Annotated in this window: 212 protein-coding genes, 4 tRNA genes, 1 other RNA gene and 1 pseudogene (2 of these 218 only partly in view); 103 read left to right on the top strand and 115 right to left on the bottom strand. The window is 63.0% G+C overall.

Annotated features, from left to right (window positions below):
• Both J2R99_RS04710 and J2R99_RS04715 read right to left on the bottom strand, forming a co-directional pair.
• On the bottom strand, positions 1-55 hold the 5' end (the start) of the coding sequence (locus J2R99_RS04710; protein ID WP_307153316.1) for a sterol desaturase family protein. Its footprint begins 752 nt before the window's first position; 55 of the gene's 807 nt are visible here — the first part of the coding sequence; its start codon is at positions 53-55; the stop codon falls past the left edge of the window.
• 37 nt (positions 56-92) lie between these two features.
• Positions 93-506, bottom strand: coding sequence for a tellurite resistance TerB family protein (locus J2R99_RS04715; RefSeq protein ID WP_307153317.1), 414 nt, complete (start codon positions 504-506; stop codon positions 93-95).
• 177 nt (positions 507-683) lie between these two features.
• Between J2R99_RS04715 and J2R99_RS04720 the strand changes: the two genes are divergently transcribed.
• Complete coding sequence (locus J2R99_RS04720; RefSeq protein ID WP_307153318.1) at positions 684-2,294, top strand: lysine--tRNA ligase; 1,611 nt, start codon at positions 684-686, stop codon at positions 2,292-2,294.
• Positions 2,295-2,437: 143 nt separating this feature from the next.
• Positions 2,438-2,512, top strand: a tRNA-Gly gene (locus J2R99_RS04725).
• 16 nt (positions 2,513-2,528) lie between these two features.
• On the opposite strand, the gene katE is transcribed toward J2R99_RS04725, so the two are convergent.
• The 3 genes from katE to J2R99_RS04740 all read right to left on the bottom strand — a co-directional run bounded on the left by katE (position 2,529) and on the right by J2R99_RS04740 (position 8,709).
• A complete protein-coding gene (gene katE, locus J2R99_RS04730) occupies positions 2,529-4,646 on the bottom strand; it encodes a catalase (protein ID WP_307153319.1) in 2,118 nt (705 codons plus the stop codon).
• A 285-nt stretch (positions 4,647-4,931) separates the two neighbouring features.
• Entirely contained in the window at positions 4,932-6,410 is a 1,479-nt protein-coding gene (locus J2R99_RS04735; RefSeq protein WP_307153320.1) for a glycosyltransferase, read from the bottom strand.
• Between the two features lie 316 nt (positions 6,411-6,726).
• Positions 6,727-8,709: a glycosyltransferase gene (locus J2R99_RS04740; protein WP_307153321.1), complete on the bottom strand. Its 1,983-nt coding sequence runs from the start codon at positions 8,707-8,709 to the stop codon at positions 6,727-6,729.
• 313 nt (positions 8,710-9,022) lie between these two features.
• On the opposite strand from J2R99_RS04740, the gene apaG reads away from it, so the two are divergent.
• Entirely contained in the window at positions 9,023-9,415 is a 393-nt protein-coding gene (apaG, locus tag J2R99_RS04745; protein ID WP_128293230.1) for a Co2+/Mg2+ efflux facilitator ApaG/CorD, read from the top strand.
• Between the two features lie 16 nt (positions 9,416-9,431).
• On the opposite strand, the gene J2R99_RS04750 is transcribed toward apaG, so the two are convergent.
• From J2R99_RS04750 to J2R99_RS04770, 5 genes are all read right to left on the bottom strand, one after another.
• Positions 9,432-12,827 (bottom strand): efflux RND transporter permease subunit, encoded by a 3,396-nt coding sequence (locus tag J2R99_RS04750; RefSeq protein ID WP_307153322.1) that lies wholly within the window; start codon positions 12,825-12,827, stop codon positions 9,432-9,434.
• Positions 12,824-14,203, bottom strand: coding sequence for an efflux RND transporter periplasmic adaptor subunit (locus tag J2R99_RS04755; protein ID WP_307153323.1), 1,380 nt, complete (start codon positions 14,201-14,203; stop codon positions 12,824-12,826). Before J2R99_RS04755 ends, J2R99_RS04750 begins: the two co-directional genes overlap by 4 nt.
• Positions 14,204-14,378: 175 nt before the next feature.
• Positions 14,379-15,377 (bottom strand): Hsp33 family molecular chaperone, encoded by a 999-nt coding sequence (locus J2R99_RS04760; RefSeq protein WP_307153324.1) that lies wholly within the window; start codon positions 15,375-15,377, stop codon positions 14,379-14,381.
• A complete protein-coding gene (argF, locus tag J2R99_RS04765) occupies positions 15,374-16,294 on the bottom strand; it encodes an ornithine carbamoyltransferase (protein ID WP_307153325.1) in 921 nt (306 codons plus the stop codon). Before argF ends, J2R99_RS04760 begins: the two co-directional genes overlap by 4 nt.
• A gap of 12 nt (positions 16,295-16,306) precedes the next feature.
• Complete coding sequence (locus tag J2R99_RS04770; RefSeq protein ID WP_307153326.1) at positions 16,307-17,509, bottom strand: aspartate aminotransferase family protein; 1,203 nt, start codon at positions 17,507-17,509, stop codon at positions 16,307-16,309.
• 357 nt (positions 17,510-17,866) lie between these two features.
• Between J2R99_RS04770 and J2R99_RS04775 the strand changes: the two genes are divergently transcribed.
• The gene (locus tag J2R99_RS04775) at positions 17,867-18,379 is read left to right on the top strand and encodes a GcrA family cell cycle regulator (RefSeq protein ID WP_307153327.1); all 513 of its coding nucleotides are present in this window, start codon (positions 17,867-17,869) and stop codon (positions 18,377-18,379) included.
• A gap of 114 nt (positions 18,380-18,493) precedes the next feature.
• Here the strand turns inward: J2R99_RS04775 and J2R99_RS04780 are convergent, their stop codons facing one another.
• Complete coding sequence (locus J2R99_RS04780) at positions 18,494-19,846, bottom strand: ATP-binding protein (RefSeq protein WP_307153328.1); 1,353 nt, start codon at positions 19,844-19,846, stop codon at positions 18,494-18,496.
• 79 nt (positions 19,847-19,925) lie between these two features.
• On the opposite strand from J2R99_RS04780, the gene ppk2 reads away from it, so the two are divergent.
• Positions 19,926-20,795, top strand: a complete 870-nt coding sequence (ppk2, locus tag J2R99_RS04785) for a polyphosphate kinase 2 (RefSeq protein WP_307153329.1) — start codon at positions 19,926-19,928, stop codon at positions 20,793-20,795.
• A gap of 16 nt (positions 20,796-20,811) precedes the next feature.
• On the opposite strand, the gene J2R99_RS04790 is transcribed toward ppk2, so the two are convergent.
• Entirely contained in the window at positions 20,812-21,996 is a 1,185-nt protein-coding gene (locus J2R99_RS04790; protein ID WP_307153330.1) for a glycosyltransferase family 4 protein, read from the bottom strand.
• A 153-nt stretch (positions 21,997-22,149) separates the two neighbouring features.
• Here J2R99_RS04790 and folK point away from each other — a divergent pair, with 153 nt between their 5' ends.
• Positions 22,150-22,689, top strand: a complete 540-nt coding sequence (gene folK, locus J2R99_RS04795) for a 2-amino-4-hydroxy-6-hydroxymethyldihydropteridine diphosphokinase (protein ID WP_307153331.1) — start codon at positions 22,150-22,152, stop codon at positions 22,687-22,689.
• Between the two features lie 137 nt (positions 22,690-22,826).
• On the opposite strand, the gene J2R99_RS04800 is transcribed toward folK, so the two are convergent.
• Genes J2R99_RS04800 through J2R99_RS04810 form a run of 3 tightly spaced genes read right to left on the bottom strand, consistent with a single transcriptional unit; the run spans position 22,827 to position 26,236 of the window.
• Positions 22,827-24,284: an NAD-dependent succinate-semialdehyde dehydrogenase gene (locus tag J2R99_RS04800; protein ID WP_307153332.1), complete on the bottom strand. Its 1,458-nt coding sequence runs from the start codon at positions 24,282-24,284 to the stop codon at positions 22,827-22,829.
• A gap of 18 nt (positions 24,285-24,302) precedes the next feature.
• Positions 24,303-25,304 carry an Ldh family oxidoreductase gene (locus J2R99_RS04805; RefSeq protein ID WP_370872268.1) on the bottom strand — a complete coding sequence of 334 codons (1,002 nt, stop codon included), beginning with the start codon at positions 25,302-25,304 and terminating at the stop codon, positions 24,303-24,305.
• Entirely contained in the window at positions 25,301-26,236 is a 936-nt protein-coding gene (locus J2R99_RS04810) for a hydroxyacid dehydrogenase (protein WP_307153334.1), read from the bottom strand. The genes J2R99_RS04805 and J2R99_RS04810 overlap by 4 nt, the downstream gene beginning before the upstream one ends.
• Before the next feature lie 328 nt (positions 26,237-26,564).
• On the opposite strand from J2R99_RS04810, the gene hemN reads away from it, so the two are divergent.
• A complete protein-coding gene (hemN, locus tag J2R99_RS04815) occupies positions 26,565-27,911 on the top strand; it encodes an oxygen-independent coproporphyrinogen III oxidase (RefSeq protein ID WP_307153335.1) in 1,347 nt (448 codons plus the stop codon).
• 346 nt (positions 27,912-28,257) lie between these two features.
• On the opposite strand, the gene J2R99_RS04820 is transcribed toward hemN, so the two are convergent.
• The 5 genes from J2R99_RS04820 to J2R99_RS04840 all read right to left on the bottom strand — a co-directional run bounded on the left by J2R99_RS04820 (position 28,258) and on the right by J2R99_RS04840 (position 29,974).
• Complete coding sequence (locus J2R99_RS04820) at positions 28,258-28,659, bottom strand: hypothetical protein (RefSeq protein ID WP_307153336.1); 402 nt, start codon at positions 28,657-28,659, stop codon at positions 28,258-28,260.
• A 5-nt stretch (positions 28,660-28,664) separates the two neighbouring features.
• Entirely contained in the window at positions 28,665-28,934 is a 270-nt protein-coding gene (locus J2R99_RS04825; protein WP_307153337.1) for a hypothetical protein, read from the bottom strand.
• A 60-nt stretch (positions 28,935-28,994) separates the two neighbouring features.
• On the bottom strand, positions 28,995-29,234 hold the full coding sequence (locus J2R99_RS04830; protein WP_307153338.1) for a hypothetical protein: 240 nt from the start codon (positions 29,232-29,234) through the stop codon (positions 28,995-28,997).
• A 277-nt stretch (positions 29,235-29,511) separates the two neighbouring features.
• Positions 29,512-29,703, bottom strand: a complete 192-nt coding sequence (locus J2R99_RS04835; RefSeq protein WP_307153339.1) for a hypothetical protein — start codon at positions 29,701-29,703, stop codon at positions 29,512-29,514.
• 61 nt (positions 29,704-29,764) lie between these two features.
• Complete coding sequence (locus tag J2R99_RS04840; RefSeq protein WP_092808877.1) at positions 29,765-29,974, bottom strand: cold-shock protein; 210 nt, start codon at positions 29,972-29,974, stop codon at positions 29,765-29,767.
• A gap of 313 nt (positions 29,975-30,287) precedes the next feature.
• Between J2R99_RS04840 and J2R99_RS04845 the strand changes: the two genes are divergently transcribed.
• On the top strand, positions 30,288-30,602 hold the full coding sequence (locus J2R99_RS04845) for a hypothetical protein (protein ID WP_307153340.1): 315 nt from the start codon (positions 30,288-30,290) through the stop codon (positions 30,600-30,602).
• A 3-nt stretch (positions 30,603-30,605) separates the two neighbouring features.
• Complete coding sequence (locus J2R99_RS04850) at positions 30,606-31,163, top strand: DUF421 domain-containing protein (RefSeq protein ID WP_307153341.1); 558 nt, start codon at positions 30,606-30,608, stop codon at positions 31,161-31,163.
• Here the strand turns inward: J2R99_RS04850 and J2R99_RS04855 are convergent.
• Positions 31,155-31,544, bottom strand: a complete 390-nt coding sequence (locus tag J2R99_RS04855; protein WP_307153342.1) for a winged helix-turn-helix transcriptional regulator — start codon at positions 31,542-31,544, stop codon at positions 31,155-31,157. The two genes, J2R99_RS04850 and J2R99_RS04855, sit on opposite strands and share 9 nt — an antisense overlap.
• A gap of 73 nt (positions 31,545-31,617) precedes the next feature.
• Between J2R99_RS04855 and J2R99_RS04860 the strand changes: the two genes are divergently transcribed.
• The 4 genes from J2R99_RS04860 (at position 31,618) to J2R99_RS04875 (ending at position 35,470) form a co-directional block, all read left to right on the top strand.
• Positions 31,618-32,172 carry an NADPH-dependent FMN reductase gene (locus tag J2R99_RS04860; RefSeq protein ID WP_307153343.1) on the top strand — a complete coding sequence of 185 codons (555 nt, stop codon included), beginning with the start codon at positions 31,618-31,620 and terminating at the stop codon, positions 32,170-32,172.
• 217 nt (positions 32,173-32,389) lie between these two features.
• On the top strand, positions 32,390-33,553 hold the full coding sequence (locus J2R99_RS04865; RefSeq protein ID WP_307153344.1) for an MFS transporter: 1,164 nt from the start codon (positions 32,390-32,392) through the stop codon (positions 33,551-33,553).
• Between the two features lie 73 nt (positions 33,554-33,626).
• The gene (locus J2R99_RS04870; RefSeq protein ID WP_307153345.1) at positions 33,627-34,592 is read left to right on the top strand and encodes a diacylglycerol/lipid kinase family protein; all 966 of its coding nucleotides are present in this window, start codon (positions 33,627-33,629) and stop codon (positions 34,590-34,592) included.
• Entirely contained in the window at positions 34,589-35,470 is an 882-nt protein-coding gene (locus J2R99_RS04875) for a metallophosphoesterase family protein (RefSeq protein ID WP_307153346.1), read from the top strand. The genes J2R99_RS04870 and J2R99_RS04875 overlap by 4 nt, the downstream gene beginning before the upstream one ends.
• On the opposite strand, the gene J2R99_RS04880 is transcribed toward J2R99_RS04875, so the two are convergent.
• A complete protein-coding gene (locus tag J2R99_RS04880; RefSeq protein ID WP_307153347.1) occupies positions 35,449-36,000 on the bottom strand; it encodes an AAA family ATPase in 552 nt (183 codons plus the stop codon). The genes J2R99_RS04875 and J2R99_RS04880 overlap by 22 nt on opposite strands.
• Before the next feature lie 490 nt (positions 36,001-36,490).
• Between J2R99_RS04880 and J2R99_RS04885 the strand changes: the two genes are divergently transcribed.
• From J2R99_RS04885 to J2R99_RS04925, 9 genes are all read left to right on the top strand, one after another.
• Entirely contained in the window at positions 36,491-37,192 is a 702-nt protein-coding gene (locus J2R99_RS04885; protein ID WP_307153348.1) for a GntR family transcriptional regulator, read from the top strand.
• Between the two features lie 276 nt (positions 37,193-37,468).
• A complete protein-coding gene (locus J2R99_RS04890; protein ID WP_307154145.1) occupies positions 37,469-38,377 on the top strand; it encodes an NAD(P)-dependent oxidoreductase in 909 nt (302 codons plus the stop codon).
• 228 nt (positions 38,378-38,605) lie between these two features.
• Entirely contained in the window at positions 38,606-39,607 is a 1,002-nt protein-coding gene (locus tag J2R99_RS04895; RefSeq protein WP_307153349.1) for a DctP family TRAP transporter solute-binding subunit, read from the top strand.
• A 154-nt stretch (positions 39,608-39,761) separates the two neighbouring features.
• Positions 39,762-40,457: a TRAP transporter small permease gene (locus tag J2R99_RS04900; protein WP_307153350.1), complete on the top strand. Its 696-nt coding sequence runs from the start codon at positions 39,762-39,764 to the stop codon at positions 40,455-40,457.
• A gap of 3 nt (positions 40,458-40,460) precedes the next feature.
• Entirely contained in the window at positions 40,461-41,876 is a 1,416-nt protein-coding gene (locus J2R99_RS04905; protein WP_307153351.1) for a TRAP transporter large permease, read from the top strand.
• Positions 41,877-41,963: 87 nt separating this feature from the next.
• On the top strand, positions 41,964-42,359 hold the full coding sequence (locus tag J2R99_RS04910; RefSeq protein ID WP_307153352.1) for a (R)-mandelonitrile lyase: 396 nt from the start codon (positions 41,964-41,966) through the stop codon (positions 42,357-42,359).
• Between the two features lie 115 nt (positions 42,360-42,474).
• The gene (locus J2R99_RS04915) at positions 42,475-42,873 is read left to right on the top strand and encodes a hypothetical protein (RefSeq protein WP_307153353.1); all 399 of its coding nucleotides are present in this window, start codon (positions 42,475-42,477) and stop codon (positions 42,871-42,873) included.
• On the top strand, positions 42,866-43,708 hold the full coding sequence (locus J2R99_RS04920; protein WP_307153354.1) for an alpha/beta fold hydrolase: 843 nt from the start codon (positions 42,866-42,868) through the stop codon (positions 43,706-43,708). Before J2R99_RS04915 ends, J2R99_RS04920 begins: the two co-directional genes overlap by 8 nt.
• 94 nt (positions 43,709-43,802) lie before the next feature.
• Positions 43,803-44,612 (top strand): N-acyl homoserine lactonase family protein, encoded by an 810-nt coding sequence (locus J2R99_RS04925; protein ID WP_307153355.1) that lies wholly within the window; start codon positions 43,803-43,805, stop codon positions 44,610-44,612.
• A gap of 88 nt (positions 44,613-44,700) precedes the next feature.
• Here the strand turns inward: J2R99_RS04925 and J2R99_RS04930 are convergent, their stop codons facing one another.
• Genes J2R99_RS04930 through J2R99_RS04950 form a run of 5 tightly spaced genes read right to left on the bottom strand, consistent with a single transcriptional unit; the run spans position 44,701 to position 49,352 of the window.
• Positions 44,701-45,426 carry an ABC transporter ATP-binding protein gene (locus J2R99_RS04930; protein ID WP_307153356.1) on the bottom strand — a complete coding sequence of 242 codons (726 nt, stop codon included), beginning with the start codon at positions 45,424-45,426 and terminating at the stop codon, positions 44,701-44,703.
• Between the two features lie 10 nt (positions 45,427-45,436).
• Positions 45,437-46,159: an ABC transporter ATP-binding protein gene (locus J2R99_RS04935; RefSeq protein WP_307153357.1), complete on the bottom strand. Its 723-nt coding sequence runs from the start codon at positions 46,157-46,159 to the stop codon at positions 45,437-45,439.
• Positions 46,156-47,127 carry a branched-chain amino acid ABC transporter permease gene (locus J2R99_RS04940; RefSeq protein WP_307153358.1) on the bottom strand — a complete coding sequence of 324 codons (972 nt, stop codon included), beginning with the start codon at positions 47,125-47,127 and terminating at the stop codon, positions 46,156-46,158. The genes J2R99_RS04935 and J2R99_RS04940 overlap by 4 nt, the downstream gene beginning before the upstream one ends.
• Positions 47,124-47,984, bottom strand: a complete 861-nt coding sequence (locus tag J2R99_RS04945; protein ID WP_307153359.1) for a branched-chain amino acid ABC transporter permease — start codon at positions 47,982-47,984, stop codon at positions 47,124-47,126. The genes J2R99_RS04940 and J2R99_RS04945 overlap by 4 nt, the downstream gene beginning before the upstream one ends.
• 42 nt (positions 47,985-48,026) lie before the next feature.
• Entirely contained in the window at positions 48,027-49,352 is a 1,326-nt protein-coding gene (locus J2R99_RS04950; protein WP_307153360.1) for an ABC transporter substrate-binding protein, read from the bottom strand.
• Between the two features lie 157 nt (positions 49,353-49,509).
• On the opposite strand from J2R99_RS04950, the gene J2R99_RS04955 reads away from it, so the two are divergent.
• Positions 49,510-50,976: an aldehyde dehydrogenase gene (locus J2R99_RS04955; protein WP_307153361.1), complete on the top strand. Its 1,467-nt coding sequence runs from the start codon at positions 49,510-49,512 to the stop codon at positions 50,974-50,976.
• Positions 50,977-51,347: 371 nt separating this feature from the next.
• Positions 51,348-51,728, top strand: a complete 381-nt coding sequence (locus J2R99_RS04960) for a carboxymuconolactone decarboxylase family protein (RefSeq protein WP_092811427.1) — start codon at positions 51,348-51,350, stop codon at positions 51,726-51,728.
• Positions 51,729-51,885: 157 nt separating this feature from the next.
• Here J2R99_RS04960 and J2R99_RS04965 read toward each other — a convergent pair whose 3' ends face one another.
• The 5 genes from J2R99_RS04965 to J2R99_RS04985 form a co-directional block, all read right to left on the bottom strand.
• A complete protein-coding gene (locus tag J2R99_RS04965; RefSeq protein WP_307153362.1) occupies positions 51,886-52,032 on the bottom strand; it encodes a hypothetical protein in 147 nt (48 codons plus the stop codon).
• A 282-nt stretch (positions 52,033-52,314) separates the two neighbouring features.
• Positions 52,315-52,391: transfer RNA gene (locus J2R99_RS04970), tRNA-Arg, on the bottom strand.
• 102 nt (positions 52,392-52,493) lie between these two features.
• A complete protein-coding gene (locus J2R99_RS04975) occupies positions 52,494-53,951 on the bottom strand; it encodes a sensor histidine kinase (RefSeq protein ID WP_307153363.1) in 1,458 nt (485 codons plus the stop codon).
• 116 nt (positions 53,952-54,067) lie between these two features.
• Positions 54,068-55,492 carry a dihydrolipoyl dehydrogenase family protein gene (locus J2R99_RS04980; protein ID WP_307153364.1) on the bottom strand — a complete coding sequence of 475 codons (1,425 nt, stop codon included), beginning with the start codon at positions 55,490-55,492 and terminating at the stop codon, positions 54,068-54,070.
• Positions 55,493-55,501: 9 nt separating this feature from the next.
• On the bottom strand, positions 55,502-56,311 hold the full coding sequence (locus J2R99_RS04985) for a TVP38/TMEM64 family protein (protein WP_307153365.1): 810 nt from the start codon (positions 56,309-56,311) through the stop codon (positions 55,502-55,504).
• 365 nt (positions 56,312-56,676) lie between these two features.
• On the opposite strand from J2R99_RS04985, the gene rpmH reads away from it, so the two are divergent.
• The 5 genes from rpmH to argB all read left to right on the top strand — a co-directional run bounded on the left by rpmH (position 56,677) and on the right by argB (position 60,828).
• The gene (gene rpmH / locus J2R99_RS04990; protein WP_307153366.1) at positions 56,677-56,811 is read left to right on the top strand and encodes a 50S ribosomal protein L34; all 135 of its coding nucleotides are present in this window, start codon (positions 56,677-56,679) and stop codon (positions 56,809-56,811) included.
• Positions 56,812-56,822: 11 nt separating this feature from the next.
• Positions 56,823-57,251, top strand: coding sequence for a ribonuclease P protein component (rnpA, locus tag J2R99_RS04995; RefSeq protein ID WP_307153367.1), 429 nt, complete (start codon positions 56,823-56,825; stop codon positions 57,249-57,251).
• Positions 57,235-59,058 carry a membrane protein insertase YidC gene (yidC, locus tag J2R99_RS05000; protein ID WP_307153368.1) on the top strand — a complete coding sequence of 608 codons (1,824 nt, stop codon included), beginning with the start codon at positions 57,235-57,237 and terminating at the stop codon, positions 59,056-59,058. The genes rnpA and yidC overlap by 17 nt, the downstream gene beginning before the upstream one ends.
• Before the next feature lie 53 nt (positions 59,059-59,111).
• A complete protein-coding gene (gene yihA, locus J2R99_RS05005; RefSeq protein WP_307153369.1) occupies positions 59,112-59,822 on the top strand; it encodes a ribosome biogenesis GTP-binding protein YihA/YsxC in 711 nt (236 codons plus the stop codon).
• Positions 59,823-59,907: 85 nt separating this feature from the next.
• Positions 59,908-60,828 carry an acetylglutamate kinase gene (gene argB, locus J2R99_RS05010; protein ID WP_307153370.1) on the top strand — a complete coding sequence of 307 codons (921 nt, stop codon included), beginning with the start codon at positions 59,908-59,910 and terminating at the stop codon, positions 60,826-60,828.
• 27 nt (positions 60,829-60,855) lie between these two features.
• Here argB and J2R99_RS05015 read toward each other — a convergent pair whose 3' ends face one another.
• Positions 60,856-61,545 carry a GNAT family N-acetyltransferase gene (locus J2R99_RS05015; protein ID WP_307153371.1) on the bottom strand — a complete coding sequence of 230 codons (690 nt, stop codon included), beginning with the start codon at positions 61,543-61,545 and terminating at the stop codon, positions 60,856-60,858.
• A complete protein-coding gene (locus J2R99_RS05020; RefSeq protein WP_307153372.1) occupies positions 61,542-62,030 on the bottom strand; it encodes a MarR family winged helix-turn-helix transcriptional regulator in 489 nt (162 codons plus the stop codon). The genes J2R99_RS05015 and J2R99_RS05020 overlap by 4 nt, the downstream gene beginning before the upstream one ends.
• 210 nt (positions 62,031-62,240) lie before the next feature.
• Here J2R99_RS05020 and J2R99_RS05025 point away from each other — a divergent pair, with 210 nt between their 5' ends.
• From J2R99_RS05025 to J2R99_RS05050, 6 genes are all read left to right on the top strand, one after another.
• Entirely contained in the window at positions 62,241-62,984 is a 744-nt protein-coding gene (locus J2R99_RS05025) for a pyrimidine 5'-nucleotidase (protein ID WP_307153373.1), read from the top strand.
• Positions 62,985-63,082: 98 nt separating this feature from the next.
• Positions 63,083-63,178, top strand: an RNA gene (gene ffs, locus J2R99_RS05030) — signal recognition particle sRNA small type.
• 121 nt (positions 63,179-63,299) lie between these two features.
• A complete protein-coding gene (locus tag J2R99_RS05035; RefSeq protein WP_307153374.1) occupies positions 63,300-65,051 on the top strand; it encodes a DNA polymerase III subunit gamma/tau in 1,752 nt (583 codons plus the stop codon).
• Positions 65,052-65,055: 4 nt separating this feature from the next.
• Complete coding sequence (locus tag J2R99_RS05040) at positions 65,056-65,379, top strand: YbaB/EbfC family nucleoid-associated protein (protein WP_307153375.1); 324 nt, start codon at positions 65,056-65,058, stop codon at positions 65,377-65,379.
• 18 nt (positions 65,380-65,397) lie between these two features.
• Entirely contained in the window at positions 65,398-66,003 is a 606-nt protein-coding gene (gene recR / locus J2R99_RS05045; protein ID WP_307153376.1) for a recombination mediator RecR, read from the top strand.
• Positions 66,004-66,039: 36 nt separating this feature from the next.
• Positions 66,040-67,110, top strand: a complete 1,071-nt coding sequence (locus tag J2R99_RS05050; protein WP_307153377.1) for a D-alanine--D-alanine ligase family protein — start codon at positions 66,040-66,042, stop codon at positions 67,108-67,110.
• Positions 67,111-67,178: 68 nt separating this feature from the next.
• Here J2R99_RS05050 and J2R99_RS05055 read toward each other — a convergent pair whose 3' ends face one another.
• Entirely contained in the window at positions 67,179-68,351 is a 1,173-nt protein-coding gene (locus J2R99_RS05055) for a DNA recombination protein RmuC (protein WP_307153378.1), read from the bottom strand.
• An 86-nt stretch (positions 68,352-68,437) separates the two neighbouring features.
• Here J2R99_RS05055 and def point away from each other — a divergent pair, with 86 nt between their 5' ends.
• The 3 genes from def to truA are packed head-to-tail and all read left to right on the top strand — an operon-like array spanning position 68,438 to position 70,721.
• Complete coding sequence (gene def, locus J2R99_RS05060; protein ID WP_307153379.1) at positions 68,438-68,971, top strand: peptide deformylase; 534 nt, start codon at positions 68,438-68,440, stop codon at positions 68,969-68,971.
• Positions 68,972-69,001: 30 nt separating this feature from the next.
• A complete protein-coding gene (fmt, locus tag J2R99_RS05065; RefSeq protein WP_307153380.1) occupies positions 69,002-69,931 on the top strand; it encodes a methionyl-tRNA formyltransferase in 930 nt (309 codons plus the stop codon).
• Between the two features lie 37 nt (positions 69,932-69,968).
• Complete coding sequence (truA, locus tag J2R99_RS05070) at positions 69,969-70,721, top strand: tRNA pseudouridine(38-40) synthase TruA (protein WP_307153381.1); 753 nt, start codon at positions 69,969-69,971, stop codon at positions 70,719-70,721.
• A 10-nt stretch (positions 70,722-70,731) separates the two neighbouring features.
• Here truA and J2R99_RS05075 read toward each other — a convergent pair whose 3' ends face one another.
• From J2R99_RS05075 to dapD, 5 genes are read right to left on the bottom strand one after another with little or no spacing between them, the layout of a single operon-like run.
• Positions 70,732-71,322 (bottom strand): hypothetical protein, encoded by a 591-nt coding sequence (locus J2R99_RS05075; protein WP_307153382.1) that lies wholly within the window; start codon positions 71,320-71,322, stop codon positions 70,732-70,734.
• On the bottom strand, positions 71,319-72,485 hold the full coding sequence (gene dapE, locus J2R99_RS05080; protein WP_307153383.1) for a succinyl-diaminopimelate desuccinylase: 1,167 nt from the start codon (positions 72,483-72,485) through the stop codon (positions 71,319-71,321). Before dapE ends, J2R99_RS05075 begins: the two co-directional genes overlap by 4 nt.
• Positions 72,482-72,820, bottom strand: coding sequence for a DUF805 domain-containing protein (locus J2R99_RS05085; protein WP_307153384.1), 339 nt, complete (start codon positions 72,818-72,820; stop codon positions 72,482-72,484). Before J2R99_RS05085 ends, dapE begins: the two co-directional genes overlap by 4 nt.
• A 12-nt stretch (positions 72,821-72,832) precedes the next feature.
• Positions 72,833-73,198 (bottom strand): DUF805 domain-containing protein, encoded by a 366-nt coding sequence (locus J2R99_RS05090; protein WP_307153385.1) that lies wholly within the window; start codon positions 73,196-73,198, stop codon positions 72,833-72,835.
• Between the two features lie 27 nt (positions 73,199-73,225).
• Complete coding sequence (dapD, locus tag J2R99_RS05095) at positions 73,226-74,074, bottom strand: 2,3,4,5-tetrahydropyridine-2,6-dicarboxylate N-succinyltransferase (protein WP_307153386.1); 849 nt, start codon at positions 74,072-74,074, stop codon at positions 73,226-73,228.
• 162 nt (positions 74,075-74,236) lie between these two features.
• Here dapD and J2R99_RS05100 point away from each other — a divergent pair, with 162 nt between their 5' ends.
• A complete protein-coding gene (locus tag J2R99_RS05100; RefSeq protein ID WP_307153387.1) occupies positions 74,237-74,656 on the top strand; it encodes an HIT domain-containing protein in 420 nt (139 codons plus the stop codon).
• 9 nt (positions 74,657-74,665) lie between these two features.
• Positions 74,666-75,622 carry an NAD(+) diphosphatase gene (gene nudC, locus J2R99_RS05105; protein WP_307153388.1) on the top strand — a complete coding sequence of 319 codons (957 nt, stop codon included), beginning with the start codon at positions 74,666-74,668 and terminating at the stop codon, positions 75,620-75,622.
• A gap of 41 nt (positions 75,623-75,663) precedes the next feature.
• On the opposite strand, the gene J2R99_RS05110 is transcribed toward nudC, so the two are convergent.
• Positions 75,664-76,554: a prephenate dehydratase gene (locus J2R99_RS05110; protein WP_307154146.1), complete on the bottom strand. Its 891-nt coding sequence runs from the start codon at positions 76,552-76,554 to the stop codon at positions 75,664-75,666.
• A gap of 2 nt (positions 76,555-76,556) precedes the next feature.
• Entirely contained in the window at positions 76,557-77,294 is a 738-nt protein-coding gene (locus tag J2R99_RS05115) for a 3-deoxy-manno-octulosonate cytidylyltransferase (RefSeq protein WP_307153389.1), read from the bottom strand.
• Positions 77,295-77,453: 159 nt separating this feature from the next.
• Between J2R99_RS05115 and J2R99_RS05120 the strand changes: the two genes are divergently transcribed.
• The 8 genes from J2R99_RS05120 to J2R99_RS05155 all read left to right on the top strand — a co-directional run bounded on the left by J2R99_RS05120 (position 77,454) and on the right by J2R99_RS05155 (position 88,116).
• Positions 77,454-78,836, top strand: a complete 1,383-nt coding sequence (locus J2R99_RS05120) for a c-type cytochrome (RefSeq protein ID WP_307153390.1) — start codon at positions 77,454-77,456, stop codon at positions 78,834-78,836.
• 170 nt (positions 78,837-79,006) lie between these two features.
• Positions 79,007-80,902: an extracellular solute-binding protein gene (locus J2R99_RS05125; protein WP_307153391.1), complete on the top strand. Its 1,896-nt coding sequence runs from the start codon at positions 79,007-79,009 to the stop codon at positions 80,900-80,902.
• Complete coding sequence (locus J2R99_RS05130) at positions 80,899-82,785, top strand: extracellular solute-binding protein (RefSeq protein WP_307153392.1); 1,887 nt, start codon at positions 80,899-80,901, stop codon at positions 82,783-82,785. Before J2R99_RS05125 ends, J2R99_RS05130 begins: the two co-directional genes overlap by 4 nt.
• Positions 82,786-82,814: 29 nt before the next feature.
• Positions 82,815-83,948, top strand: a complete 1,134-nt coding sequence (locus J2R99_RS05135; RefSeq protein ID WP_307153393.1) for a microcin C ABC transporter permease YejB — start codon at positions 82,815-82,817, stop codon at positions 83,946-83,948.
• A 186-nt stretch (positions 83,949-84,134) separates the two neighbouring features.
• A complete protein-coding gene (locus J2R99_RS05140) occupies positions 84,135-85,250 on the top strand; it encodes an ABC transporter permease (RefSeq protein WP_307154147.1) in 1,116 nt (371 codons plus the stop codon).
• 46 nt (positions 85,251-85,296) lie between these two features.
• Positions 85,297-85,464, top strand: coding sequence for a helix-turn-helix domain-containing protein (locus J2R99_RS05145; protein WP_307153394.1), 168 nt, complete (start codon positions 85,297-85,299; stop codon positions 85,462-85,464).
• 58 nt (positions 85,465-85,522) lie between these two features.
• Positions 85,523-87,154: an ABC transporter ATP-binding protein gene (locus J2R99_RS05150; RefSeq protein ID WP_307153395.1), complete on the top strand. Its 1,632-nt coding sequence runs from the start codon at positions 85,523-85,525 to the stop codon at positions 87,152-87,154.
• The gene (locus J2R99_RS05155) at positions 87,151-88,116 is read left to right on the top strand and encodes a 2-hydroxyacid dehydrogenase (protein ID WP_307153396.1); all 966 of its coding nucleotides are present in this window, start codon (positions 87,151-87,153) and stop codon (positions 88,114-88,116) included. Before J2R99_RS05150 ends, J2R99_RS05155 begins: the two co-directional genes overlap by 4 nt.
• Here the strand turns inward: J2R99_RS05155 and J2R99_RS05160 are convergent.
• From J2R99_RS05160 to J2R99_RS05175, 4 genes are read right to left on the bottom strand one after another with little or no spacing between them, the layout of a single operon-like run.
• Complete coding sequence (locus J2R99_RS05160) at positions 88,083-88,964, bottom strand: FkbM family methyltransferase (RefSeq protein WP_307153397.1); 882 nt, start codon at positions 88,962-88,964, stop codon at positions 88,083-88,085. The two genes, J2R99_RS05155 and J2R99_RS05160, sit on opposite strands and share 34 nt — an antisense overlap.
• 45 nt (positions 88,965-89,009) lie before the next feature.
• Positions 89,010-89,879 (bottom strand): C40 family peptidase, encoded by an 870-nt coding sequence (locus J2R99_RS05165; protein WP_307153398.1) that lies wholly within the window; start codon positions 89,877-89,879, stop codon positions 89,010-89,012.
• The gene (locus J2R99_RS05170; protein WP_307153399.1) at positions 89,876-90,223 is read right to left on the bottom strand and encodes a MarR family transcriptional regulator; all 348 of its coding nucleotides are present in this window, start codon (positions 90,221-90,223) and stop codon (positions 89,876-89,878) included. The genes J2R99_RS05165 and J2R99_RS05170 overlap by 4 nt, the downstream gene beginning before the upstream one ends.
• 21 nt (positions 90,224-90,244) lie before the next feature.
• Positions 90,245-91,648: a leucyl aminopeptidase family protein gene (locus J2R99_RS05175; protein ID WP_307153400.1), complete on the bottom strand. Its 1,404-nt coding sequence runs from the start codon at positions 91,646-91,648 to the stop codon at positions 90,245-90,247.
• Between the two features lie 157 nt (positions 91,649-91,805).
• Here J2R99_RS05175 and J2R99_RS05180 point away from each other — a divergent pair, with 157 nt between their 5' ends.
• Positions 91,806-92,615 (top strand): tetratricopeptide repeat protein, encoded by an 810-nt coding sequence (locus J2R99_RS05180; RefSeq protein ID WP_307153401.1) that lies wholly within the window; start codon positions 91,806-91,808, stop codon positions 92,613-92,615.
• An 86-nt stretch (positions 92,616-92,701) separates the two neighbouring features.
• Here the strand turns inward: J2R99_RS05180 and J2R99_RS05185 are convergent, their stop codons facing one another.
• From J2R99_RS05185 to J2R99_RS05225, 9 genes are all read right to left on the bottom strand, one after another.
• On the bottom strand, positions 92,702-93,667 hold the full coding sequence (locus J2R99_RS05185) for a type II secretion system F family protein (protein WP_307153402.1): 966 nt from the start codon (positions 93,665-93,667) through the stop codon (positions 92,702-92,704).
• A 9-nt stretch (positions 93,668-93,676) separates the two neighbouring features.
• The gene (locus tag J2R99_RS05190; RefSeq protein ID WP_370872327.1) at positions 93,677-94,669 is read right to left on the bottom strand and encodes a type II secretion system F family protein; all 993 of its coding nucleotides are present in this window, start codon (positions 94,667-94,669) and stop codon (positions 93,677-93,679) included.
• Between the two features lie 46 nt (positions 94,670-94,715).
• Positions 94,716-96,191, bottom strand: coding sequence for a TadA family conjugal transfer-associated ATPase (locus tag J2R99_RS05195; RefSeq protein ID WP_307153403.1), 1,476 nt, complete (start codon positions 96,189-96,191; stop codon positions 94,716-94,718).
• A 15-nt stretch (positions 96,192-96,206) separates the two neighbouring features.
• Positions 96,207-97,508, bottom strand: a complete 1,302-nt coding sequence (locus J2R99_RS05200; protein WP_307153404.1) for an AAA family ATPase — start codon at positions 97,506-97,508, stop codon at positions 96,207-96,209.
• A 7-nt stretch (positions 97,509-97,515) separates the two neighbouring features.
• Positions 97,516-98,220, bottom strand: a complete 705-nt coding sequence (locus J2R99_RS05205; protein ID WP_307153405.1) for a CpaD family pilus assembly protein — start codon at positions 98,218-98,220, stop codon at positions 97,516-97,518.
• 21 nt (positions 98,221-98,241) lie between these two features.
• Positions 98,242-99,753 (bottom strand): type II and III secretion system protein family protein, encoded by a 1,512-nt coding sequence (locus tag J2R99_RS05210; protein ID WP_307153406.1) that lies wholly within the window; start codon positions 99,751-99,753, stop codon positions 98,242-98,244.
• 32 nt (positions 99,754-99,785) lie between these two features.
• Positions 99,786-100,565, bottom strand: a complete 780-nt coding sequence (gene cpaB / locus J2R99_RS05215; RefSeq protein ID WP_307153407.1) for a Flp pilus assembly protein CpaB — start codon at positions 100,563-100,565, stop codon at positions 99,786-99,788.
• Positions 100,566-100,740: 175 nt separating this feature from the next.
• A complete protein-coding gene (locus J2R99_RS05220; protein ID WP_307153408.1) occupies positions 100,741-101,256 on the bottom strand; it encodes an A24 family peptidase in 516 nt (171 codons plus the stop codon).
• Positions 101,257-101,387: 131 nt separating this feature from the next.
• Entirely contained in the window at positions 101,388-101,561 is a 174-nt protein-coding gene (locus J2R99_RS05225; RefSeq protein WP_307153409.1) for a Flp family type IVb pilin, read from the bottom strand.
• Between the two features lie 249 nt (positions 101,562-101,810).
• Between J2R99_RS05225 and J2R99_RS05230 the strand changes: the two genes are divergently transcribed.
• From J2R99_RS05230 to J2R99_RS05245, 4 genes are all read left to right on the top strand, one after another.
• Positions 101,811-102,419: a pilus assembly protein N-terminal domain-containing protein gene (locus J2R99_RS05230; RefSeq protein ID WP_307153410.1), complete on the top strand. Its 609-nt coding sequence runs from the start codon at positions 101,811-101,813 to the stop codon at positions 102,417-102,419.
• A gap of 176 nt (positions 102,420-102,595) precedes the next feature.
• Positions 102,596-103,048: a large conductance mechanosensitive channel protein MscL gene (gene mscL / locus J2R99_RS05235; RefSeq protein WP_307153411.1), complete on the top strand. Its 453-nt coding sequence runs from the start codon at positions 102,596-102,598 to the stop codon at positions 103,046-103,048.
• A 50-nt stretch (positions 103,049-103,098) separates the two neighbouring features.
• Positions 103,099-104,301, top strand: coding sequence for a pyridoxal phosphate-dependent aminotransferase (locus tag J2R99_RS05240; protein ID WP_307153412.1), 1,203 nt, complete (start codon positions 103,099-103,101; stop codon positions 104,299-104,301).
• Complete coding sequence (locus tag J2R99_RS05245; protein WP_307153413.1) at positions 104,298-105,428, top strand: AbrB family transcriptional regulator; 1,131 nt, start codon at positions 104,298-104,300, stop codon at positions 105,426-105,428. The genes J2R99_RS05240 and J2R99_RS05245 overlap by 4 nt, the downstream gene beginning before the upstream one ends.
• 156 nt (positions 105,429-105,584) lie before the next feature.
• On the opposite strand, the gene hemA is transcribed toward J2R99_RS05245, so the two are convergent.
• Both hemA and aptA read right to left on the bottom strand, forming a co-directional pair.
• Positions 105,585-106,856, bottom strand: a complete 1,272-nt coding sequence (gene hemA / locus J2R99_RS05250) for a 5-aminolevulinate synthase (protein ID WP_307153414.1) — start codon at positions 106,854-106,856, stop codon at positions 105,585-105,587.
• Between the two features lie 205 nt (positions 106,857-107,061).
• The gene (gene aptA, locus J2R99_RS05255; protein WP_307153415.1) at positions 107,062-108,399 is read right to left on the bottom strand and encodes an omega-aminotransferase AptA; all 1,338 of its coding nucleotides are present in this window, start codon (positions 108,397-108,399) and stop codon (positions 107,062-107,064) included.
• 287 nt (positions 108,400-108,686) lie between these two features.
• Between aptA and J2R99_RS05260 the strand changes: the two genes are divergently transcribed.
• The 19 genes from J2R99_RS05260 (at position 108,687) to J2R99_RS05350 (ending at position 133,123) form a co-directional block, all read left to right on the top strand.
• Positions 108,687-108,830 carry a DUF3096 domain-containing protein gene (locus J2R99_RS05260; RefSeq protein WP_128291940.1) on the top strand — a complete coding sequence of 48 codons (144 nt, stop codon included), beginning with the start codon at positions 108,687-108,689 and terminating at the stop codon, positions 108,828-108,830.
• A gap of 263 nt (positions 108,831-109,093) precedes the next feature.
• Positions 109,094-109,972, top strand: a complete 879-nt coding sequence (rfbA, locus tag J2R99_RS05265) for a glucose-1-phosphate thymidylyltransferase RfbA (protein ID WP_128291939.1) — start codon at positions 109,094-109,096, stop codon at positions 109,970-109,972.
• Positions 109,969-110,523, top strand: coding sequence for a dTDP-4-dehydrorhamnose 3,5-epimerase (rfbC, locus tag J2R99_RS05270; RefSeq protein WP_307153416.1), 555 nt, complete (start codon positions 109,969-109,971; stop codon positions 110,521-110,523). Before rfbA ends, rfbC begins: the two co-directional genes overlap by 4 nt.
• An 18-nt stretch (positions 110,524-110,541) precedes the next feature.
• Positions 110,542-111,618 (top strand): dTDP-glucose 4,6-dehydratase, encoded by a 1,077-nt coding sequence (gene rfbB / locus J2R99_RS05275; protein WP_307153417.1) that lies wholly within the window; start codon positions 110,542-110,544, stop codon positions 111,616-111,618.
• Positions 111,615-112,517: a dTDP-4-dehydrorhamnose reductase gene (gene rfbD / locus J2R99_RS05280; RefSeq protein WP_307153418.1), complete on the top strand. Its 903-nt coding sequence runs from the start codon at positions 111,615-111,617 to the stop codon at positions 112,515-112,517. The genes rfbB and rfbD overlap by 4 nt, the downstream gene beginning before the upstream one ends.
• A gap of 65 nt (positions 112,518-112,582) precedes the next feature.
• Positions 112,583-114,808: a glycosyltransferase family 2 protein gene (locus J2R99_RS05285; RefSeq protein WP_307153419.1), complete on the top strand. Its 2,226-nt coding sequence runs from the start codon at positions 112,583-112,585 to the stop codon at positions 114,806-114,808.
• A gap of 8 nt (positions 114,809-114,816) precedes the next feature.
• Complete coding sequence (locus J2R99_RS05290; protein WP_307153420.1) at positions 114,817-115,656, top strand: hypothetical protein; 840 nt, start codon at positions 114,817-114,819, stop codon at positions 115,654-115,656.
• Between the two features lie 171 nt (positions 115,657-115,827).
• Positions 115,828-116,544: a sulfotransferase gene (locus J2R99_RS05295; RefSeq protein WP_307153421.1), complete on the top strand. Its 717-nt coding sequence runs from the start codon at positions 115,828-115,830 to the stop codon at positions 116,542-116,544.
• A 122-nt stretch (positions 116,545-116,666) separates the two neighbouring features.
• Entirely contained in the window at positions 116,667-117,743 is a 1,077-nt protein-coding gene (locus J2R99_RS05300; RefSeq protein ID WP_307153422.1) for a M23 family metallopeptidase, read from the top strand.
• Positions 117,744-118,041: 298 nt separating this feature from the next.
• Positions 118,042-118,728, top strand: a complete 687-nt coding sequence (locus J2R99_RS05305; RefSeq protein WP_307153423.1) for an FkbM family methyltransferase — start codon at positions 118,042-118,044, stop codon at positions 118,726-118,728.
• A 147-nt stretch (positions 118,729-118,875) separates the two neighbouring features.
• The gene (locus J2R99_RS05310; RefSeq protein ID WP_307153424.1) at positions 118,876-120,102 is read left to right on the top strand and encodes a glycosyltransferase family 4 protein; all 1,227 of its coding nucleotides are present in this window, start codon (positions 118,876-118,878) and stop codon (positions 120,100-120,102) included.
• A gap of 101 nt (positions 120,103-120,203) precedes the next feature.
• Positions 120,204-123,170, top strand: a complete 2,967-nt coding sequence (locus J2R99_RS05315) for a rhamnosyltransferase WsaF family glycosyltransferase (protein ID WP_307153425.1) — start codon at positions 120,204-120,206, stop codon at positions 123,168-123,170.
• Position 123,171: 1 nt separating this feature from the next.
• Positions 123,172-125,331, top strand: a complete 2,160-nt coding sequence (locus tag J2R99_RS05320; protein WP_307153426.1) for a DUF6212 domain-containing protein — start codon at positions 123,172-123,174, stop codon at positions 125,329-125,331.
• Positions 125,331-127,391, top strand: a complete 2,061-nt coding sequence (locus J2R99_RS05325; RefSeq protein WP_307153427.1) for a glycosyltransferase family 2 protein — start codon at positions 125,331-125,333, stop codon at positions 127,389-127,391. Before J2R99_RS05320 ends, J2R99_RS05325 begins: the two co-directional genes overlap by 1 nt.
• 40 nt (positions 127,392-127,431) lie before the next feature.
• Positions 127,432-128,103, top strand: coding sequence for a sulfotransferase (locus J2R99_RS05330; protein WP_307153428.1), 672 nt, complete (start codon positions 127,432-127,434; stop codon positions 128,101-128,103).
• Between the two features lie 25 nt (positions 128,104-128,128).
• Positions 128,129-129,166 carry a hypothetical protein gene (locus J2R99_RS05335; protein ID WP_307153429.1) on the top strand — a complete coding sequence of 346 codons (1,038 nt, stop codon included), beginning with the start codon at positions 128,129-128,131 and terminating at the stop codon, positions 129,164-129,166.
• Positions 129,159-130,397 (top strand): glycosyltransferase family 61 protein, encoded by a 1,239-nt coding sequence (locus J2R99_RS05340; protein WP_307153430.1) that lies wholly within the window; start codon positions 129,159-129,161, stop codon positions 130,395-130,397. The genes J2R99_RS05335 and J2R99_RS05340 overlap by 8 nt, the downstream gene beginning before the upstream one ends.
• Before the next feature lie 751 nt (positions 130,398-131,148).
• On the top strand, positions 131,149-132,432 hold the full coding sequence (locus tag J2R99_RS05345) for a calcium-binding protein (protein ID WP_307153431.1): 1,284 nt from the start codon (positions 131,149-131,151) through the stop codon (positions 132,430-132,432).
• Positions 132,433-132,541: 109 nt separating this feature from the next.
• A complete protein-coding gene (locus J2R99_RS05350) occupies positions 132,542-133,123 on the top strand; it encodes a CatB-related O-acetyltransferase (protein WP_307153432.1) in 582 nt (193 codons plus the stop codon).
• Here J2R99_RS05350 and J2R99_RS05355 read toward each other — a convergent pair.
• The 4 genes from J2R99_RS05355 to J2R99_RS05370 form a co-directional block, all read right to left on the bottom strand.
• Positions 133,120-133,878 (bottom strand): class I SAM-dependent methyltransferase, encoded by a 759-nt coding sequence (locus J2R99_RS05355; RefSeq protein ID WP_307153433.1) that lies wholly within the window; start codon positions 133,876-133,878, stop codon positions 133,120-133,122. The two genes, J2R99_RS05350 and J2R99_RS05355, sit on opposite strands and share 4 nt — an antisense overlap.
• Positions 133,879-133,893: 15 nt before the next feature.
• On the bottom strand, positions 133,894-135,546 hold the full coding sequence (locus tag J2R99_RS05360) for a glycosyltransferase (RefSeq protein ID WP_307153434.1): 1,653 nt from the start codon (positions 135,544-135,546) through the stop codon (positions 133,894-133,896).
• Positions 135,547-135,618: 72 nt separating this feature from the next.
• On the bottom strand, positions 135,619-137,004 hold the full coding sequence (locus tag J2R99_RS05365) for an HlyD family type I secretion periplasmic adaptor subunit (protein WP_307153435.1): 1,386 nt from the start codon (positions 137,002-137,004) through the stop codon (positions 135,619-135,621).
• Entirely contained in the window at positions 137,001-138,773 is a 1,773-nt protein-coding gene (locus J2R99_RS05370) for a type I secretion system permease/ATPase (protein ID WP_307153436.1), read from the bottom strand. Before J2R99_RS05370 ends, J2R99_RS05365 begins: the two co-directional genes overlap by 4 nt.
• Before the next feature lie 329 nt (positions 138,774-139,102).
• Between J2R99_RS05370 and J2R99_RS05375 the strand changes: the two genes are divergently transcribed.
• The 8 genes from J2R99_RS05375 (at position 139,103) to J2R99_RS05410 (ending at position 148,634) form a co-directional block, all read left to right on the top strand.
• Positions 139,103-140,254, top strand: coding sequence for a class I SAM-dependent methyltransferase (locus J2R99_RS05375; RefSeq protein ID WP_307153437.1), 1,152 nt, complete (start codon positions 139,103-139,105; stop codon positions 140,252-140,254).
• Position 140,255: 1 nt separating this feature from the next.
• The gene (locus J2R99_RS05380; protein WP_307153438.1) at positions 140,256-141,353 is read left to right on the top strand and encodes an acyltransferase family protein; all 1,098 of its coding nucleotides are present in this window, start codon (positions 140,256-140,258) and stop codon (positions 141,351-141,353) included.
• Positions 141,354-141,695: 342 nt separating this feature from the next.
• Positions 141,696-142,637: a glycosyltransferase gene (locus J2R99_RS05385; RefSeq protein WP_307153439.1), complete on the top strand. Its 942-nt coding sequence runs from the start codon at positions 141,696-141,698 to the stop codon at positions 142,635-142,637.
• Between the two features lie 87 nt (positions 142,638-142,724).
• Entirely contained in the window at positions 142,725-143,507 is a 783-nt protein-coding gene (locus J2R99_RS05390) for an ABC transporter permease (RefSeq protein WP_307153440.1), read from the top strand.
• Complete coding sequence (locus J2R99_RS05395) at positions 143,507-144,226, top strand: ABC transporter ATP-binding protein (RefSeq protein ID WP_307153441.1); 720 nt, start codon at positions 143,507-143,509, stop codon at positions 144,224-144,226. The genes J2R99_RS05390 and J2R99_RS05395 overlap by 1 nt, the downstream gene beginning before the upstream one ends.
• 251 nt (positions 144,227-144,477) lie before the next feature.
• Positions 144,478-145,578 (top strand): ABC transporter ATP-binding protein, encoded by a 1,101-nt coding sequence (locus J2R99_RS05400; RefSeq protein ID WP_307153442.1) that lies wholly within the window; start codon positions 144,478-144,480, stop codon positions 145,576-145,578.
• A gap of 237 nt (positions 145,579-145,815) precedes the next feature.
• Positions 145,816-146,838 (top strand): extracellular solute-binding protein, encoded by a 1,023-nt coding sequence (locus J2R99_RS05405; protein ID WP_307153443.1) that lies wholly within the window; start codon positions 145,816-145,818, stop codon positions 146,836-146,838.
• A gap of 32 nt (positions 146,839-146,870) precedes the next feature.
• On the top strand, positions 146,871-148,634 hold the full coding sequence (locus J2R99_RS05410; RefSeq protein ID WP_370872270.1) for an ABC transporter permease: 1,764 nt from the start codon (positions 146,871-146,873) through the stop codon (positions 148,632-148,634).
• On the opposite strand, the gene catB is transcribed toward J2R99_RS05410, so the two are convergent.
• From catB to J2R99_RS05425, 3 genes are all read right to left on the bottom strand, one after another.
• Positions 148,615-149,253: a type B chloramphenicol O-acetyltransferase gene (gene catB / locus J2R99_RS05415; protein WP_307153444.1), complete on the bottom strand. Its 639-nt coding sequence runs from the start codon at positions 149,251-149,253 to the stop codon at positions 148,615-148,617. The two genes, J2R99_RS05410 and catB, sit on opposite strands and share 20 nt — an antisense overlap.
• Before the next feature lie 380 nt (positions 149,254-149,633).
• Positions 149,634-149,861, bottom strand: coding sequence for a hypothetical protein (locus J2R99_RS05420; protein WP_307153445.1), 228 nt, complete (start codon positions 149,859-149,861; stop codon positions 149,634-149,636).
• A gap of 71 nt (positions 149,862-149,932) precedes the next feature.
• On the bottom strand, positions 149,933-150,676 hold the full coding sequence (locus J2R99_RS05425; protein ID WP_307154150.1) for an SDR family NAD(P)-dependent oxidoreductase: 744 nt from the start codon (positions 150,674-150,676) through the stop codon (positions 149,933-149,935).
• 81 nt (positions 150,677-150,757) lie between these two features.
• On the opposite strand from J2R99_RS05425, the gene J2R99_RS05430 reads away from it, so the two are divergent.
• On the top strand, positions 150,758-151,321 hold the full coding sequence (locus J2R99_RS05430) for a TetR/AcrR family transcriptional regulator (protein WP_307153446.1): 564 nt from the start codon (positions 150,758-150,760) through the stop codon (positions 151,319-151,321).
• Between the two features lie 195 nt (positions 151,322-151,516).
• Here J2R99_RS05430 and J2R99_RS05435 read toward each other — a convergent pair.
• Positions 151,517-151,606, bottom strand: a tRNA-Ser gene (locus J2R99_RS05435).
• Between the two features lie 296 nt (positions 151,607-151,902).
• On the opposite strand from J2R99_RS05435, the gene J2R99_RS05440 reads away from it, so the two are divergent.
• Together J2R99_RS05440 and msrA are read left to right on the top strand one after the other, a co-directional pair.
• Positions 151,903-152,226: a hypothetical protein gene (locus J2R99_RS05440; protein WP_128291915.1), complete on the top strand. Its 324-nt coding sequence runs from the start codon at positions 151,903-151,905 to the stop codon at positions 152,224-152,226.
• A gap of 33 nt (positions 152,227-152,259) precedes the next feature.
• Complete coding sequence (gene msrA / locus J2R99_RS05445) at positions 152,260-152,925, top strand: peptide-methionine (S)-S-oxide reductase MsrA (RefSeq protein ID WP_307153447.1); 666 nt, start codon at positions 152,260-152,262, stop codon at positions 152,923-152,925.
• A gap of 71 nt (positions 152,926-152,996) precedes the next feature.
• Here the strand turns inward: msrA and mepA are convergent, their stop codons facing one another.
• A complete protein-coding gene (gene mepA, locus J2R99_RS05450; RefSeq protein ID WP_307153448.1) occupies positions 152,997-154,034 on the bottom strand; it encodes a penicillin-insensitive murein endopeptidase in 1,038 nt (345 codons plus the stop codon).
• 114 nt (positions 154,035-154,148) lie between these two features.
• Here mepA and J2R99_RS05455 point away from each other — a divergent pair, with 114 nt between their 5' ends.
• Positions 154,149-155,087: a glycosyltransferase family 2 protein gene (locus tag J2R99_RS05455; RefSeq protein ID WP_307153449.1), complete on the top strand. Its 939-nt coding sequence runs from the start codon at positions 154,149-154,151 to the stop codon at positions 155,085-155,087.
• A 35-nt stretch (positions 155,088-155,122) separates the two neighbouring features.
• Here the strand turns inward: J2R99_RS05455 and J2R99_RS05460 are convergent, their stop codons facing one another.
• Positions 155,123-156,121 carry an extensin-like domain-containing protein gene (locus tag J2R99_RS05460; protein ID WP_307153450.1) on the bottom strand — a complete coding sequence of 333 codons (999 nt, stop codon included), beginning with the start codon at positions 156,119-156,121 and terminating at the stop codon, positions 155,123-155,125.
• A 298-nt stretch (positions 156,122-156,419) separates the two neighbouring features.
• Positions 156,420-157,259 (bottom strand): annotated as a pseudogene (locus tag J2R99_RS05465) (L,D-transpeptidase family protein); the annotation flags it as partial.
• 701 nt (positions 157,260-157,960) lie between these two features.
• Here J2R99_RS05465 and J2R99_RS05470 point away from each other — a divergent pair.
• Positions 157,961-158,137 (top strand): DUF1328 domain-containing protein, encoded by a 177-nt coding sequence (locus J2R99_RS05470; RefSeq protein ID WP_128291908.1) that lies wholly within the window; start codon positions 157,961-157,963, stop codon positions 158,135-158,137.
• A gap of 102 nt (positions 158,138-158,239) precedes the next feature.
• Here J2R99_RS05470 and J2R99_RS05475 read toward each other — a convergent pair whose 3' ends face one another.
• Complete coding sequence (locus J2R99_RS05475; RefSeq protein WP_307153452.1) at positions 158,240-159,100, bottom strand: SDR family oxidoreductase; 861 nt, start codon at positions 159,098-159,100, stop codon at positions 158,240-158,242.
• A 98-nt stretch (positions 159,101-159,198) separates the two neighbouring features.
• Complete coding sequence (locus J2R99_RS05480; RefSeq protein ID WP_307153453.1) at positions 159,199-160,098, bottom strand: LysR family transcriptional regulator; 900 nt, start codon at positions 160,096-160,098, stop codon at positions 159,199-159,201.
• 101 nt (positions 160,099-160,199) lie between these two features.
• Between J2R99_RS05480 and J2R99_RS05485 the strand changes: the two genes are divergently transcribed.
• Together J2R99_RS05485 and J2R99_RS05490 are read left to right on the top strand one after the other, a co-directional pair.
• Positions 160,200-160,886 carry a L,D-transpeptidase gene (locus J2R99_RS05485; protein ID WP_307153454.1) on the top strand — a complete coding sequence of 229 codons (687 nt, stop codon included), beginning with the start codon at positions 160,200-160,202 and terminating at the stop codon, positions 160,884-160,886.
• Positions 160,887-160,963: 77 nt separating this feature from the next.
• A complete protein-coding gene (locus J2R99_RS05490) occupies positions 160,964-161,587 on the top strand; it encodes a LysE family translocator (RefSeq protein ID WP_307153455.1) in 624 nt (207 codons plus the stop codon).
• Positions 161,588-161,601: 14 nt separating this feature from the next.
• Here J2R99_RS05490 and lepA read toward each other — a convergent pair whose 3' ends face one another.
• Positions 161,602-163,422 carry a translation elongation factor 4 gene (gene lepA / locus J2R99_RS05495; protein ID WP_307154151.1) on the bottom strand — a complete coding sequence of 607 codons (1,821 nt, stop codon included), beginning with the start codon at positions 163,420-163,422 and terminating at the stop codon, positions 161,602-161,604.
• A 150-nt stretch (positions 163,423-163,572) separates the two neighbouring features.
• On the opposite strand from lepA, the gene J2R99_RS05500 reads away from it, so the two are divergent.
• Genes J2R99_RS05500 through J2R99_RS05510 form a run of 3 tightly spaced genes read left to right on the top strand, consistent with a single transcriptional unit; the run spans position 163,573 to position 167,373 of the window.
• Positions 163,573-164,847: a glycosyltransferase family 87 protein gene (locus J2R99_RS05500; protein WP_307153456.1), complete on the top strand. Its 1,275-nt coding sequence runs from the start codon at positions 163,573-163,575 to the stop codon at positions 164,845-164,847.
• Positions 164,838-166,130 carry a glycosyltransferase family 87 protein gene (locus J2R99_RS05505; protein WP_307153457.1) on the top strand — a complete coding sequence of 431 codons (1,293 nt, stop codon included), beginning with the start codon at positions 164,838-164,840 and terminating at the stop codon, positions 166,128-166,130. Before J2R99_RS05500 ends, J2R99_RS05505 begins: the two co-directional genes overlap by 10 nt.
• A gap of 7 nt (positions 166,131-166,137) precedes the next feature.
• Positions 166,138-167,373 carry a glycosyltransferase family 87 protein gene (locus J2R99_RS05510; protein WP_307153458.1) on the top strand — a complete coding sequence of 412 codons (1,236 nt, stop codon included), beginning with the start codon at positions 166,138-166,140 and terminating at the stop codon, positions 167,371-167,373.
• A 121-nt stretch (positions 167,374-167,494) separates the two neighbouring features.
• Here J2R99_RS05510 and J2R99_RS05515 read toward each other — a convergent pair whose 3' ends face one another.
• Positions 167,495-168,181 carry an OmpW/AlkL family protein gene (locus tag J2R99_RS05515; RefSeq protein WP_307153459.1) on the bottom strand — a complete coding sequence of 229 codons (687 nt, stop codon included), beginning with the start codon at positions 168,179-168,181 and terminating at the stop codon, positions 167,495-167,497.
• A gap of 164 nt (positions 168,182-168,345) precedes the next feature.
• Positions 168,346-168,498, bottom strand: a complete 153-nt coding sequence (locus J2R99_RS05520) for a YqaE/Pmp3 family membrane protein (RefSeq protein ID WP_307154152.1) — start codon at positions 168,496-168,498, stop codon at positions 168,346-168,348.
• Positions 168,499-168,708: 210 nt separating this feature from the next.
• Here J2R99_RS05520 and J2R99_RS05525 point away from each other — a divergent pair, with 210 nt between their 5' ends.
• The gene (locus J2R99_RS05525; protein ID WP_307153460.1) at positions 168,709-170,049 is read left to right on the top strand and encodes a deoxyribodipyrimidine photo-lyase; all 1,341 of its coding nucleotides are present in this window, start codon (positions 168,709-168,711) and stop codon (positions 170,047-170,049) included.
• A 93-nt stretch (positions 170,050-170,142) separates the two neighbouring features.
• Positions 170,143-170,643, top strand: coding sequence for an MmcB family DNA repair protein (locus J2R99_RS05530; protein ID WP_307153461.1), 501 nt, complete (start codon positions 170,143-170,145; stop codon positions 170,641-170,643).
• A gap of 60 nt (positions 170,644-170,703) precedes the next feature.
• On the opposite strand, the gene J2R99_RS05535 is transcribed toward J2R99_RS05530, so the two are convergent.
• Both J2R99_RS05535 and J2R99_RS05540 read right to left on the bottom strand, forming a co-directional pair.
• The gene (locus tag J2R99_RS05535) at positions 170,704-171,261 is read right to left on the bottom strand and encodes an ActR/PrrA/RegA family redox response regulator transcription factor (protein ID WP_234629890.1); all 558 of its coding nucleotides are present in this window, start codon (positions 171,259-171,261) and stop codon (positions 170,704-170,706) included.
• A gap of 88 nt (positions 171,262-171,349) precedes the next feature.
• Complete coding sequence (locus J2R99_RS05540) at positions 171,350-172,669, bottom strand: ActS/PrrB/RegB family redox-sensitive histidine kinase (protein WP_307154153.1); 1,320 nt, start codon at positions 172,667-172,669, stop codon at positions 171,350-171,352.
• Positions 172,670-173,041: 372 nt separating this feature from the next.
• On the opposite strand from J2R99_RS05540, the gene dapB reads away from it, so the two are divergent.
• From dapB to J2R99_RS05555, 3 genes are read left to right on the top strand one after another with little or no spacing between them, the layout of a single operon-like run.
• On the top strand, positions 173,042-173,842 hold the full coding sequence (gene dapB, locus J2R99_RS05545) for a 4-hydroxy-tetrahydrodipicolinate reductase (RefSeq protein WP_307154154.1): 801 nt from the start codon (positions 173,042-173,044) through the stop codon (positions 173,840-173,842).
• Between the two features lie 28 nt (positions 173,843-173,870).
• The gene (locus J2R99_RS05550; protein WP_307153462.1) at positions 173,871-174,503 is read left to right on the top strand and encodes a 2,3-bisphosphoglycerate-dependent phosphoglycerate mutase; all 633 of its coding nucleotides are present in this window, start codon (positions 173,871-173,873) and stop codon (positions 174,501-174,503) included.
• A complete protein-coding gene (locus tag J2R99_RS05555) occupies positions 174,500-175,099 on the top strand; it encodes a hemerythrin domain-containing protein (RefSeq protein ID WP_307153463.1) in 600 nt (199 codons plus the stop codon). The genes J2R99_RS05550 and J2R99_RS05555 overlap by 4 nt, the downstream gene beginning before the upstream one ends.
• 483 nt (positions 175,100-175,582) lie before the next feature.
• On the opposite strand, the gene J2R99_RS05560 is transcribed toward J2R99_RS05555, so the two are convergent.
• A complete protein-coding gene (locus tag J2R99_RS05560; RefSeq protein WP_307153464.1) occupies positions 175,583-176,452 on the bottom strand; it encodes an aldo/keto reductase family oxidoreductase in 870 nt (289 codons plus the stop codon).
• 106 nt (positions 176,453-176,558) lie between these two features.
• A complete protein-coding gene (gene mbfA, locus J2R99_RS05565; protein ID WP_307153465.1) occupies positions 176,559-177,536 on the bottom strand; it encodes an iron exporter MbfA in 978 nt (325 codons plus the stop codon).
• 116 nt (positions 177,537-177,652) lie between these two features.
• On the opposite strand from mbfA, the gene J2R99_RS05570 reads away from it, so the two are divergent.
• Positions 177,653-178,495 carry a C40 family peptidase gene (locus tag J2R99_RS05570; RefSeq protein WP_307153466.1) on the top strand — a complete coding sequence of 281 codons (843 nt, stop codon included), beginning with the start codon at positions 177,653-177,655 and terminating at the stop codon, positions 178,493-178,495.
• Positions 178,496-178,544: 49 nt separating this feature from the next.
• On the opposite strand, the gene rpoN is transcribed toward J2R99_RS05570, so the two are convergent.
• The 5 genes from rpoN to J2R99_RS05595 form a co-directional block, all read right to left on the bottom strand.
• Positions 178,545-180,047, bottom strand: a complete 1,503-nt coding sequence (rpoN, locus tag J2R99_RS05575; protein WP_307153467.1) for an RNA polymerase factor sigma-54 — start codon at positions 180,045-180,047, stop codon at positions 178,545-178,547.
• A 121-nt stretch (positions 180,048-180,168) separates the two neighbouring features.
• Entirely contained in the window at positions 180,169-181,083 is a 915-nt protein-coding gene (gene lptB, locus J2R99_RS05580; RefSeq protein WP_307153468.1) for an LPS export ABC transporter ATP-binding protein, read from the bottom strand.
• A 13-nt stretch (positions 181,084-181,096) separates the two neighbouring features.
• Positions 181,097-181,687 (bottom strand): LptA/OstA family protein, encoded by a 591-nt coding sequence (locus J2R99_RS05585; RefSeq protein ID WP_307153469.1) that lies wholly within the window; start codon positions 181,685-181,687, stop codon positions 181,097-181,099.
• An 11-nt stretch (positions 181,688-181,698) separates the two neighbouring features.
• Positions 181,699-182,388 carry an LPS export ABC transporter periplasmic protein LptC gene (gene lptC, locus J2R99_RS05590; protein ID WP_307153470.1) on the bottom strand — a complete coding sequence of 230 codons (690 nt, stop codon included), beginning with the start codon at positions 182,386-182,388 and terminating at the stop codon, positions 181,699-181,701.
• Positions 182,389-182,463: 75 nt separating this feature from the next.
• A complete protein-coding gene (locus J2R99_RS05595; RefSeq protein ID WP_307153471.1) occupies positions 182,464-183,078 on the bottom strand; it encodes a ribonuclease D in 615 nt (204 codons plus the stop codon).
• Between the two features lie 325 nt (positions 183,079-183,403).
• Between J2R99_RS05595 and J2R99_RS05600 the strand changes: the two genes are divergently transcribed.
• Positions 183,404-183,865 carry a GFA family protein gene (locus J2R99_RS05600; RefSeq protein ID WP_307153472.1) on the top strand — a complete coding sequence of 154 codons (462 nt, stop codon included), beginning with the start codon at positions 183,404-183,406 and terminating at the stop codon, positions 183,863-183,865.
• Positions 183,866-183,910: 45 nt separating this feature from the next.
• On the opposite strand, the gene J2R99_RS05605 is transcribed toward J2R99_RS05600, so the two are convergent.
• The 5 genes from J2R99_RS05605 to J2R99_RS05625 all read right to left on the bottom strand — a co-directional run bounded on the left by J2R99_RS05605 (position 183,911) and on the right by J2R99_RS05625 (position 189,060).
• Positions 183,911-184,519: a DsbA family protein gene (locus J2R99_RS05605; RefSeq protein ID WP_307153473.1), complete on the bottom strand. Its 609-nt coding sequence runs from the start codon at positions 184,517-184,519 to the stop codon at positions 183,911-183,913.
• Position 184,520: 1 nt separating this feature from the next.
• Positions 184,521-185,270, bottom strand: a complete 750-nt coding sequence (locus tag J2R99_RS05610; RefSeq protein WP_307154155.1) for a L,D-transpeptidase — start codon at positions 185,268-185,270, stop codon at positions 184,521-184,523.
• Positions 185,271-185,517: 247 nt separating this feature from the next.
• Positions 185,518-187,995, bottom strand: a complete 2,478-nt coding sequence (locus J2R99_RS05615; RefSeq protein ID WP_307153475.1) for a plasma-membrane proton-efflux P-type ATPase — start codon at positions 187,993-187,995, stop codon at positions 185,518-185,520.
• A gap of 283 nt (positions 187,996-188,278) precedes the next feature.
• Positions 188,279-188,899: a cupin domain-containing protein gene (locus tag J2R99_RS05620; RefSeq protein ID WP_307153476.1), complete on the bottom strand. Its 621-nt coding sequence runs from the start codon at positions 188,897-188,899 to the stop codon at positions 188,279-188,281.
• Positions 188,899-189,060 carry a hypothetical protein gene (locus J2R99_RS05625; protein ID WP_307153477.1) on the bottom strand — a complete coding sequence of 54 codons (162 nt, stop codon included), beginning with the start codon at positions 189,058-189,060 and terminating at the stop codon, positions 188,899-188,901. The genes J2R99_RS05620 and J2R99_RS05625 overlap by 1 nt, the downstream gene beginning before the upstream one ends.
• Before the next feature lie 113 nt (positions 189,061-189,173).
• Between J2R99_RS05625 and J2R99_RS05630 the strand changes: the two genes are divergently transcribed.
• The 4 genes from J2R99_RS05630 (at position 189,174) to J2R99_RS05645 (ending at position 192,673) form a co-directional block, all read left to right on the top strand.
• Positions 189,174-189,917, top strand: coding sequence for a substrate-binding periplasmic protein (locus J2R99_RS05630; protein WP_307153478.1), 744 nt, complete (start codon positions 189,174-189,176; stop codon positions 189,915-189,917).
• A gap of 82 nt (positions 189,918-189,999) precedes the next feature.
• Complete coding sequence (locus J2R99_RS05635; protein WP_307153479.1) at positions 190,000-190,656, top strand: amino acid ABC transporter permease; 657 nt, start codon at positions 190,000-190,002, stop codon at positions 190,654-190,656.
• Positions 190,653-191,384 carry an amino acid ABC transporter ATP-binding protein gene (locus J2R99_RS05640; RefSeq protein ID WP_307153480.1) on the top strand — a complete coding sequence of 244 codons (732 nt, stop codon included), beginning with the start codon at positions 190,653-190,655 and terminating at the stop codon, positions 191,382-191,384. Before J2R99_RS05635 ends, J2R99_RS05640 begins: the two co-directional genes overlap by 4 nt.
• Positions 191,385-191,407: 23 nt before the next feature.
• Positions 191,408-192,673 carry an NAD(P)/FAD-dependent oxidoreductase gene (locus J2R99_RS05645; protein ID WP_307153481.1) on the top strand — a complete coding sequence of 422 codons (1,266 nt, stop codon included), beginning with the start codon at positions 191,408-191,410 and terminating at the stop codon, positions 192,671-192,673.
• Between the two features lie 164 nt (positions 192,674-192,837).
• On the opposite strand, the gene J2R99_RS05650 is transcribed toward J2R99_RS05645, so the two are convergent.
• From J2R99_RS05650 to J2R99_RS05705, 12 genes are all read right to left on the bottom strand, one after another.
• Positions 192,838-192,922 (bottom strand) — tRNA-Leu (locus J2R99_RS05650).
• A gap of 41 nt (positions 192,923-192,963) precedes the next feature.
• Positions 192,964-194,112, bottom strand: coding sequence for a hemolysin family protein (locus J2R99_RS05655; protein ID WP_307153482.1), 1,149 nt, complete (start codon positions 194,110-194,112; stop codon positions 192,964-192,966).
• Entirely contained in the window at positions 194,109-194,609 is a 501-nt protein-coding gene (ybeY, locus tag J2R99_RS05660) for an rRNA maturation RNase YbeY (RefSeq protein ID WP_307153483.1), read from the bottom strand. Before ybeY ends, J2R99_RS05655 begins: the two co-directional genes overlap by 4 nt.
• A 6-nt stretch (positions 194,610-194,615) precedes the next feature.
• Complete coding sequence (locus J2R99_RS05665) at positions 194,616-195,647, bottom strand: PhoH family protein (protein WP_307153484.1); 1,032 nt, start codon at positions 195,645-195,647, stop codon at positions 194,616-194,618.
• Entirely contained in the window at positions 195,647-197,023 is a 1,377-nt protein-coding gene (miaB, locus tag J2R99_RS05670) for a tRNA (N6-isopentenyl adenosine(37)-C2)-methylthiotransferase MiaB (RefSeq protein WP_307153485.1), read from the bottom strand. The genes J2R99_RS05665 and miaB overlap by 1 nt, the downstream gene beginning before the upstream one ends.
• 67 nt (positions 197,024-197,090) lie before the next feature.
• Entirely contained in the window at positions 197,091-197,936 is an 846-nt protein-coding gene (gene olsA, locus J2R99_RS05675) for a lyso-ornithine lipid O-acyltransferase (protein ID WP_307153486.1), read from the bottom strand.
• Positions 197,937-198,067: 131 nt separating this feature from the next.
• Complete coding sequence (locus J2R99_RS05680) at positions 198,068-198,547, bottom strand: GNAT family N-acetyltransferase (protein WP_307153487.1); 480 nt, start codon at positions 198,545-198,547, stop codon at positions 198,068-198,070.
• Positions 198,544-199,263 carry a tRNA (adenosine(37)-N6)-threonylcarbamoyltransferase complex dimerization subunit type 1 TsaB gene (gene tsaB, locus J2R99_RS05685; protein WP_307153488.1) on the bottom strand — a complete coding sequence of 240 codons (720 nt, stop codon included), beginning with the start codon at positions 199,261-199,263 and terminating at the stop codon, positions 198,544-198,546. The genes J2R99_RS05680 and tsaB overlap by 4 nt, the downstream gene beginning before the upstream one ends.
• Before the next feature lie 63 nt (positions 199,264-199,326).
• Complete coding sequence (locus tag J2R99_RS05690; RefSeq protein WP_307153489.1) at positions 199,327-199,881, bottom strand: NifU family protein; 555 nt, start codon at positions 199,879-199,881, stop codon at positions 199,327-199,329.
• A 141-nt stretch (positions 199,882-200,022) separates the two neighbouring features.
• The gene (locus tag J2R99_RS05695; protein ID WP_307153490.1) at positions 200,023-200,688 is read right to left on the bottom strand and encodes an O-methyltransferase; all 666 of its coding nucleotides are present in this window, start codon (positions 200,686-200,688) and stop codon (positions 200,023-200,025) included.
• A 79-nt stretch (positions 200,689-200,767) separates the two neighbouring features.
• Positions 200,768-201,661: a methylated-DNA--[protein]-cysteine S-methyltransferase gene (locus tag J2R99_RS05700; RefSeq protein WP_370872272.1), complete on the bottom strand. Its 894-nt coding sequence runs from the start codon at positions 201,659-201,661 to the stop codon at positions 200,768-200,770.
• 74 nt (positions 201,662-201,735) lie between these two features.
• Positions 201,736-202,269 (bottom strand): DUF2244 domain-containing protein, encoded by a 534-nt coding sequence (locus J2R99_RS05705; protein WP_307153491.1) that lies wholly within the window; start codon positions 202,267-202,269, stop codon positions 201,736-201,738.
• 22 nt (positions 202,270-202,291) lie between these two features.
• Between J2R99_RS05705 and nth the strand changes: the two genes are divergently transcribed.
• The gene (gene nth / locus J2R99_RS05710; protein ID WP_307153492.1) at positions 202,292-203,011 is read left to right on the top strand and encodes an endonuclease III; all 720 of its coding nucleotides are present in this window, start codon (positions 202,292-202,294) and stop codon (positions 203,009-203,011) included.
• Positions 203,012-203,062: 51 nt separating this feature from the next.
• Here nth and cysK read toward each other — a convergent pair whose 3' ends face one another.
• The 7 genes from cysK to dut all read right to left on the bottom strand — a co-directional run bounded on the left by cysK (position 203,063) and on the right by dut (position 210,578).
• The gene (cysK, locus tag J2R99_RS05715; protein ID WP_307153493.1) at positions 203,063-204,055 is read right to left on the bottom strand and encodes a cysteine synthase A; all 993 of its coding nucleotides are present in this window, start codon (positions 204,053-204,055) and stop codon (positions 203,063-203,065) included.
• 206 nt (positions 204,056-204,261) lie between these two features.
• Complete coding sequence (locus tag J2R99_RS05720; protein WP_307153494.1) at positions 204,262-204,720, bottom strand: hypothetical protein; 459 nt, start codon at positions 204,718-204,720, stop codon at positions 204,262-204,264.
• A 143-nt stretch (positions 204,721-204,863) separates the two neighbouring features.
• Positions 204,864-206,189 (bottom strand): alpha-amylase family glycosyl hydrolase, encoded by a 1,326-nt coding sequence (locus J2R99_RS05725; protein ID WP_307153495.1) that lies wholly within the window; start codon positions 206,187-206,189, stop codon positions 204,864-204,866.
• A gap of 182 nt (positions 206,190-206,371) precedes the next feature.
• Positions 206,372-207,394 (bottom strand): glycine betaine/L-proline ABC transporter substrate-binding protein ProX, encoded by a 1,023-nt coding sequence (gene proX / locus J2R99_RS05730; protein WP_307153496.1) that lies wholly within the window; start codon positions 207,392-207,394, stop codon positions 206,372-206,374.
• Positions 207,395-207,471: 77 nt separating this feature from the next.
• The gene (proW, locus tag J2R99_RS05735; protein ID WP_307153497.1) at positions 207,472-208,671 is read right to left on the bottom strand and encodes a glycine betaine/L-proline ABC transporter permease ProW; all 1,200 of its coding nucleotides are present in this window, start codon (positions 208,669-208,671) and stop codon (positions 207,472-207,474) included.
• Positions 208,664-209,869, bottom strand: coding sequence for a glycine betaine/L-proline ABC transporter ATP-binding protein ProV (gene proV / locus J2R99_RS05740; protein WP_307153498.1), 1,206 nt, complete (start codon positions 209,867-209,869; stop codon positions 208,664-208,666). The genes proW and proV overlap by 8 nt, the downstream gene beginning before the upstream one ends.
• A gap of 235 nt (positions 209,870-210,104) precedes the next feature.
• Positions 210,105-210,578: a dUTP diphosphatase gene (gene dut / locus J2R99_RS05745; RefSeq protein WP_307153499.1), complete on the bottom strand. Its 474-nt coding sequence runs from the start codon at positions 210,576-210,578 to the stop codon at positions 210,105-210,107.
• 202 nt (positions 210,579-210,780) lie between these two features.
• Here dut and J2R99_RS05750 point away from each other — a divergent pair, with 202 nt between their 5' ends.
• Positions 210,781-211,671 carry an MBL fold metallo-hydrolase gene (locus J2R99_RS05750; protein WP_307153500.1) on the top strand — a complete coding sequence of 297 codons (891 nt, stop codon included), beginning with the start codon at positions 210,781-210,783 and terminating at the stop codon, positions 211,669-211,671.
• 44 nt (positions 211,672-211,715) lie between these two features.
• On the opposite strand, the gene J2R99_RS05755 is transcribed toward J2R99_RS05750, so the two are convergent.
• The 9 genes from J2R99_RS05755 to putA form a co-directional block, all read right to left on the bottom strand.
• On the bottom strand, positions 211,716-213,347 hold the full coding sequence (locus J2R99_RS05755) for an alpha-D-glucose phosphate-specific phosphoglucomutase (protein WP_307153501.1): 1,632 nt from the start codon (positions 213,345-213,347) through the stop codon (positions 211,716-211,718).
• Positions 213,337-214,821, bottom strand: coding sequence for a glycogen synthase GlgA (gene glgA, locus J2R99_RS05760; protein ID WP_307153502.1), 1,485 nt, complete (start codon positions 214,819-214,821; stop codon positions 213,337-213,339). The genes J2R99_RS05755 and glgA overlap by 11 nt, the downstream gene beginning before the upstream one ends.
• An 8-nt stretch (positions 214,822-214,829) precedes the next feature.
• The gene (gene glgC, locus J2R99_RS05765; protein ID WP_307153504.1) at positions 214,830-216,110 is read right to left on the bottom strand and encodes a glucose-1-phosphate adenylyltransferase; all 1,281 of its coding nucleotides are present in this window, start codon (positions 216,108-216,110) and stop codon (positions 214,830-214,832) included.
• A 142-nt stretch (positions 216,111-216,252) separates the two neighbouring features.
• Complete coding sequence (gene malQ, locus J2R99_RS05770) at positions 216,253-218,085, bottom strand: 4-alpha-glucanotransferase (RefSeq protein WP_307153505.1); 1,833 nt, start codon at positions 218,083-218,085, stop codon at positions 216,253-216,255.
• A 57-nt stretch (positions 218,086-218,142) separates the two neighbouring features.
• Positions 218,143-220,218, bottom strand: coding sequence for a glycogen debranching protein GlgX (glgX, locus tag J2R99_RS05775; RefSeq protein ID WP_307153506.1), 2,076 nt, complete (start codon positions 220,216-220,218; stop codon positions 218,143-218,145).
• A gap of 36 nt (positions 220,219-220,254) precedes the next feature.
• Complete coding sequence (gene glgB / locus J2R99_RS05780; RefSeq protein WP_307153507.1) at positions 220,255-222,474, bottom strand: 1,4-alpha-glucan branching protein GlgB; 2,220 nt, start codon at positions 222,472-222,474, stop codon at positions 220,255-220,257.
• A complete protein-coding gene (treS, locus tag J2R99_RS05785; protein ID WP_307154157.1) occupies positions 222,471-225,746 on the bottom strand; it encodes a maltose alpha-D-glucosyltransferase in 3,276 nt (1,091 codons plus the stop codon). The genes glgB and treS overlap by 4 nt, the downstream gene beginning before the upstream one ends.
• Before the next feature lie 68 nt (positions 225,747-225,814).
• Positions 225,815-227,821 carry an alpha-1,4-glucan--maltose-1-phosphate maltosyltransferase gene (locus tag J2R99_RS05790; RefSeq protein WP_307153508.1) on the bottom strand — a complete coding sequence of 669 codons (2,007 nt, stop codon included), beginning with the start codon at positions 227,819-227,821 and terminating at the stop codon, positions 225,815-225,817.
• 155 nt (positions 227,822-227,976) lie between these two features.
• Positions 227,977-229,798: the 3' portion of a bifunctional proline dehydrogenase/L-glutamate gamma-semialdehyde dehydrogenase PutA gene (gene putA / locus J2R99_RS05795; protein WP_307153509.1), read on the bottom strand. The gene runs 1,901 nt beyond the window's last position; 1,822 of the gene's 3,723 nt are visible here — the last part of the coding sequence; its start codon lies off the right edge, out of view; it ends in the stop codon at positions 227,977-227,979.

Here is a 229,798-nt window from a genome sequence, read left to right on the forward strand (position 1 = left end):
CGAAGAAGGCGAGAAGCCGAATGCCGGCTTCTGAGAAGAGAAATCCGAAATTCATTACGCCTCTTCATATGGCCCCGGCTGCCGCGCGACCCTTAAACGCGACGGTAGCGGGCCGTGGCCGAGCGCTCCAGGGCAGCCGCGGTCAATTTGTCGATAGCGAGCCGGTCACGAAGCAGGCTGAGGAAGCGCAGCTCCTCTTGCGGCAGATCGAGATCAGCGACCGCCACTTCGACGACCATGGCGTAGAGCGTGTCGTAGAGCTTCTCAGGCACCGCGTCTTCAAGCAGCGACAGCATGTTTTCTAACCCGTCCGAACCGGCGAGGATTTCGGCCGCGGTGCGCGACACATCCGGCAGACGGTCGCTGTCGAAGCCTGAAAAGACCGGCAGGGAGCGCGTCAGATTGCCGATTGTCATGAGTTCGGGATCGGCCATGTGGCCGTCCACGGCCGAAACGGTGACCATGGCGTAGACGAGGGCATCCTGGGTGGAAACCGTTTGCGGCATTCTGGGCTCCTTGGCCGGCTGGCATTGTCGCGTAGCTATGTTCGCGCACGCCGCTTCGCAAGCTGCCCAGTGCCTCGACGCCGCGCTTTCCTTGCGTTAGAGCTGCGCTCCCAGATTGCGGGGCCGGCGCGCCAAGGCCCGACCCCGGCCGCAATCGCTCAACCACCAGGATGAAAAATGTCTGCCCAGTCTCTGCCCGAAGAATGGCTCGCCGCCGCACAAGTCTCGAAGGCCTGGCCTTTCGAGGAAGCGCGCAAGCTGATCGAGCGGCTGGAGAAACGTGGCGGAGACAAACGCGAGATCCTGTTTGAGACCGGCTACGGCCCCTCCGGCCTGCCGCATATCGGCACCTTCGGCGAGGTGGCGCGCACGACGATGGTGCGCCACGCTTTCCGCGTTCTGACCAAGGACAGCGTGCCGACCCGCCTCCTCTGCTTCTCCGACGACATGGACGGGCTCCGGAAAGTGCCGGAGAACGTGCCGAACCGGGAGATGATGGAGGCGCATCTCGGCAAGCCGTTGACGGAGGTGCCCGACCCGTTCTCCAACGAGTACGATAGCTTCGGACGGGCGAACAATGCACGGCTCAGAGCCTTTCTCGACAAGTTCGGCTTCGAGTACGAATTCGCCTCGGCGACGGATTATTACAAGAGCGGCCGCTTCGACGAGACGCTTCTCAAGATGCTCGCCGTCTACGAGAAAGTGCGGGCGATCATTCTGCCGACGCTGGGCGAGGAGCGGCGCGCCACCTATTCGCCCTTTCTGCCGATCTGCCCGCGGACCGGCATCGTCCTGCAGGTGCCGACGATCGCGCGCAACCCTGAGGCCGGCACCATCACCTATCTCGATCCGGAGACGAAAGAGGAGGTGACGGTGGGTGTCACCGGCGGCCAGGTGAAGTGCCAGTGGAAGGCCGACTGGGCACTCCGCTGGACGGCGCTCGGCGTCGACTACGAGATGGCCGGCAAGGATCTCATTGATTCCGTCCGGCTGTCCTCGCAGATCTGCCGGGCTCTCGGCGGCAACCCGCCGGAGGGCTTCAATTACGAGCTCTTCCTCGACGAGAACGGCGAGAAGATCTCAAAGTCGCGCGGGAACGGGCTCACCATCGACGAATGGCTCGCCTATGCGTCGCCGGAGAGCCTGGCGCTCTACATGTTCCAGAAGCCGCGCTCGGCCAAGCGGCTTTATTTCGACGTCATCCCGCGGGCGGTCGACGAATATTTCTCGCATCTCGCCGGCTATGAGGCGCAGACGCCGGAGCAGAAGATCGTCAATCCCGTCTGGCACATCCATTCCGGAGAGCCGCCGGAAGTCGAGATGCCGGTTTCGTTCGCCATGCTCCTCAACCTCGTCTCGGCGTCGAATTCCGAAGACGCACGCGTTCTTTGGGGCTTCATCTCCCGCTATGCGCCGGGTGCGAGCGCGGAAAGCCATCCGGCCCTCAATGAGCTCGTCGGTTACGCGATCCGCTACTACAACGATTTCGTCAAACCGACCAAGAGCTTCCGCGCGCCGACGGACACCGAGAAGGCCGCTCTCACCGATCTCGACCAGCGCCTTTCGGCGCTGCCGGACAACGCCAGTGGCGAGGAGATCCAAAACGAGGTCTATGCCGTCGGCAAGGCGCACGATTTCGGCAATCTCCGCGACTGGTTTCAGGCGCTCTACCAGGTGCTTCTCGGCCAGGACCAGGGACCGCGCTTCGGCTCCTTCGTGGCGCTTTACGGCATCGGCGAGACGCGGGCGCTGATCGCAAAGGCGCTCGACGGCAAGCTCGCCGCGTGAGCGGCCGGCCGGCACGCCACTCTGAACGTCTTGGCCAGAGCGGCGCGCGGAGCCTCGCCAGAGAACCCCATCAGAGAAAATCGAGCGGCCCTTCCGATCCTGCTTGACGGGAGGGCCGCCCGCAGCCAATTTGCGATCCGGCCGCGGGCGTAGTTCAGTGGTAGAACGTCAGCTTCCCAAGCTGAATGTCGTCGGTTCGATCCCGATCGCCCGCTCCACCTTTCCTCTCCGTGCTCAGCCAGCGCTCACCTTCGGCTCGCGGTCCCAGACGCGCAGCTTGCCGAGGCTTTTCACGAAGCTCTTCGCGTCGCCGGCGCCCGAGAGCGCGACGCAGCCTGCATCCATGTCGGAGGCAATCCCGGCCTTCTCGAAAAGCATCTTCGCCGCCTGCGAATAGGCGATGAACTTGCAGTGCACGAAGGCGTCGGAGACGAAATCCTTCGCCGGCGGCATCTTGGCAAGCGCGACAACCGTATCCTCGGACGTCAGGATCGCCACCGCGTCGTAAAGGACGGAAGGTCCGCCATCGATCTTCTCATCGGCCTCGATCCAGGTGCCGTCAGAGGCTTCGACACCGCCCACCATGGGGGCCACGAACTCAATCATCGCGCCCTCCGCCTCAACGGCCGATTTCAGCGCTTTCACGAGATCGATATCAACGCCGTCCGTGACGAGCACGCCGAGCTTGCGGCCGGCAAAACTCTCCGGGCCGTTCAGGAGGATGGAGAGCTTGGGCGAGGCCTTGAGATCCGTCTTCGTCGGCATGGCCGCTTCGATCGGCTCTGGCATCTTCTTGAGACGCAGCCCGTCCGCCACCTGCTTCGCCAGATCCTCATCGACATTCCTGAGATGCGCGACGATGCGGGCGCGAATTTCAGGCGTCTGCACCTTGGACAATTCGAATGTGAACGCTGAAGCGATATGCCCCTGCTCGACATCCGTCTGTGAGATGTAGAACTGCCGGGCCTGGCTGTAATGATCGGCGAAGGTTTCAGAACGGATGCGGCCCTTCTCGCCTTCGACAACCTCCGGATGCGAGGCAAAACCGTTCTTCGGGTCCTCCCGCGGCCCGCCTTCCTCTCCGCTCCAGGAGTTCGGCTCGTAATTGGCGCGCCCCACCGGATTGTGGAAAGCCATATGGCCGTCCTGCTGGAAATGATGGAAGGGGCAGCGCGGCGCATTCACCGGCAGATGCGTGAAATTGGTGGAGCCGAGGCGCGACAGCTGGGTGTCGAGATAAGAAAAGTTGCGCCCCTGCAGGAGCGGGTCGTTGGTGAAGTCGATGCCTGGCACGAGATTGCCGGTGTGGAAGGCGACCTGCTCGGTCTCGGCGAAGAAATTGTCGACGCAGCGGTTCAAGACCATGCGCCCGACCGGCTTCACCGGCACCTCTTCTTCGGGGATGATTTTCGTCGCATCGAGCACGTCGAAATCGAACTTATCGACGAAGTCCTCGTCGAAGAGCTGCAGACCGAGCTCCCATTCGGGATGATCGCCCATCTTGATCGCATCCCACAGGTCGCGGCGATGGAAATCGGGATCGGCGCCGTTCAGTTTCACCGCCTCGTTCCAGACAACCGATTGCATGCCCTGCTTCGGCTTCCAGTGGAATTTGACGAAGGTCGATTTTCCCTCGGCATTGACGAAACGGAAGGTGTGGACGCCGAACCCCTCCATGAAACGGAACGAACGCGGGATCGTGCGGTCCGACATGATCCACAGCGCCATGTTGATCGATTCCGGCGTCAGCGAAATGAAATCCCAGAAATTATCGTGCGCCGTCTGCGCCTGCGGGAAGCCGCGGTCGGGCTCCTGCTTGGCGGCGTGGATGAGATCGGGAAATTTGATGGCGTCCTGGATGAAGAAGACCGGGATGTTGTTGCCGACGATGTCCCAGTTGCCTTCCTTCGTATAAAATTTCACCGCGAAACCGCGCACGTCGCGGGCAAGATCGGCCGAGCCTTTATTGCCGGCAACCGTGGAGAAGCGGACGAAAACATCCGTCTTCTCGCCGGGACGCAGGAAAAGATCGGCCGCGGTGATATCGGACAGGCTCTCATAGGTCTCGAAATAGCCGTGCGCACCGAAACCTCTGGCATGCACGACGCGCTCCGGGATCCGCTCATGATCGAAATGGAAAATCTTCTCGCGGAAGTGCTGGTCTTCCAGAAGCGTCGGCCCACGGCGTCCGGCTTTCAGCGAGTTCTGATCGTCGGAGACGGGCGCACCCTGCGCCGTCGTCAGCGGCTTTCTCTTGCCATTCGCAACCTGATGAACCTCGCCGCCCGTGCCGCGCAGCACCTTCTCGCCTGCGAAGTCTCCGGGTTTCATATCCTGCTCAGATCTTGCCATGAGACTGTCTCCTCGATGTAGGGGTGCGGAACTGCGGACTGGCTGTCTCAGGCGCAACACGAGCCTGACGCGAGCCGTTCCCTCACAGGGCGGAGACTTTCTTTAGCTGCGCAACGGAAGTGGCCGATCGCCCAGCGTTACGGTGGATGACGCATCCGTGTCGGCCGCGATCTTGCCGCTCTGGCGGACAAACCGGCGCCCCGGCCAGGCAATCGGCTGGCGGGGCGGCGAGGCGATCGCCGCCCGACATTTTCGATCAGGTGCGCCCGATCGGGGGCTCGACGATCAGGCGGCGGCGCGACCGTCGAGCGTCTCCGCCAGTACGCGCAGCCAGTTGCGCACATGGGCGAAGACCAGAAACTCGTTGTGGACGCGCTGCTGCGCGCTCAGGCCGAAGGCGTCGCGACGTTCCTGGTCGAGCAAGAGCTCGGTCAGCGTGCGGGCGATGTCATCCGTGTCGTGGGCGTCCCTGACGAGGCGTCCATCGAGATCCGGCCGGATCTGCTGGCGCAGGCCGGCCGCCGGCGAGCCGACGATCGCAGCGCGCTTCCACATCGCTTCCGTCACCGTCAGACCGAAACCCTCTCGGACCGAATTCTGAACGACGATATCGGAGCAGCGCTGCAGCGCGTTGACGAGGAGCGCGTTGTTCTTGGGTGACGTCATTGGCAGGGAGAGGACGGCAATGGAATCCTGAAGCTCGGGGTCGAGCGACAGGTAAGTGTCCATCACCTCTTTCAGAGCCTCCAAACCTTCTGGATCGTCGGTCACCGATTCCGGATCAGGACCGGCGAGCACCAGGCGCGCAAGGTCGAGCGGTCGGCGCTCTTCCTCGCTCAACGTGTTCGTCTTCAGGGCCTCTTTCATCTTCACAAAGCCCTGCATGAGGGGCAGCCAGCCCTTGAGGCGGTCCCAGCGGGACACCTGCGTGACGATGGGTCGAAATAGCAGGCCGAGATCTTCAGGCTCGGTCGCCGGGGCCCATTCGCCGTTCCTCTGCAGCCTTTGCGCACGCTCTTCGAAAGGCGGTGTCAATGTCGGGCCAGTTGCCGTGATCAGGCCGCCATTGGCGAGAATGCCGGCAAGCTTGTGCACCGGCAGATCCCGGTTCTTGTTGCTCAAGGGATCGATGGAGGGGTGGATGATGGTGGCCCGCCCGGCGAGACAGCGCGGGATATATTCCGGCGCCGTGAAGACGGTGTGGTCGTATTTCACCGCCCATTGCTCCAGAAACTCCCAGGCCGCGATGGTTTCCGGCGTTTCCTCGTCGAGGCCGATATGGCAGCGCCAGATGGCGGTCAGACCCATACGCTCGCGCAAAAGCGCACCGGCTCCGAGCGGCTGCGGATCGTGGATGACGAGAACGTCGTTCGGCTCCACGAACTCGGCGAGACGGGCTGCCACCGAATGGCTCACCTTCTCGTAAAGCGCGTGGGCACCATTGCCGAGATCGGGGTCGCCAGCGCCATGGATAAGATTATGGATCTGCTTGGTCAGACGGAAAAACTCGTCCTCGTCGCTTTCCATCACAAGCCAGTTGGCGTCGACACCGAGTTCACGCAGCATGGCGATCAACGGCGGCAAAAGCTCTGCGACGCCGCCCCCATGGGCCGTCGAGTTGACCATCCAGACACGCCGTCCCTGCAATTTCGGCAGGAGCATTTCGGCCTCCTCACGGAGGTCGCGCACATCGTTGCTCAGATGCGCAATACGCTCGTAATCCTTCAGCGAGGCGTGGTGGTTGGAATCGATGAGTCTTGCCATGCCTGTTCTCAAATCCTCATGCGTTCAACGCCGCAGATGCAAAACCTATGCCGGAGGGTCCATCGGGAAAGATCACACGCGGGTCGAGGCCGCAAAAACGCCAACGTAAGCCCCATGCGCACGACTCTCGCCGGCGAAAATCACAGTTGAACGACAGAACCCGTCAAAGAAATCCGGCCGGAGACAGAGGCGGCCATCTGCAGGAAAGGAAGCTCAGCTTCCCGGGTGGACGGCTTTTCTAACCGTAAGCCTCCCAAGGCTCAACCGGAGCGGCAGAAACAGGCCGGCAGGACTTCACCGTGCAGCGCCCTTTGCATCAAAGGGCCGCAGGCGCAGGACGGCTTGAGGCGCCGGAATCTGAAGTTACGCAACTCGGGGGCCTCGGCCGTCCACTTTCGGAGCGTGTGCCTTTGCCCCACAACGCGCTGAACCGTGAAATGCCAAGCCAGGAAACGGCGAACCCTCTCCCTGTGCGGCAGGGAGCATCGGGCTTCAACCCGCGTGCCATGGAAAGCCCGTGCGCCGTCTTCTCCCACACAAACGGCCGGCGCAGGAGCTGGACGAAGGCCTGCCAGGAGGCAAACGACATCGCCAGCCAATAGAACGGCAGGAGCGCGATCATGGGCACGAGGTCCATTCGCCCGATTGATCGCAGACCGCGGAAGGCCATGACGGACGAGGACAGGACGAGCACCGTCACATTGAGGAAGTTCGCAGCGAGAAGGCCCCATGCGAGGAGGCCGTCCGGCTCCGGCACGCCGCCCAAGGCCAAAGCCGCGACGAGGCCGACAAGGCAGGCGGGGGCGTAGGCAAGAAGCCCCGCGACACCCATTCCCAAAATGGCGAGCACCGCCAGACGGTCCTTCGGCGTGAGAGCCGGTGCAGAACCCCGCCCCGGCCACATCGCGACGAGGAGGCTTTGCATCCAGCCCTTCACCCAGCGCCGGCGTTGCCCCATCCATTGCGACGGTGAGACCGGCGCCTCCTCGAAGGTGCGCGAGAGGATGGTGATGCTGCGATATTTGTAACGGGCGAGCCTGATCCCGAGATCGGCATCCTCGGTGACGTTGAAGGGATCCCAGGCCCCGGTCCTCTTCAGAACGGAGAGCGGAAAATGATTGGATGTGCCACCGAGCGGAAGCGGCATCCGCCACTCAGCGAGAGCCGGCAGGAACACGTCGAAATTGGCCGCATATTCGAGCGCAAACAGCTTCGAAATGACGTTCTCTGTGTTGTCGATGGTGAGGCGCGCCTGCACGCAACCAAGCGCCGGGTCACTCGCAAAGGCGGCGGCCGCCTTTCGAAGCTGATTAGGCTCGGGACGATCCTCCGCATCGTAGACGACCACGAGCCGCCCCGTGGCGAAGGGCAGACCATAAACAAGCGCTTTCGGTTTGGTGCGCGGCTCCTGCGGCGGAACGGGAACGATCTGGTAGCGCGGATGACGCGCATGGAGGTTTGCGGCGGCAAGAGTTTCCTCGTCGTCGGCCTCGATCAGCAGAAGACATTGGAGCTTCGAGGAGGGGTAGTCGATGCGGTCGAGATGGGCGACGAGATCAGGCAAGATCCCGGCCTCTCGATAGAGCGGGACAAGGATCGTGTAACTCGGCAAATCCGCGTCGCTCAAAGGCGGCGCCGGCCTATCGGCAATCTCCAAGAACGCTATGGCCGATTTGAGGAGCATACCGAGAAAAAAGAAGGCGCTCAGGAGAATGGCGACGATGCGCCCAAAAGGCAGGGGCGAGACGAGGATCAAGACGCTCAAGGCGATCGGCGCCGCCGCGATCGCGAGCCGTCCCTTTAGAGAACGGCAGACGAGCGCCGAAAGCTGCGGTTTCGCCCGCGCCAGGCGATGTGCCGCGCAATAAGCGAGGCCGGCATCGTTGCGGGCCAAAAGACACGCCTGGATCGTCGCCGGATCGGCGATCGCAAAGCGGTGTTTGATCTCGGGGAGCCGGGCCAAGAGACGCTGCAATTCCTCAACTTGGGCCGGCCCCTCCGGCGCCAGCACGAGCACGCGCGCAGCGCCGCTTTCAACGAGCATTCGTCGCGATCTTGCGATGGTTTCCGCAGCCGGGGGCAAAGCCTCGGCAAGCAGCGTCACCGGCTCTCCTTCGGCGATGAAGCGTAGACCAAGGTGCTCTGCAAGAAGCCGCCAATAAAGAGCCCGCGAAAAGCCCGGCAGGGCCATCAATTCCTGACTGGCCGTCGTTCCCCGTCGCCTGGCGAGCTGTGCCGCAAGGGCAAGCATTCGCTGTGTGAGGCCACGCCCGGCGAGGAATGCGATATCGGCGGGCAAAACCGCTTCGCCCTGGCGGCGAGAATCGACGGGAGGTGGAGATGGGAGCAGCGGCAAAGCGCGCGCTGTACGCGAGACCGCTGAAAAGTTCCGTCTCGGCGGAACAGAAACAGGCTGACGCAGCCCGCCACCGCTGCGGCGGATACCCGGATTCTCTCCTTGCAAGCTCGCCCCCTCCAAGCCCGCCAGAAACACAACCTTAGCACGAGTTTTGCGGTAAACAAATCCTTAACGGAGCCCTCTGCCGACACGCAAAGAGCTTGCGCTGTGTGACCACGTCACGCAAAAAGCGCCGCAAAGAATCGGAACCACCATGTACCGCGCCACCACCCGCAACATCACCGTCTCCGTCGCGCCGGAGTTTCTGGAAAAAGAATCCAATCGCGAAGCGGGCCGGTTCTTCTGGGCCTACACGATCGAAATCACCAATGAAGGCCAAGAGCGGGTGCAGCTTTTACGTCGCCATTGGCAGATCACCGATGCGCTCGGGCGCACGGAAGAGGTTCATGGGCCGGGCGTCGTGGGCGAGCAGCCCGAAATCCCGCCGGGCGAGACTTTTCGTTATACGAGCGGTTGTCCGCTCAGCACGCCGTCAGGGATCATGGTGGGCAGCTACGACATGGTGAGCGAGACAGGCTCCGGCTTCTCCGTCGAGATCCCCGCCTTTTCTCTCGATCTCCCGGGACAAAAAGCGCTCCTTCACTGAGGGAGAAAACGCCGCCTCAGGAGCGGGCGAAAGCTGAGACGCGCCGTCCCGAGGCGAAGCGGAAGAGCCGCGAAATATCCCCGCCGATGCCGATCAGCGCCGGCACGAGGAAGAGCACGAGCCCGGTCGCAAAGCCCAGACCGAAGACCATGGTGATCGCCATGGGCAGCAAGAACTGCGCCTGCAGGCTCGTCTCCGTCAGAAGAGGCGCAAGCCCGGCAATCGTTGTGAGCGAGGTGAGGAGCACCGCACGCAGGCGGTCCGTGCTTGCCCCGATCGCGGCCTCGGCCAGATCGTCGCCATCCCTCAAACGCTCCTCCAGCCGGTCCACAAGAATGATGGAATCGTTGACGAGGATCCCTGCCAGTCCGAGCAGGCCGAAGAGCGACAGGATGGTCAGATCAAATCCCATGAACAAATGGCCGAGGGTCGCGCCCACGAAGCCGAAGGGGATGATCAGCATCACAGCGATCGGTCGCAGATAGGAGGCGAAGACCCAGGCGAGCAGGATGTAGATGACGGCGAGAGCGATCACCGCACCGAGCTTCAGGTCGGCGAAGGCGTCCTCACGCTCCTCCGCGCGTCCGGAAAAGCCGGTTTCGAGGCCGTAGCGCGCGGCGATGCGGTCGATCGCGCCGGTTTGGCGCAGAGAGACGAGAACCGCCCCCGGATTGGTGACGGCGAGATCAACATCGGCCGTGACAGCAACGCTCGATTTGCCGTCGACGCGCTGGATGGAGGCAAAGCCCTGGCGCTCGCTCAGGGTCGCCACCTCCTCAAGAGGGACGTAGAAGCCCGCTGGCGTGCGCAATTGCAAAGAACGCAAGGCGGCCGTGCCCTCCCCGTCCAGCTTACGCTTGACGCGGATCGTCACCTCTTCGTCGCCATCGGCAAAGCGGCGCGGAATGGCGCCTTCCAGCGCATTGCGCACCTGGCGGCCGACGTCTTCGTTGGTGAGGCCGAGAGATGCACCCCGCGGCGTCAAACGGATGATGAGTTCCGGCTTTCCGTAAGGCAGGTCATCGGCCACGCCGGAAACACCCGGAAAGCCTGAGAGCACTTCCGCCGCCTCTTCGGCGGCCTTCTTCAGATCGGCTGCGTTGCCGCCCCGGAAGCGGATATCGACGTCGCGTCCCGGCGGCCCGCCGCGCATCTCGTAGACGGCAAAGCGCTTGATGCCGGCAAGGTCCGGCGCCTTCTCCTGCCAGGCGCGCACGATCGTCGGCGTGCGCACGTCGCGCTCTTCGGAGGTGACGAGCTGCACCCGGAATTCCGCAAGATTGTCACCCTCGGAGCGACCGGCAGAACCGATCGTCGTGAAGGCGGCGACGATCAGCGGCTTGTCCGGAGAAAGCTCGTCGCTTGCCTGCCAGAGAGCGGACTCGAGCTTTCTGACCGTCTCCTCGACCTCCTCGCGCGGCGTGCCCGGATTGAATTCCACGCGGCCGCGGATCGTCTCCGCCTCCGGGGACGGAAAGAAAACGAAGGCGACACGGCCACCCTGGAGGAGGCCGATCGTGAGAATGAAGCTCGCAACCGCGAGCGCCACCGTCAGGTAGCGCCAGTGATAGGTGAAGCGGACGAGCCGCAAAAACGGTCCACTGCGCACCCATTCAAAGCCATTGTCGAGGCCACGGCGCAAGGCCGTGCGACGGTGGGTGCTGCGTTCGCGGCGATGCGAGAGCATTGCCACCAGAGCCTCGATGAGGGCACCGGCGGCCATGGCGAAAGCGACAGTGAGAAAAAGCTGCAAGAACGACGGGCGCTCCGAAAACCAGTCGCCGAGAGCGGAAAGCCAGGACAGTCCCAGGAGCTCGCCCGTGCCCGGCCGCAGCGCCAGGATGACAGCAGCCGCGACCGACAGCGAGGCGAACACCCAGCGCCACATCGACCAGCCGAAATGACGCACCCTCGTCAGCGAATGGGCAAGATGGCCGGGCAGGACCAGAAAACATTCGACGAGACTTGCAAGGATCACCGCGATGACAACGAGCGGCAAGGTCTGGATGAACTGGCCGATACCGCCGCGCACCAGAAAAAGCGGCGCAAAGGCTGCGACCGTCGTCAGGCTCGCCGCGAAGACCGGCGTCATCATATGCCCCGCGCCGCGGATGGCTGCCGTCAGCCCGTCATCACCCCGGGACGAGCGCGTGGCCGTGTGCTCCCCCACGACGATGGCATCATCGACAATGACGCCGAGCATCATGATCAGCCCGAAGAGCGACATCATGTTGAGCGTCTGGCCGGTCACGTACATCACGCCGAGCGTCGTCATCATGGCGATGGGGATACCGGCGGCGACCCAGAACGCGATGCTGCCGTTCAAAAAGACGAACAGAATGAGGATGACGAGGACGAGGCCCTGGAGGCCGTTGCGGACCAGAAGCATGATCCGGTCGGCCACCTGATCGGCATTGACGTCGTATTTCAGGATCTCGACATCCGGCGGCAATGTCGGGCGGACGCGCTCCAGATAATCGTTCATCAGCCGTGCGCTGGCGAGCGTATCGGCGCTGGCGGAACGTTCCACATAAAGCTCGATGGCGCGCTGCCCTCGCGCCAGGCCTTCCTTGTCGTCGGGATCGAAGCGCTCGTTCACGTCGGCGAAATCGCCGACGCGGATCCTTTCGCCGGAAGCGAAGCCCTTGACCTCGATCTCCTTGATGGCCGCCGGATCTTTGGCATCGGAGAGTGCACGTACCTGGCGCGACATGGACGCATCGAGCTCGCCCGAGGGCAGGTCGCGGCTGTTGCCTGCGATCGCCGTCGAGACGTCGCCAATGGTGAGCCCAAGCCGGCGCAGTTCCGCCTCTTCGGCCGTCACAACCAGTTCGCGATCACGAAAGCCGGTATAAGTGACGGAATCGATGCCGGCGTCGATCAGCCCGTCATGAACCTTCTTGGCGATGGCGCGCAGCGCCGTCTCCGAATAAGGGCCGGTGACCGCCAATCTCGCGACGGCTTCGCGCCATTGTCTGAAGGAGACTTCCGGCTCTTCCGCATCATCCGGCAGGTTGGTGATCGCCGCCACTGCCGCCTCGACATCCGACAAGGCCTTCTGCATGTCGGCGCCGTCTTCGAATTCGAGCGAGATCGTGGCGCTCCCCTCGCGGGCATAGGAGCGCATCTCGTCGACGCCGTCGAGGAAGCGCACATCCGGCTCGATCACCTCCAGGATATTTGATTCCACGTCCTCGGCGCTCGCTCCCGGCCAGGAGACGGAGATGGAGATCGTGTCGGTTTCGAGCGAGGGAAAGAACTGCGTGTTGATCTTGAGAAGAGCGAAGATCCCGAACAGGACCATAAGCACCATCAAGAGGTTCGCGGCATTGGCGTGACGCGCAAAAAGCTCCACGATCGGGATGGCATCACGCCGCGGGCTCGACGGGGGAGCGGGCGGCACCGCACTCACGAGCCATGCCCCATCGACATCGTCGGAGAGATGCGCTTGTTCTCGCCGGGCTTCGCCACCTTGATGCCTTCGCGGGCATCGGCGATCTGCGTCGTCATCACCGTCTCGCCCTCCGCCAGGCCGGAGGTGACGATGACATCGGCCCCGTCATAGGCCGCGACCTCGACAGGGCGGCGTTGAAGACGTCCGTCCTCGACGACGAAAACGGCATTGCCGCCAAAAAGAGCCGTCTCCGGCAGCCGAACGGCGTTCTGCCAGGTTCTGTCGGGCACGGAGACTTCAACGAAGGCGCCTGGGCGGAGATCGACTTCCGGCCCGTCTTTGACGTTGGCGAAAAGCTCCACGCCGCCACGGTCGGCCACGACCTCCGCACCGATGCGATCGATCGTGCCCTTATAGACGAGAGGCTTGCCGCCGACCGTCCAGGTGATGTCGACCTCGCGTCCAATGACACCTTCGGAATCCGAGAGAAGACGGCCGAACTGGCGATCGCTCACCACGAAACGGGCTTCCACGGAGCCTTCGCGGTAGAGCTCCACGAGAAGATCGCTGGCACTCACCTTGCGACCGAGCCCAGCGGTCTCGTTCATGACGACGCCGTCAAAGGGCGCTTTCAGGACCGTGTCGGCGAGATTTCGCTCGGCCTCCTCGACGCGCCAGCGCAGCCGGTCATTGACCGCTTGCTGCTGCTCCAGCCGGGCACGGGCGACCTCAAGATTGGCCTGCCGCTCTTCGAGCGCCTGGGCACGCTGGCTCAAGATCAGTTGCCGCTCGTCGAGCGATTGCTGGGTGCCGGTGCCGCGGGTGCGGAGCTGTTCGGCGCGTTGAAGGTCAGTGCGGGCGAGCTCCAACTGTTCTTGCGCCCGCGAGACGGCAACCTCTTCAGCGCGTACACTCGCCTGCCGTTCGGTGAGCGTCGCCTCGGCCTCGCGCAGATTGGCACGGGCCTCTGTGAGCGCGCCCCGATAGGGGAAATCGTCGAGCGTGACGAGCGTTTCGCCCGTTTTCACCCGCCGCCCGACCTCCACGTCGTCGGAGATGGACACGATCTCGCCGGCAACGAGAGCACGCAGCTCAACCGTCTTGCCTGCGATCGTCGTACCAAAAACAGAAAAATCCGGCTGATGGCTGCCGAAGGTGACCGTCTGCGTTTCGACCGTGTAGACCTGCTCGCTCGGCGGGCGCTTCGGCCCCTCCGGCGCCGTGGCAGCCATATAGCGCATGCCTGCGACCGCAGCGGCAAGCACCACGAAAACGAGCACGGTCTGGACGAACCCACGCCAGAAGGGATGGGCCGTCTTTGGCTGCTTTTCGGAAGACGGCGAGCGTTCTGCCTCAGCCGGCCGATCGGCGGGCTGCAGCTCGTCTTCCTCCATGGCGCGCTTGGGCGCGGCGGAATCGACCAGCAGGAACGGCGTCTTGGCCTTGTCGGTCAGAGCAATATCCTTTGCGATTCAACGGCACCAGATAGCCTGAAACCTTAAAGGTTCCAGGTGAACACCAGCTGAATGGTAAGGCATGCGGCGACCTTGCCGACAACTTAACGATCGGTCAGGCTTTGCCGGAATTTAGCTCTTCAGGCGTAAACCGATACTCTTTGCCGCAGAATTCGCAGCGAACCTCTACTGCGCCCTCCACTGCCGCCTCTTCGAGCTCATCGGCGGGAAGCTGCTCCAACACCTGCTCGATGCGTTCGCGTGAACAGGTGCAATGATCGCGCAAAACGGTGGGCTCGAAAACACGCACGCCGCGCTCGTGAAAGAGACGGACGAGAAGGCGCTCAGCCGGGACGGCCGGGTCGATCAGCTCCAGATCTTCTACCGTATCGACAAGGGCCGCCGCTTCCAGCCAGGCGTCGTCTTCAAGCGGCAGATCCGGCAAATCTGCATCGTCCGGCGTATCTCCGGGATCGAGATCGCGAATTTTGATGCGGTCGCTCGATTCCGGCAAAAATTGCGCGATCAAGCCTCCCGCGCGCCAGGCCTGATGGGCCTCGCCGGCACTGCCACGATCGACGATTTCAGCGACGGCCAGGCGCACGCGCGTCGGGATCTGTTCCGACTGGCGGAAATAGGAGTGCGCCGCGTCTTCCAGGCTCTCGTTCTCAAGCGGCACGTAGCCCTGGTAGCGGCGCCCAGTCTTGCCCTGCTCGACCGTCATGGCGAGCGTCCCTCGGCCAAGAAGGTCGCCGCTCGCGGCACGACCGGAGACCGTCACTGCCTCCACGCGCTCGCGATTGCAGGTCGCCGTAGCGCGGATCTCTCCCGGGGTGCGGATATCGACGACGAGCATCGAGACGGGTCCGTCGGTCTCCGTTTGGAGGATGAAACGGCCCGTATCCTTCAAAGAGGTGGCAAGCAGCGAGGCGAGCGCCACGGCCTCGCCGAGAAGCACCTTGACGGGTCGCGGCAGATCGTGGCGCGCCAGAATGGCATCGATCGCCGGTCCGAGCGTGACCACGCGGCCACGCACATCCAGGGGATCGACTTGAAAGGGCAGAGCGCGGTCATCCGCGCGTGCGTCGGCTTGTGTGACAGTCGTATCGTTCACGAGGGCTCCGAAAGACACCAGGAGAGAATCGCCTTTTGCGCATGCAAGCGGTTTTCCGCTTCATCGAAGACGACCGATTGGGGTCCGTCGATCACGCTGGCGGTCACCTCCTCGCCGCGATGTGCGGGCAGGCAATGCATGAATATGGCGTCTTTCTTCGCAGATTCCATCATGAGGTCGTTCACCTGATACGGCTTCAAAATATTGTGACGCCGCCCGCCTTCGTCGTCGCCCATCGAAACCCAGGTGTCGGTGATCAGGCAGTCGGCCTCGGACGCCGCCTCTTCGGGTGCATCGAGAAAGCGCACCTTGGCCCCGTGCTTTTCCGCCCAGTCACGGATTTCCTGGTCCGGGCCGAGCTCGGCAGGGCTTGCGACGTCGAGGCTGAAGCCGAAGCGCTCGGCTGCATGGACCCACGAATTCATGACGTTGTTGGCATCGCCCAGCCAGGCAAATTTGCGGCCTTCGAGAGCACCCTTGTGCTCTTCAAAGGTCATCAGATCGGCCATCAACTGGCAGGGATGCGAGCGGCGCGTCAGCCCGTTGATGACGGGAACAGTGGCATGTTCCGCAAGGGCTGCGACCATGTCGTGGTCGAGCGTGCGGATCATGATGGCATCGACATAGCGCGACAGGACTTTCGCCGTGTCGCTCACGCTCTCGCCGCGCCCGAGCTGCATGTCCTTGCCGGTCAGAAGGATGGCATCGCCACCGAGCTGACGCATGGCGACGTCGAAGGAGATGCGGGTGCGCGTCGAGGGCTGCTCGAAAATCATCGCGAGGATGCGGCCTTCGAGCGGCCGCGCGGCAACGGGACCTGCCCGGCGGGCGGCCTTCAGCTGTTTGCCGTCGTCCAGGATCAAACGCAGCGTTTCGGACGGAATGTCAGCAAGGTCGAGAAAGTGACGCAGGCTCATGTTTTTTTCTCCCTACGCGGCAGCGGACTTACCGGCGGCGCGCAGCGCAGCCTCGATACGGTTCACGCCTTCATCCATCTCCGCCTCTGAGATGATCAGCGCGGGCAGGACGCGCACCACATTGTGGCCCGCGCCCACGGTGAGGACGCCATGCTTGCGCAGGCGGGCAACCATTTCCGCAGGTGCGCCCGCACAGACGAGACCCAGCATCAGCCCTTCGCCGCGCACATCTTTCAACTGATCTGGATAGGCATCGACGAGGCGGGCAAGCTTCTGCTTGAGGAGGAGACCCTTGCGGGAGACCTCTGTCAGGAAACCATCTTCCAGAACGAGATCGAGAACGGCATTGCCGACGGCCATGGCGAGAGGATTGCCGCCATAGGTGGAGCCATGCGAGCCGACGGCCATCGCCTCCGACGCCTCCCGCGTCGCCAGGCAGGCGCCGAGCGGGAAGCCGCCACCGATCGCCTTGGCGATCGCCATGACGTCCGGCGTCACGCCCGCCCATTCATGGGCAAAAAGACGACCTGTCCGGCCCATGCCGCATTGGATCTCGTCAAGCACCATCAACAGGCCATGCTCGTCGCAGAGTTCGCGGATGAAGCGCAGGAATTCATGCGGGACCGGGCGAATGCCGCCCTCGCCCTGGATCGGCTCGACGAGGATGCCGGCCGTTTCCGGGCCGATCGCCGCTTTCAGCGCATCGCGGTCGGCGAAGGCGATCTGATCGAAGCCTTCGACCTTGGGCGCGAAACCTTCCAGATATTTCGCCTGGCCGCCGGCGGCGATCGTGGCGAGCGTTCGGCCGTGGAAGGCGCCCTCGAAGGTGATGATGCGGTTCCGCTGCGGCTGGCCTTTGGCGTGGTGGTAACGCCTCACCGTCTTGATGGCGCATTCCATCGCCTCGCCGCCGGAGTTCGTGAAGAAGACGCGATCGGCAAAGGTTGCCTCACAGAGACGGCGACCGAGCTCCACCTGACCCGGGATCTCGAAAATATTGGAGACGTGCCAGAGCTTTTCCGCCTGCCGCTTCAGCGCCTCGACCAGATAGGGATGCGCGTGACCGAAAGCGTTGACGGCGATGCCGCCCATCAGGTCGAGAAATCGCTCTCCCGACGTCGTCTCCAGCCAGACACCCTCGCCGCGCTCAAAGGCGAGCTCAGCGCGGGCGTAGGTCGCATAAAGGGGAGAAGACTGAGAAGAGGCGGCCGACATGGGCGTGGTCCGATCCGATATGTAAGATTTTGCTGTTGAAACGCGAAAAGCCGCCCTACGGCGGCTGCGCTTCGTTTATCATGAGGCCGGCGAGCCGCGCAATGCGCGGCTTTTGAGCATGCCTGTGTGGCATTCCGGACTCACTTTTGCCGTATCCGGGGGAAAAACATCAAATCGCCGGCGGGACTCTTGTCGAAGAGTCGACCGATCGGGTAGTTTCTAAATCGTTAAACACGACATCTCGTGTGGCGGACCGGATCCCCTACCAGTTATTGCGTTGGCGCAGGTTTTTAGCCCCTGCGACGCAGACGGATTCCGCCAATGACACAAACGCGGCAGCAAGGAGCCAAGACGCCCATGTCCTGGACCGATGAACGAGTCGATCTTCTCAAAAAGCTCTGGCAGGAAGGCCTCAGCGCCAGTCAGATCGCCGGAGAGCTCGGCGGCGTCACGCGCAATGCCGTCATCGGCAAGATTCACAGGCTCGGGCTTTCCGGACGCGGCCAGCCAACCTCCACGATCAAGCGGGCGCGTCGACCGCGCAACTCCGCTCCCGTCCGGCAACAGCGCCGAACCGTGACCGTCGGCGCCACGGCCTTACAGGCCGAGGTAGAGGTAGAAATGGAAGCTGAACAGGAAACCGAGCTGCAGCCCGTGCACGCTCTCGTCATGCCGATTTCACGGCGCCTGACGATCGAGAAATTGACCGAACGCACCTGCAAATGGCCGATCGGCGATCCGGGCGACGAGGATTTCCATTTCTGCGGCTGCGATTCCCTGGAGAGCTCGCCCTATTGCGAATACCATGCAGGCGTCGCCTATCAGACGTCCGATCCGCGCCGGCGCATGAAGCGGGCTGCGAACGGCTGAGTTCAGCTTTCTCCCGAAGACTGGCGTAACAGACTGCGGAGCTTCGGCTCCGCTTTCTTTTTGAGCGGAAGGCGGCGCAAACGCGCGGTATCCGCAGAACTTATCCGCCTGCGATCAGCCGGCCATTGCGGACTTTTGCGTCTCGTCCGCCGCGGATAGGTCCGCTGCGGAAAGATCCGCCGGCGCTTCGGCAGCCGGCAGGCGCACGGTGAATGTCGCTCCCGCACCCAATTCGCTGTCGATGTCGAGGCGGCCGCGATGGCGCGTCAGGATATGCTTGACGATGGCAAGGCCGAGGCCCGTTCCCTGCTTCTCGCGACTTGAGGCGACATCGACCCGGTAAAATCTCTCCGTCAGCCGCGGCAGATGCTCCGGCGCAATCCCCGGTCCCCAGTCGCGCACGCTTGCAAGCACGATCGCCTCACCGCCCTTACGCGGCTGCGCCAATCTGACTTCGAGACGCTTGCCAGCACTTCCATATTTGAGCCCGTTCTCCGCCAGGTTCTCCAACACCTGGTGCAACTCGTCGGCATCGCCCAGGACGAAGACGGGCTCGTCCGGAAGATCGAGCGTCACTTCCACCTGCAGATGCTCGGCCAGCGGACGCAAACCGTCGACGACACGGCGCGCGATATGAGCAAGATCGATATGGTCGCGCGGCTGCTGATGCACCCGCATCTCAAGCCGCGACAGCGAGAGAAGATCATCAAGGAGGCGGCGCATACGCTCCGCCTGTTCCCGCATGATGGCCAGAAAGCGGTCCTGCGCTTTGGGATCGCCGCGGGCGGGGCCCTGCAGCGTGTCGATGAACCCCGAGAGGGATGCGAGAGGCGTGCGCAGCTCGTGGCTGGCGTTGGCGACAAAGTCGGCGCGCATTCTGGCCGTTGCCAGACGCTCGGTCACATCCTCGAAAAGCAGGAGAATGAAAGGCGCCGCCGCAGCGGCATGCAGAACCGGCTGAACGGTCACGACATAGACGGTCTCCGCGCCACTGCGCTCGCGATACTCGAACTTGCTCGTCATCATGCCCTGGGCGGCGGCCAAAGCATCGCGCAGACGCGGCGCGCGAATGGTCATGGAAAGCGGATCGCCAGGGCGGGCCTGCGGGAACGCGGCGGTCGCAGCTTCGTTGGAGAAGCGCATGATACCGCGCTGATCGAGGAGGAAAGCGGGATGCGGCAAGGACGAGACGACTGCCTTCATGCCCGTGTCGGGCCAGAGGATGCGGCTGTGCGCGGCCGCGGATGACAACCGTTCAGAACGCATACGGGCCGGGACTGCGGCCGTGACGATGAGGACGAAAACAAAGCCCAGGACGGACCACAGGACCGGCACGGAGAAATTGACGGTCACAAAGGTCAGCACAAGCGCCGTCGCCAAAAGCGGCAGACGCGCCGCGGCGAGGCGTCCAAGCGGGCGAACGGGATTCACCGACAGGTTGTTTTCCGTGGTCGTCTCCTCAATCACTTTTGCCGCTCTCGTAATGCCATTCAGCGTTCTGTAGACTTGCTGCGTGACAAGTCTGAGTCAGAGAATCAACCTGCACATGAACAATCAGGACTTTTCCACTTTCGATCTCGATGCACCCGAGCTTCCTGCCTGGGTCCACGAGAACGCGCTGACCTCGGGCAACTTTCCATATTCCAAGAAGCTCAAGCGCACAAAGTACGAAAACGAACTGCGCGATCTGCAGCGCGAACTCGTCCAGGTGCTCGCCTGGGCTCAGACCAGCAACCAGCGCATCGTGCTTTTGTTCGAAGGCCGTGACGCAGCCGGCAAAGGCGGCTCGATCAAGGTCTTGCGGGAAAATCTCAATCCCCGTCACGCCCGCATCGTGGCGCTCGCCAAACCGACGGAGCGCGAGCACGGGCAATGGTACTTCCAGCGCTATGTGGAAGAGCTCCCGAGCAACGGCGAAATGGTGCTCTTCGACCGCTCCTGGTACAACCGAGGCGTCGTCGAACCCGTGATGGGTTTTTGCAGTGAGAACGAGGCAGCGGTTTTTCTGAGGGAAGCACCGGATTTTGAGCGCATGCTGGTGCGCGACGGCGTCCACCTCTTCAAGTTCTGGCTCAATATCGGCCGCGAGATGCAATTGAAGCGGTTCCACGACCGCCGGCACGACCCGCTGAAATCCTGGAAGATCTCTCCGGTCGACAAGGAAGCGATCAAGCGCTGGCCGGCTTTCTCCGCCGCCCGCGACCGGATGCTTGCAGCGACGCATTCGCACGAAGCCCCATGGTATGTGGTGCGCGCCAACGACAAGAGGCGGGCGCGGCTCAATCTCATCCGCACCGTCCTGATGTCGTTGCCCTATGACGGGAAGAATCTCGAGCGCATCGGTGAGATAGACGAGGCCATCGTCTCGCGCGGACCAGAATTTCTGAGCGAGGTGGAAGCCTCGCCGGGGGGCTGAGCCTGAAATCAAGGACTCAGGCGAGCCTCAAGGCCTCATCGCCCGCACGCCTGCCCCGCCGCCTTGCGAGGGCCTCATGGTAGAGCGCCTCATTCTCCTCGGCCATACCGGATAAGGAAAAACGCTCACGCACGAAGGCGCGCCGGGCAGCCGCCTCATCGGCAAGGCGTTCAGGGTTATCAAGCGCAACGGTCAGCGCGGAGGCCAGAGCTCGCTCGTTGCCGGGCTCGATCAGACGATCCTCTTCGCCCGAAAAAATCTCCGGGATGCCACCGACACACGTGGCAATCATCGGTGTGCCGGCCGCGGCTGCCTCCAGCACCACATAGGGCAGAGATTCCGCCAAAGACGGCACTACGATCATGCGCGCCTGCGCCAAGGCCTCCCGCGCCGGCATCGGCGCGTGGAAGCGCACATCGAGATCCTTTTCCGCGGCAAAAGCCCGATAGGTCTCGATCTGCTCGCTGTTGCCGCCTCCGACGATACAAAGGCTCGGTCTGTTGCCTTCTGCGCTGAGGAGCTCAAGCGCTCGCAACAACACACCGACCCCCTTCAGCGGGCGCAATTCGCCGAGAAAGAGAAAGTCCGCGGGATTGTCGACCTTCTCGACCGGCTCAAATTCTCCGGGTCGCAGACCGTTGTAGATGACGTGCGCAGGGCAGCGCGGCTCGCCTACTTTTTCGCGGTAGGTCTCCGCCTCGAAAGCTGAGACGTGGATGAGCGCATCCGTCACGCGCTCCAGAGAGCGTTCCACGCCGAAATAGATGCGGCCCGCCAGCGAATGCCGATCGAAATTCAGGCTGCCGCCATGGAGCGTATAGAACGTCGCGACCACACGGCCGGAGCGGCGCTCGCTCGCCGCGGTCAGGCGGCTGAAGACCCCGCCTTTGGCGCCGTGGCCATGGATAACGTCGGGGGCAAGGGAATCGGCGTAGGCGCGCACGCGCAGAAATGCCCCGAGATCAGCCGGCCTGATCGGGCGACACATCGGCGTGCGCTTCAAGCCGAGGGCAAGTCGGCTCTGAAGCTCGGCCAAAAGCCCAGCTTCAAAATCCCCTCCCGTCGTGGAATCACAGATCATGCCGACCTGGTGACCGCGCGCCGCCTGCATTTCGACGAGATCGTAGACATGGCGAAAAACGCCGCCGACAGGCGCACGCAGCACATGCAAGATCCTGAGTGGCTCACCCGCACTCTGCATTTCTTCCTCCCGGCCCAAACAAACATTATCGGGGAGCAGGGATAAGAGGTCGTTAATATCTAAGGCACGGGGCTTGCTTCGATCCTGCAGGCATCTCTACCTGTGCCAATGGAACGATTCGCGTACGTATCGCCTCGACCACGAGGTTTTCGCATGATTCACCGCAGCCTTGCCTGCGGCGCCGTCAAGGCCGTGCTGGGGCTCGGTGCCAATCTCGGCGATCCGGCGGACACTTTCCGCAAGGCCGCGAAGGCCATCGGCCATGTGGACGGCGTCACCGTCACCGCCGCCGCTCCGCTTTATCTGAGCCGGCCATGGGGGAAGACCGACCAACCCGATTTCACCAATTCGGCGCTTCTGGTCGAGACGCAGCTGAGCCCGCGGCGCCTGCTCGCCGCACTCCTCGACGTTGAAAAGGAACTCGGCCGCATCCGCGCCGAGCCCTGGGGCCCGCGCATCATCGATATCGACATTCTCGTCTACGGCGAAGAGATCCTCGCCGAACCGGAGTTGTCGATCCCGCATCCGCATCTGACGGAACGAAGCTTCGCCCTTAAGCCGCTTGTCGATCTTTGGCCGACGGCGAAGATCGGCGAGCGGCCGGCGAGCGAGATTCTGGCGCGGCTCGATCTTTCCGATCTCACCCCGGCAGGCCCCGGCAACTGGCACCGCGAGCCCCTGCGACGGAATTGATGCGGCGCGCCTGATGCCGCCAAACTGACCGGCACAGCCCTCGCCCGCCGCGCATGAGCCGGTGTGAAAAGGCATACGAAAAAGGCCTCCCCCTCGAGCGAGGGAGAGGCCGATCAAGCGCAGCAGCGTCTCAGTGGCTAAAGCCCGAGACCGCCGATGCAGACGTATTTGATCTCCAGATAATCGTCGATGCCGTATTTGGAGCCTTCGCGACCGAGGCCCGATTCCTTGACACCGCCGAAGGGGGCGACCTCCGTCGTGATGACACCTTCATTGACGCCGACGAGGCCGTAATCGAGGCCTTCGGAGACGCGGAAGGCGCGGCCGAGATCCTGCGTGTAGAAATAGCAGGCGAGACCGTATTCCGTGTCATTGGCAAGCGCGACCGCCTCTTCCTCCGTCTCGAATTTGAAGAGCGGCGAGACCGGACCAAAGATCTCTTCCTTGGAGAAGCGCATCTCGGGCTTCGCATCGGCGATCACGGTCGGCTCGAAGAACGTGCCACCGAGTTCGTGGCGCTTGCCACCCGCGATCACCTTGCCGCCCTTGTCGACGGCATCGCCAATCAACTCCTCGACCTTGGCGACGGCGTTGTCGTCGATGAGCGGGCCCTGCTGCGTTCCCTCTTCGAGGCCTGACCCCACTTTCAGCGCTTTCGCCGCCTCGGCGAATTTTTCCGCGAAGCGGTCGTAAATACCGGACTGGACATAGAAGCGGTTGGTGCAGACGCAGGTCTGGCCGGAATTCCTGAACTTCGCGGCAATGCCACCGGCCACGGCGCGATCGATGTCGGCATCGTCAAAAACCAGGAACGGTGCGTTGCCGCCAAGCTCCATCGAAACCTTCTTCACGGTGTCGGCCGACTGGCGGATCAGAACCTTGCCGACCTCCGTGGAGCCGGTGAAGGTGACCTTGCGCACCTTCGAGCTTTCCATGAGCGCCGCGCCAATATCGCGGGCGGACCCGGTGACGACATTGACGACGCCCTTCGGGATGCCGACCTCTTCGCAGAGCGCACCCCAGGCGAGGCCCGAATACGGCGTCTGCGTCGCCGGTTTGACGACGGCGGTGCAGCCTGCGGCAATCGCCGGGCCGATCTTGCGCGACAGCATAGAGGACGGGAAGTTCCACGGCGTGATGGCGCCGATGACACCGACCGGCTGCTTCGTCACCATGATGCGGCGATCTTTCCACGGCGAGGGAATGAGATCGCCATAGATGCGGCGCGCCTCTTCCGCGAACCACAGGACATAGGCGGCGCTCATGCCGACCTCGCCCCGCGATTCCGTCAAGGGTTTGCCCTGTTCCAGGGTGAGGAGCTCAGCAAGCGCATCCTGATTGTCCATGATGGCGTCGTGGAGGGCGCGCAAAAGCTTGGCGCGCTCGTCGGCGCTCGTCTTCTTGAAGCTCTCGAACGCCTCCGCAGCGGCTTCGATGGCGCGCTCGGTCTCGGCTTTGCCGCATTTCGGGATGGTGCCGATCGTCTCGCCGGTCGCCGGGTTGGTGACGTCAATCGTCTCGCCGGAATCGGCCCCAACCCATTCCCCCCCAATCAGATTGGCTTCACGTCTCCAGTAATGCGTCTTCTGCAGCATGCCTCACTCCCATTCATTTCATTCGATGCCGGCAATCGCCCGAACCGTGGCGATCACCGCGTCATCCATTTCAATTCCCTTCTCTTCCGCCTCCGCCCGGAGCGCCTGGCGGCGCGCGCCCGGCACACGGGCTGGAGGATCGGCTTCGATCATCGCCGCAAGGTCGCCGAAACGGGTGACGGCGTCGGCCCCGAAGGCCGCAGGATCGATGGCGATGATCAGCTGACCGGTGTTCGGCGGGCCGCCCTCGGCGTCGAAGAAGGAACTCGCTTCGCTCGCATAATTGGCGCCGTTGAGACCGGCGGCAAGCATCTCCACCATAAGAGCGAGCGCCGTTCCCTTGGCACCGCCGAGTGGAGCCATCGTGCCGGCAAGCGCCTCAACAGGATCGATCGTCGGCTTTCCAGCCTCATCGAAGGCCCAACCCTCGGGGATCTCCTCCCCCCTTTGCTTGGCCGCCATCACCTTGCCGCGCGCCACCTGCGACAGCGACAAATCGACGACGACCGGCCCGCCATCTTCGCGGGGAGCTGCAAAAGCGATCGGATTGGTGCCGTAAAGACGGCTGCGCCCGCCCCAAGGGGCCATCGCGCCCGGCGCGTTGGCGAACATGAGTGCCACGAGGCCAATTTCGGCAAAGGCCTCGACCGTCACCCCCATTGCGCCACAATGGCTGGAGCGCTTGATCCCCGCCATCGCCAGCCCTTGCCGGCGCGCCAGCGGCGGCAGCTCTGTGAGAGCGAGATCGAGAGCGGGATAGGCAAAGCCATGGGCGGCATCGATGGAAAGCGCCGCCGGCCGGGCGAGTTCGGCCTTCGGTACGGCAAAGCCGTCGATCTTGCCGGCGCGTGCCTGCGCCGAATAGGCCTCAACGCGGCGAAGACCGTGGCTCGTCTGGCCGCAAGCCTCGGCGGCAACGAGCGCGCGGGCGACGGAGGCGGCATTTTCCGGGCTCACTCGCGAGGCGGTCAAGGCAGCCTCCACGAGATGCCGCATCTCGCCAAGTCCCATCCGGGTCACTTGCGGCCCTCGAGGTGGTTGATGACGACGTCGGCGATAACCCGACCGACGCGCAGGTTCGATTCTGCGGTGAGGCCCGCGATATGGGGCGTCAAAACGACGTTCGGCAGGCTTGCAAAGACCGCGCCGGCTTCGGCTGTCAAAGGCTCGGTCTCGAAGACATCGAGCGCCGCACCGCCCAATCTGCCGTCTTGCAAGGCCGCAACGAGCGCCGTCTCCTCGACGATGCCGCCGCGTGCAGCGTTGATCAGGATCGCGCCGGGCTTCATGAGCGAGAGCGCGGCCGCATCGATGAGGTAGCGCGTCTCATCCGTCAGCGGCACATGCAGGCTGACGACATCAGCCTGTGCGAGAAGGGTGGGAAGATCGGTGCGAGGCGCCTCGTTCCACGCCGGATCGGAGGCCGGGATATGAGGGTCGGTGGCGATGACGTCGAGGCCGAGAGCCTCGGCGCGACGCGCCGTTTCACGGCCGCTCGCGCCGAAACCGATCAGGCCGATCACCTTGCCGCTCGCTTCGCGTCCACGCATCAACTCTCCGCGGGGCCATTGGCCGGCGGCGACGGCAGACGTGGAACGATAGGCGCCACGCAGAAGCAGAAGCGCGGTCGAGATCACATATTCAGCAACGGACAGAGCGTTGGCGGCGGCGGCGGGATAGACTGCGATCCCGCGCCTCGCGCAGCATAGCGTGTCGATGTTGTCGACGCCGACGCCGAGCCTGCCGATGCATTCCAGGGCATCGGCCCCTTCGATGATATCCGCCCGCACCTCGGTGCGGTTTCGCACGATCAGAGCTCTCGCTTCCGCGAGTGCCCCCTTCAGCGCTTCGGGCTTTTCGGCAAGATCGGGGGCGTAAAGAGTGGAGAAGCGAGCGGACAGGCGCGCAACGGCCGCCTCATCCATGAACTCGGAAATGACGATATCGGACATTTTTCCTGAAAAGACGGGCCTTCGGGAGGAAACGGCAAGCCCATGGCAGAGGCGAGCAGTGGTGATATTCACCACCGCCGCAGGGATAGATGACGAAGCGGCACCTTGTCCACGAATCTTGTGCGGGGAGCTGTCGCCCCGGCCCGCGAACTGCGATGGTCACACCGAAAGACGGGCCTGCGAGCGCCCGATCGCGCTCCTTCTACGGCAGCCAAGCCATTCAGATTGCACAAGGACATGCCTGCGTGCTCGCCAGAGCTTGGAGCGACCGATTTCCTCTTTGACTTTGATCAAGGACGCCTTCGACGAAAGCATTAGAAATACCCAAATGGTTCCTGATCTTGTCCGCAAATACGCGGCGCCTGTGCCGCGTTACACCAGTTATCCGACGGCGCCACACTTCAACGAAGAGGTGGACGGCAAGGTCGCGAAAACCTGGCTGAAAGAGCTCAAGCCCAATACCAGGGCTTCGCTCTACTTCCACATCCCCTTCTGCGATACGCTGTGCTGGTTCTGCGGCTGCACGACCCGACATGTGCTGCGCTACGATCCGGTGCTGCCGTATCTCCAGACGCTGAAGGACGAGCTGAAGCTCGTGGCCGAACTCGCGCCGGAAATCAACGTCGAGGGCGTGCATTGGGGCGGCGGCTCGCCGACGTTGTTGAAGCCCGACGACATCATCGAGCTCGCCTCGGCGATCCGAGAGGCCTTCCCCTCGGCGGCGGATGCCGAATTCGCGATCGAGATCGATCCGCGAGAATTCGACGACGCGCGTGTGGAAGCGCTCGCAAAGGCCGGGTTCACCCGTGCCTCGATCGGCGTGCAGGACTTCGATACGAAGGTGCAGGCTTCCATCAACCGCATGCAGAGCTTCGAGGAGACGGAATCAGCCGTCAATCGACTGCGTGCTGCCGGCATCAATTCCATCAATGTCGATCTCGTCTATGGCCTGCCCTATCAGAGCCGGGACAAGCTCGTGCGCACGGTGGAGCAGATCCTGACCCTCAGGCCGGACCGTGTGGCTCTCTTCGGCTATGCGCATGTGCCATCGGTCATCCCACGGCAGAAGATGATCCCGACGGACGAATTGCCGGACGTTCTGGAGCGCTTCGCGCAGGCCAATCGTGCGGCAACGCTGTTCACCGGCGCAGGTTATCAGCGCATCGGCTTCGACCATTTCGCGGTGCCGGAGGATTCGCTTGCCGTGGCAGCCTGGGAAGGCCGTCTCCACCGCAATTTCCAGGGATACACAACGGACGAGGCCGACGCCCTTATCGGCTTCGGCGCGTCCTCGATCAGCAAGCTCCCGCAGGGTTATCTGCAGAACGAGAAGACGACCCGGCGCTATGCGGCCGAGATCGAAAAGGGCGAGCTTGCGACCGTGCGCGGTTTCGAACTCTCCCAGGCCGACCGGGTCCGGGCTTTCGTGATCGAGCGGCTGTTGTGCGACTTCGCCTTCTCTGCCGGGACCTTGAAAGCGCATTTCGGTGCGCTTGCCGATCCCGTGATCAATGACGCGCGCTATTTCGCCGAGTCGGATCCCGATGGGCTCTTCTCACGGGTCGGCGACCGCTTCGTCGTCACCGATCGCGGCCGTCCCTTCGTGCGCAGCGTTGCAGCTTCTTTCGACGCTTATCTCGGGACGCGTGCGGCCACGCATTCGACTGCCGTCTAGAACGCCAGGCACGGGCGGAGCTGCCAATGGCGGCTTCTGCCCCTGTGCCGGCGCCGGCAGTCGCGGCCGCTCGGGGGCGTGTTTCGGGGTGAGCGTCGAAAGAGCCTCATCGAACGGCCGTTGCTCCAATGGCCGCTGCTCCAACATCCATTGACGGAAGATGCGCCACCGCCGTGCGAGATAGACGGCCGGCTTCAGCCTGACAAACCGACATTGCGTGGCCATCGCAGGCCACCATCGCACGACGAAAGCTCAGCACGAGGGCGAGCCTCCAAGAGCGAACAGCTCCAGGGATTGCGGCGACCTCGATAATGATCCGTCGGCGAAGCTTTCGCGCGCCAGTCAGCTATATCTCCGAGACCTCGTCGGCCTCCTCAGCCTCATCGATCTCGTCATCGATCTCTTCATCGATGTCGGCGGCAGGCGCCGGCACGGCCTTCTTCGCTTTCGGCTTTCTCTTTGGGGCTTTGACCCCATCGGTGCCGGAGTTCGCATCGGCAGGCTTGGGAGCAACACTCTTTGTCGCACGCTTTCGGGTCGCCTTTTTGGGCGCGTTCTCTGCCGCTTCCTTCGCTATTTCAGCATCATCCGCTTCTTTGGCGAGGCGCTGCGCCCGCAGCCGTTCGGTTTTCTGGCGCGCCGCGTTCAGCTCGGCGTCGATCACCGCTTTCGCTGCGGCAGTGGTGGCATCGGCCTTGTCGCGGCGCAGCTTGACGCTGTCACCTTTGCCTTGTGTTTTTGTAGACATCGGCATCACCCTTGATTTGTGGGCGGCGTGGACTCGGCATCGTCGGCGTCAGATGGATTCGCGCCAGATGAGGAGATTTCCGCCCCGGCCTCGTCGATGATGCGTTCGATGCGTGCGAGTTGGTCGTCGGTAAGCATGGTATGGGTTCCACGCTGATCGAGCCGCGCCTTCTGGCTTTCGAGAAACTCTCGCTGTGGGGCGCTGACGTTATCGCTCGACAGCGCATGCGCCATCCGTGCCTTGAGCTCGGCCACGTCCTTCACGCTCCTCGCCATGGCGTTCCCCTTTGCGGGCTTCCCCTGCGTCGACGGCTTCGTCGGCGTTCCCATTTTAGATTATCGCTTGGGCCGGAAAGAGCTGCCCTGTGTCGCACCCTCAGCGAGCGGGCGCAGCAGCATCATATGGCGGGTCGACAGGACGACATCCGGCAGCGTACCGGGTGCGCCGAGCCTGACTTCTCTGGTGGCAAGAAAATCGGTCTTCTCGAGCACAAGCCGCATCTCCTCGATAGATGCGATATCGTGCTCGATGAGGAGCTTGTCGCCACTCGACATCGTGACTTCGAAGCGCGCCACAGACTATTTCTTCTGACCGAGCTTAAGAGGCGATCCGCTCGAACCCAGGGAGCCGAGCTCTGACGTCTCCATATATTTCGGCGTGTGCTTGGCGCCCTTTTCCTTGTTCTTCGGCTTTTTAGCTTCCTTAGAAGCGCGCACCTGCCCTTTTGCCATGAAATTTATCCTCTCCGAACCGGGTTGCACATCGTGCGCCGTTCAGGCTTGAGCGGGAGCGGCAGACGCGGAAAGCCGGCCTTGGTTCGGAAGGACCGTCTCCGGCCTGAAACACGCGCCGCTAAAGGCGCGACAATTGACTTTCCTGGACCACGCGCTGCTGCGAGCTCACCGTGCTTTGCACGCGGTACTGGCAATCGCCGTGTTCCTCGGGCAGCAAAGCCAGGATTTTGTAGACGCCGGCAACACCTGGGCCGACGGTCTTTTGCGACAGGCGGACCGTCTGGCCCACCTTGAATGAATGGTTGGTCATATTCCCTCCGCCGAACGGCATGGGAAGAGAAGGCGCGGGCAAGCCCGCGCCTTCTGCAAAATCAGGCGTGCTGCAGATTCGTTGCAGCTTCCTTGCCGGAGCGGCGATCCGCCTCAACGTCGAAGGAGACGCGCTGGCCTTCAACGAGGCCGCGCATGCCGGCACGCTCGAGAGCCGTGGCGTGAACGAAGACGTCCTTGCCGCCGTCCTCCGGCTGGATGAAGCCATAACCCTTCTGGGAATTGTAAAATTTTACGGTACCAACCGCCATGGAATGTTCCTTTCGCAGAACGCGTATGGGCACACGCAACGCGGAATGCGCACGTGTGTGGAAGTCGAGTTTTGGAGGAAGTCTGAACCCGCGCCCGGCGAAACGGGACTTAACGGCCAAAATGTCCGGCCAAAGATCGATGGTGGTTCTTGTAGACCGCAATTGCGGCATTAACAAGAAAAACTCCTCCTCAGGGCGCAGATGCCCCGGAACTCTCACAAATGCCGGTTGTTGGTGAGTGACCCTGCACCGAAAAATTGCCCGCCGCCCGCGCGCCGTGCAGCGCAACAGGATGTTTCAAGAGGAGGCCCCCATGACCCGTCTAGCCGTCGCCGGCGCAACCGCCGCCTTCACCGCCCTCGCATTTGCCGAGCCGGCCGCAGCCCAGGAACGCTTTCCCGCCTGTCAGTCGCAGCAGAGCCTGCAACAGATCATCGGGAGCAATGGCGAGCTGATGCCCTCCGACTGCCGCAACCTCACCATCACGCGCCTGAAGAGCGACAGTGGCTCTTTGTGCCTCATCGATTTCTCCAATGCCGGAGGCGGGGTCGTGCAGGCCTTACGCGATGCGGCCATGCCGGAGAAATGGTGGGTTCGCTGCGATCAGCTCAGCGAAACGGGAGGCTGATCGATGTTCTTCGACAGCTGGGGCGACCTCTTCCGCATCCTCATCATCGGCATCCTGGCCTATGGCGGGCTCGTCCTCCTGCTGCGGGCGACCGGCAAGCGCACTTTGTCGAAAATGAACGCCTTCGATTTCATCGTCACAGTGGCCCTCGGCTCCATATTGGCCACCACGCTTTTGTCGAGCGACGTCTCGTTGAGCGAAGGTTTGTTTGCCTTCGCTCTCCTGTGCCTTCTGCAATATGCCGTAGCCTACGCTTCGATACGCTCGGCGGATTTTCAGTCGCTGGTCAAGGCAGACCCGGCGCTCCTGTTCTTTCGCGGCCGCTTCGTCCGGCCCATGCTCAAGAAGGAGCGGGTCACGGAGGAAGAGGTTTACGCGGCCATGCGCGCAGCAGGGATGGCCGAGATCGAAGCGGTCGCGGCCGTCGTCCTAGAGACGGACGGTTCCATCAGCGTGGTTCCGGCGGAAAACGAACCGAAGGGCGAGACCGCTAGGGCTTCAACGCTGCAACATGTGCAGGGTCGAGAGGACGCGCGCGCAGAGGCAGGCCTTTCAGACTGAGCGACCGGCCCTCTCCGGACAGGCGTCATCGAACCGGCGACGGGCATGCTGCACCCGCTCCTGGTTCTCGCGCGCCCATGCTGCCAAAGCCGTCACCGGCACGAGGAGATCGCGTCCGAGATCGGTGAGCTCGTATTCAACCTTCGGCGGCATCGTGCCGTAATCGCGGCGCAGCACGAAGCCGTCGCGCTCCAAGGCACGCAAGGTCGCCGTCAGCATTTTCTGGGAGATGCCGCCGATCTCGCGCTTCAACTCCCCGAAGCGCAAGGGCGCATCCCCCAGCAGGGTGATGACGAGCACCGACCATTTGTCGCCGATGCGCGACAGGATCTCGCCCACAGGCCGGCAATCGGAGGGGAGGTGACAGATCTGCGGTTTCAAAAAAGTGCCTTCTTGTGGCCCCCGGCGGGCCTGCCCTATCTGACGGTCACCAATGGTAACTGGGAAAGGCCTTATGCGAAAGATAGCAGTTCTCGTAGGCAGCCTGAGGCGCGCCTCCATCAACCGGACCCTCGCTCATGCGCTCGAAAAGCTCGGCAAGGATGAGTTCACCTTCATTTATCCGGACCTCAACCTGCCGCTCTACAACGACGATCTGTGGGAAAATCCGCCCGCTTCCGTGCTTGCGCTGAAGCGTGATCTCGCCGAGGTGGACGGCATCATCTTCGCCACCCCGGAATTCAACCGCTCGATCCCCGCAGTTCTCAAGAACGCCATCGACTGGGGTTCGCGTCCCTACGGTGAAAGCTCCTGGACCGGCAAACCGATCTCCGTCATCGGCGCATCTCCCGGCCGGATCGGCACCGCCGCCGCACAGGTCGGTCTGCGCAGCGTCCTCGTCACCCAGAACGCCTTCGTCATGGGCCAGCCGGAGGTTTATCTCGCCTTCCCGGAAGGGCTGATCGACGGGGATCTGGCTGTCACCGACGACACCACCCGCGACTTCCTCAAGGAGTACCTTGCGCGTTTCGGCGAGTGGATCGACAAAATGCCGAAGCTCGACAAGTAGCGCCCGACTCAAGCTTCGGACTGCGCCTCAGACCTCTGTCCGAGGCGCATCGATTTTTCAACCAAGGACGGGACGCCCGTCCTTGCCTCTCTGCCGACACTCGCCAACCGCGCCGGAGACGGATGGCGGAAACCGCGTTCAGACGCTATCTCGTTACGCGCGGCCGGGGGCATCTGCTCGGTCCGTTTGGATGGCGCGCGGCCAGGGGGCATCTCACATGTCGGTCGGCAGAGCATCAGAAGCGGTGTTTGTACTCGACCGGGCCGCAATCGCTGCGGTGATCCTCGGCGTTACCGCCTTTTCGGTCTCCCAAGGCCTCACCTATCCCCTCATCTCGTTGATCATGGCCCATCAGGGCGTCACCGATAGCGTGATCGGGCTCAATGCCGGCGTCTTCAGTCTTGGCCTTGCCGTTTCCACCCTCGCCATCGGGCCTTTGACGGCGAGGCTGGCAGGCGACAAGATCATCATCGTGGGCCTTGCCGGCTGCTCCCTCTGCCTCTTCGTCTTCGGCATCACGGATTCGCTTGCCGTCTGGTTCGTCGCCCGCTTCGTGCTCGGGATCTGCGTCAATCTCGTCTTCATGCTGAGCGAAGCCTGGCTCAATGCGGCCTGCCCGGATCATCTGCGGGGACGCATCTCGGGACTTTATGGCGCCGGCATGTGTGCGGGATTTGCCGCCGGCCCCCTCGCCATTCCGTTCTTCGGCAGCGACAGCAGCTTTCCCTTCGCCATCCTTGCCGTCTATCTCGCCATCGTCGCCTTCGCGACGGCGGTTCTAAGCCGCCGCGCTCGCACAAGGCCCCAGCCTTCACCTCCCGGCGCGCTGGTCAAATTCGTGCGCGCCGCGCCGGCGCTCATCGTCATGGTCTTCGCTTTCGGCTTCGCCGACATCGCAGCAATCTCCGTGATGCCCGTCTATTTCGTGAAGACGGGCCATTCGGAGGCCTTTGCGGCGATCGCCGTGACCATGGTCGCGCTGCCGACCGCGCTCGCGCAGCCGCTCGTCGGCCTGCTTCTCGACCGCCTGCCCCGCCACGGGGTGGCGCTCGCCTGCGGCCTCGTTGCCGGCGCCACCTTCCTCATCATCCCCTTCCTGGAATCGGAAGCCGCCATCCTGGCCGTCTTCGCGCTGATGGGGGCCGCGGAATTTGCGCTTTACACCTGCGCTCTGACCCTTCTCGGCGCAAGCTATACGGGTGGCCTTCTCGTCGCCGGAAGTGCCGTCTTCGGCCTCGCCTACGCGATTGGGAGCGCGGGCGGCTCCACCGCCACAGCATCGGCAATGGACCTCTTCTCACCGGCCGGGGCACCGATCACGGCCGGGCTCGCTCTGTTTATTCTCGTTGCGATGATGTTGCGCTTGCAGCCTGCGCGCTGAACCCTTCGCCGCTTGGTGCATTCACGCAGAAGACGCCGGATCAACCGGCGGCAGACAAGGCACACATCTTTTCATGCACCCGCTCCGCATCCATGTCGTCTTCAACGCCAATTCCGGGACCGCCGCGGGCCTGACACCAGACGCGCTCAGCGAACAATTCGCGGCCGCTGGCTTCGAGGCCGCAGTCGATAGTGACATGGCGCGTCCGCTGCGCGATCGGGTCGCCGAGGCTGCTGCTTCGCAAGCCGATATCATCGTCGCCGCCGGCGGTGACGGTACCGTCACGGCCGTCGCCGCGGCACTCTTGGGGAGCAACAAAAAGCTCGCCATCCTGCCGCTCGGCACCGCCAACCTTCTTGCCCGCGACCTTGCGGTACCTCTCGACATCAAAGAAGCGATCTCGACGCTTCGTGAGATGCAACCACGGGCGATCGATGTCTGCGAAGTGAACGGACGGATTTTTTTGCACAAGGTCGTCATCGGCTTCGCACCTGCCGTTGCCGCCGGCCGGGAGCATCTGCGGCACAATCCGGATTTCGGCACGCGGCTCAGCTTTCTGCGTTTCTTCTGGCGCCGCCTCACCCACCCCCAAGATCTGCGCATGACGCTTGAAAGGGACGGCGCCGACAACACCGAAACGTTGCGTGTCCGCTCCATCGCGGTTGCCAACAATGCCTATGACGAAGAACTCGGCCGCTTCTTCTCCCGCCGCAGGCTCGATCGCGGACTTCTGACGGTCTATGCGCTGCGCCATCTCGGCCTGATCGATCTTCTGCGGCTCACCGCGGGAATGGCGCTCGGCCGCTGGCGCGATGACGAGGCGCTCATCATCCATGAGGCACATGAGGTGCGGCTGTCGACACAGCGTCAACTGGTGCAGGCGATGATCGATGGGGAAGTGGAGAAGATCCGCCCGCCGCTTGATTTTCGCATTCACCCCCAGGCCCTCACAGTGCTGGCCCCGGTCGCTCAGGCGACAGAGGCGCCCGAAGACGAAGCCATCGCCCCAGCGCCTTATCAGGAGCGGGCGTCGGCATGAGAATCGCACATCTATCCGATCTCCATTTCGGCCATCACGACCCACAGCTTGCCACCTCTCTCCAGGAGGATCTCCTCGCCTCGCAGCCCGACCTCGTCGTCGTCAGCGGCGACTTTACCCAGCGCGGCGAGGCCGACGAGTTTGCCGAAGCCGGCGCCTTTCTCAACGCCCTGCCGATGCCGACCTTCTGCGTTCCAGGAAATCACGACGTGCCGGCAATCAATCTCATCGACCGCTTTCTGACGCCCTACCGGCTCTACAAAAAGCACATCTCCCGCGATCTGGAGCCGTTCGTGGAGATGGACGGCGTTGCAATTGCGGGCCTCAAGACGTCACGACGCATGCGTCTCGGCTTGAATTGGGCGCACGGCTCTTTGAGCCATGACCAGCTCGATGCGCTTGGCTCGCGCTTTGCGACGGCGGACCCCTCGGCGCTGCGGATCGTGGTCGCCCACCATCCGCTGCTTCTGCCCGATCCGCCGATCGACATGCGGCGGGTGAAGCGGGCGGACCTTGCGCTCGAGACCTTCGCCGAACTCGGCGTGCGGCTCGTACTCTCAGGACATTTCCACATGGCTTATGTGCGCAGGCATGGCGCCCCCACCGAGGAAAAAGAGGGCGAGCCGATCGGCGGACGCGAGGCCGCACATGCGCCCATCCTGGTGGCACAGGCCGCAACCTCGATCTCGACACGCCTGCGCGGCGAGCCGAACGCGTACAATGCGATCACCATCGAAGACGGGTCGATCGACATCGCGGTCAGGGCCTGGGACGGCGAAACCTGGCACCAGAAGCCGGCCGATATCTTGCACAACACGCCGACGGTGGACGCGGAGGAGACAAGCGTCAGAGAGGCTCAGGCCGCGGCGATCCGCTGAAGGATGGCGGCAACGAGCTTTGCGCGCCCTTCGTCGTGGTCATCGACGGCGATGACTTCGTCTTCGGCATGGGCGCGCACCAGATTTGAAACTCGCGCATCGACCCTGAGTGCCTCTTCATCGCTCTCAAGCCGGCCGACGGTCTGATACTCGGCCCGCGGGCGGGCAATGAGAACGTCGAGACGGCGAACGCTTTTGTGGCACCAGATGCAGAGCTCGTGAAAGGCGGCTGGGTAATGGGGCGCGGCATAAACGCTCGCCAAAAGCACGCATCCATCAGCCACGATCACGTCGACCTTGCCGAGAAGCTCTTCAACCGGCGCCCATTGCTCGCCGAGAATGGTGATCTTGTTGGCGATCGCATGTGGGCGACCTTCCCAGATCCGCCTCTTGGTCACCTCGGTCACGAGTTCGCAGGCGATGTGCCGGCGCTTCAGATCGGAAAAGAGCCCGGCGGCGAATGTCGATTTGCCGACGCCCGGACCTCCCAAGATATTGACCACAAGGGTTTCGCGCGACGCGTCGTTCATAGCTCAGCCTTTCGCGAGGGGCCGAATTGTCCACAAGACGAGACACACAAAGCCGTTGGCAGGCGCCCGCCGGCGCAAAACGGGCAGGAGAGACGCGAGGCTGCGGTGCTGAGATGGATGACTTGCAAAACTCTATCGATGTGACCCGGGTCGCAGGGCATCCGATAGCCGATGAAGCGTCCTGACGCATCCCCCTTGCGCATCCCGCTCGCGGGCGGAGATCGGGCTGTTGAAACGCGCTGGCACGGGTCCCCGGCCGATCAGAGCTTACGGGCGCGACTTTCGAGCGCGGCCCATAGTGGCCACTCGGGGTGGCATAAAGATGCATATGCTCGGGCCCTCAAAGATTGTAGGATCGTCATGCGATCATTACGAATGCTAGACACGTCTGCGTTGCTGAACAATAATCTTAATGTCTGCAGGATCCGAGCTGGTCGGTGAGCGGGCGGCGTAAGCGACCACTCCGGCAAGGGGAAAAGCAGTGCCCGGTATGAATGAAACCAAGGCGAGGGACGAGGAATTCCGCGTTCCGCGCCCGGCGGCAACTTTGCGCCACAGCGTCACGGAAAGCATTCGGCAGGCCATCGCCGCCGGGCGATTCCGACCGGGCGAGCGTATGCCGGAGCGCGACTTGTGCGAGATGACGGGTGTCAGCCGAACGCTCGTCCGCGAAGCTCTCCGCCAGCTCGAATCGGAAGGGCTCATCGAGGTCATCGCCCATAAAGGTCCCGTGGTTTCTCGGATCACCGCGGCACAGGCGATCGGCGTTTATCAGGTGCGCGAGGTGCTGGAAGGCTTGGCGGCCGAGCTCTTTGCCGAGCATGCGACGGATAACGACCGCGAGGCACTGAAGGCGGCGTTCGATGAGGTCAAGAAGGCCGATATCGCCGCGACGCGCATCGCGCTGAAAAACAAATTCTACGATTGCCTCGTCGCCGGCACCGGCAACGAGGCGCTGGGCAAGACGCTCTATATGCTGAACTCGCGCACCATGCTGTTGCGGGCGCAATCGCTGCAAGCTCCCAATCGCTGGCAGCAGAGCCTGAGCGAGCTGCAGACGCTCCTCGACGCCCTCGACCGCCGCGATGCCGCGGGGGCCAAGGCGATCGCCACGGATCATGTGCGGCGCGCAGCGGCGGCGGCCATGCACACCTTTTCCATGGACACGCGCGAAAAGAAGCGTCGCGCCTGAAAACCTCGCTTCCGTGCCGGGCGGAGGCTCAGACCGGCGCGCTCCTGCGCTCCCCTCTCCAGGCTCACCCATCCTCGAGGGCTTTTGTTCAAAGCGTCCCCATGAGGACACGTTGAGCGCGATCTGCTTCTAATAATATTGTATTACGGTATTAAGATCGATATGGTGTCCGGGCTTGCGGGTTCCCGCGACGGCGTCGGATGAGGCCGCTGCAGGCCCAACCCCGCCATCGAAACGAATAATCGGCAGGCTGAGAGCCGCCAATCGTGGAGGAATATCTTGAGCGACAAAATCGGCTTCATCGGTCTTGGAAATATGGGCGTCCCGATGGCCGGGCGCCTCTTGGACGCCGGCAACCCGCTCGTCGTTTATGATGCACGCGAAAGTGCAATCGCGCCGTTCGTGGAACGCGGCGCTACGGCGGCAAATTCGGCCGCCGATCTCGCCTCTCAGGTCGACACCGTCTTCCTGTCGCTTCCGACGCCACCGATCGTGGAGGCCGTCGCCTTCGGCGACAATGGGCTCGCCGAAGGAAGCCAGGTGAAGCGGATCGTGGATTTGTCCACGACAGGCCCGCAGATGGCGGAAACGCTGGCGAAAAAGATGCAGGAAAAGGGCGTCACCTGGCTCGATTCCCCGGTGAGCGGCGGCGTCGGCGGCGCCAAGGCGGGCACTCTCGCCGTCATGTTCTCCGGGCCGAAAGCCGACTACGACAACCTCCTGCCGCAGCTCAAGGCGATCGGAAAGCCGTTCTATGTGAGTGACAAGCCGGGCCTCGCGCAGACGATGAAGCTCGTCAACAATTTGTTATCTGCCGCAGCCATGGCGCTGAGCTCCGAGGCCGTGGCAATGGGCGCCAAGGCAGGGCTGTCGCCGGACGTGATGATCGACGTCATCAACGCCGGCAGCGGCCGCAACACCGCGACCATGCAGAAATTCCCCCAGTCGATCCTGCCCGGCACCTTCGATTACGGCTTTTCGTCCGGCCTCATGTTCAAGGACGTCAAGCTTTTCAACGAGGTCGCCAAGGCGATGGGCCTCAACCTGCCCGGCTGCGAAGTGGTCTTCGATATCTGGCAGGATGCCGTCGATAAACTCGGCGCGGATTCCGATTTCACCAAGGTGGTGACACTGACGGAGAAGGCCGCTGGCGTCAGCCTGCGCAGCGACGGCGCCACCGGCTGATTTTCGCGAAGAAACCGACGCCGTCTCCGGGACTGCGTAGCGTTTCTTTCTTTGCATAAAGTACACCTCTGCGACGGCAGCGTGCGCGGGACGCGTGCGCTGCCGTCTGCGAAATTGTTCTGAAATATTCTGATCATACAATCATATTGACTTGGCCCAAGGCCTATGATCAGCTCACTGCAGCTTCCGCCAGCAAACGAGCGGGAAACAGTGATCACCAGGGAGGACATGATGAAAACCACCATTCTTACAGCCCTCGCGATGAGCCTCTTGGCCAGCACGGCCATGGCTCAATCGGAGTGCCAGTCCGGCGAAACGCTCGTCAAATACAGCCATGTGAGTGCTCCGACGGGCAATCCGAAGGGCGAGATGGCCACCGCACTCGCCAAGCGCGTCAACGAAGAGATGGACGGGCAGCTTTGCATCCAGGTCTATCCGAGCTCACAGCTCTACAATGACGATGAAGTCATGGAAGCGCTGGCGATCGGGGACATCCAACTCGCCTCGCCCGACATCGGCAAGCTCGGCGCCTATACCGCCAAGCTCGACGTCTTCAATCTGCCGTTCCTGTTTGAGGACACCGATGCGGTGTCGCGCTTCACCCATAGCGAGACGGGCGACGAACTCTTGAAGTCCATGACCGACAACGGCTTCGTCGGCCTTGCCTATGTCTATAACGGCCTGCGCGCCTTCTCCGCGAACAAGCCATTGATCGAGCCCTCGGACCTCAACGGCCTGAAGATCCGCGCCACGACCTCCGACGTCTCGATCGCCATGATCAAGGCCCTCGGTGCCAACCCGCAGCCGCTCGCCTGGAGCGAGGCCTTCGGCGCCTTGCAGACCGGCGTCGTCGACGGGCAGGAGAACACCTGGTCGAACATCTACACCGGCAAACTCTACGAAGTGCAGGACGGGGTCACCGAGACCAACCACCAGTTCCTCACCTACATTCTCGTCACCTCCCAGGACTTCCTCGACAGCCTGGATGACGATGTGCGCGAGAAGTTCCTCTCGATCGTCGGCGAGGTCAGCGACGAGTACAACGAGAAGGCCACGGCCATCAACGAAGAGAGCAAGGAGCGCATCCAGGAAGCGGGCGTCACCGTCCGTACGCTCTCTCCGGAACAGCGGCAGAAATGGGTCGATGCCGTGAAACCCGTCTGGGAAGAGTTCGAAGACGGGATCGGCAAGGATGTGATCGAGGCCGCAGTCGCGTCCAACAAATCCTGAACGCAGGCTCTGCCGGGCGGACAAAGGCGCGGGGACGGCTCAGACGCCGTCCCCGCAACGCCCCACCTGCGCCCGGCCGGACCGCTCGCCAGTGAAACTCCTTTCGCCGTTTTCGGCGAAGGGCCGCGAGGATCCAACTCCTGAAGGATGGAAGATGAGCAGTTTCGGCCGACGCGTCGACCGCTTCGAGCGCAGCGTCATCGCGATCTTGATGGCGGCGATGACAGTCACCTCCTTTACTCAGGTGATCGCCCGCTACGTCTTTAATACCGGCTGGCTCGGCGCGCTCGATTTTGCGCGCATCCTGTTCGCCTGGCTCATTCTCTTCGGCATGGCCTACGGCGCCAAGATCGGCTCGCATCTGGCGGTCGACACGGTGGTCCGCGCCCTGCCCAAGCACGTTTTCAAGGCCTTTGCGATCTTCGGCGCACTCTGCGGCGTGGTTTATGCCGCAATCTTCTTCTGGGCCGATTGGCTTCAATTCATCGGCATCGACGCCAAAGGCGGCGCCTTTCCTTATTGGCTGCGCACCTTTGAAACCGGCATCGGCCTCACCGAGATCCGCTATCCGGATTGGGCGCAGGAGATGTTCGACCTGCCCGCCCGGGTGCATCGCTGGATCGCCTATCTCATCTTGCCCCTCGGGCTCTTTCTGTTCGGCTTCCGCTGCCTGCAAGCGCTGATCGAAATCGTCCAGGGCAAGCGGGAAATGATCACCACGGCCATCGAGACGACCGAGCTCATGGATCAACGTTCCGATCCCGACCACGAGAGCTACGCCGCCGCGCAGGAGCACGCCTCAGAGGCGCCGCACTGGTACGACGACAACAACTCCAAAGACCGGAGGTAATCGATGGTCTCCGGCTTCCTTTTCATCACGGTTCTCGCCCTTCTCTTCGCCGGGGTGCCGGTCGCACTCGCGCTTGGGCTTTCGAGTGTTTTGACCATCGTTCTCTTCTCCGGCGATTCCATGTCGTCGGTGGCGCTCAAGCTCTTCACGGCCTCGCAGAGCTACACGCTGCTTGCGATCCCGTTCTTCATCCTCGCCTCGTCCTTCATGTCGACGGGCGGCGTGGCGCGCCGCATCATCCGCTTCGCGGTTTCGGCCGTCGGTCATCTGCGCGGCGGGCTCGCGATCGCCTCGGTGATGTCGTGCATGCTGTTTGCGGCGCTCTCCGGCTCCTCGCCCGCCACCGTGGTTGCGATCGGTTCGATCGCCATCGCCAGCATGCGTGAGGTCGGCTACTCGAAGGAATTCGCCGCAGGCATCATCTGCAATGCCGGCACGCTCGGCATTCTCATTCCGCCATCGATCGTCATGGTGGTCTACTGCGCCGCCACAGACGTCTCCGTCAGCCGCATGTTCCTCGCCGGCATCCTGCCAGGCACCGTCGCTGGCCTCATGCTGATGGTCGGCGTCTATCTCAACGCCCGCTTCCGGGGCATGCCGAAACTGCCTTTCGCTGGCTTTACGGCCGTGCGCGACGCCTTCCTCGACGCGTCCTGGGGTCTCTTCCTCGTCATCGTCATCCTCGGCGGCATCTATGGCGGCATCTTCACTCCCACGGAGGCGGCGGCTGTCGCAGCGGTTTATTCCTTCCTTGTCGCCATCTTCGTCTATCGGGACATGGGCCCGCTTCGGGGCGTGCCGTGGCGCCAGGACGGCGAATCGATCATCGGCGCCGTGCAACGCAACACTCTCCTGACGGTCACGCGCTTCGTACCGGCCTGCTTCCATCGCGACACCGAGCATGTGCTGGTGGAGGCCGGCAAAGCGACGATCATGCTCATGTTCATCGTCGTCAACGCGATGCTGTTCGCCCATGTGCTGACGGTGGAGCGCGTGCCGCAGACGATCACCGAATGGATGATCGGGGCCGGGTTCAACTGGTTCACCTTCCTTCTGGCTCTCAACATCCTGCTGCTCATCGGCGGTCAGTTCATGGAGCCGTCGGGCCTCCTCCTGATCGTCGTGCCGGTCGTCTTCCCGGTGGCGATGGAGCTCGGCGTCGACCCGATCCATCTCGGCATCATGATCGTCGTCAACATGGAAATCGGGCTGATCAGCCCTCCGATCGGGCTCAATCTCTTCGTCACGGCGAGCGTCGCCAGGATGAGCGTCGTGCAGGTGACCAAGGCCGCCGCCCCGTTCATCGGCATTATGCTCATCTTCCTCGTGATCGCGACCTACGTGCCCGGGCTATCGACGCTCGTGCCCTATTCGCTGATGGGCCCGGAGCCAAAGAGCTTCACGCACGGCCTCAAATGAGGCGTGCAGCCCGACCGATCAACGAACGACCCGCAAAGGCGGGAGACCAGGCCGGACGAAACGGCCGAACTCAAGGAGAGGAGAAATATGGATATCAGACGTCTTGGAACTCTGCCGACCCGTAAGGCGCCGGCAAAATCCTTCACCGGAAATGTCTGGCAGGACCCGATTATCGAAGCGCCTGAGCCGGCGCTGCTGAAATCCAACGTGGTCATGTTCGAGCCGGGCGCCCGCACGGCCTGGCACACGCATCCGATGGGGCAGACGCTCTACGTCACCGCCGGCACCGGTCGCATCCAGAAATGGGATGGGCCGATCCAGGAAATCCGTGCTGGTGATGTCATCTGGATCCCGCCCGGCGAGAAGCATTGGCATGGCGCGGGTCCCAACACGATGATGACCCACATCTCCATGCAGGAAGGCCATGACGGCGTTGTCGTCGAATGGCTGGAGCACGTCACCGACGAGCAATACGGCGCATAAAGGAAAGCGGCGCGGTTCGACCCAAGAACCGGCGCCGCTTTCTTCTTTGCAAGGCTCCGACCGGGTGAGGCAGAGGCCGTGCCCCCGCCCCGCCTTGACGAGAAGGATATCGACTATGGCTGAATTCCCCGACGAAGATTGGATGGCCGCCTTCGCCGAAAGGGTCGCCTCAGACCGAGAACTTGCCGTCATCGGCAGCAAGTTCGACGTCGATATGGGCATCACTTTCGGCACGAAGCGCTACGTCTTGCGGGTGCGCCAGGGCAGGATCGACAAGATCCTGCAGGCTCCCGGTTTCGACGTGCCGACGCAATTTGAGATCCGCGCCCCGATGGAGCTGTGGCAGCGCTTTTTGTGCGAGACACCACCTCCTCTCTATCACGACATCTTCGCCATGATCATGCGCGTGCCGGAGTTCGTTCTCGAAGGCGACACGCTGGTGGCGATGCAAAACGCGCGTGCCCTGCACCGCATGATGGGCCTGATGCAGAAGGTGGGGAAAGAGCATGCCTGAATTCGAACCGATCGTCGGCCGCTACCTCAATGTGGCCATCCAAGGCCGCAACCACCGCATCTATGTGGAAGAAGCCGGTGAGGGAATCCCTCTCCTCTGCCTGCATACCGCCGGGGCCGACAGCCGCCAGTTCCGCCATCTCCTCAACGACGAGGAGGTGACGCGCCGCTTTCGCGTCGTCTGCTTCGACATGCCCCGGCATGGCCGCTCCGACCCGCCGGACGAATGGTGGCTAGAATCGTACGAGCTCAAGACGGAGGAGTATCTCGCGACCATCGAAGCCGTTTGGAAGGGGCTCAAACTCGACCGCCCGGTGGTTATGGGCTGCTCCATGGGCGGGGCGATCGTGCTCCGAGTCGCAAGCGACTTTCAAGACGAGATCCGGGGGATCATCGGGCTGGAAAGTGCCGCGCATGCGCCCGGCCGCTACAACGAATTCCTGCTGCATCCGGCCGTGCATGGCGGCGAACTCGTCGCCACCTACACTTTCGGCCTCAACGCGCCGCAAAGCCCCGAAGAGGGTAAGCGAGACAATTGGTGGTACTACGCGCAGTCCGGCCCCGGCGTCTATCGCGGCGACGTCATGTTCTACAGCTTCGATTTCGACGCCCGCGAACATGTGAAGACGATCGACACGGCCAAGTGCAAGGTGAGCCTTCTCACCGGGACCTACGATTATTCGTGCACCCCGGCGATGACGGAGAAAGTGGCCGCCGCCATACCCGGCTGCCGCTACACCGAGATGGAAGGCATGGGCCATTTCCCGATGATCGAGAACTACGCCCTCTTCCGTCAGTATCTTCTACCGGAGCTTGAGGTGATGGAGGCCGACTGACCGCCCTCACCCCGCCAAACGCGGTCACCCATGCACAGGAACCGGCCCGCGCCCAACCGAAAAACAAGAGCGCGGCCGGTCGAAGGGAGGAAAGATGACACCTGAACCTTATGAGGTTTACGCGGTCCGCTATGCGCACAATCCGGCCGCGACCGCCGCGCACAATTTCGTCGGCGGCGATCCGCATGACGTGCCGATGCCACTCGATTATTTCGTCTGGGCGATCAAGGGCAACGGCCGCACCTTCATCGTCGATACCGGCTTTGATGCGGCGATGGCCGAAAAGCGCAAGCGGCAGTTCCTGCGCTCGCCCGGCGAAGGTCTGAAGACGATCGGCATCGATCCGGACGGGATCGAGGACGTCATCATCTCGCATATGCATTACGACCATTGCGGCAATTACGATCTCTTCCCAAATGCGCGCTACCATCTGCAGGACGCGGAGATGGCCTATTCGACGGGCCGCTGCATGTGCCACGGCGCGCTCAAACTGCCGTTTGAGGAGGAGGACGTGGTGGCGATGGTGCGCAAGGTGTTTGCCGGCCGCGTCAAGTTTCACGACGGCGCTTCTGAGATCGCTCCCGGCATCAGCGTCCACCATGTCGGCGGCCATTCCAAAGGCCTGCAGGTGGTGCGGGTCTGGACTCGGCGCGGCTGGCTCATCGTCGCCTCCGACGCCAGCCATTTCTACGCCAATATGAACGAAGGCCGGGCCTTTCCGGTGTTGCACAGCCTCGCCGAGACGCTCGAAGGCTATGACCGGCTGTGGGAGCTCGCGAGCGATCGCTCGAACGTCATTCCGGGGCACGACCCGATCATCCTCGACCGCTATCCGGCGCCGAGCTCAGGCCTTGAAGGCGTCGTCGTGCGCCTCGATGCCGATCCGAAAGAGCCGGCAGGGTAAGAGATCCTCCCCTCTTCCCGAACGGAGAACGGGCGCCCGCGGGCGCCCGTTTTTTTTGGAAGATGTCGCTATCGAAGCTAGCCTGCCCTCAGAGCCCGAGATAGGCCTCGCGCACCTTCGGATCGTCGTGCAGCGCCTTGGCGGACTCCGCCAGAACGATCTCGCCCGATTCCAGCACATAGCCGCGCGAGGCGACCGACAGGGCGAGCGAGGTGTTCTGCTCCACGAGCAGGATTGAAGTCCCGGCTTCGTGGATCTTGACCAGGGCATCGTGCACTTCGTCGACGACGATCGGCGCGAGACCGTGGCTCGGCTCGTCGAGGATGAGGAGGCGCAGATTGAGCATCATGGCGCGGCCAAGGACGACCATCTGCTGCTCGCCTCCGGAGAGCGTTCCGGCCCATTGCCGCCGCCGCTCCTTGAGGCGCGGAAAGAGCGTGAAGGCCTTTTCCAAGCGCTCCTTGTAAACGGGGTCCTGGCGCAGCGTGTAGGCACCGAGCAGGAGATTCTCCTCCACCGTCATGTCCGGAAAGACATGCCGTCCCTCCGGCACATGGGCGATGCCGAGCTTCGGGATCTCATGTGCCTTCAGCGACATCAAATCCTTGCCGTCGAAGGTGATACGCCCGCGCGACTTTGGCACGAGCCGCGAGATGGTGCGCAGGAGCGTGCTCTTGCCCGCCGTATTGGCGCCAATGACGCAGACGAATTCGCCGGCATTCACATTGAGGCTGACGCCGTGCAAAACATCCGAGCCGTCGTATCCCGCATGCACATCTTCGACCGACAGAAGAGTGGGTGTCGTGTCGCTCATTCCGCCGACCTCATTCATATTCCTGCCCGAGATAGGCCCGCACGACCTCTGGATGTCTGGCAATTTCTTCAGGCGTGCCTTCGGCGATCTTCTTGCCGAAATTCAAAACGACGATGCGTTCGCACAGCGTCATGATGGCATGCATGTGATGCTCGACGACGACGACGGCGAGACCGTCGCGGCTCAAGGACCGGATGAGATCCATGATCTCTTCCATCTCCACGCGGTTGAGCGCCGCCATCACCTCATCGAGGAGGAGGCCCTTCGGCTTCGTCGCCAAAGCCCGGGCCACCTCCACCCGCGCCCTTTCAGGAAACGAAAGGTCGGCCGCCTTCTTGCCCGCGATCTCCGCAAGACCCACTCGCGCGAGACAGGTTTTTGCGAGCTCGCGCGCATCATGGACATTGGCCCGAAGAAGGCCGCCGATCAGCACGTTGTCGAGCACCGTCGCCTCCATGAAGAGAGCGACGTTCTGAAAGGTCTTGGTGAGACCGCGGGCCGCCACCTTGTGCGGCTTCAGACCGGTAATGTCCTCGCCTTCGAGACGCACGATGCCGTCCGTCGGCTTGTGCAGGCCGACGAGCGTGCTGAAGAGCGTCGATTTTCCGGCACCGTTCGGACCGATGAGACCGACGATCTCGCCGGGCGCGACATCGAAGGACACGCTGTCGAGGGCCGCCAGGCCGCCGAAATGCTTGCTGATGCCATCGACTTCGAGGATCGCCTGTCTCATGACGACTTCCTCCGGCGAAGGCGGGAGACGCCGTTGGTGATCAAGGCGAGGATGCCGCGCGGTTCGATCAGGATGATGGCGATCAACATCACGCCGAAAGCAAGCTGCGACAGGCCGGCGCCGCGCGAAGACAGAAGCACATTCGCCATCTCCTCCATCGGCACGATCAGAAAGGCTCCGATGATCGGTCCGACCACGGTTCCGGCACCACCCAGAATGGCGATGATCGCCGCACGTACAGAGATCGGGATGATGCCGAAAACGGCTTCCGGATCGAAGAAATACGTGAACTGAGCGTAGAGGGTGCCGAGCGTCGCCGTGAGCGCCGCGGAAATGACGGCCGCTGTGATCTTCACCTGCGTGGTGTTGACGCCGACGACCTCGGCAGCCTCGGGATTTTCCTTCAAGGCGCGCAGCCGGTAACCGAGGCTGCTATGGCGCACCCAGACGAAGACGCCTGAGATGACGACGAGCGCGCCCAGCATGATGTAGTAATAGGGCATCGTGCTCTTGAACTGCAGGAGCCAGAAGCTGTCTGGAGAGAACGGCACGGAGAGACCGACCGGCCCGCCTGTTACCGATGTCCAGGAGCCCGCGATCACGCGCAGCACTTCGCTGAAGGCGAGCGTCGCAAGCGCGAAATAATGGCCGCGCAACTTCATCGTCGGGAAGCTCAGGAGATAGGCCGCAACCGCGGCGATTGCCGCGCCCGCCAGCATGCCGATCCACGGCGAGAGCCCGAAATTGATCAGAAGGATCGTTGAGGTGTAGGCCCCGAGCCCGAAGAAGGCAGCGTGACCGAGCGAAATCTGATTGGCAAGACCGCCAACGATGTTCCAGGCCTGACCGAGCGCAGCGAAGAGGAGCGCCAGCGTCAGGACGCGGATCGCATAGCCGGTCGGATCGAGGAACGTCGGGACAATGGCGGCGGCCACAATGACCACCGCGCCCACAATCCACCACTTCATCGTGACGCTCCAATCAGCCCGGTCGGGCGCACGGCCAACACCGTCAGGAAGACGATGAAGAGGACGAGGTTTTGCAGCTGGATCGGGAAGAACAGAGTGGAGACGGACTGGATGACGCCGACGGCAAAGCCTCCGACGACCGCGCCCGCCACACTGCCGAGACCGCCCAGCACCACGACCGTGAACATGAGAACGACGAATTGGTGGCCGACGGTCGGATGCACGGTGAAGTAAGGCAGGATCACCGCACCTCCGAAAGCGGTCATGCCGACGCCGAGGCCGAAGGCGATCTGGCGCATTCGATCGGCGTTGATGCCCATCAGGTTCGCCGCCATCGGGTCCTGGGCGGTGGCACGCATCGCACGCCCGTACCAGGTCTTGTTGGTGAAGAGCCAGAGAGCCGCCGCCGACAGAAGCGCCATCAGGAAGGCGGCGAGATAGGGAACGCCGATGAACAGAGGACCAATCCGCAAGGTCGAGGTCTGATAGCTCGTCGTCACCGAATGGAAATCGGAGCCGAAGGTAATCAGCGTCAGATTCTCAATGACGATCAGCAGGCCGACCGTGACGAAGATCTGCGCCACCGGCGGGGCGTTCAGCACTCTTTGAATGAGCGTCATCTGCACGACAACGCCCAGCGCGAAGATCACCGCGAAGGATAGAAACGAGCCGATCAGAGGATCGAGCCCTAGAAACTTCCAGGCGAAATAGGCGACGAACATGCCAAGGGTCAAAAACTCCGCCTGCGCGAAGTTGACGATGCCCATGACGCCGAAGACCAGGGTCAGCCCGATGGAGATGACGGCGTATACGCCGCCGATCATCAGCCCATCGAGCACGGCTTGGATGAAGGCCATGCAGCTCTCTAGCTAAATGTTGAACTTTTGGGTCGAGGCCGGCTATTTGCCGGCCCACACAGCCTCTTTCTTGGCGACGTCATCCGGCCAGACCGTCACCAGATCATCGCCGCGCCATTGCACGATGATCGGCTTGGCGAGCGTGTTGAGACCGGTCTCGTCGAAATCGACACCGCCGCCCGGGATGACGCCGGCCCAGCCGCCTTCGAAGCGATTCTTGCGCAGGGCCTCACGCAGAGCGTCGGAATCGGTGTCGCCCGATATCTCCAGAGCCTTGGCAAGCACGTCGAGGCAGACGGCGTGCTCCAGCGCCTCATGTACCATGAAGTAGCCAAAACGCTCCTTGAACGCGTCGGTCAGCTCGGGGGCGAGATCGTAATTGCTGGGCGCAACCGAGAAGACGTTTTCGGCATATTCGCCGAGTGCCGCCCGGAAATCCGGGATGACGTAGCCGCCGGCGCCGCCGATCACCGGCATGTCGATACCCTGCTGGCGCATCGTGCGGATGATCTGCACGCCGTCATTGAGATAGGAGCAGGGGAAGACCGCGTCGGCATTGGTTCCGCGCAACTGGTTGATCAGCGGCGTGACATCGGTGATGCCGAGAGGATAGGCCTCGTCCATCACCACCTCGATGCCGAGCTCGGCCGCGGTCGCGCGAAGGCCACCGGCCTGCGAGGTGCCGAAGGCCGTGTCCTCGTACATGATGGCGATCGACTTCAACGGCTTGCCGGCCTTTTCAGCCACGCCCGCCGGACCGCGCAACTGCGCCGCGCCCATCGTCGTCGCCTTGGAAATCACCTGGAAGACGTTCTTGAAGCCGCGGCCCGTGATCATGTCTGAGAACGACATGGTGAGAAGCGGTACGTCGCGCCGCTCCGTCGCTTCCGACAGAGCGAGCGACAGCGAGGAGGCATAGGCGCCGAGGATCGCCACGACGTTCTGCTGCGCGATCAGGCGCTGGCCGACGGTCGCCGCATTGGTCGGTGTCGACGTCGAATCGGCAATGATCAGGTTGATCTTGGCGCCGCCCAGCGCCTTGATGCCGCCGTTGTCGTTGATCTGATCGGCGGCGAGCTGGATGCCGTTGCGCGAATTCACGCCGAACTGCGCGTTTGCGCCCGACAGCGGCACCACAACACCGACATTGACGTCGGAGCCCTGCGCACGAGCGATCTTCGAAAGATAGGGCGTCGCAAGCGTCGCCACGCCGGCGGCGAGGAAATGTCGCCGGTTCAGAGCGAGACGCGAAAGCCCCTTCGGCGCGGTGGCCGGGCTCTTCGTCTCGCATGTCTCAGAAATTCGATTCTCGGACGATTCTGGCCGCGCGTCAGCGAGGTCGGTCGGTCCGTTGCCTTTCCGATGCATATTTTCCTCCCACTCTATGATTGTCTTATTGAATGAAGTCTTGCGGCATCAAACGCGATCGTCAAGTTAAAACTGCTCATACAATCATACGTGGACGTTGGCATCGGTTTCTGCCAATTTCGCCGCCAACGATCACACGACGACATGGGAGGTCAGCATGCAGCGTTACGGGCATTTCATCGGCGGGAGCTTTGTCGATCCCGCCGAAGGCGAATGGTTTGAAACGAAAAATCCCTATACGGGCGAGGCCTGGGCAGAGATCGCTCGGGGCACGAAATCCGATATCGAGAAGGCCGTCGCCGCGGCCGAGGCCGGCTTCGAAGAATGGAGCGCGTTGACACCCTCCGCCCGCGGCAAGGCACTTTACCGCCTTGCCGAGCACATCGAGGCGGATGCCGCGCGGCTTGCGGAAATCGAGGTCCGCGACAACGGCAAGCTCTATGCGGAGATGTTCTCCCAGACGAAGTATCTCGCCGAATGGTACCGCTATTACGGCGGGCTCGCCGACAAGGTCGAGGGCGCTGTCATCCCGACCGACAAGGGCGGGATCTTCAATTTCACCCGTTACGAGCCGATCGGCGTCGTCGGCATGATCACGCCGTGGAACTCGCCGCTCCTACTTCTTGCGTGGAAGCTCGCGGCCGCCCTTGCCGCAGGCAACACGGCGGTGATCAAGCCGTCGGAATTCACCTCCGCCTCGACGCTCGAATTCATGACACTGTTCGAAAAGGCCGGTTTTCCGGCAGGTGTCGTCAACACAGTCACGGGTTTCGGCGTTGAAGCGGGGGCGCCCCTCGTGGAGCATCCGCGCGTCTCCAAGATCGCCTTCACCGGCTCCGATATCGGTGGGCAGAAGGTCTATGAGACGGCAGCGAAGCAGATCAAACACGTTTCGCTGGAGCTTGGCGGCAAATCCCCCAACGTCGTTTTCGAAGACGCCGATATCGACGCCGCCGTGATGGGGGCAATCTCCGGCATTTTCGCAGCGACGGGCCAGACCTGCATTGCCGGCTCGCGGCTTCTCTTGCAGCGCTCGATCCACGATCGCTTCGTGGGGCGGCTTCTGGAGGTGGCACGTGAGGCAAAGATCGGCGACCCGATGCTGGCAGAGACCAATGTCGGTCCGGTGACGACGCCTGCGCAGTATCGCAAGGTCTTGGACTATATCGAGATCGCCCGGGCCGAAGGGGCGAAATGCGTCCTCGGCGGAAAACCGGTCGAGGATCAGCCGGGCGGGCAGTTCGTCGAGCCGACGGTCTTCACCGGCGTCAGCAACGAAATGCGCATCGCCCAGGAAGAAGTGTTCGGCCCTGTCCTCGCGGTCATCCCGTTCGAGGATGAAGCGGATGCGGTGCGGATTGCCAATGCCGTCGATTTTGGCCTCGCCGCAGGCGTGTGGACAAAGGATATGGGGCGGGCTCTGCGCATGTCGGAGCGGCTGCGCGCCGGAACCGTCTGGGTCAACACCTACCGCGCCATCAGCTACACCTCGCCCTTCGGCGGCTACAAGCGCAGCGGTATCGGCCGCGAAAGCGGCCTCGAAGCCATCAAGGAATACCTCCAGGTGAAGTCGGTGTGGATCGCGACCGAAACCTCCGTCGCCAATCCCTTCATCATTCGCTGAGGCCGAAATCGGCCTGTTTGGCTGCTGATCGGCTTTCGGCGATTGACCCGGTCAGTTATGATTGTATGATCATCATAATAAGAAGATGAACGAAGGCGCCCCATACGGGCGTCTTCGTCACCTCAAAGGGAGGAAAGATGGACCGTTCGGCAGCAGCCGCGCCGGAAGACGCGCGGCCGGCTCGAGCTCGCGCGGCTGTGCCGCAAAGGCGCGAACATCCCTGCCTGAGCGATCCGACGGATCTGCCGGGCAGCGTCACTCCCTCGCAGCAAGACTTGCCCTCACCTCGCGACCATCAACGTCGCGCGCGATGAGGCGGGGTCACAACGGCCAAATCTGAAGAGAGCTCAGGAAAAGAAGGGACCTTAAAGATGGATCAGAAGATGTTCGAGAAGGGGCTCGCGAAGCGCAAAGGAACGCTCGGCGCGGAGTACGTGGAACGCAACCTCGCCGCGGCCGACGATTTCAGCCTGCCCTTCCAGGAGGCCATGACCGCCTGGTGCTGGGGCTTCGGCTGGGGCGATGAGGCCATCCCGCCGAAAACCCGCAGCCTTATGAATCTCGCCATGCTCGGCGCCCTCGGCCGCTGGCACGAATGGGAAACGCATTGCCGTGGTGCGCTGACGAACGGCGTCTCGAAAGAAGAGATCCGTGCCGCCGTCCATGTCGTAGCGATCTATGCCGGCGTGCCTTGCGGTGTGGAATGCTTCCGTATCGCGCGCCGCGTTCTGGAAGAAGCCGGCGAGCTTTAAGAAACAGCGGCCCGGCCCTCGCCTTAAAATGAGAGGGCCGGGTTTCAGGGCGACAGGTGCCCTTGGCCCGAGCGGCAACCAACGAGGTGGTCCATGACATGGGCCGCCTCGTTTCTTTTTCGCCAGCGCTCACGGCTAACCGCAGAGCGTCGTCAGCTCAAGGTTTCGGGAAAACGGTTTCGGCCAGATTGTTCTCTTGCGCGATCGCCAGCATCAACTCGTCGGGAAACCAACGCGCAAGCACCAGAATAGCGGTTGGGTTGCATCCAAACAGCCGCTCCGTGCGGGCATCGACCTGAGACATGCACATAGGAGACCTTTCCCAGGTGCGACACCTCTCCCGCCGGGAACGATGCCCCATCCCCATCCGGGATACTCGCTCACCGACCTGTGGAGATCGCTCAGCCCTCTCATCATCGCTTTCGACGAGTGGATCGAAGACCACTCGTTGGAAATGACCTGACAGCTTCGCGCGCCGACTTCCAGAAGCCTGCATTTCGCCCTGGCGCAGGCGAAGAGAACTCAGCAAGCGGACTCAAGGGCCACTCGACAGAGTGCGAGAGCGAAAATTCTGATTTTGAAGGAATGGCGCACCGGAGAGGATTCGAACCCCTGACCCCCAGATTCGTAGTCTGGTGCTCTATCCAGCTGAGCTACCGGTGCTTGCCGCTGTCGTCGCAAGCCTATCGGCTGCGGCGCGGAGCGACACACCTAATCGCTCAGAAGACGGATTGCAAGCACCTCTCGGCGCCTCTTTCACGGCTTTTATGCTTTGCGGCGATCGCGCATATCGGCCAGCCGCGCCGGACGGTCGGGGATCTCGATCTGAAAGACGGTTCCGGCCCCTGCCCGCTCCAGAAGCGCGATTTCTCCGCCATGAGCGGCCACGATCTCCTGCGCGATCGCCAGACCGAGCCCGACCCCGCCGGGCCGCGTGGAGCCCTGGAAGGGCTCGAAAAGCGCCTCGCGTGCCCGCTTCGGAAGGCCCGGTCCCGTGTCACAAACACGCAGGCGCGCGACCGCCCCGGTTCGCTCCCCCTCGACCCAAAGACGGCGGATGACGGACCCATTCTCGTCCGACACAAGCGCCTCCTGGGCATTGCGACAGAGATTGAGCATGACGCGGAAAAACTGGTCGGGATCGGCGTCGATTTCCAGATCGCCCGGCACCCGATTCTCGAAAACGACGGTTCCGTCCGGCGTCAGGCTCAAGATTTCCGCCACTTCCTCCACCAGTCGCCTGGCGGAGACGAGCCGGCGCACGGGCTCCGCCTCTTCGGCACGGCCATAGGCGAGAACCGACCTCGTGTAGCCGATCGCCCGGTCAATCGTCCCCACGAGCTTTGGCGCGATGCGGCGCACAAGCGGATCCTGCGCTTCGCCGAGATGGTCCGAGAAGAGCTGGGCTGAGGCCAGGATGTTCCTCAGGTCATGATTGATCTTGGAGACTGCGAGACCGAGATTGGCGAGATGCCGGCGCTGATGCAACATGTCGCGCAAGGCCGCCTGCATTTCGGCGAAACGCTCCTCCGCACGGCCGATCTCGTCATGGCGGCCGGACGGGGTGACCTCGCAGCGCACATCCTCCGGATCTGCGGAAAAGTCCTGCATGCTGGCGGCGAGTTTCTGGATGGGCCGAACGATCATCCGCCTGAGCGCCAGGTAGACGAAAGAGGCGGTGATCACGGAAATCGCCATGGAGAGGAGCAGAATATTGCGGGAGTAACGCAACATGGCCTGGCGCAGGCCATCCTCGCGGAGCACGATCTCGAACATCGCCATGCCGGCCGGAGGTTCGCCCGAAACGCGGATGAGCCTGTCTCCGCCCCCTAGAAAGAGCGTGCCGAACGCCGCCGCAATCGCCTCCGCCGGACCGAGCTCGCGCAGATCCTGATGGACTGCAACTTCTTCCGGCATGTTGCCGGCCGCGATCAGGATGTGCTGGCCGCCTTCCATCATCGCGATCGCTTCCATGCCGATCGCCTGCAGGAGACGCTTCTGTAGCTCTTCCGGGAAAGGAGCTGCGCCGGGGCTCGACGCGGCAAGGGCGGCGATCGACGCTGCCTCGAGCTTCTCCTCAAGCCACATATTGCGGAAATTCGCGATCGACGGCACGTAGATCAGCACTTCCGCGACCATCACGAAGGTGATCGTCAGCACGAGAAGCTTGCCCGACAGCCCTTGCACCGGCCACAGCCCGGCGAGCCGCGTCTTTCCCGTCATCCCAGCGGGGGGCTTTTCCTCAAGCGCCACCAAACACTCCTCAGGCGCGCCTTGCGATCCTCGTACGCGCCGCATCAAGATCGGTCGCAGTCACGGCTTGCCGCGGCCTTGGGTTTTCAGCCGAACCGGCGCAGAAAACGGGCAAGCGCCTTCGCCTTGTTCGGTACGGGGACATAGAAGCTCGTCGCCGCGCGCTTTCCCACCTCCGAAACGGTCGGATAAGGCAGGATCATACCCATCATATCGCGCACATTGAGGCGTTTCGAGAGCGCCAGCGCATAGGGGGCAATCATCTCGCCAGCATTGCGGGCGACGATGTCCACACCAAGGAGACGCCCTCGGCGCGTGGTGACGAGGCGGATCAGCCCCTCCGTTTGGCGCTCGGCCCGGGCGCGATCGTTCTCCGCGACGGGCCAGCGCAAGACCCGCACATGGCCATGGCGCCGTTCCGCCTCGGCGAGCGTCAAGCCGGCATGGGCGAGTTCCGGATCGGTGTAGGTGACCCAAGGCAGAAGGTCGCGCTTCGGCCGTGCACCGATCCGAAACAGCAGTGGACGCAGCAAAAGCCCTGCCTCATAGCCTGCCCAATGGGTGAAATTGAGTGCGCCCGTCACGTCGCCGACGGCATAGACGCGACGGTTGCCTGTGCGCAGGTTGGCTCCCACCTTGATGCCGGTCTCGTCGAACTCGACGCCCGCCTTGTCGAGGTCGAGCCGGCCGACATTCGGCCGGCGACCGGTGGCGACCAGGATCTGCGTCCCGTCGACAGCCTCCTCAGTGCCATCGGCTTTCTTCACGTGGACGCGCACGCCGTAGCGCCCGCGTCGAGCGACACGCAAAATCTCCGTCTCTTCATGGAGAGCGACGCCCTCGGCGACGAGGCGGCGACGGACGTGGTCGGCAAGCTCCGGGTCGTCATGAGAGAGGACGCGGCCCCTCTCAACGAGGCTGACCTCCGAGCCCAGGCGGCGAAACGCCTGCGCCATTTCCATCCCGACCGGCCCGCCGCCGATAACGACGAGATGGGTCGGAAGTTTCGTCAGATCGAAGAGCGTTTCGTTGGTCAGATAGTCGATCCCCTCGAGCCCCTCGATCTCAGGAATCTGCGGCGAGGAGCCGGTGGCGATAACGAAGCGCCGCGCGCTGATACGCGTCTCGCCGGCAATCACCGTGCGGCGATCCTGAAAAGACGCCCTTTCTCGAATGACGCGCACGCCAAGGCCGGTGAAACGCGCTTGCGAATCGTTGGGCGCGATCGCTGCGATGACGGAACGGATATGCGCGTGGACACCCGCAAAATCGACGTCGGCAGACCCGGCATTCACGCCGAAGGCCGACGCTTCACGCAGATGCGCCACATGACGCGCCGCGGCAATCAGCGCCTTGGAGGGGACGCAGCCATAGTTCAGGCAGTCGCCCCCCATCCTGCCGTTCTCGATCAGAACTGTCGGAACGTCGAAAGCGGATGCAGCCGCCGCGAGCGTCAGGCCGGCGGAGCCTGCGCCGATCACGCAAATGTCAGTCTTGATCTCTTCTGTCACGTCAAACGGTCATGTCTTTCTACCGACCTTTCGGGCTCTCCAGCGCTTCAACATGATGGGAAGAAGGGCGGCAAGGGCAAGGACGGCAAAACCCGCCAGAAGCTGCGTCGAAACGACCGGACCGTCTTCGTCGAGGGCCGTGCCCACACCCTCGCCAAAATAGGAATAGGCGAAGGTGCCTGGAAGAATGCCGAGAAAAGTGGCGAGCGCGTAGGGCCCGAGGCGCATATCGAACAAAGCCGGGGCGAGATTGATCACCCAGAACGGAAAGATCGGCGCGAGACGCAAAAAGAGAAGATAGTGAAAAGCGTCCTCCTGAAAGCCCGAACGCAGGCGTTTCAGGCGCGGACCGGCACGGCGAGCGAGAACGGTACCGAACGATGTGCGGGCGATGAGAAAGATAATGCAAGCGCCGATCGTGGCGCCCACAGCCGACAATGCGCCGCCAAGGACCCAGCCGAAGAGCAAGCCGCCCGCGATCGTGACGATGCTCGCCCCCGGAAAGGAGACCGCGACGAGGGTGATATAGACAATGACATAGAGGAGCCCGGAAAGCGCAAGCCGATCGCCAACGAAGCCTTTGAGGGCTTCGCTCTTCTCTTCGAGAGCATCCAGAGAAAGAAACTCCTGAAAGCCCGCCGCATAGAGCAAAAGGAGCAGGAGAGCGACAATCCCGACCGGCAGGAAACGCAGCCAAAGCGCGCGCGGTGCTCCGCCGGGCGTCTGCTGCTCTATGTCGTCCCGCCTCGAACCTTCGGTTCCGCCTCCCGCATCCGCCTTCCATTCTCCGACTTTTGTTTCATCATTATTCCCGGCCATTGGCCTGCGATCCTTCGGCGCTGCCTTGCGGGTGTTCCTCAGCCGCTCGACACTATTTCTATGGTGCGCGCGTTCTTATGCGCGCGCGCACGAGCCCGCTCTCAGACCCAGGTAAGGCATTCAGGCCGGCGGAAGGTGACCTTCACCCGGAATTGAACTTCATGCGATCATTCTCTCACGCCCACGTGACGTTTGGAACGCGCGTTGACTTCGGCCAGGCATTGCCACTATATCGCGCACGCGAAAAGCACCGTGCCGCAATGGCGCACGGTCCGAATTCCGAACATCGAAGCAGCATTTCGGTCAAAGGTGCCGGCTGACTTCCGTTCACCAGCTTGAGGGCTGCCGCAGGCGGCAGAACGATTATGAAACGGACTTTTCAACCGAGCCGCCTCGTGCGCAAGCGTCGCCATGGCTTCCGTGCTCGCATGGCTACCAAGAACGGCCGCAAGATCCTGGCCCGCAGACGTGCGAAGGGACGCAAGCGCCTGTCTGCGTAAGCTGCGGCGCCATGCAGCGCCTCAAAAAACGAAGGGACTTCCTGGCAGCTCGCAAGGGCTTTCGCCGGGCGGGTCCCTATTTCGTTCTGGAAAGCCGTGATCGCGGCGATTCAGATGAAGGGCGCATCGGCTTTACGGTGTCCAAACGCGTTGCCCGCCAGGCGGTGGTGCGGAACCGTATCCGCCGGCGCCTGAAAGAGGCCGCACGGGAGGCTGTCAGCGATCGACAGCAGACCGGGCGCGATCTTGTCGTCATCGCACGTTTGCCGGCACTTCGAGCCGATTTCGCCGATTTGGTCGGCGCACTCTCCACGGCGCTCACAGCCTCAAGCGAGACGGCTCACCACGAACATTCGGGCCGCTCGCGCACAAAGCGCCGTGGACCCAGCAAAATTCCGCCCGAGCGCGGAGGACGGGACGCTGATGGACAACAACCGTAACGTCATTATCGCCATCGCCCTGTCGCTGGCGATCCTGCTCGGCTGGCAGTACTTCGTCGCCGGACCGCGCATCGAAGCGCAGCGCCAGCAACAGCAGGAAGCCGTGCAGCAAGCGACGGACCAGGAACCGTCGGTTGCCGGCGCACCTGGCGCGACCGCGCCCGGAGCAGCTGATGGCCCGGCCGGCGCAGCCCCGCAAATTCCGCCTTCGGCGAGCGAGGCAGCGCCTGCAACCGGAGGCATGGCCGAGCCAGCCGCCGATACGCCGCGGCTCGCCGTCGACACGCCGGCACTTCAAGGCTCCATCAGCCTGGTCGGCGGACGCATCGACGAGCTCGATCTGAAGCGCTACCACGCGACGCCAGATCCGAAGAGCCCGATGATCGAGCTCTTTTCGCCGATCGGCAGCGCCGACCCCTATTACGCCGATTTCGGCTGGGTGGCCTCTGCGGGCGGGCCCGCCGTTCCGGACGCCAACACGGTCTGGCAGACGGACGCAGAGACGCTGACGCCAGACAATCCGGTCACGCTCACCTGGGACAACGGCCAGGGTCTCGTCTTCAAGCGCCAGATTTCAGTCGACGACAATTACATGTTCACGGTGTCGCAAAGCGTGGAGAATTCCTCCGGCGCGCCCGTGACGCTTTATCCTTATGGCCTGATCAGCCGGCACGGCACGCCGGGCGGGCGCAGCTTCTACATTCTGCATGAAGGCCCGATCGGCGTCTTCGGCGACGAAGGCCTCAAGGAAGTCAAATACAGCGATCTCGAAGACGAATCCGTCACGCCCGCAAAGACGAATGACGGCTGGCTCGGCATCACCGACAAATACTGGGCATCCGCCCTCATCCCGCGGGGCAACTCGCCGTTCCAGGGCCGCTTCCTCAGAACCGAGGACGGAACTGTTCCGACCTATCAGGCGGATTTCCTGGGCGATGCCGTAACCGTGCAGCCCGGCGCCTCGGCCAACCATGAGACGCTGCTTTTCGCCGGAGCCAAGGTCGTCACGCTCCTGAAGCAGTACGAGCAGAGCTTCGATATCGACCGCCTCGACCTTCTCATCGACTGGGGCTGGTTCTATTTCCTGACGAAGCCAATGTTCTTCGTCATCGACTTCCTGTTCCACTTCCTCGGCAATTTCGGCCTGGCCATCCTCGCAGTCACGGTCATCGTCAAAGCCATCTTCTTCCCGCTGGCGAACAAATCCTACGCCTCGATGTCGAAGATGAAGAAGATGCAGCCACAGATCAAAAAGCTGCAGGAGCGCTACAAAGACGACAAGCCGGCGATGCAGAAGGAGATGATGGAGCTCTACAGGCGGGAGAAGATCAATCCGCTTGCCGGCTGCTGGCCGGTGCTCATTCAGATCCCGGTTTTCTTCTCGCTCTATAAGGTGCTCTTCGTCACTATCGAGATGCGGCATGCGCCGTTCTTCGGCTGGATCCACGATCTGTCGGCGCCCGATCCGACGAATGTCTTCAACCTGTTCGGGCTCCTGCCGTTTGAAGCGAGCTTCCTGCATCTCGGCGTCTGGCCGCTCATCATGGGTCTGACGATGTTCGTGCAGATGCGCATGAACCCGCAGCCGCCCGACAAGACGCAGGCGATGATCTTCAACTGGATGCCCTTGATCTTCATGTTCATGCTGGCGTCCTTCCCGGCCGGTCTCGTCATCTACTGGGCCTGGAACAACTTCCTCTCGGTCCTGCAGCAGGGCATCATCATGCGACGCAACGGCGTGAAGATCGAGCTGTGGGACAATGTGAAGGGCCTCTTCGGCCGCAAGTCCGATACGCCCGCCGAATAGGCAAAAGCGGCCGGCATAATGCCGGCCGCGCCCTGAACAGGTGAGATCAAGCCATGCCGCATGAGCCGCCTGAGGGCCAACATGACAGCCAGCCGGGAAGCCGCCAGGCGAACCCTTGGGGCTCTCCCTGGCGTTATGTCGCCTCTGCGCCCAACCTCGCGGCGCTTCCTCCAGAAGGTCCCGTCGAGATCGCTTTCGCCGGCCGCTCGAATGTGGGCAAGTCGAGCCTGATCAACGCGCTGACGCGCCAGAAGGACCTCGCTCGCACCTCAAAGACGCCGGGACGCACGCAGGCGTTGAATTTCTTTGTGCCAGACCTTCCAGGCGACAGCGGCGAAGAGCCTGTCATCGCCCTCGTCGACATGCCGGGCTACGGCTTCGCCAAGGCGCCGAAGGACAAGGTCGAGGACTGGACGAAGCTCATCCACGACTACCTCAAGGGTCGGGCGACGCTCCGACGCGTCTTCCTGCTCATCGACGCCCGCCACGGGCTCAAAGCGGCCGATCTTACCGTGATGAAGGAACTCGACACGGCCGCCGTCACCTACCAGATCGTCCTGACGAAGGCTGACAAACCGAAATCGGGCGAGCTTGCCCGCCTGATCGAGGCGACCGCCGAGGCGATCCGGAAACGCCCCGCCGCTTTTCCGGAGATTCTGGCCACGTCGAGCTTCAAAGATAGCGGCCTTGAGGCCGTCCGCACGGCCGCCGCTGCGCTCATTGATTGGCAAGGCGGGCGAGACTTGCTAGACAGCGCGCCCTGAAGCGCCGGTTGCCGACGCCCTCCAGATCCTCTCCCTCGGCCGCGCGTCACCGACGTCTTTCGGCCCTTGATCTTCGGAGCCATCGATGAGCGAATCCAGCAAGAGCGAAGCGTACGACCAGGCAAGACTCCTTTCCGAGGCCTTGCCCTATATGCAGCGCTACGAGGGGCGCACGGTGGTCGTCAAATATGGCGGGCATGCCATGGGCGATCAGCATCTCGCCACGGCCTTCGCACGCGATATCGCTCTGTTGAAGCAGTCCGGCGTCAACCCGATCGTCGTCCATGGCGGCGGGCCGCAGATCGGCGGCATGCTTGAAAAAATGGGCATCGTCTCGGAGTTCAAGGGCGGCCTGCGCGTGACCGACCGCAAGACCGTCGAAGTGGTCGAAATGGTGCTGGCCGGCTCCATCAACAAAGAGATCGTCGCTCTCATCAACGCCCAGGGCGAATGGGCGATCGGGCTTTGCGGCAAGGACGGCAATATGGTCTTCGCCGAAAAGCTGAAGCGCACGGTCGTCGATCCCGATTCCAATATCGAGAAGGTGGTCGATCTCGGTTTCGTCGGCGAGCCGGTGGAGGTCGACCGGACGCTGCTCGACCTTCTTGCGCGCTCCGAAATGATCCCGGTCATCGCGCCGGTGGCGCCCGGCCGCGACGGCGAAACCTACAACATCAACGCCGATACCTTTGCCGGCGCCATCGCCGGAGCGCTGGAAGCCAAGCGCCTCCTCTTCCTCACCGACGTCTCGGGTGTGCTCGACAAATCGGGAAAGCTGATCGACGAACTTACCGTCGCCGAAGCGCGTGCCCTCATCGCCGACGGCACCATCAGCGGCGGCATGATTCCCAAGGTTGAGACCTGCATCGAGGCGGTGGAGCGGGGTGTCGAAAGCGTCGTGATCGTCGACGGCAAGGCGCCGCATTCGGTACTTCTGGAACTCTTCACGGTGCATGGTGCGGGAACACGCATCCGTCCCGATGGAGCGCCAGAGCGCACCGCCTGAGGACGGAGCCGACAGACGCGCTTTTCCCTAGGCTTTCTCCGCCATGACCACGTGCAAATGTGTGTGGAGGCGAAAGCCAGCGGTCTCATAAAGACGTATCGCATTTTCGTTCGACGCGAAGGCATGCAGGAAAACGCGCTCGCCGCGGGCGACAATCTCGCCGGCGACGAAGGCGAGAAGCAGGCGGCCGAGGCCCCGTCCTTGCACCTCCGGCCGTGTACAAAGGCCGCTCAGTTCGGTCATTCCCGGCAGTTTCAGCCGCTCGCCCGCCATGGCGATCAGCCTGCCGTTTTCTTTCACGCCCCAAAAGCGGCCGAGTCTCTGGGCTTTCAGGGAGAACGGTCCGGGCTTCGTCAGCTCTGCCAACGCCAGCATCGCCTCCGCGTCGTCGGGGCCGAGCGGGACGATCCGCGCATCTTCAATCCTCGGGAAGGGTCCCTCTCCCACCATCTGCACGCCGTCTGCTTCGAGAGCGACCGCGAACCCCTCGGGCAGAGCAACAGGATCACGCTGGAGGAACACCATCCTCTCACCCAGCCGGCAGAGCCTCTCCAACGCGGCGAGGCTCTCCGCGCAGTCATCTCCGGACGCGGCAAAGGGACTGATGTCGGCCGGATAGCGGCGGGCGCCCGCTCCACCTTCGGCGAGATGGGCATGGCGGGTGGCGAGCGCTGTCCAGATCGGACGACGGAGGTTTTCTTCTTCGAGCGGGCTCATCGTTCTGATCGGCCCTCCGTACGGCGAGCGAGCGACGCCTCGGCGAGACCGTCTTCGAGCTCTGCAAGCTGCTGAAGGAGTGGTCCGCGGAGGTCTCTGCAGAGATCGGCCACCGCCGCCTCGATACGTGGCCAGACCTCGCTTTTGCCGGCTTCCACCAACTGGCGTCCCTCATCGGTGAGGTCGACGATCTTGCACCGCCGATCTTGAAGCGACGCTTCCGCCTTGAGGAGGCCCTGGCCGATCAGCTGATTGACGGCCCGCGTCGCACCCGGCTGGCTGACGCCGACGGCTTCGGCAAGATCTCCGAGCGTCATCGATCCGAGGCGGTCGAGGCTTGCGAGATAGGGATAGTGGCTAGCATTGATCGCCAGTTCCTTCGTTGCCAGGATCGCATCGGTATCAGCCTGAAGCCGTTCGCCGATGCGCCTCAAGCGCGTGCCGAGGCAGAGAAAACCAAGCGCGCGAACGACATCTTCCGGCAAGGGAGCTCTCCTCATTTCAATGCAAGGTTATATATCTCGTTATCTTCTTTTTGTCGATCCTCCTGTCAATCGGGCGGACGAGAATGCAGCCCGCAACGCGCCCGGCATTTCGATCTCGCATGATAAGGCACCGAGCGGTGGTGTCGGCGACATGTCAGCCTCACCAAAGCAAGCCGTGCACATGTTTACGAAATCGCGTAAGCAGACGGCATGAACGCACTCGCAGCAGAAGACATCGCACCTCACAGCCGTGAAGATCTCAGCGTCTTCGCTGAAGTCGAGGCATGGATCTTCGATCTCGACAACACTCTCTATCCGCGCGATTCGAACCTCTTCGTGCAGATCGACGAGCGCATTCGCAGCTATGTCCGAGATCTCTTGAATGTCGATGAGGCTGAAGCCCACCGTATCCAGAAAGAATTTTACGAGCGGCACGGCACATCGCTGCGCGGCCTGATGCTGGAACACGACGTCGATGTCGACAGCTTCCTGCAATTTGTTCACGACATCGACCGTTCGGCGCTCGCCCCGGCACCCGAGCTTGCGGCTGCGATCGCTCGCCTGCCCGGCCGCAAATTTATCTTCACCAACGGCTCAAGGGCACATGCGGAGCAAACGGCAACGCAGCTCGGTCTCTCGAATCATTTCGAAGACATCTTCGATATCGTCGCCGCCGACCTTCTGCCCAAGCCGCGCGAGGAGACCTACCGGCGCTTCGTCGAGCGTTTCGATATCGCGCCTGCGAAAGCCGCAATGTTCGAGGACCTGTCGCGCAACCTCGTCGTGCCGAAAGATTTTGGTATGCGCACCGTCCTCGTCGTGCCATCCGGCACACGCGAAGTCTTCCATGCCGAATGGGAGATGGAGGGCCATGACGGCGCCGAGCATGTGGATTTCGTCACCGACGATCTCGCCGCCTTCGTCGAAGAGATTGCCGCCGCGCGCGGCGTTTAGCAGTCGTTCCGCTATCTTCCGCCCCGGACAAAGCGCCCTATCGCGCAAGTCACGCGCTCCCCTTGCGGGCGCGGCGCAAAATCGTCATATAGGCGCCGGGAGGCTGGCGACGGGCGCGTCCTTCGCCAATCGGGTCAGGTCCGGAAGGAAGCAGCCCCAACGAATTCGACGCGGGTCGTCGTCCAGTCTCCTTCTTCCAATCAGGCCGCCACGCAAGGCGGCCTTTTCGTTGGCGCGGCATCAAAGGGAACATCGTTTGGAGCGCTTATCGCGTCCGGCATTCAACCCAAGCCGATCATGCTCTAAAACAACACGATGAGCGCTGCGCCCGGCTACCAGGTTCTCGCCCGCAAATACCGCCCCTCCGGCTTCGACGATCTGATCGGCCAGGAGGCGATGGTGCGCACCCTGAAAAATGCTTTCAGGGCCGGCCGCATCCCGCATGCCTGGATGCTGACCGGCGTCAGAGGCATCGGCAAAACCACGACGGCGCGCATTCTCGCTCGCGGCCTCAATTATCAGCCCAAAGAGGGCGACGGCGCGCCGACGGTGGAATTTTCCGAAGAGGGCGTGCATTGCCGTGCCATCATGGAAGGACGCCATCCGGATGTCATGGAGATGGATGCCGCCTCCCATACCGGCATCGACGACATCCGCGACATCATCGATTCGGCCCGCTACGCACCCACCTCGGCGCGTTACAAGGTCTACATCATCGACGAGGTGCACATGCTGTCTAAGGCGGCCTTCAACGGGCTGCTGAAGACGCTCGAAGAGCCGCCGCCGCATGTGAAATTCATCTTCGCGACGACCGAGATTCGCAAAGTGCCGGTGACGGTCCTGTCGCGCTGTCAGCGTTTCGATTTGAAACGCGTCGATGCCTCCGAACTCATCGCGCATCTCAATTCCATCGCCGGAAAGGAAGGCTTCGAGGTCGAAGCCGAGGCCCTCCGGATGGTGGCGCGTGCAGCCGAAGGCTCGGTGCGCGACGCGCTTTCCATCCTCGACCAGGCGGTCGCCCATGGCGCCGGCCGGGTCGGCGCCGAGACGGTGCACGACATGCTGGGGCTGGCCGACCGTGCCCGCATCGTCGACCTGTTCGAAGAGGTGATGAAGGGCGATACGGCGTCGGCCCTTGCCGAATTGCGGCTGCAGCACGAACGCGGCGCCGACCCCGTCACCGTGCTCACCGATCTTGCGGAATTCTGCCATTACGTAACCGTCTCCAAGCTCGCGCCCGGGACGGCGCCTTCAAGCGCCATTTCCGAGACGGAGCGGGTGCGCGGGGAAGCGCTCGCCGGCACGCTTGCCGTCTCGATCCTTTCGCGCGCCTGGCAGATCCTCCTGAAAGGCATCCAGGAAGCGCAGCTTGCCGCGCATCCGGAACAGGCGGCAGACATGGTGATCGTACGCCTCTGCCATGCCGCTAATCTGCCGACCCCGGAAGAGGCGCTGAAGGCGCTCGCCGACGAGCAGGACAGATCCGGCAGCGGAGCGCGACGTCCCGATGGAGGCGGTGGCTCCGCCCCGCCTCCCCCGCCGCAGGCGCGGCTTGTGCATTCTGGCAATGGCGGGGCACGGGCACGCCCTGAGCCGCAGCACCAGCCGGCCACAGCACCCCGCACGGCACAGAGCCAGGCCGGGCCGAGGCTGCAGAGTTTCGCCGACATCGTTGCCGAAGGTCGCGCCCGGCGCGATATCCGCCTCGTCAACGCGCTTGAGCGCTTCGTGCGGCCGGTCAAGATCGAAGACGGACGGGTGGAGATTGCGCTCGACGAGGGGGCCTTGCCGGATCTGCCGCAGCGGCTTTCCGCTGCCCTTTCCGAATGGACCGGCCAGCGCTGGGTCGTCATCGTCAGCCAATCGAGCGGTGCGCAGACCCTGCGCGAAGTGAAGCAGGCTGAAGATGCGCGGCTGATGGCAGAGGCGGAAGCCGATCCCATCGTGCAGAAGGTTCTGGAACGCTTTCCGGGCGCAGAGATCGTCGCCGTACGCTCCCGCCCCGAAGAAGACGACAATGACGACGAGGCGGGTGAGGCACCCGACCCATCAAGAGAGGATGACTAAGGCCATGCGCGATCTCATGGGCATGATGAAGCAAGCCAAAGAGCTTCAGGGAAAGATGCAGGAACTGCAGGAGGAGGTGGCCGCGATGGAGGTCGCGGGCTCTTCCGGCGGCGGGCTCGTCTCCGTCGTGGTCGATGGCAAGGGCATGCTCAAATCGGTCAAGATCGATCCCTCGCTCATGAAAGAGGACGAGACGGAGATCCTGGAAGACCTTATCGTCGCCGCCGTGGCCGACGCCCGCGGCAAGGCGGACCAGGCGACGCAGGAGAAAATGTCAGAGCTCACCTCCGGCCTGCCGCTGCCTCCGGGCATGAAGCTGCCGTTCTAGGATTCCGCGCAGGACATCATGGCCGCTTCCACTGTCGGGCCGGAGATCGAGAAACTGATCCAGGCCCTCTCCCGCCTGCCGGGGCTCGGGCCGCGTTCGGCCCGACGCGCCGCGCTTGCGCTCATCAAAAAGAAAGAGACGCTGCTCGTTCCGCTCGCCAATGCGGCACGCGAGGCGGCGGAGGCGGCAAAGGTCTGCTCCGTTTGCGGCAATATCGACAGTCGCGATCCATGCTCGGTGTGCTCCGATCCGGCGCGCGACCCCGCCACCATCGTGGTCGTCGAAGACGTCGGCGACCTCTGGGCACTGGAGCGCGCCGCCGCCACCAAAGCGCGCTACCATGTGCTCGGCGGCGTGCTTGCCCCGCTCGACGGGATCGGGCCTGACGATCTTGCCATCGACACCCTTCTCGGCCGCGCATCGGCGCCTGAGGTCACGGAGATCATCCTCGCCGTCAATGCCACGGTAGAGGGCCAGACGACGGCGCATTATCTCACCGACGAGCTCGCCTCGTGTCACGTCAAGGTCACACGGCTCGCCCATGGCGTTCCCGTCGGCGGCGAGCTCGATTATCTCGACGACGGCACGCTCGCGGCGGCCATGCGGGCCAGGACGGCGTTTTAGCCACGCACTTTTCAGGAATCTCCTGCAGGAGCCACCATGACCTCTCCGTCCTCGCGCATGCGCATCGCCGTCCTTTTCGGAGGTCGTTCGGCGGAGCATGATGTTTCGATCATGTCGGCGACCAATGTCATGCGAGCGCTCGATCCTGCGAGATACGATCTCGTCCCGGTCTTCATCACTCGCGACGGACGCTGGCTTGAAAGCCATTTCGAAGACGGCCGCCCGACGACGCCCGAGACGGGGACAGAACTCGCCCTTCTGCCTGGCGGCAAGGGACGCATGCTGGCGCTGCCGCCTGAAGGACAGGTCGGAGAGATCGCTCCGATCGACATCCTTTTTCCCGTCCTGCACGGCCTCTTCGGTGAGGACGGCTCGGTTCAAGGTCTGGCGGAGACGGCGGGCGTTGCCTTCGTCGGCTGTGGGATCCTTGGCTCGGCAACCGCGATCGACAAAGACATCGCCAAACGCCTCCTGACGGAAGCCGATGTGCCGGTCGCGCGGGCGGTCACGATCCCATCGGGAGACGACCCTTCCTTCGCCGAAATCGAAGGCGCGCTCGGACTGCCCATCTTCATAAAACCGGCGCGGCAGGGCTCGTCGGTCGGGGTGAGCAAAGTGACGAGCGAGGCGAGCTTTGCCGCAGCCCTTGCAGAAGGCTTTCGTCACGACACAAGGCTGCTTGCGGAGGAATTCATCGCCGGCCGTGAGATCGAATGCGCCGTCCTTGAAAACCCGAAAGGCGAACTCTTCGTCTCGCGTCCGGGCGAGATCGTGCCAGCGGAACGTCACGGCTTCTACAGCTATGACGCCAAGTATATCGACGAGACCGGTGCGGCCTTGAAGGTCCCCGCGGATTTGCCGCCTCATCTCGAAACCGAAATCCGCACCCTTGCCGCAAAGGCGTTCCGGGCGCTCGGCTGCGACGGCATGGCCCGCGTCGACTTCTTCATCACGGCGGAGGGGCGCATTCTCGTCAACGAACTCAACACCATCCCCGGCTTCACCGATATCAGCATGTATTCCAAGGCGATGACGGCAAGCGGCGTCGGCTACGCCGAAGTCATCGACCGACTTATCGAACACGGGCTCGCACGGGCGGCGCGCTGAAAGGCCTTCTTCGAAAGGGAGGGACGGAAACGTGGCCCGCCCTCCGTGTTGCCGACAACCGCTCTGCCCTACCCCTCGCCGCCTGCCGCGAGCTTTTCCTCCTCCGCTTCCTCGCCGAAGCCCAACCCCTCGATCCGGGCACCGCGCTTTTGTAGCTTGTCGCTCGAAATCAGGATCTGTTCGATGTCGCGGCTCGTCTGGCCAAAATGCGTGGCGAGCTTTCTGACACGCTCGTCGAGGCGTCCGAGATCCTCCATCAAGGACATCACCTCTTCCTGGATGACATGCGCCTGCTCGCGCAGCCGCGCATCGCGCAGGACGGCCTGCATCACCTGGATCGACAGCATCAGGAGCGAGGGCGAGACGATGACGACGCGCGCCCGATAGGCGCGCTGCACGACCTCCTCGAAGCGTTCGTGAATTTCGCCGAAGACCGTCTCCGAGGGCACGAACATGAAGGCCGTGTCCTGCGTCTCGCCGGGGGCGAGATAACGCTCCTGAATGTCGCGGATATGCTTCAGGAGATCGGTGCGGAACTGCGCCTGCGCCGCCTTCCTGGTCTCCGCCGTCTCCGCGTCCTTGAGGGCGTTGTAACCTTCGAGCGGAAACTTGGCGTCGACGACGAGCGGTGGCACCCCGTTCGGCATGAAAATGAGGCAATCGGGCCGGGCGCCGGATTTCAGCGTCGCCTGGAACTGGTAGGCGCCCTTCGGCAGGCCGTCGGCGACGATCGCCTCCATGCGGGCCTGGCCGAAAGCGCCGCGCGTCTGCTTGTTGCCCAGGATATTCGACAGGGTCGTCACCTGGCCGGCAAGCTCGGTGATGTTCTTTTGCGCCCTGTCGAGAACGGCAAGCCGCTCGTGCAGCTGGCGCAGATTTTCGCCCGTGTTCTGCGCGGCCTCGCCGACGGAGCGGTTGAGACGATGGCCGATGCCGTCGAGACGCTCAGAGAGATGCCGATTGAGCTCCGATTGGCGGCTGCCGAAAATCTCCGCCATCGACTGCATGCGCCCCGACATTTCCGCCTGGGTTTTAAGAAGAGCTGAGAGCTCACCGCGCATCTCTGTCGCCTGCGCGCTCGCCTCGGCGGCCAGCCGGCGGTTCTTCGCGCCTGCCCGCAAAGTGAGGATGAGCACGAAGAGGAGCACAAGCCCGCAGAAGCCCGCGGCCGACAACACAAGCGGGTCGGCGTCTGCAAGTCTGGCAAGCGCATCGGCAAAGACGGGCGACCATGAGTCCATTCCATGAACATAGCTGATTCGCCGCGCGCACTCGGCCGTCACTCGACATTGACCGGAGCCCCCGGAAACCCTAAGTCGCGAGGGCCATGGCCAAACTCGACATCGTCACTCTTCCCGACCCCGTCCTGCGCAAGCTCAGCGATCCCGTGGAGGGGATGAGCGAGCCGATCCAGAAGCTCCTCAATGATATGCTGGAGACGATGTACGAGGCGCCGGGCATCGGCCTGGCCGCCATCCAGGTCGGCGTGCCGAAGCGGGTCATCACCATCGATGTGAGCCGCGAAGAGGACAAGCGCGAGCCGCTGTTTCTCATCAATCCGCAGATCGTTTGGCGCTCAGACGATCCGAACGTGCACGAGGAAGGCTGCCTGTCGATCCCGGAATATTTCGCCGATGTGGAGCGCCCGGCCCGGGTGAAGGTCACCTACCGCGACTATGACGGCAAGGAACAGGAGCTAGAGGCCGATGGTCTTCTCGCCACCTGCATCCAACACGAGGTCGACCATTTGAACGGCGTCCTCTTTATCGATTATCTCTCCAAGCTGAAGCGCGACATGGTCATTCGCCGATTCACCAAGGCGGCGCGCGAGAAAGAACGCAGCGCCAGTTCGGCCATGTAGCCGTCCCCGGAAGGGGCAAAGGGACAGGCGATGACACTCAAAGTGATTTTCATGGGCACGCCGGATTTCGCCGTGCCGACTTTCCTCGAGCTCGTCGGCCAAGGCCACGAGATCGCAGCCGTCTACACGCAGCCGCCGCGCCCGGCCGGCCGCGGCATGGCGGAGCGCAAGAGCCCGGTGCATCTTCATGCCGAGCGCTTCGGCATTCCGGTGCGCACACCGAAGAGCCTCAAAAACGAAGAGGCTCAGGCGGAATTTGCGGCACTTCAGGCCGACGTCGCCGTTGTCGTCGCCTACGGCCTCATCCTGCCGAAGCCGATTCTGGAGGCGCCAAGAGACGGCTGCCTCAATCTCCACGGCTCGCTTCTGCCACGATGGCGTGGGGCAGCTCCGATCCAGCGCGCCGTGATCGCGGGCGATCCGGAAACGGGCGTCATGGTCATGCGCATGGACGAAGGTCTCGACACCGGCCCGGTCTGCCTTGCCGAAAAGACGCCGATCGGCCCTGACGAGACGACGGGACAGCTGCACGACCGGCTGGCGCGCCTCGGCGCCGATTTGATGGTGCGGGCGCTCGGCGCGCTGGAGCGCGGGGCGCTGACGGCCACGCCTCAGGCGGAAGAGGGCATCACCTACGCCTCAAAGATCGACAAGGGTGAAGCGAAGATCGACTGGTCGCATCCTTCGGGCGAGGTGCACAATCGCATCCGCGGCCTCTCACCCTTCCCCGGCGCCTGGTTCGAAATCGAGGCGGGCGGCAAGCGCGAACGTGTGAAAGTTCTGCGATCGGAAAAAGTCGAGGGCTCCGGTCGAGCGGGCGAATTCCTGAAAGGAACGACGATCGCCTGCGGCGAAGGCGCCATCCGTCTCGTCGAGGTGCAGCGCGCTGGCAAGCAGGCGATGGAGGCCGAGGCGGCACTGCGCGGCCTGCCGGCCGATTTCCGCATCCTCGTCGCGTGAGACAGCACGCCCTGGCGCCCTTCGGCAGAGCCTCGTTATGCCCCGCTACCGCCTCCTGATCGAATATGACGGCGCCCCTTTCGTCGGCTGGCAACGGCAGACGACGGGCCCTTCCGTGCAGGCGGCGATCGAAGATGCGATCTTTGCCTTCACGGGCGAAGAGATCCGGATCCGGGGCGCCGGCCGCACCGATACGGGCGTGCATGCACTCGGCCAGGTGGCGCATTGCGACCTGCAGAAAGACTGGCCGGACGACACGGTGCGCGACGCCCTCAACGCGCATCTGCGACCCGCGCCAGTTGCGATCCTCGCGGCGCGGCAAGTCGCTGCCGATTTCGATGCGCGGTTCTCGGCCGAAAAGCGGCATTATCTCTACCGCATCGTCAACCGCCGCCCACCGCTCGCCATTGAGCGCGGGCGCGCCTGGCAGGTGCTGGTGCCGCTCGATACCGATGCCATGCACGAAGCTGCGCAATGTCTCGTCGGAAAGCACGATTTCACCACCTTCCGAGCGGCCGAGTGCCAGGCGAAGAGCCCCGTAAAGACGCTCGACCAGATCAGCGTGCGGCGCGAGCTCGAGACAGTCGTGGTCGAGACCTCCGCGCGCTCTTTCCTGCACAGCCAGGTGCGTTCCTTCGTCGGCACGCTGAAACTCGTCGGCGAGGGAAAGTGGCGGGCGCGGCACGTCGCCGAGGCGCTTGCCGCATGCGACCGCCGCCGCTGCGGCCCGCTGGCACCGCCCGACGGGCTTTATCTGGCACAGGTCGACTATCCGGAAGACGCCGCCTGAGCGGCGCCGACTACATCACCCCGACGAAGATGCGGTCGAGGCTCACCTCGATCAAAATCCCGATCAAGAGCTGCAGCAGAACGACCGGCACCGCCATCATCACCGGCACGGCAAGCGCAGTGCGCACCACCAGATAGGAAAAGCGCAAGGCGACCACAAACAGCGCGAGCAGGAGGAAGGAGAGAACCGGGAGCGGCACGAAGCCTGTCGCGTGGAGCGCGTGCGGCAGCGCGAACATACCGGCGATAATCACCGCACTCCAATTGCGGGCCACGATGAACGGCACATAGTGCGTGGCGACCCCGAGCGGACGGGCCACCAGCGCGAAGAAGATCGGAAATGCGATCCAATCGAGCGCCAGGCCGAACAATCGCAAAGAGACGAAACTGCCGGCCAGAACCGTCACGGCGTGATCGGTCGCCGTCAGGGCAATTTTCTCGGAGGAGATCGCAATGAGCGTGAACGGAATGATGAGGATGACCGCACCGAACGAACGCCAGAACCCCTCCAGCGTCAAATCGAGTTCCTGCAGCCCTTCGGCCCGGCCGTTCATCACCTTCCAGGCGCCGGTGACTTGTTGGATGCAGTAAGAGAAGATCATTGCGTGCGGGCGAAGATGCTGTCCAGAAAAGCTTCGTAAATGCGCGTCAGCTCCTCGAGATCGGCGGCGGGCACCCTCTCGTCGGTCTGATGCATCGTGGAGCCGACGAGGCCGAGCTCCACGACCGGGCAATAATCCTTGATAAAGCGCGCATCCGATGTCCCGCCCCCCGTCGACAGGCGCGGGCGCGCGCCGACGATGGCGGAAACGGCGCTGCTGAGGCTGCCGATCAGCGCCTCATCACGGGCGAGAAAGGAATCGCTCGGCGGTTGCCCCTCTTCCAGGCTCCAATGGATCTCGCCTTTTGCCGCCTCGCTCAGCCGTCTTTCGACCTCAGCGCGCAGGCTTTGACGCGTCCAGCAATCATTGAAGCGGCTGTTGAAGCGCGCCCGCGCCTCTCCGGGAATGACGTTCCAGGCGTTATTGCCCGTCGCAACGTCAACCACCTCGAGCGTCGAAGGCTCGAAATGCTCGCTCCCCGCATCGAGCGGCGTCGCCGTCAGCCCCTTGAGCAGCGTCATTAAGCGAGGCACCGCGTTTTCGGCGAGATGCGGATAGGCAGCGTGGCCTTGCCGTCCATGCGCGATGATGGTCGCAGAATAGCTGCCGCGCCGGCCGATTTTCACTTGATCTCCGACCCAGTCGGAAGATGTCGGCTCGCCGACGAGCGCGCCCGAGAATTCATGTCCTCGGGTTTTCGCCCAATCGAGGAGCTTGGCCGTGCCGTTGATGCCGGGGCCTTCTTCATCGCCCGTGATGAGGAAGGAAAAGCGCCCCGAAAAGTCGCCACGGCGTGCTTTGAAACGCGAGAAGGCGGCGACCATCGCCGCAATCGCCCCCTTCATATCGACGGCGCCGCGGCCGTAAACGAGGTTCTCCTCGAGCGCGCCAGAAAAAGGCGGATGCCGCCAGGCGGCCTCCTCTCCGGGCGGCACCACATCGACATGACCGGCAAAAGTGAGATGGTAATCACCCTCGCCGATCACAGCGAAGAGGTTTTCCACGTCCGGTGTGGCGACGTCGGAAAAAACCGGTCGATCGACCGAAAAACCGAGCGGCTTCAGTGCCGCCTCGAGGACGTCGAGCGCCGGCGCCGCCTCCGGCGTCACCGAAGGCGCACGAATGAGATCGCGCGCCAGCTGGACGGGGTCGATCGCAGTCACGGAATGAGACGCGTTTCCGGGGGAGGACCCCAACTGTTGGCGTCCGGCTCTCCCTCCAGCAGGCCGAGATCGACGATGGCCCAGATCGGTCCGATCACCGGGATCAGAATGATGAGCGCCCACCAGCCGGAGCGGCCGCGGTCGTGAAAACGTTTCACGTGACAGGCGATGCCGGCAAGAAAGAGAAAGACGGAAATCAGAAAAGCGATCAGCCCGTCATTGCCGAAAAGCAGCGTCGCGAGCAGAGAGACGATGAAGAGGCCGATGACGCCGATCCACCAATCCTTGCGTGCAATGCGCCCTTCGAAACTCGTATAGAGGTACTTCCAGTCCATCCTCGGCCTCCCTCAACTCGGCGGCAGGTTCGGGGCCTCGCCAAACCTGTTGCGTCCGCCGGTGCCCCGCACGACACCGAAAGCAATGGTAGCGAAAATCGACAGAACGGGAACGAGTAGGATCGCCGCAAAGGCGCCCGTCGCGTTGAAATCGTGCAGCCGCTTCACGCCGATGGCGATGGAGCAGACCATTCCGACGATCAGAGCGAAGCTAGCGAGCGTGGGATTCTGGAAGGTGACATCCCCCGTCTGCGGGTGGACGTCCGGCTGCAGCAGGAAGGCGAGCACCGCCACCACGCCGAAATTGGCGAGCCAGTAGACTTCGCGGCCGATGCGGCCATCAAAGCGGAAGAAAAGCCAAAGCAGGCTGCGCGCCATCTTGCCTCCAAATGCTGGCGGGACGCGTCAGCTGCGCAAGAGCTCGTTGATCGAGGTCTTGGCGCGGGTGCGCTCATCGACGCGTTTGACGATGACGGCGCAATAAAGCTGCGGCCCCCAGTTTTCCCCCGGCAGGTTCTTGCTGGGCATCGTGCCGGGTACGACCACAGAATATGGGGGCACTTCCCCGATAAACACCTCACCGGTGTTGCGATCGACGATTTTTGTCGAAGCGCCGAGATAGACGCCCATCGACAAGACCGAGCCCTGGCGCACGATGACGCCTTCGGCGACCTCGGCACGCGCACCGATGAAGCAATCGTCCTCGATGACGACCGGTCCGGCCTGCAGGGGCTCCAGCACACCGCCGATGCCCGCACCGCCCGAAAGATGCACATTCTTGCCGATCTGCGCACAGGAGCCGACTGTCGCCCAGGTGTCGATCATCGCCCCCTCGCCGACATAGGCGCCGAGATTGACGAAAGAGGGCATCAAAACAGCGCCCGGCGCGATGAAGGCGGAGCGGCGCACCACGCAATGCGGCACTGCCCGAAATCCTGCGCTCTCGAAATCCGCGGCCCCCCAGCCGGCAAATTTCGACGGCACCTTGTCCCACCACGCGGCGCCACCCGGCCCGCCCTCGATCACCGACATTGGCGTCAGGCGGAAGGAAAGGAGCACCGCCTTCTTCAGCCATTGATTGACGTGCCAGTTGCCGTCAGGTCCCGGCGCGGCCACACGCTCCTCGCCGCTGTCGAGAAGATCGAGCGCCGCATCGACGGCATCGCGCACGGGTCCTTGCGTCTCCGGGCTGAGCTCGCCGCGCTTTTCGAAGGCCTCGTCGATGGTCGCCGCGAGTTCGATGTGATCGGCCATTTTCTTCGTCTTCTCCTGCCGGTGAGTTGCTGCCGGTCTTGCCCATATCGGTGCTGCGGTGGCGTAAGCCGGGCTGGCCGCCGCGTCAATTGCCACAGATCCTCCCTTCGCGCCGGTGGCGGCAGATGTTAGAGCCTCACCCAGGCTCTAGGTCACGAGATCATGTCCGGCTTTTCTCTCCATCCCCGGCTCGCCGCGGATACGTTTCCGATCACCGCCTTCCCGCTCTGCCATGTCCGGTTGATGAACGACGCCACCTATCCATGGCTCATCCTGGTGCCGGCTCGGCCCGAGCTTGCCGAGATCATCGATCTCGATGCTGCGCAGCAGAACATCTTGACCTCCGAGATCGACGCGGCGGCGCGAGCGCTCAAGCAGGTGACAGGCTGCGACAAGCTCAATGTCGCCGCCCTCGGCAATGAGGTGCGCCAGCTTCACATCCACGTCATCGCCCGTTTCGTTGGCGACCCGGCCTGGCCGAAACCCGTGTGGGGCGCCGTTCCTGCAAGACCCTATGCCCCGGACGCGAGAGACCAGATCATCCGCCGTCTGCAAGATGCCTTCACGGCCATCTCGGCCTGAGATCGCGCAATGTCCTCCGATTTCTTCGACCGCCCCTTCCTTGAGATGAGCGCCGCAAACGGCTTCGCTGGAAACATCCTCGACCGGCAGAGCGAGCATCGCGCGGAACATGCGGTCGAAACCGCGCTCGGCGCGCCAGATGCGCGAATCCACCTCTTTTGCGAGGACCGCGCTCTCGTGAAGATCGCTGCCGAGCCGCAGGCCGCCTTCACGTTTAAGGAGGCCGAGGCCCTCGGCTTCGACCCTGCTACCCTCATTCTTCTCGGATTTGCCGACGCAACGCCTCGACTTGCCGCCATGGCGATGCCGCGAGACGAATGGCCGGAGCCGCTGCGGGCGATCGATCTTCGCTCGCTTGCCGTCCAGGGCCTCCTGTCCGCAGACAATCTCGGCGCGCTCGCCCAGGCGCGATCACTTCTCGCCTGGCATCAGAACCACCGTTTCTGCGCCAGATGCGGCAGCGAGACGGAGATGCGGGCAGGCGGCGTGAAGCGGCACTGTCCATCCTGTGAGAGAGAGCATTTTCCGCGCACCGATCCCGTCGTCATCATGCTCGTCATCGACTCCGCGCAAAACCATGAAGCGTGCCTTCTCGGCCGCCAGCACCGCTTTCAGCCCGGAATGTATTCGGCGCTTGCCGGCTTTCTAGAGCCGGGAGAGACGATCGAAGCGGCAGTGCGGCGCGAGATCGCCGAGGAGGCCGGAATCAGGACGGGGCACGTGCGTTACCATTCCAGCCAGCCCTGGCCATTCGTCTCCTCGCTGATGATCGGCTGCCATGCGGAGGCCGCCTCCAACGAGATCACGCGTGACGAGAGCGAGCTCGAAGATTGCCGCTGGTTCACCCGCGAAGAGGTGCGGCGGATGCTCGCCGGCACGCATCCCGACGGTTTGACGGCACCGCCCGAAATGGCGATCGCGCACCGCCTCATTGCGGACTGGGCCGATTGGGCGGAGGCAAAATAGCGAGCGCCTCGCGGCCCTCGCCCTTTCCCTATCCTACCCCCTTACGCCCCGCGCGAGGGCCTGAGCGCCCGGTTCGCTTCCGGCTCGGCCTGATGGGCGCGAAACGGATCGGCCGGATAGACGCCGACGACCCGGAACTCGGCTGAGAAGAACTGCAGCTCTTCCAGTGCGAGCGCCACCATCGGATCGTCCGGATGGCCTTCGACATCGGCATAGAACTGGGTGGCGAAGAAGGTGCCGCCGAGCTGATAGCTCTCGAGCTTCGTCATGTTCACGCCATTGGTCGCAAACCCGCCCAGCGCCTTGTAGAGCGCAGCCGGAACGTTGCGGACGCGGAAGATGAAGGTGGTGACGGCGGGCCCAGCCTCGATCGCCGGCTCCTGCGGTTCCCGCGACAGGATGATGAAGCGTGTGGTGTTGTGCGCCTCGTCCTCGATGTCCTCGGCTAGAATGTCGAGGCCGTAAACCTCGGCCGCAAGGCGTGTCGCGATTGCCGCGCGGCTCTTGTCACCAAGGTCTGCCACCTGATGGGCGGAGCCTGCAGTATCGGCGGCCACTTCCGCCTTCAGCCCATTGGCGCGCAGGAATTTGCGGCACTGGCCGAGCGCCATGACATGACTTTGTACCGTCTTCACGTCCTCAAGGCGCGCGCCTTTGACGGCGAGAAGCTGGTGGCGGATCGGCAGGAAATATTCGCCGATGATGGAGAGCGTCGAGGACGGCAGGAGGTGGTGAATGTCCGCAACCCGGCCGGCGACGGAATTCTCGATCGGGATCATGCCGAGATCGGCCTCGCCCGTCTCAATCGCCTGAAAGCAATCCTCGAAGGTTGCGAGCGGCACCGCCTCGGCCGCCGGAAACACATCCTGACAGGCGATGTGCGAGTTGGCGCCGGGTTCTCCCTGGAAGACGACCCGGCGGGCCTCAGCCATGTTCATTCCGCTTCTCCTGCAAGGATGGCGCGTGCGCGCTCCAGATCCGCCATTGTGTCGACGCCGAGCGGGACCGTTTCGACGATCGCAGCATCGATGCGCATGCCGTTTTCGAGCGCCCGCAGCTGCTCCAGCTTTTCGCGACGCTCCAGAATGCCTGGCGGCAATACGACAAAACGTTGCAGAGCGGCCCGCCGATAGACATAAAGTCCAATGTGATGAAACAGCGGTCCCTCGCCGTAAGGCGCCGTCGTGCGGGTGAAATAAAGCGCACGCAGCCGGTCTGGCGCGACGGGCGTGCCGACGATTTTCACGACATTGGGGTTCGTCCGCTCACCTTCTTCGGAAATCTCGGCCGTGAGCGTGGAAATGGCCACTTCCGGATCGGCGAGGGGTTTCAGAGCCGCAGCGAGCGTCGCCGGATCGAGCGTCGGCAGATCGCCCTGCATATTGACGATCACGTCGTGCCGGCCTTCCGGATCGAATGTCTCGAGCGCTTCGGCAATGCGATCGGAGCCGGAAGGATGGTCGGCGCGTGTCATGATGGCGATCGCGCCAGCCGCTTCGGCCGCCTCGGCGATGCGCTTCTCGTCGGTCGCCACGACGACCGGTCCGAGCCCGGCCTCACGGCCGCGATCCACCACATGGGCGATCATCGGACGGCCGGCGATATCGGCGAGTGGTTTTTCCGGCAGCCGCGTGGCGGCAAGCCGTGCCGGGATAACGATGAGAGGATTCATCGAAAATTCATCGAGATACACTGGAAAGGAACTTCGGCGGCGGGCTTATACGCCCGCGATGGAACCGTCAAACCGAGAGCTTCAACGCTCTCAGCCTTGCCTCCCGGGTGTGGTGCGCCCTATTTGCAGCCCGGCCAATAAAGCGGAGTAGAGATTTCAATGCATTCGCCCGCCTGGAACACCTATGCAATGGCGATCCTGGGGACGCTGCTGGTCGCCTTCGGCCTGTCTGTTCTCGGAGATATGCTGTTTGAATCGCCGGAGCTGGACGAGCCCGGCTACGTCATCGCAACAGCCCAAGAGGACAGCGGCAGCGAAGCCGCCGCCGAGCCCACGGGCCCGGAACCTCTGCCGGTTCGCCTTGCCAATGCCGACACGGATGCCGGACAGCGTACCGCCAAGCAATGCGTGGCTTGCCACAACTTCCAAAAGGGCGAAGGCAACAAAATCGGTCCGCTGCTCTGGAACGTCGTCGGACGTCCCGTCGCGTCGGAGGACGGCTTCAGCTACACCGACGCCATGCGGGAATTCGCCAAGACCGAAGGCGAATGGACGTTTGACCATCTCGACAATTACCTGACCAATCCGAAGGGTACGGTGCCCGGAACGGCGATGAATTTCGCCGGCATCAAGGACGATCAGGACCGCGCCAACGTCATTGCCTATCTGCACACGCTCTCCGACGATCCTCTGCCTCTGCCCGAGCCGGAAGCCGCGTCGGCCGAAGGCGGCGACGAAGCCGCTGCATCTGAAGGCGAAGCTGAAGGAACGCAGGCCGAGGCGACGCCGGAAGAGACACCAGCTCCTGCCGCCGCCACCGGCGACGGGACGCCCGCTCCGGAAGGCGAAGTGACGGAAGAGACGGCCCAATCGGCAACCGAACAGGGTGCTTCCGATGTGCCGAGCGGCAATGCCGGCCAAGAGCAGGCACAGGGCGAGCAGGCACAGGGCGAGCAGGCACAGGGCGAGCAGGCACAGGGCGAGCAGGCACAGGGCGAGCAGGCACAGGGCGAGCAGGCAGGTCAACAGGCGGGCGAGCAGCCCACGGCATCGCAGCCCGAGAACGCGCAGCAGGCCCCGCAGCAGTCTGAGGCCGCGCCATCACCAGCAGGTCAGGAGACGGCCGAAGCCCAGCAGCAGCCCGAGGCGCCTGCGGCGAACCAGGAGCCGCCGAGCCCGACGGTCGCCATGATCGCCGATGCCTCACCGGAGGCTGGCGAGAAGGTCGCCGCGCAGTGCCGCGCCTGCCATACCTTCGACAAGGGCGGCGCCAACCGCATCGGCCCGAACCTCTGGGAAATCGTCAATCGTCCAGCCGCAGCGCATGAAGGCTTCAAGTACACGGATGCCATGAAGCAGCATGCGCAGGAGATCGGGACCTGGACCTACAACCATCTCGACACCTACCTCGCCGATCCGCGCGGCGTGGTGCCGGGCACGAAGATGATCTTCGCCGGCGTGAAGAAGGACGAGGACCGCGCGGCGCTTCTCGCCTATCTACGCACGTTGTCCGACAATCCGGCACCGTTGCCTGGGCAATGAGCCCTTGCAGCCGGACAAAATGACCCTGTTGACGCCGCGGCTTTGCCGCGGCGTTCTTTTGTCTGGCGAAACAACGGGTTAAATTTTCGTCAGATCGCGTCTCGGCGGGTGAAACGCGATCCGTCGGCGCTTATCATGATGTTCCGAAACAGCGAGATTCGGCCTCTTCCATGACAGCACGTTTCCTCCGGCTTCCCCTCGTCTGCCTGCTCACCCTCGGTGGCTTTGTAAGTGCGCAGGCACAGGATGCGGGCCAGCCGCGCGACGAGAAGACCTGGCGTCACGCAACGTCGCTCATCAAGGAGCCAAAATACGGACCGGATTTCGCCCACTACGATTACGTCAACGTCGATGCGCCGAAGGGTGGCACGCTCAACCAGGTGGCGATCGGCACCTTCGACAGCCTCAATCCCTTCATCATCCGCGGCACGGTCGCGGCGGGCCTCGGGTCGATCGTCAATGCGCGCGGCGGCATCGGCTACGACAGTCTGATGGAGCCGTCCGAGGAAGAACCGAGCACCAGCTACGCGCTCATCGCCGAGGCGATGAGCTATCCTGATGATTATTCCTCGGCGACCTTCCGGCTCAATCCGAAGGCGCGCTGGCATGACGGAGAGCCAATCACAGCCGAGGACGTGGTCTGGTCCTTCGAGACACTCAAAGAGATCAACCCGCAGTACAACCAGTACTACCACAACGTCGTCAAAGCCGAGATCACTGGCGAGCGTGAGGTCACCTTCACCTTCGACCAGAAGGGCAATCGCGAGCTCCCCAACATCATGGGCGATCTCGTCATCGTGCCGAAGCATTGGTGGACGGGGACCGACAAGAACGGCAACACGCGCGATATCACTCAGCCGACGCTGGAGCCGCCGCTCTCCTCGGGGCCTTATCGGATCAAATCCTTCATCCCGGGCCGCAGCGTGGTCTGGGAGCGCGTGCCGGATTACTGGGGCAAGGATCATCCGCTGCGGGTCGGCCGCTACAATTTCGACGAGATCCGCTACGAGTATTTCCGCGATGCGAATGCGTCCTGGGAAGCTTTCACCAAGGGCGGCATCTACGATTTCCGTGCCGAGAACCGTGCCCAGCGCTGGGCTCAGGGTTACGATTTTCCTGCCGTACAGCGCGGCGACGTCAAGAAGGAAGAATTTGAGACGACGTCGGGCGAGCCCATGCAGGCCTATGTGCTCAACACCCGCCGGGACAAGTTTGCCGACCGGCGCGTGCGCCGTGCGCTGACGCTCGCCTTCGATTTCGAAAGCCTCAACAAGAACCTTTTCTTCGGCCTCTACAGCCGCACCAACAGCTATTTCGAGGGCACCGAGCTCGAAGAGACCGGGCTGCCGGAAGGCCAGGAGCTCGAATATCTCGAGAAGGTGCGCGACAAGGTCCCGCCCGAGGTCTTCACCGAGGAGTTCAAGCTCCCCGTCTACGACAGCCGCGAGGCGATGCGCGACCATCTCCGCGAGGCGGTGCAGCTTCTGCGTGAGGCCGGATGGGAGCAGCGCGACGGCGGTCTCTTCAACAAGGAGACGGGCGAGCGCTTCACCATCCAATTTCTCGGCAACGACCCGAACGACGAGAAGGTCTTCTCACCCTATGCCAACACGCTGCGCCGGCTCGGCATCGAAACATCGATCCGCATCGTCGATGCGGCCCAATATCAGGCGCTGACCGACGATTTCGATTACGACGTCATCGCCGGGGTTTTCGGGCAATCGCAGTCGCCGGGCAACGAACAGCGCGAATATTGGGGCTCTTATGCCGCCGATCAGCGCGGCAGCCGCAACGCGGCCGGGATCAAGAACGAGGCGGTCGATCAGCTCGTCAATGACATCGTCTACGCACCGGATCGCCAGAGCCTGGTCGCGGCGACCCGCGCCCTCGACCGCGTGCTCCTGTGGAACTACTACATGGTACCGCAGTGGAATCTGCCGAAAATCTGGCTTGCCTACTGGAACAAGTTCGGCATCCCGGAAGAGCAACCCTCCTATATGGGCGTCGACGTCTACTCCTGGTGGATCGACCCTGAGAAAGAAAAGAAATTGAGGATGGGAGAGTGATTTCGTTCACCCGCCGAGGCGCTCTCCTGGGCGCTGCATCGCTTGCAATCGCGCCGAAACTGATCGGCGCGCCAGGGCTCGTCGGAATGGCCGATGCCGCGACGCCCCCCGGCCCCCGACACGGAATGTCGCTCTTCGGCGACCTCAAATACGGCGCCGATTTTGCGCATCTGGACTACGTCAAGCCCGATGCGCCGCGCGGCGGGCGGCTCGTCATGGTGCCGAGCCAGTCCTACTACAATCAGAGCTTTCTCACCTTCAACACGCTCTCCTCTTTCGTCATCCGCGGCGACGCCCCGCCGCTCATGGAGCTCACCTTCGACAGTCTGATGAAATGGGCGTCCGACGAGCCGGACGCCTGTTACGGTCTGGTGGCGGAAAGCGTCGAGGTGTCGGAAGACGGCCTCACACTGCATTTCCATCTTCGCCAGGAAGCCCGTTTCAACGACGGCACGCCGCTCGTCGCCGACGACGTCGTCTATTCGATGAATATCCTGAAAGAGAAAGGCCATCCGGACCTGCTTCTGCCGTTGAAGGAGATGGTTTCCGTCGAGGCGAACGGCGAGCACGATGTCGTCGTCAAACTATCGGGCAAGCATTCTCCGGAACTGAAGCTCGTCGTCGCACAGCTGCCGATCTTCTCGCGCGCCTGGTATCAAGGCCGCGCCTTCGATGCTTCGACGCTCGAAGCGCCCCTCGGCTCCGGTCCCTATGAGGTGGGCGAGCTGCAGCAGGGCCGCTTCATCGAATATCAGCGGGTGGAGGATTACTGGGCCAAGGATCTTCCCATCAATCGCGGCTTTCACAATTTCGACGTGATCCGGCTCGAATTCTTCCGCGACCGGCAGGCAGGGTTCGAGGCCTTCAAGAAGGGCGCCGTGACCTTCCGTGAAGAGTTTTCCTCAAAGAGCTGGGCGACCGAATATGATTTTCCGGCTGTCGTGAGCGGCAAGGTGACGAAGGAATTGACGCCCGACGAAAGGCTTCCCGACTTCCAGGCGTGGTATTTCAACACCCGCCGCGGGAAATTCGCCGACCCGGCCACGCGCCAGGCGATCGGCCTCGCCTTCGATTTCGAATGGCTCAACACCAATCTCTTCTACGATTCCTATCGGCGCACGACGTCCTGGTTTGAAAAATCCGTCTATGCCGCCCAAGGCGAGCCTTCGGACGCGGAACTTGCGATCCTCGAACCCTTCCGGGAAGAATTGCCGGAAGACGTCTTCGGGCCGGCAGTGGTGCCACCGACCTCCGATGGTTCGGGCGTCGATCGCGACAATCTCCGCAGGGCGGACGAGCTTCTTCGGCAGGCTGGCTGGAGCCGCAACGGCGGCCGGCTCGTCAACAACCAGGGCGATGTCCTCTCGGTCGAATTCCTGATTCAGAACGACCCGGTGTCGGAACGCGTTCTCGGCAAATTCGTCGATTCGCTTCGCCGCCTCGGTGTCGACGCATCGATCCGCCCCGTCGATTCGGCGCAGTACCAGGCACGCGCCTCGGAGTTCAATTTCGACGTTCTCGGGCTGCGCTTTCGCTCCACGGCAACGCCCCTGGAATCGCTGCGCGCATCCTATGGCAGCGCCGCCGCGGATCTGCCGGGCTCGCGCAATTATGCGGGCATTCGCCTCAAAGCGGTCGATGCTCTCATCGATCAGGCGCTCGCGGCCAACGACCGCGACACCCACCGCAACATCCTGCGGGCACTCGACCGGATCTTGCGCGCACATTATTTCGTCGTGCCGCAATGGTACCAGGATGCGCATCGCGTGGCGCGTTGGGACATGTTCTCTCGCCCAGAGACAAAGCCGGACTACAATTTTCCTTTCGAGACCACCTGGTGGTACGACGAGGAGAAGGCCAAGCGAATCGGCATGGCCGGCTGAGCTGAGACCGACGAGCCGACGGAGACGGATTGGCAGCCTATATCCTGAGACGCCTCTTGTTGATGATCCCGACCATCCTCGGGATCATGGCGATCAGCTTCGTCGTCGTGCAGTTTGCTCCGGGCGGGCCCGTAGAGCGCGTGATCGCGCAGATCCAGGGCACCGACGTCTCGGCGACGGCACGTATCGGCGGATCGAGCGGCGGCGATTTCTCCGCCGCCGGCAACACCAATCAAAGCGGCTCGGATGCCGCCATCACCTCCAAATATCGCGGCGCCCAGGGGCTCGACCCGGAGTTCATCCGCCAGCTCGAAAAGCAATTCGGCTTCGACAAACCGCCCCTCACCCGCTTCGGGCTGATGCTGTGGAACTATGCCCGCTTCGATTTCGGGGAGAGCTATTTCCGCGATATCTCCGTCATCGACCTCATCAAGGAAAAGCTGCCTGTCTCCATCTCTCTCGGGCTTTGGATGACGCTTTTGTCGTACGTCATCTCCATCCCGCTCGGGATCCGCAAGGCCGTCAGCGACGGCTCGGTATTCGATGTGTGGACCTCTGCCGTCGTCATCATCGCCTATGCGGTGCCGGGCTTCCTCTTCGCGATATTCCTGATCGTGTTCTTCGCCGGCGGTTCCTTCTTCGACTGGTTCCCGCTGCGCGGCCTTTGGTCTGAACAATATGCGCGCATGGGCTTTTGGGAATGGATCACCGACCCGGACGCGCTCGTCGATTATTTCTGGCACTTGGCGCTGCCGCTCATTTCGATGGCACTTGCGGCCTTCGCCACGACCACCCTTCTCACCAAGAATTCTTTCCTCGACGAGATCCGCAAACAATATGTGGTGACGGCGCGGGCGAAGGGCCTGACGGAACGCCAGGTGCTCTATGGCCATGTCTTCCGCAACGCCATGCTCATCGTCATTTCGGGCTTTCCGGCGGCCTTCGTCTCGGCGTTTTTCGCCGGCTCGCTCCTGATCGAGACGATCTTCTCGCTCGACGGGCTCGGGCTCCTCTCCTTCGAGAGCGTCATCAACCGCGATTATCCGGTCGTCTTCGCCACGCTCTACATCTTTTCGCTGATGGGCCTCATCGTGCAGCTCGTCTCCGACCTCACCTACACCTGGATCGATCCTCGGATCGATTTTGAAAGCCGGGAGGTCTGAGCGATGGAGGTCGAGACCGATCCGAAGAAGACGGACGAACCGAGGACGGACGCGCCGAGGACGGAAGGGCCGAGGACGGAAGGGCCGACGACGCCCACACCGCCGCATGCGCCGGATCCCGGCAAGCCGGAAGCGCCCGCGCCCCTGCCGGGGCAGGAGGCAGCACCCGGCCGCCGACTCTTCACCATGTCGCCGATCAACAGGCGGCGCTGGGACAATTTCAAGAAGAACCGCCGCGGCTTCTGGTCCTTGTGGCTTTTCCTGCTTCTTTTCGGCCTGTCGCTGATCGCCGAAGTTCTCGTCAACGACAAGCCGATCGTGCTCTCCTACAAGGGCGAGCTCTATTACCCGATCCTCGTCGATTATCCGGAGGAGACCTTTGGCGGCTTCCTGGCGACGACGGACTACCGCGACCCGTTCATCTCCGACGAGATCAACGCCAATGGCTGGATGATCTGGCCGCCGATCCATTACTCCTATCGCACGGTCAATCGCGATTTTCCGACGGAAGAGCTGCGTGAGGCGCTTGGGCGGCCGATCGGCTTTCCCGCTCCGCCGACCTGGCGGATCGCCGGCTCCGTCTGTCCGGGCGACACGGAGCAGCTCGAACGGTTCTGCGACAAGTCGAACTGGAATTGGCTCGGCACCGACGACCAAGGCCGCGATGTCGTCGCCCGCCTCGTCTACGGCTTCCGCATATCCGTGCTCTTCGGGCTCGTGCTCACCGTGTTTTCGTCGATCGTCGGCGTCGCGGCCGGTGCCGTGCAAGGCTATTTCGGCGGGCGCGTCGATCTCTTCTTCCAGCGCTTCATCGAAATCTGGACGGCGATCCCGGCGCTTTATCTCCTCCTCATCATCTCATCGATCCTGCCGCCGGGATTCTGGGTGCTCCTCGGCATCCTCCTGCTCTTTTCCTGGGTGGCGCTCGTCGGCGTCGTCAGGGCGGAGTTCCTCAGGGCGCGCAATTTCGAATATGTGAAGGCGGCGCGGGCACTCGGAGTGTCGAACCTCACCATCATGTTCCGGCACCTCCTGCCGAACGCCATGGTGGCGACCCTCACCTTCATGCCGTTCATCCTGAACGGCTCGATCACGACGCTGACCTCGCTCGACTTTCTCGGCTTTGGCATGCCGCCTGGCTCGCCATCGCTCGGCGAGCTCCTCGCCCAGGGCAAGGCCAATCTTCAGGCGCCCTGGCTCGGCATCACCGGCTTCATCGTCATCTCGCTGATGCTCTCGCTGCTCATCTTCGTCGGCGAGGCGGTGCGCGATGCCTTCGACCCGCGCAAGACTTTTGCGTAAGCGACCGATGGCCCATTTTATGGACTTTCTATCCTTGGAGACGCCCATGGGCCCCAAGACCGAGAGAGAGAATGTCGATCGGCTCGACAAGGAGGACGTCGCCGAAGAGAGCGTGGAGCGTGTCATGGCAATCGTACGGGAGCTCGGGTCGCCTCCTGCAAGCGCAACAAGCGACCATTGCGAGCTCTATGACCAGGAAGGACTACCCGGATGAACAATCCGCGTCTCTTCAAGGCCAACGATTTCATTCACACAGACATCGAGCGCGCGCTTTGACGAACACCCCCATCCTCTCGGTTCGCGATCTCTGCGTCGACTTCACACAGGGTGGGCGCACGACGCATGCGGTGCGCCATGTGTCTTTCGACATCGCCGAGAAGGAGACCGTGGCGCTCGTGGGTGAATCGGGCTCCGGCAAGTCGGTGACGGCACTTTCCGTCTTGCGGCTCCTCACCTATCCGCCGGCGAGCCATCCCTCCGGAGAAATCTTCTTCCGCGACCGCGAACTTCTGAAAGCCGGCGATCGCACGCTGCGGGAGGTGCGCGGCAACAAGATCTCCATGGTGTTCCAGGAGCCGATGTCCTCGCTCAACCCGCTGCACACGGTGGAGCGTCAGGTCGGCGAGGTGCTCGACGTGCACCGCGGCATGAGCGGCAAGGCGGCGCGCGTCAGGGTTCTGGAGCTTCTTCATCAGGTCGGCATCCGCGAGCCGGAAAGCCGGCTCAGATCCTATCCGCATCAGCTCTCAGGCGGTCAGCGCCAGCGTGTGATGATCGCCATGGCGCTTGCCAACGAGCCCGACCTCCTGATCGCCGACGAGCCGACGACGGCGCTCGACGTCACCGTTCAGGCGCAGATCCTGGAGCTTCTCGCTCGCCTCAAGCGAGAGCAGAACATGGCGCTCCTGTTCATCACCCATGATCTCGGCATCGTGCGCAAAGTGGGGGATCGGGTCTGCGTCATGACCGATGGCGAGATCGTCGAGCGCGGGCCGACAGAAGAGATCTTCACCAATCCGCAGCACAGCTATACGCGCCATCTTCTCGCCGCCGAACCCAAAGGCTCGGCACCAGCAACCGACCGTGATGCGCCTTTCGTCATGGAGGCCGACGATCTCAAGGTCTGGTTCCCGATCAAGCGCGGTTTCCTGCGTCGCACTGTCGGCCATATCAAGGCCGTGGACGGTATCGACGTCAAAGTGCGCGAGGGCGAAACGCTCGGTGTGGTCGGCGAATCCGGTTCCGGCAAAACCACTCTCGGGCTCGCACTTCTCAGGCTGATTTCCTCCACCGGCCGCATTGCGTTCCTCGGGCGCGACATCCAGGCGGCGCGTTTCAAGGATACGCGCGCGCTTCGCGCCGACATGCAGATCGTTTTCCAGGATCCCTACGGCTCGCTGTCGCCGCGCATGATCATCCGCGATATCGTCGGCGAAGGTCTCGCCGTGCACGAACCCGACCTGAAAGCATCGGAGCGTGACCGCCGTGTCGTCAAGGCGCTCGCCGAAGTCGGCATCGATCCGGAGACACGGTTTCGCTATCCGCACGAATTCTCCGGCGGGCAGCGCCAGCGTATCGCCATCGCCCGCGCCATGGTGCTGGAGCCGAAATTCGTCATGCTCGACGAGCCGACCTCAGCCCTCGACATGAGCGTGCAGGCGCAGGTCGTCGATCTCCTGCGCGATTTGCAGAAGCGCCACGACCTCACCTATCTCTTCATCTCGCACGACCTTAAGGTGGTGCGTGCACTCGCTAACGAGATCATTGTCATGCGCGACGGCAAGGTGGTGGAAGCCGGGCCTGCTGCGCAGATCTTCGACCATCCGCAGACCGATTACACAAAAGCGCTGATGGCCGCCGCTTTCGATTTGGAAGTCGCCTACCGGGGAGCCATCAGCACGTGACCACTCTTCTTCTTTCCCTCGCCGATTGGGACCCCCGCCGCTGGCTTGAGAACCTCAAGACCGCACTGCCCGAAGACGACGTCGTCGCCACAACGCCCGAGGGTGGCTTTGCCGGCGATCCCGCCACCTTGGAACGGGTGGAATATCTTATCACCTGGAAGCCGCGCCCCGACCTTTTCGACAGCCTGCCCAATCTCAAAGCCATTCTTTCGGTCGGCGCCGGTGTCGATCATCTCGTCGATCTGCCCAACCTTCCGAACGTGCCGATCGCACGCATCGTCGATCCCGATCTCACCACGCGGATGACGGAATATGTCGTCTGGCAGGCGCTACATCACGTCCGCCTCGGTCCCGATTATGCGGCGCTACAGAAGGAAAAGCGCTGGCGACCGCTCTATCAGCCGCCAGCCGGCAAAGTGACGGTCGGGATCATGGGGCTGGGCGTGCTCGGCACGGCCTCGGCGAAGATGCTCATGCAGCTTGGCTTCCGCGTGGTCGGATGGAGCCGCCGCCCAAAGATTGTCGCGGGCGTCACCGCCTTTGCCGGCGAAGGCGAGCGCGATGCCTTCCTGGCGGAAACGGATATCCTCGTCTGCCTTCTGCCCGACACGCCGCAGACACGCGGGATCCTCGACGGGGCGCTCATCTCAAAGCTGCGCACGGATGGCCCGCTCGGCGGCCCGGTTCTCATCAATGCCGGGCGCGGACAATCTCAAAACGAAGCGGATATTCTGTCAGCCTTGCGCGATGGAACGCTGCGCGGCGCGAGCCTCGATGTCTTCCGCACAGAGCCGCTGCCGGCCGATAGTCCGATGTGGACCGCGCCCAATCTCGTGATCACGCCACATATGGCGTCGATTTCGGATCCACATGGCCTGTCGCCGCTGATCGCGCGGCAGGTGCGCCGCGGCAAAGCCGGCAAGCCGCTTCAGTACGTGGTGGATCGCGACGCCGGGTACTGAGGCAAAACCGGTGTGAAGGCCATATTGGCTGCGACGATGGTGTTTTCGTCGCTGTGCTCGAGCATCTGAAATCCCATCACTTCCAAGGCACGCTCCACCTTGTCCCAGGCGCCGACGCGGCCGTGCGCCGGGTTCATGTCGATGGCCAGGAGCCGTGTCCGCTTCAGCGTGCGCACGGCCCCGGCAAGGATCTCCGGCTCAACCCCCTCCGCATCGACTTTCATGAAGTCGATCGCAGGCAAGGCCGCAACGGCCGGCAGAGCATCGAGTGGCCAGGCCTCGACGGAGGCGAAGGCGCGCTTTTGCTCCGGGCGACGGATAAGCGAGCTCGTCGCCCCGTCGGGGGCGAGATGCAGTTTCAGAGCTTCGCGTCCTTTCCACATCGCGCAGGAGACGAGACGGACATTGTCGAGCCCCCTGACGTTTTGCGCCAGGCAGGCATAAGCGCGCGGATCCGGCTCGATCGCGATGACCGTCGCACCCGCATCGGCACACAGAAGCGTCAACTCACCGACATTGGCACCGATATCGATGACGACATCGCTTTCTCGCGGGAAGTACAGCGTGCCGACGGCATATTTCTCGCCCGTCAGATGCAGCCGCGCCCCGATGCCGCTGCGGTAGCGGGGAACCCGATTGAGGCTTGGCAAAGCAAGACGGCGAAGGCCGTCATCGATGAGGATGCGCTCGGAATCAGGGATAATTTCTACAGGGCGCCCCCGGCCGTGCCGATGGGCCTGGAAGCTCAAATGCCACTGGTAGTACCGACGCAGCAACGTCTGCGGGCACACCGAAAGAATCGCATTGCCGAATTGCCGAGTAGGCAGATGCATGGAGGAATACGCCACGGAAGTCGCCAATTCTTTGCCGACGAAGGGACACGTTTGGTGGCGTCATTGCAAGCGTCGAATTGCGGTGATCGTGAGGCCTTTGGCGGCAAAACGCGATCGTGCCGCAACGAGCGGCTCGCTCGCTGAACACATGTGGAAAGCGTTGGCGTGAAGAAGGGTTTCGCCGTCGCGCATAAGGCCGACATGCCCCTCCCAGAAGACGAGGTCGCCGCGGCGAAGCGGCGGCAGATCATCGCCTAGCTCCAGCGCCTCGCCGATCTCGGCCGCCTGCATATCGGCATCTCGCGGCGCCTTTATCCCGGCCGCGTGAAGGGCGAGCTGAACGAGGCCCGAGCAGTCGATACCGGCATCTGTCTTGCCCCCCCAGAGATAGGGGACGCCCAGAAAACTCTCCGCAACGGCGGTCCAGTCGGGCTCGCGCGGGGCGTCGACAGGCAGAAGATGCTGCATGACCACGGCACCGGCCGGTTCGATGAGTCCGTAACGGGCGTTTTTGTCCTGCGCCTCCCCCGCAACTGCCAGTTCGGCACCGAGCGGCAACGTCGCCAGCGGCGGCAGCTTGATATCGGGGCCCGGAAACAGAAAGGTGCTTCGGGCAGCCACGCGATGCGTCGGCATGCTCACTTCTGCCCTCAGCGATGCGCTCGGCAGCCAGCCGACATAACCGTCGCCCTCGAGCTGGCCCCAGACCCAACCCTCGCCGGTCTCTTCGAAGACGCGGACGATTTCGCCGCAGAGCGCTTGCGTCTCGAGCGCGCCCATCGGGTTCGGCTCGTGTCTCACCGGCGCCGTTCCATCCACAACCTGATAGAGACTGCCCTCGACGAAACGCGGAGCCTCCACGCGTCCCTTGAGACGCACATCCGCAAGGTCGCGGCGGAAGGCGTTGCGGCGTGGATCGAGCTTCGTCATCGTGTCACATCCTCGGTCTTGGCAACGACGAGGTCGGCGAAGCGCTCCAGAAAGAGCGCACCGTCCACCGTCCGCTGCACCAGAACATTGCGCATGTCTTTGGGATCGCGCTTGCGCGTCAGAAGCCCGTGCCGCCCGAGCGTGTCGAGCGCGCGCGTGATGACGGCCTTGGTGACCCCAAGTTTCGCAGCAAGCCCGCGCACCGTGTGCGGCGGCGCCTCCAGATAGACGATCAAGAGGACCGTCATCTGGCGCGCCGTCAGATCCGGCTCTTCGGCACGCACCAGCGACAGCGTCACCTCGTACCACAGACGCAGAGCCTGGCTCGACCGCAGGATCGTCATGAGAGGCCGAATTCGGGCACGTCAGCCCCGGCCGTAACGCTCGGCGCAATAGGCGAAGAGCGCCCGGATCCCTTGCGCCTCGCCCCCCTTGGGTCCGAGCGCCCGCGCCTTCGGGGCCCAGCCAAAAATGTCGAAGTGCAGATAGGCCGGGCTTTCAGTGACGAAACGCGACAGAAACAGCGCCGCCGTGGTCGCCCCGGCGAAGCTGTTGCTGGAAATATGGTTCACATCGGCGATTTCGGAGGAGAGCCACGCATCGTAGGGCTTCCACAAGGGCAGCCGCCAGACGGGATCGTGCTCCACTTTGGAGGCCGCCTGGAGGCCTTCCACGACAGCCTCGTCGTCGGTGAAAAAAGGCGCGATATCGGGTCCGACGGCAACACGTGCGGCACCCGTCAAGGTCGCCATCGAGACGACGAGCTCCGGCTTTTCCTCGTCAGCCAAAGCCAGAGCATCGGCCAGAACCAGCCGTCCCTCTGCATCGGTGTTGCCGATCTCGACCGTCAGCCCCTTGCGGCTCGGGAAGACATCGCCAGGGCGGAAGGCGCGGCCGGAAATGGAATTCTCGACGGCCGGGATGAGAACCCGCAGGCGCACCTTGAGGCCGGCAAGCATGATCATGCGCGCGAGCCCCAGGACATTTGCCGCCCCGCCCATGTCCTTCTTCATCAGCAGCATCGAGGACGGCGGCTTGATGTCGAGCCCGCCGGTATCGAAGACGACGCCCTTGCCGACGAGCGTCAGCTTGGGATCGGTTTCGTCGCCCCATTTCATGTCGATCAGGCACGGAGCCCGATCACTGCCGTGACCGACGGCGTGGATGAGCGGATAGTCGCGCGCCAGTTCCTCGCCTTCGGTCAGAGCGAAATCAGCGCCCGTCTCTTCCGCCAACCGCCGTGCCGCTGATGCAAGCTCGGCCGGACCGAAATCATTGGCAGGCGTGTTGATGAGATCGCGCGTGAGGCTGACGCTGTCCGCTGTCTGCTGCAACCCGTCCAGGTCGAAATCGTCCGGCAGGACGAGGCGCGGACGGTCCATCTCTGCGTCGCCATGATAGCGGGTGAAGCGGTAGCCGCCGAGCGCGAAGCCGAGGGCGGCAAGGCGCAGTTCGCCGAGCGCACCTTCAAGGCGGTAATTCCCGTCGGGAAGCTTCTGCGCGAGCTTGCCGGTGAGAAACGGATTTCTCGCAAGACCGCCGCGCCCGGCACCAAAGAGCACGCGTTCAAGGCCCCCATCTGCACTCGGGAGGAGCGCGATGTCGCCGCTATGGGCGCAAAAGCCGCTTACATCCGCGAATCGGCGATGCTGATCGCTCAGACCGGCAAGGGCTGCGTCGAGCCCCTCTTCCTCAATGACGGTGACGGGCGTCACGCCCTTTTCGGCGCCGACATCGCCGGCCCTGACGAAAACTGGATGATTGCTCAAGATATCCTCCGATCGGCCCACCCCTAGGCGCGAGCGTCTGCCTTTGCAACGAGGACGATCCGCGAAGACGCAGGATCTGCCGCATTTAGCGTTAACGAATGCTTAGCCAGTCAGGCCTACATCTTGGTGCATAACGTGCCAGAACGGGACAGCCTCCATGCGGATGCGGCCAAGTCAGAAATCAGGTGCAGCGCTTCTTCGAACCGCTGCCATTCTTTCGCTCGTGGCCTTTGCGGCAGGCTGTCAGAGCCGGCAGGCCGACGCGCCTCGCACCACCGGCTCAATCGGCGCGACGCAGACGCTGGAGGTTTCCGATCTTAGCCACGACCAGGCGTTGCGCGCCGTCCAGGCCTGGGGCGCCCGGTACAGCAACGACGAAAAAGACAGAGTCGCGGCCCTCAATTATGCGGCAGCGCTGCGGGCGGCCGGCCAGCCGGCTCAGGCGGTGGCCGTCTTGCGCAAAGCCATCATCTTCCATCCGAAAGATCGGCAGGTGCTTGCCGCCTTCGGCAAAGCGCTCGCCGAAAACGGCGAGTTCCAGGAAGCGCTGGCGACCGTGCAACGGGCGCAGCATCGCGACAATCCGGATTGGCGCCTGCTCGCTACGGAAGGGGGCATCCTCGATTCCGTCGGCCAGAACGAACAGGCCCGTCAGGCCTATCGCCAGGCACTCGTGCTCGCCCCTGGCGAGCCGCAGATCCTCAACAATCTCGGCATGTCCTATACGCTGACCGGCGAGCTCGACGAGGCCGAGAAAGTGCTTCGGCAGGCGGTCGCCAATCCGAGCGCCTCGGCGAAGGTGCGTCAGAATTTGGCTCTCGTCCTTGGACTTCAGGGGAATTTTCGCGAGGCCGAAGCGATCGCCTCGCAGGATCTCTCGCCCGAAGAGGCACGAGCGAACATCGCTTATCTGCGGGCGATGCTGGCCCAGAAAGATACCTGGAAAGACATCAAGCAGGCCGGCTGACGCACGCGGCACGGCCGACAACCCTGCATTTCCTTGCCGGCACACCCGCATGACCCGGCATCGCGCCGGCACGCTTCACCGCCACGTCAATTCATCGACATAACCTGAATCGCTGCCGGCGTGATGATCACGGCAAACAGCACCGGCAGGAAGAACAGGATCATCGGAACGGTGAGCTTCGGCGGCAGCGAAGCCGCCTTCTTTTCAGCCTCCGCCATGCGCATGTCGCGGTTTTCCTGAGCGAGAACGCGCAGCGACTGGCCGAGCGGCGTACCGTACTTTTCCGCCTGAATGAGGCTCGTGACGACCGCGCGCACACCTTCGACGCCGGTACGCTTGCCGAGATTCTCGTACGCCTTGCGCCGATCCTGGAGGTAGGAGAGTTCCGCCGTCGTCAGCGACAATTCTTCAGCCAATTCCACCGATTGATGGCCGATTTCCTCCGACACCTTTCGGAAGGCCGATTCGATGCCCATACCCGATTCGACGCAGATGAGGAGGAGGTCGAGCGCATCCGGCCAGGCCTGCTTGATGGCCGTCTGGCGCTTCGTCGTCCGGTTCTTCACGTAGAGCCCGGGCAGATAATAGCCGAGATAGGCGGCCGCCACGACGATCACCAGCTTGATTGTCGGCGGCTGATCGATCGGGTCGAGGCCGAAGAGATAAAGTCCCGAGGCGATAAACATGCCAAGCGGCGCCAGCAAGCGAGCCGCAAGGAAAAAGAGGACAGGATTCTGGCCGCGCAGGCCGGCCATTCTGAGCTTGTTGACGATCTCCCCTTCTTCCGCCTGCTTCAGAAGATTGAAACGGTCGACGAAATTTTTGACCCAGCGCGTCGGCTCCGGCTTCAGCGTCGCCTGCTTCTTGGCGGCATCCATCTTGGCGCGCTCGCGCGCGCGGATGCGCTCGCGTTCACTCGACACCTGCTTCATGCGCGCGGAGAGATTGTCGCCGGCAAGATAGGGCCAGGCGAGGACGACGATCGCCGAGAACACCGATAGCGCCGAGGCAAGGGCGATGAAGAGATCGGTGTTTTGCTGAATGAGGTTCATGGCCGAGCGCTAGAAATCGAAGTTGATCATTTTGCGCATCACGAGGATGCCCATGAGCATCCAAATGGCAGCGCCCACGAGGACGATATGGCCGAGCGTCGTCGTGAAAAGAAGCGCGATGTAATCGGGGCTCGTCAGATAGACGATCGACCCGACGATGATCGGCAAGCTGCCGATGATCATCGCCGAGGATTTTGCCTCCGAACTCATCGCTTTGATCTTTCCTGCCATCTTTTTCCGCTCGCGCAGGACCTTGGAGAGGTTCGACAATGCCTCGGCGAGACTGCCGCCCGTGCGCGACTGGATGGCGATGACGATGGCGAAGAAATTCGCTTCCTGGAGCGGGATACGCTCAGGCAGCTTGGAAACCGCCTCATCGAGCGGCATCCCAAGTGTCTGGTCCTCGATGATCTCGCGGAATTCGGTGGAGACGGGCGGCGAGGCTTCGGCGGCGATGATCTTCATGCAATCGACCAACGGCAGACCCGCCTTGACGCCGCGCACCACCACGTCGAGTGCGTTCGGAAATTCGGCGGTGAACTGCTTAAAGCGGCGCTGGCGCCGGAAATTCACATAAGCATAGGGCAGAAGAATGCCGAGGCCGAGGCCAAAACCGGCTGCCGGCACCAGCGGCAGGATACCCAAAAACACCAGGAGAGTGATCGCCAAAAGCGAGGTCACGGCGCAGATCATGGTGAAGGTTTTAGTCGACCAGGCGAAACCGGCCTGACGCATGCGCAGCACCAGGGTCGGCTTGCGGCTGCGTTTCGATTTCTGCTGCTCTTCGATCTCGCGCAGCGTGTCTTCCACGCTGCGGCGCCGGCGGCCTTCCTCGCCGCCTTTGCGCTCTGTGTTGAGGGGGCGCGCAGTGACCCCTTCGACGCGCTTCTGGCTGCGTGAGCTGCTACCGAGCCCTGACGAAAACAGGGCAAAGACCACCCCCCCGACCGACAGGAAGATGAGGCCGACCAGTGCGAGCTTGATCATCTCGGGCGTCAGCACGGCCACGCCCTTTCAAGACTCCGATGATCGTTGGCCCGGGCTTTGCTCATGCGCGCATCGGCTCGTCTGCCTCGGCGGCGTCGAGAGCGGCGGCAAGGCGCTGTTCTTCGTTGAAATAGCGCGCCCGGTCCCAGAAGGCGGGGCGACCAATGCCGGTCGAGCGGTGGCGACCGAGGACACGACCGCCGGGATCCTCACCGAGAATATCGTAGACAAAGAGGTCCTGCGTGATGATGACATCGCCTTCCATACCCAACACCTCGGTGATGTGGGTGATGCGGCGCGAGCCATCGCGCAGACGGGCGGCCTGGACGATGACGTCGATCGACGAAACCATCATTTCGCGGATCGTACGCGAGGGCAGTGCATAGCCGCCCATGGTGATCATCGATTCGATGCGGCTCAGGGCTTCGCGCGGCGAGTTGGCGTGCAAGGTTCCCATGGAACCGTCATGGCCCGTATTCATGGCTTGCAAGAGGTCGAAGGCTTCCGGTCCGCGCACCTCGCCGACGATGATACGTTCCGGGCGCATGCGCAGGCAGTTCTTGACGAGATCACGCATCGTCACCTCACCCTCGCCTTCGAGGTTCGGCGGGCGCGTCTCCAAACGCACGACATGCGGCTGCTGCAATTGCAGTTCGGCTGCGTCCTCGCAGGTGACGATACGCTCGTCGTGATCGATATAACGGGTCAGACAGTTCAACAGCGTGGTCTTGCCCGAACCGGTGCCGCCGGAAACGAGAACGTTGCAGCGCACCCGACCGATGATCTGCAGAATGGTCGCGCCGTCCGGCGTGATCGTACCGAAGCGGACGAGCTGATCGAGGGTGAGCTTGTCCTTTTTGAACTTTCGAATGGTGAGAGCAGGCCCGTCGATCGACAAAGGCGGGGCGATAACGTTGACGCGCGATCCATCGGGCAGGCGCGCGTCGCAGATCGGGCTCGATTCGTCGACCCGGCGGCCGACCTGACTGACGATGCGCTGGCAGATGTTGAGCAACTGGGCGTTGTCGCGGAAGCGGATGTCCGTTTCCTCCACCTTGCCCAGCACTTCGATGAAGACCTGCTCAAAGCCGTTGACCATGATGTCGGCGATGTCGTCGCGCGCCAGCAGCGGCTCGAGCGGCCCATAGCCGAGAACATCGTTGCAAATATCTTCGAGCAATTCCTCCTGCTCGGAGATCGACATCACCAGGTTCTTCACCGTGATGATGTCGTTGACGATGTCGCGGATTTCTTCGCGCGCCTGCTCGGCGTCCATCTTGGCAAGCTGCGACAGGTCGATCGTGTCGATCAGCGCGCCGAAGATCTGCGTCTTAACGCGATAATACTCTTCCGATTTGCGCGGACGTGCAGCGATTTTCGCCGGCTTTGACGGAGCGGGCGGCGGCGTCAGGCTGGGCGCAGCCGAGGTCGCCGCCTTCACAGCGCTCTCGGATACGGCAGGCTTCTTGGGCGCCTCGACCGAAGGTTTCGGTCGCTGCCCTTGTTCAAGCTCCGTGACGCTGCGCTTGCCGAACATTCACTCTTCCTTGGTTTAGGCGGCCCGCTTCGGTTTGGGCTTCGACTTCAGCTTCTCCAGCAAAGGCCCCAGGAGGAGACCCGTTTTGCGCCCGTGCTTGGTCTCCTTGCGGCCGGTGATGACCTGCGCCAGGTCCGTGAAGATTTCATTGATATTGGATTTCGCCGACGCCTCGGCAATCATCTGGCCGTTATTTGCGGCCGTCCCGAAAAGAAGCGGGTCGAAGGGGATCACGCCGCTTGTCGGCAATTGCAGCGCGGCGGCAAAATCGTCCGCCTTGATCTCAGGCTGGCGCGGCACACCGACCTTGTTCAATACGAGCCTTGGAGGCGCATCGTTGGGCCTCGCCTGCTTGAGGAAATCGACCAGATTCTTGGTGTTGCGCAGATTGGCGAGATCGGGCGTCGCGGTGATGACGATTTCGTCGGCCGCGAGCAAGGTCTTGCGCGCCCAAGAGGTCCAAAGGTGCGGCAGGTCGAGCACCACCGTCGGCACGTTCGACTGCACGAGATCTAGGACGTGATCGAAGGCCTCTTCGTCGAAATCATAGGTCTTGTCGAGCGTCGCGGGGGCAGCAAGCAAGCTCAGATGCTCCTGGCACTTGGTCAGAAGGCGATCGAGGAGAACTTCGTCGAGGCGGTCGGAGCCGAAGACGGCATCCGCCATGCCCTGCGGCGGATCCTCGTTAAAATCGAGCCCCGCAGTCCCGAAAGGCAAATCGAGATCGGCCAGGATGACGTCGGAAGCGAAGACGCTCGCCATCGTCGAGGCGAGGTTGTGGGCGATTGTCGACGAGCCGACGCCGCCTTTGGCGCCGATAAAGGCAAATACCTGCCCGAGTTTGGCGCTTCCTTCTTCACTGTAAATATCGGCGATAGCACGGATCACCGCCATCACATCGATCGGCGCGACCAGATATTCGCTGACGCCACGCCTGATCAGCTCACGGTAGGTCGCGACATCATTGGAATGGCCGATGACGAGAACCTTCGTGCCCGCATCGCAGACCTCCGCCAGCTCATCGAGGCGCGCCAGAAGATCTTCTTTCTCCAGACGGCTCTCGACCACGATCAGATTGGGGGTGGGCGCGGATCGGTAAAACTCGCAGGCCGCACCAAGGCCCCCGGTATGCACCTTGCAATGCGCGCGCGACATACGCCGATCGGAGCATGCCATATCGAAAGTGGCGGCGACTTCCGGCGTGTCACAGAATGCTTGGATGGTAACGCGCGGAACCGGCTTGATATCCGCCCTGTCCGTCGTCTCCGGCTCAGGCCCGTCCTCAGCAAAGGGATCGTCGAAATCGGTGCTGCTCATCGGGCCGTCAATCTCCCAAGCCGCTGGTGATCAAGCCTATGCCGGACTTGGTTTCGGAGCCCGAAGCATAATCCTGAAGGACCTTCGCGCGTCTTGTCGCATTCGCCGGAGACATCTGTCGCGGCTGCAACAGATCAGCAGGATTGGCCACCATAGCGGCAAGATTATGCTGCGATGCGCAGCCGAAATTGTGGTATTCGCGATTGTCCATCGTGGCGGTCACGTCGTCCGGCCAGACGCCGCATTTCGGCGTCACCGCCTTGACCTTCAAATAGGACAGACGCACCGGGGCCGCGCGGCTCGCGTTGCTGCGATAGGGCGCAACGCGCACAAGTCCTGGCTCCACCCCAGCCTCCAAGACCGCCGCGCGGATGGCGCGCGAGGCCGCCGCGGCCGCAATGTCATTGCCGGAGCCGCTCGGCACCTGAACGGTCACTGAACCGATGCCTGTGTCACGGTAACCGAGGGCGTAATCGTAGATCGCATCTTTGATCTCGGGAGACAAATGACCGCCACGCATCCCAATCGGGATGTCGAGCGTCTCAGCCTCCTCCGAAACCATAATGGGATGTCTCAGCCGATAATCCTGCCGCTCGAGTCCGGCTTGGTCAAGATTTCGTGACTGACAACCGGCCAGGAGCCAGACAGAGAGAACGAGCGCGAACGCTGCTGTCGCTCCACTCCTGCGGCCATGACATGCGAAGGATTGCATGAAGTCGTTCCCCTTATCCGATCAGTCGAACGAAAACCCGACCTGACCGGCGTAAACGCCCGTCGGGCGGTCCCCCTGGGCGCCGTAGCGCTTTATCAGGCTGCCGAGAAAGTAAGCCTCGGCGTCATTGGCCATCGCCAGATTATCGTCGGGCCGGGCAAGCTTCTGCGGCGCCACCGGTTTGACGATGTAGGGCGTGATGATGACGACAAGCTCCGTTTGGGAGCGCAGGAAGTCCTTTGAGGAAAACAGCGCGCCGAGAATCGGCAGATGCTGCAGTCCCGGTAAGCCCGAAACCGCACGACGGGTTTCATCCTTGATGAGGCCTGCAATCGCGAAAGCCCCGCCTGAGGGCAGCTCGACTGTCGTCTCTGCGCGGCGGACCGTGATTCCGGGAATGGTGATACCGGCAGCCGTCGAAAAAGACCCTTCGGAGGCGAGGTCGCTCACTTCCGTGCGCACCTTGAGACTGATGCGGCCACCGTCGAGAACGACGGGCGTGAAAGCAAGATTGACGCCAAACTGCTTGAACGCCACCGAAATGTTGCCGTCGTTATCGACTGAAACCGGCACCGGGAATTCACCGCCTACTAGAAAATTCGCAGTCTCTCCGGACACGGCCGTGAGGTTGGGCTCCGCCAGGCTGCGCAACATGCTCGCCTCTTCGAGGGCCTTGATGCTCGCTGAGAGCTTGTTGCCATTGTTGTTCCAGGCGAAACCGAGGGAGGCGGGATCGGTGTTGGTATTGATTGGAAAATTGAATGGCGAAAGGCTGCTCACCCCACTGACCGCTCCATCGGTGATGGCGCCGAAACCGAGATTGCCATCCTGCAGAACCGCCTGGGTGTTGATGCCAAGCTGCTTGACGATCTCGCGGTTCACCTCGGCGATGGTGACACGCAGATTGACCTGCTCCTGGCCAGTGATTTTGAGAAGGTTGATGATGCCGGGCCCGCCATCAGAGGAGCTGCCACCGCCACCCGTATTGATGGTGATGGAACCGGCGCTCATGCCGCCGCCCCCCGACGATTGAATGAGGCTTCTGGCGATCTGCTCGGCTTTCTGCGATGCGCTGGAAGATGGGACATAGCCCGTCAGAACGATCGAGCCATTGATCACTTCGGCATTGATCTGGGCATCGGGAATGGCCGTGCGCAGAAGCCGGTTGAGCGGTGTCAGATCCGTTTCAACATAGAGATCGAGGCTGGCGATCTGCCTTCCGCCCGCATCGAAGAGAAAGACGTTCGCCTGACCGGTTTTGACGCCGATGAGATAAAGCCTCGTTGAGGTGCGTAGCACCGCATCGGCGATCTCCGGATTGGAGACGAGCACGTCGCCGGCCGGCCGAGGAAGCTCGACGACCATGGATTTGTTGACGCCGAGCCTGAGCGGCTGGTTCTGTGAGGCGCCGGTCGCGCTTAGCGTGATGGTGCGCGGAAAATCGGACGCGGCCTTGCTCGCCTCTGCCAAGGGTAAGGAAAGCGCAACGAAAGTCAGCACCGCCAGCGCCCATCTGTGCGCATGCCCGATCATCTTCACTCTCCTTTTGAGGGCAAGGCACGCATTCATTGTGTCTTCACCAGCTGTTCGTCGCCGAAGCGGATCACCTTGACCGTGCTCGAACGGTTGCGGTCGATCGCCGTATCGGGGTTGTCGGCGTCCGCCATGCTCCGCAGGGCGAGCGACAATGTTCCGCTGCCTTCCGCAGCCGTCACGACTTCGGCTTCGCGCGGGGTCACTTCCAATGTCGCCGTCTTGCCGATGACGACCGGCTCGCCCTCACGCTCCTGCACGGTCTGATCGATGGCCAGGACGCGGATATTGCGCAGGATCGTGCGGGTAACCTGACTGCGAGATTCGCCGCCCTCTTCGGAGAAGGTCAGAAGAATATCGACCCGGTCGTTCGGAAGGACGAAACCGCCGGCCGCATTTTCGGCCGAAACCCGAACGGCGACGGCACGCTGTCCTTCCGGCAGGATCGCGGACATGAAGCCGGACTCGGCAGTGGCGAGCTTGCCTTCGCGGATCGGTTCGCCATCAAGAAATTGATTGCGGACGACGACACCGGAGAGCTTTTCGATCGCTTCCGGCCGCGCCGTCTTCTCGATGAAGGCAGGGTTGATGCTGTCTTCCGGCCAGGGCTGCCAACGCATGTTCGAGCCACTGAGGGCTGTCCCCTGCGGGAGATCGGCGGAGGCGACCAGGATGTCACGCATCGCGACCTGCGGAGCCGGCGTGGCGGCGGGCTCGTTTATCGGCCCGCTATCGAGGTTGAGCGCCAGATAGGCGGCCGCACCTCCAGCAAGGAGGGCAACGACCAGGACGATCAATCGGATTGGGGCCATCGCGTGGAGAACCTCGGCTGACGCAATTCACGCCTAAGGGCGCTCAAGCCGGAGTTTCGTCGGGAATGGTCAAGGTATGGTTAATGTACTGGGCCATCTGTCCCTTTCTGGGACGCAACCCACGATCACTCCGCCGTGGGCCGATCCATATGAGGAGTAGAAACCGTCTCGATAATCATGCGAGGCGCAGGACCCATTCGGTCTGATGAAACAAGATCAAGGCCGCCGCAGCAAAAGCCACACCATAGGGCACGCCGCTCTCCCCGTCGCGGAAACGGCTGAGACAGGCCGGCCAATAATTGGGAAATGGGATGTGGCCCATTCGCAACTGGAGCACAACGAGCGTCAGCATACCGCCGAGCACGGAGGCCAGCGCAAAATACGGGAGCGCGTCATGCCAGCCGAACCATAAGGCCGCCACGCTGGCAAGCTTGGCGTCCCCGCCGCCGATCCAGCCGGCGGCAAAAAAAGCGAAGGTCACGCAAAAGGTGGCAAGCCCAACGGCGAGGCTCAGCCCCATTTCATGCAGTGTGAAACCGGCAAGCGGAGCAGCAATGAGCCACAGGAGGAGGAGGCCTAGGACCAGGACGTTGCGAATTTTAAACGTCAACAAATCCATGATGCCCGCATAGGTCATCAACAGTGGGAAGAGAAGCAGAACGGCGTACTTCAGAAGCGCGATTGCAGACACGCCATTCTCCCGGTCCCCTTCGGTGCCGACCGATCTTCGTCGTCTCGGCAGCCCAAAACGAGAAACGGAGGGCGATGGCCCTCCGTTGCTTTCAAACCTGCTCGGACATGCCAACAGCAGGTCTTTATGATTCAGCCGGCGGTGCCGAGCGTGCTCGCGATCGAGCTAAATGCTCCCTTCAGGCCGGTGCCGAGCGTGCTCATCACGGCGATGATCACGACCGAAATCAGCGCGGCAATCAGACCGTACTCGATGGCGGTCGCACCGGACTCGTCCTTCATGAAGCGATTCACAAGCTTCTTCATCTCTCTGCTCCTTCTGTCGTCACCCCGAACGCCCGCCGTTGCGGTCTTTGGTGCCCGGGAACTAGGGGTAATGCCTAGCAACAATTGTTTGCGGCAATCTTAATCCAATCATCCAGAGAGCCGCGACAATGCTGCACGACGAAGCTTGCGCGAAGCATGTGCAGAGATCTCCTGAAGATACGGAAAGGCATCAGGACAGCGCCGATTTCAGAAATTTACCACGGCAATTCATGCACTTACGAGACTGGAATGTTTTCCAAACAATTTTTAGCAATGCGCCTCATACCGCCGGACAGCCAGGCGCCTTTGCACGAAGTTGTTTGCACTTCGTTCACCCTTCTTACGTATTGTGCTGACGAACTTAGTAAGGACGATCTCATGCAAGGCGTGCGCACCAGGACGAATCGGGTTCCTTTTGCTCGCATCCTGGCGGGACTGCTGCCCCTTGTCCTCCTCGTCGCGATGACCCTTCCTGTGCGGGCGGAAACGATCGCGCTCACCATCGACTTCGCCAAGGTGATGAAGCTCGACAAACCGGTTTCAACGATCGTGATCGGCAATCCGGGTATCGCGGACGCAACGGTGGAGGATGAACAAACCCTCGTCCTGACGGGCAAGGCTGCCGGCACGACAAACCTGATCGCGCTTGACCAGGATGGACAGGAAGTTGCGAACGCCACATTGCAGGTGGTGTCGAACGACCGGCAGCTCACGACGATCTTCTACGGCTCCAACCGTCAGACGCTGTCCTGCTCGCCAATCTGCGAGAAGGTCATTTCGGTCGGCGACGCGGCCACGAATTTCGAGCAGGCGAGCAGCCAGATCCAACAGCGCCAGAGTTTTTCCCGCGGACGGTGAGCCTTGCCGACCGGGCCAGCCGCGCACGTCCGGTCAGGACGCTCGCTACCGTGCCCAATTCTTGCGATGGGCGCCCAAGACCCACAACCGCGCCTTGTCAGCCAGCCGTCGTTGGGGCGCACCTCGATCGCGGAGGACGACGACAGCGCCCAGAAAGACCTCGAAGGACGTCATAAATGCTGAAGGAATTCCGTGAGTTCGCCCTCAAAGGCAATGTCCTCGACATGGCTGTTGGCATCATCATCGGAGCCGCCTTCGGTGCGATCGTCTCCTCCCTGGTCGACGACGTCCTGATGCCGCCGATCGGCCTTCTTCTGGGTGGGGTGGATTTCTCCCAGTTCTTCGTCGTGCTAAAGGGCGAGGGCACCTTCAACACCATCACACAGGCGAAGCAGGCCGGCGCCGTCACGTGGAACATCGGCCTCTTCATCAATGCGATCGTCAAATTCCTGATCGTCGCATTTGCCGTCTTCCTGCTGGTCAAGGTCGTCAACCGGCTGATGCGCCAGCGTGAGGAAAAACCCGCGGCCGCACCTGAAGTCCCGGAAGACGTGCGGCTTCTTCGCGAAATCCGCGATGCGCTGCAGGCACGCAACCAGGCGGCGAAAGGCGATAATCCCACCGTCTGAGCCAAGCAAAGCGCTAGACGGGCTCGGTGAACGGGCGCTACAAAACACTCATGAGCGCCCATCCCTCCGATCTCGCCGAACCCGGCACGCAACTTCTCTCCACGCTTCGCCAGGAGGCGCTCGCAGCGCCGGATTCCGGCATCGTGGAGGTAATGAATTACGGCCGCGAAAGGCCGGGTATGATCCCGCTTTGGGCGGGAGAGGGCGACCTTCCGACACCTGACTTCATCTGCGAGGCGGCGGCGCGTTCGCTCGCCGCTGGCGAGACCTTCTATACTTGGCAGCGCGGCATCCCGCCATTGCGGGAGGCGCTGGCGCGTTACCATCAGAGTCTTTACGGACGAGACTTTTCGGCCGAGCGCTTCTTCGTCACGGGCTCCGGCATGCAGGCGATCCAAATCGCCATTGCGGCGGTTGCCGGTGCCGGTGACGAGGTGGTGATCCCGACGCCGGCCTGGCCGAATTGCGCAGCGGCCACCGGCCTTGCCGGTGCGACGGCCGTGCATGTGCCGATGCATTTTACCGACAATGCCGGATGGCGCCTCGATATCGACGAGCTTCTTGGAGCAACCGGCGAGAAGACAAAGGCCATCTTCCTCAATTCGCCGTCCAACCCAACCGGCTGGACCGCGACACATGAGGAGCTCAAGGCGATCCTCGATTTTGCCCGCCAGCGCAAGCTCTGGATCATCGCCGACGAGGTCTACAACCGCTTCTTCTTCGCGGGCGATCGCGCACCCTCGTTCTATGACATTGCCCACGACGACGATCCAATCCTCTTCGTCAATACCTTCTCCAAAAACTGGGCGATGACGGGATGGCGCGTCGGCTGGATCGGAGCCCCCCCTGCGCTCGGTCGCGTGCTTGAAAACCTCATCCAGTATTCGACTTCCGGCGTCGCCGTCTTCATGCAGCGGGCGGCGACCGTTGCCGTGGAAGAAGGCGAACCCTTCATCGCCGAGCAGGTCGAACGTGCTCGCCAGAGCCGGGAGGTGATCTGCAAGGCGCTGCAATCTTCGCCCCGCACGCGCTTTACCTGGCCAGACGGCGCTTTCTATCTGTTCTTCTCGATCAAGGGCGAAGAAGAGACCGGAAGGCTCGGCTTGCGCCTCGTCGACGAGGCGAATGTCGGGGTGGCGCCCGGCACCGCCTTCGGGGCGGCGGGCGAAGCCTTCATGCGACTTTGCTTCGCACGCAAGCCCGAGGACATGGTCGAAGCCGGGCGGCGGCTCGCAAACTGGCTTGCGAGGTGAGTGGTCAGGCCGGCGGCTTCGCCCTTCCTTCTCGCGACACACTCTTTCGGATCGCTGCCACACTCGCCCTTTCGACCGCGGGCGGGGGGCTGTTTGCGTTGATCGGGCTGCCCGCCGCATGGATTTCAGGCGGCATGCTCTTCGTCGCCGCCTCCAGTCTTGCGGGTTTCCACACGGAGATCCCGAGCGGATTGCGCAACGTCATATTCCTGGTTCTCGGCGTGATTTCCGGAACGGGAGTCACGCCGGCAACGCTCAACGAAGTGTCGAGCTGGCCCGTCAGCTTTTTTGCCCTCGCAATCACCGTGGTCCTGGTTACCGTCGGAAGCTACCTTCTCCTCGTGCGGATGTTCCGGTGGGACCGCCACAGCGCGCTTTTCGCGGCGCTGCCAGGGGCGCTTTCCTTCGTGCTGGCAGCCGCCGAGATGACCTCTGCCGATCTTCGCCGCGTCGCCATCGCTCAGAGCCTGCGGCTCATTATTCTGCTCGAGGCGTTGCCTCTGGCCGCCTTCCTCGCCGGCGTCCATCCGAGTGCTGGCGGCGCTCGTGGCGCCGCTCCCGTCGATTGGGGCGAGCTCTTTCTGCTCTTCGCCACCGGGGCCGTATGCGGATTTCTTCTCTACAAGCTGCGCATACCGGGCGGTCAAATGCTGGGCGGCCTGCTCGCGGCGGCCGCACTTTGTGTCTCCGGCGTGGTCGAGACGGCAATCCCCGCTTTCATTCTGATCCCGAGCCTCGTCGGCATCGGCGCTATCGCCGGCTGCAGATTGAGGCCCGAAGACCGCCCCCTCCTGCCGAAGATCCTCACGGCCGCGGGCGCGGCCTTTGCCATCGCCGTCGTCATTTCCGCCATCGGCGCAGCGATCACGAGCATGATTCTCGACATTTCGCTGCTGCAAACCTTCATGGCCTTCGCTCCCGGTGCGCTCGAGGCACTGACCATCCTCGCCTTCACCATGAATGTGGACCCGGCCTATGTGGCCGCCCATCACGTGGTGCGGTTCGCGGCCCTCGCCTTAGCAGTGCCGCTTCTCGCACGCTGGCTCATGCGGCAAGAGGCGCACGCCGCTCCAGATCCCGAGGAACCGTGGGAGCGGGGGCGCAGCGAACGGGCGAAGAAGGAATAGCGGCGGCGGAACGCCTGTGCGCCATCCCCGATAACGGCCTGCTTTTGATCTTTCAGCTCTCTCAAACAAAAACGCGGGCCGTTCGGCCCGCGTTCTGATGCGACGTGTGACGCCGCGCTATCTGCTGTGGTCAGCGGCTGCAGTCAGCCGCGGCACTCAGCCGCCCGAAGCCGCGAAGATCTGGGCGCGCGCCGGCGCCGTTTCGACGACGTCGGGCCGGTTGAGCGGCAGATCAAGAGCCAGCCATGTCTCTACCAGCGCTTCAGCCAGCTGATCGATGAGCTGATCGTCGTGCATCGGGGTCGGCGTGATACGGAGACGCTCCGTCCCACGCGGCACGGTCGGATAATTGATCGGCTGGATGTAGATGCGGTGCTTTTCCATCAGCCGGTCGCTCGCCGCCTTGCAGGCTTCCGGCTCGCCGACGAGGACAGGAACGATATGCGTCTCGCTCGGCATGACCGGCAGGCCCGCTTTGCGCAACACTTCCTTGGTGCGCGCAGCCTGACGCTGCTGGCCCGCACGCTCTTCCTGCGACGTCTTGAGATGGCGGATCGAGGCGCAGGCGGCCGCAGCGATCGCAGGCGGCAGGGCCGTCGTGAAGATGAAGCCCGGCGCATAGGAGCGGACCGCATCCATGATCGAGGCGGGTCCGGTGACGTAACCGCCGAGCGTGCCGAACGCCTTCGCCAGCGTGCCTTCGATGATGTCGATCCGGTCCATGACGCCGTCGCGCTCGCAAATGCCGGCGCCGCGTTCGCCGTACATGCCAACGGCATGCACTTCGTCGATATAGGTGAGCGCGCCATATTCGTCGGCGAGATCGGCGATCTTCTCGATCGGCGCGACGTCGCCATCCATCGAATATACTGATTCAAAGACGATCAGCTTGGCGCGTTCCTTGCCGGCAGCCTTCAAAAGCTCTTCCAGATGCGCAAGATCGTTATGGCGCCAGATCTGCTTCTGAGTGCCTGCGTGCTTGACGCCTTCGATCATCGACGCGTGATTGAGCTGGTCGGACAGAATGAGGCAGTCCGGCAGGAGCCGGGCGATCGTCGAGATCGCCGCCTCGTTGGAAACGAAGCCCGACGTGAAGACCAGCGCCGATTCCTTGTGATGGAGATCGCAGAGCTCGTCTTCGAGCTCGACCAGCGGCCTGTTGGTGCCGGAAATGTTGCGCGTGCCGCCAGCACCAGCGCCCATCGTCAGCGCCGCGTTGCGCATCGCCTCGACGACCTTGGGATGGTGGCCCATCGCCAGGTAATCGTTCGAACACCAGATGGAGACTTCCTCCGCCTGGCCGTCACGCCGCCAGATGGCTCGCGGGAACCGACCGACTTGCCGCTCCAGATCGGCAAAGACGCGGTAACGCCGCTCGTTGCGCAGGGCCGCGATGGCGGCTTCGAAATGAGAATGATAATCGAACATAGCGTTCCCCGGTCGATGCCGCTCGAACAATAATCAGCGCGAACCGTGCTTGGCTAGCGGCGCTTCGCCGCGCAACCGTCAAGCAGGCCTGACACTGACGATACGTCCATCAGATTGACACACCCGTGATCTGGATCAAAGAGCGGGCACTTTCCTGCGGCGAGTGGCCGCTTTTTTTAGCCACTCGCCCTTTTTAGCGGCAGCTCTAGAGCACACTCAGAGTCTGGCGCAGAATGTCAACCATCTCGTCGACATGGCTTTTCTCGGCGATCAGCGGCGGCGCAACAATGGCCGTATCGCCGGTGAACTTCACATGCAGGCCTTTCCAGAAAAGTTCTTTCTGCAGCCTGTTGCCGCGCACGCCCGGCTTGCCGTCTTCCGGCCAGGCTTCCACGCCGGCCATCATTCCGTAGCCGCGGATGTCGCGCACGGCGGGAATGTCCTTCAGCGAATAGATGGCGTCGAGGAAGTAGCCCGACAGATCGGCCGCCCGATCAAACAGCCCCTCGCGCTCATAGATGTCGAGCGTCGCCAGCCCCGCAGCACAGGCCACCGGATGGGCGGAATAGGTGTAGCCGTGGAAGAACTCGATGGCGTTCTCCGGCGCGGAATTGGTGATCGTCTCGTAGATCTCGTCACGTGCGGCTACGGCGCCCATCGGAATGGTGCCGTTGGTGATCGCCTTCGCCATCGTCATGATATCGGGGGTGACGCCGAAGGCCTGGGCGGCAAAAGGCGCGCCGAGGCGGCCGAAACCGGTGATCACTTCGTCGAAGACGAGCAGGATGCCGTTTTCGTCGCAGATTTCGCGCAGACGTTCCAGATAGCCCTTCGGCGGCACGAGCGTGCCGGTGGAACCTGCGACCGGCTCCACGAAAACCGCCGCGATGGTCGAAGCACCGTACATGTCACAGAAGCGCTGCAGGTCTTCCGCGAGCTCGGCGCCGGTTTCCGGCTGCCCCCGCACGAAGGTGTTTTCAGAATCCCAGGTATGGCGCATCGCCACGACATTCGGGATCACGCCCGGAAATGCCTCACGGTTCTTCATCAGACCCGACAGCGAGACACCGCCGATGTTGACGCCGTGATAGGCCCGCTCGCGCGATACGAAGCGCAGACGCTGCCCCTCCCCGCGGGCGCGATGATAGGCCATGACGATCTTCAGGGCCGTGTCGATCGCCTCCGAACCGGAATTCACGAAGAAGATGTGATTGAAGGGCTCAGGAAGGATCTGAGAGAGCTTGGCGGAAAGAGCGAAAGATCCCGGATGCCCCAACTGGAAATGCGGCGAGTAATCGTTCTGCAGCATCTGGGCGTGGACCGCCTCGATGATCTCCTTCCGGCCGTGGCCAGCCGCCACGTTGAACAGCGCCGATGAGCCGTCGATGATCTTGCCGCCCTTGTGGTCCCACAGATACATGCCCTCGCTTTTCACCACGAGGCGCGGCTCGGCCTTGAAATCTCGGCTTGCCGTAAACGGTAGCCAATGGCTCTCCAGCGAATTGGTGGCAAATTTCTGCAAAGGCTCGGCCAGCATATTCATCGAGGCACCTCCAAAGTGTGGGCGACCGCCGGACACGGATGGTCATGACCGGCTTTGCGACGCCGTTCAGCCGATCTCGGGACTGAACGCCGCCGCATTTGCTTGTCATGGCGATTTGTCGAGAGATTGTCCATCTCGGCGATGTTCGTTCGATGTGCCCCGCTTAAACTTGCCTCTTTCGCTCAAAGAGTGAGCAACGCTCTTGGGTCTTCTACGTTTTGCGACTGTCACGAGAGGCGGACGGCGGACACTCGCCATCGCCCACCCTTATCCAGGAGACCCCACCAATGGACATCGTCCTCATTCAGCCGGCGGTCGCGCTCATCGCCGGCATTCTCATTCTCGTCTTTCCGCAGATCCTGAATTACGTGATCGCCTTCTACCTGATCATCGTCGGCCTGGTCGGGCTTTTCCCCCAGCTTGCCGGCTGAGCCGCGCCATCGGGCAGCTATCAGGAACCGCAGGCGCATCCCAACGGGGCGCCGTCATCACAAGGCGCATCACCACGGGACGCCATCATCACGCAATCTAAGCGCGGTCCCCTCGACCCGAAGAACGCGATCGCCTAAGAGCTTCTCCTCAGTGTCTTTCTTGCCAGAGCGCCTCTCGGCGCCCTGAAGCAAGGCCGACCTGCGCTTGCACGCGCGGCCTACCTATCCTAGACGCCTGTGGACTTTTCAGCTGAGGTATAGCCATGCGGGGGATCATTCTGGCGGGCGGCAGCGGCACGCGGCTTTATCCGCTCACCATTTCCGTCTCCAAGCAATTGCTGCCGATCTATGACAAGCCGATGATCTACTACCCGCTCGGCGTGCTCATGCTGGCGGGAATTCGCGATATCCTGATCATCACCACGCCGCGTGATCTGCCGATGTTCCAGGAATGCCTGGGCGACGGCAGCGCTTTCGGCGTCTCTTTGTCTTATGCCGAACAGGCGCATCCGAACGGTCTTGCCGAAGCCTTCATCATCGGTCGCAATTTCGTCGGCAACGATCCTGCGGCCCTCATCCTCGGCGACAACATCTTTTATGGCGCAGGCCTTTCAGGCCTTCTCAAGAACGCGGCCAGCAAGGACACGGGCGCCACCGTCTTCGCCTATCACGTCGACGATCCGGAGCGGTACGGCGTCGTCTCCTTCGACCGCGAAACCGGCATGGCGCAATCGATCGAGGAAAAGCCTACAAAGCCGAAATCTTCGTGGGCGGTGACCGGGCTTTATTTCTACGACAACGACGTCGTCGACATCGCGGCCGACGTGAAGCCTTCCGCCCGTGGCGAGCTCGAAATCACCGACGTCAACCGGGCCTATCTGGAACGCGGCGATCTGGAAGTCTCGCGGCTCGGGCGCGGTTATGCCTGGCTCGACACCGGCACGCATGACAGCCTCCACGAAGCCGCCGCTTTCGTGCGCACGATCGAACACCGGCAGGGAACCATGGTGATGTGCCCGGAAGAGATCGCCTTCGAGCTCGGCTATCTCGATGCTGCGGCTGTCACTGCCCGCGCCGAGAAGCTCGGCAAAACCCATTATGCGCAATATTTGATGCGCCGCATTCAGGAGCGCAGCCAATGATCGAGGTCAGGCCTCTCGGCCTCGAAGGCGTCGTCGAAATCGTCCCGAAAAAATTCGGCGACGATCGCGGCTTCTTTTCCGAGACCTACAATGCCGACCGCTTTGCGGAAGCCGGCATCCCGCTCGCCTTCGTCCAGGACAATCATTCCTATTCGAAGGCGGTCGGGGTTTTGCGCGGCCTGCATTATCAATTGCCGCCGCGGGCCCAGGACAAGCTGGTACGCGTCACGCGCGGACGCATCCTCGATGTCGCCGTCGATATCCGCCGCTCATCGCCAACCTTCCGGCGATGGGTGAGCCTCGAAGTCTCCGCCGAGAAGTGGAACCAGATCCTCATTCCAGCAGGCTTCGCACATGGATTTCTGACGCTCGAGCCGGATACGGAGGTCATCTACAAGGTGACGGACGTCTATTCGCCCGAGCACGACCGCTCGCTGCGCTTCGACGATCCGGAGATCGGCGTCGACTGGCCGCTTTCCGGCGACGCGCTCACCCTATCGGCGAAGGATCAGGCGGCGCCCCTTCTCGCCGAGGCGGACATCTTCGATTAATCGGCCGGAGGCCAAGAGATGAGAATACTCGTGACAGGCGGGGCGGGCTTCATTGGCTCTGCGGTTTGCCGCCACCTCGTGCAGGCGGGCGTTGAGCGTGTCGTCAATGTCGACAAGCTCACCTATGCCGGCAACCGCCAGTCTCTGCGCGCAATCGAGAATGCGCCGAACCACGTTTTCCTTCAGGCCGATATCTGCGACGACGCAGCGCTTCTCGATATTATGAAGGCCGAGCGCATCGACGCCGTCATGCATCTCGCAGCCGAAAGCCATGTCGACCGTTCGATCGACGGGCCGGCGGCCTTCGTGGAAACCAATGTCGTCGGCACGTTCCGACTCCTCAATGCGACGCTCACCTATTGGCGCGAGCTCTCTTCAGAGGAGCAGGAGCGGTTTCGCTTTCACCACGTCTCGACCGATGAAGTGTTCGGCGATCTGCCCTTCGACAGCGGCATCTTCACCGAGGAGACGCCCTACGCGCCCTCCTCGCCCTATTCGGCCTCGAAGGCGGCATCCGACCATTTCGTGCGCGCCTGGCATGAGACCTACGGGCTGCCTGTCGTCCTGTCGAACTGCTCCAACAATTACGGGCCCTATCACTTCCCGGAAAAGCTCATTCCGCTCGTCATCTTGAACGCGCTCGACGAGAAGGAGCTGCCGGTCTATGGCAAGGGCGCCAATGTGCGCGACTGGCTCTATGTAGAGGACCATGCGCGGGCACTCGCGCTCGTCGTCGGCAAGGGCGAAATCGGCGAGAGCTACAATATCGGCGGGCGCGCGGAACGCACCAATCTTTCGGTGGTGGAGACGATCTGCGAGCTTCTCGATGGGCGCCGGCCGCGCAAAGGCGGCAAGAGCTACCGCGACCTCATCACCTTCGTCACCGACCGCCCGGGCCACGACCGGCGCTACGCGATCGATCCCTCGAAGATCGAGCGCGACCTCGGCTGGCAGGCGCAGGAGAGTTTCGAGACGGGCATCGCCCGCACCATCGACTGGTATCTCGAAAACGAGTGGTGGTGGGGGCCGCTGCGTGCCGAACGCTACAAAGGCGAACGTCTCGGCCACGGCCATCAGAAGGCCAAGGCCGGATGAGGATCGTCGTCACCGGCAAGGAAGGACAGGTCGCACGCGCTCTGATCGCAGCGGGAGCAGCCTCCGATGCGGCGGAAATCGTCGCCGTCGCGCGCCCCGAGCTCGATCTTGCGCGGCCTGAGACGATCGCGCCGGCACTTGTCGCGGCAAGACCGGATCTCGTCGTCTCCGCGGCCGCCTATACAGCGGTCGATCAGGCCGAGGACGAGCCGGACCAGGCTTTTCTCATCAACGAGAAAGGTGCCGGCGAAGTGGCGCGGGCCGCGCGCGAACTCGGCGTGCCGATCATCCATCTGTCGACCGACTATGTCTTCTCCGGCGAGGGTAACGAGCCTTACGACGAGACGATGGCGACGGGGCCAAAGGGCGTCTATGGCGCCAGCAAGCTTGCCGGCGAAGAGGCGGTCGCAACCGCCAATCCGAACCATCTCATCCTGCGTGTCGCCTGGGTTTACAGCCCGTTCGGCAAGAACTTCGTCAAGACGATGCTACGTCTTGCCGAAGGCCGCGATCAGCTCTCCGTGGTCGATGACCAGATCGGCAACCCGACCTCGGCACAGGATATCGCCGAGGCGATCCTCGCCATCGCCCGGCACTGGCAAAAGGCCGGCGCGGCCCGCCCGAACGGTCTTTATCATTTTGCCGGCAGCGGCGAGACGAGCTGGTGTGGGTTGGCGCGTGAGATTTTCCGTGTGAGCGGAGCACTCTCTGGTCCGACAGCCGAAGTTGCGGCGATCACGACGGCGGAATTTCCAACCAAGGCCGCGCGACCGAAGAACTCCCGCCTCGACTGCCGCCGTTTCGCCACGGATTTCGGACATGCGGCGCCCGCCTGGCAGGAGAGCGTGAGCAGGGTCGTGAGCGCGCTCTTGAGCGAACGAGATGGCTCTCCGAGCTGAGAGACGAGCGGGCGCCTCCGCAAAGTCGGAGTGGCGCAAGATGATCAAAGCGAGGAACCGAAATCGTGCGCGCCGTTGACCTTCGACAGGATTGTGCGGCGTGCGAATATATCGATGTCGAGATCGCCGACGGCGCCTACCTGGCGCGAGGGGACGATCCGGAGATCAAGTTTCATCCGCACAGCCCGCTTCAGCCCGGCTGGTATCATTGTGCCTTTGAAATCTCGGGCAATTCCGTCCTCGCACCGCAGCTCAGCATCGGCACCGGCACCGGCGAGGGCGCTCTCGCGACCTATCGGGTGAGCCTCAAAAGCGACCGGCGACGGAACCGCTTCACCGCCGATTTCTATCTGCCGGAGCCGGCGAACGAGCTTTGCCTCTATCCGGCGGACGGTGCCGGAAAATTCGAACTCGGCCACCTCCACCTCAAGCGACGCAACAAGGCGGAAACGCTTCTCTTCTTCGCCCGTCACGCGCTCCAGATCCTATGGCGCGACCCGATGCGCCTCGTCCGCAGGTTTCGACAATACTGGCACTATCTGCGCCGGCCGCATTTCGTCGGCGTGCGCACCCCCTCGCGCCTCAGCCCTGGTGGCGGCAGCTATCCGGACTGGATCAAGCGCTACGATTACCAGCCGGAGCGCGACCGCGAGAGGCTTGAGACGCAGATCAACGCCCTTGAGAGCCGCCCCGTCATCAGCGTTTTGATGCCGGTCTACAATCCGCCGACCGATCTTCTCGACGCCGCCATCCGCTCCGTCCTTGAACAGGTTTATCCGCACTGGGAATTGTGCATCGCCGACGATGCCTCACCGGATCCGGAAATCGGACGTCGCCTGGAGACTTGGGCAGAGCGCGATCCCCGTATCAAGATCGTTCGGCGGGAGATGAATGGGCATATCTCCGCCGCAACCAATTCCGCCTTTGCGCTTGCAACGGGCGAATGGATCGCGCTCCTCGACCACGACGACATCCTGCGGGAAAATGCGCTCGGCGAGGTCGCCGTCGAACTCGGCCGCCATCCGGACGCCGACATCATCTATTCCGACGAAGACAAGCTCGGCGCAGACGGGGTGCGCTACGACCCCTATTTCAAGCCGGACTATTCGCGCGAACTCCTGCGCTCACAGAATTACTTCAACCATCTGACGGTGCATCGGGCGGACAAAATCCGCCGCGTCGGTGGCTGGCGCGAAGGTTTCGAGGGAAGCCAAGATTACGACCTCAATCTGCGGATTGCCGAAATCGTCGAGCCCCGAAAGATCCGGCACATCCCGAAAGTGCTCTACCACTGGCGCGCCGTGGAGGGCTCGACGGCCATGGCCGGCGGGGAGAAGAACTATGCCTATCTGGCCGGGCAGCGCGCGCTTGAGGAGCATGTCACGCGCCTGGGATTGCCAGCGAAGGTCGAACCGGCGCCGGGCGTGCCCTTCTACCGGCTGCAGTTCTCAGTGCCGGAGCCCCATCCCCTCGTCAGCCTGATCATTCCGACCCGCGATCACGCGAAGCTCCTGCGTGGCTGCATCGATTCGATCCTCACCAAAACGACCTACGACGCCTACGAGATCCTCATCGTCGACAACGGCTCCGTCGAACCAGAAACGCACCGTTATTTCGACGAGCTACGCGTCGATCCGAGAATCCGCATCCTCTCTTACGACAAGCCGTTCAACTATGCGGCGATCAACAATTTCGCCGCCGCCCAGGCCCATGGCAGCGTTCTGGCGCTGGTCAACAACGATATCGAGGTGATCTCGCCCGACTGGCTGAGGGAGATGGTGTCTTGGGCGGTTCAGCCGGAGATCGGCTGCGTCGGTGCCAAGCTCTACTATGCCGATGATACGATCCAGCATGCCGGCGTGATCCTCGGCATCGGCGGCGTCGCCGGGCATTCGCACAAGTACTTCCCGCGCGAGGAGCCCGGCTATTTCGGCCGCCTCAAGATCCTGCAGAACGTCTCAGCGGTGACGGCGGCCTGCCTCGTCGTGCGCAAGGAGGTCTACGAGGCTGTGGGTGGTCTCAACGAGACGCATCTGGCGGTCGCCTTCAACGATGTCGATTTCTGCCTCAGCGTCCAGAAGCTCGGCTTTGCGAACGTCTTCACGCCCTATGCGGAAATGTACCACCTTGAAAGCATCTCACGCGGTCATGAAGACAATTCCGAGAAACAGGCACGCTTCTTCGACGAGACGCTCTACATGCGAAAAAAATGGCAACGCCTGTTGGCGCGCGACCCCTTCTATTCTCCCAATTTGAGCGGAGAGCATGAAGATTTCTCGCTTCGCAGCTGATTGAGCCGATGCGCAAATTCCAGAACTCAAAGAGCGCTCTTCCGCTTTCACGCGGCAACGCGAAGGAAGGGGAAGAGAGAGCGATCGACAAGATCTTCTTCCTGCACATCCCCAAGACGGCGGGTTCGGCTTTCAACCTCGCCTTCCAGGAAGCTGTGCCGCCAGGGCGGCATTTCGAGCACATGGAGAGCCGGCGAGAGCTCTTCTATTCCATCATAAGCGACGGCAAGCCTTTCTACGCGTCCGGGCACTTCCCTTTCTCGAGAGTGCGCGATCTCGTGATGCGGCCCGATGTCTTCACCATCACGATCTTTCGCGAGCCGCTTAAGCAGCTCCTCTCGCATCTCAAATGGGTGAAGGCCTATGGACGACCCGACGGCGAGGCCCGCCGCCGCCTCATTCCGGAAAACATCGCCGAACTTTCGCTCGCCCTGTGGGAGACAGACCTCAACGACGTCGCCAGGCTCGAACCGATCCTCGCCTCGCCGACTGCCATTTCACTCTTCGACAACACGCAGACCCGTTACATGACACGCTCAGTGGCCGGGCGCATTGGCGAGGAACAGGGCCGCTTTTCGATGGGCCATCTGAAGCATTTCGACTTCTTTTTCGTCCTCGACGACATGGCGGCGGCACACGTAAGGCTCACCAGAGAAATCCCTGGGCTCGGTCAAATCCCGAGAACCAATGAGGCCATGCTGTCTGAGACCATCGACCTTCAGGACGGCAGGGTCCGGGCGTTTTATGAAGACTTCGTCCGTTTCGACAGGCAGCTTTACAACAACGCCCGACGCCGCTCACGGCGCCGCTTTCTCGGGCTGGCAGAGGACGAAACGCAGAGCGTGTGAGACCCGGAGCTTGAACGAAGGGCGCACGAAAACGCATTGTAGGCGGGAATTGTAGGCGGGAAGCGTCGGCAGCGCGTCTTGCGGACGTCTCTGTCCCGCTAGCGGCTTTCTTCAAACAGGAAGGCGCGCCGAGAGGCTCCGGCGCGTCAATCCCGGCAAGACCAGGAGCCAATGTTGCAATCGCTTGAAGACTATCTCCGGCAACCGACGCTTGCGCGCTTCCCCTTCCTTTTTATCGTCACTTATGGCCGCTCCGGCTCGACTTTGCTGCAGGGATTGCTGAACGCTCTGCCGGGCCATCACATCCGCGGCGAGAACAACGCCGCTCTCGTCCCGCTCTTCCGCACACAAAGACGATTGCGACGCACGCGCTCAGAATGGGGCAATGAGGCGACCATGCCGGACAGCCCCTGGTATGGTGCCGACCTTATCGAGCCCGATATCTTCGTGGCCGGTTGTGCGGACGCCTTCTTTCGCGCCGCTCTGAAACCTCCCGCCGGCGCAAGATGCTGCGGCTTCAAGGAAATCCGCTACGACCGAAGGACGCTGAGCGACGGAGACTTCGTGCCCTATCTGCGGTTTCTCAGGCGGGCTTTCCCCGGGGCCGCCTTCGTCTTCAATTTCCGCAATGTCGAAGACACGCTGAGGAGCGGCTGGTGGCCAGATTACGAGCCGGGCGACGCGGAACGCGCGATCTCGCTCATCCGAACGCGGATGCACGATTACGCCCGGGACCATGACGACCATTCCTTCTCATTCGACTATGACGCCATGTGCCGCGATCAGTCCTATTTCGCCGAATTGTGCGCGTTCCTCGGCGAGGCATACGATCCACAGATGGTCGAGGAGGTCATGAACACCCGTCACAGCATCGGCGGGTCACGGTGACGGCCCTGCTCGTCTGGACTATCTGAAGGCGGCGCTCGAAACCGCTTTTGCAGCGGCGTCAGTCACGAAGCGGTCGCATTTGGGAATTTTCTTCGGGCCGTCTCATCAGGAAAGGAACGCTCATGCGCGTGTTGCATGGCCATCTCTCAGTCGCCTCATCAAGCCGTGCGGTGCAGGCTCTGACCGCAAGGCGGCTTCGCACACCGGCGCTCGCACTCCTTCTTCTCGCTCCGCTCACCGCCTCGGCCGCGGCTTTCGAACTTGAACTGCCGCTCGCCTGCACGCCGGGGACAGATTGCGTCATCCAGCACTACGTCGACCGCGACGGCACCTCCGGCGCCCATGATTATCACTGCGGCAGCCTCACTTATGACGCCCATAAGGGGACGGATTTCCGCATTCCGACGCTTGAGGCGATGCGGGAGGGGGTCGACGTTCTGGCCGTTGCGCCAGGCAAGGTGCTGCGCGTGCGCGACAAGATGGACGACGTGTCCGTGCGCCGCATCGGGGTGAAGAACGTCAAAGGCTCCGAATGCGGCAATGGCCTCGTCATCGATCACGGAGAAGGCTGGCAGACGCAATATTGCCATATGCGCCTTGGCAGCATCGTGGTGCGACCGGGAGAGCACGTCGAGGCCGGCGCGGTCCTCGGTCAAGTGGGCCTGTCGGGACAGACCGAATTTCCGCATGTGCATCTTCAGGTGACCAAGGACGGGACGATCGTCGACCCGTTCAGCTACCAGCCGGATGTCGCGGCCATGGAAGGTGCGGCGGCCTGCCAGGACGAGATCGCGGGCACCTCGCTTTGGGCCAAGGACGTGCAGGCTGACCTTGCTTATTCGGCCGGCAGCATTCTCAATGTCGGCTTCAGCGACCGCGCCGACCTCAAGATGGTCGATATCGAAGGCGGCATGCTGCACGATCCCGACACGAGCGCGCCGGTGCTCATCGCCTATGGTCGCGCCATCGGCCTCCTGAAAGACGATATCCAGCATATGCGCATGACCGCACCCGGGGGGCAGGTTCTCGTCGACCAGGCCGTCGAGCCACTCAAGGCCAACAAGGCCCAGGTGTTCGTCTTTGCCGGCCGCAAACGGCCGTCTCAGGGTTGGCCGGCCGGGCGCTACGAAGGCGTCTATAGTGTCGAACGGGACGGGGAAACGATCCTCGAAAAACCCTTCTCCGCAACGCTCGAATAAGGGCCTCAAAAAAGAGGTCCCAGATGACAGTGCATCTGGGACCTACGGAGTCGGTCTCTATCTGGAGATGCCCCAGTATGACCGGATGCAGCCGGTTATGCCAGAGACAGTCTGCGTCTTTTGCAGACGAGCGTCTGCAAAAAGCCAGTCAAATACGACACGCTCACATGGGTTGCACAGAAAAGTGCGATCTTGGGAGACCTCCGGCGCGAGCGCGGCGACTGGTTGCCGCGGCGAGCGACTGCGGATAAGCCGATCCCCGACGCTTATTCTGCGGCATGAAGACAAGGAGCGAGAGATGCAGCCGGCAACGAGCCCGGAAATCGTCGAATGCCGGGGCGTCCGCCTCGACCTGTCGCATCCCCTCTTTACCGAAAAGCTGCGGCGCGCCGTCGAGCGTGGCTGGTACGAAGGCGCAGAAGCGCGGGCGAGCGAAATCATGGTGAAGCCGGGCGACCGCGTCGTCGAATTCGGCGGTGGATGCGGTTTCATCTCGAGCTTCATGGCGCTGACCCATACCGACATCACGATCCAGTGCGTGGAAGCCAATCCCGAGCTTCTAGCCTTAATCGAACATCATCACCGTTTGAACGGCGTCACCTGCGCTCGTCTCCACCACGAACTCGCCGCGCGTGAGGACGGCATGGCGGATTTCTACGTGACCCGGGATTTCTGGGCCTCGTCGACCCGACCAGGAGCGGAGGCGCGTTGCGTGAAAGTGCCGGCGCGGGCCATCTCCAAGCGTCTCGATGAGTGGGATCCGCAGGTCGTCGTCATGGATGTGGAAGGGGCTGAACTCGAACTTCTCGCGGACCCGCTCCCTTCGAGCCTGCGCGCGCTCGTCCTTGAACTTCATCCGGACATTTACGGTTTGCCGGGCGTCAAAGCCGTCATGGATGGATTGTCGAAACAAGGCTTCGCTTTCGTGCCGGAGGCCAGCGAGCATGCGGTCACCGCCTGGGCGCGGGTCGACGCTCTTGCCTAGATTGGGGCGAGCGGCCAACCGGCTCCTTTCCATCCTGCGTGTTGACAGCGCAGCCGTGCCCCCGCATTGCCATCATGCAGGGTTCGAAAAACCCGTTGCCGGCACGACGCCAGGCTTGCCAAGCACCTTTTCGGATTTTCCCATCCCATGAAAATACTCTTCCTGCACAACAATTTTCCCGGCCAGTACCGTCGCCTCATCAACTTCTTGAAGGATGATCCGCTGGTCGAGGACATGATCGCGGTTACGCTGGAAACAAACCAGCAGAAGTTTCCATTGAAGAAGGTCCTTTACAAGCCGCATCGCCCGGTGACGAAGGGCATTCATCCAGCAGTCTTTTCTTTCGAAGCCGCCGTCATCAATGCGCAGAACGTGTTTCAGAAGCTTGTTTCGGTAAAGCAATCGGGCTGGAGGCCGGACATTATCTGCGGCCATTCCGGCTGGGGCCCGACTATGTTCCTGCGTGAACTGTGGCCGGATACGCGCATGCTCACCTATTACGAGTGGTGGTACAATTCGACGGGTGCGGATACCGATTTCCTGCGCCGCGAACCCGCCCCCTATGACGAGCGCGTGCGCATGCAGATGAAGAACGCGCCTTTTCTCGCCGATCTCTCGATCATGGATTGGGGGATCTGCCCGACGCGCTTTCAGCACAGTCAGTTTCCGACCATGTTCCGCGACAAGATCGAGCTTCTGCACGACGGCGTCGATACGGATTTCATGTGCCCGGACCGCTCCGACACGCTCACGATCGGCGACAAGACCTTCCGCGCTGGAGACGAGATCGTCACCTATGCCACGCGGGGCATGGAGCCCTACCGCGGCTTTCCGCAGTTCATGGAGGCGGTCGCCAAGCTGCAAAAGCAGCGCCCCAACATGCAGACGATCATCGTCGGCAGGGACCGGGTCGCCTACGGCTCAAAGCGCGCTGACGGCAAGACCTATAAGAAACATGCGCTGGAGACGCTCGATCTCGATTTGAGCCGCATCCACTTTCTCGATCTGGTGCCTTTGGAGAAGCTTCGCACGGTCTTCCGCATTTCCTCCGTGCACGTCTATCTTACCGTGCCGTTCGTGCTCTCATGGTCGATGATCGAGGCGATGAGCACCGGCGTCCTGCTGCTTGGTTCAGACACCGCGCCGATCCGGGAAATGGTCGAGGACGGCAAGAACGGGCTCCTCGTCGACTTCTTCGATGCCGACAAGATCGCTGCGCGCATGGAAGAAGCACTCGCCAGCCAGCAGAAGTTCGTGCCGTTGCGCGCGGCCGCACGTCGCACAGTCTTGGAGCGCTATGCCATGAAGCATCTCCTGCCCTGTCACCGGCAGCTCATGGTCGATGTCGCCTCTGGCGCCAAGACCTGTCGGTGAGCCCGTCGTCCTTTCGATTTGGCGCAAGCTGTGCCATCCATCCGAGCCACGCAGCCGCATCACGCCGGCTTGGCGCTTAGTATTGCCCTGGGAGCGCGTTCGTGAACGCCACACTCAAGCGGACTTTGAAACGCTACCTGTTGCCCTTCACGGGATCGATGCGGCTCCTCAGGGCGCATCCGATCCTGATGAATGGGCAATGGTACCTTGAGAAAAATCCGGATGTGGCGCGCGCCGAGATCGATCCGATCGAGCATTTTCATCGCATCGGCTGGAAGGAGGGGCGCAACCCGTCGGAGCATTTCGACGTCACGTATTATCTGACCGCCTATCCCGACATTCGGACCGCGGAGATCAATCCTCTTATCCATTACCTCCAGGTCGGTTGCACGGAAGGCCGCAATCCCTCGCCCAATTTCGACGCAGCGGCCTATCTGCGCGACCACCCGGACCTCTCGCAAAAGAAGCTCACCGCCTACGAGCAATTCCTCATCGCCACCGGTTGCGCAGACCTCGACCACGAGCCGATGACGATCCCGCGCGGCGCCTATGACGAGATAGCGGCGAGCGGACTCCTGCACGAGACCTGGTATCGCGGGAAATACCCTGACGTCGTCGCCGTGCCCGATCCGCTTCAACATTACGTCGACTGGGGCATCCGCGAAGGTCGCAGTCCCAACCCTTATTTCGATCCGAGCTGGTACACGAAGGAGCACCGCTACGCGCTGCGTGGCCTGCCTCCGATCCTGCACTATCTGCGTCACGGCTGGCAGAATGGCTGCGACCCGTCGGCGGCTTTCAGTCTCACGCATTACGGCGAGCTCACCGGCTGGTCGCCACGCGACGGGGAGCCCATCGCACGCTTCATGAAAGAGGGGCTGCCGCAGGCACCCGTGCTCAGGCCGGTCGATCCCGCAAAGCCCAGCCATCGCATCAATCTCGGGCGGCGGGACGCGCATTGCTGCAAGGGAAGCTTCCTGCGCTATCCGCTGGATCACCGGCCCGCGGAGACGGCCGATGCGCATGGCAGTTTTGTGCCGAACCGTCTCGTCCTGCATTGGGTGATTCCGGATTTCGGCACCGGCGGCGGCGGCCATATGACGATCTTCCGGATGGTGCGCGCCCTCGGTCTGCGCGGTCACCGTCAGACGATCTGGATCCATAACCGCGATCCGAAAGAGCCGCTCGACAGTGCCTATGACGACGTCGTCCGCCATTATCAGACGATCGACGCAGAGATCCGCCTCATCGACGAGGAGGGCTTCGTCGACGCTTCAGGCGATGCCGTCATCGCGACCGACTGGGCGTCGGTGTGGCCAGCCCGCTCGATGCGGCAGGTGAAGCGCTGCTTCTACTTCGTGCAGGATTACGAGCCATTCTTCTTTGCCCGCGGCGCCGAAGCGCTTCTGGCTGAGGCCACCTACCGAAGCGACGTCGATTGCCTGTGCGCGAGCCCTTGGCTGTCGCAAACGCTCGAGGAGAATTTTGGTCGCTGGACGCGCCATTTCCACCTCGCGGCCGATCGCGACGTCTATCATCCGGCGAGCCCGCGCTCCGGGAGCGCAACCACCCCGGACGCGCTTCCCCGGATCGCACTTTATGCCCGCCGCTTCACCGCCAGGCGCGCCGTCGATCTCGGCCTTCTGGCGCTCGAGGTGCTGGCGCGGCGCGGACACGAATTCATTGTCGATTTCTTCGGTTCCGAAGAGCCGATCGAGACGGCGCCCTTCCCCTTCGTGCAACACGGAACGCTGCCGCCACAGGAACTCAGCCGGCTTTACCGCTCCGCGACGATCGGCGTCGTCTTCTCGGCGACGAACTACTCGCTCGTTCCGCAGGAGATGATGGCCTGCGGCCTGCCGGTGGTCGAGCTCGACGTGGAAAGCACCAAGGCGATCTATCCCGAAGGCGTGGTGTCGCGCGCGGGCGCCAATCCCGACGCTCTCGCCGATGCCATCGAAGCGCTGCTCTTCGATGGCGAGCGCCGCGCCACACAGGCGCGCAAGGCCCTCAACTGGGTCTCCCAGTTCAGCTGGGAAGGCGCTGCCGACGTCATCGAAAAAGGCATCGTCGACCGGCTTCAGGAACTCGGGCACGCCCGGCTCGCGCCGGCAGTCCCGCGGGCCACACCGAAAGCCTCCGTCGTCATCCCGACCCTCAACGGCGGGCCGCTCCTCCTCGACGTCATCGAGCGGGTGAAGGCGCAAAAGCTGCATGAGCCATTCGAGATTCTCGTCATCGACAGCGGCTCGAGCGACGGCACGATGGAGCGCATCGAGGCGGACGATTCCGTCATGCTGCATCGCATCGACAAATCGGAGTTCGGCCATGGTCGCACGCGCAATCTCGGCGTCGAGCTGACAAGCGGCGATTACATCGCCTTTCTCACCCAGGATGCGCTGCCGACGAACGAAGGCTGGCTCGCCAATCTCGTGATGATGCTCGACCATTATCCGGATGCCGCCGGCGCCTTCGGTCACCATCTCGCCTGGGAAGCCGCGAGCGCCTTTACCAAGCGCGACATCGACCAGCATTTCCGGCAATTCTTCGAAATGCCGCTCGCCGTATCCAAGGATCTTGATCCCGCACGCTACGCGGCGGGCGACATCCAATGGCGACAGCAGCTGCATTATTACAGCGACAACAATTCCTGCCTGCGGCGTTCCGTTTGGGAGAAAATCCCTTATCGCGACGTTCCCTTCGGGGAAGACCAGCTCTATGCCGAGGACATCATCGCGGCCGGTTACCAGAAAGTCTTCGCACCGAATGCCGTCGTCTATCACTCCCATGATTACGACGAAGCGGAGACCGAAGAACGTTCGATGATCGAGGCGGAGTTCTTCTACGAGCATTTCGGCTATGTGCTCATGAAAGACGCAGCCACGCTTGAGAAGACGCTCGCCGCTCTCAATGCCGCCGACACCGCCTGGGGACGCGCCCACGGGATCGACGACGACGAAATCGCCTACCGTCACAAGCTCAACAAAGCTCGCCTAAAGGGCTATCTCGCCGGTGGCCCGCAGGCTCAAGGCCACCTTGAGCGGCGGCGCAGAAAGAAGGTCGCCTGACGTGTCGGATCGGACCGCCTTTTCCAGCGGGATTTTCGTCGATCCCGACAGCGCCCAACAGATCTTCGGAGCGTCGAGCCAGGTGTTCGTCTCCGAAAGCCTTGCCGAACGTCTCGGAGACCTGTCGCATCTTCCGACTTCCGTCACGCTGTTTGATCAGGACGGGCGGCTCAGATCCTCGGAATCGCATCCGGGCGCGGCCGCCCATGTCCTCATCGACGCCATCCCGCACGGCGTCTTCCTGATTGCCTGCGGCGAAGGCGAACAGGAGATCGCGTCAAAGCTCGTCGGGTTCTTCAAGCGGCACGACGCGCGGCCCGTCCCCTCTCTTGCCGTCATCGACGCGACCGAGACCGATGCGGCGCTCTTACGCTTCACCCATGCGCTCTTGCCGGCGATGAGCCATCGCCTCGCCATCCAGGAAGAGGTCCTCGGCCGGCGCGAGAGCGAGCTTGCCGAGATGCGCCAGCACGCCGAGTGGCAACAGCTGCAGCTTCGCCTCGGCCGCGAAATGGTCGAGGCGCTCGGCTATTCCACACGCATGCTCGCCTATGAGGTGCCGGCCGGCGATCGCACGATCGGCCCTGGCGGCGACGTGGAGGCGACCTCGCTCGTCCAGCGCCTGCCGGTCGATCTCGCGGGCATCAACGCCGTCAGTCTTTATGTCGTCACGCCCAAGAAGACCTCCGGCCAGATCGTCGTCACGCTCGGGCCCCCCGATCTGCGGCAAAGCCTCGCCCGGGCGGAGATTGCCGCTACGGATTTGAAGGCCGGCTGGAACGATATCGTTCTGGAAAAGGCCGTCGGTCCGATCCACGGCGATGGCGTCCTCACCGTCTCCTTCCTCCGAGACGCAAAGGTCGCCGCACCGCTCCTGTCGCTCACGGACGAGACGACCGACCGCTTCGGCCTGATCGATCCGGAAAGCTCAGGCTCGCTCGCGCTCAAGGTTTGGAAGGGCCTGTCGCCGGAGGCGTTTCCGGCAGCAAACCGCGCGGCTTTGCGCATCTCCCGCGCTCCGCTCGATACGGCGGCGTTCTCTGACCGGCTGCATTATATCTTCGGCGCCGCCGAAGAGGCGATCCTGCGGCAGACAAGCAAGAGCGGACCGCTTTCAGTGATCGAAAGCAACGGCCAGATCGGCCTGCGCGCTCTTCCCGAGAAGGTCGGCGGCTTCCGGCTGGCGGATCCGATCGAGCCCGGCACGCTCACAGTCTCCCTCGATCTCGCTCGGGCAGCCGACGATGTGGACGAAGAGATCGAAACCGCCATCTTCGCCATACCGAGCCGAGACCTCGTTCTCCGCGATGCGGAGGAGCTGCGGCAGGTCGTGCAAGCGATCTTCGCGCAAGATGCCGACACAACAGCGAACCTGCCGGCCTCGCTCACCCGCCGCCTGCCGAAGGCGACACGCACGACATTGCGGCTGACATTCGCGAGCCCGACCGAGCGGCCGATGGATGTCGTCGTCGCGCTTCGCAATTCTTCGAGCGCAGAGATCGCATTAAGCGCCTCCCATATGGCGGTCGAGAAGATCGAGGACCTGCGAAGCGAGCTCGAGCCTCCGTTTGCCCGACGCATCCCCTTCGCGGAACTGAAAAGCCGGATGAGCTACATGTTCGGCGACAGCGAAGGTCGCCGCGCATCCGAAGGCCTCGGATTTTCGGTTTTCGAGATCTCCGACGTCGAAAATTTCATGCAGACGCATCCTTTGCCCGACGGGCTTTCGGGGGCGCGCGGTGTCGGTATCCTGCCCGAGGGGCTGATCCGCCTCGGCGCCCGCGTGATGACGAGCCATCGCCAGGGACCGGATGCGGAATACGGGCTATACATCATCAGGCGCGGTGCGGGCGAGGATGACCCGGCCGCCTTTGCCAGAGCGATGGAGCGCTTCGTCGAAGGAGGTGACACGGCTCGACCCGATTTCGTCATCGCCTCCGCACAGATGCGCACGGAGCCCAATGAGCGGCACGATTTTGCCATCGAGCTTGCAACGCCGCTCGCACAACCCGCCGATCTTCTGTGCACCATCCGCAGCTTGTCCGGACATATCGCCTTTGCCTGGTGCCGCTGGTATGGGCTCGATCTCACGGTCGCCGGCAAGGGTGCCCATCGCCTCGAGCTCGCCCGTGGCAAGGCAAAGCTCCGTTCGGAGAGGTGATGCGAGGACCGCTCCTCACCGAGAATGACGCCCCTTCCGCCTTTCGGCGGATCGGTGTCGTCGTGCCGGTCTACGGACATTCGCGTTTCGCCGTCGAAGCGGTCCGAAGCGCCTGCGAGCAGATGCTCGCGACACCCCCTATCGTGGCCGTCGTCGACGATGGCTGTCCGAACCCCGAAACTCAGCATGCGCTGACGGCCTGTCGGGCGCGCTATCCGGGGCGGGTGATCAGCCTGCGTCAGAGAAATGGCGGCCTGTCGGCCGCCCGCAACACCGGCGTGCGCGCGCTTCTAGGACTTTTCCCCGACACCGATGCGATCTTCTTTCTCGATGCCGATAACAGGCTGGAGAATTACGCGATTGCCGCTTATTCGGCCGCTCTCGGCGCGGAAGAAGGCGCCGGCTGGGCCTTTCCGGACGTGCATGCTTTCGGGCTGACGCCGATGGTCGACGGCGTCGATGTGCGAGAGACGACGGTGGCCGATTCCGCGCTCCGACATCGCCGCGGCAATATCAGCGAGGCGGGTAGCCTCGTGCGTTCCGAGGTTTTTCGCGCTGGCGTTTTCTACGACGAGACGATGAAATTCGGGCTCGAGGACTGGGATTTCTGGCTGTCGGCGCGCGAAGCGGGTTTTCACGGCGTGCGTGTCACCGATCCGGGCTTTCTCTATCGCGTGCGTCCGGAAAGCATGGTCGCGCAGTCGCGTCGCCAGACCGACGAGATCATGGCGGGGATGCAGCGCAAGCATTTCGATCTCTTCGCCCGCTCCGCGATCCTTGCCGACGAGCACGAGGAAGCGCCGCGCTTCCTGATGGCCGACCTTGAGACCGGCGCGCTCCGGGCGACGTCGGACCCGGTGCTTCCCGGTCGTAAAATGACGTTGCGGGAAGCCGTCGCTCTCTTCGAGAAGCATCTCTCCGGCATTCACGAGCACGACGTTCCACCGATGCTCGTTGCCCATCACGGACGTGCCGCAGCCGAGGTGGAATGGCGGAAAGATCTGCGCAGCCTTTTCTTCGAAGCGCTGGCTGAGCCCGTCACCGGCCCGCACATCCTCTCCATTCGCGCCGCCGATCATGCGAGCCGCTTCGTCGGCGACACGCGCCGCGCGCGCAAGGATCTGGAAGCGGCCGAGGCTCTTATCGCCCTTATCCCGCTCAACGAATTGTCGCGGCTCGCCTTCGAGCGACCGAAGCGGCCGGGTCTCGCCCTCGTGCGGGACGTGACGCGTGTAGAGCATTGGAGCCTGCCGACGCTCGAACCGGTCCCACCGTTTCCCGGCCATGTCGGGCGCAAGCGACGGATTGCGCGGCTTTCGGCCCTTTTGCGGCCGTTTACGCGCGTGTCGCAGGCGCGTCCGCTCCAGCATGCAAGCCGGTTCTATCGCGGCCCGATCGTGAAGGATGTGCGCGAGCTGATGGCCGACGATCTCTGCGGCTACGCGCCCTTCAAGCCGTTCCCCTTCATCCCGGGAGGTCGGGAGCGCTGCCTCGTCGCCGTCGCGCCGGCAAGCCTTGCCGACGAGGCGCTGCAGGACGCGTTTGGCCGCTTCTGCGAGCGCTTGTCTCGGGCCGGCCTGCGCCTGTCGCTCGCGCTTGACGGCCAGACGGCAAATCCGGCCTTCGCGCGCGCCGCGCAGGCGGCGGATTTCGAAAACATTCTTCTCGATCCGGTGCCCGCGCCGCCGCCGGCCGATTTTGGCTTCATGGGAAGCGACATCCCGGTCCAGGATCCATCCAAGCATGCGCGTCTGATGGCGCTGGCGCGCGGCCATGACGCTCTCATCACCTTCGGCATCACGGATTTCCTGCCCTTCGCCGGCGAGGCCAAGGGCGACAAGATCCTCACCATTCTCGCCCTCGACGACGTGCTCATCGAACGCGATGCCGTCCGTGGCCGCGATCCGGTCACCGTCGCGGCCGCCTATGAACACGCCCATCACGCGATCGCCGCCGGCGTGAAGGGCCGCAAAGCACTTGCCAATTGCGGCGTGCCGTCGAGCCGCCTTGTGCCGACAGAGGCGCTCGCCTTCACCATAAAGAGCCGGCTCGCCCATTGATGCGCCGGCCGCCACATTCGCTGAACCCGCGGAGACCCCTATGACCGCCAGGCCCGACTTCGAGAAATTCATCGTCATCGTCACCTATGGCCGCTCGGGCTCCACGCTTTTGCAGACGGCTCTCCAGACGATCCCGGGGGCGATGATCCGCGGGGAAAACAACAATCTCCTCTATCCGCTCTTCCGCGCCTGGAAGCGCGCCCACAACACACGCTACAATCAGGGACAGGCGCCGATCCCGGCACACGGGCCCTGGTACGGGGCCGACGAGATCGTGCCGCGCCGCTTCGGCGAAGAGCTCGCAGGTCTCTTCGTGCGCGAGATCCTGAAGCCCACGCCGCAGACGCGTGTCCTCGGCTTCAAGGAAATCCGCTTTCACGATGCGGAGCCCGGCGAAATGCCGGAGTTCCTCGATTTCATCCGCGAGTTCTTCCCGCCGTGCCGGCTCGTCTTCAACACGCGGCGCGCCGCCGATGTCGCGCGCTCCTCCTGGTGGAAAGATGTGGAAACCGAAAAGGTGATGGAGATGGTGGAGGATCTCGACCGGCAATACGCGGATTACGTCGCCGCGCATTCCGATACGAGCTTCCTCGTGCGCTACGACGATTACGTCAAAGACCGGGCGAGCCTGCGCGCCCTTTTCGACTTCCTCGGCGAGGCCTATGACGAGGCGGCGATCGAGGCGGCCTTCGCCCGCCGTCTGCCGCATTGAGGCACGAGCCGGAAAATCGCCCCTGATGCGCGAACTTCTTCTGCATATCGGCCATCCGAAGACCGGCTCATCGACGCTCCAGGCGTTTCTCGCCCGGAATGCGGAGGAGCTTGCGCGCCGCGGCCTCTTCCTCGCCGGGGGGGATCTGGGCTTCGATCCGCACAACAAGGTTTCCGGCAATCCGCTGCATTATTTCCGAGAGAACGCCGGCATCGCGCCCGAGGCTTTCGCCGAGCATCTGCGCTCGAAAATGGCGGCGATCGAGGCGCCGGAGGCACGCTTCGTTCTCTCCACCGAGATCCTTTTCAATCCCGGCCATGCGGCGCTCTTCGTCCCGCTTCTCGGCGAGACCTCCGTGCGCGTTGCCTATTACATCCGCCGGCAGGACCGCGTGCTTCTCGCCGCCTGGCGACAATGGGGGCTGAAGCGCGGGCTGTCTCTGCCGGAATTCATTGCCTACCGGATGAATTCCGGGCTTCCCGATTATGAAGCGACGATCGCCGAATGGAGCGGGATTGCTGGAGAGGACGCGCTCCGCCTGCGCTTTCTCGATCCCCGCTTTCTGACGCGCGGCGATCTCTTCGCCGATTTCGCGGAGTTTCTCAAAACACCGGCCGAGGGTCTCGTCCCCGTCGCCAATGAGAATGTCAGCCCGGACGCACGCCTTCTGCGCTTTCTTTCCCGCCATTCCGGCCTCTTTGAGAGCCTCGACGACGACCGGCCGATCGACGTTTTGGCGATGGGCCGCTCGGGCGACGGCGCGGAGAAGCTGAAGCTGCCTCACAACCTCTTCGATCTCGTGCGCCGTCGCTACGAAGCCCGCAACCAGGAGATCCTCGCCCGCTTCATGCCGGACAAGGCCGGGCTCGCCGTCATCGACGAGGCGGATGCGCCGATCGAGGAGGCGCGAGCGGGGGCCGAGGCGCGCGACGTCGAACATGTGACGGCCCGGCTCGTCGATCTCGTCTCCCGCCAGGAGCGGACACTGCAGGCTTTGCTCGCACGCATCGAAAAGCTGGAGGCCTTGCGGGCGAAAGGTTCGGACGGCCGCACACGTGGCTGAGGATGCCGCAGCCACCCTGCGGGCTCTTGCCGGGCGCGAGGTCGCGCCGGTGCAGGCGCCCGATCTCTGGGCGCGGCCCGGCGTCTGGCATCCGCTCTCGCCGCGGCTGCGGGCCAAGGCCGTTGCGGGCGCCGCACCGCTCGGCGATGAGGGGCCGCGGCTTGCCCTCGGTGCGCCGCCCGAAACGGAGATCGAGCGCGATCCGCTTCAGGCGCGGCCGCGCTATGTCGTTGCGGGAAAGAACGTCCTCCTCGCCGGCCAGCGGGCGCTGATCGATCCGGGAGATCCAGACATCGCCGAGAGCGGCGCGGCAGAGCCTGTCCTCGTCAACGACGTTCTGCTTCTCCCCGCCCCCTTCTTCGATCAGTCCCGCCCGCTCACGGCCTTTCCGCACGAATTCCGCATGACGCATGGCGTGAACCGCGCCGGCGAGAGGCTCCGGATCGAGGCAGACGCACAGCTTGAGGCGCCGATCGATACGCCGGTCGTCGCGCTCGGCTCGACCGAATCGCGCAATTACGGCTCCTGGCTCTTCCGCATTCTGCCGAAACTCCTCCTCCTCGATGAGATCCCCGAAGCGGCGGGGGGCGCGCTCCTCCTGCCGATGGAGGCGGAATGGATGCGCGAGATCGTGGCGGCCGCGGCCCCCGGGCGCCAGGTGATCGCCCAGGAGGTGACGACGATCACGCCCCTTGCCGACGTCCTCGCCCCCTCGCTCGCCGCCCCCGGCAACGTGTTTCCATCCGAGCTGCGCCAGGCGCTGGCGGCCTTCGCCGCTCGGCTGATCGGAACTGTGCCCTCGCAGGGCAGCGCCGGGCGCCGGCTCTATGTCTCGCGCCGCAGCTGGTCGAAGACGGCGCCGCGGCGCATTCTCGTGAACGAGGACGAGATCGTCGCGCGCCTCGGCGCCCTCGGCTTTGAGGAGGTCCGGCCCGAGAGCCTGTCGCTTCGCCCCCGCATCGCGGCCTTCCGGGACGCCGAGATCGTCATCGGCCCGTCGGGCTCCGGCCTCTTCAACTGCATCTTCTGCCGCCCGGGCACGACGATCCTCGAGCTCGAGCCGCATGGCGGCTTCCGCCCCATGCATCAGAGCCTTTATCGCAGCCTCGGCCTCGCCCATGCCTTCCTGCGCGGCGACATCGTTGCGCCGGGCCCGGCACCCGCCCATCCGAACTGGCGGATCGAGGCTGAGACGGTCTTAAGAATCGCAGAGGCGTGTCAAACACGCTGAAACCGCCGCCTCTCCCGCCGACAAAAGGGCTGAAAAGCCGCCTGCGCCTGCCGCTTGACATGATGCAGACGGGCAACACTTCCGCGCGACCGCCGGGGTGGGGTGTTGAGCCGCAAGGCGGGCCGGAGGGGAGGCGCGGTCGAGGGTCGGGCGTGCCGCCGCCTCTCGGGGGAGAACCGCGCCGTTCCCGGCGAGCGGCATCGCTTCGAAGGTCGGAGCGCTGGGCGAGGCCGTGTTGCACGGCTCCGCAACCTTGCCTCGGCGCCTCGCTCCAAACCCCGGCATGCGCCTGCCACGCCCCCTCGGCAGCGCTCCGCACGCTTGTTTCCCAAGGACTTAGAGGATCACGACCATTCCGCTTGCAGGCCCGTACCCCGCAGCCGGACCAGACCGTTGAAGGAAACCCCTGCGTACCCCAAGAGCTCTGCAACGGCGCGCGCGAAAGCTGCGGCGCCGCACGAGAGGAGGCCGCCGACAGGCAAAAGCACCGCCATTCTTTTCAGGTACTTTTACGTTTCCTTAAAAGAAGCTTTCCTGATCTGCGCATTTCACTTAAGGCCTTTCTACGACGCGACAATTGCATTTCAGCAACCCCCGCGGAAATTTATCCGCCGTGGCTTTCGCAGGTTGACACCGATAGGGGCCTCCGCAATAAGCTGCGGTCCGCGTTACCCTCCGCCGCGGCGCAAACATGGCGTGGGGATGGGGATACAACACACGCGCGTGTTTTGAAGCTCTACTGGAGAAACACATGGCTGAAATTTTCGGAACGAACGGCGACGATACCCTGGTGGGTAGCGCTGCTGCGGATTCAATTTACGCAATGGCCGGCGACGACGTCGCGAGCGACGGTAACGGCAACGACCTGGTTTTCCTCGGTGACGGTGCTGATTCCGTCACCATGGCTCAGGACGGCCTCGGCGACACCGTCCTTGGCGGCGCCGGCAATGACACCGTCAACCTGAACGGCGAGAACCTTGCTTTCGGCGTTTCCGGCCAGATCAACGAGATTTATCTCGGTGAGGGTGCCGACTCGATGACGGGCGCCACCGGCAACATGATCAACATCGTCGGCGGCGGCGACGGTGCCGACACGATCGCGGTCGGCTCTGGTGCCGACACGATCTATGGCGGCGACGGCGACGACGTTGTCACCAGCACGGGTGGCGACGACGTGATCTTCCTGGGCGCTGGCAGCGAGACGTTTACGGCCACGGCCGGCGACAACCTCGTCTATGGCGGTGCCGACGAAGACAGCCTGACGGGCGGCGCGACCGATTCCGACACGCTCTTCGGTGGCGACGGCGCCGACACGCTGACCGGTGGTGGCGGCGACGCCCTCCTCGGTGGTGGCGCCGGCAACGACGTCCTCGTGGGCGCCGGTGGCGACGAGACGATGTATGGCGGCTCGGGCAACGACAACCTGTCGAGCGGCACGGGCGGTGACGAGATGTACGGCGGTGCCGGAATCGACTCGATCGCTGCTGACGGCTCCGACACCGTCTTCGGTGGTGCCGACGCTGACTCGATCACCGCCACGGGCGGCGCCAACGAGATCTACGCCGGCGACGGCAACGACCTCATCACCGGCGGCGCGACGGGCGGCGACGAGCTCGGTGGCGGTGCTGGTGCCGACACGATCACGGTCAATGGTGCAGACTCTGTGTACGGCGGCGAAGGCGACGACGTCATCGACGGGTCGGCCGGTACCGGCGGTGCCTTCCTCTTCGGGGGTGCGGGTGCTGACACGATCGCAGTGGCCGACCTTGACGAAGTGACCAGCGGCGCCGGCGACGACGTGCTTGACTTCACGGCTCTCGCCAATGGCGATACCGTTACCGTCACCGACTTCGACGACGACGGCAACGACGTGATCGGTCTTCAGTCCGCTGACACGGTGAACTTCACCTTCGACACGACCACCCAGCCGGGTGACGTTATTGTCACGTACACTGATACTACCGACACGGTCACGATCGTCTTCGAAGACACCGACGCGTCTCAGATCTCGTCGGACGACTTCATCGTCATCTAATCGTTTCCCAGGAACGAGAGAAAGGGGCGCTTCGGCGCCCCTTTTTTTGTCTATCAGCCTTTTCCAATTGCGCCCCACGTCCGCGCCCGTCCCACAACACAGAGCAAAAATGTCTTCGCCTTTCTATACGCGCGACCATCTTGCCGACTTCATCGTGCGCCACGGCTTCGAGGTTGGTGAATTCACCTATGGCAGGCCGGCGATTCGCTGGTGGGGCGAAAAAGCGCGCCTGATCATCGGCCGATATACGTCGATCGCGGATGGCGTGACGATCTTTCTCGGCGGCAATCACAGAACCGACTGGGTGACGACCTATCCGTTTTCCGCGCTTGCGAAGAGATGGCCTGAAGCCCGGGGCATCGTCGGCCATCCGGCGACGAAAGGCGACGTCGTCATCGGCAACGATGTCTGGATCGGCGGCCAGGCCGTCATTCTCTCCGGCGTCACCATCGGGGATGGTGCGGTTATCGCGACACGTGCAGTGGTGACGCGAAATGTCGAACCTTATACGATCGTCGGCGGCAATCCGGCCCGACCGCTCGCCGAACGGTTCTCGAGCGAGCAGAAACAGAAGCTTCTCAAGATCCGCTGGTGGGACTGGCCGGAAGACAAGCTCCGGCGCTTCATCCCTGCCCTTCTCTCACCGGATATCGATGTGTTCATCCGCGAGGCCGAAGCGGAGAAAGATTAAGCCTCAGCAGGCGCGGCTTTCGCCTTCTTCGCCGCCATCGCGAGCTTCAAGCGGTTCGTCACGGCCCCGCCCAGGAAGGCGAACGTCCGGCGTACGGCGCTCGTCGCCTCCGGGTCGTGGCGGGCCGCGCAGAGCGCGGCCATCGCTTCGTTCCGCGGCTCGCCCTTGACGAGCACGCCGAGGCCAAAGCCATGCAAGAACTCGAACGCGTGCGCCCCCTCCGCGATCTCCGCCCAATAGCGGTGCACACCGAAATCGCCCCTGCGGACATTGGTGTCGTGAAAGAGGATGACGCCCCCCTCCTTCACCTTCGGCAGCCAGGTCTCATGGTCGTGCGCCACAGCTTCATAGGTATGAAGCCCGTCGATGTGCAGAAGGTCGATAGCGCCATCGTCGAAATGCGCGAGCGCCTCGTCGAAGCGAGCGCGGATCAGGGTCGCGAAACTGCCGTAACGATCCTCGTTGTAACGCGCCAGCTCGTTGTAGATGTTGTCGCCGTAATAGCCGGCGTGCTGGTCGCCCTGCCAGGTGTCGACGGCATGGCAGGCGGTTGCCGTGCCGAGCTGCTTGATCGCCTGATTGAAGGCGCAGAACGAAATGCCGGTATGCGTGCCGAGTTCGACGAGGCGCTCCGGGCGCAGCTTGTCGATGAGCCAGAAGGCGAAGGGCGTGTGCTCCAGCCAGCCTGAGGCTCCGATCCGCTCAGGCACCTGAAAGACGGCCGGCGAATAAAGCCAGGAAAGATCTTCGGTCATAACGTCGTCCACCCTCTAGGCCGGCTCGGTTTGTGGTTCGCCCCAGGCCGGCTCGTCGCGCAAACGCGCGACGCGCTCGGCCTCGAGCGCTTCGTGATGTCGCAACAGGCCTGCGTACCATGCGGCCTCGCCGCTCGCGTGGTAGGTGCGCATGCGCCGCGAGGCAACTTCTTCATAGGCCGCGCGAGCAATTTTCCCGCGCTGCTCCCGATCTTCGATCAGCGCGCGGAGATGCTCGCGAAGCTGCTTCGCCGACTTATAGAGAAGCCCGGTCTCGCCATGACGGACGACGTCGCCATAAATCACCGGGCTCGCTACGACGGCGACGGAATAAGCACCGCATTCGATGAACTTCAGGTCGCTCTTGCAGCGGTTGAAGAGATTGTCTTCGAGCGGCAGCCAGGCGATATCCGCCTTCGACAGGAGCGCCTTGTACTCCCTGAACGGCAGGACCGGCTGGTAATGCTTGTCCTCCGCCTTCACCGCGTCGAAAAACGCACGGTCGAAGACGACGTCGACGCGAAGCCTTTCCGGTCCATAGCGGGAGACGACCTCGTTGACGGCATCGATATAGGGGGCCCAATCCTCTTTGCGGTTGAGCGCGGCAAAGAGAAGCCTGACCGGCCCCTGCCGGGACTCGACGGGCCGAAACGGTGGCAGCGCCTCGATCTGGTTGGGCGAGACGAAGACGTTCGGATTCCACTCCCGGATGATCTTGGCGAGCGTTTCCGTCGAGGTTCTGACGGCATGCGCGGAGCGGAAGGTGAGGTGGCCGTTTTCCGCGATCGCCGGCCAGCGCATCGGATTGTCGTCGAACTCCACCACGAGGAGCTTGTGGGTTTCGAGAATCTGTCTGTAGACGGGAAGCGATTCCTCGCGCGTCAGGATCGGCCGCTGCCAGACGAAGACATCGCGCGTCCCCTTGCTCGGGCGCCTGGGCGTGGGGCCGAGATCGTCGATCATGAACTCGGGCAGCGTGCCAAGCGCTGCAAGCGGCGCCTGCATACGGACGATGGCCATCGCATCGGGCTTTGAAGCGAGCGCCTTGCCGGTGAAGCGGATGATCCTGTCCGGCACTCGGCGCGGGCGTGTCTGGGCGGTGAAATGCGAGGCCGCGAGCCGCCGGAGAACGGTCTCAGCGTCGAGCTTCAGCGCGGCAGCGAGCGGCCGCACGGCCTGTGCCGCATCTTCGGGGATCCCTGGTCCCGCCTGGATGGCGACGATGCGCGCGAGCGGTGCCCCGGCCCGTCTTGCCATCTCCTGAAGCTCGTCCGGATCGAAACCGGCAGCGCCGCTAACGCTCTTTCCGGAGAGAAAAGCCTGAAGCCTTGGCCAGGTGAAGCGGTACGGCACCAGAAGCGCGCAAACGCCCTCGTCGCGCACTTTCGGCGCCAGCGCTTTCAGCGCCGCTTCCGCCTCATCTGGCGTATCGGCGACAAGCGCGGCCGCATCATAGCGGGTCGTGTTATCGCGGGAAGCATCGGTCGGCATGTCCGTCGCAGGCGCGGCGCTGTCCGCACGGTCGATCTCGATCTTTGGATTGCGGGCCCGCAGGAGCATCTCAAGCCCCGGGACGGAGCGTCCTGCCAGAAGGATGCGGCTCGCCGTAATCGGCAGCTGCGCCGCAAGCCTGTCGGCTAGCACGCCCGGCGTCTCGCTTTCGCCCATTCTATCCCCCCGGCCCCGCCCCGGTCGCCCGTCTTCGGGCTTATTTTCGTTTTCGTCTCATCCCGCAGCGGCTCAGCCGACGAAGGCCTTGTCGCGCATGTCCTGGTAGGGCTCGATCAGATATTCCAGGAAGGTCTTGTTTTCGAGCTCGAAATAGACCTGTCCCACATTGCCCGGCATGACCTTGCCGTACTCTTTCAGGCTCTCCGGATCGACGGAGGCGCGCACCTTGTAGAAATAGCGGCCGGTCTTTTCGTCCTGCTCGCTGTCGGCCGAGACGTAGCTCACCTCGCCGTCGAGAATCTGGATCGCCTTGGAGCGTTCGCGCGAGGGGAAGCGGATCGAGACATGCTGACCCTGGTGCACGGAATCGATGTAATGCGGGTCGACCATCGCCTCGATGCTCATCGGCACCCCTTCCGGCAGGATCTCGAAGATCGGATCACCCGGCTTGATCACCTGGTCCTGCGTGTTGACGGCGACGTTCACGATGATACCGGCAACGGGCGCGCGCACTTCGGAGCGCTTCGTCACATCCGAAAAATAGCGGATATTCGAGGAGAGCTCGAAGATGTTGGAGCGCAGATCCGTGATCTGCTGGGCGACCTCGTTGGCCCGCTGCGACAGAGCCCGGTTCAGCTGTTCCTGCGTCTCGTTGATCGTGGAGCGCTTGTCGTCCATCTGGATGAGCGTCTGGCGGACATTGTCCTGGTCCGAAGCGAGCTGGCGGTTGAGCGAAAAATTGCGATCGCGGGTCGTCAGGCCCTTTTCCAGAAGATCACCCGAGACGCGCACCTCTTCCTGGGTCGCCTTCACGCGCTCGCGGCGTTCCGCCAGCATCTCCTTCAAATTGTCGAGGAGCTGCTGATTGTTGTCGATGCGCTGGTTGAGGATCGATTTCAGCGACGTCATCTCCGCCGTCTTGGCTTCGAATTCCTCGCGCTGCGAGCTTGCCGTTTCGGCGAGCTCCGGCTCTTCGGCGATGCGGCGCTCCAGATCCGGCGGCAGAATGATCTCGTCGTCGCCCCGCTGCTCGGCGAGATAGCGGGCAAGCTTCACGCGGGCGACGTCGCGCTGCATCTGCGCAGTCGCAAGCTTCGCCTCCGCACTCGTCACGTCGATGCGGGCAAGGAGATCGCCGGCCTTCACCTGCTCGCCCTCCTTGACCAGCACCTCGTTGACGATGCCGCCTTCCAGATGCTCCACGATGCGGTTCTTGCCCTGCGCCACCAGGCGACCATCCGCCATGAAGGCGCCGTCGATCGGCGCAGACACGGCCCAATAGGTGCCGAGCCCGACGAAACAGAACATCGCGATGATGGCGAGCCGGTAGGCGCGCGTCAGCTTCAAGGGCACCTCGTGATGCCAGGCATGATAGAAGGGCTCGTCGTCCTTACGGGGCTTGCGGGCCACGGGGGCCGCCTTGCCGTACATGCCGATCGCCTGCAATTCCTTCACGATGCGGACCCTCCCGCGCCGGCAACAACCTGGCCGTCAGTTTTTTCGCTCGCCTCCTCGCCGCCTTTCGGCTGCTGGATCTGGCGCACGGGCCGCCGCTCCACGCTTGCCGGCTTCACCACCTTGGGCAGAACTTCCTGGCGCGGCCCGTAATTTTCAATCGTGCCGTTCTTCATCAACAGCACGCGATCGACGACCTGCAGCAACACCGGGCGCTGCGTCACGAGGATGATGGTGGCACCCCGCGCCTTGGCGCGGCCCACCGCGCCCAACAGAATGTGATCGCCTTCCTGGTCGAGATTGGAATTGGGCTCGTCGAGGAAGATGAGGCGCGGATTGCGGTAAAGCGCGCGCGCCAGCGCGATCAGCTGCTTCTGACCGCCGGACGGCTGCATCCCGCCCGTGCCGATGCGCGTGTCGTAGCCGCGCGGAAAGCGCAGGATCATCTCGTGGATGCCCGCCTGCTGCGCCGCCTCGACAATGTCGGCATCCGACGCGTCGGGATCGAAGCGGGCGATGTTCTCACCGATCGTGCCGGGGAAGAAATCAACCGATTGCGGCACGTAGCCCATATATTCGCCGAGCTGGATGCGGTTCCAGTTGCGCATGTCGGCGCCATCCAGGCGCACATGGCCGGCATTCGGCATCAGCCCGCCGGCGAGGAGGCGCAGAAGCGTCGATTTGCCGGCGCCGCTCGGCCCGATGATGCCGATCGTCTCACCGGCTTCGATGCCGAAGGAGATGCGCTTGATGATCGCCTCGTCGGAGCCGCGCACGCCGAAGACGAGCTTCTCGACCATGAAATTGCCCTTGGGCTCCGGCAGGGCCGTCTTTTCCGGCTCGACATAAAAGCCGATCAGCGCATCGCGGACGCGGTTATGGGCGGACCAGGCATTGGTCAACGCGCTCCAAGAGCCGACGAGGCCGTCGAGCGGCGCGAGCGCCCGCCCGCCGAGCATCATACAGGCGAAGACCACGACCGCCGCAACATCACCCTCGAGCGCCAGAAAGGCGCCGACGCCGAGGATCGAGGCCTGCAGGCTGAAGCGCATGAAGCGCGAAAAGCCGCCGAAGAGCGCCCCGACGGTCTGCAGATTGACGAAAGCGGTGAGGCCGCGCGCATTGAGACTGCCCCAGCGGGCGATCGCCGTCTTCTGGAGGCCGAGGACACGCACCGTTTCAGATTGTTCGATATGCGATTGCAGGATCCGATTGGCGCCGCGCTGCGCATCGTTCTGCACTTCGATGCCGCGCTTCATGGCGCGCTGCTGCAGAACGGCGACGACGATCATCACCACCATTCCGCAGGTGATCAAAATCCCGAGTGCAATGTCGACCATGAAGAGGACGGCGACAAAGATCGGGATGAACGGGGCCTCGGCCACCGCCGCCAATGCGCGCGAGCCGATGAATGTCTTCACCTGCCGCACATCCTGCATGAGCTCCATGCCGGAAGAGGCATCGCGGCTGCCATCCAGGAAATGGGCGTAAACGACCGGACCTGCGAGCATCGCTTCGTAGCGCGCTGCCGCACGTGCCAGGACCGCCATACGCAAGGCTTCGAAAATGCCGTAGGTCGCAAAGGCGATGAAGGCGAGAATCGAGAGCGCGATCAGCGTCTCCTCGCTGCGGCTCGGCAGCACACGCTGAAACACCTGCATCATGTAGAACGGCAGCGCCAACATCAGAACGGAGGTGATCCCGCTCATGATGAACACGCCAATGAAGGCGCGGCGGACACTGGAGGTCGCGTGGTCAAGTTCTGTCATTGCGCTGCCGAACACCCGTTGCGGACGCCGTCAGCGGCGTTCCGCAAGATGGAAAGGAGACTCCCGACACCAAACCCGCGTCCCGGGTCGTTCCTGGCCGCCGGAAAGCGGCCACCGTCGCATGCCAGACCGCTTCTGTTCAAACCCATGCCTGCAATAGCATCTGGGATAGATTATCAGCTAGCACATGCTAACGAAGTCTCACAAGCACAGCGTTTCGGACGATATTGCGGCGAAACGATGAGAGATCCGGTCAACAGGCTGCTCAACTCGCCGAAGAGGATCGGCTCGCCTGGACAAGATCGCCACGCAACTCGTATAGGCGCCCCATGATCCACCTCGACAGCCACCCAACTGCCGAGCTCTCCACGCCTTATGACGTGTTTGAGGGATGGGTTGCACATACCTGCGCGGGGACCCTTGATCTCAGGCTTGCAGGCGTGCCGCTCGCGGTCAGCAACGTGGCCCGACCCGACCTCGGGCAAGGCGGCATCGGCTTTCGAGCCTATGTCGATCTCACCAAGCTCGACGCGAAGGCTTTGGTAGCGCCGTTGCCACTCATCGCGGAGGTGAACGGCGATCCGGCCGGCGCCCTTGAGGTGATGGTCGCGCACGGTCTTACCGAAACCGTCGGGGCGGCGCGCTCGGCCAAACTTCGCAAGCGGGACTGGCTTGTCCGCCATCTGCGGCACTGGCAGAGCGGCGAAGCCGGGTTGGCCGAAGACAAGGCGCTTGTCTTTCCGCAGGCTGGCTTCTCCACGCCGCTTCCGCCCTTCGGCGCCGTCAACCTGCTCGATCCCGCCTATGGCTTTTCCGGAAGCCTTGCCGACAAGGCCGACGGAGTTTCCGACCATCCCTATCCGAACCTCCTCGAAACACAGCTCGATGCGGCGCGGCACGAGAATTTCATGGCACTCGATTTCGGTGCCGGCTTCAAGCGGATCGAGCGGCCCGACGTCATCTATATGGAGATCTTCGACTATCCCTCAACGGATCTCCTTACCGTCGGCCAGGCTCTCCCCTTCGCTGACAACACCTTCGACATGGTGCTGACGCTCGCAGTGCTTGAACACGTCGATGATCCCTTCACCTGCGCGACAGAAATCGTGCGGGTGCTCAAACCGGGCGGGCTGTTGTTTTCCGGCATCCCCTTCATGCAGCCCGAGCACGGCTATCCCGACCATTATTTCAACATGACGAGGTCAGGTCACCGCCGTCTCTACGGGCCCAAGATCGAGGTCATCGAGCACCTCGTCGACGACCACCAGCACCCGTTCCGCTCCCTGCAATGGATCTTGCGCTCCTACCTGCAGGGGCTGCCGGAGGAGGCGCGCCCGGAATTCGCCGAAATGAGCGTGCGCGATATCCTGACGAGCCGCTACTGGAAGGCGCGCCAGCAGCCTTTCGTCAAAGATTTGAGCGAGACGGCACAGTTCGAGCTCGCTTCGGCCACCACATTGATCGGCCGCAAGCGCGGCTGACATGCCAGACCGTCTGCCGACCGCCCGCGACGAGAGCCGGCCTCCGCGAGTTCTCGCTCCCGTCCCCGCGCATATTCCGGCTCTCGATGGTCTTCGAGGAGTGGCGGCAGTCATCGTCATGCTCTCGCATGTGGCCAGTGCCACGGGCGTCGCGCATGAGTACTTTCAGCGCGGCGGCGGTCAGATCGGCGTCATGATCTTCTTCGCGCTGTCCGGCTTTCTGATGGCGCATATCTATTTCGAGACGCCGCCACGGGCTTCTGCGCTCTACAAGTATCTGGTTGCGCGCGTCGCCCGTGTCGTGCCGCTTTTTCTCGCCGTGGTCTTCTTCTCCTACGCGGTGACGCGCTGGAAAAGCGGCGAATATCCCTTTGTCTATTCCATCGACGGCGCCGGTCTCGTCGATCACCTGCTTCTGCAGCGTGGCGAGAACGTGCTTTGGACGATCCCGGTCGAGCTACGCTTCTATGCGCTCTTCCCGCTCTTCTGGATCCTCTATCGCGTCTCGAGCAATATCGCCCTTTTCTCATGTCTGGCGCTTGCTCTCGCCTACTTCGTCCTGCCGCCCTCCTCCATGCCGGTCATGCATCTCGGGCATTACTTCGTCATCGGCATGGCCACGAAGCTTCTCTCCCAACGCATCCATCTCGCGCCGAGGCTCAACGATGCGGGCTTCGTCGCCTCCGCCGCGATGATCGCATTCCTCTTTCCAATGCCGTTCATCTGGCTGTTCGGATATACGCCGCGCATGTGGTGGGAGCCGCAGATCGCGCTGGCCGTCTTCCTCCTCCTTTTCTTCACCTTGCGCAGCAATCTCGCCGCAGGCCTTCTCGGGACGCTTTGGCTGCGCAAACTCGGCGATATCTCTTATTCGCTCTACCTCACGCACATGCTGGCGATCGGCAATCTGCGCTACTTCCTCGATCCGCAGACCCATCCCGTGCTTCTCGGCGTCTCGGCCATCACGCTCGCCATCCTCCAATCCTTCGTGATCTTCATCCTTTTCGAGAGACCGGCGCGCCGCCTCATCCGTCGCTTTGCCGGACCGAGGCGACGGCCTGCCATGCGCTCTGCGCCCGTCGCGCCGCGGAAGGGTTGACACAGCGTGCATCGGCGAGGATGCCTTGGCCGCGACAGGTCAAAGCCGCCCGTCGATCTCTCGATGCCTCAAAATCACCCTAATGCGCCGGACATGAGCCTCGTCGATTTTCAACCCAGGGTCAGCCGGCTTGCCAGTTCTGCCAGACGCTCCGCACACCTTCGCATCGCGACGCTGCATCGACGCCTCGGGAGACGTCGCGAAGGTCACGTCTGCGAGGCAGGGGCATGCCGCCTTCCGGCATCGCGGTTCGACGCGATGAGCGCCATCTCAAAGCGGCACGGCACACGAATGCGAGCAGCGGCGGATTTTCACCAAAGCGGGGCGGCGTAGACGATGTCCTTGTCGCGAATTGAACCGGATGCGCCGCGGACCGCCGTCCTCCTGTCGGTCTACAACGGTGAGCGTTTCCTGCTGCCGCAAATCCAATCCCTGAAAAACCAGACCGTCGCGCCCATCGACCTTTGGATCTCAGACGACGGTTCCTCCGATGGCTCCGACAAGATCCTGACAGAGACCGAACGGCTGTGGGATAAGGGAACCTGCCGTCGTCTAGCAGGTCCGCGCGATGGATTCGCGGCCAATTTCCGCGCACTTCTCGCCAATCCCGATATTGAGGCCGATTACATCGCCTTCTGCGACCAGGACGATCTTTGGGACGAGGACAAGCTCGCCGCCGCGATCGCCTGGCTCGCCGCCGAGGATCCGAAAACGCCCTCCCTCTACTGCACGCGCACCCGCCTCATCGCCGAGGACGGCAGCCTCCTCGGCTATTCACCGCTCTTCCCACGCACACCGACCTTCCAAAACGCCATCCTGCAAAGCATTGCGGGCGGCAACACGATGGTCATGAACAAGGCCGCCCACGAGTTGATGCGCGAAGCGTCCCGTCGCAGCGACTTCGTCAGCCACGATTGGTGGTGCTATATGATGGTGACGGGCGCCGGAGGACGGGTGCATTACTCGCCCGAGGCCCGCATCGGCTACCGTCAGCACGGGCGCAACCTCGTTGGCGCCAATTCCTCCTGGCCGGCCCGCCTGCGCCGGGTCACCTTCCTCACCAAGGGCGGCTTTCAGGACTGGAACGCGCATAATCTGGCCGGTCTGCGGGCCTGCTGGGATCTCTTGACACCGGATGCGCGAAACGTCATCGAACGCATCGAACAAGCGCGCTCCGGGGCGTTGCCTAAACGCCTTTCCGCGCTTTGGAAATCCGGCGCCTATCGACAGACTGTCTACGGAGATATCGGCCTTTATGTCGGCTGCATCATCAATCGCCTGTGACGCTGCCATGCTGTCGCCCCGGCGCGCGCCCAAAGTCGCCGCTGCGCACGGGCTTTCGGCGGGATGGCAACGCGTGAGGCAGTGGCAATGCTGAAATGGCTGTGGGCCGCGTTTGCGGATCTGCGCGAGGGGATCGCCTTCCGCCGCGCCTGGATGGCGCTTGCGGGCGAGGACATCACCGACCAGCACCGGCGTACGGCGCTTGGGCCGATCTGGCTTCTCATCAACTACCTCGCCTTCGTCGGAACGTTCATCGCCATCTTCGGCTATGCGCGCGGCGCCGGCTTTTCGGCCTATGTGGCGCTCGGCTTCTTCGTCTGGATGTATCTGTCGGAAGTGATCAACCAGAGCATCTCGCTCTTCGTGCGCGAGGAGAATTTCATCAAGGGCACGCGCCTGCCTCTCTCCGTCTACGTGTTCCGACTGACCATGCAGTCGCTCATTCGCGCCGGCTATGCCCTCATCGGCCTTCTCGGCCTGCTCTTCATTCTCGGAACGCCGATCACGGTGGCCTGGCTGTGGTCGTTCATCGGCATTCTTCTCATCATCGCGATCACGCCGGCCGCGATCACCGTGCTCGCCGTCGCCGGGGCCTTCTTCCCCGACCTGCAGTTCGTCGTCGGCAACGTCATCCGGCTCGGTCTCTTTCTCACGCCGATCTTCTGGTATCCGGCCGAGGGTGCCATCCGCGGGCATTTCTATTTCTGGAACCCGTTCACCTATTTCCTTGAGATCGTGCGGGTTCCGATCACGGACGGCGTCTTGCCGCTGCATGCCTTCTTGGTCTGTGGTTTCATCGGCGCCGTCTCGTGGCTTCTGGCTCTCTGGAGTCTCGGCCGTTTCCGTCGGCAGATCATCTTCGTTCTGTGATGCCCTCCATTCATCTCGACAATGTCAGCCTCGTCTACCGCGTCCGGCACAAGCTGAGCTTTCGCCCGGCCGACCGCAGGCTGAGCCCCCCCGGCGGCGTCATCGGCGGCCGCGGCACGAAGCGCTTCGTCACCGCGCTCGATGGCGTCAGCCTCGATCTCAAGGCCGGCGACCGGCTCGGTCTTGCGGGTCCGAACGGGGCCGGCAAGACGACGCTGCTCAAGGTCATCTATGGCGTCTACGAGCCGAGCGGCGGCATCGTTGAGATCGACGGGCGCGTCGACGCCCTCTTCAACATCACGCTCGGCTTTCGCGGTGAGGCGACCGGCCGGCGCAATGTCGAGCTCCGCGGCCTCATCAACGGTTGGAGCAAGGAAGAGATCGCCGAGCGCATGCCCGAGATCATCGAGTTCAGCGAGCTCGGCGAATTCATCGACATGCCCCTGAAGGCCTACAGCCAAGGCATGGCCGCGCGCCTCGCGTTCTCGGTCGCAACGAGTTTCGAACCCGAAATCCTGGTCATGGACGAGTGGATCGGCGCCGGCGACAAAAGCTTTCAGGACAAGGCGGCAAGCCGCATGAACGCGCTTGCCGAAAAGGCGGGCATCATGATCCTCGCCAGCCACAACCCGACGCTCTTGAACCGCACCTGCAACAAGATCCTCACTCTCGAGAAGGGCAAGATCAAATCCCTGGAGCCGACGGCCACGACCGACTGAGGAGCGCGTCCCCCTTCGCCCCGTCCGGCCGCTCCACGCTCGGCACCGCTCAAAACAGGCCGTGCTCACATCCCGGTCGGCGTCTCCTGACATATCCTGGCGCCACGCGGCTGGGCGAGAATGCGCGAGGGCAAAGAGCCCCTCCAACACACGCGACCGTTACCAAGCGGGCCCGTTTCAGGACATGCGGGAAACCGCCGTGGGTGCTAAGGCTCGGCGCGCCGTCATCTCCCGAACCGAGGGCCAGGCCGATGAACGACGAGCCACCAATCTTGCCGCCGATCCTGAAGGTCGACGGCGTCACGCGCCGATTCGACGGAATGCCCGCGCTCGACAACGTCTCCCTGGAAGTGAGAGCTGGCGAGATCGTCGCGCTTCTCGGACATTCGGGCTGCGGAAAATCGACGTTGCTGCGGATCATCGCCGGCGTTGAGGACATCGACCGCGGCCAGGTTGCGCTTGGTCGCCAAGTCGTGGTCGGCGGCGATATTTTCGTCGAACCCGAGATCCGCAATGTCGGAATGATGTTTCAGGATTATGCCCTGTTTCCGCATCTGACGGCGCGCCAGAATATCGGCTTCGGCCTGAAGAAGATGCCCCGCAAGGAAGCCGCGGCCCGCGTCGCCGCCATCATCGAGCGGCTGAACCTCGAAGCCCTCTGCGAGCGCTATCCGCATATGATGTCGGGCGGCGAGCAACAGCGCGTCGCGCTCGCGCGTGCACTCGCGCCTCAGCCTCATATGCTCTTGATGGATGAGCCGTTCTCCAATCTCGACCGGGGATTGCGCGAGAGGATCCGGAGGGAAACCGTGGACGTGCTGCGCGCGCTCGGCACGACGGCGATCATCGTGACGCACGACGCCGAAGAAGCCCTGGCGCTGGGGGATCGCATCGTCCTCATGGACAAGGGCAGGATCGTGGAAGAGGGATCAGGCGAAGACATCTATCGGACGCCACGCACCGCGGATGCGGCTCTGTTTTTCTCCCACGTCAACATCGTACCGGCACAGCCCTCGGGGGAATGGCTCGAAAGCCCGATCGGACGATTCCCGGATCTTCGCGCAAGGACCGGCCCGGTGCGGCTCTTCATCAGACCGCAGGCCATGGCACTTGCAGAGCAGGGAATTCCGGCGCGCGTGAGCGGTCGCATGCTTCTGGGTGAGATCGAGGAACTGGTGCTGAAAATCGAGGCGCTCGAAGACCCTCTCGTCATGCGGACGACCGCGCGCAGCGACGTCGAGGTCGGCGATGACGTCCGCGTCCGTTTCGATACCGGCAGCATTCTCGTCTGCGAGGGCGATCATCCGTCCTCGCGCGCCCTCAGCCCGCTCTTCGATGCGGGCGGCGTTTGACGAAACGGGCGGCCGCAGGAAGCGCTCGCGGTCTGCCAAAACGCGGCCGTCCGAGAGGCGGCCCACCTGAGAGGCGGCGGGCAGGGCCTGCCGGCACGACCCTCCACACGCAACTGTGACCGACATGCCTGGGCGATCGGCGGTTCAAGCCGGCCGTAAATGTTGACTCTTTTTTTCATCTATGAATTAAGGCGCCCCTGGATGCGCTGGCATCCGGACCGCAGACGGAGAGGAAACATGACGCCTGCCTTGAAAATTGCCATCGGTTTCATCGCGCTGAGCGCCGCCATGCCGGCTGCCGCGCAGGAAGTGAACATTTATACGACACGGGAGCCCGGGCTGATTCAGCCCATTCTCGATGCCTATACCGCCGAGACGGGGACGGCGGTGAACACGGTGTTCCTTCAGGATGGCCTCATCGAGCGGGTCAAGGCGGAGGGCGAAAGCTCACCCGCCGATATTCTGATGACGGTGGATTTCGGCGCGCTGATCGATCTCGTCGATGCCGGGCTCACTCAGCCGGTCGAATCGGAGGTTCTTCGTTCGGCCATTCCGGAGAGCCTGCGCGACCCGAAGGGCAATTGGTTCGCGCTCTCGGGACGTGCGCGCATCGTCTACGCGGCACGTGATCTCGACCTCGATTCCATCACCTATGAGGAGCTCGCCGATGAGAAATGGCGCGAGCGTCTGTGCATCCGCTCCGGCCAGCATCCTTACAATACGGCCCTCTTCGCCGCCTATATCGCCCATCATGGCGAAGAAGCCGCGGAAGAATGGTTGCGTGGTTTGAAAGCGAACCAGGCCCGCCCGGCAGCCGGCGGCGATCGTGACGGCGCCCGCGATATTGCGGCCGGCATCTGCGATATCGCGGTCGGCAATTCCTACTATGTCGGCCGCATGAAAAGCGGCGGTGGCGGTGCCGAACAGGTCGAATGGGGCGATGCGATCAAAGTTCTGATCCCAACCTTCGAGGATGGCGGAACGCATGTGAACATCACCGGCGCCAGCGTCGCCGCACACGCGCCCAATCGCGAGGAAGCCATCGAGCTCCTGGAATACCTGGTGTCCGACGAAGCCCAGAAACTCTATGCCGAGGCCAATTTCGAGCATCCGATCACAAAGACGGCCGAGCCGCATCCGATAGTCGCCTCTTTCGGTGAGGTCGTTCCCGACACGATCTCGCTCGGACAGGTGCTGCCTCACCGCACGGTGGCGAGCGAGATGGTCGACCGCCTGAACTTCGATACCTTTGAGAACTGAGCGAGGGAGCCCGCCTCCCGCGCGCGTTTCCCATGAGTGAACTGGCTCTCAGGCCAATGCGCAGGCGCGCACGGCTCATCCCGAACGGATGGGCCGTGTTCGCGTTCGGGGTGGCCTTTTTTGCCGTCCTGCCGATCGTGGTCATCCTCACGACCGCCATGGAAGACACCGGCTCGCTCTGGTCCCATGTCGTGGCTGGGATCCTGCCGCAAGCGACCCGCACGACGCTGACACTCCTTCTGGGCACAGCCATTCTGGTCACAGTAATCGGAACAGGTTGCGCCTGGCTCGTCACGGCGTACCGATTTCGCGGCCGCGCGTTCCTGGAATGGGGGCTGCTGTTGCCGCTGGCCGTGCCGACCTACATCATGGCCTATGCCTATATGGATGTGCTGAGCCCGCTCGGCTTCATCCAAGGCGTGATCCGCGACCTTCTCGGCTATTCCAGTCCGCGCGAATTTCGGCTGCCGGACATACGCGCCATGTGGGGGGCGATCACCCTCTTCGGCTTCGTCCTCTACCCTTACGTCTATCTGACCACTCGCATGATGTTCCTCACGCAGGCGGCCAACCTCGTGGAGGCTTCGCGCACATTGGGGACGAGCCGTTCCGCCGTGTTCTGGCGGGTGGCGTTGCCGCTTGCGCGCCCGGCAATTGCGATTGGGGTCAGCCTCGCGCTCATGGAAACGCTCAACGACATCGGCGCGTCGCAGTTTCTCGGCGTGCGGACGTTGACGGCGTCGGTCTATACGACCTGGATCGTCCGCAACGACCTTGCAGGGGCAACCCAGATCGCCAGCGCCATGCTGATCTTCGTGGTCGTGCTGATCTGGCTTGAGCGTTTCGCACGGCGGCGCCAGCGCTACGCCACCAACGCCCAGCGCTCGCGGGCCATGGCTGCGCGCCCCCTCACCGGCGTGAAAGGCGCCCTGGCCTTTACTATCGGCTTTCTCCCGATCTTCATCGGGTTCGTCGGCCCGGCGTCCTATCTTCTGACCGCTGCCATCCGGCGTATCGAATTCGCCGGCATCTCGCCCCACATCGTGCAGGCGACGATCAACACGGTCGCGGTCTCGGCCGCAGCAACAGTGTTCGTTCTCGTCGCGGGCTTCGTCGTCGCTTATGCCAGCCGCATCCGTTCCGGGCCGTGGTCTGGGAGCTTTCTGCGCCTCTCCACACTGGGCTACGCCGTGCCAGGGACGGTTCTGGCGATCGGGGTCCTCATCCCCGTTGCGGCGCTCGACCGCTTCATCGATCGCAGCGCCAGCGATTGGTTCGGCCTGTCGACGGGCCTGTTGTTCATGGGGTCCGGTTGCGCCCTCGTCTATGCGTACACGGCCCGCTTCCTCGCCATCTCCTCCGGAGGCATAGAGGCGGGACTAAGCCGCATCCCGACCTCCTATGATCATGCCGCCCGCACGCTCGGCTATACCTCGACCGGTTCGCTTTTGAGGGTCCACCTGCCCCTGTCACGCACGGCGCTCACGGCCGCGGGCCTTCTCGTCTTCGTCGATTGCATGAAGGAGCTGCCCGCGACGCTTCTCCTGCGCCCGCTCAATTTCGAGAGCCTCGCAACCCTCCTTTATGGCGAAGCCGCCCGTGGAACCTATGAAGATGCCGCTCTCGCCGCTCTGGTGATCGTGGCGATCGGGATGCTGCCGGTGACGTTGCTGGCGCGGGTGGGAACCTCTTCATCGGAGCCCGCCGCCCTGCGCGACCGCGCGCAGGACGACCGCTCTGGCGGACCAGTCTCAGAAGCTGACAGTGAAGCGCTCGTCACTCGAATGGTTCGATAACCTCCCGCCAGTGGCGATGAAGGGCCGGAATATCGCCGCTGGTGAGGATCGGCATAGCCTGCTTCAACGCAGCGTCGTCCCAATCCCACCAGCGAAGTTCGAGGAGCTGGGCGATGTGCGTCTCGTCAAATCGCTTGCGGATGACCTTGGCAGGATTGCCGCCCACGATGGCGTAAGGTTCGACGTCCTTTGTGACGAGGGCTCTGGTTCCGATGACGGCGCCATCGCCGATCGTGACGCCCGGCATGATGATCGCCTCGGACCCGATCCACACATCGTTGCCGATCACCGTATCGCCCGCCGGCCGATATCCATTCTCCGCTCCTGCGAAGGCGAGAACATCGGACATCCAATAGAACGGGAACGTGCTGATCCAATCGTTTCTGTGGCCCTGGTTGCCGGCCATGATAAAGGCCGCACCCGAACCGATCGAACAGAACGAGCCGATGATGAGCCTGTCGACACCTTCATCCGGCAAGAGGAAACGGGCGCACTCATCGAAGCCGTGCCCATGATAATAGCCGGAATAATAGCTGTAGCGTCCGACTTGGATGTTCGGGTTGGTGACGAGACGATCAAGAGTGATGCCCCTGAAGGGGCTCTCAAAGACATTTGCCATAGCGATTACCGTACGCTCGCAAGCCGCATATGCGGCAACGCATCACCCGCAAATCTGCAGGCGAACATGGGCAAGAGATCTCCAGGATCGCTTGCCACGCGCTTCTGACGTCAGAGACGCTGAAGCGGTATGCGGGTGGTACAGTCTGCGGACTTCATGTCGTCATCATGCTGCGCAAATCGGCGCGCTAATATGGCGGAGGGAGAGGGATAGCGATGAGAACTACGTCTACGCTATAGCCGTCCCAAACCCCTCGTAAGCACGGAGCCCAAATATCTGACAAGATGAGTAAAATCTCTCTTGGCGTGATCTGGCTCTACCATGTCGCTTGGCCGCCAATGGACCAGAGCAGGCCAGTCAGCCGAGCCCTCAATATTGCGTCATTTACCTTGGAAGAAGCTGTCGATCTCCCCGACGAACAGCTCCGGTTTGTCGAGATTGACGACGTGGGTCGTTCCACCATGCACAAGAACGACATTGGTTGCGGGGGCGTTGGCAGATGCAACAACCTTGTCGGGTACTTGGGCGTTGGCAGGCCCCTCGGCATAGGCGGGGCCTGCAACCGACAGCGCCAGCAGGGTGGCAGTCAGAGTTCTCACCATGGACATTCCATGACCTTCCGGATTTGCTGGAGCGCAACGAGTGTCGCTCCCACCGCTTCCCGGAAACCGGCGCGCGGTCAGACCGCCGCGACCCCGCCATCGACGAAGAGCTCATGGCCCGCGACGAAGCTGCTTTCGCTCGACGCCAGGAACAAGACGGCATTCGCGACCTCTTCGACGTGCCCCAGGCGTCCGAGCGGAACTCTCTTGATCACCTCTTCCTCCGCCCCCCGCCCTGAGTCGAAGTGGTCCCGCATCAGCCGGGTCTCGGTGGCGCCGGGAGAAACGACATTCACGCGAATGCCGCGTTCCTTCAGGTCGAGGGTCCAGCTCCGTGCGAAGGAGCGCACCGCCGCCTTGCTGGCGTTGTAGAGTGACTGTCCGGCGTAGGCCTTCGATCCAGCGACCGAGCCGTTGAGAACGATCACGCCCCCTTGCGTCATCAGCGGCAATGCCTTCTGCACCGTGAAGATCAGACCCTTCACGTTGAGGCCGAACGTCGAGTCGAAATGCGCTTCCTCGATCGCTTCAAGCGGGATGGGTTGGTGCATGCCAGCGTTGGCGAAGACGACATCGACCCTGCCGTGGTCACGCTCGACGCGCTCGTAGAGCGACGTCAGGTCGGCGAGGTTCGTGACATCTCCCTGCACGCCGATCGCGCCGTGACCGATCTGGCTGACCGCCTGATCGAGCAACTCCTGCCGCCGTGCGGTGATGTATACCCGGGCGCCTTCTTCCGCGAAGCGCTGCGCGGACGCCAAGCCGATGCCGTCGCTGCCACCGGTGATCACCACGACCTTGTCTTCGAACCGTTTCGCCATCATATCGTCCTTTGTGTAAGTGGACTGAATCTCCACTTACTATATGGAGAGAGTCTCCACTTAACAAGCCGGGGGAGAAAAATGAGCGAATCTGGTCTACGCGCCGATGCGGAACGGAACCGCCAACGCATTCTCGTCGCGGCGGAGGCGCTGTTTCTGGAACGGGGCGCGAGTGTCTCGCTGGATGAGGTGGCCAAACGAGCCAAGGTCGGGGCCGGCACGCTTTACCGCCGCTTCCCGACGCGAGAGGCGCTTTTGGCGGCCACCAGCAACGAACGCTTCACGTCAGTCGCGGAGGCGAGCCGCGCGCGCGATGCGGATCATGGGCCCGAGGAGGCGCTCCGTCATTTTCTCGAGGAGCTCGCGCTGAACACGAGCGTCTACCGGAGCCTCGCCGCGTCGCTCGGGACCGTCATCCAACACGGGACGCCCGGCTGTAACGCGATCACCGAGGAAGGGCACCGACTGCTTCGGCGCGCGAAGGAGGCCGGGATCGTGCGTGAAGACGCCAGCTTCGACGACATCATCTGCGTTGTCAGCGCAATATCCATCGCGGTCGAAAAGGAAACCGCACCAGCGCCGCGCGTTGCCCATCTGGTGGACCTGCTCTTCAACGGTATGCGCGCACATTTACAGATCCGGTGACCTGTGAGGTCCGATTTTGCAGGATACGCATACAAGCGGGGTGTTTCAGAGGGGTGCCGCAGCCGAGTTTCCGCCAGCGTTTTCACCCCCGTTATCCGATTGTTTGCAGGATGCCGCCGATGGTCTGCTCGATGCGCGCCCTTGCGCTGTAGAGGAGCCTGGCGAAATGGACCGGCTGTTCTTTCTCGTTGGCAGTGGCGGAGGGAGAGGGATTCGAACCCTCGAGACGGTTGCCCGCCTACACGCGTTCCAGGCGTGCGCCTTCGACCACTCGGCCATCCCTCCAGCGAGGCTCCCCTTTAGCGATGCCGCGCCGCGAGGGCAAGGCGGAGAGCACGAATTCGTCGCTGTTGCGGTCAGCGCCGTTTCGGCCTTCTGCGACGGGCGCCCAATCTTGCGATCGGGACCGGCCGCGGCGGCCCCGACAAGGCGTCCGGTCGGTGACCGGGCGCGCAGACGAGGCCTGATGCGAAACGTCGAAGACCGAGCGTCGACGAAAAGCCGGAGCGCGATTGCACGCGCGCCAGCGCGGCCCTACCTAATGAGCCAGGAATGAAACCTCAAGTGCTGCGCAAAGCCAGATGATCCGCTTTCTTCTTCGTTTCCTGGCCATCTGGCTCGCTGCCGCAGGCCTCGTCATGGCCGTCATCGATGCGGCGAAATCGATCGCCGAATCACGCCTCGTTCTCACGCCCTTTGCCGAGACCTGGGCGAATTGGGCGGCCGCGAGCCTCGATGCGGCGCATCATGCCGTTGCCGACAAAGTGCCGTGGCTCTGGGCGTTTCTCGAAAAGGTGGTGCTGACGGCACCGACCTTCGCCGTCTTGCTGGTCGTGGCCGCACTCCTCTTCTGGCTCGGCCGGCCGCGGCGGCGTTTCACCTTCGCGCATGAGCGCGACCTTTAGACGACGCGACCTCCAGAAAAAGGACACTCCCCCATGTTCCCCTTCGACCGGTTCGCCAAGAAAACCAACCTTCCGCAGCCCGAAGAGGCGTTGCCCGGCCGCGCTGAAGCGCTGCCGACGGCCGAGACGCATTTCGTCAATGGCCGCTCCCTCAAAGGGCCCTATCCGGAGGGTCTCAAGACGGCGGTCTTCGGTCTCGGCTGCTTCTGGGGGGCGGAGCGCGTCTTCTGGCAGACGGACGGCGTCTATGTGACGGCGGTTGGCTATGCGGGCGGCGTCACGCCGAATCCGACCTACCGAGAAGTGTGCACCGGCGGCACCGGCCACAACGAGGTGGTGCTCGTCGTCTACGACCCGAATGTCATCAGCTATTCGAAGCTCCTCGCCCGCTTCTTCGAAGCGCATGATCCAACCCAGGGCATGCGCCAGGGCAACGATGTCGGCACGCAATACCGCTCGGGCATCTACGTCTTCGACGAGGAGCAGAGGCGAAAGGCCGAAACGGCCAAGGCGGCCTATGCGAAGGTTCTGAAAGACAAGGGCTTCGGACCGATCACGACGGAGATCGTCGAGGCCCCCGCCTTCTATTTCGCCGAGGATTACCACCAGCAGTATCTGGCGAAAAATCCCGGCGGCTATTGCGGCCTCGGTGGCACCGGCCTCTCCTGCCCCTCCGTGCCGGAGAATGCGGCCGCCTGATCAGGCGAGATATCAAACTCCGCCGTACGGAGAGCGACAGAGCACCTGCGACCCCCCTCGTCAGAAGAGGCTCAGCGGATCACGGCCGGCCGCGCCTGCGGCAGGGTATGCGGCATCGACGGCGCGCCGGGCGCCCCGACATCGGGGCGTAGCGCCACGGCCTTGGCCGCCACGTCGGCCGGAACATCGTCCCCATAGGCGGCAAGCGCGGTGATCGTGCCAGGCTTATCGCCGGACGCCAGCACCTGGCGGCAGGCATTGGGCAGATCGTCGAGCGTCGTCTCACGCTTCTTCGCAGGCTTCTTGCTTGGCTTTGCCTGTCGATAGGGTTCTTTCGAATACCACCAGGCGAGCGGCGCGCCGCAGCCGTCGTCCTTGCCCGTCGCACGTTGCGGCTCGCAGCCGGGCGAACCGTCCGGGCAGACAAGACGCACATGGATATGCTCGTTGTGACCCCAATAGGGACGCACCTTGGCAAGCCATGAGCGGTCGCCCGTTGCCGTCTCGCAGAGCTTCTTCTTGATGCCGGGCGCGACGAAGATACGCTGCACCTCGGGATAGGATGCGGCGCGCTTGATGAGCCTTGCATGCGCATTCGTCCAGCGTCGCGGATCGACCTCATGCGGCCCGACTTCCACGACGGGAATGGCCGACATCGTCTCGCGCTCCTTTGCCGAGAGCCGGCGCTGCGGCATCGGCTGCAGCCAGATATCGATGTCGAGACCGACCTGGTGCGAGGCATGGCCCGAGACCATCGGGCCGCCGCGCGGCTGGGACATATCGCCAAGGAGAAGCCCCGGCCAGCCGTCCTTGGTGGCGGCCTCGCGCCCCAGCCACTCGATGAAATGAATGAGATTCGGATGGCCCCAGATGCGGTTGCGCGACAGGCGCATCGCCTGCCAGTAGGGGCCGTCGACGGTGATCGCCTCGCCTCCCGCCAGACACCCCTTGGAATAAAACCCGACCGCCGCGGCGCGCCCTTCGGAGGGAAGCTTGGCGGCCCCGAAATAGCGCTTGGCCGGAATCTGGTCCGCCAGACCCGCGGCCGGCCAGCCCGCCAGAAACAAGGCGCTGAAGGCAAAAACGAGTCTTGGGACGAATCGTAGCATTGGCAAATGCTATCATGCCGGTGCCGTGATCCGAAGCCGGCACCTTACTCTCCTTTAACGCTTTAGAAGCTATCTTTGGCTTGCGTTTGCACGGCATTAAGGGGAAGCGTCGAAATGAGCGAGTTTACCGCCTGCGAGGGTCTCGGCGTCGCCGTGCTTCTGCCGTGCCGAGATCAGGCGACCACCATCGAGAACGTGGTGCGCGGCTTCCGTGAAGCTCTGCCCGATGCCCGCATCTACGTCTTCGACGAGAATTCCTCCGACGACACCGCCCGTCAGGCGCGAAAGGCTGGCGCCCGCGTTCTGCGCGGTCCGAGCCACACCCCAAGCCACGCACCGAACCATGCGGTGTGGCGGATGTTCGCTGATATCGACGCCGACATCTATCTTCTCGCCGCGGGCGACGGCTCCTGCGATCCGGCCGATGCGAGCTCGCTCATCAACGCGCTTTTGACGGAACGCGTCGATATGGTGGTCGGCACCTCGGCGATCCTCGGCGGCTGCGGCACCGACGACATGCGCCACGGCGCCGGCAGTGTCTTCGACCTCTACCGGCGCTTTTTCGGCACGGGCCTTTCGGCGCGCACCTCCATCTACCGCGCCCTCAGCCGGCGCTTCGTCAAGAGCTTCCCGCCGGTCTCCGAAGGGCTCTCCCCTCAGACCGAATTGTCGCTTCATGCAAGCGAGCTCATGGTGCCCGTCGCCAGCCTGTCGCTTGATGGGGGCCAAGGCGCCAGCGAGCGGAACCCGGCAGAGAATGTGCGTCACGCCGTGAGCGAAGTGGCCACCTTCCTGCGTGTCATGCAGGTCGCGCGCCCGCTTCCGCTCTTCGGCATCGTCGGCCTCGTTCTCGGCCTTCTCGGATTTCTTGCCGCTCTGCCGGCGCTCTCCGACATAGATTCCGTGCAGGCCAGCGCACTTCTTTCGGCGAGCGCTTTCGTGCTTGCGGGAATATCCCTCTCCTGTGGCCTCATCCTGGAGAGCCTGCGCCGCTCGCGGCTCGAACAGAAGCGCATCCTGTTTTTGAGCGTGCCGGCACTCCCCATTCAGTAGCCCGATCACACCTCGGCCCTCGCAGAACGCGGCGGCTACTGGCAGATGCGGTAGCCATTTCGACGTTCCTTGTTGTCGAAATGAAAATGCGTGGCATGGGCGGCGTTGGCGCCAGGCCCGAGCACCGTGGTGAAATATTTGCAGGCGCCTTCACGGATGCGCTTCTGAAAACGGCTCGCGGCCGCATCCGCGTCCTCCCGCTTTTTCACGGCAACCGGCGAACGGCTCTTGAAGGTGATGGCGCTGACGTCGATCGCATTGGCCAACGCGTGCTCTGAGATTTTGGCGCCCGGGCGATTGTAGCGCGTGCGGCAAACATAGCCGGAGGCCTGGGTCACGCCGCGCAATTCAGCACCGTCGAGCAGCTCTTCGGCCGCCGGCTTCACGACCTCCTTCAACCATGTGGCGAGCGCCTCCGTCACCGCACAATTGAGCGTGACGGGAGGCGAGATGCCAACGCCCGGCGCGAGCTCCTCGACCTCGATCGGATGAGCTATTTCGCAAGCACCACCATCGGAGATGGCTGGCTCCTCGTCGAATGCCACACCGAGAGCCCTGAGGCGCCAGACACACTGACGGAAGTCTTGCAGCGCAGCCGCTTCGGCCTCCGCATCCTCTTTCGACGACTTCGACGCCTCCTCGGCCGCATCCTCATCCGGCTCGGCTCCTGGCGCCGCAGGCGCCTCAGACGGCCTCTCGGATGGGGGTTGGGCGATCAGCGGCTTCACCGGCTGTGGCGCATCTTCCGGGCGGGCCTCGGGAAGCGGCGGCGTATCTCTCGCCGCATCCTCGTCCGCCGGTTCTTCTGCCCTCGCGTCCCCCGGCGTCTCGTCCTGGCCTTCGGTACCCGTTTCAGCCTGAGATGGGTCCCCGTCTTTCGGCATTTCATCGGCTTGCGTGTCGTCGGTCGTCAGAGAGGGAACGAGCGGCACCCCCTCCTTTTTGGGCTCGCTCGCCTCTTCTGCCTCTGGGACGGCACGCTCTCCGCCCGGCTCTTCGTCGTCCGCATTATCCTGCGGGCGGACATCCGGCACGGGCGGGAGAGCTCCCGCATCCCCGTTCGATCCGTGCGGCCGCGGCTGGGGCGCCGGCGGTGCACCGCGTGTCTCGTCCGCAGAGGGGGGCGCAGAGGGGGGCGCAGAGGGGGGCGCAGAGGGGGGCGCAGAGGGGGGCGCAGAGGGGGGCGCAGGAGAAGGTCGACCCGCCGCGGTGGGCACATCCCCGCCCGGAACCTCGGCCGGACGCGGCTGAGGTTTCAGCGGGGGCGTCTCGGCCCCCGCCGTGCCAATCCCGAGGGCGAGCGCAAGCGCAAAGCCCCAGGCCGGAAGCTGGCTAGTCAAGAAATTCCACCTTCGTGCCGGGCTTCACCATATGGGCGAGCTCCGTGGCGTCCCAATTCGTCAGACGCACACATCCATGCGAAAAGGTCTTATCGATCGCCTCAGGCGCGGGCGTCCCGTGAATGCCGTAGGTCGGTTTCGACAGATCGATCCAGACAGAACCGACAGGACCATTGGGACCCGGTGGGATCGTCAGAACATCGCGATTTTCGCCCTGCTGGAAGTTGACGTCCGGCCGGTAGGTATAGGTCGGATCCAAGGCGACACCTTCCACCTCGACCGTGCCGCTCGGCGACGGCGTATCGGAGCTGCCGATCGTCGCGGGATAGACGACGAGGAGCCGGCCCGCGGCGTCATAGCCGCGCAGGGCCGCAAGCCCTTTATCGGCTTCGATGCGTGTCACCTCGCCTTTGACATCGCCCCCCGGGGCCGCCACGGCAATCATCGTCCCCGGAACGGAGAAATCGGCCTCGGGGTTCAGCGCCTTCAGAAAACCCTCGTCCATGTGAAAGCGCTCAGCGAGCATTTCAGACGGGCTCGTGAAGGCGAGCTGCTCCATCGCCGCCTTCTCGCGGTAATCGGACGGGATGGAAGAGACGAAGGGCCCGGCCACATCCTCTTCGGTGATGCGGTAGGAGGTGACGACCGGCGTGGTGTCGTTTTGCGCGATCTCCGCCCAGAGTGTCGCCGAAAGCTGGCCGTCCGGGACCTCCTTGCGCGACAATTGAAAGTTCTGCACGGCCTTCTGGACGTTGTCGCCCCAATAGCCGTCGATGACGCCCGGCGAAATGCCGGCGCGATCGAGAAGCACCTGCAGCTTCACGATGAACGGATCGCGGTGCTTGGTGACGAAGACATGATCCTCGGCGAAATTCGCGGAATTGATCGTGTCAGGTGTGACCAGAGGCGCCGCCATATCCTGCTCGCCGAGGGGAACCGCTCGGAGCGGCTCTGTCGCGCTGCCAGCTGGTGCATCGCCGAACACAGGTGCATCGGCGGGAGGCGCGGCTGACGCAGGCGGCTCCGCTGCAGGCGACGGGGCGGCGAGAGGCGGAGCAGGCTCGACGATGACCGGCGGCGCAGACGGAGCGGGAACCACCGGCGGAGGGGGAGGTGCGGGAGGGGGAGGCGCCGGCTCGCCTGGAGCCGGGGCCGGACCGAGAAGCACCGAACCCGGTGAAACGCCGGGGGGCGCCTCAAGCACCTCCTGAGACACGGCCGGCGGGATGAGAAAGGAAACGGCGGCGACACCGACAGCGGCCCGAAGGGCAAGGCTGCAAACAAAACGGATGGACATCAAAGAGGATCGGAAAATTCTTGTTTCGGTTGAAGGACAAACGCCGATCCGCCCGAAACGCTCCCTTGCTGTTCTCCGTAGGCCCCTCTGCGCCAGCGCCGTTTTCGGCCATGCATCGAGGCAGGAGCTGCAGGCAAGACACCCGACATCACGCAGATGGGCGGGAACAAGGCGTTAACGCAGCGGTTAATTCGGTCAGGTGCAACGACACCTGAACCTACCGGAGAATTTCCACCATGCTGAAATGGGCCCTTATCTTTGCCGTGATCGCGGTCATCGCCGGCGCACTCGGCTTCAGCGGGATCGCTGCGGGTGCCGCCACGATCGCACGCTTCCTGTTCTTCATCTTCCTCGTCGTCGCCGTCATCTTCTTCGTGTTGATGCTTCTCGGCGTCGGCGCAGTGGCCGTTTGAGGCCAGCTTTTATCCGGGCCGTGCCTGGCGCGGCCTACACATCCATCGAGAACGACAAAGGGCCCCGCCGCGGCGGGGCCCTTTTTTGTCGTCAACTACGCTTCAGCCGCCGATGACCGCGCCGCCGTTCGGGTGCAGCACCTGGCCGGTCATGTAGGAGGAATCGGCGCAGGCGAGGAAGAGCACGGCTGGGGCCACCTCGTTCGGCTGTCCGGCGCGACCCATCGGCTGGTTGGCCCCGAAATTCGCCACCTTGTCGGGCGGAAAGCTCGCCGGGATGAGCGGCGTCCAGATCGGGCCCGGAGCCACGCCGTTCACACGGATGCCCTTGTCGGCAAGATTCTTCGACAAGGAGCGGGTGAGCGCCAGGATGGCCCCCTTCGTCGAGGCATAATCCATCAAAACCGGTTGGCCGCGATAGGCGGTGATCGACGTCAGATTGACGATCGCATCACCCGTCTTCAGATGCGGCAGGGCCGCCTGCGTCATGAAAAAGATGCCGAAAATATTGGTGCGGAAGGTGCGCGTCAGCTGCGCTTCGGAGATCTCTTCAAGCTCCTCGGCCACATGCTGCTCGCCAGCGTCATTGACGAGAATGTCGAGCCCGCCGAAGCGGGACACCGTCTTCGCGACAACCTCCTCGCAGAAGCTCTTGTCACCGATATCGCCACGGAAGGCGATCGCCTCGCTGCCCTCCTCTTCGATCATTTGGCACGTCTTTTCCGCATCTTCGTCTTCGTCGAGGTAAAGGAACGCGATTTTGGCACCCTCGCGCGCAAAGAGGATTGAGGTTGCACGTCCAATGCCCGAATCGCCACCGGTGATGAGCGCGACCTTGTCCTTGAGCCGTCCGGAGCCCGGATAACGCGGCATGTAATCCGGCTCGGGCGTCATCTTGTGCTCATCGCCCGGCTGATGTTCCTGTGCCTGCGGCGGACGCTCAGTGTCGTGCCTGTCGTTCATGACTTTCTCCCTCTTTCTCGAGGGGAAGCGAAGCGGGCGAGTGCGGTTCCGGTTTGGAGAGGTGGAAGACCTAAGTCGGCTAGAGACTGCTGGAGGCTTCAATCGATCCCTTCCGTTGCAAGCAGCCGCGGAACGAGATAGTCGATCACCGCCCGAACCAGGGGCCGCATGAAGCGCGAGGATGGGTAGGTCAGAAACAGTTCGGTCGGCCTCACCACATAGTCCGGCAAGATGCGTAGGAGGCGGCCCGCCTCCAAATCGTCCCGTACGAGGATTGTCTGAACCGGCCCCGGCGCGCGTCCAGCGAGAAGGCTGGCGCGGACCACCTGCGCATTGTTCGTGCGCAGGCACGAGCGCACCGGCAGATCCACCGCTTCGCTGCCGCGGAGAAGCGCGAGACTGTGCTGCTGCGACAGGACGGCGAGCGTCGTGACGAGCTCGCGCTCGGACAATTTCTCCAGCGTCTCAATCGGGCCGCACCGTTCCAGGTAGTGGGGGGCGGCCACGAGAATTCGAGAGATCGAGCCGACCCGGCGGGCGATGGTGTCCTGGCTCGCAGGTCTGCCGTAACAGAGAGCCAGATCGAAATTCTCGTAGACGAGATCGACCTGGCGCTCATCGAGGATCAGATCGACGGCGACGCCCGGATGCTCCTCCTGGAACGCCATCAGGATCGGGCAGAGATTCTGACTGCCGATGCAGGAGGGGGCGAAGATGCGCACGGCCCCCTCGATGCGCCCCGTATCGCTCTTCACGTCCTCCATCGCCGCCTCGAGCGCGGCAAAGGCGCCGCGGCTGGCCTCGTAGAGCCTGAGGCCTGAGGCCGTCGGGCGGATCGCGCGCGAGGTGCGCTCCAAGAGCCGCGCGTTGAGGGCGTGCTCCAGGTTGCGCAGATGCTTGGTCACCGCCGGCTGCGAGATGGCAAGGTCCCGGGCGGCGCCGGTCATCGATCCCCGCTCCACGGTGCGCACAAAGGCGCGTAGGGCCCTGAAATCCATTTCACCCGCTCCGGTTATGGCTGTTATTACCCCATAACCAATCGACAGGCATTCCGCCAGATCGTACCTGCAGCCGCCAATGCCAGCGATCGGATGCCCTGATGCAGATGAATAGAAGAAGCCTGATCATCGCGGCGGCCGCCATGCTGGGCGGCTGCGTGAGCGGTCGATCGGTCACGCCGCTCAGCTCGGACGGGGGCGCGGGCGCGGCGGGCAGCGCCTATCATCTGTCCATGTATGAGGCGGTCGAAACGGAGCCGTTCGACGTGCCGGCGATCGATCTTTCCCGGATCGAGCCGCAGTTCCTGAGGCAGGAGGTGGAATATCGGACGAGCGAGCCGGTAGGCACGATCGTGGTCGATCCCGCCCGCCGCTTTCTCTACCTCGTTCAGGAGGATGGGCGGGCGCTGCGCTACGGTGTAGGCGTCGGCAAGGTCGAGGCCTTCAACTTCAGCGGAGAAGGCACGATCCGCCGCAAGGCCCGATGGCCGCACTGGACGCCGACGGTCGACATGATCGCGCGCGAGCCCCAGCGATACGGCCCTCTCAGGGCCGGGCTGCCGGGCGGAAACGGAAATCCGCTCGGGCCGCGTGCCCTCTACATCTACAGGGACGGCGAGGATACCCTGTACAGACTGCACGGCACCGTCGAGCCGTGGACGATCGGACGGAAGGTCTCGTCCGGCTGCATCCGTCTTCTCAACCAGGACATCATCGACCTTTACCGGCGCGTTCCCATCGGCAGCCGGATCGTCGTTCTTGCTGGCGAGGGATCAGACTCCGCCTGAAGACCGGCGCAGTGGCTCGCCTGGGACGCAGGCTTCGGCTAACCTCACAAGCTCTGTCGCAAAGGTATTGAGACCAGATGCTGCTTGATCCCCTGACCCTCACGCTTTTTGCAGGTGCGCTTTTCATCAATGCGGGCACGCCGGGGCCGAGCGTCACGGCCCTCGTTTCGCGTGTTCTGACCCGGGGTTGGCGCGACGTCCTGCCTTTTGCGGCAGCGATGTGGATCGGAGAGGTTCTGTGGCTGGCCGCGGCCGTCTTCGGCCTCGCCACACTCGCACAGAGCTTCTTCTGGGCCTTCGCCGTCGTGAAATTCGCGGGCGCCGCCTATCTCATCTATCTCGCATTCAAGATGTGGAATGCACCAGCAAGGGTGGAAACGGAGGATGGGACGCCGTCGCCGCGCGGTTCGGCTCTCAAAATATTCCTTGCCGGTTTCGCGGTGACGATGGGCAATCCGAAGATCATGGTCTTCTATCTCGCCCTCTTGCCCAACCTTCTCGATCTCGAAAGTCTCAGCCTCGCCGGTTGGGGTGAGCTGTCGCTCACCCTTCTCCTCGTGCTTGCTGCGATCGACCTCAGCTACATCGCCCTTGCCGGCCAGGTGCGGCGTTTCCTGCAGAAGCCTGCCGCCCGCCGCGTCGTCAACCGGATCAGCGCCCTCTTCCTCGGCGGGGCGGCCGCGGCGATCGCGACCAGATAGAGCGTGCTGTCAGCCTATTCGTCGCCCATCTTCAAGGCGGCGATGAAGGCCTCCTGCGGGATCTCCACCTTGCCGAACTGGCGCATCTTCTTCTTGCCCTCTTTCTGCTTGTCCAAAAGCTTGCGCTTTCTCGTCGCGTCGCCGCCATAGCATTTGGCGGTCACGTCCTTCCTAAGGGCTGCGATCGTCTCGCGGGCAATGACCTTGCCGCCGACGGCAGCCTGGACCGGGATCTTGAAGAGGTGGCGGGGGATCAGATCCTTCAGTTTTTCGCACAGCGCCCGCCCGCGTCGATCGGCCTGGCTGCGATGGACGAGCATGGAGAGCGCGTCGACCGGCTCGGCGTTGACGAGGATCTGCATCTTCACCAGATCGCCCGTCTCGTAGCCGGTGATGTGGTAGTCGAAGCTCGCATAGCCCTTGGAGATCGATTTCAGCCGGTCGTAGAAATCGAAGACGACCTCGTTCAAAGGTAGATCGTATTCCAGCATGGCGCGCTGGCCGACATAGGTGAGCCCCTGCTGGATGCCGCGGCGGTCCTGGCAGAGTTTCAACACCCCGCCCAGATATTCGTCCGGCGTCAGGATGGTGGCGCGGATCCAAGGTTCCTTGATTTCCTCGATCCTGACCGGATCGGGCATATCGGCCGGGTTGTGGAGCTCGATCTCTTCGCCGTCCGTCAGGCGGATCTGGTAGACGACCGAAGGCGCCGTCGCGATCAGATCGAGATCGAATTCGCGCGCCAGCCGCTCCTGAATTATCTCCAGGTGCAGAAGCCCCAGAAAGCCGCAGCGGAAGCCGAAGCCGAGCGCGGCCGAGGTTTCCATCTCATAGGAAAACGACGCGTCGTTGAGGCGGAGCTTGCCCATCGCCGCGCGCAGATCCTCAAAATCGTTGGCGTCGACCGGGAAGAGGCCGCAGAAGACGACGGGTACGGCCGGCCGGAAGCCCGGCAGCGCCTTCTCCGTCGGCCGCTTGTCCTCGGTGATCGTATCGCCGACGCGGGTGTCGGCCACGTCCTTGATGGAGGCCGTCAGAAAGCCGATCTCGCCCGGCGGCAATTCTTCGGTCTCCACCATCTTCGGCGTGAACATGCCGACCTGGTTGACCTCGTAGCGCGCGCCGGTGCCCATCATGCGCACCGTCTGGCCCTTCTTCAGCGTGCCGTCGATGACGCGCACGAGGACGACGACGCCGAGATAGGGATCATACCAGGAATCGACGAGGAGCGCCTTCAAGGGCGCATCGAGCAGGCCTTTCGGCGCCGGCAGGCGATGCACGATCGCCTCCAGCACGTCCTCGATGCCGAGCCCGGTCTTGGCCGAGATCATCACAGCATCTGACGCATCGAGGCCGATCACGTCCTCGATCTGCTGCTTGATACGCTCCGGCTCGGCCGCCGGCAGGTCGATCTTGTTCAAGACCGGAACGATCTCGTGATTGACCTCGATCGCCTGATAGACATTGGCGAGCGTTTGCGCCTCCACGCCCTGCGAGGCATCGACCACGAGGAGCGAGCCCTCGCAGGCATAGAGCGAACGGTTCACCTCGTAGGCGAAATCGACATGGCCCGGCGTGTCGATCAGGTTGAGGTGGTATTCCTCGCCGTTCTTCGCCGTGTAGCGCAGATGCACGGTCTGCGCCTTGATGGTGATGCCGCGCTCGCGCTCGATATCCATGGAATCGAGGAGCTGCTCCTTCATCTCGCGCTCCGGTAGGGTGCCGGTCGTCTGAATCAGGCGGTCGGCAAGCGTCGACTTGCCGTGGTCGATATGCGCGACGATCGCAAAATTGCGGATGTGGGAAAGATCAGCCATGGAGCGCGCATGTAGCATGGCCGCAGGCCGGCGCAAGCACGGATGATGCGGCATGCCCCTCCTGCCGCAGAAATTGCGCGGCGCTGACGGCGTCTTTCGTCGCAGGAGGAGTTGAGGGGGCCCCCGTTTAACCGCGGATTTAAGCCTCGCTGCGTAGTCTTTCCAGCGATGCCGCAATTCACCATCCTCAACGACCGCCGCTTCTGGCTCTTCTTCGCCTTTGCGCTGACGCTCGCGGGTTTTCCACGCGGCTATCTTGTCGATTGGCTGAATGAGGCCGGAAGTTACGCCGACAATCTGCATCCCGGCGGCGCTGATTTTCTGAACTTCTGGATCGCATCACTGAAAAGCCTGCATGGCGAGGCCCGCGATCTTTACGATCCGCATCTTTACGCGCAGGCGCTCATCGATCAATTCGGCGACGATTTCGATCGGCGCTGGCTCTATCCGCCTCACTTCCTGTTTTTCATCCTGCCTCTCGGGCTTTTGCCCTATTGGACCGCTTTCGCCTTGTTCATGGTGGGCAGTCTTCTGGTCCTCCTCATCGTCGCCGCGAAGATTTGGGGCGGGCGAGACATCGTCTTCTGGCTCCTCATCGCCCCCTTTACCGTTCTCGCCCTCATTTTCGGGCAGACGACCTTCCTTGTCGGAGCGCTCTTCATCGGTGCGCTTTATTGGCGCGAGGAACGGCCGATCCTGGCCGGCATTTTCCTCGGCCTTTTGACCATCAAGCCGCAATTCGGCGTCTTCTTTCCGCTCCTGCTTCTGCTGGAGCGACGCTTCCTTGTCATCGCCGTTGCGTCCGCGACCGCCGCAACCCTGATCGGCGCTTCCGTCGCCGTTTTCGGGCTTGAGGCGTGGAGAGGGTTCTTCGGCCATCTTTCCGGCCCGCAGGGTGACATGCTGCGCGCTTCCGCCAGCAATTTCCTCTCGCTGCAGCTCACGCCTTACGGTGCCGGCCGCCTCTTCGGCGCCGATATGAAGACGGCAGGTCTCGTTCAGGCCGGAGCGGCCGTCATCGCGGCCGTCGCCCTCGTCCGTGTCGTGCTATGGCAGGCGGAGCGAGACACGAAAGATATGATGCTCGTCGCCACCACCTATCTCGCGACACCCTATATCCTCGGCTACGATCTCGCGGCTCCAACCTTTGCAGCAATCTGGCTCTATCTCGGCCATGGCCGTGAGAAGGCGCCGGGCTTTGCCCTGTCACTGCTTCTCGTGCTCGTGGCGACCCTGTCCTTCGTCAACGGCCTGACCGTCGCGATGGGTTTCAGCGCCGGACCCTTCGTATTCGCGGCGCTTGCCACGGCGCTCGTTTTGCGTGCCCGTCAGGAAAATGCGAATGCCGCAGAACGTGAGTGCGATCGTGGCCCGGCTGGAGTGACGGCACGAGGCGGGGGCCAGAGCATCCTTGCACGGGGAGCTGCTGCGCCATGGCGTTGAAACATGCGCAGGCGAGCCCTCAGACTGTCAGGCCGGAGATGGCGGGCATGCAATTCACCATCCTGAACGATCGCCGCTTCTGGCTGCTCTTTGCTTTTGGGACCACGCTGCTCGGCTTTCCCTATGGCATCCTGACCGACTGGATCACACGCAGCGGCGACGTCTATTCGACGAACCATCCGGGCGGCGGCGATTTCGTCGTCTTCTACGTCGCCTCAGAGCTGATCCTGCAGGGGCATATTCGCGACCTCTACGACCCAGCCACTTTCTCGCAGACGATCATCGATCGTTACGGCAGCGACTATGAGATGCGCTGGCTCTACCCGCCACATTTTCTGTTCTTCATCGCGCCGATCGCCAAGCTACCCTATCTCGCGGCATGGGCGGGCTTCATGGCGGCGAGTTTCGCTTTTCTGGCCGCCATCGGTCGCATCGTCTGGGGGAAGCGCGACATCGTCTTCTGGCTGCTCGTTGCGCCCTCGACATTCCTCGGGGTCCTGCTCGGCCAGATGTGTTTTCTCGTCGGCGGCCTTCTGATCGGCTCCATTTTTCTCTGGGATCGGAAGCCCATCCTCGCCGGCATTCTCCTCGGGCTTCTCACCATCAAGCCGCAATACGGCGTCCTGATCCCGCTTGTTCTCCTTTTGGAAGGGCGGTGGCGCGTGATCTTCGTCGCGTCCGTGACAGCCCTCGTCATGATCGGCGTCTCCGTCCTCGTCTTCGGCACCGCCCCCTGGCAGGCCTTCCTCTTCGGCATGGATGGGGCCAATTCCGATATCCTGACGACGGCGAGCAAAAAATTCCTCGGACTGCAAATGAGCGTCTTCGGTTCGGCGCGGCTCCTCGGTGCCGATCTTGCAACGGCAGCTTGGCTTCAAGGGTTGAGCGCGCTTTTTGCCGTCGTCGCGCTCGTCGCGACGACGCTGTCTGGCGCGCAACGTGACACGAAGATCGCCATGCTCGTCACCGCAACCTATCTCGTCTCGCCCTATGTGCTCTTCTACGATCTCGTCGCCTCGACCTTCGTGGCGCTATGGCTTTATTTCGGCAAAGAACGGGAGGAGCCGCCCAACGTCCTGTTCTCCATGCTCCTCATCTTCGTCGCCTGCCTCTCCTTCGTGAACGGCGCCACCGTGGCGATCGGCTTCGGCAGCGGACCGATTGCCTTCCTCGCTTTGGCGATCGCACTTCTCCTTCGCGCGCGGGCGGAAACCGGGCGCAACGGCCAGCCCCTTCAGGCATCTCCCATCGAAGGCACATGCCGTGAAGTGAACGCCGCATGAGGCAGAGATGAACGCCGCAGCGCCGGGCGAGCCGTCACGAGCGGGGAATGCAGCGTTCCGCTTCACGCTCCTCAACGATCGACGTTTCTGGCTTGCTTTCGCTTTCTTTGTGACGCTTCTCGGCTTTCCCCGAGGCATGCTAACGGAGTGGATGACCCGCACCGGCGAGGTCTATTCCACCGCACATCCAGGCGGCGGCGATTTCATCGTCTTCTGGATCGCCTCACGCATGCTTCTCGAAGGCCATCTCTCCGGTCTTTTCGATCCAAGTCAGTTTTCACATTACATCATCGACCTCTACGGGTCGGATTTCGGGGTGCGCTGGCTTTACCCGCCGCATTTTCTCTTTGTTCTTGCCCCGCTCAGCCTCTTTCCCTACCTGGTCGCCTACGGTCTCTTCATGGGGGCCAGCCTCGCAGCCTTTCTTTTCGCAGCAGCACGCATCTGGGGCGACAAGAGCATCGTCGTCTGGCTTCTCATCGCGCCGGTCACGGCGCTCGGAATCCTCATCGGCCAGACCTGTTTCATCGTCGGTGGGCTTTTTATCGGCGCCATCTATCTGTGGGACGAGAAACCGATCATTGCCGGCATTCTTCTCGGCCTTTTGACCGTCAAGCCGCAATTCGGAGTTCTCATCCCGCTGGTGCTGCTCTTGGAGCACCGGTTTCTCGTCATTGCGGTGGCGACGGTCACGGCTGCGAGCCTCATCGGCGCCTCGATCGCGGCCTTCGGCATCGAGCCATGGAGAGCCTTTCTCTTCGGCCTTCAGGATCCAACCGGCGCGGTCTTGCTGAGCGAACGAGACGCCTTTCTGAGCGTGCAGATGAGCGTCTACGGCGCCGCACGCTATCTCGGTCTCGACGTCACGGCGGCGGCGACCTTACAGGCGCTGAGCGCACTTTTTGGGGTGGGCTCCCTCGTCTACGCGACCTTGTCGGGGGCCCGGCGCGAGACCAAAGCGGCAATGCTGGTGACGGCTACCTACCTGACGCTGCCTTACGTGCTCTACTATGACCTTGCTGCGCCGAGCTTCGTCGCGCTCAGCCTCTATTTCGGTGGCGGCGGAGCTCCTCGGCCCGGCATCTCCGCCTCGGCACTCCTGATAGGCGTTTCCTCGATCTCTTTCATCAACGGCGTCGCCACCAGCGTGGGGCACATCAACGTGGCGCCGGTAGCGTTTCTGGCGCTCGCCGTTTTCCTTCTCTTGCGCGTTCGGCGCGAAGCGCTGGCCGTTTCTGGCTGACGCGAGACCTTGCAGCCATGAAACCGAAGCGCATCTTCGCGTGAGCGCGATGGTGGCCCGGGCAAAAGAAAAGCGGCCCTGCAAGCAGGGCCGCTCAAATTGTTCAGCTCAAAAGCGCGGATCAGAACTTGTAGGTGACACCGGCGCCGATCAGCCAGGGATCGAGATCGGCATCGCCGCTCACATAGGTGCCGTCCGCAAGGCTGCCGTCCCAATCGGCCGACAGGAACAGCTTCTTGACATCGAGGTTGATGCCCCAATGCTCGTTGAACATGTAGTCGGCACCGACCTGCAGCGCGAGGCCGAAGCTGTTGTCGATGTCGAAGGCAGCGAGATCGTCGTTCTCGGTGCCGTAGAAGAAGGTGTAGTTCACGCCCGCGCCGACATACGGCTTGAAGGCGCCGAAATTCGTGAAGTGATACTGCAGCGTCAGGGTCGGCGGCAGGATCCACGTGTCCCCCGCGTCGAGACCGCTGATCGGTCCATCGCCCTCAATCTTGGCATAGGTGGTGCCGAGAATGAGTTCGGCCGCGATATTCGGCGTGAAGAAGTAGGTGATGTCGAGTTCGGGCGTGACCGAATTCGAATAGGAAAGATCGGAACCGGGGATCTGGTCGACTGAACCCTTGTCGTTCGGGATCACCGCAAGCGCGCGCAAACGAATCTGCCACGGGCTCCAGGCGACCGGCGCCGGCGCGGCCACGGGCTCGTAGGTTTGGCCTGGCAGATCTGCGGCTCCAGCCACGCCTGCGATGGAGAGGAACGCGGCCGCAAGCGCCGCCCGTCCCAAAGTCGTTGTCCCGCGCATTCTCGTCCCCTGCACTAGAAATCACAGGGCCCTGATATGCGGGGCCGACAACCTCGTCCATTTGACACAGGTCAAAAACGGGTCCTCGGCCGCCAACATGTTAGAATTGTTGCAATTCTAACACAGCAGCGAGGCCGGGCATCCGTCGCCGGCGCACGCCGGCCTTAGCGGCGCAGGATGATCCACACGGCGTGAATGATACCCGGGACATAGCCGAAGAGCGTCAGAAGAATGTTCAACCAAAACTGCAAACCGAGACCGACTTGCAGAAAGACGCCGAGCGGCGGCAGAATGATTGCGAGAAGAATGCGGACGATGTCGCCACTCGTTGCTGTCGAGCGATCGACGGGATGGCCACGGTGGCGATCGGCTTCGTAAGACATGGAACTCTCCTTGTTTCTCTGCCGCCTCAACTCTTGGCCCGGTGAAGTGTTCCGCGTCGTCTCCGACAGATCGCGCCGAGATTGCAACGAAAGCGCGTTGAGTTCGTCATCCCCTGACGAAAGGACGACAGGCCGATAAATCTCATGACTGACAACGATCCCCGCCTCATTCCGCTCAACGGAAAGCCTCCGCAGGACGGGCGCTTCGTTCTCTATTGGATGGACCGGGCGCAGAGAGTGCGCCTCAACCACGCGTTTTCTTTCGCTGCCGAGCAAGCGAATCGACATGAATGCCCGCTCCTCATCGTCCTGCGTTTCGGCGACGAGGCGCCTTCGATCACTCGCCGGCAGGCGAAGTTCATGGCCGAAGGGCTTCAGGATCTCGCCTCAGAGCTTGCCGATATGGAGGCCGGATTTCTGATTTTGGAGATGGCGGACGAGACGACCTTTTGCGACCTTCTCGAACGTGCCGTGCTCGCCGTCACCGATGTCGGCCATCTCCGCCATCACCGTCAGCGCCGCACGTGGCTCGGCGACCACGCACGATGTCAGGCGATTGCCGTCGAAACCGATCTCGTCGTGCCGGTCAATGCGGCATCCGACAAGGCCGAGTATGCGGCCCGCACCATCCGCCCCAAGATCAACCGGCAGCTCGAGCGCTTTCTCACCGATCACAAAGATGTTCGGCCTCAGAAGCGTTTTTCCGGCATCACACTCCCGGCGGGCCTCGACGCTCAGGATTGGGAAAAGCTCGCAGCGGTTTGCGGGAATTGTGGCCCGGCGCCGGTCGATTGGATCGCTGGCGGTCACGCGCGCGCGAAACAGCACCTTGCGAGTTTTCTCGCCAACGATCTTCCCCGCTATGATGGCGAACGCAGCGATCCCACCAAGCGTCGTGTCTCGCACCTGTCGCCCTATCTGCGCTTCGGCCAGATCTCGCCCATCGAGATCGCGCTCAAGGCGCGTGCCGCGAAGGCGGAGGCTGCCGGGTTTCTCGAAGAGCTCATCGTACGGCGAGAGCTCGCCGCCAATTGGTGCCATTACCGCGACAATTACGATCGCTACGAAGCCCTCCCCGATTGGGCGCGCGCGACGCTTCAGCGGCATTCCGACGACAAACGCGATCCGGGTTATACGGCCGCAGAGATCGAAGCGGGCGACACCTCAGACGAGGCCTTCAATGCCGCGATGCGCGAGATGAAGGCGACCGGCTATCTCCACAACCATCTCAGAATGTACTGGGCGAAGCAGATCCTGCGCTGGGCCTCCAGCCCGCAATATGCGCTTGAAACCATCATTGCCCTGAACAATCGGTATTTTCTCGACGGCGGCGATCCGAACTCCTTCGCCAACAATCTTTGGACATTCGGCCTGCACGACCGGCCCTTCCAGGAAAACGCCGTCTACGGAACCGTGCGTCCGATGACGCAAAGCGGGCTCCGTCGCAAATTCGATGTCGATGCCTATGTGAAGACCGCGCCCTGAGGTCGGGCCGGCCTCCGCTCGATTGTGCGCCTTGCTTGGCGCTTTTGTTCGTCTTTTGTTTGCAGGCGTGGCGACACTTGCTATCCTTGCCCCATGCCACGCATCGCCCTTCGCACCGTTCTCGTCGACACCGACAGGCAGCCCGCCCTCATCGACGGTCGGCAGTCGGCGGCGGCGCTTGCCATCCGCCGCGGCACGTGCCGCAGGCTGCGGGCCGAAGGCTATGCGCTTTTGCCGGAAGTCTCACTTTCGAGCGGACGTCGTGCCGATCTCGTGGCGCTTGGCGGCAAGGGCGAGATCGTCATCGTGGAGATCAAGTCGTCACTCGCCGATTTCATGGCCGACCACAAATGGCGTGACTACTTTGGCTATTGTGACCGGTTCTATTTCGCGACATCCGCGGATGTGCCGCTCGACGTCTTCCCGCAGGACGCCGGCCTCATCCTCGCCGATGCCTTCGGAGCGGAGATTTTGCGCGACAGCGAGGAGACGCGTCTTGCGGGCGCCCGGCGCAAGGAAATGCTGGTGCGGATCGCACGTGCAGGCGCCAATCGCCTGCACGATCTGGAAGATCCCGATGGCACGCGCGAATGATCACGCGTGGTCTTCCGGGTCACATGCGTCCCGAGAGGGCCTCAGCCGGGGACGGGTGGCTCAGCGCGGGGCGCGTTTTGCCAGAATACGCTGCAGAGTGCGGCGGTGCATGTTGAGGCGGCGTGCCGTCTCCGAAACGTTGCGATCACACAGCTCGTAGACGCGCTGGATGTGCTCCCAGCGGACGCGGTCGGCCGACATCGGGTTTTCCGGCGGATCCGCCCGGTCTTCCGGATTGCGGATGAGCGAGGCAAAAATGTCGTCGGCATCGGCCGGCTTCGACAGATAATCGATCGCCCCCATCTTCACGGCTGTCACCGCGGTCGCAATATTGCCGTAGCCGGTCAGGATGACGGCGCGGGCGTCCGGCCGCTTCTCCCGCAAAAGCTCGATCACATCGAGACCGTTGCCGTCTTCCAGACGCATGTCGACAACCGCGAAGGCAGGCGGCTTGCTCGCCACCTGCTGCTTGGCATCACGCACGCAGTCGGCGGTAACGATATCGAAGCCACGCTTTTCCATGGCGCGCGCAAGACGCTGCAAGAAGGCGCGGTCGTCATCCACGATCAGCAGGGAGGAATCGGCAAGGCCGAGTTCCGAAACGGTTTCACTGTTCATCCCAGAAACGCCTGATTTAACTTCGTTGCTCCACTATCTGTGCTAATGCCTCAGCACAGGGTTTGCAAACCCGATCGTCAAATTGATTTTACACCTCATAGTGTAAATCTGACCCGTCATCGCTTGCCAATGCCGGTGATTGGCGCCGCCAGCCGATCGTCACGATCGCGCCCGTCTCCGGGGCCGGACGGTTTTTGAGCGACAGCCTGGCCCCGCTCCGCTCCAGGAGCGTCTTGGCGATAAAGAAACCGAGACCCAGCCCACCCCCGGAATTCTCACGTTCCGTGGGGCTCGTCCTGAAGCGGGTCGAGACGTAGGGCTCTCCGAGACGCTCGATCATTTCCGACGCGAAGCCCGGACCGTCGTCGGAAATGGCGATAAGAACGAAGCGATCGTCCCAGCTCGCGGAGACCCGAACCTCGCTCTTGGCAAAATCGAGAGCATTTTCCAGAATGTTGCCAAGGCCATAGAGAATACCAGGGTTGCGATGGAAGATGGGCTCAGGGCCCTTCCCATCGCTCTCAACGGCCAGCTTGATGCCAAAATCACGATGCGGTGCTGTCGCCTCTTCCAAAAGACGCGGCAAAGCGAGACGCCCGAGATGCTCCTCAGGCTCGGAGGAGAGTGAGGTGAGCTTGGACAGGATCTCGCGACAGCGCGCGGTCTGGGAGGCGAGGAGCTTCAGATCTTCCGAAGAAGGATCTTCGGCATCGACCTCGCTCAGCATTTCCTTGACCACGAGGGTGATCGTGCCGAGCGGCGTGCCAAGCTCATGGGCAGCGGCAGCTGCTAGTCCGTCGAGCGCCGACAGATGCTGCTCGCGCTGCATGACGAGTTCTGTGGCGGCGAGCGCATCAGCAAGCTGGCGCGCTTCCTCGGCGACGCGGAAGGCGAAGAAGCCCATAAAGACGAGCGAGCAGACGACGGCCGCCCACATGCCGGCAACGTAGAGAAGCGGCAGGTTGAGAGGCGCGCCGGACCAAGGCAACGGCTCGTGAAAGAAGACGAGATAGCTCGCGCTGATGAAAGCGAGGCCACCCAGAAACAAGGTCTTGTCCGGGGGCATTGTCGTCGCCGAGACGAGCGCCGGGAAGATGATCAGGAAGGCGAAGGGATTTTCCATGCCTCCCGTCAAGTACAAGAGCCCGGCAAGCTGCACGATGTCATAGGTGAGAAGCACCGTCGCCCAGTTCGGATGCAGGCGCCGCGTTGCGGGAAACGTCAGTCTGAGGCCGATATTGACCCAGGCCGACAACGCGATCAGCGCGAAGCAGGCACCGAAGGGGACCGGAAATCCGAGGACGAAGCCGATCAGCACCACGGCGGCGGTTTGCCCGGCGATGGCAAGCCAACGCAGGCGCGTGAGCGTGCTTAGCCGGAGACGTCGGCTCGAAAAGGCTCGCTCCATCCCGACTTCGCGGGTCAGTTTGCTCGATGGGTCGCTGAAAGGCATGCGTCCTCTTAGCGAAACTGCACACGATTGGAATATGCAGCAGGCTAAATTTCGCCATTTTCGTGCTCTGCGACGGCGTTGCCGCGCCGCAAAGCGTTACTGCCGCGCAAAGACTTCGTTGGAGCGAAAATATCTATCTCGGTTTTCTGCTTATTCGAGCCAACACAGCCATATTCGCCAGCGGGCCGTATTCGCGCAGGCCTCGGATTCTCATAGAGCATGTCACGGCCGAGGCAGCTTTGAGGTCAGGCAGAGCCGGCGAGGATGGCCTTGCGCCCCAGGCATGCTATAGGCGGCGCGACAGAACGGGAGAGGCCAGTGACACAGCTGAGAACCGTCGTTGCGGGTGCCAGCGGGCGCATGGGACGCGCTCTCGTCGCCGCCGTCGCAGCGCATGATGATTTGCGCCTCGTGGGCGCGCTGGAGCGGGAAGGCTCAGAAGCGATCGGCCAGGACGCCGGACTGGTGGCCGGCATCAAGGAGGCGGGCATCGCCATTTCCGACGATCCGCTTTCCGTCCTTGCACAATCTGACGTGCTGATCGATTTCACCGGGCGCTCTGCCAGTCTCGCCTTGAGCGAGCTCGCGGCCCAGGCACGTATCGTCCATGTCATCGGCTCGACAGGGTTCCTGCCGGAAGACGAGCAGACCTTCCGCGCGGCGTCGCGCCATTGCCGCATCGTCAAATCCGGCAATATGAGCCTCGGCGTCAATCTCGTAGCCGGTCTCGTGCGCCGGGCTGCAGCGGCCCTCGGGCCGGAATTCGATATCGAGATCGTCGAAATGCACCATCGCCACAAGGTCGATGCGCCCTCCGGCACGGCGCTCCTCCTCGGCGAGGCAGCGGCGGAGGGGCGCGACGTCGATCTCAACACGGTCGCCGTGCGCGGGCGCGACGGGGAGACCGGTGAGCGGCCTGAAGGCGCCATCGGCTTTGCAAGCCTCAGGGGCGGCTCGGTCGTCGGCGATCACATGGTGGTGCTTGCCGGCGAGGGCGAGCGCATCGAGATCGGCCATCGCGCCGAGACGCGCCTCATCTTCACCCGCGGGGCACTCCGCGCCGCCTTGTGGGCCTTCGACAAGAAACCCGGCCTCTACGACATGGCCGACGTTCTCGGGCTGCACTGAAACCATTTGCCTAATTGAGGGAGACAATATGGATCGCCTTCTCGTTCTCGTCCGCCACGGACAGTCGGAATGGAATCTCAAGAACCTCTTCACCGGCTGGAAAGACCCTGGCCTCACGGAGAAGGGAATCGAAGAAGCCCGCAAGGGCGGCCGGCTTCTCAAAGAAGCGGGTCTCAGCTTCGACCTCACCTATACGAGCGCACTGACGCGCGCCCAGAACACGCTCGATCTCATCCTGGAAGAGCTCGGCATGCCGCTTTCCGGAGACGGCGCCTTGCCGCGGACGCAGGATCAGGCGCTCAACGAGCGCGATTACGGCGATCTCTCCGGCCTGAACAAGGACGATGCGCGAAAGAAATGGGGCGAGGAGCAAGTGCATATCTGGCGCCGCTCCTACGACACGGCCCCTCCGGGAGGTGAAAGCCTGAAGGATACCGGCGCCCGCGTCTGGCCCTATTACATGACCCACATCCTGCCCGACGTGATGAGCGGCAAGCGGGTTCTGGTTTCCGCCCACGGCAATTCGCTGCGGGCGCTCATCATGGTGCTCGACCGACTGACGCCGGACGCCGTCACCAAGCTCGAGCTCGCGACGGGCGTGCCGCTCGTCTACCGCCTGAACGCCGACACCACCGTCGCCGAAAAGGTCATCTTGCAGTGACCGATGCGCCGTCGATCGATCCTGCGCTCAGGCTCGGTTCGCGGGCGCATCTGCCGGACGATCTCCTCGCCCTCCTGCGGAAATATCCGCGGGAGGTCTGGCCGGAGCATGAGAATCTGGGTGAACTCGCAAAGTTCTGGCTCGCCCGCCACGACATGTTCCGCGAGCTCTGTGCCATCCTCGCCAAGTCGTCCGAGGATCTCCAAGAGGGGCGCATCGATCCGGCCGAGTTCCGCGGCTTCTTTGCGCCGCGCATGCGCTTCTTTCTGCACCAGCTGCACGGGCATCACCAAATCGAAGACCACGCCTATTTCCCCGCCTTCATGGAAGCGGAGGCGAGCCTCATCCGCGGCTTCGAAATCCTGGAAAACGACCACGAGATCATTCACCGCGATCTCGTCCGGATGGGCGAGGCGGGCAATGCGCTCGTTGAAAGTCTCAGTCGGGATCGGGACGCGCAGATGCGCAGCGCCGAAACGATGAGCGGTGAACTAACTGGATTTCTAACCGGTCTTCACCGCCATCTCGCCGACGAGGAGGACATCATCGTGCCGCTTATCCTCGATCGGACGGAAGAAAAGCTCGGCGTGAAGTAGACGCGCCTCGCGTCTTCGGACGATCGTCATGGCGATCGAGAGACGCCACGACGGTTCCCGCGCCTTTTGATCCGGCCACTCAGTTGCGGATGCGCTTGATGAGTGACCGAACTAAAAAGAAACGCTGCGGGGCTGGTTGCGAGCCGCGCATGCGGGACCGGCGCCGCGCATGTAATGCTTTTCGGGCCGGTAGGCAGTGGAAAAGAAAGTGCGGGTGCTGTCACCCAGGCGGCGAACCCATTTTCTGAACAGCAGCATGGTCTTAACTCTCCCGTCCGACCGGACCTCAAGCGCGGGCGGAGCCTTTCTGATATGGCTCAAGCGATAGCGCCGAATATCTGAACAGAAGATGACCTGGGGCTTGCGCCCGATGAATTCTTACCAATTCGATTAAACTGTTGTGCCGCGGCAACAGGTAGCAGCGCCGCCAGACGCCGACCGGGCGGCGGATACTGGCGGCGGTCTTGACTATACGGCACGCCTTCAACCCGCCTTGCCGACGTCCTCCAGCTCCTCAAGCACTCCCTGCGGCAAGTGAAGCTCGGCCGCCGCGAGGTTCTCCTCAAGGTGCTTGAGCGAGGAGGTGCCGGGAATGAGAAGGATATTGGGCGAGCGTTGCAGGAGCCAGGCGAGCGCCACCTGCATCGGCGTTGCGCCGAGACGCTCTGCGACCGCGCTCAAGGACGAGGACTGCAGCGGCGTGAAGCCGCCGAGCGGAAAGAACGGCACATAAGGAATGTCGTCTTTCGCCAGTTCGTCGATCAGCTCGTCATCGGAACGGTGAGCGAGATTGTAGAGGTTCTGGACACAGACGATCTCCGCGATCTTGCGGCCCTCCGCGACCTGGGCAGATGTGGCGTTGCTGAGCCCGATGTGATGCACGAGGCCCTCTTCCTGCATCTTTGCAAGAACGCTGAGCTCTGGCTCCACCGAACCCTCGGCCGGGCCTTCGGCGAACATGAGCCGAAGATTGACGACCTCGAGCCGTTCCAACCTCAGATTTTTCAGGTTGTCGTGGACGGCCTGGCGCAGCTCCTCAGGCGAGAAGGCGGGCAGCCAATTGCCCTTGGCGTCGCGGCGGGCACCGATCTTCGTGACGATGACGAGATCGTCCGCATAGGGGTGGAGCGCCTCGCGGATGATGTCGTTGGTGACGTGCGGTCCGTAAAAATCGCTGGTGTCGATGTGGTCGACGCCCGCCTCCACCGCCTGCCGCAGCACTGCGACCGCTGCATCCCGGTCTTTCGGCGGGCCGAAAACTCCGGGGCCCGCGAGCTGCATGGCGCCATATCCGAGACGTTTGACCGTATGGCTGCCGAGCGTGAATGTCCCGGCCTTGTCGATGTTGGGCATGAAACTGGATCCTCTCCGCAAGCGCTTGGCGCGAGACATAGCGCCGTGTGCGACAAAGTGCAGCACGGAAAGAGCGGATCTCGGGCCTTCACGGACCCCGGCCAGTTCAGGCGTTGCCGATCAAGATACCAGCGGCAAAGACCAGAGAACCGCCCAAAATCACCTGCAACGCGGCACGCCAGAAGGGCGTATCCATCCAGCGTTGCTGGATCCAGGCGATCGCCCACAATTCCGCAATCACGATCACAAAGGCGATGGCCGTGGCCGTCCAGAAATGCGGGATGAGATAGGGAAGCGCATGGCCAAGGCCGCCGAGCGCCGTCATGACGCCCGAAGAAATCCCCCGCTTCAACGGCGAACCGCGGCCGGTCAGCGCACCGTCGTCGCTCGCAGCCTCGGTAAAGCCCATGGAGATGCCCGCCCCGATCGCCGCGGCAAGGCCGACGAGGAAGGTCTGCGAGGTGTCGTGGGTGGCGAAGGCGGCAGCAAAGATCGGCGCGAGTGTCGAGACCGACCCGTCCATCAATCCCGCCAAGCCAGGCTGCACATAGGTCAGGACAAAGCGGCGATGGGCTGCCCGGTCCTCTTCCGAGCGCGCCTCCGCGGGCAGATATTCCGCCTCCAGCCGCTCTGCGGTTGCGATGTGGTGGCCTTCGGCCACGGCAAGATCGCCCAAGAGCTTGCGCGTCTCGGCATGCGCCGTACGCGCGGCCGCCTTCTGATAGAAGTTGCGCGCTTCCTCTTCCATCGCAGCCGCTTCGCTGCGGATGCGGTCGAGGCTCAAATTGGCGACGAGCCAGACCGGGCGCCTTCGCATGAAGCCCGCCACATGCTCGCGGCGGATAAGCGGGATCGTATCCCCAAACGCGGCACGGAAATGATCGATGAGCAGGCGCCGGTGGCCGTCCTCCTCCTTGCCCATCGCTGCAAACATCGCCGCCGTCTGCGGAAATTCGTCTTTCAGACGTTCCGCATAGGTGCTGTAGATCTGGCTGTCCTCCTCCTCCGCAGAGATGGCGAGGGCCAGTATCTCCTTCTCTCCCAGCTCGGAGAAGCGAAGGCGGCGCTGCATATTGATCAGCATGGGGATCCTTTCCTCCGCTCCATGGCGCGCAATCGTCGCATGCGCAAGAGCGCCAGTCGCCGCAAGTTCAAGAGCCTCTTGACCAAGCGGGTCTGGATATTTCTTCTTGGCAGAGCATGACGCAGCAAGCCGATACCTTTCTGGAGCGCACGGGGCACGTCCTCGCAGGCTGGCTGCGCACCGAAACGCGCGACTATGAACCGTACGCGGCTTTCGATGCGACGGCGTTGCGCAAAGTTCTGAAGCCCGGCGACATCATCCTCGTCGAGGGGCGGGAGTATATTTCCCAGGTCATCAAATACCTGACCACCTCGACCTGGTCGCATTCCGCGCTCTATGTCGGCGATATCCCGGGCAAAACAGAAGATGATGGCGAACCGCATTGCCTCATCGAGGTCGATGTCGGCGAGGGCTGCATCTCCCTGCCCTTGTCGCGCTACGACACCTACAACATCCGCATCTGCCGACCGGTCGGGCTGTCATCGGCCGATCGCGAGGAGGTGACGCGCTTCATGATTTCGAAGCTCGGCCTCTCCTATGACATGAAGAACATCTTCGACCTGTTGCGCTATTTCTTTCCTCTGCCGCTGCCGGCGAGATGGCGGCGCCGGGCGATCGCCTTCGGGTCGGGCGATCCGACCCGCGCAATCTGCTCCTCGCTGATCGCGGAGGCTTATCAGCGCGTGCATTATCCCATCCTGCCGATCATCCGCACGGAGGAGAAGCGTCGCTGGGGTATGGGCGCAAGACGGCGCGAGATCTATTTCATCCGCCATCATTCGCTGTTCGCGCCACGCGATTTCGACCTCTCCCCCTATTTCGCCATCGTCAAGCCGACGCTCGAAAGAGGCTTCAAATACAAGAAGCTCGTCTGGGGCGAGGGCGACCCGCCCCCGCAGGAACAAGAGGTGGTGACGGCAACCGAGAAAGCTGTCGAAGAGGCCACGGCGCAGGGCTAGAGCGTCTCATCCGGTGAGGGAACCAGCCGCCGAAGCCACATCAACCCTTTCAGGATGCGAGTTTCTGGCGCTGCATGCGGCGGCGGTTCACGGATGAGGGTATCCCCATCGCTTCACGGTATTTGGCGACCGTCCGGCGGGCGATGACGATGCCCTCGTCTTTCAGGATCGCCACGATCTGATCATCGGAGAGGACGCGATCGCCTTCCCCCGCGACGAGGACGCGAATGCGCTGGCGCACCGCCTCGGCGGAATGGGAATCGCCCCCATCCGTCGCAGCGAGCGCGACGGAGAAGAAGGCCTTGAGCGGAAAGATGCCGCGCGGCGTCGCCATTGCCTTGTTGGCTACGGCGCGGCTCACCGTCGATTCGTGCATGCCGATCTCGTCGGCCACCATTCGCAGCGTCAAAGGCTTCAGATAGGCCGCCCCGTCGTGCAAAAAGCGGTCCTGCCAGCGCACGATCTCCGCCGATACGGCAAGCAGCGTGCGAGCGCGCTGATCGAGGCTCTTTTCGAGCCAGGTCGCCTTCTGCAGGCATTCGGAGAGAAACTTTTCCGTCGCCTGATCGCGGCGGCGACCCTTCACCTCGGCATGGTAGCGCCGATCGATGAGAAGGCGCGGCAGAACCGCATCGTTGAGATCGATCAGCCAGGCACCCTCCGGTCCCGGCCTGACGACGATGTCCGGCACCAGCAGCGCCACAGGCTCGCTCAGATAGCGCATCCCAGGCTTCGGATCGAGCGCTCGCACCTCGGCGATCATCTCGATCATGTCTTCCATATCGACGCCGCAGGCGTTGCACAAAGCAGCCCGGTTGCCCGTGGCGAGAAGCTCAAGATTGTCGATGAGCGCCGCCATGGCCGGATCGTAACGATCAAACTCGGCCAACTGGATCTTCAGGCATTCCTTGAGCGAGCGGGCGAAGACGCCGGCCGGCTCGAAGCTCTGGCAGCGGGAGAGAACGCGCAGCACATCTTCCAAGGTCACTTCGAGGTTCGCAGCCAGCATTTCCGGCTCGGCCCGCAGATACCCGGCCTCGTCGATCTCGCCCAGGAGGGTGAGCGCGATCATACGGTCCGTGGCGCCTTGAAAAACCGTGTCGATCTGCTGCTCGAGAACCGCAAGAAGGGTGGGTGCGGAGGCCGCATAACTGTCTTCGTCGGGAAATTCGGAAGCGTCGCGGCTGCCGGCGCGTGAAAAATCGCTCGAACCGGAAAGACTGCGGTCGTCGTCGGGGTAAAGATCCTCACGGGCAACGTCAGCGTCGCTGGCAGACGTGGCTGCCGCCTCTGCAGTGAGGTCTCCGCCCGCGCTCTCCGCGGTGGCTGCCTCTTGGGTTTCCCCAGCGCCTTCGGATGCGCGATCTCCCGTATCGACGCTTCCCTCACCACTCTCGTCGCGCGAAAGCAGCGGGTTTTCTTCAATCTCGCGGTCGATGAAGTCTTCGAGCTCCGGCGCAGACATTTGCAGGAGACGGATCGCCTGCATGAGCTGCGGCGTGATGACCAGGGACTGCGACTGCCTGAGCTGAAGTCTCGCCGACATGTTCATCGTTGACGCCCCACGCCTTGAGGCCAGACGCCAACACCCTGCCGATGCCCTTCAAATGACCTTCAGAGGAGGCAGCTGGCCCGTTCCTTGCAAGGGAAGCTTAACCGGCTTTTGGAGCGTGTCAAAGCCGGAAGTGCTCGCCCAGGTAAACGCGTCGCACCTCTGGATTGGCGACGATCGCGTCGGGGCTTCCTTCCGTCAAAACCTCGCCGGAATGGATGATGTAGGCGCGATCGATGAGCCCCAGCGTCTCCCTCACATTGTGGTCGGTGATGAGGACGCCGATGCCGCGCGAGGTGAGATGGCGCACCAGCGACTGAATGTCGCCGACGGCGATCGGATCGATGCCGGCGAAGGGTTCATCCAGCAGCATGAAGGCAGGACGGCTCGCCAATGCCCGCGCGATCTCGCAGCGCCGGCGTTCGCCGCCGGAAAGCGCAATCGCGGGCGATTTGCGCAGATGCCCGATATGGAATTCTTCAAGCAGGGAATCGAGCTCCTGCAGCCGCTTCTTGCGGTTGGGCTCCACCACTTCGAGGATGGCGAGGATATTGTCTTCGACGCTGAGGCCACGGAAGATCGAGGCTTCCTGCGGCAAATACCCGATGCCCAGGCGCGCGCGCCGATACATCGGCAGACGCGTCACGTCGTAGCCTTCGAGTTCGATGCGGCCACCTTCGGCACGGATCAGGCCGGTGATCATATAGAAGACCGTCGTCTTGCCGGCCCCGTTTGGCCCGAGAAGCCCGACGGCTTCTCCCTGGCGAACGGCGAGAGACACGTCCTTTACGACGGTGCGGCCTTTGAATGACCGTCTGAGCCCGCTTGCGACGAGCCAGCCTTCGCGATTGAGGGGTTCGGAGCCTCCGGAGCCCTCGCCGGCCATCCCTCTATCGCCCTCGAAATCATCGGCTTCTGCGGTGGAGGCTGCCCCGTCGTTTGAGCGGCCGGGTTTGCGCGACAGGCCAAAGAGACTTCGTCGCGAACGCCCCTCAGCCTCGGTTTCGGCGGGGGCGCCCTTCGCGGCGCGGCGCATCAGCATCGCTCCGTTACTGTCCGCTTTGACCGGAAGACCCCGGCGCGAGGATTGTCTGCACGCGGCCGCCCTGCATCTGAGCCTTCTTGGTCTTCAAATTGACGATGAGTTTTTCTCCGCGCAGCACGTTGTCGTCTTCCGTCAGAACGACATTGCCGTAGAGGGTGACCATATCGGTGGCCATTTCAAAATCCGCCCGGTCGCCCGTCGCGGTGCGATTTTCGGAGGTGACGAGGACGCCGCCTTCCGCCTCGATCCGGGTGATGGAGGAGCCCGGCGTTGCCGAGGCGTTCGAGGCCGGCTTGCCGCCATTTCCTGCACCGCCACCACTGCCATTCAGGCTGTCAGTCGGGTTGCCGGAGTAATGGACCGTCAGTTTGGCCGTCTCCAGCACGGTTTCGGCCTGGCGCACTTTCACGTTGCCGCTGTAGATCGCGACCTTGTCGTTATCGCGCACCTCCAAACGATCGGCTTCCACCATGATCGGATCGTTGGAGTTTGAGGAGAAACCGGAGAAGGTTTCCCCGAAATCCTGCGCCTGCGCCGTCGCCACAAAAGGCAGAACGCAAAGCGCGGCGAGAAGCGCCATAAGCCGCAAAGACATCAGCAAAGACCTCAATTGACGGCCGCCGCTTGGCCACGTTTCGGCGGCATGATGCGCGTGCGCACATTGCCTTGGATAATGATGCGCTGACCGCCATCGGTCGCGTCGATCGAATTCCCGGTCGTTTCGCTATCCTGATAGGTGATCGAGACGGGGTTGTCGGATTTGAGCGTGCCACTCTTGGTGTCGATCTGTGCGCCGGTCAGCGTCAGGCCGTAACCATCGGCGGAATCGACGACGATGTTGCCGCCCATCTGAAGATCGCCCTTCGCATTGTCGAAATCGGCCGTAACGGCCTCGATCGCGACCGGCCCGCGGCCGGGCGAATCGATATGCGCGGTGATATTTTCCAGCGTCACAGCATCGGACGAGGTGAATTTCTGGATGGCTCGATCGGCTTCCAGACGGAATTCCCGATCGTAGCGATCGAAGCCGGTGAGCTTCGGATTGTCCATGATGATGGCGTTCTTGGCGATCGTCGTCTTGGCGATCGACAGGTCGAACTGCTCATCGCTCGAGAACTGCCCGACAAGCGCAATGACCGCGATGCCAGCAACGCCACCCACCGGCAGAAAAACGCGCATAAAACGCACAAAGGCGGAGTGACGCTTCGCCTTGCGAAACGCCTTTTCGCGCGCAGAAAGCCGGGGGCGCCCGAAAATCTGCGGCTGCGCCGTCGCGGTTGCTGTCGCAGCTGCCATCAATTCACCTTCTGGTGTCGGGGTCGCCACACTTCATGCCGTCCAACATGGTGATTTTTGGGCGGGCGCCAACCTTTAGGCATGCGCGAAGATATCCGAATCCTCCCAACCGAGCAAATCGAGCTCGGCGCGCACGGGCACGAAACGGAAGCAGGCTTCGGCGAGCTCCAGCCGATGCTCGCGCGTCAGCCGTTCTACGAGAACCTCGCGCATGGCGTGGAGATGGAGAACGTCGGCCGCCGCATATTGCAGCTGCGCTTCGCTCAACGTGTCGGCCCCCCAATCGGAGCTCTGCTGCTGCTTCGACAATTCAAGACCGAGGAGCTCGCGCGCCAGATCCTTGAGGCCGTGCCGGTCGGTGTAAGTGCGCACGAGCTTGGAGGCGATCTTCGTGCACCAGACCGGGGTCGTGATCACGCCGAAGGCGTAGCGCAAAGCCGCCACATCGAAGCGGGCATAATGAAAGATCTTGGTACGCTCCTGATCGGCCATCAGCGCCGTCAGATTGGGTGCCTCGTCCTGGCCCTGGGCGATACGCACCACATCGGCCGTGCCGTCTCCCGGCGAAAGCTGAACGACGCAGAGCCGGTCGCGGCCGGGCCGCAGCCCCATCGTCTCGGTGTCGATCGCGACGAATTCGCCGTAATTGGAGAGATCCGGCAGATCGCCTTCGTGAAAGCGGATGGTCATGTCTTAGCCTCTTCGTTGGCAAAGCTCCTGACATGATCTGCGTCCTCCGACAATGGCTGACAGTGGTGTCGCCCGCCCGGACGGCGCTGGGGGCAGGCGTTTCGCAACAGCCCACGCGACCGTCGTACAGTTATCCTCATCCCGGCGAACGTCGCCTTCATGATGGTGCTTTTTTCCGCGGCTCCTGCCATCTTCATCGCAGACGATCCGCAATCAGCAAGGCAGGCCGATTGCAGAGTCAAAGGCCTGGAGCTCCCTCCTGGACGTCCCTTACCCCTGCTGCCGGCCTGCCACACTCTCGACACCCCTTTGAAAGGCGACGGGCATGACTTCGACAGATTGGAAAACGCGCCAGGGCTCCTGCCGCTGCGGCCGCTTGCGCTTCGAAATCACGACACCGCCGATCATCACGACGGCGTGCCACTGCAAGGGATGCCAGCGGATGAGCGCGAGCGCATTTTCCCTGAGCATGGCGGTGCCGGTCGAGGGATTTAGACTTCTCTCCGGCGAACCGGTCATCGGCGGCGCGCGGGAGATGAAGGGGCTCGACCATTCGTTCTGCGGTCATTGCATGAGCTGGGTGTTCACGCGCTTTCCGGAGGTGATGGGCGAAATCATCAATGTCCGCAGCACGATGCTCGAGGACACCAGCGAGCTGGAACCCTTTCTCGAAACCTGCACGGCCGAAAAGCTCGACTGGGTCACAACGCCGGCGAAGCACAGTTTCGAGCATTTCCCAACGCCCGAGGAGTTTCCTGCGCTGATCGAAGAGTACAGCACCCGCTGAGCACCTCTCCCCGCCGCGGGCGGAAAGAGGCCGCTTGAAAACGCCTCAGCCGCGGGCCTTGGCAAAGGCTTCCAGCAGCGCCTTTTCGTCCATCACGCCGGGATAAAGCGTCGTCTCGGCAACAAAGGCCGGGGTGCCCGGAAAGCCGAAGGCTTCGGCCTGATGCGAATTGCGCATAATGAGCGCGTCAATCTCGCCTTTGCGTTCGCGGTAGGCACTGCGGAGGGTCTCCACATCGAGCCCGGCCTTCTCCAGCGTCGTCTCGACCGCCTGACGGGTGAGCGCTCCCTTCGTGTTCAAGAGCGCTTCCTGGGCATGGGCGTACCCACCGCTCGGCACGGCGGCGAGAACCAGATGCGACGCGTAGACGGAGGCCTCGCCGAAAATCGGCCAGTCCTTCATGACGAGGCGCACCTTGCCGTCCTTTTCGACCGCTCGCATCACCTCGTCATGGCTGCCCTTGCAGGCCGGGCATTGGTAGTCGAAATACTCGACCAGGGTCACATCGCCATCCGAATTGCCGCGCACGGGGGCGGTCGGATCGGAGAGAACTTCCTCTACGGTCAAACCCGTCTGTGCCCGCGCGAAGCCCGGTAGCAGCGCCAAGCCGGCCGCGCCCGCGGCCAGCGTCACGAAATGGCGGCGATCCAGCATGTCAGCTCAGCCCTCCCGTCACCGCGGCGCCTGACTGAGGTCCCGCAGCCATCGGGCCATTCGGCACCGTTCCCTGACCGGACTGCGAGCGATCCAACACGACGACGCGCGAACCCGGGGGGACGCGGCTGGCGAGATCGATGATGTCCTGGTTGAACAGTCGGATACAGCCCGAGGAAACGGCTTTGCCGATCGACCAGGGCTCGTTGGTTCCGTGAATGCGGTAGAGCGTATCGCGACCGTTCTTATAAAGATAAAGCGCCCGCGCACCGAGCGGATTGGAAATGCCGCCATCGAGGCCGTCGGCAACCTTGCCGTATCTCTCGGGCTCGCGCTTGATCATCGCCTGCGTCGGCGTCCACCGCGGCCATTCGGCCTTGCGCGCAACCTCAGCCTTACCGGCAAATTCCATTCCTGAACGGGCGACACCGACGCCGTAGCGCATCGCCTTGCCGTTCTCCATCACGAGATAGAGGAAGCGCTCGTAAGGATCGACGACGATGGTGCCGGCCGGATAAGGTGAATTGTAATCGACAATCTGGCGCAGATAGCGCGGATCGACCTTCGACACGTCAATTGCCTGGACGTTCCAGCCATCATCCTGGACCGGCCCATACATGCGAACGTAACTCTGATCGACGCGCGGGCCTTCGGGCTGTGCGGGTCGGGTCGTCGTGCAGGCGGCCAACGCCAAGGCAAGCGCAGCAGCGGCCGGAAGCCGCACGGCCACCCCGCGGCTTTTCTCAAACATCCTATGCGGCAATTCTTTCTCCTTCTTACGCCTTCGGCCGGCAGGGCCCCGCCCGGGAAAACGGAGCAGGCCGTGGTGGCCGGCGGGCCGCGCGGTGCGGGTAAAGTGCCTCACCTGCAACCCCGCGCGGATGGCCATCGCTTCAAGGCGAAGATGTGACCGAACGGGCATTTGTCGAGAGAGATCACATTCTTATCACCACAAGCAAGAGCGAGCGAGGCGGGCGTGCAACACATGGCAGCGCCGCTCAGCGCCCGGCGAGGCGACCCTCCGTCCGCGCCAAATGGCTCGCCTGATGCGCAGCCTTCATGTCGAGGGCGCGACGCAAGGCGATCGCAATCGCGCTCTCGATCGGAAGCCATGCAAGCGCGTAGGCCCACACGCCCAGCGCATAGGTCCAGCCGATCGGCGCAACAAAGATGCCGTAGACGGCCACCAGCGTGCCAAGGATCTGCGTCGCCTCCGTCGTCAGGAACAGCCTGAGGCTCGGGAAAGGTTTCGACCAGAACCAGCGCTGGTTGCGCGTGACGTAGAGTGTCAGGTGGCCGGCGACGAGAAGCTTCAGGAAGATCACCGTCTGGATGACCTCGCGCGGCAAATGCATGACCGTGTCGACGTACCAGAAGAGCAGGAAGGTTTCGGCCACGCCCAGAAGACCGAGGCAGCTTGCGATGGTGAGCACACGCGGCATGTTCCAGCGCACCGGCTTTTCGGCGACATTGGCGTTGTCATAGGCGATCATCATGATCGGGAAGTCGTTCAGGACCGCCAGAAGCACGATCATGACGGCCGTCACCGGATAGAAATCGAAGATCAGGATCGACAGGCTCATGAACACGAGCACCCGGATCGTCTCGGCGATGCGGAAGGTGGCGTAGCTCGTCATACGTTCGAAGATCCGCCGCGCCTCTTCGATCGCCGAGGCGATGACGCCGAGACCCGAGCTCGTCAGCACGACATCGGCCGCGGCACGCGCCGCATCCGTCGCTCCGCTTACCGCGATGCCGGCATCGGCCTGTTTCAAGGCGGGGGCATCGTTCACGCCGTCGCCGGTCATCGCCACGATATGGCCGCGATCCTGCAAGGCGCGCACGATCTTGAATTTGTGCTCGGGCAGAACGCGGGCGACGCCGTCGGCCTGTTCGATGCGGTCGCTGACCTCGCCGTCGCTGCCATCGGCAAAGACGGCGTCGGCCGAGCGGATATTGCGACGAAGACCGAGTTTGCCCGCGATCTGGCGAGCAATCGCCTCATGATCGCCGGTGATCATCTTGACGCCAAGGCCCATTCGACCGGTCTCGGCGATGGTCGCGGCCGCATCCTCGCGCGGCGGATCGAAAATCGAGACGAGGCCGAGCAAGTGCCAGGCGTCACCCTCGCGGCGCGCCACGCCGAGGGCGCGGTAGCCTTCGTCGGCCAGGCGGTCCACCTCTGCCTCGATGCGCGCACGGATCTCCGCCGGCGGCATGGCGAGATCGAGAATGACCTGGGGCGCGCCCTTGGAGAAGGCGATTTTGCGATCGCCTAACGTCGTCTCCACCATGGTGCGTTTCGACACCGGGTCGAAGGGCGTGAAATCACCGATCACGTAGTCTTCAGCGGCGGCCGGCCCTTCGGCAGCGAGCACCGCCTTGTCGATCGGATCGGGATCATTGGCGTTGCTTGCAAGCTGCGCGGCGAGCATCACGTCGGCCGCCTCCACCCCCTGTTCGGGGACGATGTCGGCGACGGTGAGCGCGTTCATCGTCAAGGTGCCGGTCTTGTCGACGCAAAGGACATCGACGCCGGCCAATTCCTCGATCGCCACGAGGCGCGAGACGATCGCTTTCATACGGGCGAGCTTTTCCGCACCGACCGCCATCGTCACCGACAGGACGGTCGGCAAAGCCACCGGGATCGCCGCCACCGTCAGGATGAGCGAGAATTGCACGGTCTCCCAGAAGGGCGTGCCGCGGAAGACGGCAACGAGCACGATGACGGCGACGAGGGCGAGCGTCGTCAGAATCAGGAAATTCCCGATAGAGAGCACCGCTCGCTGGAAATGCGAGCGGGTCTCGGCAGAGGCGACGAGCTGCGCCGTCTTGCCGAAATAGGTGTTCATGCCGGTCGCCGTCACAACGCCCGTCATCTCGCCGAGCTTGACGACGGAACCGGAATAGGCGGTATCGCCGACCGCCTTGTCGACCGGCATGGATTCACCCGTCAGCGCCGCCTCGTCCGCGCTCAGATAATCGCCGGCCACGAGCCGGATGTCGGCGGGCGTGACATTGCCGATGCGCAAAAGCACGACATCGCCCGGGACCAATTCCTTCGCTGGCAGCGTCTGCCAGGTGCCGTCGCGCAGGACGCGGGCAGTGAGCGCAAGGCTCTCCTTCAAAAGCTCGATGGCATTACCTGCCTTGCGCTCCTGCCAGAAATCCACGGCCGCATTGACGAGGAGCATGGTGATGATGATGGCAAAATCGGCCCAGTCACCAAGCGCCGCGGAGAGGATTGCCGCCGCCTCGATCATCCACGGGATCGGCGCCCAGAAATAGCGCATGAGGCGCTGGAGGGGGCTCGTCTTCTCTTCGCTGATGGCGTTTTCGCCGAACTTTGTCTGCCGCTCTTGGGCCGCATCGCTCGTCAGCCCGGATTTGAGATCGGTTTGCGGCACGGGTGCCTCAGCCGGAGCCTCGCCCTCCGGTTTTCTTTCAGAGGGCTGTGGGGCCGTTTTATCGTTCATGGCTTCGATCCTCCGCCAGATCCCGCCCAGGGGCGCAGGGTTGCGCCACCGGCCGTATCCGCGTCATCTTGATGATGAGGGATCCTCCTTAAGGTCTCGCTGCACCGGCCCGCCTCGGGTGAAGTCGGCGATCGCCGGCGGTGCGGCTTATGCTGCCGCGGCGTCACCAACGCCTCAGAAAAGGCAATCTTGTGGAGACAGGATTAAGTTCCCGAAAGATTTGGCCAAGCGAACGTCGCCCTCTCCCGGGGGGCAACAGGCTTGGCGATCCGTCTTCGCGCCCTCACCAGACCGGCGGCGTGGTGACCCAGAGAATGCGCGTCGTTCCTTCCGCGAGATTGCGGAAGCGGTGCGGCAGGCGGCTTTCGAAGGCGAAGGCATCGCCGTCCTTCAAACGGTAGACACTGCCGTCGACGAAGAGCTCCAGGCGACCTTCAAGGACGAGACCCGTCTCTTCGCCTTCATGGCTGTAGGCTTCCTCGCCCGAGCCGCCGCCGGGCTCCAGGACGATCTCCATCATCTGGAGCGCGCCTTCCTCGTTCGTCGTCAGGAAGGATTTGACCATGCCCTTGGCGCCGAAATCGACCTGCCGGCGCTCAGCCGCACGAACGATGCGTCGCGCTTCGAGCTCGGATTTCGCCTCCATGTCACCGAAGAGCGTGAAGACCGGCATTTCGAGCACGTTGCAGATCGCCCTCAGCGCCCGCACGGAGGGCGAAGAAATGCCCCGCTCGATCTGGCTTAGGAGACCGACCGAGATGCCGGCGCCGTCGGCGACCTGCTTCAGCGACAGGCCGCGGGCACGACGTGCTTCGCGGACCGCAGAACCGAGCGAACGGTCCTCTTCACCCGGCTCGTTCTCCAACTCCTGGACGGCCAAGGCTTCGCGCGGGTTCGAACCCATCAGTTGAGCGCTTTCTTTTTCATCACGATGAACACAATATGGGATTTCTGCTTTCTGGGAAACAGCTTCGGCACCACGCCCTCGACCTCCACCCGCAGGAACCCGGAAACGCGCTCAAACTCTGCCGCAAAATCGTTCATTTCTCGGGTTTGCGCGCCCATCAAATTTCATGATAATGAACATATGCGCGTCTTCCTGACGTGCTCGATCGCCGAGCCTCGCTCGATTGCGGCGCTTTTACCGATCGCAGCGGAAGAAATAAATGGGGAATTTCATGGATATGAAACACGTCGCCTCGCTCGCCTTCGGTTTCGCGATGGCGTTTGCAGCCCCTGCCTATGCCGAATCCGTCGATGTGGGCGTCACCACGACGGGCGTTCCCTTCACCTTCGTCGACACGGCGAGCCAGGAGCCGACAGGCGCGATGGTCGATCTCGCCAAAGCCATCACGGCGGATATCGGCGACGAGGCGGAGTTCAAGGTGGTGGCGTTTTCCGCGCTGATCCCGGCGCTTTCCAGCGGCAAGATCGACCTCATCTCGGCCGGTATGTTCGCCACCGACGAGCGCAAGAAGGTGGTCGATTTCTCCACCCCCGTCTATTCCTACGGCGACGCCATGTTCGTCGCGGCGGACGACACGACGGACTACACGCTCGATGATCTGAAGGGCGAAACGGTCGGCGCGCAGATCGGCACGACATTTGCCGACAAGCTTCAGGCTCTCGGCACGTTCGGCGAGGTGAAACTCTACGATTCGATCGCCGACATCATGCGCGACGTGAAGCTCGGACGCATCAAGGCGGGCTTTGGCGACAAGCCGATCGTCGCCTATCAGGTCTCCCAAAAGCCGGAGCTCGGCGTGCGCCTCGTGGAGGGCTACGAGCCTATGCAGAAGGGCGATGTCGCTGTGGCCGTCTCCAAAGAAAATTCGGCCCTTCTGGAGAAGGTCAATGCGGCGATCGCAAAGCTGAAAGACAGCGGCGAACTCGACAAGATCTTCGCCAAATACGGCCTGTGAGAGAGGCTCTCGAACGTCGCGGTATGATGATCCTTCTCATGTGTGAGGCAGCCTTCGGGCCGCCTCACCGGCGAGGTCTCGCATGAGCGACTTCTTCGTCAGTGCGCAAATCTACCTGCCCATCCTCCTCAAGGGCATGTGGCTGACGATTTCCGTCACGCTCCTGTCGCTTGCGCTCGCCACCGCGCTTGGGCTGGTCTGGGCGCTGTTTCGCACCTCCGGCGTTCGCTGGCTTTCCATCTCGACGCGCATCGTGGTGGAATTCGTGCGCGGCATCCCGATCCTGGTCGTTCTTTTCTACATCTATTTCGTGATGCCGGAATTCGGCCTCGACCTCACCGCCTTCCAGGCAGGCGTCGCGGGCCTCGCGCTCACCTATTCCTGCTATATCGGCGAGACGTTTCGAGCGGGCATCGAAGCCGTCGACAGAGGCCAGGTGGAGGCCGCCAAGTCGATCGGCATGAAGACGCCCTTGATGATGCGCCGGGTGGTGCTGCCGCAGGCCTTCAAGATCGTGGTGCCGCCCTATGCCAACAACATGGTGATGCTTCTGAAGGATTCCTCGCAGGTGTCGGTGATTTCGGTCGCCGAACTCACCATGCAGGGCAAGATGCTCGCCTCCTCCACCTTCGACAACATGACCGTCTTCACGCTCGTCGCACTTCTCTATCTGTGCCTGACGGTGCCGCTCAATTTCGCCATGCGCTATGTCGAGGTGAAGATGGGACAGGCGCGATGATCAAGCTCGAAAACGTGCACAAGAGTTTCGGCGATCATGAAGTGCTGAAGGGCGTCGATGCGGAGATCGACAAGGGACAGGTCGTGTGTCTGATCGGCCCGTCGGGCTCCGGCAAATCAACGCTTTTGCGCTGCATCAACGGGCTCGAGACTTACCAGGCTGGCCGGATCAGCATCGACGACGAGACAGTCGACGTCACCGCCCCTTCGATCCACGATCTGCGCACGCGCGTCTCCATGGTCTTCCAGCGCTTCAATCTCTTCCCGCACAGGACGGCGATCGAGAACGTCATGGAAGGTCCACGCTACGTCCTGAAACAGGACAAGGCGACGGTGCGGGAAAAGGCGGAGCGGCTTTTGACGCGCGTCGGGCTCGCCGACAAGCTCAACGCCTATCCTGCCTCCCTCTCCGGCGGCCAGCAGCAGCGCGTGGCGATTGCCCGGGCGCTCGCCATGGAGCCGGAAGCGATCCTCTTCGACGAGCCGACCTCGGCGCTCGATCCCGAGATGGTCGGAGAAGTCCTTCAGGTGATGCGGGCGCTGGCGGAAGAGCACATGACCATGCTCGTCGTCACGCACGAGATCCTGTTTGCGCGCGAAGTCGCAGATCGCGTGCTGTTCCTGGACGGTGGGCGCATCGTCGAGGAAGGTGCGGCCAACGAGGTGCTGCGCCAACCGAAGAACGAACGCACCCAGGATTTTCTGCGCCGCGTCACCCATCCGGTTTGATCATCGAGCCTTCGGACACTGCCATGCCAGAACATGTCGCTTCTCTTTGGGCCGCCACCGCCACGCCGGCGCCGGACACACCGCCACTTCTCGGCGAGGTCAGCGCCGATGTCGCCGTCATCGGCGCAGGCTTTACGGGTCTTTCCACCGCGCTCAGGCTTGCCGAAGGCGGTGCCAAGGTCGTGGTCGTCGACAAGCACGGGCCGGGTTTCGGCGCGAGCGGGCGCAATGGCGGCCATGTAATCCCCGGTCTCAAATACGATCCCGAGACGCTCGACAGGCTCTACGGCGAGGCCACGACGGAGTTTGCCGGGCACACGGCGGACACGACGTTCGCGCTCATCGCCAAACAGGGCATCGCCTGCGACGCCCAACAGGGCGCCTGGATCCAGGCCTCGCTCAAACAGAGCCATCTGCCGCTCCTTCGCACCCGCATGGAAGAATGGCAGCGACGCGGGGCACCTGTCGAAATGCTCGATGCGGCGGGCATGGCGGAAAAGACCGGCAGCGAGCGTTTCGCCGGCGGCTGGATCGATCGCCGCGCGGGGCGCCTGCACCCGCTCAATTACGCCCGCGGGCTTGCCAAAGCGGCGATCGCGGCCGGCGTGCGCATCTGCGGGGAGAGCGAAGCACGTTCGCTCACGCGCACAGGGAGCGGCTGGACAGTCGCGGTCGGCCCAAGGGGCCAGCTCAGCGCGAATGAGGTGGTCGTGGCGACCAACGGCTATACGGGGAACCTGTGGCCCAAACTCAAGGCAACGGTGGTGCCGGCAACCAGCATCCAGATCGCCACCAGACCGCTTCCTGAGGCGCTTCTCGCCAAAATCCTGCCCGAACGCAGCGTCGTCTCCGACAGCCGGCGTATCGCCAATTATTTCCGCATCGGACCGGAGAACCGCTTCATGATCGGCGGGCGCGGCCCCTTCGGCGCTCCGGAAGTGCCGGGCGATTACCGTCGGGTGCTTGCGGCCATGCACACGCTCTATCCGCAGACACGAGAGCTCGCGATCGACTATTTCTGGGCAGGTCGCGTGGCGATGACGCGCGATCACCTTCCGCATGTGCATCAGCCGGCGCCCAATCTCACCATGGCACTCGGCTACAACGGGCGCGGCGTCGGGCTTGCGACCTCGCTCGGCCAGGCGATCGGTGCGCATCTTCTCGACCGCTCAGCACCCCTGCCGCTGAAGCTCACCGACATCACGCCTTTGCCGGTGCACGGCCTGCACCCGATCTACGCCACGGCGATGATCAACTATTACCGGCTGAGGGATTTTTTCGAGAAATAGAGGCGACACATTCCGGCGCCTGTTCGCGAGGATGGGCGCCGGGCTCATTCGCCAAGCTTAACCCATGCGCCCGCCCGCGGAGGGCGGCAAAAGCATCAAAAGTGTCGTTGAAAGAACGCTTTGGCGAATGCCGGCGCGCCTTACTCGGCGCGCCTCCCGAAATGTGGTGCCCAGGAGAGGACTCGAACCTCCACGCCTTGCGGCACACGGACCTGAACCGTGCGCGTCTACCAATTCCGCCACCTGGGCTCGGGAGCGGGCACCCCCTTAAGCCCTGGCGAGGGGTGAAGTCAATCGGAAGTGTCGCTCGATGACGGACTTTCCGTCGCGCGCGGCTTATCGGCGATCTGAAGGGCCGGCGGGGCGCCCGACGGAGCCGGCAAAGCGGGCTCTGCAGCCTGGCGGCTCTTCACCCGCTGCACCAGCCGTCCCTTGCGCCGTTCGCGGATCCTGACACGCTTGATGCGCCGCGGATCGGCCTCCAGGATTTCGATCTCGAACCCGTCGAGCGCATTGACGATCTCGCCCCGGACCGGGATGCGACCAAGCAGCGTATAGATGAGGCCGCCCACGGTCTCGACCTCCTCGCCGAGTTCGCCGGTCAGGAAGGCGGGACCGATCACGTCGGCCAGCTCGTCGAGCTCGGCACGGGCATCGGCGACGAAGACGCCTTCCGCCACTTTGGCGATATCGGCATCCTCCTCGTCGTCATGCTCGTCTTCGATCTCGCCGACGATGGTTTCGACGAGATCCTCGAGCGAAACGAGACCGTCGGTGCCGCCATATTCGTCGATGACGAGCGCCATCTGCGTGCGCCCCGCCTGCATGCGTTCCAGGAGCATACGCGCGGGCATGGAGGGCGGCACGAAGAGGATGGGGCGGATAATGCCGGATGAGCGCAAAGGCTGGCTGAGATCGACGGGCGAGAAATCCAGCGAGGCAGAGAAGCGAAAGCGGCGTTCCGTCTCCTCCTCGGCCGCAGCCATGCTTTCAGGCTGCTCCAGATCCTTGCGCGCATGCTCCAGCATCCAGCCCACGACGTCCTTCAAATGGACCATGCCCATCGGATCATCGAGCGTTTCGCGATAGACGGGCAGGCGCGAATGCCCGGCCTCCTTGAAGGCCATCAAGACGGTCGCGAGCGGAACGTCGTGGTCGACCGCATCGATATCTGCGCGCGGGACCATGACATCGTCGACACGCATATCGCCGAGCTTGAGGACGGCGCGCAGCATGGCGCGCTCTTCCGGCGCAAAAGCGGCCCCGTCGACTTCGTCGGCGGCGAGCACATGCTCGATTTCGGAGCGTGCCGAACCGTTCGACTTGCCGCCGATCAGGACCTTGAAGGTCGCGCGCAGGCGATCTCCCACACTTTCGGGCGTAGATTCAGAGACATCGTAGGAAAGTCCCGCAGGACTTCGAGATCGGTCGTCGTTCATGATCCTGGGGCCGGAAAGGCAACATCGCCCTGACGGTAGGGATCGGCAATGCCGAGCCTGGCCAGCGCTTCCTTCTCCAGCGTTTCCATCTCCTCTGCTTCAGTGTCTATTTGGTGATCATGACCCAGCAGATGCAAGCAGCCATGCACCAGTAAATGGGCGAAATGGTCGAGAAAAGCTTTCTTCTGCTCTTCAGCCTCGCGTTCGATCGTCTCAAAAGCAAAGACAATGTCGCCCAAAAGGGGCCCCGGCGGCTGCGGATAGGACAAGACGTTCGTCGGCTTGTCCTTGCCGCGCCAGTCACGATTGAGGCACGCAATCGTCTCATCGTCGGTCAGGACGATGCTGAGTTCGACAGGCTCAAGGGCGCCTTCAGGCAGCGTCCAGCCGGCAACGGAAAGGGCCGCGTCCACGGCCTTGTCCATCAGCGGGGCGAGCTCGCTCTGCGGAGGCCAAGCCTCCGTCTCGCGAATCACGTCGATCGCAACGGCAGACATATGTCCTCAGAGCTCGCCCTTGGATACGGCACGACTTTGCTTGTCGTAGGCGTCGACGATGCGCTGCACCAGGGCGTGGCGCACCACGTCCTCCGCGCCGAAGCGCACGATCTCGATGCCTTCCACGCCGTTCAGGATGCGCGTCGCTTCCATCAGGCCGGAAATGTCACCTTCCCTGAGATCGATCTGCGTCGGATCACCCGTCACCACCATTTTCGAACCCTCGCCGAGGCGGGTCAAAAACATCTTCATCTGCATGGCGGTGGTGTTCTGCGCCTCGTCGAGGATGACGACGGCATGAGAAAGCGTGCGCCCGCGCATGAAGGCGAGCGGCGCGATCTCGATCGTGCCGGAAGCGAGAAGCCGCTCCACCTTGTCGGCGGCCATCATGTCATAGAGGGCGTCGTAGAGCGGCCTGAGATAGGGATCGACCTTCTCGCGCATGTCGCCCGGCAGAAAGCCGAGCCTCTCGCCGGCTTCGACCGCGGGGCGCGACAGGATGATGCGTTCGATGTCGCCGCGCTCCAGAAGGGCGGCGGCGAAGGCGACCGCGAGATAGGTCTTGCCGGTGCCGGCCGGACCGATGCCGAAGATGAGCTCGCAACGGTCCATGGCGCGGATATAGATGTCCTGGCGCGGCGTGCGGGCGGTGACGGAGCGCTTGCGCGTGCCGATCTGGGCGAGCTGCACGCGCGAGCCCGTCTCCAGGCTCGGCAGTGACCATTGCGCGCCCGGCGTGTCGGCCATGCGGATCGCGCCCTCCACATCGCCCTGCAGCACGTCATGCCCTTCCAGGAGACGCTGATAGAGGGTGTTGAGGATGGCGCGCGCTTGGCGCAGCTCGTCCGGCTCGCCAATGAGACGTACGACATTGCCGCGGGCGACGGCTTCGACACCGATCCGACGCTCGATCAGGGCGAGGTTCTGGTCGTATTCGCCGAAAAGAGCGCTCGCCAGACGGTTGTCATCGAAGACGAGTTCGATCTCTTCCGAAGTCGCGGATCTTTCCCGCTTCGGCCGCGGACGCGACACTGCCATCAGGCGGAAAGCCTTTCCAATGGGGGGCTCATCTGGCTGGCGAAAAGAGAGTTGGCGCCGATCTCATCCACTTTCACGGAGACGATCTCGCCGATCAGATGCGCCGGCGCATCGACATGCACGGCCTGCAGGAAGGGCGAGCGGCCGACGAGCTGGCCTGGACGCCTGCCGGGCTTTTCCAGGAGCACATCGATCACCCTGCCCTGCATGGCCGCATTGAAGCGCGTCTGCTGCTCGCTCAACAGTGCCTGGAGGCGCTGCAGACGTTCCGACTTCACGGCTTCGTCGACTTGTTCACGCTCGGCCGCCGGCGTGCCGGGACGTGGCGAATATTTGAAGGAATAGGCCGAGGCGTAGCCGACGCGGGCAACGAGATCCATCGTGGCGGCGAAATCGTCCTCGCTTTCGCCCGGAAAGCCGACGATGAAATCGCCCGACAGAGCAAGATCGGGGCGCGCTTCACGCAGCCGGTCGACGAGACGGAAATATTCCTCGCGCCCATGACGGCGGTTCATGGCGGCAAGGATCTTGTCGGAGCCCGACTGCACGGGAAGATGCAGATACGGCATCAGCTTGTCGCAGTCGCGGTGGGCGGCGATCAGATCGTCCGCCATGTCGCGCGGATGCGAGGTCGTGTAGCGGATGCGCTCCAGCCCATCGATGTCCGCCAGCTCCAGCACGAGACGGGCAAGCGACCAGTCGGACCCATCCTCGGCCTCGCCGTGATAGGCGTTGACGTTCTGGCCGAGAAGCATGATTTCGCGCACGCCGGAGCCGACGAGGCGCCGCGCTTCGGCGAGGATCTTGGCGACCGGACGCGAGAATTCGCCGCCGCGCGTATAAGGCACGACGCAGAAGGTGCAGAACTTGTCACAGCCTTCCTGCACCGTGAGGAACGCCGCCGGATTGGCCGCAAGCCCGGAACGGGCGCGCGCCCTCGATGGAATATGGTCGAATTTGTCTTCGGACGGGAATTCAGTCTCCACCGCCGCGCCACCCGCACGGGCGCGAGCGAGAGCCGCGCCCAGACGATGATAGCTTTGCGGCCCGATAACCACATCGACGATGGGCGCGCGACGGATGATCTCCTCGCCCTCCGCCTGGGCCACACAGCCGGCGATGGCGATCTCCACGCGCCGACCTTCCTCCTTCGCCGCCTCTTTCAAGGGGCGCAGGCGACCGACCTCGGAATAGACCTTTTCGGCGGCCTTTTCGCGGATATGGCAGGTGTTCAGGACAATAAGATCGGCGTCTTCCGCCGTCTCGACAGCATCATAGCCGTCGCGTGCCAGCACGTCCGTCATACGATCGGAATCGTAGACGTTCATCTGACATCCGTACGTCTTGATGAAAACTTTGCGTCTCGCCGTGTTCATGAAAAACGGCGCGTGCTCCTCGCCAAGCGCATCATATACCAGCTTTAACCGAATTGAGCCGCGCTCGCTAGGCCCTTTCAGGCTCAGGTTCAAGCGATATTTCTTCGACCATGCGCATCACTTTTTGGGGATCGCGGCCGGCATTGAGCTCGGCCACCACCTCTTTGACGAGCGCGCCCGCCGCGCGGGTGACACGCTTGCGGTCCCCGTCGCGCGTGATCGTCACGGGCGGCAGGAAGACGACATGCACATCGACGGCCCCCTGTGACATCAACCGGCTCAAATGCGGCAAGAGATCCATGCCGCCATACCAGGCGACCCACGGCCGGTGCTGACGACCGAACGGCATGCCCAGCATGCGGGTATAGGCGATCGCCACCGGCTGCAGCGTGACCGGCCGACCTTCGGAAAAACTGCGCTGTGCGGCACCGACGATGGCGGAGCGGAAGGCGAGCACCTTGTTGCCATCGGAGGAAGTGCCTTCCGGGAAAAGCACCATCACATCGCCGGCGACGAGGCGCGCAGCGATTTCATCGGCCGCCTTGCCCGTCTGATGGCGCTTTTCGCGGTCGATGAAGACGGAGCGCTGCAATTTGGCGAAAAGGCCGAAAAGCGGCCAGTCGGCCACCTCCTTCTTGGCAATGAAGGAGACCGGAGCGATCGCGCTCAAAACGGGGATATCGAGCCAAGAAATGTGATTGGCGAGGAGAAGCAGCGGACGCTCGCCGGCGATCTTTCCATGCACGAAAAGGTGGATATCGAAGAGGCGCAGGACGAAGCGGTGCCAGTAAAGCGGCACGATCTTCGCCCAACGGCCACCGAGCCAGAGGCCCAGCGCCTGCGCCGGAATGGCAAAAGGCAGAGACAGGAGGAAGAGAAAGGCCGCCGCGGCAAGCCGGAGATGTGCAAACATCCGAGCCCTACCCTGCGATCGGCGCCGGCACGGCGCGCACCAGGCGGAACGAGAGACCGCCGCAACGGCAGGCACTGGCACGATGCGGGCAGCACGGCTTGTCTTGCATGGGCTTGTCTCCGGTGCTGCGGCTAGATGAGATCCCGGCGCATGACAAGCGCGGGCAGACGGGGCTGATCATCGCGGGCATAATAGGCTGGCCTTTTGCCGACCTCCTCGAAGCCGAGCTTGCGGTAGAGCGAGACCGCCGCCGCGTTGCCGGCCTCCACCTCCAGATGCAGCGTCGCCACGCGCTCGTGGTAGAGCCGGCGCATCGTCTCTTCGACGAGCCGCTGGGCGATGCCGCGGCGCCGGTAGGATTTCAGGACGGCAAGCGTCAGAACCTCCGAATCGTCCGCCGCCTGGCGATAAAGGAGGAAGCCGGCCGGCGCCCGGCGCGTGACGCGTCCGGTATGGAACGCAACCAGCGCCCTCACGCCGTTCTGAGACAGGAAGGACGCGAAGTCGCCGTCGGTCCAGGCGTGACGGAAGGCGTCGGCGTGGATGCGGGCGAGGATCGGACTGTCCTCGGGCGTCGCCTCGCGCAGGGTGATCTCGGTGCGGGGAATCATGGTGTTTCAGAGTGCCGTCTCAGGGATTTTGCCGTTTGCGGTTTGGCATCGGGAGGACGGAGATAAAGCGGCACGGGCGGGCTCACCGCATGCCCGCAAAGGGCAAGACGGGCGACCATGGCGATATCCGCCGAGGGACGCGCATCGGCAATGATCGCGGGAAGGCCGTCGGCCGCGAGAACGCCGGCAATCGCATCCGCGGCCGCGCCGCAAAGCACGAGCCCCTCGAACGCATAGGGGGCCAGAAAGGCGGCCGCTTCTTCCTGCACTTCCCTTTGCGAGACGATAATCTCCTCTCTGGAGGAGATTTCTTCCATGCGCAGGAAGACATTGCCGCGCCCGGCATCAAGCACGGCGGCGACGAGACCGGCCGCACAATGAGCGGCCTCGCTGTGGCGCACGCCCTCGCACAGTGCCTCCAGGACGTCGACGCCGAAGGCCGGGATTTGGAGCGCAAGCGCGAGGCCGCGAGCGGCCGCTACGCCAATTCGGATGCCGGTGAAGGAGCCGGGGCCAACTGTAGTCGCAACCGCCGTCAGATCGGAATAGGCGACGGAGGCGTCCGCCAGGCATTCCTCGATCAGCGGGAAAAGCCGTTCGGCATGACCGCGACCGATTTCCACCTCGCGGCGGGCAAGACAATTGATCTTGCCTTCGTCTAGGGTCGCGAGCGCGACGGCGCAAAAAGGTCCGGCAGTGTCGAGGGCGAGAAGCATCACCCCCGCTCTACTCACGGGGGCAATCGCTGTCGAGATGAAGAAAGCGAAGGGCTGACCCGATCAGACCGGGCGCACCTCCTGAACGTCCGGCACGAAATGACGCAGAAGGTTCTCGATGCCGTGCTTCAACGTCGCCGTCGACGACGGGCAGCCGGCGCAGGCGCCGCGCATGTTGAGAAACACGATGCCGTTTTTGAAGCCCTTGAAGGTGATGTCGCCGCCGTCATTGGCAACGGCTGGGCGCACGCGCGTTTCGATCAATTCCTTGATCATGCCGACCGTCTCGCTGTCGGCATTGTCGAAGAATTCGTCACCGTCTTCTTCCTCATGGGCATCCGCCAGCACCGGTTCGCCGGAAAGGTAATGCTCCATGATGGCGCCGAGGACAGCCGGCTTCATATGCTGCCATTCGGCTGTGTCCTTGGTGACGGTGATAAAATCCTGGCCGAGAAAGACGCCGGTAACGCCGTCCACGGCGAAAATCCGTTCGGCCAGAGGCGAGGACGCGGCTTCTTCCGGAGAGCGGAAATCGCGCGTATCGGCCTGCAGCACGTCCCGCCCGGGAAGAAACTTCAGCGTTGCTGGGTTGGGCGTTTCTTCGGTCTGGATGAACATCGAAACCTCATCGCACGCGACAATTTGCGTGCTTTCACATCGTGGACGGGAGATGGACCCGGCGCCCCACTTCGTCAAGGGCGGCGCGACCGATGGCATCTCGCTGCAAGCCTCTGATCCCCCAGCCTAAGCGCCAGTTCATCATGTGACGATGGCGAGAACAAAGCCATCCCATCCCTTGGCGCCAACAGTCTGGATCGCGGTGGCGGAAAGGCGCGGCTCGCCGCCGATCATCTCCAGGAAGCGGCGCGTGCCGACGACACCCGGCTGCGCGGATTGCGGGTCCGTGACCTGCCCGTCGCGCACGACATTGTCGCCGAAGATGACGGTGCCAGACCGCGAAAGCTTCAACGCCCATTCCAGATAGGCCGGGTTGTTCGGCTTATCGGCGTCGATGAAGATGAAATCGAAGGGGCCGTCTCCCTCCTCGACGAGGTGAGGCAGGGTCTCAAGCGCTGGGGCGACGCGGATTTCGACCTTCTCCGCAAGCCCGGCACGAGCGATGTTGGCGCGCGCCACCGCGGCATGCTCTTCCGCAGCTTCGAGGCTCACCAGGCGGCCATCGTCGGGCAGAGCGCGGGCGAGCCAGATGGTCGAATAGCCGCCGAGCGTGCCGATTTCCAGAATGCGCTTCGCGCCCGCCATTCGGGCGAGAAGGTGAAGGAGCTTGCCCTGTGCCGGGGACACATCGATCGCCGGCAAACCGGCCGCCTCGTTGGCTGAGAGCGCCGCCTGCAGCCTCTCGTCGGACCCCACGACGGTCGCTTCGAGATAGGTGTCGACCACCTGCCATTCCTTTGTCGTCATCGTTATCTCCCGCTCGGCGGGCAGACTATGCTGGCGGCCGGCGGCAAGGTCCAGACCGAGCGAGGCCTTGCGGGCGGCTTCAATCCTTCGTGAGGAGCCCGGATTCCCAGCCGAGCATGGCGCGTTTTCGGGTGATGCCCCAGTGATAGCCGGTGAGCGCGCCCTTCGCCCCGACGACACGATGACAGGGCACGACGAAAGAGATCGGATTGCGACCGACCGCGGCCCCGACGGCGCGAGCCGCCTTCGGGCGTTCAAGCTTCTTAGCCAGCGCGCCATAGCTCGTCGCCGTGCCGACGGGAATATCGAGAAGGCTTTCCCACACGCGCACCTCGAAGTCGGAACCGATGAAGACCACCCGCAGGGGCTCCTCCGCACGCCAGGCGGAGGGCTCGAAGACGCGCTCGGCATACCGCGCCGTCGCCTCCGGGGCATGGCGATAGCGGGCTTGCGGAAAACGCCCCATCATTTCGGCAAGCGTCGCCTCTTCCTCGCCCGGATCGGCGAATGCGAGACCTGCCAGACCGTAATCCGTCACCAAAAGCAGGGCGTTGCCGAAGGGCGAGGCGTGGAAGCCGTAAGCCATCTCCAGCCCCTCCCCGCGGTTCTTATAGGCGCCGGGCGTCATCGCATGGTGGGTGACGAAGAGATCATGCAGACGCCCGGGCCCGGAAAGGCCGAGCTCGTAGCTCGTGTCGAGAAGATTGGCGGATTGATCGAGAAGCCGCTTGGCGTGATCGAGGGTGACGGCCTGCAAAAACCCCTTCGGCGACAGACCGCACCAGCGCGTGAAGAGCTTGTGCAGGCGCGTCGGGCTCATGCCGACCTCGGCTGCGATCTCCTCCAGTTCCGGCTGGTCGCGGTAATTCCTGCTGAGATAGGCGATCACCGCGCAAACGATTGCGTAATCGGTCTCGGAATTCGTCGGTTCGCGGCTCGTCATGGAAGAAGCAAGGGGGCTGTGCATGGTCATAGCGGTCCTCCAGGCTGCAAGATGACCGCGCTTCGGCGTCGCGGCCACCCGTTTCTTGCGCCTCGGCGGAGGACCTAGCCCGCCTCCATCATGGTCTCGGCAAGGGCAGGCGGCCGCCTTGCGGCATGAAGCGCGTCACGCAGCGCATCCGCAAGGCTCGCCCGGTCGTCGGGGTTGAGGAATTCGCCGATCGTCACATTTTCGCCCCGACTGACGAGGTGAAGGCGCACAACGCCTTCGTCTTCGAGCTCGCGCACCTCCAGCCGGCTCCAATAAGGATCGAGCCTGAGCTCTCGCGCCCGCCCGTTCGGGGCGACCTTGCGGATGAGGAGATCTCTGCGGCTGACGGTCACGTCCTCGAAGGCACGGCCGGAGCGGTAACTGAGCGCGAAGGCGCCCCACAGGATCACGAAGTCCAGACCGAAAAAAGCGCCGATCGGCCAGGCTCCAACGCGCCAGAACAACAGGCCGGACAGGAAACAGGTGGCGCCGAAGACGGCCATAACCGCAACGAAGCCCCGCGGCCCGAGCGAACGGTGCGGCGTCAAAGTGACCGAAAAGATCTCCGCGTCGCCGGACGTGGCGACAGGCGCGTTGCTCTCATTCATTTGGAATGATTATAGGGAGAAGATGGGCAAAAACACGAGTGTCAAAAGGAAGAAAGCGGCGCCTGCCGGCTCCCTCCTATCCAAAGACGAAATCATCACTCTGTTCTCGCGGCTGAAGGCGGAGCGGCCGGAACCGACGAGCGAGCTGGTGCACGTCGATCCCTATACGCTGCTCGTCGCCGTGGTTTTGTCGGCGCAGGCGACAGATGCCGGGGTCAACAAGGCCACCAAGGAGCTCTTCCGCGTCGCCCCGACGCCAGACAAAATGGTGGCGCTCGGCGAGGAGGCCGTGCGCGAGCACATCAAGACAATCGGGCTTTACCGCAACAAGGCGAAGAACGTCGTGGCGCTGTCACAGCAGCTCATCGACGAATATCAGGGCGAGGTGCCGCCGAGCCGCGAAGCCTTGGAAAAGCTGCCGGGCGTCGGGCGCAAGACCGCCAATGTCGTCATGAACGTCGCTTTCGGCGAAAAGACCATCGCCGTCGACACACATATTTTCCGGGTTTCCAACCGAACGGGGCTTGCTCCCGGCAAAGATCCGCTCGCCGTCGAACTGATGCTGGAAAAGGTGGTGCCTGACGATTTCAAGCTGCACGCCCATCATTGGCTGATCCTGCACGGGCGCTATGTGTGCGTCGCCCGAAAGCCGAAATGCCCCGATTGCATCATCGCCGATCTCTGCCGCTACGAGGCAAAGACGGAGCCGGCCGTGCGTGCGGTGCCGACCGATCCGGCATAAAAACCGGCCGCAGGAGCCGCGGCCGGTCGCATCATCAGAAGTTCAATTCGCTCAGCCGCCCAGGCCTTCGAAGAGCGGCGTCGACAGATAACGCTCGGCGAAGGACGGGATGATCACCACGATGTTCTTGCCGGCAAATTCCGGACGCTGGCCGAGCTTGACCGCAGCCGACAAGGCCGCGCCTGAGGAAATGCCGACCGGCACGCCTTCAAGCTGCGCCACGAGGCGGGCATATTCGAAAGCCTCGTCGTTGGTCGCCGGAATGATCTCGTCGTAAACTGAAGTGTCGAGGACCTTCGGGGCAAAGCCCGCGCCGATCCCTTGAATCTTATGCGGGCCGGGATTGCCGCCGGCGAGAACCGGGCTGTCGGCCGGCTCAACCGCCACGATGCGGATATCGGGCTTGCGTTCCTTCAGCACCTGACCGGCGCCGGTGATGGTGCCGCCCGTGCCAATGCCGGCAACGAGAGCATCGATCGCGCCACCCGTATCGTTCCAGATCTCCTCAGCCGTCGTCTTGCGGTGGATCTCCGGATTGGCCGGATTGTCGAACTGCTGCGGCATGACGGAATTCGGCGTCTGCTCGAGAAGCTCCTCCGCCTTGGCGATGGCGCCCTTCATGCCCTTCGGGCCTTCGGTGAGGACGAGCTCGGCGCCCAAGAGTGCCACCATCTTGCGCCGCTCGATGGACATCGTCTCGGGCATGACGAGGATCAGCTTGTAGCCCTTGGCAGCGGCCGCGAAGGCGAGCGCGATGCCGGTGTTGCCGGATGTCGGCTCAATCAGCGTGGTCTCGCCGGGCGTTGCCTTGCCGTCGCGCTCCAGCGCTTCCAGCATGGCCACGCCGATGCGGTCCTTGACCGAGGCGATCGGGTTGAAGAATTCGAGCTTCGCCAGAAGATTGGCCTGAACGCCCTTCTCCTTGGCAAGCTTGTCGAGGCGTACGATCGGCGTGTCGCCAATGGTCTCGGTAATTGAATTGTAGATGCGGCCACGGCCCGGCTTATGGGCAGTTACGTCGCGCTGAAGCGCCTGATCGTTCATGGCGTCCTCCGTCGGAAATTTCGGAAATCTCTAAGCCAACAACCTAGGCCCCGCCGCTGTTCCCCGCGAGGTGCAGCTCCGCGATTCCTGCGCCGGGAAAAGAACGGGATTTCAGAAACACGGCCGCGCGGAGCACCAGATTTCATTTTGCTCAAAACGCACGGCGGGCCCGGCTTCCATGCCCGCCGATGCGCCGCGACGGTGATTTATCGGCGGCGACGTTCGATCATATCGGTGGCAAGCGCGGTCGCGACGCCGAAGATCACGTGCATGCCGAATCGCTTACCGGCCTGCCCCTCCGGCGCGCGAAAGCGGCCATGGGCGATCCCAACGGCATGGCCGAGGCCGGCCGAGGTCACGACATGCAGGAGCGCGCCGAAACCCGCCCCGAGCAGCGCTGGCGAAACGGTCGGAAAGCGCTCACGCACAACCGAATAGGCCTGACCGAAGCCGGCGGCCGCAAGGAGATGATTGCCCTGCGCCGAGGCCCAGACGCGCGCATCATGCCGGCGCGAGAGAGCTTGTGAAGGCCGATCGAAGAGCGCCTCCTCTTCGTCCGACAGGGCGATATCCGCAAGCCCGCTCTGACGGCCAGCCGCAATCACGGCGGTCACGATCGCGCCGCCGATGAGGCCGCCCAACATGGCATTGATCGTGCTGGTCAAGGCCTGCTCCTTATGTTCCGCCTCATGGTTGTCCATACCAACTGCCGGGCGGGCAAAAGGATGCGCACGCACTCACGGGCCACGCGCTCAAGGGCAAGGAACGACCCGGCCCCGCGCCGTCATCTCGCGGGTTACGCGCCCCTTCAGCAACCAAATACCGCAAAGCGATGCGCCGGCACCACGGCGACACGCTCCTCGCCTTCCCCTTCGAGCATCGCTTCACCGGCAAGCCGCTCCCGCGCGGCCGGCACCGGCAGACGGGCCGGCGCGTCTTGCAGATTGAGGGCGATGAGGAGCTTTTCTCCCTCGGCAGCGCTCTCATAAACGAGCGCCTCGTTTTCGAGGTGGTGCACCGACACGTGCGCGCCGTGCAGCCAGGCATGACGACGACGGAGGCCGATCAGTTCCTGATGCAGGCGGAAGATCGGCGCGCCAAGGTCTGAAAGCTCGCCGGGGCTGTCGGGAAACGCCGGGCGGATCGCATCATCGCCGCCGATCCTGTCTTCCTTGATGCCGCGGAACGCCTGCTCGTCACCGTAATAGACGACGGGTGTGCCAGGCAGGGTGAAGAGAAGCACTACGGCATGCGGCAGATGACGTTCATCGCTGAGCTTGGAAGCAATGCGCGTCACATCGTGATTGCCGAGGAAGGTGACCGGCACGAAATCGTCCAAGAGCGCATCGTTGCGCTTCAAAGCCCATGCGAGTTCGAAGAAATTGCGGTCGTTGAGAGCGCTCCATAAGGCCTTCCACAATTCGTACTGGGTCAGCGAGTCAAAGCCGGATTCCTTGACGATTGCGGGATAATCGCCGTGGATGACCTCGCCGAAGATGAAAGCGTTCGGGTGCTTTTGACAAAGTCCGGGCAGAATCTTCGTCCAGAAGGCCGGCGGCACGGCGTAAGCGGCATCGAGGCGCCAGCCATCAGCGCCACGCGCCAGCCAGTAATCCATGACCGAGCCGACATAATCCGCCACGGCTGGCTCGTCGTGATTGAGCGCGACAAGCTGATCGTGGCCTTCGAAATCGGCGTATTGAGGCACCGTGCCCGGCTCCCAGCCGTGCGGCCAGGTCAGGCGAAACCACGACGCCTTGTCAGCATGCGGACCGCGGTCGATCACCTCGCGGAAAAAGGGATGGTCGCGTCCAACATGGTTGAACACCCCGTCGAGGATGACCTTGAGGCCGCGGGCATGCGCTTCCCGGACGAGGCGATCGAAGTCGTCATCGTCGCCGAGGCGGCGATCGATCGTGAAATAGTCGAGCGTGTCGTAGCCGTGAGTGGCGGACTGAAAGATCGGCCCCAGCGCGAGCGCCGAGGCGCCAAGCTCAACGGCATAGTCGAGGTAATTCTCCAGACGCAGGAGGCGGTGCGCCACCGGCGCGGCGCGATCATTCTCCACCTCCGCTCCCGCAAAACCCAGCGGATAAACATGCCAGGCAATGGCGTGCCTCACCCAATCGACCATGCTTCGCCCCCTTTCGCTTCAGCCTTCGTCGCGCCACCGCAAAGAGCGCGGTGCCGAGATTTGACCACCCCGCAGGGCCGAAAGAACACGGAGGCGGGCAAAGAAAAAGGCCGGCTCGCTGTGAGCCGACCTTCCAGAATGCCCGGACGCGGCCGCGTGGCCGCATCCTTTGAAGCGATTGCTTACTCAGCCGCGGCGCGCGCCTGATCCAGCCACTCGTTCCACTCTTTCTGATGGCCCTTGATCCAGGCATCGGCGTGACGTGAGATGTCTTCCTCAGAATCCTCACCATCGCGCATCAGAAGGTTTTCAGCCGAGATGTCGTTGGCCGAAATCTTCATGAGGGAGAAGAGCTTCGCAGCCGCCGGATTGGCTTCCGCAAATTCCAGGTTGGCAGCGATTTTCTGCTCATTGGCCTGGAAGCCGTAGTTGGAGCCGTCCGGCAGCGAGGTGTCGACGTCCTTGCGCTCGCCCGGAAGCGAGGAGAACGGCACGTTCAGCCAGACAACATCCTTGCCCGGAACGAGCACGCCCGACACCCAGTAAGGCGTCCAGGTGTAGTACAGAACCGACTCACCCTGCTTGTAGCGGGTGATCGTGTCGGCGATGATCGCGGAATAGGAGCCCTGATTGTGGGTGACCGTGTCGCGCAGATCGAAGGCGTCGAGCTGATGCTCGATCACCTTCTCGCAGCCCCAGCCGGGGGTGCAGCCGGTCAGATCGGCCTTGCCGTCGCCGTCATGGTCGAAGAGCTTGGCAATCTCCGGATCCTTGAGTTGGCCGAGATTGGTGATGTTGTGCTCTTCGGCGGTCTTCTTGTCGATCAGATAGCCCTGGAGCGCACCCGGCGAGTAGACGCCTTCGCGGTAGATCTTATCCTTGCCGCCGGCTTCCTCGTAGAAGTCCTTGTGCAGCGGATCCCAGCTGTCGGCCATGAAAGTGCCGTCGCCATTGGCGAGCGCCACATAGGCCGTCGCATATTCCAGCTCCTTGATCGGCTTCACGTCGTAGCCCAGCTCTTCGAGCGCCTTGTTGACGAGAACGGTCTGGAAGGTCTCCTCCGCGATGGAGGATTTGAGCGGAATCACTTCCACGCCTTCGCCCGGCTTGTCCTGGGCGAGCGCAGAGCCTGCGGCGAGCGCGGCCGTGAGGCCGGCAGCAGCCGCAAGCCCGCGCAAGGCTTTCGGTGTCATCGGGTAGTTCATGATGTGATCTCCCTTCGGGGTTTTCATAATGGCCGCAAAGCGGCCGTTTCTGCAGGTCCGGCTGGGTGCCGCCAGACCTACGCTTCTCTGGGCTCGGCCTGAGCCTCTTTCGAGGCTGACCCTCGCCCGATGAGGCGGCGCACCAGCCCGATCGGGCCGGTGTCGTACCAGGCAACATTGCCCCGGTCGCGCTTGGTGATACCAAGCGACTGTGTCATCCGGTCGATGATGATGGCCAAAAGCACGATGCCGATACCGCCCACGGTGGCAAGGCCCATATCGAGCCGGCCGATGCCGCGCAGAACCATCTGACCAAGGCCGCCGACGGCGATCATCGAAGCGATCACCACCATGGACAGGCCCAGCATCAGCGTCTGGTTCACGCCGGCCATGATCGTCGGCATGGCGATCGGAAGCTGCACCTTGTAGAGGAGCTGCCGCTTCGATGCGCCGAAGCTCTTGGCCGCCTCAATGAGGTCGCCCGGAACCTGACGGATGCCAAGGTTGGTGAGACGGATCAGAGGCGGCAGTGCGAAGATGATGGTCACGATGACGCCCGGCACGTTGCCGATACCGAAAAGCATCACGATCGGCACAAGATACACGAAGGCCGGCGTCGTCTGCATCGCATCGAGGATCGGACGGATGATCTGCGCAGCGCGGTCGTTGCGCGCCAGCCAGATGCCTGTCGGCAACCCGATCAGAATGCAGAAGAAGACGGACGTGAAGACCAGCGCCAGCGTCACCATGCTCTGATCCCAGGCACCGATTGCGCCGATGAAGGTCAGAGCGATCACCGCACCGATACCCAGACGCGGACCTGCCGCCTGCCAGGCGAGCAGACCGAGCAGAAGGATCATCACGACCGCCGGCACGCCGAGAAGCGCAATTTGAATGGCCGAGAGAACCCAGTCGATCGGCAGGCGAACGGCCTGGAAGATCGGGCGGAAGTTGGCGACCACCCAGTCGAGGAGGTGCTCGACCCAACCTTCGATCGGGATGATCGCCCGGTCGAACGGATGCATGATATCGAAATGGTGCTGCTGCGGCGGCGCCGCCTGGGTCAACCAATCCGGCGTCGATGATCCCGCACCGGCCGGAACGCCGGCATCAGTCCCGCTGCTCGCGCCCCAGGGATTGGCGGAACCGGAAGCCGCATCAGCCGCGCCGGAGGCGGCTCCATCTGAAGTCTGTGCGACAGCGTCCGCGCCGGAAGAGGCCGCGCTGTCCGTGCCGCTTTGGGCCGACGAAGCCCATGGATTGCTGGTGTCAGGCATCTTGCGCGGTCTCCCTGTCCAAGGCTTGCAAAAGCAGCGCCCTTGAGACGACGCCGAGATAGCGCCCATCGTCATCGACAACCGGCAGGCCGCAGGGCGCGGCCGCAACGGCACCGATAATCTCTCCGATCCGCGTATCCGCCTTCAGAGGCTCGATGCCGGGCAGGAAGGCATGCCGCAGCTCGGGCTTTCCAGACTTCACCTGCTCTTCCAGCGAGGCCGCAGAAACCACCCCGTGGAAATGCTTGCGCCGGTCGAGGACGTAGGCGTAGTCGCGGTCGGCCTTGCCGATGCGCTGCAGAATGCTGCGGATCTGGCCGTCTCGCTCCACCGTGGTGACCTGTTCGCGCACCGCCACATCACCGGCGGTGAGGACGTTCGACACGTTCACACCGCGGAAGAAGGAGGCGACATAGTCATCCGCAGGATTGTTCAAGATCTCGTCAGGTGTACCGACCTGAACGACGCGACCGCCTTCCATGATCGCGATGCGATCACCGATGCGCATGGCTTCGTCGAGATCGTGAGAGATGAAGATCACGGTGCGCTGCTGTTCTTCCTGCAACGTCACCAGCTCGTCCTGCATCTCCGTGCGGATCAACGGATCGAGCGCAGAAAACGCTTCGTCCATCAAAAGGATAGAAGGATCGTTGGCGAGCGCGCGCGCCAGTCCGACGCGCTGCTGCATGCCACCGGAAAGCTCGTTGGGATAACTGTCACCGCGCGCCTCGAGCCCGACCTGCGCGAGTGCGGCACGCGCACGTTCCTCACGCTGTGCGGCTGGCACGCCGTCAAGCTCCAAGCCGAATGCCGCGTTCTGTACCACACTCAGATGTGGCATCAGCGCGAAGGATTGGAACACCATGCTGATGTGTTTGCGACGGAAATGCATCAGCTCCTTTTCGGACATAGCCGCAATATCGGAGCCATTGACGATAATCTCGCCAGCGGAAGGGTCGATCAGCCGGTTCAACATGCGCACGAGCGTCGATTTGCCGGAGCCGGAAAGCCCCATCACGACAAAAATCTCGCCCTCGTGAACCGTAAAACTGGCGTCACAGACGCCGACCGTCATCCCCGTCTTCTCATAAATCCCGTCTTTATCGAGTCCCTCGCGGTGGAGGGAGATCGCCTTAGCGGGGTCGTCGCCGAAAACCTTAAAAAGATTTTTGACAACAAGCGTCTCGCTTTCGCTCAAGTCGCTTGGTCCTTTGCGATTTCAACTAAAAGAGGATTGGGTAGCAGGACAGGTATGGCCGAGGGGCTGGTGAGTCAACAGTTGGCCGCCATCTTTCCGCCCCAAAGACGGCAAGATCGGCAGTTTTGCGGGGTTGAATGTCGATTCGACAGCAAAACCAAAAATTGTATGCCAGAAAAAAGATTTCGCGCTGCGAAACACAGGCGCATCGGCTACTCGCACCGATCCGCCGTGGTCAGCCGGTCGAGCCGAAACCGCCGTCACCTCGTTCACTGACGCCCGAAAACTCCGCCACTTCCTGCAAGCGGGGCGTCAGCACCGGCACGAAAAGCATCTGCGCGATCCGTTCTCCGGGTTCGATCAGGATTGCGTCACCGGCGGCGTTCCGGTTCCAGGCGCTGATCATGATCGGCCCGTGATAGTCCGCGTCGATCAGCCCCACGCCATTGCCGAGGACGAGGCCCCTTTTGTGCCCGGCTCCGGAACGCGGCAGGATCAGCGCCGCGATATTGGGGTTGGCGATGGAAAGAGCAAACCCCGCCGGAATAAGCACCGCGGGCGCTCCGGCATCGAGCGCAAGAGGCGCGTCGAGACAGGCCCTGAGGTCGACGCCTGCCGCCATCGCGGAATGCGCAAGCGGCAATCCCCAATCCCTGAGACGCTCATCCAGGATCTTGATTTCAACGCGGGGCGACGCATCGACGCTCATCGACAATCTTCCTCTCAGGGTTCGGATAACGTGCCGGCGCATCGGGCGGCATCGGCCGGCCGCGGAGCATGCCGATCACCACGGCGCTTCAGAGCGGCCTTGCAGGAAGGGCGTGGGCGGTCAAGGGAGAGCACAGCGGAAGCTCACAATTGCATTTATTTGAATGTGATCCATGTGGAGGGCGTCAGGAAAAAAAGAGGATATGATGAGTCATTCAGCCAAGCCTGCCGTCACCGGCTTTTTCGATGAGCGGACGTTCTCCGTGCAGTATGTGGTTGCAGATCCCGCCACGAAGCGCTGCGCGATCATCGACCCGGTGCTCGACTACGATGAGAAATCCGGGGCGACGGCCACCTTCAACGCCGACAAGATCCTCGCCTTCATCGAACGGGAAGGGCTCGCCCCGGAATGGATCCTGGACACGCATCCGCATGCCGACCATCTGTCGGCCGCCCATTACCTGCATGGAAAGACCGGTGCTCCACGCGCCATCGGGGCTCATGTCACCGACGTCCAGGAACTTTGGAAGGGCCTCTACAATTGGCCAGATTTTCCGGCTGACGGACGCCAATGGGACCGGCTCTTCGCCGATGGCGATGATCTCCGCATCGGCGAGATCGAAGGCCGCGTCATGTTCTCGCCCGGCCATACGCTTGCCTCCGTCACCTATGTGATCGGCGATGCAGCCTTCGTCCACGACACCTTGTTTCAGCCCGATTTCGGGACGGCACGGGCGGACTTTCCCGGCGCCGACGCAGCCACGCTTTGGACCTCGATCCAGGAGATTCTAAAGCTTCCCGATGAAACGCGTCTTTTCACCGGCCATGATTACATGCCGGACGGGCGCGAGCCGCAATGGGAATCGACGGTCGGCGAACAGAAGGCGAGAAACAAGCACCTTCAGCAAGCCAAAACGCAGGCCGCCTATGTCGAGCTCCGCAACAAACGCGACAAAAGCCTGCCAATGCCGAAGCTGATCCTGCATGCGCTGCAGATCAACATGAACGGCGGATCTCTGCCGGAGCCGGAAGGAAACGGCCGGCGCTATCTCAAGATTCCCCTCAACACCCTCGAAGGCGCGGCCTGGGAGTAGGTCTCAAGGGCCGCGCTTTTGTCTTCAAAAGGCTGCTCGACCGCTCAGGTGATCACGTCCGGCGCGGTGCGACCGGTGTGTTTTTCGATGCCGGCCACCTCGCCTGCCGCCGCAATGATCTCGGCGAGCGCCTGCTGCGGCTCCAGGGCGTGATCGCCGCCTGCCGGCTCGAAGCGCTCCAGATAGACGCGCAAGGTCGCGCCCTCCGTGCCGGTGCCCGACAGGCGGAAGACGGCGCGACCGCCGCCTTCGAAGAGGATGCGGATTCCCTGATGCTCGGCGAGAGAGCCATCGATCGGGTCGTGATAGGCAAATTCGTCGGCCCCTTCGATGGTGAGCGCGCCGGCTTTCTCGCCCGGCAGGGAAGCGAGACGCGCCGTCAGCTCCGACATCAGCGTTTCCGCACGCTCCGTCTCGATCGCTTCATAGTCGTGGCGGGTGTAATAATTGCGCCCGAAGCGCGCCCAATGCTCGCGCACGATCTCGGGGATCGACTGACGGCGGACGGCGAGGATGTTGAGCCACAGAAGCACGGCCCACAGGCCGTCCTTCTCGCGCACATGGTCAGAACCCGCCCCGGCGCTTTCTTCGCCGCACATGGTGATCTTTCCGGCATCCAGAAGATTGCCGAAGAATTTCCAGCCGGTCGGCGTCTCGTAGAGGGAAATGCCGAGCTCCTCTGCCACCCGGTCGAGGGCACGGCTCGTCGGCATGGAGCGCGCCACGCCGGCAAGGCCGCGCTCGTAGCCCGGTGCAAGATGCGCATTGGCGGCGAGAACTGCGATAGAATCGGACGGGGAGACCGGCAGGCCGGGACCGAGCACGAGATTGCGGTCGCCATCGCCATCGGAGGCGGCGCCCATATCGGGCGCCTCAGGTGCGGCCATGAGGTCGAAAAGCGCCTTGGCGTGGACGGGGTTCGGATCGGGATGCAACCCGCCGAAATCCGGCAGCGGCTCGCCATTTCGCACCGTGCCCACCGCAGCACCAAGGCGGCCTTCCAGGATCGCCTTCGCATAGGGGCCGGTCGCGGCATGCATCGCGTCGTAGGCGAGACGAAAGCCGGAGTCGAAGAGCCCAGAGATCGCGTCGAAATCGAAGAGCTCTTCCATGAGCGCTGCATAATCTGTGACCGGATCGATCACTTCGACCACGAAGCCGTCATGCTCGACCGTCGCCACGTCGGAGAGGTCGATCTCATCGAGCTCGGCAATCCTGTAAGAGGAGAGCGTCTGCGTCGCCTTATAGATCGCGGAGGTGACGTTCTCGGGGGCCGGACCGCCATTGGCGAGATTATATTTGAGACCGAAATCGCCGTGCTCGCCGCCCGGATTGTGGCTGGCGGAGAAGATGAAGCCACCCGTCGCCTGACGCTTGCGGATGACGCAGGAGGCGGCTGGCGTCGACAGAAGCCCGTTCTGGCCGATGATGAGATGCTTTGCGCCTGCGGCGGCAAGCATGCGCACGAGCGTCTTGATCGCCTGACGATTGCCGAAGCGGCCGTCACCGCCGATCACCATCGTGGCGCCTTCGACGCCGCCGATGCCCTCTATGATCGCGGCGATGTAGTTTTCCAGATAGCCGGGCTCCAGAAAGGTCGCCGTCTTCTTCCTGAGGCCGGAGGTGCCGGGCTTCTGTCCGGCGATCGGCTTCGTCGACACGGTCTCAATGTTCACCTTGTCTCTCTCCCATCTTCTTCTGGCGCGCTTCCTTGAGCATGCGCCGGTAGAGGTTTCTGTATAGCCGGGCCGAGGCGGACCAGCCGAAATCGGATTGCATCGCGGCACGCCGGGCGGCACGCCAGCCTTTTCGGTCGGCCCACAGATCGAAGGCGCGGTCGAGCGTATGGCGCAGCCTTTCGGGGGTCACAGGGGCAAACTGGAAGCCGGTTGCCGTTCCCGCCTGCACCGCGGCGGCATTGGCATCGATGATTGTGTCGGCAAGCCCGCCGGTGCGTGAAACGATCGGCAAGGTGCCGTAGCGCAGGCCGTAAAGCTGAGTCAGGCCGCAGGGCTCGTAGCGGGAGGGGATGACGATCGCATCCGCTCCCGCCTGCAGGAGATGCGACAGCGGCTCATTGTAACCGATGACGGTGGCGACCCGTCCGGGATTGTTGAAAGCCGCCTCGCGGAAACCCGCTTCCAGATGCGCCTCGCCACTGCCCAGCACCGCGAGCTGTCCTCCGCGCCACAAGAGCTGCGGCAGGTTTTCCAGAAGGAGATCCATACCCTTTTGCTGAGTCAGGCGACTGACGACGCACAAAAGCGGGGCGTTCGGATCGTTTTCAAGGCCGAGACGCTCCTGTAGCACCTGCTTGTTGCGCGCCTTGCCGGCCGGTTTTTCAACCGAATAGGGCGCCGCGATCAACGGATCGCTCGCCGGATCCCAGACGCCCGCATCGATGCCGTTCAAGATCCCGCACATATCGGCCTGGCGGTGACGGATGAGGCCGTCGAGGCCCCAGCCGAATTCGGGGCTTTCAAGCTCGCGGGCATAGGTCGGGCTCACCGTCGACACCTTGCTCGACATGGCGATGCCCGCCTTCAGGAAGGAGATCTGACCCCAAAATTCCGTCAGGTCGCGGTGAAAATAGCGCCCCGGCAGGCCGAGGCGCGTGATCTCGGCCGCGGGAAAGACGCCTTGGAAGGCGATGTTGTGAATCGTGAAAAGGGTCGGCAGATCGATCTCATCCGCAGAGAGATAGGCCGGCACGAGGCCGGCCTGCCAATCATGGATGTGCAAAAGCTGCGGCCGCCATCGGCCGACGCCATGGCCGGCGATATCGGCGGCAACGCGCGACAAGGCGGCAAAGCGCAGATGATTGTCCGGCCAGTCGTGCCCATTGGGCCCGACATAGGGATTGCCGACGCGGGCAAAGAAGGCCGGCACGTCGAGCGCCCAGACCTTGAGGCCTTCCTCCGTCGTCGCGGCAAGAAGGCGGCCTTCCTGACCAAGGACTCTTCCACCCGGCAACGGAAGCGCCTCTGCCTCCCTCAGCCTTTCGCAAACTTCCGGATAAGCCGGCAGCAGAACGCGGGCATCGACCCCTTCGCCGGCAAGCGCGAGCGGCAGGGCGCCGATGACGTCGGCGAGCCCCCCGGTCTTGACCAGCGGATAGCATTCGGAGGCGACGAAAAGAACCTTGTTCACGGCAGCACTTACGACTGGAAATCGAGGCGATCGAGCATCCGCTGTGTGATCAGACATATGCCACTGTCGGTGCGGCGGAAGCGGCGCGCATCTTCTTCCGGATCCTCGCCGACGACGAGGCCGCGCGGAATCACCACACCGCGGTCGATGACGACATTGGTGAGCCGGGCATGCCGGTTGATCGTGGTATGCGGCAGCGCAACGGTTCGGCAAAGCTCGCTGTAGGAATGGGCGTGGACGCCGGTGAACAAGAGCGATTTGTCGATGCGCGCACCCGACAGGATGCAGCCGCCGGAAACCAGCGAGCTCACGGCCGAGCCGCGGCGGCCCTCCTCGTCGTGAACGAACTTCGCTGGCGGCGTGACCTCGCTGTAGGTCCAGATCGGCCAGTTGTGATCGTAAAGGTCGAGGCCGGGGACGAAATCGGTGAGATCGATATTGGCTTCCCAGAAGGCATCGATGGTGCCCACGTCACGCCAATAGGGCTCCGGCTCCGCCCCCGACATCACACAGGATTCGGCAAAGCGATGCGCCACCGCACCGCCTTCCTTGACGATCCGGGGAATGATGTCATGGCCGAAATCGTGGCTTGAGTCCGGATCGTCGGCGTCGCGCCGCAGATGTTCAAACAGCACCTTCGTATGGAAAACGTAGATGCCCATCGAAGCGAGCGCGAGGTCCGGATTGTCCGGCATGGCCGGGGGATCTGCCGGCTTTTCGACGAAATCGACTATGCGGTTGCTGGCGTCGACATGCATGACGCCGAAGCCCGTCGCTTCCATGCGCGGCACGGCGATGCACCCGACGGTGACCTCCGCCCCGCTGTCGACATGCTGAGCCAGCATGATCTCATAATCCATCTTGTAGACGTGATCGCCCGCAAGGATGATGATCAGTTCCGGCCCATAGTCTTCCACAATATCGATATTTTGCGTCACCGCATCGGCGGTTCCGACATACCATTTGTCTTCGGCCACACGCTGGGAGGCGGGCAAGAGATCGAACGTCTCGTTGCGCTCCGGGCGAAAGAAATTCCAACCCCGGTTGAGATGCCGGATTAGGCTGTGGGCCTTGTATTGTGTGGCAACCGCGATGCGCTTGATGCCGGAATTCAGCGCATTCGACAGCGCGAAGTCGATGATTCTGCTCTTGCCGCCGAAATAGACGGCCGGCTTCGCCCGATTGTCCGTCAGCTCCATCAGACGGCTGCCCCGGCCCCCCGCCAGGACAAAAGCCATCGTGCGCCGGGCCAAGCGGCCGCCCAGCGCATCCGGATCGATTCTGCTCATTGAAAATCTCCCCCGCCGAACCATCCCCCGCCGGCGCGCGAACATACCATGGGACGAACGCAAGCGAGGCTCAAGGGCGAGGTCGCGTTCTGCGTGAAGGTCTTAAGGCTGCACATCGAGTTCCCGCAAAGGCATCACCGCGTCACTGCTGCGGCCTTTCTTCGCGGAGAGCTTCGATCGTGCGCCGATAGAGCTCACTGCTGCGCAATTCGTCGAGATCGACAGGAAGGCGCCGGCGCCAATTCGGGTGTTCGTCCATCGTCCCCGGCACATTGAGCTGATCGCGTGCTCCAGCGAGATCGTCGAGGGAGACGGCAAAAAGCCGCGAAGGGCTTCGTGCGACAAGCGTCGAAATGCGCACGGCCGCCTCGCCGGCGGAGACTTCCGCATCGTCGGCGTCGATCTCGCCAAGCCCGTGTTCGGCAAGGAGGCGCCGCACCGCCCCGCGATCAGCCGCCCGCTGCTGCCTTTCGCTATCCGCCTGGTCTGGGCGCAAGAGATCGAGCCCCAGACGCACATCGATGTCGTGCCCGGTCCACCAGCCGAGAAGGCTCGGCGTATCGTGGGTCGTGACACAGGCAAGTGCGGCCGGCGGATATTCCTGCGGCCCGCGGAAACGGCTTTCCTCGCGTTCGAAGAGAAAGACCTTATAGGCGTGCAGCGCCGTGTCGCGCATCACTTCGCGGAAACCATCCGGCACCACGCCCAGATCTTCGCCGATCACCAGGCTCTCATAGGCCTGTGACACCTCGGCCAGCACGGCGAGCATCGCCGTCAGCGGATAGCGCATATAGGCGCCCTTCGCCGGGCCGAGTCCCTGCGGGATCCAGAACTGGCGGTAGAGGCCCATCGCATGGTCGATGCGGATCGCTCCGGCATGGCACATCAGGCTGTCGAGCAGGGCGCGGAACGGCTTAAGATCGTCTTCCAAGAGTCCCGCGGGCGATAGCGGCGCGAGGCCCCAATCCTGGCCATTGGCGTTGAAATAGTCGGGTGGTGCGCCGACGGTCATGCCATTCACGGTCGTGCGGGTGTCGGTCCAGGTGGCCGAACCGTCGGGGGCGACACCAACGGCGAGATCGAGGTAGAGGCCGATCCGCATCCCAGCGCGCCGCGCCCGCCGCTGTGCTTCGGCAAGCTGCGTATCGGCGGTGAACTGCAGCCACATCTGAAAGAGAACGGCATCGCTGTTTTCTTCCGCATAGCCACGAGAGGCAGCGCTTTCCGGGCTGTGGAAATCGTCACCCCAGATGTGCCAGCCGCCAGGCGTCGGTGACGCGAGCCCGCCGAGCGACAAGGCCTCAAACAAGGCGTGATCGTAAAGCGCCTGGCCGCCGCGCTCGCGAAACCGCGCGAAATCCTGATCGATCAGGATCCGCTCGCGCTCGCGGTTGAAAATCCGCCATAACGCCGCGAGCTTGTGCCGCGTCACGCCGGGATAATCGACGAGCGTTGCGGCACGCGCCTCATCGAGCCAGCCTTGCGGCGGCTGGTCTTCCTGCGAGAAACCGGGCACGTCGTCGACCGCGATATAAAGCGGGTTCAGAAAACGCCGGCTCGAGGGATAAAAGGGGCTCACCCGTTCCGGCAGGGCCAGGAACAGGGCGTGCAGCGGATTGACGCCCAAAAAGTCGGCACCATCGGCAGCGAGCATTTCCGCAAGCCGTGCCAGATCCTCAAAGTCGCCCATCCCCCAGTTGCGCGAGGTGCGCAGCCCATAAAGCTGGCACGCCACGCCCCAGCAGCGGCCTTCTTCAAGAAACCCGGGCACGAAACAGCGCGCATTCGGCGCCGCCAGGCCACCGAGAGCCGGCCGCAGGCTCTGCCTTTCGCCGGTCTCCGAGACGTCGACGCCAAGAGCAGTCAGGATCGCCGCCTTGGTTTCGTCGCCAGCGAAGACTTCTTCGCCTGACAATGCCCAATAGCGCGTCTCGATCCCGAGGGCGTCGGCCAGCCTGTCGAGAGTGTCACTCATTCCTTCGCCCTTTCGCCGAGGTCAGCCTCGGTCTCTTTGGTCAGCTTTCACGGAGGATCATCCCTCGAGAAGGATCATCGAACGCGCCGTCATGGTCACCTCCGAGTCAGGTGCAAATTCCGCGCCGCCGACTTCGCCATGAACGGTTTCAAGCCGCCTCTGCCACATCTCCACACCCTTCGCGGCCGGCAGCCGGAAACTCAAATCGTTCGGCGCCGCGTTTATGAGGATCAACACGCAGCTGGTGCCTTCGTCGCACAGCATCAGGCCGACGCATTTGCGTAAACCGTCCTGCCAATCCTCCGCAGCCATGAAGCCGCCTTCGGGCTTCAGCCATTGAACGTTGGGGATGTCGCGGCCAGGAACCTCCTCGCCGTGCAGGAAGCGGGTCTGGCGCAAAAGCGGATGGGCTTTGCGGAAGGCGATCGCGGACGCGGTGAAGTCCCGCAAGGCAAGATCACGTTCCGGCAGATCGGCCCATTTCATCCAGCTCGTCTCGTTGTCCTGGCAATAGGCGTTGTTGTTGCCGTTTTGCGTGCGCCCCTGCTCGTCTCCCATGACGATCATCGGCGTGCCCTGGGAGAGAAGAAGGGTCAGAAGAAAATTGCGCCGCTGCTGATCGCGCAGCTGCAGGATGTCCGGATCGTCCGTCGGACCTTCGACGCCGCAATTCCAGCTGCGGTTGTCGTCGTGACCGTCGCGGCTGTCCTCGCCATTCTCTTCGTTGTGTTTGTGATTGTAGGAGACGAGGTCGTTCAGCGTGAAACCGTCATGCGCGGTGATGAGATTGATGCTCGCCCACGGTTTGCGGCCACGATGTTCGAAGAGGTCGGCGAAGCCGAGAAGGCTGCGTGCGAGATCGGGCAGCAGCCCGTCATCGCCCTTCCAGAAGGACCGAACGACATCTCGGTAGGCGCCGTTCCATTCCGTCCAGCCGGGAGGAAAATTGCCGAGCTGATAGCCGCCCGGTCCGATATCCCAGGGCTCGGCAATCAGCTTGGTGCGCGACAGAACCGGATCCTGGCGGATGGCATCGAAGAAAGCCGCATCGTTGTGGAAGGTGTCGCGGTCGCGCCCAAGAGCCGTTGCGAGATCGAAACGGAAGCCGTCGACATGGCATTCCTCGACCCAATAGCGCAGCGAATCGGTGACCATCTGCAGAACGCGCGGATGGCGCAGATTGAGCGTATTGCCGGTGCCGGTCGTGTCGAAATAGTACCGCGGGTCGTCGCCGAGAATATAATAGCTCGCATTGTCGATGCCCCGGAACGACAAGGTGGGCCCGAGCCGGTTGCCTTCTGCGGTGTGGTTATAGACCACATCGAGGATTACCTCGATATTCGCCTCGTGCAGCTTGCGCACCATGGTCTTGAATTCATGGATGCCGGCCCCGGGCGAGATGAAGCGAGGCGCCGGGGCGAAGAAGGCCGCAGTATTATAGCCCCAATAGTTCGACAGGCCTTTGCGCACCAAAAATTCATCGTCGAAGAAGGCATGTACCGGCATCAGCTCGATCGCCGTAACGCCGAGCTTCACCAGGTGGTCGATGACATCCGGATCGGTCAGACCGCCGAAAGTGCCGCGCACCGGTCCCGGGATTTCCGGATGCAGCGCCGTCAGGCCGCCGACATGCGCCTCATAGATGATCGTATCCGACCACGGCGTCTTCGGCGCCACGTCGGGACCCCAGGTCACGGCCGGGTCGATGACCACGCATTTGGGCATCGAGCGCGCCGAATCGCGCCGGTCGAAGGAGAGGTCCCCCCGCGAAGACGACACGCGATAGCCGAAACAGGCCTCGTGCCAACGCAATTCGCCGTAGAGCGCCTTGGCGTAGGGATCGATCAGAAGCTTGTGTGGATTGAAACGATGGCCGGCCTTCGGCTCATACGGCCCGTAGACGCGATAGCCGTAAAGCTGGCCGGGACGCAGGTCCGGAAAATAGCCGTGCCAAACCTCATGCGTGTGTTCGGGCAGAGGGATACGTTCGAGCTCGCGTCGTCCTTGCCGGTCAAACAGGCACAGCTCGACCTTTTCGGCGTGTGCCGAAAAGAGGGCAAAATTGACGCCAGAGCCGTCCCAGGTCGCCCCCAATGGATGGGGCGTACCGGGCCTCACGCGAAGCCGCGACATGCATTGATCCTTCTAAAAAGAAAGCCGAAATAGGTTTCAGGGCTGGTATCTCAAGACGATCACGCCGAGTGGCGGCAGGGTGAGAGCGGCCGACGCCGGCTGACCATGCCATCCGACCTCCTCGGCCCGCACTTCGCCGTCATTGCCGACATTGGAGCCGCCATAGACGCCCGCATCGGTGTTGAGGCATTCCTGCCAACGCCCCTGGAAGGGCAGACCGACCCGATAGCCATGCCGTACGACCGGCGTGAAGTTGCAGATGACGGCAACGACATCCTCGCCGCGCTCGCCGCGCCGCAGATAGGAAAAGACGCTCTGATCGGCATCGGACGCGTCGATCCATTGGAAACCGGCCGGCTCGCAATCGCGCTGATGGAGTGCGGGCACATCGCGATAAAGATGGTTGAGGTCACGTACCAGCCGCTGCATGCCCGCATGGCCCTCGCCGCCGAGGAGATGCCAGTCGAGCGACTGATCGTGGTTCCATTCCCGCTCCTGGGCAAATTCGCAGCCCATGAAAATCAGTTTCTTGCCGGGATGCGTCCACATGAAGCCGAAATAGGCTCGGAGATTGGCGAAGCGCTGCCACTCGTCGCCCGGCATTTTACCGAGGAGCGAGCCCTTGCCATGCACCACTTCATCGTGGCTGATCGGCAGAACGAAATTCTCCGAGAACGCGTAGAGCAGGCCGAAGGTCATCTGGTGATGATGGTAACGGCGATGCACCGGGTCGTTGTGGATGTAGGCGAGCGTGTCGTGCATCCAGCCCATGTTCCACTTGTAGCCGAAGCCGAGGCCGCCCGTTTCGACAGGCCGCGACACGCCCGGCCAGGCCGTCGATTCCTCGGCAAAGGTCGTCGCGCCCTCGAAGCCGCCGAAGACGTTGGTGTTGGTGTCGCGCAGGAAGGAAATGGCTTCCAGGTTTTCGCGGCCGCCATGGACATTGGGAACCCAGTCGCCCGGCTCGCGGCTATAGTCGAGGTAGAGCATGGAGGCCACGGCATCGACGCGCAGCCCGTCGATGTGGAATTCGTCCATCCAGTAAAGGGCGTTCGCTTCCAGGAAGTTGCGCACCTCCCGCCGGCCGAAATTGTAGATGAGCGTGTTCCAGTCGCGGTGAAAGCCCTGGCGTGGATCGGCATGTTCATAAAGCGCGGTGCCGTCGAAACGGGCGAGACCGTGCTCATCCGTCGGGAAATGCGCCGGCACCCAGTCGATGATCAGGCCGATGCCTTCGGCGTGGCAACGCTCCACGAACCGGGCGAACGCCTCCGGCGAGCCAAAGCGCGAGGTCGGTGCATAGAGCCCGATCGGCTGATAGCCCCAAGAGCCGGAGAAGGGATGCTCGGAAATCGGCAAAAGCTCGATATGCGTGAAGCCCATATCCTTCACGTAGGGGATGAGCTGATCGGCAAGCTCATCGTAATCGAGGTAGGTGTTGCCGTCGCCGCGGCGCCATGAGCCGAGATGCACTTCGTAAATCGAGATCGGCTGAGTGCGATCGTTGCGCGCACGCCGCGTCTGCATCCATTGCTCGTCGTGCCATTGGCGATCGGGAAGCCCCGTCACCCGCGAGGCGGTCGAGGGGGGCTCTTCCTGAGAGAAGGCAAAGGGGTCGGACTTCAGCGGCAGAAGCCGTCCTTCAGGCGAGAGGATCTCGTACTTATAGTATTCGCCCGGCCCGATCCCCGGCAGGAAGATCTCCCAAACGCCGCTTTCGACGCGCTTGCGCATGACGTGGCGGCGGCCGTCCCATTCGTTGAAGCTGCCGACGACCGAGACGCGCTGCGCATTCGGCGCCCAGACGGCGAAGGTCGTACCCTGAACGCCGTCCATCGTGGCCGGATGCGCGCCGAGCTTCTCGTAGAGGCGGCGGTGGTTGCCCTCCGAGAGGAGGTGCAGATCGAGCTCTCCCAGGATCGGCGGAAAACGGTAGGGATCGTCGACGGTCCAGGATTGATCGCCCGCATAGAAGCGGATGCGATAGGCAAGGCTCAGATCTTTTCCTTCCAGCAGGGCCGCAAAGAAGCCCGCCTCGAGGCGCTCCATTTGGGCCAGAACCTCATCGCCCCCCATGCTGAGAATTTCCGCTCGCTCAGCGCCTGGGTGAAACGTGCGGATGCTCAAGCCGGCAGAGGCCCGGTGCGGGCCGAGAAGCGAAAACGGGTCGCCATGGCGCCCTTCGATCAGCGCAGCGATTGCCGAGCGGTCGATCTCCGGAAAGGAGATCAGAATCTCTTTGCGCCAGGTGTTCATAGCTTTGCCTCAGTGGTGATCAGGTTAAGAACGCCGCGCAGTGGAATGTCGATCCAGTCGGGACGATTGGCCGCCTCGTAGAGGATCTCGTAAAAGCCCTTTTGCAGAAGGAAGAGCCGCAGCAGACGCTCTGCCGCCGCCTCATCTTTCGGAAGCGTCGACACGCCCTCCATCCGGGCGAAGTAGCTCGCGCGGAAATCGGCGATGGCCTTGTCGCGCCATTGCTGGGCACGTTCACGGATCGCTTCGGGCACCTCCATATGCCGCGCCAGGAACTGGCGTTCGGCCGCAGCCGCGGCATAATCGAAGGAGCGCAGCATGCCGGCGACATCCCGCAAGGGTGATGACTTCGCGCGCCGTTCGGCAAGCGAGCGTTGCGGCTCGCCTTCGAAGTCGATGATGACGATATCGGCCTGGGAAACGAGAACCTGGCCAAGATGGTAATCGCCATGGATGCGCGATTTGCCACCGGCCGGCGGGCTTGAAGCCAAGGCTTCCAGCTCGCCCTGCAGTGCACCGCGACGCTCGGCGAGGTCAGCCGCCATCTCCCGCGTTTCGGCGGGCAGCGTCGCAGCCATCGCCTCAAGCCGCTCGATCGCCTGATCGGCAAGGCTCGCGACATCGACGGCCATCGCGCCCACATCTTCCTGCTCCAGGGGCTCCACTTTGAAGGCCGGAAGATCGGTGTCGGCGGCAAGTGCCACATGCATTTCGGCCGTGCGCAGACCCATGGTCATCGCGAGGTCGAGCGGATGCCCGAAAGGTATGGGAGCTGCGGCCGGAACCGATTCCGCTGCGGTCGCGGCGTTGAGCGCCGTTGCCTCCAGATCGCGGTCGAGCGCATCGACGAGAACGGCCCAGCCATCGCCCTGATTGCGCACAAAGGAGAAGACCGCGGCAAGCGCCGTCGGCTCGCCTTCGTTCGGACGGTATTCGACCGTTCCAAGAAGCTGCGGCGTGTTGTCGAAACCAGCCACATCGGTGAGGAAGCGCGCGACTTCCACCTCGGGCTGATCACCCTCACGCAACCGGCGATAGACTTTCAGGAGCGCACGGTCGCCGATGATGACGGAGACGTTCGACTGCTCGACGCCGAGTGGGCGGATGTCGGTTTCCTCCGCCGCCTCAGCGAGATCGGCCTGCCCGGCAAAGACAAGTTCGCCAGCCTTTGCGGCGACCGTGTCGCCGGCAGCCATCGCCTTCAACAGCGCTCTTGCAAAATCCTCGTCGAAGGCCGCGTCGACAAGAGCGCCGACACGCGGGCCCCGCCGGATCTTGGCCAGCGTGTACGAGAGTTTGGGCGCACCGAAATGCAGGTTCTCTTCACCCCAGAGCGCGGAGAGCGGCAGGAAGTAACGCTGCGTCTCCTCGTTGCGAAGCGTCACATCCACGGTCGCAATGGCCGTGCGCCCTTCCGCGACGCTCGTCAGAGGCGACAGCGAAACCCCGTCGATGGTGGCGCCCTTGCCGGCGAACCAGCGCTGTCGTTGCAGGAATTCCGGCAGCGCCTGGGCTTCCAGCTGACGGCCGTCGCGGCCGGAGAGCGCCGCGTCGAGATCGGCGCGCGTGGTGACGGTGATGAATTCGGGCATGACGTCGGGTGCGGGCGTGTGCCATTGCGGCACGTCCGTCTCCTCGGTGAGAAGAAACCAGAAGAAACCGTAACCGGGCAGCGTCAGCATGTAGGGCAATTCACCGATCGCCGGGAAAGCAGAATGGCCGGAAAGCTCTACCGGGACCCGGTGACGGAAACGCGACAGGTCGAGCTCGACGGCCTGGGCGGAGCGGGAAAGATTGGCGACGCAGAGAATGTCTTCGTCTTCGTAACTGCGGATATAGGCGAGGATCTTGCGGTTCCCCGGATAGAGAAAGGTCATCTCGCCGCGACCGAAGACATTGTGCTGTTTGCGCACGGTCACCATGCGCCGCATCCAATTCAGGAGCGATGACGGGTCGGATTGCTGCGCCTCGACATTGATCGCTTCATAGCCGTGGATCGGGTCCTGCACCGGCGGCAGATAGAGCTGCTGCGGATTGGCGCGCGAGAAGCCGCCATTGCGGTCTCCCGACCATTGCATGGGGGTGCGCACGCCGTCGCGATCGCCCAGGAAGTAATTGTCGCCCATGCCGATCTCGTCGCCGTAATAGAGCACCGGCGTGCCCGGCATCGACAACAAGAGCGCATTCATCAATTCGATCTTGCGGCGATCGTTCTGCATGAGCGGCGCCAGACGACGGCGAATGCCGAGATTGATGCGCGCCTTCTGATCGGAGGCATAGGTGCGCCACAGATAATCGCGCTCCGTGTCGGTCACCATTTCGAGCGTCAGCTCGTCGTGGTTGCGCAAGAAGATTGCCCATTGGCACGGATCTGGGATTTCGGGCGTCTGGCGGATGATATCGGTGATCGGATGGCGATCCTCCTGCGCCAGCGCCATGTACATGCGCGGCATCAAGGGGAAATGGAACGCCATGTGGCATTCGTCGCCCTCGCCGAAATAGGGCCGTGTATCCTCCGGCCATTGATTGGCTTCCGCGAGAAGCATGCGATCGGAATAATTCTCGTCGAGATCGCTGCGGATCTGTTTCAGGACGACATGCGTCTCCGGCAGGTTCTCGTTGTTGGTGCCGTCGCGCTCCACAAGATAGGGAATGGCGTCGAGCCTGAGCCCGTCGACCCCCATATCGAGCCAGAAGCGCATCACCGACAGCACTTCCTTCATCACCCGCGGATTGTCGAAGTTGAGATCCGGCTGATGGGAATAGAAGCGATGCCAGAAAAATCCTTCTGCGACGGGATCCCAGGTCCAGTTGGAGGTCTCCGTGTCGAGGAAAATGATGCGCGTGCCCTGGTATTTCTGATCGGTGTCGCTCCAGACGTAATAATTGCGCGCAGCCGATCCGGGCTTTGCATTGCGCGCCCGCTGGAACCAGGGATGCTGGTCGGAGGTGTGGTTGATGACGAGCTCGGTGATCACCCGGATGCCGCGCTGATGGGCCTCCGCCACGAAGCGGCGGAAATCGCGCATCGTGCCGTAAGACGGATTGATCGCGCGGTAGTCGGCGATGTCGTAGCCGTCGTCGCGCAGGGGCGAAGGATAGAACGGCAGAAGCCAGATCGCGGTGACGCCAAGGCTCTCGATGTAATCGAGACGGTCGAGAAGACCGCCGAAATCTCCAACGCCGTCCCCGTTCGAATCGAGAAACGCTTTGACGTGAAGCTGATAGACGATCGCGTCCTTATACCATTCGGTGTCGGAGCGATCGATCACTCCGTCGATGCGATGATGGGGGCGCTCGGAACGATTGGATTTTTGCATGTTCTCTGTCGGGGCCGCGTTCAAGTGAGCCGCTCTTGAGGTGAGATCAAACGCCAGGCCGCATAGGTGCGCTCGGACGGGTTGAGCCAGACGCGTTGCATCTTGCCCTGCCAGGTGAAACGCCGATCCACGACCAGGTCTTCGGCCATGATCGGAGCATCGTCAGGCAGTCCGAATTCCCAAAGCGGCACCTCGAATTGCGCGCCTTGCGCGTTCAACGGATCGAGATTGACGGCAAACAACAGGAAATCCGACAGATCGTCCGTATATTTGCCGTAGTAGAGAATGTTGTCGTTATAGGCGTTGTAGAACTTGAGATTGGTGAATTGCTGCAAGGCCGGGTGGGCCCGACGCCAGGCATTGAGCCGGCGCACATCGTCCTTGATATGGCCAGGCCTGTCCCAGTCCCAGGCACGGATCTCGTACTTTTCCGAATCCAGATATTCTTCCTTGCCAGGCATTGCCGCGGCCTCGCAAAGCTCATAGCCGGAGTAGATACCGTAATTGGTGGCAAGTGTCGCCGCCAGGAAGAGCCGCACCTGGAAGCCGGCGCGCCCACTGTTCTGCAGATAGAACGGATTGATGTCTGGCGTATTGGTGAAGAAATTCACCCGCATGAAATGGCGGCATTCCTCGGTGGTGAGCTCCGTCAGGTATTCCGTCAGCTCGGCCTTGTTGTTGCGCCAGGTGAAATAAGAATAGGATTGAGTGAAACCGACCTTGGCGAGACGCTTCATCATCTTCGGTCGCGTGAAAGCCTCCGCCAGGAAGATCGTGTCGGGGTGGCGGCGGCGCACCTCGGCGATCATCCACTCCCAGAACGGCAGAGGCTTGGTGTGCGGATTGTCGACGCGAAAAATTTTGACGCCGTGCTCGACCCAGAACAGCACCGTATCGCGTAATTCGTGCCAGAGCCCAGGGATGGCATCGCGGTAGAAATGGACGTTGACGATGTCCTCGTATTTCTTCGGCGGGTTCTCGGCGAACCTGATGGTGCCGTCGGGACGCCAATCAAACCATTCCGGATGCTCCTTGATCCAGGGATGGTCGGGCGAACACTGGATGGCGAAATCGAGCGCGATCTCCAGCCCGTGCTCCGCGGCCGCCTTCACCAGGCGGTGGAAATCCTCAAACGTACCGAGCTCGGGATGGATGGCCTTGTGACCGCCCTCCTCCGAGCCGATGGCATAAGGACTGCCGGGATCGTCGGCACGCGCCGTCAGCGAATTGTTGCGCCCCTTGCGGTTCGTCTTGCCGATCGGATGGATGGGCGGGAAATAAAGCACATCGAAGCCGAGATCGCGCACGTACGGAAGCTGCGCGATGACATCGTCGAAGGTGCCATGGCGGGCAGGATCCCCGGACTGGGAGCGCGGCATCAACTCGTACCAGCTTGAGAAGGCGGCGCGCTTGCGGTCGACGAAGAGATCGAGGAGCCGCAGGTAATACGAGAGGTTGCTTCGCGGTCCGCCGGCCGTCATCAGGCCAAGAAGGTCCTCGCCCATGAGGACGGAAAACTGCTGGGCCGGATCGGCAAGGCGGGCGATATCTTCGGTGACGCGCTGCAGCCTTGCCCGCCTCTCGGGATCGAGACGGTCGCTTTCAGACAGTGCCTTCTTCAGAATATGTAGCCCCTCCTTGAGTTCGGAGGTCACATCCTGACCGGCATTCTTCTTTTTTGAGACGTCGGAACGCCAGCTGCGAAAGAGATCGCGCCAGGCAATCACGGTATATTCGTAGGTCGTGTTCTCGACGGGTACGAAGGAGGCGCGCCAGCGATCGTTCTCATAGAGGCGCATCGGCGTTTCAGACCACGCCTTGTCACCCTTTCGCCGCGTCAAAAGCGCCGCGTCGATGAGATCGTGGCCGTCGGAAAAGATATCTGCCTCCACGACCACGACTTCCCCGACCGCGGCTTTGGCCGGAAAACGGCCACCATCGATCTCGGGCGTCACCGCCTCGATGGCGATGCGGTTGTCGGCGAGGGCGTGCAGCAGGCGATCGGCGGGTTTGAGAGCCTGTTCCATGATCCTGTCGGCTTGGACGTTTCCAATAGGGCGCCGCCAGCGAAGGCGCCGGCGATACACTTCGAGCTAGGTCAGGCCGGAGAGAGGTCCAGCCTGTTGCCTAGCCTAACGAGGTAATCGGACGAGGGTTGCAAGCGTTCTGCCGGCAAGCTCCCTCAACTGCCGGCAAGCGTCAGAAGCGTCGCATTGCCGCCCGAAGCGGTGGTATCGATCGACACGACGCGCTCAGTGGCAAACGCCGCCACGCCTTCTGCGAGCGACAAAAGCGGCAGTCGCGCACCCTGGCGTTCGGCAAGGGCGATGCGCAACGTTCTTGCCTGCGTGCCACCCCCCTCATACGCGACGAGGCCGAGGCCCCGAAGACCGGCAGCGAGCGCCACAGGCTCGCCCTCCACCACGACGACGAGCCCGGCCGGGGCACCGACACGTTCCAGGGCCCTCTTGAACGCCACCACGGCGGCATCGACAATGCCGGCCGGCACGACCGCTCGGTTGCCAGCGGCAAGGGCGGTCACGACCTGTGCCAGAAGCGCACCCCGCCTCGCCCCCTCTCCATCTGCCGATGGCGCGCCGAGACAAAGCGCCAACCCCCGGCCATGCAGCGACAGACGATTTGCCTCGCCCGTCGGGCCCGGCAGCGCCACGACGCCGGCGATCTCCGGCCGCGCAGCCTCAATCACCTCATGCGCAACCTTTCGGGCATTTTCGGGCAATTCGCCGGCGGCGCTCGCCAAGACCATGATCCGAGCGGAGTTCGCCTCCCATTCGCTCATATCCGGAAGGGCCGCGAGGTCGGCAGGCGCCAGGGCGGCAACCTGCGGTCGCTCTTCGTCGCCGTGGAGGGGAACGGCGGCCACCTCGACCGGCCGCGTGAAGCGGACGAGATAATGCGGACCGCCGGCCTTCGGGCCGGTGCCGGAAAGCCCTTCGCCACCGAAAGGCTGCACGCCCACGACGGCGCCGATCTGATTGCGGTTCACATAGATGTTGCCGACATGGGCGTGGTCGCAAATGCGCTCCACACGCTGGTCGATGCGCGAATGGATGCCGAGCGTCAGGCCGTAGCCCGACGCGTTGATGGCCGCCACGACCGCGTCGATCTCCTTCGCCTTGAAGGTGATGACGTGCAGGACGGGCCCGAAGATCTCGCGCTTGAGTTCGTCGAAACGATCGAGGCGAAGCGCTACGGGCGCCACGAAATTGCCCTCGCCCGGCATTTCATCATGGGCGAAGAGAAGCCGTCCTTCGCCCGTGAGCTTTGCCACATGAGTTTCGATCGTCTGCCGGGCTTCCTCATCGATCACCGGCCCGACGTCGGTTGCGGGATCCCACGGATCGCCAATGACGAGCTCTTCGGTCGCCCCCTTCAGCATCTTCAAAAGCGCCGGGGCGACGTCCTCCTGCACAAAGAGAGCACGAAGCGCCGAGCAACGCTGTCCGGCCGATTGGAAGGCCGATTGCACGATATCGCGGACCGCATGTTCTGGAAGCGCAGTCGAATCGACGATCATCGCATTGAGGCCGCCCGTTTCGGCGATGAGCGGTGCGCGCACGGGACCCGCTTTCGCCAAAGCCCGGTCGATCAAGATCGCGGTGTCCGTCGAGCCGGTGAAGCAGACGCCCCCGACCCTCGGATCGGAGGTGAGCGCGGCACCCACCACAGAGCCCTCTCCCGGCACGAGATTGAGCACGCCTTTCGGCACGCCCGCCTCATGCAGAAGCGCCACGGCTTTTGCCGCCGTCAGAGGCGATTGCTCGGCGGGTTTCGCGACGACAGTGTTGCCGGCGACAAGCGCTGCGGAAAGCTGGCCGGTGAAAATCGCCAGCGGGAAATTCCAAGGCGAGATGCAGACGAAAACGCCTCGCCCATGCCGCGTTGTGCCACCTTCCGCGAACAGCCGTCGGGCCTCGCTGGCGTAATAGCGCAGGAAATCTGCCGCCTCGCGCACTTCCAACACACCGTCGAGACGCGTCTTG

This window comes from Rhodopseudomonas julia, from assembly GCF_030813515.1.
In the GTDB taxonomy this organism is placed as follows: Bacteria; Pseudomonadota; Alphaproteobacteria; order Rhizobiales; family Afifellaceae; genus Afifella; species Afifella julia.

Coding starts and splice junctions, on each gene's coding strand:
- J2R99_RS04715 (WP_307153317.1), bottom strand. CDS start 506: ATGCCGCAAACGGTTTCCACCCAGGATGCCCTCGTCTACGCCATGGTC.
- J2R99_RS04735 (WP_307153320.1), bottom strand. CDS start 6,410: ATGGCAAGACTCATCGATTCCAACCACCACGCCTCGCTGAAGGATTAC.
- J2R99_RS05625 (WP_307153477.1), bottom strand. CDS start 189,060: ATGGGCGCGCAAACCCGAGAAATGAACGATTTTGCGGCAGAGTTTGAG.
- J2R99_RS04865 (WP_307153344.1), top strand. CDS start 32,390: ATGTCGGTCGGCAGAGCATCAGAAGCGGTGTTTGTACTCGACCGGGCC.
- glgB (WP_307153507.1), bottom strand. CDS start 222,474: ATGAACACCTGGCGCAAAGAGATTCTGATCTCCTTTCCGGAGATCGAC.
- J2R99_RS05635 (WP_307153479.1), top strand. CDS start 190,000: ATGAGCGACTTCTTCGTCAGTGCGCAAATCTACCTGCCCATCCTCCTC.
- J2R99_RS04940 (WP_307153358.1), bottom strand. CDS start 47,127: ATGAAGTGGTGGATTGTGGGCGCGGTGGTCATTGTGGCCGCCGCCATT.
- J2R99_RS05400 (WP_307153442.1), top strand. CDS start 144,478: ATGAACGACGAGCCACCAATCTTGCCGCCGATCCTGAAGGTCGACGGC.
- katE (WP_307153319.1), bottom strand. CDS start 4,646: ATGGCAAGATCTGAGCAGGATATGAAACCCGGAGACTTCGCAGGCGAG.
- lptB (WP_307153468.1), bottom strand. CDS start 181,083: ATGCGCCGCGCCGCGAAGGGCGCCCCCGCCGAAACCGAGGCTGAGGGG.
- folK (WP_307153331.1), top strand. CDS start 22,150: ATGATTCACCGCAGCCTTGCCTGCGGCGCCGTCAAGGCCGTGCTGGGG.
- rfbB (WP_307153417.1), top strand. CDS start 110,542: ATGAGAATACTCGTGACAGGCGGGGCGGGCTTCATTGGCTCTGCGGTT.
- J2R99_RS05525 (WP_307153460.1), top strand. CDS start 168,709: ATGACTGACAACGATCCCCGCCTCATTCCGCTCAACGGAAAGCCTCCG.
- J2R99_RS05380 (WP_307153438.1), top strand. CDS start 140,256: ATGCCAGACCGTCTGCCGACCGCCCGCGACGAGAGCCGGCCTCCGCGA.
- J2R99_RS04880 (WP_307153347.1), bottom strand. CDS start 36,000: ATGAACGACGCGTCGCGCGAAACCCTTGTGGTCAATATCTTGGGAGGT.
- J2R99_RS05300 (WP_307153422.1), top strand. CDS start 116,667: ATGCGCGTGTTGCATGGCCATCTCTCAGTCGCCTCATCAAGCCGTGCG.
- glgX (WP_307153506.1), bottom strand. CDS start 220,218: ATGTCGCGGCTTCGCGTGAGGCCCGGTACGCCCCATCCATTGGGGGCG.
- J2R99_RS04960 (WP_092811427.1), top strand. CDS start 51,348: ATGGATCAGAAGATGTTCGAGAAGGGGCTCGCGAAGCGCAAAGGAACG.
- lepA (WP_307154151.1), bottom strand. CDS start 163,422: ATGCTACATGCGCGCTCCATGGCTGATCTTTCCCACATCCGCAATTTT.
- J2R99_RS04945 (WP_307153359.1), bottom strand. CDS start 47,984: ATGGCCTTCATCCAAGCCGTGCTCGATGGGCTGATGATCGGCGGCGTA.
- J2R99_RS05325 (WP_307153427.1), top strand. CDS start 125,331: ATGCGAGGACCGCTCCTCACCGAGAATGACGCCCCTTCCGCCTTTCGG.
- J2R99_RS05600 (WP_307153472.1), top strand. CDS start 183,404: ATGACTTCGACAGATTGGAAAACGCGCCAGGGCTCCTGCCGCTGCGGC.
- J2R99_RS05605 (WP_307153473.1), bottom strand. CDS start 184,519: ATGCTGGATCGCCGCCATTTCGTGACGCTGGCCGCGGGCGCGGCCGGC.
- J2R99_RS05055 (WP_307153378.1), bottom strand. CDS start 68,351: ATGGACTCATGGTCGCCCGTCTTTGCCGATGCGCTTGCCAGACTTGCA.
- J2R99_RS04845 (WP_307153340.1), top strand. CDS start 30,288: ATGACCCGTCTAGCCGTCGCCGGCGCAACCGCCGCCTTCACCGCCCTC.
- ybeY (WP_307153483.1), bottom strand. CDS start 194,609: ATGTCTGCCGTTGCGATCGACGTGATTCGCGAGACGGAGGCTTGGCCT.
- J2R99_RS04925 (WP_307153355.1), top strand. CDS start 43,803: ATGACACCTGAACCTTATGAGGTTTACGCGGTCCGCTATGCGCACAAT.
- msrA (WP_307153447.1), top strand. CDS start 152,260: ATGTTCCCCTTCGACCGGTTCGCCAAGAAAACCAACCTTCCGCAGCCC.
- J2R99_RS05110 (WP_307154146.1), bottom strand. CDS start 76,554: ATGGCTGAGGCCCGCCGGGTCGTCTTCCAGGGAGAACCCGGCGCCAAC.
- J2R99_RS05695 (WP_307153490.1), bottom strand. CDS start 200,688: ATGACGACAAAGGAATGGCAGGTGGTCGACACCTATCTCGAAGCGACC.
- J2R99_RS05540 (WP_307154153.1), bottom strand. CDS start 172,669: ATGGAGCGAGCCTTTTCGAGCCGACGTCTCCGGCTAAGCACGCTCACG.
- def (WP_307153379.1), top strand. CDS start 68,438: ATGGCCAAACTCGACATCGTCACTCTTCCCGACCCCGTCCTGCGCAAG.
- rnpA (WP_307153367.1), top strand. CDS start 56,823: ATGCAGCGCCTCAAAAAACGAAGGGACTTCCTGGCAGCTCGCAAGGGC.
- J2R99_RS05355 (WP_307153433.1), bottom strand. CDS start 133,878: ATGACCGAAGATCTTTCCTGGCTTTATTCGCCGGCCGTCTTTCAGGTG.
- mbfA (WP_307153465.1), bottom strand. CDS start 177,536: ATGCTGATCAATATGCAGCGCCGCCTTCGCTTCTCCGAGCTGGGAGAG.
- J2R99_RS05535 (WP_234629890.1), bottom strand. CDS start 171,261: ATGAACAGTGAAACCGTTTCGGAACTCGGCCTTGCCGATTCCTCCCTG.
- J2R99_RS05505 (WP_307153457.1), top strand. CDS start 164,838: ATGGCGTTGAAACATGCGCAGGCGAGCCCTCAGACTGTCAGGCCGGAG.
- J2R99_RS04950 (WP_307153360.1), bottom strand. CDS start 49,352: ATGCATCGGAAAGGCAACGGACCGACCGACCTCGCTGACGCGCGGCCA.
- rfbA (WP_128291939.1), top strand. CDS start 109,094: ATGCGGGGGATCATTCTGGCGGGCGGCAGCGGCACGCGGCTTTATCCG.
- J2R99_RS05425 (WP_307154150.1), bottom strand. CDS start 150,676: ATGGCGAAACGGTTCGAAGACAAGGTCGTGGTGATCACCGGTGGCAGC.
- J2R99_RS05170 (WP_307153399.1), bottom strand. CDS start 90,223: ATGACGATCCTGCGGTCGAGCCAGGCTCTGCGTCTGTGGTACGAGGTG.
- J2R99_RS04755 (WP_307153323.1), bottom strand. CDS start 14,203: ATGGAGGAAGACGAGCTGCAGCCCGCCGATCGGCCGGCTGAGGCAGAA.
- J2R99_RS05310 (WP_307153424.1), top strand. CDS start 118,876: ATGAAAATACTCTTCCTGCACAACAATTTTCCCGGCCAGTACCGTCGC.
- J2R99_RS04965 (WP_307153362.1), bottom strand. CDS start 52,032: ATGTCTCAGGTCGATGCCCGCACGGAGCGGCTGTTTGGATGCAACCCA.
- J2R99_RS04850 (WP_307153341.1), top strand. CDS start 30,606: ATGTTCTTCGACAGCTGGGGCGACCTCTTCCGCATCCTCATCATCGGC.
- J2R99_RS04810 (WP_307153334.1), bottom strand. CDS start 26,236: ATGTCCGATATCGTCATTTCCGAGTTCATGGATGAGGCGGCCGTTGCG.
- proX (WP_307153496.1), bottom strand. CDS start 207,394: ATGAACTACCCGATGACACCGAAAGCCTTGCGCGGGCTTGCGGCTGCT.
- J2R99_RS05455 (WP_307153449.1), top strand. CDS start 154,149: ATGAGCGAGTTTACCGCCTGCGAGGGTCTCGGCGTCGCCGTGCTTCTG.
- dapD (WP_307153386.1), bottom strand. CDS start 74,074: ATGGCCGATCACATCGAACTCGCGGCGACCATCGACGAGGCCTTCGAA.
- J2R99_RS05560 (WP_307153464.1), bottom strand. CDS start 176,452: ATGCCCAACATCGACAAGGCCGGGACATTCACGCTCGGCAGCCATACG.
- J2R99_RS05140 (WP_307154147.1), top strand. CDS start 84,135: ATGTCGCCGATCAACAGGCGGCGCTGGGACAATTTCAAGAAGAACCGC.
- J2R99_RS04895 (WP_307153349.1), top strand. CDS start 38,606: ATGATGAAAACCACCATTCTTACAGCCCTCGCGATGAGCCTCTTGGCC.
- J2R99_RS04920 (WP_307153354.1), top strand. CDS start 42,866: ATGCCTGAATTCGAACCGATCGTCGGCCGCTACCTCAATGTGGCCATC.
- J2R99_RS05700 (WP_370872272.1), bottom strand. CDS start 201,661: ATGACCATGCACAGCCCCCTTGCTTCTTCCATGACGAGCCGCGAACCG.
- J2R99_RS05295 (WP_307153421.1), top strand. CDS start 115,828: ATGTTGCAATCGCTTGAAGACTATCTCCGGCAACCGACGCTTGCGCGC.
- J2R99_RS05260 (WP_128291940.1), top strand. CDS start 108,687: ATGGACATCGTCCTCATTCAGCCGGCGGTCGCGCTCATCGCCGGCATT.
- cysK (WP_307153493.1), bottom strand. CDS start 204,055: ATGAACGATCAGGCGCTTCAGCGCGACGTAACTGCCCATAAGCCGGGC.
- J2R99_RS05050 (WP_307153377.1), top strand. CDS start 66,040: ATGACCTCTCCGTCCTCGCGCATGCGCATCGCCGTCCTTTTCGGAGGT.
- tsaB (WP_307153488.1), bottom strand. CDS start 199,263: ATGCTTCTCGCCCTCGACACTGCCGGACCTTTTTGCGCCGTCGCGCTC.
- J2R99_RS05115 (WP_307153389.1), bottom strand. CDS start 77,294: ATGAATCCTCTCATCGTTATCCCGGCACGGCTTGCCGCCACGCGGCTG.
- J2R99_RS05485 (WP_307153454.1), top strand. CDS start 160,200: ATGCAGATGAATAGAAGAAGCCTGATCATCGCGGCGGCCGCCATGCTG.
- J2R99_RS05035 (WP_307153374.1), top strand. CDS start 63,300: ATGAGCGCTGCGCCCGGCTACCAGGTTCTCGCCCGCAAATACCGCCCC.
- J2R99_RS05330 (WP_307153428.1), top strand. CDS start 127,432: ATGACCGCCAGGCCCGACTTCGAGAAATTCATCGTCATCGTCACCTAT.
- J2R99_RS05430 (WP_307153446.1), top strand. CDS start 150,758: ATGAGCGAATCTGGTCTACGCGCCGATGCGGAACGGAACCGCCAACGC.
- J2R99_RS05225 (WP_307153409.1), bottom strand. CDS start 101,561: ATGAAGAAGCTTGTGAATCGCTTCATGAAGGACGAGTCCGGTGCGACC.
- J2R99_RS04915 (WP_307153353.1), top strand. CDS start 42,475: ATGGCTGAATTCCCCGACGAAGATTGGATGGCCGCCTTCGCCGAAAGG.
- J2R99_RS05370 (WP_307153436.1), bottom strand. CDS start 138,773: ATGACAGAACTTGACCACGCGACCTCCAGTGTCCGCCGCGCCTTCATT.
- J2R99_RS05680 (WP_307153487.1), bottom strand. CDS start 198,547: ATGATTCCCCGCACCGAGATCACCCTGCGCGAGGCGACGCCCGAGGAC.
- recR (WP_307153376.1), top strand. CDS start 65,398: ATGGCCGCTTCCACTGTCGGGCCGGAGATCGAGAAACTGATCCAGGCC.
- J2R99_RS05595 (WP_307153471.1), bottom strand. CDS start 183,078: ATGACCATCCGCTTTCACGAAGGCGATCTGCCGGATCTCTCCAATTAC.
- J2R99_RS04825 (WP_307153337.1), bottom strand. CDS start 28,934: ATGGCGAGGAGCGTGAAGGACGTGGCCGAGCTCAAGGCACGGATGGCG.
- J2R99_RS05530 (WP_307153461.1), top strand. CDS start 170,143: ATGCCACGCATCGCCCTTCGCACCGTTCTCGTCGACACCGACAGGCAG.
- J2R99_RS05585 (WP_307153469.1), bottom strand. CDS start 181,687: ATGTCTTTGCGGCTTATGGCGCTTCTCGCCGCGCTTTGCGTTCTGCCT.
- J2R99_RS05665 (WP_307153484.1), bottom strand. CDS start 195,647: ATGGCAGTGTCGCGTCCGCGGCCGAAGCGGGAAAGATCCGCGACTTCG.
- J2R99_RS04770 (WP_307153326.1), bottom strand. CDS start 17,509: ATGTCGGCCGCCTCTTCTCAGTCTTCTCCCCTTTATGCGACCTACGCC.
- J2R99_RS05335 (WP_307153429.1), top strand. CDS start 128,129: ATGCGCGAACTTCTTCTGCATATCGGCCATCCGAAGACCGGCTCATCG.
- fmt (WP_307153380.1), top strand. CDS start 69,002: ATGACACTCAAAGTGATTTTCATGGGCACGCCGGATTTCGCCGTGCCG.
- J2R99_RS05100 (WP_307153387.1), top strand. CDS start 74,237: ATGTCCGGCTTTTCTCTCCATCCCCGGCTCGCCGCGGATACGTTTCCG.
- J2R99_RS05390 (WP_307153440.1), top strand. CDS start 142,725: ATGCTGAAATGGCTGTGGGCCGCGTTTGCGGATCTGCGCGAGGGGATC.
- J2R99_RS05345 (WP_307153431.1), top strand. CDS start 131,149: ATGGCTGAAATTTTCGGAACGAACGGCGACGATACCCTGGTGGGTAGC.
- mepA (WP_307153448.1), bottom strand. CDS start 154,034: ATGCTACGATTCGTCCCAAGACTCGTTTTTGCCTTCAGCGCCTTGTTT.
- J2R99_RS04775 (WP_307153327.1), top strand. CDS start 17,867: ATGTCCTGGACCGATGAACGAGTCGATCTTCTCAAAAAGCTCTGGCAG.
- J2R99_RS05630 (WP_307153478.1), top strand. CDS start 189,174: ATGGATATGAAACACGTCGCCTCGCTCGCCTTCGGTTTCGCGATGGCG.
- J2R99_RS05075 (WP_307153382.1), bottom strand. CDS start 71,322: ATGATCTTCTCTTACTGCATCCAACAAGTCACCGGCGCCTGGAAGGTG.
- J2R99_RS05360 (WP_307153434.1), bottom strand. CDS start 135,546: ATGGGCGAAAGCGAGACGCCGGGCGTGCTAGCCGACAGGCTTGCGGCG.
- J2R99_RS05610 (WP_307154155.1), bottom strand. CDS start 185,270: ATGTTTGAGAAAAGCCGCGGGGTGGCCGTGCGGCTTCCGGCCGCTGCT.
- J2R99_RS05480 (WP_307153453.1), bottom strand. CDS start 160,098: ATGGATTTCAGGGCCCTACGCGCCTTTGTGCGCACCGTGGAGCGGGGA.
- J2R99_RS05180 (WP_307153401.1), top strand. CDS start 91,806: ATGCGGATGCGGCCAAGTCAGAAATCAGGTGCAGCGCTTCTTCGAACC.
- argB (WP_307153370.1), top strand. CDS start 59,908: ATGAGCGAATCCAGCAAGAGCGAAGCGTACGACCAGGCAAGACTCCTT.
- J2R99_RS04875 (WP_307153346.1), top strand. CDS start 34,589: ATGAGAATCGCACATCTATCCGATCTCCATTTCGGCCATCACGACCCA.
- J2R99_RS05725 (WP_307153495.1), bottom strand. CDS start 206,189: ATGGTCGATTGGGTGAGGCACGCCATTGCCTGGCATGTTTATCCGCTG.
- J2R99_RS05620 (WP_307153476.1), bottom strand. CDS start 188,899: ATGGGTTCGAACCCGCGCGAAGCCTTGGCCGTCCAGGAGTTGGAGAAC.
- J2R99_RS05645 (WP_307153481.1), top strand. CDS start 191,408: ATGCCAGAACATGTCGCTTCTCTTTGGGCCGCCACCGCCACGCCGGCG.
- J2R99_RS04955 (WP_307153361.1), top strand. CDS start 49,510: ATGCAGCGTTACGGGCATTTCATCGGCGGGAGCTTTGTCGATCCCGCC.
- J2R99_RS05125 (WP_307153391.1), top strand. CDS start 79,007: ATGACAGCACGTTTCCTCCGGCTTCCCCTCGTCTGCCTGCTCACCCTC.
- J2R99_RS05395 (WP_307153441.1), top strand. CDS start 143,507: ATGCCCTCCATTCATCTCGACAATGTCAGCCTCGTCTACCGCGTCCGG.
- argF (WP_307153325.1), bottom strand. CDS start 16,294: ATGAGCCTGCGTCACTTTCTCGACCTTGCTGACATTCCGTCCGAAACG.
- aptA (WP_307153415.1), bottom strand. CDS start 108,399: ATGAATATGCTGGCCGAGCCTTTGCAGAAATTTGCCACCAATTCGCTG.
- J2R99_RS05145 (WP_307153394.1), top strand. CDS start 85,297: ATGGGCCCCAAGACCGAGAGAGAGAATGTCGATCGGCTCGACAAGGAG.
- J2R99_RS04885 (WP_307153348.1), top strand. CDS start 36,491: ATGAATGAAACCAAGGCGAGGGACGAGGAATTCCGCGTTCCGCGCCCG.
- J2R99_RS05615 (WP_307153475.1), bottom strand. CDS start 187,995: ATGAACGATAAAACGGCCCCACAGCCCTCTGAAAGAAAACCGGAGGGC.
- yidC (WP_307153368.1), top strand. CDS start 57,235: ATGGACAACAACCGTAACGTCATTATCGCCATCGCCCTGTCGCTGGCG.
- J2R99_RS04935 (WP_307153357.1), bottom strand. CDS start 46,159: ATGAGACAGGCGATCCTCGAAGTCGATGGCATCAGCAAGCATTTCGGC.
- J2R99_RS04720 (WP_307153318.1), top strand. CDS start 684: ATGTCTGCCCAGTCTCTGCCCGAAGAATGGCTCGCCGCCGCACAAGTC.
- dut (WP_307153499.1), bottom strand. CDS start 210,578: ATGAGCGTCGATGCGTCGCCCCGCGTTGAAATCAAGATCCTGGATGAG.
- mscL (WP_307153411.1), top strand. CDS start 102,596: ATGCTGAAGGAATTCCGTGAGTTCGCCCTCAAAGGCAATGTCCTCGAC.
- J2R99_RS05210 (WP_307153406.1), bottom strand. CDS start 99,753: ATGATCGGGCATGCGCACAGATGGGCGCTGGCGGTGCTGACTTTCGTT.
- J2R99_RS05550 (WP_307153462.1), top strand. CDS start 173,871: ATGGATCGCCTTCTCGTTCTCGTCCGCCACGGACAGTCGGAATGGAAT.
- lptC (WP_307153470.1), bottom strand. CDS start 182,388: ATGGCAGCTGCGACAGCAACCGCGACGGCGCAGCCGCAGATTTTCGGG.
- J2R99_RS05405 (WP_307153443.1), top strand. CDS start 145,816: ATGACGCCTGCCTTGAAAATTGCCATCGGTTTCATCGCGCTGAGCGCC.
- apaG (WP_128293230.1), top strand. CDS start 9,023: ATGTACCGCGCCACCACCCGCAACATCACCGTCTCCGTCGCGCCGGAG.
- J2R99_RS05230 (WP_307153410.1), top strand. CDS start 101,811: ATGTTTTCCAAACAATTTTTAGCAATGCGCCTCATACCGCCGGACAGC.
- J2R99_RS05090 (WP_307153385.1), bottom strand. CDS start 73,198: ATGGCGCGCAGCCTGCTTTGGCTTTTCTTCCGCTTTGATGGCCGCATC.
- J2R99_RS05470 (WP_128291908.1), top strand. CDS start 157,961: ATGCTGAAATGGGCCCTTATCTTTGCCGTGATCGCGGTCATCGCCGGC.
- truA (WP_307153381.1), top strand. CDS start 69,969: ATGCCCCGCTACCGCCTCCTGATCGAATATGACGGCGCCCCTTTCGTC.
- J2R99_RS05120 (WP_307153390.1), top strand. CDS start 77,454: ATGCATTCGCCCGCCTGGAACACCTATGCAATGGCGATCCTGGGGACG.
- J2R99_RS05690 (WP_307153489.1), bottom strand. CDS start 199,881: ATGTTCATCCAGACCGAAGAAACGCCCAACCCAGCAACGCTGAAGTTT.
- J2R99_RS05750 (WP_307153500.1), top strand. CDS start 210,781: ATGATGAGTCATTCAGCCAAGCCTGCCGTCACCGGCTTTTTCGATGAG.
- J2R99_RS04835 (WP_307153339.1), bottom strand. CDS start 29,703: ATGACCAACCATTCATTCAAGGTGGGCCAGACGGTCCGCCTGTCGCAA.
- J2R99_RS04900 (WP_307153350.1), top strand. CDS start 39,762: ATGAGCAGTTTCGGCCGACGCGTCGACCGCTTCGAGCGCAGCGTCATC.
- J2R99_RS04870 (WP_307153345.1), top strand. CDS start 33,627: ATGCACCCGCTCCGCATCCATGTCGTCTTCAACGCCAATTCCGGGACC.
- cpaB (WP_307153407.1), bottom strand. CDS start 100,565: ATGGCCCCAATCCGATTGATCGTCCTGGTCGTTGCCCTCCTTGCTGGA.
- J2R99_RS04840 (WP_092808877.1), bottom strand. CDS start 29,974: ATGGCGGTTGGTACCGTAAAATTTTACAATTCCCAGAAGGGTTATGGC.
- J2R99_RS05040 (WP_307153375.1), top strand. CDS start 65,056: ATGCGCGATCTCATGGGCATGATGAAGCAAGCCAAAGAGCTTCAGGGA.
- nth (WP_307153492.1), top strand. CDS start 202,292: ATGGGCAAAAACACGAGTGTCAAAAGGAAGAAAGCGGCGCCTGCCGGC.
- J2R99_RS05165 (WP_307153398.1), bottom strand. CDS start 89,879: ATGACGAAGCTCGATCCACGCCGCAACGCCTTCCGCCGCGACCTTGCG.
- J2R99_RS04910 (WP_307153352.1), top strand. CDS start 41,964: ATGGATATCAGACGTCTTGGAACTCTGCCGACCCGTAAGGCGCCGGCA.
- J2R99_RS04820 (WP_307153336.1), bottom strand. CDS start 28,659: ATGTCTACAAAAACACAAGGCAAAGGTGACAGCGTCAAGCTGCGCCGC.
- J2R99_RS05515 (WP_307153459.1), bottom strand. CDS start 168,181: ATGCGCGGGACAACGACTTTGGGACGGGCGGCGCTTGCGGCCGCGTTC.
- J2R99_RS05185 (WP_307153402.1), bottom strand. CDS start 93,667: ATGAACCTCATTCAGCAAAACACCGATCTCTTCATCGCCCTTGCCTCG.
- miaB (WP_307153485.1), bottom strand. CDS start 197,023: ATGAACACGGCGAGACGCAAAGTTTTCATCAAGACGTACGGATGTCAG.
- J2R99_RS05205 (WP_307153405.1), bottom strand. CDS start 98,220: ATGCAATCCTTCGCATGTCATGGCCGCAGGAGTGGAGCGACAGCAGCG.
- J2R99_RS05705 (WP_307153491.1), bottom strand. CDS start 202,269: ATGAATGAGAGCAACGCGCCTGTCGCCACGTCCGGCGACGCGGAGATC.
- J2R99_RS05305 (WP_307153423.1), top strand. CDS start 118,042: ATGCAGCCGGCAACGAGCCCGGAAATCGTCGAATGCCGGGGCGTCCGC.
- J2R99_RS05015 (WP_307153371.1), bottom strand. CDS start 61,545: ATGAGCCCGCTCGAAGAAGAAAACCTCCGTCGTCCGATCTGGACAGCG.
- J2R99_RS05200 (WP_307153404.1), bottom strand. CDS start 97,508: ATGAGCAGCACCGATTTCGACGATCCCTTTGCTGAGGACGGGCCTGAG.
- J2R99_RS05375 (WP_307153437.1), top strand. CDS start 139,103: ATGATCCACCTCGACAGCCACCCAACTGCCGAGCTCTCCACGCCTTAT.
- rfbD (WP_307153418.1), top strand. CDS start 111,615: ATGAGGATCGTCGTCACCGGCAAGGAAGGACAGGTCGCACGCGCTCTG.
- J2R99_RS04790 (WP_307153330.1), bottom strand. CDS start 21,996: ATGCAGAGTGCGGGTGAGCCACTCAGGATCTTGCATGTGCTGCGTGCG.
- J2R99_RS05410 (WP_370872270.1), top strand. CDS start 146,871: ATGAGTGAACTGGCTCTCAGGCCAATGCGCAGGCGCGCACGGCTCATC.
- J2R99_RS05655 (WP_307153482.1), bottom strand. CDS start 194,112: ATGAACGACGACCGATCTCGAAGTCCTGCGGGACTTTCCTACGATGTC.
- J2R99_RS05570 (WP_307153466.1), top strand. CDS start 177,653: ATGACGCAGCAAGCCGATACCTTTCTGGAGCGCACGGGGCACGTCCTC.
- ppk2 (WP_307153329.1), top strand. CDS start 19,926: ATGAACAATCAGGACTTTTCCACTTTCGATCTCGATGCACCCGAGCTT.
- rfbC (WP_307153416.1), top strand. CDS start 109,969: ATGATCGAGGTCAGGCCTCTCGGCCTCGAAGGCGTCGTCGAAATCGTC.
- J2R99_RS05025 (WP_307153373.1), top strand. CDS start 62,241: ATGAACGCACTCGCAGCAGAAGACATCGCACCTCACAGCCGTGAAGAT.
- rpmH (WP_307153366.1), top strand. CDS start 56,677: ATGAAACGGACTTTTCAACCGAGCCGCCTCGTGCGCAAGCGTCGCCAT.
- J2R99_RS04985 (WP_307153365.1), bottom strand. CDS start 56,311: ATGGCCGGGAATAATGATGAAACAAAAGTCGGAGAATGGAAGGCGGAT.
- hemA (WP_307153414.1), bottom strand. CDS start 106,856: ATGTTCGATTATCATTCTCATTTCGAAGCCGCCATCGCGGCCCTGCGC.
- J2R99_RS05240 (WP_307153412.1), top strand. CDS start 103,099: ATGAGCGCCCATCCCTCCGATCTCGCCGAACCCGGCACGCAACTTCTC.
- J2R99_RS05440 (WP_128291915.1), top strand. CDS start 151,903: ATGATCCGCTTTCTTCTTCGTTTCCTGGCCATCTGGCTCGCTGCCGCA.
- J2R99_RS04930 (WP_307153356.1), bottom strand. CDS start 45,426: ATGAGCGACACGACACCCACTCTTCTGTCGGTCGAAGATGTGCATGCG.
- proW (WP_307153497.1), bottom strand. CDS start 208,671: ATGCCTGACACCAGCAATCCATGGGCTTCGTCGGCCCAAAGCGGCACG.
- J2R99_RS05290 (WP_307153420.1), top strand. CDS start 114,817: ATGCGCAAATTCCAGAACTCAAAGAGCGCTCTTCCGCTTTCACGCGGC.
- glgC (WP_307153504.1), bottom strand. CDS start 216,110: ATGAGCAGAATCGATCCGGATGCGCTGGGCGGCCGCTTGGCCCGGCGC.
- hemN (WP_307153335.1), top strand. CDS start 26,565: ATGGTTCCTGATCTTGTCCGCAAATACGCGGCGCCTGTGCCGCGTTAC.
- J2R99_RS05195 (WP_307153403.1), bottom strand. CDS start 96,191: ATGTTCGGCAAGCGCAGCGTCACGGAGCTTGAACAAGGGCAGCGACCG.
- J2R99_RS05640 (WP_307153480.1), top strand. CDS start 190,653: ATGATCAAGCTCGAAAACGTGCACAAGAGTTTCGGCGATCATGAAGTG.
- J2R99_RS05790 (WP_307153508.1), bottom strand. CDS start 227,821: ATGGAACAGGCTCTCAAACCCGCCGATCGCCTGCTGCACGCCCTCGCC.
- J2R99_RS05510 (WP_307153458.1), top strand. CDS start 166,138: ATGAACGCCGCAGCGCCGGGCGAGCCGTCACGAGCGGGGAATGCAGCG.
- J2R99_RS05085 (WP_307153384.1), bottom strand. CDS start 72,820: ATGGACTGGAAGTACCTCTATACGAGTTTCGAAGGGCGCATTGCACGC.
- olsA (WP_307153486.1), bottom strand. CDS start 197,936: ATGTTTGCACATCTCCGGCTTGCCGCGGCGGCCTTTCTCTTCCTCCTG.
- J2R99_RS04905 (WP_307153351.1), top strand. CDS start 40,461: ATGGTCTCCGGCTTCCTTTTCATCACGGTTCTCGCCCTTCTCTTCGCC.
- J2R99_RS05420 (WP_307153445.1), bottom strand. CDS start 149,861: ATGTCCATGGTGAGAACTCTGACTGCCACCCTGCTGGCGCTGTCGGTT.
- J2R99_RS05475 (WP_307153452.1), bottom strand. CDS start 159,100: ATGAACGACAGGCACGACACTGAGCGTCCGCCGCAGGCACAGGAACAT.
- yihA (WP_307153369.1), top strand. CDS start 59,112: ATGCCGCATGAGCCGCCTGAGGGCCAACATGACAGCCAGCCGGGAAGC.
- J2R99_RS05350 (WP_307153432.1), top strand. CDS start 132,542: ATGTCTTCGCCTTTCTATACGCGCGACCATCTTGCCGACTTCATCGTG.
- J2R99_RS04860 (WP_307153343.1), top strand. CDS start 31,618: ATGCGAAAGATAGCAGTTCTCGTAGGCAGCCTGAGGCGCGCCTCCATC.
- J2R99_RS04975 (WP_307153363.1), bottom strand. CDS start 53,951: ATGACGGGAAAGACGCGGCTCGCCGGGCTGTGGCCGGTGCAAGGGCTG.
- J2R99_RS05500 (WP_307153456.1), top strand. CDS start 163,573: ATGCCGCAATTCACCATCCTCAACGACCGCCGCTTCTGGCTCTTCTTC.
- nudC (WP_307153388.1), top strand. CDS start 74,666: ATGTCCTCCGATTTCTTCGACCGCCCCTTCCTTGAGATGAGCGCCGCA.
- J2R99_RS04800 (WP_307153332.1), bottom strand. CDS start 24,284: ATGCTGCAGAAGACGCATTACTGGAGACGTGAAGCCAATCTGATTGGG.
- malQ (WP_307153505.1), bottom strand. CDS start 218,085: ATGAGTGACACTCTCGACAGGCTGGCCGACGCCCTCGGGATCGAGACG.
- rpoN (WP_307153467.1), bottom strand. CDS start 180,047: ATGAACATGTCGGCGAGACTTCAGCTCAGGCAGTCGCAGTCCCTGGTC.
- catB (WP_307153444.1), bottom strand. CDS start 149,253: ATGGCAAATGTCTTTGAGAGCCCCTTCAGGGGCATCACTCTTGATCGT.
- J2R99_RS05490 (WP_307153455.1), top strand. CDS start 160,964: ATGCTGCTTGATCCCCTGACCCTCACGCTTTTTGCAGGTGCGCTTTTC.